Below are 227,664 nucleotides of genomic sequence, written 5' to 3'. Positions count from 1 at the left end.
GCGGCGGGCTGCACGGGTGGCTACAAACTGGTCGGCGGCCCGCTCTCGGCCATGCTCGACCGGCTGAGTGCGGGTACCGATCGGCCGGTCGGCGTGAACCTGATTCCGGAGGTGGTCGGGCCGGTCGAACTCGATCAGCAGTTGGCGCAGGTGCTCGACGAGACACCGGCGCGGGTGTATCTGTCGCTGTTCGGTATGCCCGGCGACGCGGTGTTCTCTCGGATCGCCGCGGCGGGAAGGCATCTCGTGGTCCAGGTCGGGACCGTGGACGACGGTGTGCGCGCGGCCGAGCGAGGCGCCGTGGTGGTCGCCCAGGGAATCGAGGCGGGTGGTCATCTGCTCGGTACGTCGACCCGTGACGAACTGGTCGGCGCACTGCGCGAACGCCTGCCCGATGCCTGTCTGGTCGCGGCGGGCGGCATCGGCGCACCGGCCGCGGCCGGTCGGGCGCTCGCGGCCGGCGCCGACGGGGTACTGCTCGGCAGTGCCTTCGTCGTCGCGCACGAATCGCGGGCCCACCCGTACTTCAAGGAAGCGGTCACCGCCGCCGACGCGGCCGACACGGTGATCACCGACGTCTACGCGATCGGCTGGCCCAATCGGCGGCATCGGGTGCTGGCCACCGCGGCCACCCGAGACCCGATGCAGATCACCAAGTTCATCGGCCGCACCGTCGTCGAAGGAAAGTCGTATTTGGTCCCTCGCTTCAGTGCCGCGGTACCGACCGACGTGACCAGCGGCCGCATCGAGGAAATGGCGATGTACTGCGGCCAGGACTGCGGCGCCATCTCCACGGAACTCTCGGCGGCCGATGTCGTCGCCGAGTTTGCTCGCGTCCTTCCGGGCGCCGCAGTCGCAGAAACAGGAAAGGGATAGAAATCAATGCCTAACTACGAGCCCTTGTTCCGGCTGGAACTGAACTACCACGAGGACGCGCCGCGCATTCGTACCAGGGAGGGCGTCGAGCTCTACTACGAGTCCCGCGGCGAAGGCACCGCCATCACGCTGCTCAACAACTTCTTCCTGACCACCCCGTCGTGGCGGGTGTTCACCAACGAGCTGCCGCAGCATTACCGCGTCGTGAGCTACGACATGTGCAACCACGGCGCCTCCACCCATGTCGCGCAGGAACCGACCTGGGACGAGCACGCCGACGACGTGATCGCACTGCTCGACGCGCTGGAGATCGAGTCGACCTATCTGATCGGTACGTCGGCGTCCACCGTGCTCGCCAGGGACGTCGCGCTGCGGCACCCGGATCGCGTTCGGGGACTGGTGATGTCTGGCTCGGTCCTCGGCCCCCGTGGCATGCGCAGGCACATGCAGATCCAGCGGTCCTGGCTGCACGTGCTGGAGAACCACGGCATGGCGGCGCTGTACAACCAGCTGTACCCGGAAGTGTTCGGCTCGGACATGAACGAGGAGCTCGGCACCCCCGGCTTCCTCGGCCTTCGGGAGAGCTTCACCGCGCTGACCACCCCCGAGGATCTGGCCAACGGCCTTCGGCTCAACCTCGACGCGGCCACCAGCCCCGACTTGCTCGCCCGCATCACCGTGCCGACGCTGATCCTCACCGGTGACGACGACTTCCTGCTCGGCCCGACCGGCGCCAAGGAGCTGGCCGAGCGGTTCCCGAACGGTCGCCACGAGATCCTGCCGAAGGCGGGCCACGTGCCGCACCTCGACGATTCCGAAGGCTTCCAGGTGCTCGTCCGCAAGTTCATCGAAGAAGCGGAATCGCATGACTGATACGGCATCAGAGGTCAGGCAGGGCATTCGCGCGCTGCTGGCCGAGCTGTTCGGCGACGACCATGTCGTCAACGGCGTGTCGGATACCGAGTCGCTGCGCCGGGCCGGGCTGTCCTCCAACGGACTGGTCAGCTTGCTGGTGGCGATGGAGGACACGTTCGGTTTCGAGTGGAGCGACGACGTCGAGCCCGAGGTGCTGCGCTCTATCGGCGCGATGGCCGACCACGTTGTGGCAGTGCGTAATTGAAGGGATAGATGGTGGCTGTCGGGCTGGAATTTCCCGCTGGTATCGCACCGGGGACGTGGATCGAATTCCACGCGGTGCCGTGGCCGCACGGGCCGGCTCAGCAGTTCGCGGCGGGTCGTCGCGCGGCCGCCGCGGCGCTGGCCGCGGCGGGCTGCGCCGATCGGGTCGTGCCCCGCGATCCTGATGGGAGGCCACGCTTTCCGCACGGATTCGCCGGTTCGATCGCGCACACCGATCACCTCGCGGTCGCGGTGGTGGCCCGCGACGCGGTGGCGGTCGGCATCGATCTCGAGAACGCGGAGATCAGCTCGCGGGTAACGGAATTCGTGCTGCGCGAAGCGGAACGGCGCGCACTGCTCGCGCCGGCCGGGGCATACACCCCGCGTGAGCTGTTCGCCGCGAAGGAAGCGGCGTTCAAGGCGCTGTCCGGCACCGGCGCGTTCGAGGACTTTCTGTTCTGGCGGATCGAGCTCACCCACTCCGGCAGCGGGCTGATCGCGTCCTACCGCGGTGTCCCGACACAGGTGTGGGTCCGCACCGAGGCGGATCTGGCACTTGCCGTGGCGATTCGGTGTCTCGGATGAGACTGCTGATCGCGCCCGTCACCATCACGCCGACCAAGCCGCTGACGCCGACGCACATCAAGGGATTTCTGTGGGTTGATGTGTTGCGCAAGGCTTCTCGTCTTGTCGCCGATGTGACGTGTGTATGGAATCCGCGAACGGCCAATCTCACCGGGCAGTCGATCGGATTCTGGGACTATCTCGACCGAGTGCACCCCCACGCCGAATTCTCGGAGCTCGACGAGTTGCAGATCGGCAATCTCTACGTCGCCTATCACGTGGAAACGAGTTCGTCGACGTTCGACGCCGCGGGCAGCTATCGCGAGCGGATCGAGACGAGCGGGTGGGTTCATCCGGCGACCGCGCGGATGGTCGAGCTGTGGTCGCGGCAGCTCGACGAGCTCGGCGTCGAGGACCCCGGGCTCCGCGCGGATCACCCGCACCGCTGGTCGGTCGACGAACTGATCAATACCTTGGTGGCAGAGAAATTGTGCCTCGACCATCGTGGTATCGGCGGGCCGGTCTACCTCGATGGCACCCGGTGGGGCGTCCCGCTGCGGATCGTTGTCGGCAGTGACGGCCATCCGAATTACGTGATCACCGCGCTGCGCGACATTCTGCCCCTCGTCGATTCGCACGATCACGTGCTGCTCGTGCACGACGACGACATCTCCCCGGATTTCATTCTGCTGCAAAAGATCATCGGCTACTTCGGGATCACGGTCTCGCGGCTGCCGTTGGGGCGAGTGCCGGTGGCGGGGCAGACGGTGTCCAGCAGGCGCGGCGGTTGGGCGGGGTCGACGCTCGGTGAATTGTCGGTGGCGGCCCTGGCGAGCGTCGATCTCGACGCGTATCGGCTCGGCATGCGCGTCTACTTCACCGCGATGCTCGGCCGAAGCGCCGGACCGTCGCTCGATCGGACCATGCTCTACCGCGCGATGACCAGGTCGCAAAAGCTGCTGACGACGGAGCACGACGCCGTGGACCCTGCCGAGTACGTCAGGCGGCACGCCTCGAAGTTCGGCTGGGTGGACCCGTACCGGCTGACGTCGTCGCTGCTCGGCGGCACCCCGCCGGCGCGCGTGCTCACGAACATCTTTCTTTGATTGCCGTTCCTGAACAAGGGATTGCGAGAGGCTGGAACACTTTATGTCTGAAAACATCTCGGACCGGCGAGCCGAAATTCTGCGTCGTGCCGACAAAGAACGCTCGGCACTGCTCGCCGTCCTGGACGACGCCGCGACGGTGCAGGAGAAGCTGCTGCTCTCGATCGTGCGACGCAACGCCGAATCGCAGTTCGGCCGGGATCATCGGTTCGCGTCCGTCCGGAGCATCGCCGACTTCCAGCAGGCTGTCCCCATTCGTGTCCACGAGGAATTCGAGCCGTGGCTGGAAGCAACGATCGCCGGAAAGTCACACGTCCTGAGCGACGAGGATCCCTTCGTATATTTCTCCAGCAGCGGCACCACCGGCCGGGAGAAGCGCATTCCGGTGACCGCGTCATACCTCAGGGAGAGCTTCCTCCCGTTCTATTTCGTGGGCCTGGCAACGATTTTGGAGCAGTGCCCGGACGCGTTGCACGACGACAACTCGGTCCTGAACCTGTGGCAGGACCCCTACTCGCCGACCGATCGGACCGCCGACGGAACGCCGCACATCGGGTTGAGCCAATTCGACTACCGTGGCCTCGGCGAGGACCTGGCCGTCGGACTCGGGAACCGCGCCGCGTGGAGTCGCCTGCCCGATTCCTTCGACGGCGTCGACCCGCTGCAGCGGACCTATCTGCGCCTGCGCATCGCGGCGGAATACGACATCCGTTGCGTTTTCGCCATCAACCCGGCCGTCGCGCACGCCCTGCCCACCCAGCTGGCGCTGTGGTGGCCGCGGATCGTGCGGGACCTGCGCGACGGGACACTCGACGGTCGGCCCTTCACCGCGCCGAACAAGGCGCGAGCCGACCAGATCGAGAATCTCGCCAACTGGTTCGGTACGGTTCGGCCGAAGGACATCTGGCCGCGGCTGAACGGAGTCGTGGTGTGGTCCAACTACATCGGCGGCATGTATCTGCAGGCCCTCGGCCAGGACTACGGTCCGGGCGTACGGATCATCCCGGCGCCCATCGGCTCGTCCGAGGGGCCGCTGGCCGCGCCGATCGATCGGCATCCGTCGGCCTCGCCGCTGATGACTACCGCCGCCTTCTACGAGTTCATTCCCGCGGACGAGAAGATCACCTCGGCCAGTAGGACATTGCTCGCCAACGAGGTGGTGCCGGGCCGTGACTATCATGTGGTGTTGACCAGGGTAGGCGGGATACACCGTTGTGCCACAAGGGATATCGTCCGTGTCGTCGAATTCGTCGGCGGGACACCGCGTATCGAGTACGGCGGACGTCAGGGTGAGCTCGCCGCGGGTGGCGCCCGGCTGCGAGAGGACCAGGCGGTGCGCGCCATGCACAAGACGGCGGCGGCCAGCGGGATGCAGGTGGAAAACCTGACCTGGCGGCTCGACGACGGGTCGGACACGCCACGGCACGAGGTCGCCGTGGCCTTCCGCCACGACGAGACCCCAAGGGACGTAGCGCGATTCGAGCGCCTGCTCGACACCTTCCTCAGCGCGGAATCCCCCTCCTACGCGGCGGCTCGACGCATCGATGCCATCGGACCGGCCCGGGTGCATCCGGCACCCGTCACCGCCTTCTTCAGTGCGTGGCTCGAGCGAGTGCGAGCAGGACAGCGCCCACCCCGGGTCAAGGACCGAGTCTTCGATCCCAAGTCGTCCGTGTGGTCGGAGCTACTGGTATGACCGCATTCATCGACCAGGACGAAGTGCCTTGCCGCGGTGAGTACACCGAAGCCGCACGCGAGCACCGACTCGACTGGCTGCGCCTGCAGAGCGGCGCCGCGCTGCGATCCCTCGGGGAGCCGGGCATCGAGGCGCGGACACTGCGCGGCAATATCGAAAACTTCGTCGGCACAGTCGAAGTCCCGGTCGGACTCGCCGGCCCCATGCTGTTCACCGGCGACGACGCCCGCGGGCTGATCACCGCACCGCTGGCCACCACCGAAGGCGCCTTGGTCGCGTCGGTGGCGCGTGGGTCGCGGGCGATCACCCGCTCCGGCGGCGTGACGACCCGGGTGGTGTGGCAACGGATGGTGCGCGCGCCCGCCTTCGAATTCGGCGACCTCGCCGAGGCCGCCCGGTTCGCCGAGTGGGTGCGCGGCCAGCTCGCCGCGCTGGCGGAGGAGGTGCGCTCGGTATCGCGGCACTCCACGCTCATTCAGCTGGATCCGGTGCAGTTGGGCCGGATCGTGCATGTGCGTTTCGTGTACGAAACCGCCGATGCCGCGGGCCAGAACATGACCACGGTCGCGACCTGGCGTGCCTGCCAGTGGATCAGCGCTCGCCTCACCGAGCCAGGGCTGCCGGTGCCGAGTTGGTTCACGGTCGAGGGCAATTTCAGCGGCGACAAGAAACTGTCCGCGCTGAACCGCCTCGGCGGCCGCGGGTCGCGAGTACTCGCGGAGTGCCTGATCGACCACGAGACCCTGCGGCGGGTGCTCAAGACCACCGCGCGCTCGGTCGACAAGACCTGGCGCAGGGCGCAGCAGGCCGCCCAGTTCGGTGGCATGGCGCTGGCCGACGTCGATGCGGCGAACGTCATCGCGGCGATGTTCCTCGCCACCGGACAGGACGTGGCCAGCGTGCACGAGTCGAGCGCGGCGATGTTCACGACGGAGGTGACCGATGACGGCCTGCTGGCCGGTGTCGTGCTGCCCAACCTGATCGTCGGAACAGTCGGCGGCGGTACGCGTTTGGCTCAGCAGAACGACTATCTCGCCGCGATGGGCTGTGCGGGCGAGGGCGGCGCGCGCAGGCTCGCGGAGATCATCGGTGGTTTCGCACTCGCCCTCGATCTGTCGACGGCCGCGGCTATCGCGGCAGGCCATTTCGCCGACGCCCACGAGCGGCTCGGCCGCCCGCATCGGGTGGACTGGCTGCGGCCGGACTCGCTGAATCGCGAGCTGGTCGGCGCGCTGCTTGCCGAAACGCTGGAGCGCCCCGAGCTGGTCGTGTCCGATGTCGCGATCCTCGGCGAGGGGGGTATGTCGAGCCTGCTGACGGACGCGGTGGGTGCGGGGGAGCGCCGTAAGTTCACCGGTGTCGTGCCCATCCGGGTCGAATACACCTACCCGGGGGCCGGTACCGAGACCGCGGAGCTGATCGCGAAGGTTAAGCCGCTCGACAGCGAAGTCATCATCGAGGTCGGCAAGATCGCCTCGCTGTGCGGCGGTGAGGTGGCCGAACAGTACTCGCGCTATCGGGAGTGGACCGGCTTCAAGCACACCCACACCCGGGAGCTCGCCCTGTATCGCAACGCGGACAAGGCTTTACGGCAGGTGATGCCCGACCTCTGGGGCCTGCTCGAAGACCCAGCGCGGGAGGCATACGTGCTCCTGCTGGAGCGGCTCGGCGCCGATGTGATCCTGCTGAATTCCGTCGACGCTTGGCAACCGCACCATGTGCACGCCGCGATCGAGGGGATAGCGGCCGTGCACGCGGCCTGGCTCGGCCGCGAAGACGACCTCGTGACGGCGGGCTGGCTTGGTGAGCCGCAGACGGCACACCGTGCGGCGCTGATGGGTCCGCTGTGGACAGCTCTGGTCCGGCACAATGCCGACGAGTTTCCGAAGTTGCTCACCGAGAACGACACTCGGCGACTGCTCGAGATCATCGACGCCGTCGGGTCGTGGTGGCCTGACCTGGCCGCGCTGCCACGCACGCTGGTGCACGGCGACTTCAACCCGCGCAATATCGCGCTGCGCGCCGCGGACCTCAGCCTGGTCGCCTACGACTGGGAACTGTCGACATTGCATGTCCCGCAGCGAGATCTGGTCGAGCTCATGGCCTTCGTGCTCACCCCGGACGCCACCGCCGATGCGGCCGCCGAGCTCATCGAGCGACACCGGCGTGCGATCGGCCGCAACGGCGCGGACGAATGGCACGAAGACGTCTGGCGAGCCGGATACCGTTGGGCCCTCTGGGATTTCGCCACCACCAGGCTTCAGCTCTACCTGATGGCCAACTCGCATCAGGCGCTGCCGTTTCTCGACAGGGTGGTGCCGACCACGATGCGCTTGCTTGCGCTGGAATCGGAGACCCGATGACGCAAGGGGAACCCATCGTCGCGGCGATCGTCGGCATCGACGGCGCCGGGAAATCGACCGCGATACGTCTCGTCGGCCACCGGCTCGGCGCACACTGCGCGGTCCTGTCGTCGATGCGCAACCATGAGGTCGCCGACGCCCCGCTTCGGGACCTGTCCCTGGCTTTGGATCGATTGCGCACTGCCGCAGAGGAATTGGGTAGTCAGCGACTCAAACTCGCCTCGCTCTATCTGCAGATGTGCATATACGGCCCGACGGAGCAGTTCGTGATCCGCGCGCTGGCGCCCTCGGTCGTCCTGTCGGATCGGCATCCGATCATCGATGCCGCCGTGTACCTGCCGCTCTTCCGGCGGATGATCGAGAGTTCCGGGGTCGCGGCGGGCATCCCGGAATGGCGCGACCGGGTGTCGGCCGAAGAACGTGGTCTGATCACCCGGTGGATGGACGCGCAGAACCGGCGACTGGGCACCACCCTGGACCTCACCGTGCTCACCAGCGACTTGATGGCGTTGGCGGATCATGGCTTCGGCCCGTTCCTGGCGAAGATCGCCCCGCTGCTGCAGGCAACGCTGCCCCAGCGCGTGCTGTGGCTCGATCTCGAGGTCGAGCAAGCACTCCAACGACTCGCGAGCAGGCAGGGACCACGAGAACTGCACGAGACCCGCCGTCACCTGATGACGGTTCGGGCCGGCTACCTGCGGGTGCTGGAAAACCTGCCGTCCCGCATTCGGGTGAGCCGTATCGAGGTCGGCGACCTGGCACCCGAACAAGTCGTCGAAGCATTGACCGAGCAATTGATAAAGGACGACCGTCGTGTTCACACAGGAACTTCTGCGGCGTGAAGCGAAACGCCGGATAGCATGGGCGCAACGACTGGACGAGGATTTTCCGACCGCCGATCGACCCTGCGCCGTGGCCGTCGTCTCCGCTTTCGATCCGGCCGTTTTCATCGAATCCGGATTCGCCTTCGCCTCGGGATTACCGGCGGAGGTACGCAACCGGTGGTGTGCGAGTTTCACACGCACCGTCTATCTGGCCGGTCTACCGGAGAACATCGCGACGCGATATCCACCGGACCATGTTTCGGCGGATGGCACAATAGCGTGGTATCGCCCCGACGACCTCGGTGCCGTCACCGGGCTTCGTAAACTATTGCGGCCGTTGTTCGCTGCCACTGGCGTACCGCGGACGACGCGAGCGGTGGCCTCGTTCAATAGGCGAAACGCGGAAACCGCAACGGCGACGCTCACGGTAGAAAGCTCAGGCTTGACGCTCGAACAATACGTGGTTCACATCAATCATGTTGTCGCGGAGTCGGTCTCGATGGGCATGTTGGATAGCACCGCCTTCCTTCGGCTGGTTTCGGTCGACCGGATAGACGCGGCGCGCGGACCATACGACTATCTTCGGGTGACCGCCGATCGGCACGACCCAGAACTGTTGCATTGCTATGCGGCACTGAAGCTTTGACTGTGCGAAATTCACGCTGATTGATGGGAAAATCATCTGTTGTTCAAATGTTCGGCACTGCTAGTGTGAGGCACGGCGCATAAACCGATGGGCGTCCCCGCAGAGCCTGTGGCAGGCGAAATCGATCGAATTCGTTCCCGTCGATTACAGCTGGAAAGCGCGGCCGTGATCCGGGCATCGGAAATGCCGCGGCGCGCGCTGCATTCGCCTGAGCCGCAGTGGGAATAAGACCCATCAGGAAGGATCACCCATGTCCGAAACTGCCCTACCATCGCTGGACGTCCGCTACCGCGAGTGCGCTCCGCTGGTCACCGACCGTGGTATCGAGATCTATTACGAAACCAACGGCGACACCGGCCCGAATGTGGTGCTGCTCAACAACTTCTACAGCATCGCCCCGATGTGGCGGACCTGGGCGCCCACCTTGTCGCAGGACTATCGGGTGACCACCTACGACCTGCGCAACCAGGGTGCGACGACCGCAGGCTTCGAGGCGGTGAGCTGGTCCGACCATCTCGACGATCTGCGCGACCTACTCGACGGGCTCGGACTCGACAAGGTCTATCTGGTCGGCACCTCCACCTCGACGCTGCTGGCCCGCGACTTCGCGATCGCCCACCCCGACCGGGTGGAAGGCGTTGTGCTGCAAGCGCCGTCGTTCTCGCCGTACACCAGCCGACGGCGCCGAGCCGTCACCCGGTCGTGGCTGAACACGCTGGAGAGCGCGGGCACCCCGGCCCTGTGGGACCAGCTGTATTCGCAAATCTTCTCCGATCAGACCATGGCGGCGGGCGGCAACGCGCTGTACCTGGGGCTGCGGGAGATCTTCACCTCCCTGCACTCGGTCGCGTCACTGCTGGCCAATCTGACCTCATCGCTCGAGGCGGCGGACGACCCCGACTCGCTGTCCACCTTGGTGTGCCCGACGTTGCTGATCATCGGCGAGAACGATTTCCTCTGGAGTCGCAGCTCGGCCGAGGCCGCCGCCCAGCTGATACCGGACAGTGAGCTGCTCTTCCTGCCGAAGATCGGGCACCTGCTGTCCATGGAAGCCACCGAGGCGGTCGAGCAGGCCATTCGCACATTCATCGGTGGCCTCGAATCGGCGAAGCAGCAATGACTTCGAGCCCTCCCGAAAGGCAGATTCCCATGAGCAATGCCGCAACGCATGTGGTGACCGGCGGTACCGGCCTGGTCGGCGCCGCCCTGATCCTCGAGCTGCTGGACGCCACCGACGACGAGGTGTTCGCCATCGTCCGCGGCAGCGACGACGCCATGGCGCAGCACCGGCTGGACCTGGCCCTGCAGACCGCCGCCGAGGATTTCGGCCGCGTCGACCTGATTCCCGACATCGAGCAGCGGGTCCGAGCCGTCGCAGGCGACATCCTCGAGCCCGGCTGCGCGGTCGACGCCGCGCGACTGCCCCGGATCACTCAGCTGTGGCACTCGGCGGCCTCCCTGCGCTACGAGGATGCCTACGCCGACGAGATCTATCGGCTGAATGTTGGTGGCACACAACATGTGCTCGACCTGGTGCGGGATCTCGGCGGTCCGCAGCTGAACTACGTCAGCACCTGCTACACCGCGGGTCGCCGCACCGGGCTGCAGTACGAGGAGGTGCCCGAAACCACCGAGTGGGCCAACAACCACTACGAGGTGTCGAAGATCCGCGCCGAGCGCTTGGTCGCGGGCAGCGGGTTCGACTGGCGGATTCTGCGGCCGAGCATCGTGGTCGGCCACTCCGGGACGGCGGCGGTCACCACCTTCTCCGGGATGTACGGATTCGCCAGCGCGCTGATGAAATTCCGGGAGCGGGTGGCGGAGGTGTTCGCGCACATGATGCGGTACCGCAACGTGACCCTGCTGTGCGATCCCGTCGCCGAGCTGAACTTCGTGCCGGTCGATCTCGTCGCGCGCAACGGCGTTCAGGTGGGATTGCGCGGGCCGGTGCGGTCGGTCTATCACCTGAGCAACGCCGAATCGCCGAGCACGCAGCAATTCATGGATATCGCGTTCCCCTGGGCCGGCCTGCGCCCGCCCCGGCTGACCTCGGATCGCCGGGAGCTGACCGGCATCGACGAACTGCTCGACGGCGCCATGGAGTTCTACGGCAGCTACTTCCACCACAGCAAGACATTCGATCTGACGAACACCGAAGCCGTTGTGGGGCAGTCGAATACCGGAGCGCCGATGGGGCAGCAGCGGTTGCGCGAGCTGCTCGACTGGTACCGATTGCGGATATCCGCCGACGGCCGCAACTCCTTCCCGGCCAAAGTCGCTTTCGCTTACACCGAACCGGTCCGCTCGGCGGCTGCGGTGCGGACGTCGTAGGAGGTTCCGGTGCCACTCGATCGAATTCTGCGCGGCCTGATCCGATGGCAGACGGCCGACGGTCCGCCGCAGCTGTTCTCCGACCTGCCGGTCGAGGAGGCGCGGCGCCGATATCTGGCGAACGCGATCGGGTCGCGTCGTGATCGTTCCGGCTCGGACGCGATCGCGACGGCGGACCACACGTTCGACGTCGGCGACGGCAGCGTGCGGGTCCGGACCTACACGCCGCGCGAGGACGCCGAGCGGGTCGTCACCTATCTGCACGGCGGTGGGTGGGTGCTCGGCGACATCGAGAGTCATGACGGGCCGTGCCGTGGGCTCGCCGCGTTGCTCGACGCAATCGTGGTGTCCGTCGACTATCGACGAGCGCCCGAATTCCCCTATCCCACACCGCTATACGATGCCATTGCCGCCGCCGGATGGACCGCTCGCCGCTATCCGGGCCGAGTCCATGTGATCGCAGGCGACAGCGCGGGCGCCAATATGGCCGTCGGCGTCGCGGTGCACGCACGCGACGCAGGCGACTTCGATCTCACGGCGCAACTCCTGCTGTACCCGCCGGTCGATCCCAGTCTGAGTTATGTCAGGGACAGCGAGTGCGCCGAGGGCTACTTGCTGACCGGTTCCGAGATGCATTGGTTCTACGACCAGTACCTGCCGGATCGGCGACTGCGCAACGAGCCAGGCGTGGCGCTGTTGCACGCGGATCTGCGCGGACTGCCGCCCGCCATCGTCGGCACCGCCGAATTCGATCCGCTGCGCGCCGAGGGCGAGGCGCTCGCCGACAAGCTCGGTGTGGAAGGCGTTGCGGTGACGCATATTCCGGGTCCGGGGCTGGTGCACGGCTTCTTCCTGATGCAGGACCTCGTTCCGGCGGCGGCGGCGCACGGGCGCCGCATCGTGCGGGAACTGGACACTCTGCTGACTTCGGCGCACCGCGACAACGGCATCCGCGGCCAGGTGGCCGCGGCAGAGTTCGGAGCAAAGATATGAGTCACTACCGGGGCAACGTCCGCGATCTGGAGTTCAACCTGTTCGAGGTGCTCGGCCTCGGTCCGATCCTTGGCGCCAACGCGTTCGGCGATCTTGGCGTCGACGCGGTCGAGGAAATCCTCGCGGAGGTCAATCGACTGGCCGAGGGGCCGCTGGGGGAGTCGTTCGCCGACGCCGACCGCAACCCGCCGGTGTTCGATCCGGCAACGCACGGCGTCACGCTGCCCGAATCGTTCAAGAAGAGCTTCCGCACCCTGCGTGACGGTGGCTGGGGCAGGCTCTTCGTCGCCAAGGAACTCGGCGGTATCGAAGTGCCGAGGGTAGTCATGTGGGCGGTCGCCGAGTTGATCCTCGGCGCCCAGCCCGCGGCCTTCTTCTACGAGATGGCCGGTACCGCGTTCGCCAACATCTTCTACGACAACGCCACCGCGGAGCAGCGGGGCTGGGCGCGCATCGTCGCCGAACAGGGCTGGGGCGCCACCATGGTGCTCACCGAGCCCGACGCCGGCTCCGACGTCGGCGCCGGGCGCACCAAAGCCGTTGCGCAGGAAGACGGCTCGTGGCATATCGAGGGCGTCAAGCGGTTCATCACCTCCGCCGACGCCGACGACCTTTTCCCGAACATTATGCACCTGGTGCTGGCCCGTCCGGAGGGCGCAGGTCCGGGCACCAAGGGTCTTTCGCTGTTCTTCGTGCCGAAGTTCCATTTCGATTGCGAGACCGGTGAACTCGGCGACCGCAACGGCGTCTTCGTCACCGGCGTCGAGCACAAGATGGGCCTGAAGGTCTCGGCCACCTGTGAGGTCACCTTCGGCGGCAACGGGATTCCGGCCAAGGGCTGGCTCGTCGGCGAGGTGCACAACGGCATCGCGCAGATGTTCGACGTCATCGAGCAGGCCCGGATGATGGTCGGCGTCAAGGCCGCCGCCACGTTGTCCACCGGATACCTGAATGCGCTGGCGTATGCGCGAATCCGGATCCAGGGCCGAGACCTCGCCCGCGGTGGGGGCTCGTCCGCGCCCAAGGTACCGATCATTCGCCATCCGGATGTGCGCCGCGGCCTGGCCATGCAGAAGGCATACGCGGAAGGTCTGCGCGCGGTGTACCTGTACACCGCGGCGCACCAGGATGCCGTTGTCGCCGAACAGGTTTCCGGCGTTGACGCCGAACTCGCCGCGCGGATAAACGGTTTGCTGTTGCCGGTCGTCAAGGGTGTCGGTTCCGAGCGGGCCTACCAGTACCTGACCGAATCACTACAGACTTTCGGCGGCTCGGGCTTCCTGCAGGACTACCCGATCGAGCAGTACATCCGCGACGCGAAGATCGACTCGCTCTACGAGGGCACCACCGCCATCCAGGCACAGGACTTCTTCTTCCGCAAGATCGCCCGTGACCGTGGCGTCGCGCTGGCCCACGTGGCAGGCCAGATCCAGAAGTTCATCGACTCCGAAGCGGGCAACGGCCGGCTCAAGGGTGAGCGCAAGCTGCTCGCCACCGCGCTCGAAGACGTGCAAACCATGGCCGCCACACTCACCGCCCACCTGATGGGCGCCCAGGAGAACCCGTCCGAGCTGTACAAGGTCGGCCTCGGCTCAGTCCGCTTCCTGCTCGCGATCGGCGACTTGCTCATCGGCTGGCAACTGCTGCGCCAAGCCGAGGTCGCCATCAAGGCCCTCGACAACGGCGCCGACGAGTCCTTCTACCAAGGCAAGGTCGCCGTCGCCCAATTCTTCGCCCGCAACGTCCTCCCAGAACTCACCGCAGTCCGCACGATCCTGTCAAACCTCGACACCGACATCATGGACCTGGACGAAGGCGCCTTCTAACACGCTTTCGCCAGCGATGCGGCAGGGCGATCAGCCCACCTGACGGGGAGACTCGGCGACGGCTCTGATGCCGCTTCGTAGAGGAACACCTCTTCCCGCCGCATGAGCCGGCACCGAGTCGGTGGCAATCGAGCGGACACTGCGGTGCGAATGCTGTGGGGTGGCTGACCTCGGTTCGGTTGCCCGACTCGGGGTACTGCCGTTGTGCGAGCCGCCCGGGGCGGTTCGGATCCGCTCGATCCAACTCGGCACGGCAGAGTCAGGAACGCTACGAATGATGTTCGATAACTTTCAGACCGCCGTCGTCGAGGACGGCACCGCATCAATCTTCGTCCGTTACGGCGGTACCGGGCCGGCGGTACTACTTTTGCACGGTCATCCGCGGACGTCGGCGACGTGGCATCGGGTGGCTCCGGCCTTGGTGGAGCGAGGTTACTCGGTGGTGTGCCCGGATCTGCGCGGGTACGGCCGTTCGCGTGGACCGGCTTTCACAACCGACCACACCGGCTATTCCAAGCGGGTGGTCGCGGCGGACATGATGCGCGTCATGCGGGCGCTGGGGCACGACCGGTTCGCTCTCGTCGGGCACGACCGTGGCAGCTACGTGGCGTTGCGCATGGTCCTCGACCATCAGGACGCCGTTTCGCAAGTGGTGCTGATGGATTGCCTGCCCATCAGCGAGCATTTGTCCAGGATCACGCCGGAGTTCGCGACGCGGTGGTGGCATTGGTTCTTCTTCGCTCAGCCCGGCACTCCGGAGCGCGTCATCAATGCCGACCCCGACAGCTGGTATCAAGGTGATCCGGATGTCATGGGGCGCGACAACTATGACGAATGGCGGGCGGCAACGCGCAATCCAGAGGTGGTGCGCGCCATGCTCGAGGACTATCGAGCCGGGCTGACCATCGACCGGCAACACGAAGCCGCCGACCGCGCCGCTGGCCGGCGAATACATTGCCCCACACTGATTTTGTGGTCGTTGCGCGATGATCTGGAAGAGCTGTACGGCAATCCACTCGACATCTGGCGATCGTGGGCCGTCGATGTGCGTGGCCACGGTATCGACTCCGGACACCATATGGCCGAGGAAGCACCGGCGGAGCTCACCACCGCATTAACCGACTTTTTCGCGCGCCCGCGAACGAGTGACGATGAGACGATAGCTGTCCCGTAGCGCTGCACCCGAAATGGGTTGCGCGTGGTTTCGCGCACGGCAAGCGGGGCATATCGGAGAGTGCCTACCCGACCCCTCATTTCGGAGGACTGTTATGAGCACCGATGCGATCGTGTTGCTGCGTGAAGACCACAAGGAGATTCGAAAGCTGTTCCGGGACTTCGAGAAAGCGGGTTCCGGCGCGTATGTGACGAAAGGCCGCGTTGTTGAGAAGATCATCGCGGGGCTTACCGCGCACACCTACATCGAGAACGAGTGTATGTATCCAGAAGTCCGCAGACTGGTCCCTGACTTGACGGACGACATTCTCGAATCGTATGAGGAGCACCATGTCGCCGACGTGCTCGTAACCGAGCTGGCCGCGATGAAGCCGGACGACGAGCATTTCACCGCCAAGGTCACCGTGCTCATCGAAAACGTCGAGCACCACATCGACGAAGAAGAGCACGAGTGGTTCCCGAAAGTCCGGGAAAAGCTGGGCCGCAAGCAACTTCAGGATATCGGCGCGCGGATGATCGAGCTGAAAAAGCAGGCCCCGACATCACCTGCCCAGCCCTCGGCGGTGAAAAAGGCGGTCGACGCGGTGCTCTCCTGACGTACGGGGACGACGATGCGCCCGGTCCGTCCCGCTCGGGTGCTGCACGAAACTGCTTACCCTGCACCATCATTCGCCGCCCGTACCAACAACTCCAGCGCGAAGTCGACCGTTTGGCGCAGCACCTCGCCGGGGTCGCCCGAGAAAAGTTGACGTGATGTCTTCGTCGACGTCTCGGTGGCCACGGCGAACCACACCGTTCCGGGCGGCTCGCCGTCCTGCGTATCCGGGCCGCCGACACCGGTCACCGCCACGGCTATGTCGGCGTCCATCAGGGCTTTGACGGTGCGGGCCATGGCCTCGGCGGCTTGCTCGGACACGACCGGGCCGTTGGGCACACCGAGAACGTTGTGTTTGACCCCGCGCGAGTAGCCGACGATGCCGCCGCGAAAGAAGCTACCGGCGTCCGGCGCCGCGCCCACCGCGGCCGCGAGCTGTCCCGCGGTCAACGACTCCGCCACCGCGACGGTCTGCCCGGTGCCGAGTGCTGCACGGGCGAGTTGTTCGACGGCGCGGTGTCGCGAATTGGCGCTGGTCATCGGGCGACGACTCGACTGGTGTCCAGCTGCGAGTCCGCGGCATCGGGCATACATGCCCGCGGCCACGCCCGTGCGCAGGTACTCCACCACCGCTTCATCGATGAGCTCTCCGGCGATCATCGAGCCCGGAACTGAGCAGCACATCAGCGCGAAACGCGTCCGCGCCGAGCACCTCGGCAACCCGTCGATCGACCCCACGGCCCTGCCGGTGCCCGGGCGGAGTGAACCCGTATCTACCGACGCGCTGGTAGTCCGCCAACGCATCTACCAAGGGAGCTCGAGAGTGGTCCATATCCGGGGTATTACCCAGTAAGACAGCGAATTCTCAGCAAGGACCCATCGACTTCGCGCAACTCTCGACCCGAGGTCTTCGGTTGCCACGCTGGTTGGCACTCGCGCTCGCCCCGAGTATCAGTTCCGAGCCTGCGGATCGAGCACGATTTTCACCGCACCGTCGGTCTTCTGCTGGAACGAGGCGTAGGCCTGCGGCGCGGAAGCGAGCGGAAGACGGTGGGTGGCAAAGGTTTCCACGCCGAGCGGATCGTCGTCACCGAGCAGCGGCATGATGTCGTCGACCCATCGTTTGACATTGGCCTGACCCATCCGCAGCTGAATCTGTTTGTCGAACAACACCCGCATCGGCAACGGATCCAGCATCCCGCCATAGACCCCGAGCAGCGATACCGTGCCGCCCCGGCGCACGATATCGATCGCCGAGTTCAACGCGGCAAGCCGATCGACACCCGCGGTATCCATCATCTTCTGTGCGACGACATCGGGCAGCAGACCAGCTGCCGACTGCGCGATGTGCGCGATCGGCGATCCGTGGGCTTCCATCCCGACGGCGTCGATCACCGAATCCGTGCCGCGGCCATCGGTGCGCTCGCGGATCATGTCGCCGAGGTCGCCACCCGCGGCATCCAGATCGATCACCTCGATACCGCGACCGGCGACTCGCGCCAGACGCTCCGGAACGCGATCGACGCCGATCACCCGATAGCCGCGGTGCGCCGCGACCCGGCAGGCCATATCGCCGATCGGACCGAGTCCGAGGACAGTAACCGACCCGCCCTCGGGCACCGCCGCGTACTCCACGCCCTGCCATGCCGTTGGCAGCACATCCGACAGGTAGAGGAAGCGCTGATCGTCCGGGCCCTCCGGCACCTTCACATGAGTGAAATCCGCGTGCGGCACCCGCAGGTACTCCGCTTGCCCGCCCGGCACCTGCCCGTACAGCTTGGAGTAGCCGAACAGCGCTGCCCCGCAACCGTATTCACGCACCTGCGTGGTTTCGCACTGGGTCGGCAGCCCGGTGCGGCACATCAGGCACCCACCGCAGCTGATCTGGAACGGAATGACAACGCGGTCGCCCTCGGACAGCCCGGTAACCGCCGCCCCCGTGGCGACGACGCGTCCCATCGGTTCGTGACCGAGCACATCGCCACTGCTCATATACGCGCCGAGCACCTCGTACAGATGCAGATCCGAGCCGCAGATGCCGGTCGAGGTCACCTCGATGATCGCGTCGGTCGGCTCCTCGATTCGCGGATCGGGGACCGTCTCCACGGTGACCTTGCGCTTGCCCTGCCATGTCACGGCTTTCATCGCTACTCCTGATCGCGTCGGTCGATCGAACCCCGGTGCCCTGGCACGTACCCCGGTGATGCCCGCCGAAACCGCGCTGCCTCGCCGCCGAAGCCCGGAGCCTCCTTGTTCGGTTGAGCCAAGTCACGGCGGGTACAGCCCCGCTAGTTCCATCCACTCGGAAGGAGACATCGCATGACGTACGCACACCGGGAACCCGTTTCCGCACCGCAGCACCGAGACCAGGACGGCTTCCCCGACCACGCCAGAACCACCAGGAGCCACGCAGGTGAAGGCATCGAGGACGGCTACAACATCCCCGGAATTGTTCTGTGCGCGCTCGGCATAGTCGCGCTGGCCCTGTGCCTGACCGCCGCCGCCTACGGTTTCGCGGGCTGGGCCCTCATCGCCGGCATCTCGGCCGTGGCACTAGCAGGCACCGGCGTCGTATGGATACTGCTCGAACACCGGCGCATCAAAGCCAAAGAAGGACTCGGCCTCACCGACCAGCGGGGGCATTGAGGGCAGCGCCCGACAGGGTCGGCCGACCGCGGGTTCGATCCAGCAGCAGACTCGTGTTCCTCCGGTTGGAACACACTCGCGTCTCGCCGAGGACGAGCAGGGACGCTGAGAGGCAATTTCCGAAGCTTTGTTCGAGCGACGACGCTCGTCTCGAGCCGAGGAACCGCGCCTCGTTCTCATGCTGCCAGGAGAATCCCATGAACAGCACGTATCGAACCATCGTCGTCGATGTCGATGGGACAGACATATCGCAAGTAGCTGTGCGCCGAGCGGCGAGCATCGCTGTCGTCAACGGCGCAAAACTGATTCTGGTGTGCCCCTACGAAAATTCGCCCCTGCGTGACGCCGACGCGATAGCCGACATCCTGAAGAACGACGCGTACATGATCCGCGGCTCCTCGCCCGCGAACGAACTCCTGCGCACGGCCGCAGAATACACAGCAGAGTTCGATATCAAGTCCGTCGCACGACGCGCCGTCCAAGGCCCACCTGTCAAGGCACTACTCGCAGTCGTCGCAGAAACCAACGCCGACCTGCTAGTCATCGGAGACCGAGCCACCAGCACCGCAATCGGCCGCCGACTGGGCACACTCTCCGACACAGCCGCCCGCAAGTCCCACATCGATGTCCTCGTCGTCTACCCAACATGTGAGAGAACGCGCGCCTACCGTTCAAAAAGAGCTGGAGCCCGCCACCGCCCCGCCGGCCTCCGCATGCTGCTACGTCCCCGTTTCGAATCGTGACCCGCTTACGCCACCGCTGAACGCACGTCGCTCAGGAAGCAATGCAACCTTGAATCAACTGCTACAGAGCAACTTCCGTACGCCGTCGCCCGCGACAGGGAACAAGCCGGGCGGAACGTGGCACAACTGCGCGACGAACCAGGCGACGAGTACTACGAGAGTTACGAGTACTACCAGGACTTGCCGCCGCCGCGCGAACTGCCAACCGGCCAGCTGGCAGCAATCCTGACCCGACTCGGTGACATCGTGTTGGACCAACCGTGTCGCGGATAAACCTCGCATTCCAATATCGAACGCCGAAGCGATCGTGGCGCGGCGCTCTCGCCCTTCCTCCGTTCCGGTCGGTCTCGTTCGTCTCGCCGCGCACATCAATACGCGATCGTGGTCTGGTCTTGACGGGCTGTCCGCGCGAGGCGGTCATAGTGGTGAATCCAGCACGACCGGCCACGAGTTGTGACTCGCTGCATCGCGTAATACTAACTGCAACAACACATTCAGCGGTTCGCTGGATGGACCGGTGCATAGTAATCCGGCCGTCGGTCCGCCAGGCTGGTGAGGTTCCCCGGCGGTACACGGACCGCGAGCGAACGCAGAGGAATGGTTCGATGGGCGATTTCTCGCCGACTTTCGCGGTATCGGATGGCGGGCGTCGATTCGACGATCGCATCCGGCACCGGTTGTCGGGGGATGCGATTCCGTGGAGGGAGGTGAATCGGAAATGAGTATTGAACAGATGGCACAGGCGTTGATCGACCTGACCGCGGCGGACGAGACATCGTTGCGTTCCTGGTCGGAGATCGAAGACGCCACCTTCACCGCGTACGCGAGCGCGTACCTCGGTGAGACCTTGCCGCCATGCAAGGGGTGTCACGGCGAGTAGTTCCGTGACGTAGCAGATCGGTGGGAGCGCGGGGCCCCGCGCTCCCACCTCGAAGACGCTCGAAGACGAAGGGAACGACTATGAGCGCGCCGAGCACCGCGGAACGTGCAGACCGGTATCCGGCCACCATCCCGCTATTGCTGCGTGCAGAGCCGTTCACGGCGGTGGCCCCGAACTCGTGCAACGACTTCCAAAGCCGGGTCGGGCGTCCGACTGTGACCGATCAGGATGGGGCGACGCCCTGCGTGGTGGTGTTCACCCGCGCGGTGGATCGGGAGATCGACCAACTGTCGCTGTGGTTGGCAGCCCAGGGAATTCCGTTGTTGCGCATAGACAGCGACCGGTGCCCCGGGGCGGGGATGATGTGGGATCCGGCGGCCGAGATATTGCACTGGGAATCGCATCGGTTCCGACCAAGAGTGTGCTGGCAACGCTACTTCACCACCGAGTCGATGCCTGTTCCCGACGACGCGTTGCTGGCCCATTACGGGCGCGAGCAGTGGCCGGTGTTCGCCTCGGCGCTGTTCGGCGGTGCGGCTCGTGCGGTGAACGCCGCGATTCGACCCGGCCACCCCGATCGTGTCAGTCAACTCGCCGCCGCGCGCGCGGTTGGCCTGTCGACTCCAGCGACAGTGGTCGCCACGACGCTTGCCGACACCGCGGCCGCCATTCCCGGCGGCGGCGATCTGCTGGTGAAAAGCCTTGGGCGGCATGCAATCGAGCCCCGACCCGGCAGCCTGCGTGGCGTCTTCCCTCGACGGATGAGCCGTGCGCGTATCGCGGAGGAATGTGGTGTCGAGCCGGCTCCGGTGCTCGTACAGGAGTTCGTGCCCGCGTCGAGCGAGCTGCGGGTGTACGCCGTGGGGCAACGCCTCATCGGTTACCGGATCACCCGGACCAGCCCAGACGCTATCTGGACCGACCCCGCCTCGATACGAGTCGAGCCGGTGGTCCTCCCGCCCCGGCTCGAGGCCGCACTCGCCGAGCTGACCACGCTGTTCGGCCTCGACGTCGCCGCGTACGACCTGCTCGACACCGAAGATGGCTCGGTGTTCCTCGAGGTCAATACGGCGTGCGACTGGTTGTGGGCCGAAGCGGGAGCTGGCAGCGAGACCATCTCGGTCGCAGTGCGCGAACTTGTCGCGGGCCTGTACTCGGCGTACCGAGGAGCCGGCCGTGGCTAGGGTCCGGGTCGGAGCCTGCGGTGTGCTGTTCTGGGATGAGGGCAACCTGGTATGGGATGACTACGTCCGGCAACGCCAACTCGCGCTTACCGAGGACAGCCAGGAAGTGCTGCGCTGGTTCGCACAATGGCGTGAACTCGACACCGCCGACCAGTTGAGCCCGCGTCATCGGGCAATCGCGGATCGTCTGCTACAGACGGGCGTCCTTGTCCTGGAGCACTCGCCCGAGGACGTGGCCGAGCGCAGGCTGTTATCGGAGTGGCAGCCGTGGGGCCCTGCCACCCGCTACCACCACTTCGCCGCTCGAACGCTGGCCAACTCCCGGTACTTGGAGGTGTGGGAGGACGAGCTGCACTTCGCGGAGAAGGCTGTGCACGACCCTGCCCCGCAGGCCGCCAAGTCTTATCCGGAGCGTCCGTTGACCTTATTGCCGAAGGGCCGCCCGGACGACGCCGCATGGCCACGGCGCGACCTCCTCGATGTGCTGTACGCACGCCGGTCGACGCGCCAGTTCACCGGTGACCCGGTATCGCAGGCGGCGTTGAGCGCGATCGTCCAGATCGGCGGCGCGCCGGTCGAGGAACTCGACCATCCCCAGGTCGGCAAGGTGCTGTTCAAAACCAGCCCGTCGGCCGGTGCCAGAACACCGCTCGAAATGTACGTTTACGTGAATCGGGTGCAGGACCTCGCGCCAGGGCTCTACCATTTCGCACCGCTCGCCGGGGGGCTCGAGGATCTCGGCCGCACCGCGTCGGCCGACGAGCTGCTCGAGGCGGTCGGTGGCCAGCGGTGGCTGGCCGACTGCGCGTTCCTGGTGATCTATACGGCCGTGCTCGCACGAACCCGCTGGCGGTATCAGAGCCGTCGTGCTTATCGAGACATTCTGATCGAGTTGGGCCATGTCAGCCAGACGGTCCTGCTGACAGCGACAGCAATGGGCCTCGGCGCGGTCACGGCCACCGCCGTACGCGATGAGCTGCTCGAACGGCTGATCGGTTGCGACGGAGTCGCCGAGCCGGTGCTGGGGGTAACTGCCGTGGCCGTTCCGCGCGATCCGGTGACGCCGCGGTGATGCGAGAACCAGTATTGAAGCGCCGCAGGGACTTCCGCTTGCTGTGGGGTGGGCAGGCGGTCTCCCAGTTCGGCAGCCGGGGTTACGGGGTTGCGATCATGCTGTGGGTACTCGGCGCCGGTGGTTCGCCTGGCATGGTCGGTCTGGTGTCGTCGGTGACACTGGCGACTTTCACCCTGGCAATCCTGCCAGGGGGGTGGCTCGCCGACCGGTTCGATCGACGCCTGATCATGCTCACGGCCGACGTCGCCTCCGCACTGGCGGCAGGCTCACTGGCAATAGCGGCGGCAACCGGATCATTCCACGTGGTTCCGGTACTGACCGCGGTGGCGGTGCTCGGCATCAGCTGGTCGATCAGGGGTACTGCAGAGCAAACCGCACTGCCACACCTGGTGTCGTCCGAGGAACTTCCCACGGCCATGGCGCTCACCGAGGCGCGGGGATATGCCACCGGCATGCTCGGGCCGCCAGTCGCCGCCGCCACGTTCGGCTTCGGGCCGTGGCTACCGTTCCTCACCGACGCGATCTCCTATGCCGTAGCAGGCATTTGCGCCGCATCGATTCGCCGACCACTGCGCGAAGCAACCGGGGACGGCGGCCGGCCACCGCCCGCCGAACCTCCCGGCGCCGCGATACAGGAAGGGCTGCGGTTCTTTTGGCAGCACCGGTTCATCCGCGTGACCGCCTTGCTGTCGGCGCTGGCTGAGTTCGTGGTCAACGGTTCCGGGTTGGTCGTGGTGGTAATCCTGGTCCAAGCCGACGTCGCGACCTACTTGGTTGGCATCACCCTTGCCGCGGCCTACGGCGCGGGTCTTGTGGGGACAGCGCTATTCAAAACCGCCCAGCGAAGCATCTCCCCGCATGTTCTGCTGGTCCTTTCCGCCGCTGTGGGGGCGGCGGCCGTGGCGGCCATCGCATCCGGGACGCCCGTGGTCGCGGGCCTCGCCTATGCGGGACTGTTGCTGGTCCGTCCGGCCTGGCCGATTCTGGTTGGCACCCGGTGGCTCGACCTCGTTGAAGACGGTTTGCGTGGCCGGGTCATCGCCACCATCGACCTGGTATCGGCGGTCCCGATCACGTTGACTCCGTTGATGATCGGCCTGCTGGTCGCAGGCCTCGCCGCCCCGGCGACCGCACTGCTACTCGCCGCGGTACTCACCGCATCGGCACTGGTTATAGTGGCGAATCCAGCAATCAGGCAGGGTATTCGCAGGCCGGAAGTGCCCGCCTGACGGGGCGCTTCAGCCCGCGCGGCCCTCGTCCCGCGCTCCTCAACGCCTCGAACGCCGACTCTCGATGATTTCGGCGTGTGCAATGAAGTCGCCATCAGATCGTTGGCCGCGGCCGATCCCGAAGCGAGCGCCGCAGCGTTTGCCGCGTTGGTGTCGTCTGGGGATTCCGTGACGGAGCTACCCCGCACCTGAGGGAACTACTTGACCGCTGACAGACCAGCGCGTCCGGTCCTACGGCTGCCTACACTGCGGTCATTCGAATTGGGTAGCATCCGTCGTGGGAGATCAGAGCATACCCGTTATGCATTGCCGCCCTCACCAACCCCGTTTTGTAGAGACCCGTGCTTTCACACCAGCGCAGGGTTATCGGTGGCGCGTTCCTTCGGGTGAGTTCGGCCGTCGCGGGATCGGCTGTCAAATGAATTCCGTATTTCTCGTTTCGGAATTCGGCGGCGTCCTCAGGCGGCGCGCCCGGACCGAGAAGTGGAGTACGGGGAGGAAGTTCCGGCTTGTGCGAATGTTTCGAAATGTCGGCCAGTGCGTGCGTCAACATAAGTGCCGATTTTGCGGTGGGGTATGTCCCGGCGTTTGCCGTGATACAGATGACCTCGCGTGTTTCACGTACTACTATGACACAGGTGCAGAATCCGGCGTCGGCTCCTGCGGCGATACTGATCGCAGGGAGGTGGAGCCAGCCCTGATGGTAACCATATTCGAGTACCGTATCCGGGCACAGCCGCCGTATCAGGTGGGATATTTCGGCGGGGGATGCGTAGAAATTGGATGCGCCGATGCCATCGGCGAAAAGTAGATGGGGCCGCCAGCCCGTGGGATGGGAAGCGTCCGTGTTGTAGCCCTGCGCGCATCTTTCTATCGTGAGCATACTGCGCGTTCTGGCCAATTGGCCGACCCCGCCGGTCACGGAATCGAACAATTGTTCAATCGGGGCTCGGTTCAGATACTGCATGGTGGCGCCCAGGATCATCCAGTTCGTGCTGCTGTACCAGAACTGATCCTGCATACGTATTGCGTCTTCCTCGTCGCACTGCGTAAGGGCGATATCCATCAGATGCGCACCTGAAAGGCTGGTTTCCGGCGGGCAGCCTATGAGTCGGATGAAGGAATTGTAATCGCGCAGGTTCGTCCTGCAATCGATCAAGTCCAGAACCCGTAGACTTCCGATCGAGTCCGGGATTCCGAGAATAAGATCACCGATCGAGTCGTCGATCGAAAACTTTCCTTCGCCGCACTGTTGCTTCACTACTTCCGCGTGGATCACCTTTGCGACGGACCCGCAGTTGACACGAACATCGGGATCGAAGCCGATCCGCCAGTTCAAGTCCGCAAATCCAAGTGCGGCCGAATGCGAGTTTCCGGCTGCGTCGATGTACAGTCCGCAGGCACCGGGCGATTCTTTCGCACGCATCCGCAGGATTTGCTCGATGGCGGCGCGGTGAGTATCGACGTTCATATTGTCTGCTTCGATGTCGCTTCGTGGGTCAATCTCGGCAGGAACTCCAGAGCGGGATACTCGGCTGCGAGGATATCGATGTCGTCGCACACTGACGCCAGGCGCTCACGCTCGCGGTCGAGCAGTACCTTCAGAACTCGTGCGGTATAGTCGTCGGATTCCTTGCACATGTTTACTTCACCGGCGAGGTACAGGCATACGATCGAGAAGCTGATCACGGAGTGGGCGAAGCCGAACGCCGGACGAGCGGCCTGTTTCCAGGGGGAGTGGAACTTCGGCACCGACCGCTCGAGTGCGACTCCGGTCGCGGCGAGGTAATTGTTGAACCAGCAATGAGTGGCCTCGTGGAGCAGGTCGCGAGCGATGAGCGCTGGTATTTCATGCAGGATATTGCAGTATACCGAACCGGACACGGACGGATTGGTGAAGCTGGTGGCCGTGTCGGTAAGCGAAATCGGCCGCAGGGCAACGACTATCCCGACCGAGGCCGAGAAGATGCTGCCGTACTGGCTGGCGTTGAGGGACCGGCGGGCCGCGGCGATCCCCGCGGCGATCTCGGGCGTCGTATCGCGTCCCACCTCGTCGTCGAACACGCTCGGAATACGATTCATCCGATCCAGCGGAGAATACGTCACCGCGATACCGTCGTCGACGGATTCCAGTAGCGAGTGAAAACGCGGCCATCGTTGTGCGACGATACTTGCGATGTCCGACGGCGAACGCCCGTTCACAGAATAGACGAGCTGATGCGCGACCGCTTCGACGAAAGTCGGTGGCAGTTTGTTGCCGACGAGGGTGTCGTAGATGTCGGCATCTGCCAACCGGATGAGTCCTAATAAACGTTCGGTACGCCGCTGTCGGAATATTTGTATCGAGTCGTGGCTGAGGGATGTGATCGTCACTCGATCTCCGATCTGACGGCGTCGATAATCTCCATCCGAGAGGCACAGTATTCGTCCTCGCGGTCGCTTTTTCGCATCTCGCGGCGCTCGTGGAGCTCGCCCCCTCGGCAGAATTCCCAATAGGAGCAGCCGTTACACCGCTCCAGGAGATCTTTCCACTCGGCTGCATGTGTAGTGCGCGTATTTTCGAGCAGACGGTCGATCGAGGACGGGTCCGGCGAGAGGTCCATGACGCCGACCTGCCCGTTCTCGATTCTGTCGTGCGGCCCCATTCGACCATTGGGATAGACCGTGACGACATGGTTCTCGTCAGCGAAACCGAAAGTGGTAGATCTGGCGATTCGGCTGTTACCCGTAATATTTCCGACCACATTTACAACCGGTTCGAGCGAGTAGTGTCGCCAGTCGCCGCGGGCGATCCATTCCCGCATCACCGACACAACGTATTGGCTGTAGAACTCTGGGCTGACAGCCCATTCGGGACCATTCACACTCATCATCTGCAAAATTCTTGCCCCGCTCTGGCTGTTCCAGATACGCGGCTTCACGGTGAAGTCAAAACACGGTACCAACGACAGACCGCTGATCACATCACGCACTCGATGAAACGGCTCGAAGAATTCAACGGGGCTCACATCGACGTGCGCCGAATTGATTACAGATATGACGCCGGGCCGCTTCCCGTGGTCCGCGAGAATCTTCAGGGCGCGCACTGCCCCGTCATGCGTTTCTCGATCCGAATGATCACGGCGGTTGGAATTGGCTTGACCAGGACCGTCGAAACTCAGGCCCCAGTCGAGTTCCGGAAAGTATTCGTCGAACAACCCAATCCATTCCGGGTCGAGCAGTAGTCCGTTGGTTTGTATTCCGACCCCTCTGACATCCACTTCGCTGGCGTAGATGCTTCGAAGTATTTCCGCCATGCGCCGTTTGCCGACCAGCAGCGGCTCGCCGCCGTGCAGTATCACCCGCACGGGGTGACCAGCGAAAGTCTTCAGCGCCTTCTCGGTCAAGTCGCCGTCGAATCGAGCCGAGCCTTCATAGGGCTTGCGTCGCTCGAAACAATACGTGCAGTTTATGTTGCACTGCTCACCAGCCAATTTTAGGAGGACGATCAGTGGAGTATCCGGTGCAGGATGTTGTTTTTCTCGAATCATTGAGCGTCCCGACCTGGTAAGTGAGGAGATCGCCGATAGACGGCGGCAAGGACATACTCGCGCCGCCGCCGATCATCGACTCGAGGGCATCGGACAGTTCAGCCCCGAAGGGATTCCTGGATATCACGCCAGTCGCGCGATGACACCGAGGATGTGTGTGCGGTAAGGGCGTCGTCATCTGATGATCGGCCGAATGATCGGAGTTCATCGATGAACTCCTTGAAGCTGCTTTCGCGGTCGCCTGTTGGCACGATTCGCTCCTTGGATGGACTGTGGTCAGTCATGGCGATGGATATTGAAAACTGCAAATCATATGCTTGCACGATATGCGCCCCTGGAGGGCGTCCCGACATCTCGTGACAACCGAAAAGGCCGCCCTGTCGTTAGGTTGGAACGAGAACGTGCCATCAGCCTATGGACTTGATAATCGCCTACTTCCGGCCTTCTCATGCTCAGGGGCGCCACTGGTGTGACGCTTCGGTCGGCTGTGTCGGCGCGCGTCGATGGTGTGGAGCCTAGATAGGTCCGCGCGGAGGTGACCATAGTGATGGAGAGATCATGCAGCGGACAGCAGTCAAAATCAGTGCGCAGGGTGACTTCGGTGTCGTGGTCGAGAGATTCGATCCGACCTCGCCCGAGGACGTGGTCGAGGTCAAGCGCGCGGTGTACCGTGAGCGTCTTGCCGTGGTCAAAGCGGTCGATCTGAACCCGCACCAGCTTGTTGCGTTGGGGCGGCTCTTCGGGCGGCCGGTCTCCTACTACGAACCGATCTACCACCATCCAGACACCCCGGAAGTATTTGTTTCGTCCAATCTCGACAATGGGGAACAACGGATCGGTGTCCCCAGAACCGGGAAATTCTGGCATTCGGACTACCAGTTCATGCCGCGTCCGTTCGACTTGACTCTGACCCTGCACAAGGTCGTCCCGTCGTGCAGTCGCGGCACGTTCTTTATCGACATGGTCGCCGGCTACGGTGGGCTCGACGCCGGTCTGCGTCGCGCACTTGCGGGAACGACCGCTACGCACAGCGTCCGCCGCTACTACAAGATCCGGCCGAGTGACGTGTATCGGCCCATCTCCGAAGTGGTGGCCGAGATCGATGTCAGGACACCGCCGGTGACGCTGCCGACCGTGCACCCGCATCCGCGCACCGGCGACACGGTCGCCTATATCAGCGAAGGCTTCACGACCTCGATCACCGACTCCGAGGGCAATGACAGACCCGAGCTGCTGCACGAATTGCTCGCAGCCACGGGTCAACTGGACGAGACGTTCGAGCATCCGGCGATAAGGCTGCAGACCTTCGACAGTGGCGACCTGCTCATCTGGGACAACCGGGCACTCGTTCACCGGGCCCTGCACTCGGTAAACAACGAACCGTCAGTGTCGCACCGCGTGACCGTTCACGACGATGCGGGGATTCCGGCATGAGCACGCAGACATTCGCGCACGATCCCGAATTGCTCGACGATGTCCTCGGATGCTACAAGCCGCACTGTCGCTACTTGCGTGAACTCGTGGTCGAGTCCGCGGATACTCAGGCTAAGGCCACCGGCCTGTTCGAAATCCCCGAGTCCTGCTATATCGACTCGACCGGCCACCTCAATTCGGTCGAGGTGAACATCTGCTACAACCAGATGCTCTATCAGACCATCGCGGTTCTGGTACGACACCGGATCGGTCCGGTGTTCCGGGATTGGACGATGGCGCAGTACCAGCGACGCAAGCTGCCCGATGTCCTGATCACGCGCTTCGACAGCAGCTTCCGCAGGCCGATCGATCCGCGCCGGTTCCGCGGTGAGTTCAATTTGTCCGGCTACCAGCACCGCGTCAGCACGGTCGACGGCGCGGCGTTCACGGCACTGGACACTTCGTTTCGATGTTGGGACGAGACGGGCGGTGACTGCGCAGGCAGTGTGCGCGTGGCCATCGTGTCCGCGCGGCGACTGGAGGCGGTGACGTGAGCGACCGAACAATCACGGCGGTGCTCGACGAGCACGCCCGAGATCGGCCTACCCGCACCGCAATCGTTTGCGCCGGAATCGAACTCGATTACGCGACGTTGCGCGATGACAGCGTCCGCATCGCGGGTGGTCTGGCCGCCGAGGGGATCGCACCCGGTGACCGGATCGCGTATCTGGGCAGGGAATCGGTCCACTACTACCGGCTGTTCTTCGCCTGTGCACGCTTGCGGGCGGTGCTGGTACCCATCAATTTCCGGCTGACCGCACCAGAAGTCACGCATATCGTCCGCGACTCGGCCAGCACGATGGTGCTCGTCGACGCCTATACCGCCGACATCGCGCGTGCAGCGGTTCCCGAGCAACGAACCGTTGAGGTGGAGGGTGCGGAATTTGGTGGCTGGCTGGCTGACGGCGCCGCCCCTGAGCCAAGACACCGGCCGGGTGGGCGAGCCGATCCGGTGATTCAGCTCTATACCAGCGGGACAACGGGGCTTCCGAAAGGTGTGGTGCTGGCGCAGCGCAGCTTCTTCGCTATTGCCGAGGCGCTGGCCGACGCTGGGCTCGATTGGATCGACTTCCGCGACGGCGACCGCAGCCTGATCGGTATTCCTGGTTTCCACGTCGGCGGGATCTGGTGGGCCGTGCAGGGATTCGCGGCGGGCGTCACCAACATCGCTATGCCCGCGTTCGACAGTTCCACCGCAGTGGCATTGATCGAGAAGTCCCAGGTCACGACGATGTGCGTGGTTCCATCGATGCTGCGGTTGATCGTCGGCGAGCCTGGCGTCACATCCGAAACGTTCCGGTCGCTGCGCAAGGTTGTCTACGGCGGCTCCCCTATTTCCGAAACCTTGCTCCGCGAGGCGCTAGAACTGTTCGGTGCGCGGTTCGCCCAGATTTACGGCCTGACCGAAACCGGGAATACCGCGATCTGTCTGCCGCCGGACGATCATGTGCCGGGCAATCCGAGGTTGGCCGCAGCGGGCCGGCCATATCCGGGGGTGGCGGTGAAGATCATCGATGGTTCGGGAGCGCAACGACCGCCGCAGGAAGTGGGGGAGATCTGCCTGCGCTCACCGGCCACCATGCTCGGCTACTGGAACCTGCCGCAGGCCACCGCGGAAACCTTGCGGGACAGCTGGATTCATACCGGGGACGCGGGATACGTCGACGCCGAGGGCTATCTCTACATCCGCGACCGCTTCAAGGACATGATCATCGCCGGGGGTGAGAACATTTACCCGACCGAGATCGAGAACGTACTGGCACAGCATCCCGCCGTGGCTGATTCCGCAGTGATCGGTGTGCCGGACGAGGTGCTCGGTGAATCGGTGCACGCATTCGTGGCGTGCCGATCCGGCCACGAGGTAAGGGCGCGCGAGTTGATGGTGTTCTGCCGAGATCGGCTGGCGCTGTTCAAGGTTCCGGCTCGATTCGAGTTCATCGAGCGTATTCCGCGCAATCCGAGCGGCAAGATTACGCGTTGGCAGCTGCGAGACCGGTTCTGGGCCGGTCGGGAACGACAGGTCAACTGACTGGTATGGGTGAACTGACTTACGACTTGGTCCGCGCCCATATCGCCGATGTGCTGTTTCTGCAGCCGGATGAGGTGGGTGATGTCGACGATCTGTTCGACGCAGGCCTGGATTCGGTGCGGCTGATCGGACTCATCGAGCTCTGGAAGACCCATGGGGTCAGGGTGAGCTTTGTGGAGCTTGCCGAAACACCGATGCTGCAGGCCTGGTGGCCGCTGCTGGCCCGACCGCGGCCGGCATGACCGGTTCCGCGCGGCCGTTCGACTCGACCGAGGCTCGGCCGCTGACCTCCGCGCAGTGGGGTATGTGGCTGGCCCAACAGCTCAAACCGGACTCGCCGCTGTTCAACATCGCCGAGTATGTCGATATCGCGGGCCCGGTCCGGGTCGAGGTATTGGTTGGCGCCATTCGAGGGGCAGTTGCCGAGGCGCCCGCCGTCACCGTTCGGTTCACCGACTCCGAGTCCGCCCCTGGCCAGAGAGTTGTTCCGCCACAAGGTGTTGTCCGGGTCGTGGATGTCTCCGGCGATCCCGATCCGCTGCAAGCGGCGCTGGATCACATGGCCGCCGACGTCGAGCACCCCCGCCCCCTCGTCGGCGGTGATCTGTTCACGCACATCGTGTTTCGGCTGCACGCACAGCGCACGCTGTGGTACCACCGGGCACACCACATTCTCCTCGACGGGTTCGGTATGGCCTTGGTTGCCCGACGCGTCGCCGAACTCTACAACGCAGGGGTGACCGGTGCGCAGCCGCCGCCGGCCGCCTTCGGTTCCTGGGATGCGGTGGCTGACGCCGACGCTGCGTATATGGGTTCCGGCGATCACGTTCGGGATCGAGAGTTCTGGCTGGATTACCATCGCGGGCGTCCGGCGCCGGTCACTGTCTCGCGGGCGCGGCCCCGCGCAGGGTCTGCGGCGCTGCGGGTATTGCGCGAATCGGCGGTGCTGACAAGTGATGTCACGGTGCGACTGCGGGAAGTCGCGGCGGCGGCCCGCACCACGTGGACGGAGGTCTTCACGGCGGCTGTCGCCGCGTACGTGCATCGCATGACCGGCGCCGACCACGTCTGTCTCGCGCTGCCGGTGATGTTGCGTACCGGTTCACCCGCCCTGCGAGTGCCATGCTTGACACTCAACACGATTGCGGTGTGGGTCGAATCCCCCGTTGGTGCCGGCCTCGCCGTAATGGCCAGGCAGATCTCCCGGCACATGGTCACCAGCCGGCGCCACCACCGCTATCGCAGCGAAGAGTTGCGACGCGACCTCGGTTTGGCCGGTAGCGACCACCGGATGTACGGCCCGTCGGTGAACATCATGCTGTTCGACTACGACCTGGATTTCCTCGGCTGCTCGAGCACCGTGGTGAACGTGTCTCCCGGACTCGTCGACGACCTTGCCTTCAATCTTTACGACCGCGGTGACGGGTCCGGCACCATCCTGTGCCTGGACGGCAATCCGGACGCGTACACCGCCGCCGACCTCGCTGCGCATTTGCGGCGCTTCACCAGCTTCCTGCGTGTCGTATCAGCCGCGCCCGACGCACCGATCGGCCGCGCGGATCTGTTCCTGCCCGGCGAACGCGCGCTGCTGCGGTCAGCTGGTGACGGTGCGAGCGGTTCCTGGCAGCAGCGATGTCTCACCGAGCTGTTCAGTGAGCGGGTCGAGCAGACGCCGCACGATCGGGCACTCACGGCACCGAGTGTCGATGGCCAAGTGGTGAGCTTGACATTCGGTGAATTGGGTTCCCGCACAGCCCGTCTGGCCGATCGGCTGCGGACCGCAGGGGTACGGCGGGGCCACTCGGTGGCGCTGCTGCTGCCCCGGACCGCGGAGGCCATCACCGCGCTGTTCGCCGTACTCGCCTGCGGCGCTGCCTATGTTCCACTCGAACCCGACCAACCGATTCGGCGACTGGAACGGCAGCTGGACGCGCTGACGCATGTTCCGGCCGACACCTGCGGACTTGCCGCCCTCCTCACAACGCGCGCACTGAGCGCCCTGGTACCGGACCGATTTCGCGACCACCTCGTGGTGGTGGACTGTCCCGAGTCCACCGCACCGACCGGCATCGTGGGCCGCCCGGAGACCGTGCCGATTCATCCCGACGAGCCGGCTTGGCTGATCCACACCTCGGGCAGCACCGGTGCGCCCAAGTCGGTGGTCATCACCCACCGCGGCGCGGTGAATCTGTTTCACCATCACCGCATTCATCTCATCGAACCCGAAGCGGCGCGGCGGGGCGGCCGCCGGATGCGGGCAGCCCTCATCGCCGCGATGTCATTCGACACCTCGTGGGAGGGCCTGCTGTGGATGTTGGCCGGGCACGAGCTATACGTCATCGATGACGAACTGCGCCGTGACCCCGATCGGTTGTCGTCGTACCTGCGCGGCCACCGCATCGACTTCCTCGATATCACACCCACTTTCGCCCATGAGCTAGTTGCCGCGGGGCTGTTCGCACAGCCGCACCATCCCACCGTGGTCGCTCTTGGCGGTGAGGCTGCGGATCCGTACGTTTGGGCCACGCTGCGTGGTTGCCCGGGCGTCTCGATCTACAACCTTTACGGGCCCACCGAATGCACTGTCGACAGCACCTGGGCCGATGCTGCGCGAACTCCGGAGCCGTCGATCGGCGTGCCGATCGTCAACGCGCGCTGCCGGGTATTGGACCGGATGTTGCAGCCGGTGCCGCCGGGCGTGGTCGGTGAGCTGTATGTGGGCGGAGCTCCTGTCGGGCTTGGCTATTTACAGGATCCGGGTGCAACAGCCGCACGTTTTGTCGCCGACCCGTTCGATGGGTGCGGTACTCGTCTCTACCGGACCGGTGATCTGGTGCGGTGGAATCCGCTTGGTCATCTCGAGTACATCGATCGTGGTGACAGCCAGGTGTCGTTGCGTGGCTACCGCATCGAGGTCGGGGAGGTGGAGGCCATCCTCCTCGCGCACCCTCTGGTCAGCGCCGCGGCCGTCGTCGTGCGCGACGGAATTCTGGTCGCTTACGTGGTCGCCGTGGCGGGCTCGGGCCGACCCGACGCGGCCGGGTTGCGCGCTCATGCCGCGGCGGGTCTACCCGACTACATGGTTCCCTCGATCTACGTTGTGCTCGAACGGCTTCCGCGTAGCATCAGCGGCAAGATCGACCGGTCCGCTTTGCCGGTGCCGCGGCCCGCGCCTGTTCGACCGCCCCGCACTGCCACCGAAGGCGTACTCGCGCGGATTATCGCCGAGGTGCTGAAACTGCCGGTTGTCGGAATCGATCACGATTTCTTCGCCCTCGGTGGGCATTCGCTGCGCGCCGCCCAGGTGCTCAACGAGATTCGGCAAGTCTTCGGTGTGCGGCTCGAGCTACGCGCGATATTCGACACCCCGACGGTCTCCGGTCTCGCGGCGCTGCTCGATGCCGGTTCGCACACTGAATCCAGTTTGGCCGAGACCAATTTCGCTGCCGAGGTCGTCCTCGACAAGGCCGTGCGGGCTGCGGCGGCTCGGCGGGCGAGTGGCCCTGCGCACACGGTATTGCTTACCGGTGCTACCGGATTCGTCGGCACGTTTCTGCTCGACGCTCTGCTCGAGAATACCGACCTGCATGTGCACTGCCTGGTCCGCGCCGGCAATGACGCGGCGGCATGGGATCGCCTGCTCGCCTCCCGCAGCAGCTACGGCCTGGACTCCGGTCGGCTAGCTGCTCGGGTCACCGCCTTCGCAGGCGATCTCACCCGGCCCTTGCTCGGATTGTCCGCAATGCGCTATCGGCAGTTGTCGGAGTCCATCGACCTCATCGTCCATAACGGGGCACGCGTCCATCATTTCGAACCCTATGCGCGGCTGCGGGCGGCCAATGTCGCAGGTACCGAACGCATCCTGCGGCTGGCGACCACCGGTGTGCTCAAGCCGGTCCATCTCGTATCCAGTTGCGATACCGCCCATGCCGTCGATGGCAATCCCGCGATTCTGTCCGAAGACCGCCGGGTGCCAGCGGAGTCGTTGCCGCCCAACGGGTATGTCCAGAGCAAATGGGTCGCTGAACGCTTGGCGCACGCCGCGGCCGACCGCGGTGTGCCTGTTTCTATTTACCGGCCGAGCCGGGTCGGTGGTCATTCCGAGTCCGGCGCAACCGGTCCGGACGACGCCTTCTGGAACTTGGTTCGCGCCATGGTCGTGCTCGAGGCCGTTCCCCGCGAGGTCTACGACTCCGCGACGATCGACCTGGTCCCGGTGGATTGGGTGGCCGCGGCCATCGTGCACCTGCTCGCCGGTGGTCCGGCTCGCACCTATCATCTGACCAGTCCACGCCGAGTCGCTGTTGCCGCGATCATCGATGAACTTCGGACGCGGGGCTATCGGATCGCGACGACGTCGGCCCGGCGGTGGCGAGAACGCCTGGTGGCTCTGGAGAATCGGGCCGCAGCGCACGGCGACTATTCGCTGGTGATCGCCCGCGCCCATGCCGCGCATCTGCTGCCGTCCGGCGACCCGGTGGCGTACAGCCGCGCGAACACTCGTGCTGCGCTCGCCGATTCTGCTGTGCCGCAACCGGATTCGCTCGCGGCCGTGCCCGCGGCAGTCGGCTATCTGATCACGTCCGGATTCTTTCCCCCGCACCCTGGTCTGACCGGGGACCGTGTCCTGGAAGACCTGTGAAAGGAAGACCGTGCCATGAATCGTGCTGTGGTGATGGTGCTCGCGGTGAGCACACTCGCTGTTGCGGGGTGCTCGACCACGATTCCCGAGTCGTCGTCGGTTGGTGTGGCGTCCGCCGCGCCGACCGAGGGAGCCGTTCACTATCCGATCAACATCGACAATTGCGGTAGGCGCGTGACTTTCACGGAGCCGCCGAGACGGGTCGTTGTGATGAACGGCGGTTCGGTCGGGGAGGTGACATCGTTGCTCGCGCTCGGTGTCGGCGACCGCATCGCGGCCAACGCCCAGTCCTACGGCAGCTCCGATGTACCTGGCAGGGCCGCGGCGATTGCGGCCCTGCCGACCGGTGGGGTCGCCCTCAACAGCCAGCAGGACATTCCCCGGGAGGCCATGCTCACCCTGCGGCCGGATTTCGTGATCTCCACCTACGCCGACGGTTTCTCCGCCGACCAGGGTTTCGCTTCCCGTGACGAGCTGGCAGCCGCGGGCACCAACACCTATGTGTCGCCGCGTTCCTGCGGTGCCGTTGGGACTGTCCAGGGCACTGCGACCGTTGATGACAGCTACCAATTGCTGCGTGATCTCGGCAAGATCTTCGACGTTTCCGGCCGGGCCGAGCGACTGATCGGTGAATCGGAGCGCAACGTCGCCGGTATCCATGCCCGCGTGGCCACGCAGGCCAGAAAGAATGTGTTGATCGCGTTCACCGGCATGGATATGGGCGGCGGCACGGATCTCCCGTCTTTCGCCGCGGCGGGCATCTGGAACGACGTCCTCGACAAGGCGGGTGCGGCGAATCCGTTGAACCGTGGCGACGGCGTCACATTGGTCACGGTCGGCAAGGACCATCTGGCCGCGACGCAGGTCGATGGTCTGATCGTTGTGAACTACCACGCACCGGATATCGACGCGGTCGCGAGACGGCTGCTTGCGCAGTTCCCGCAGTGGACTGCCTCGAAGGACAATAACTATGTGGCGCTGTCGGATTCGATCTATCTCGGTCCAAGCAATGACGTCGCGATAGACAAGATTGCCCGGCTCGTGCATCCCGGGCAGTTCCGATGACGACGCGCCCGCGCGATCAGTCGCCGCTGGCGACTACTCCTCTGTCGACAGCGATCATCGTCTCGGCTGTGCTGCTGCTCGGGGTGACGCTGCTGTCGATTGGTGTCGGTTCGGTGTCGGTGTCGGCGGCCGATACCGGGCGTGTGATCGTCGCTCATGTGTCGGGCAGGACTGCGGCCACCGATTTCACTGTCGATCAGATCGTGTGGAACTTCCGGCTGCCCCGAGTCCTGCTTGCCGCGCTGTGCGGCTGCGGTTTGGCCGTGTCCGGCGTGGTCCTGCAGGCATTGGTGAACAATCCGCTTGCCGACCCGTATGTGCTCGGCCCGTCGTCGGGCGCCGCACTTGGCGCGGTCGTCGTGATCGTCACCTCGGGCGGCGCGCTGGGCGGTCTCGGCGTGTCCACTGCCGCTTTCCTAGGTGCGATGCTGACCGTCACCGTGGTGTTCGTGTTGGGACAGCAGCGCGGGAATCTTGTGCCGAATCGCCTGGTTTTGTCCGGCGTCGCCGTCGGGTATCTGCTGCTGGCGGCGACGAGTTATCTGCAGTTGCGTGCTAATCCGAACGAATTGCGTGCCGTGATGTTCTGGACCATGGGCAGCGTGGCAGGAGCGAGCTGGAGCCGGCTCGGCACCGCTACCGTCGTGGTCCTGCTCGGCGTCGCGGTGGTGCTCGCCTTCGGCAGGCGGCTCAATGTGCTTGCCACCGGAGACGAACAGGCCACCGCGCTGGGTGTGGATGTACGCGCACTACGCATCGTGTTGCTGGTGCTGGCTTCCCTGATCACCGGAGTGTTGATTGCCGCGGCGGGTGGTATCGGCTTCGTCGGTCTGATGATTCCGCACCTGATCCGGTTGATCTTCGGTACCGACCATCGGCGGGTGCTACCGCTGTCGGCGCTGATGGGCGCCGGCTATCTGGTAGTGGTGGATGTGCTTGCGCGGACTGTCGATGCGCCCGCCGAATTGCCGCTCGGCATCTTCACCGCGGCGTTCGGCACTCCGTTTTTCCTGTGGCTGCTGCGGCGGGGCGGTTCGGTGTGAGCGAGCCGACCGCTGAATTGTCCGTTGCCGGAGTGAGTCTGGCCTTCGGCGACCATCTCGCGCTGGAGTCTGTCACGCTGCATGTCCCGCCCGGTGCTCTGGTCGGGGTGATCGGCCCGAACGGCAGCGGCAAAACCACACTGTTGCGCACCATCTATCGTTCGCTGCGACCGCAGCGCGGCGTGGTCCTGATCGACGGCGCCGACATCGGTGCGGTGTCCACGCGGGCGGCGGCCCGTACGACCGCGGCGGTGCTGCAGAACGGTGCCGGCGGACCGGAGCTGACTGTCCGGGAAACAGTTGCTTTGGGCCGCAATCCACATCATGGACTGTTCAGCAGGGACACCACCGCCGACCGCCGGGCCGTCGAGGAGGCCATGGCTCGGGTCGGTGTCACCGAATACGCCGGACGCAGTGTCGGTTCCCTGTCGGGCGGGGAGCGTCAGCGAGTGCTGCTCGCCAGAGCTCTGGCCCAGCAGCCGCGCCTGCTGGTCCTCGACGAGCTGACCAATCACCTCGACATCCGGGCACGTTTCGAATTGCTGCACGTGGTCCGGGCGACCGCGGTGACTACGGTGACGGTTCTGCACGAACTGGATCTCGCGGTTCGCTGCTGTGATCGGCTCGTCGTGCTGGATAGCGGCCGCGTCGTCACCGCAGGCCCGGTTCTGGAGGTGATGACACCGGACCTGCTGCGAGATGTCTTCGGTGTCAACGCCGCAGCCGAACAACACGGTGATGGCATCATCCGATTGCATTACGCCGCAAACCCGTTGGCACCCGGCAGGGTCACGACGACGCACGAGCCCGGCGAAGGATCGAGGCCAACTCGATGAGGATCACGACATCGTTGCGGTAATCGGTCGCTACCAAGGTGGAACCGATCACACTGATGTCGCGGGGGGCGCGCAATTGTTCGGTGTGGTCGTCGAGCCGATACCGGCCGTCCCAGGTACAGATCAACTGTAATGCCCGATCGGTGAAATGTACGGCGCCGGTTTCGTCGGCAATGACGAGGCCATGGCGCGCCGCCCAGCATGTTCGCGGGCGGACGAGTGGGACGAACTTTCCGTCCAGGGTGGTCAGACCGTCCACTATTCGTTTTTGCTCGCCAGTTGCGCTGTCGATGACAACGATCGCCGACATCTCGGGATCGGCCACCAGGACAGTGTCCTGGTGCACCGTCGCATGGTGTGGATCGATCAGCTCGGACGAGGACCACCGGACTCCTCTGACGAGGTCGACCAGCGTTACTGTCGCTGTCCCGCTGTCGGTGATCAGCAGTTCGGTGTCCGATAGCCATCGGGCGTCATGTGGATCGCTCATCGGCAGACCCAGACTCGTCGAGTCCAACTCCGAAGCGACGCCGCCTGACTCATCGAGGAGCACGACGCGGTGATTCAGGCCATCCGATACCGACATCTGCGATTGCGATGGATTCCACCGGGCCGAGCGTGGCCAGGACAGACCCTTTCCGGTCGTGCAGTCGATCGCGGTGTAGCCGCGGCTCGAATCCTGCTGTACCCGAAGGATCCGGTCGTTGTTCGAGTCTGCGATCCAGAGGCTGCGCCGCGACACGTCGACAGACCTCGGGAAGGACAGATTTATGCCGGTGGGTGGCTCGGGGCCCCAACGTTGTATTTCGACAACAGGATTCACGCTCCAGCGGGTCACCGCGCGATAGCCAGGGTCGGCGATGACGATCGTGCCCGCCGACGACGGGCGTACCGACCGCGGATCCTTCAACCGTCGCACGGACTCGGACGCCGTCGCGCCGATCGTGGTGCGCAGTACACCGTCTTCGTCGAACACCTGGACGCGTCCGTTGCGGCTGTCGCTGACGTACAGCAATCCGTTCTGTGCGCTGACACCCGATGGGGAGTTGAGGCGGTCCGGTCCGCGCCCCGGGCTGCCTGGATGTCCCGCTACCAATCGCAGTCCGGCACCGGCCAACGCATACAGGGCGTGGTTGCCGGTATCGACGAAGTAGGTCGTGTTGACGCCGACTGCCAAACCGGCGGGGCTGAACGAGTCCCTCGGGCTCGGGCGATAGAGCCACCGGATCCGCGCCGAGGAACAGTCGATTTCACATACCCCTCCCTCGGAGGTGTCTTTACCGGGTCGGGGGGACGCCGCGAGGCCCACCAAGAGTCGAGAGTCCGCAGCAGTCAGTGACACCGGAAACGAGGAGTCGGGAAGCCACGGCAAGCGGGTCAGCTCGGACGTCTCGGCATCGAGCGTGGCCAGCGACCACGATCCATTTCCGGTCTTCCACGTCCGGGCACCGAGTGCGAGGTAGATTCGACCGTCTGCGGTTGTCGCGGAATCAGCGATGTAGGTGTTGTCCGGGAAATTCTTGATCTGCCACCGTCTGCCGGAGCTCAGGTCCAGGCACACCCCGGTGCTCGCATCGACCGCCGTCAATTCCGAACTCGGCAAGGTAAGGAATAGTCCGAATCGTGGGGAGGATCGTTCTGCGAAGGACCCGATCACTCGGTAGGGTGTGACAGCGTTGTGTCCATCCGTATCGTTCATCTGTCGACCGTGCTCTCGGGGTCCGTTCGAACATCGCCGCGGTGGGTGTATTCGAGTATGTCTCGCAGCCGCGAAAGCCATGCGATCGCGTACAGTTGGTGTCGCTGTCGGGGCCGTCCGAGTTCGATGAGCTTGATCCTGAGTTGCGCCATGCGCACTATGGCGCCGAGAGCCACACAATGCGCGATCGCACCTGTAGGTGATCCGAGGTTTCGGGAGAATTCGGCCTCGAGCCTGCGCAACTGCGTCGAGAGATTCGATACGGGTCGCTCCAGCAAAAGCTCGTCGTAGCCCATGCCGACGATCCCGAGATAAGAGTCGTCCCAGTCGAGAAATATTGGATTTCGAGCTCTATCGATCAAGATGTTGTTCCAATGCAAATCGCCATGGACCGGCGTCACGCTGTTGAAGCCGGGATACTTTTCGCATTCGAAATGTCCCAGGAGATCGCATGCTTCGGCGGCTCTCTGCTTCAGCTCGTCGGTTGACGAACAATGCGCCCAGCTCAAAACCTTTGGTTCGACATCATCGAGGACATCGCCGGATCGGTGTCCGAAGTCCAGCCGGATGCGACATACCTCGTTCTTGCAGCGCTCCCGCACGATCCGCGCGAAGGTCGCGTCCTCGTACCGAGCTGCAGCTTGCAGTTCGCAGTAGCCGTCCAACGCGATGTCCGCAGTTTCCATATTCGGGTAGTCGCCCAGGATTCGCTCGAACAGGCCCAACCAGGTGCCGTCGCCGAGTTTTTGGAGCGCGATTGTCCGCGGCACGCTCGGGCGTTTTATCCGGCCCTCGAAGCTGTAGATCATTCGCCATCCCTCGAGTGCCCGATGCGACAGCCGTTTTTTGACCACATGGTCGAGTATTTCCACGGAGTCGACGCGTTGCGGCATGGGCTATGCCCGCATCGGTGCTGTGTCGATGTCGGCCCGACGCAGCTTGCGCCGGGCTCGTTGGAGGGCGTCGGAAGCGGTCGGTCCTTCGGCGAATGCGCACAATATTCTGCTGTCGATACCCGATGCGGCGCGCACCGCCGCGCCGTCGGGAACCAACTGCTTGATGTTCGTCGGCTCGGATTGGTGGATCCGCTCGACGATACAGTCGGCCTCCGCACTCCGGAACCAGACTGCGTGGGCGGTCGTCGGTGGGCGGTGAATGCGCGGCAAGGAGTTTCGAACTTCCTGACCGAGCGCCAGCTCGAATGTCGCGGTCTGCATGTCGTATCCGGTCGCGCGCCGCACCAGTTCCGGAATGAAGTCTCCGCCGAGTCGGAGATGTGTCTCGATAACGCGCGGTCCCCGGGAGGTCAGCATCAGCTCCGTGTGGGTCGGCCCGGATGCGATGCCAAGCGCATCCAGCACTTCGGGAACGTAGGATTCGATCCGGTGTAGCTGCGCGAGCTCGAGAGCTGCGGGCGTGGCATGGCCCAACTGCACGAAAGTGTGCGGGTCGTACGCCGTCGCGGTCACCGCAATCACATGGTGGCGACCGGATTCGGAGATCGCTTCGACGCTGACATGTGTCCCGTCGAGGAATGCTTCCACGGTGATCCCGGGCCAGTCGGAGTTGGCACGACTACCCCGCTGGCTGTGTGCACGGTCGTACGCCGCTTGCTCTTCCACTGGCCCCCGCACGACGCTGACACCGGCACTGCCCGAAGCAGCCGAAGGTTTGACGATGCAGGGATATCCGTGGCGCCTCGTCCAGTCGGCGATCTCATGGGCGCTGTGGATGCGGGCGTGGGGAATGTCGTCGAGTCCGTGTCTGTTCAACTGTTCACGCATTCGATGCTTGTCGTGGACTGTCGCAGCGGTTTCGACGGTGTGGAACGGGAGTCGAAGTTGCGCGGCGATCCGCGCGGCCTGGATCTGGTTCGACTCGCCGAACGCCACTATCCCGGTGACGGGCCGCGAGTTGTGGATCGCGATGGCCGCGCGAATCCAGCTGTCGTCGCTGTCGCGGGGGCTTATCGGGGCACGAGCGTGGTGACTCTCGACCAGCTTTTCCATGCTTCGCCCACGTGCGATTATCGAGGTACGAGCAGCGCTGCCTGCATAGTTCGCGAATTCGTCGGCGAGTGCTGCTCCGATGATAAGAATGTGCTTCGTGGCGTCGGTCACGATTCATCCCATCGCCGCAGCATTCCCGGCTTGCACGAAAGCTATCAGTTTTCGCTCACAGCCCTGGTGGACCGGCCGGGTACCGTGCGAAACCTCGGTGCCCCACAGAATGGCATCGCCCAGCCCTGGCCTGACCAGCCACCGTGTTCGAGAACGTTCCCGGAAATCGCGGTCCGCCCAGTGCAGGTCGCGCAGCACCCGGCCGTCGGAGTCGCGTTGGTCCGGGTCGGAGATTGTCTCGACGAAAAACTCGCCGCCCTTTGTAGCGTGCTGCAGCGTTACCGATATTGCGGCGTATTTTACAAGTCCGGGACAGCTCGGGTCGCTCGGATAATCAATATGAGGAGTGACGAACTGTCCGGGACCGTAATCGATATAAATCCAGTCACCGATGCCTTCGGCAAAGGGGAATACTGCCTGGATTTTGGGTAGTGCACGGTCCGAAGCCGTATTCAGTACTGCGATAGCCTCGCTCGGCAAGTGGCGCATCTCCGTTCTGCCCGCCGGTTCGAATACTTCAACAGTGTCGGCCGGGCTGTGGCCGGTTATTTCGTGAACAGAGCGCTCCGGTGCCTGTCTGATATCGAAACCGTCCGCAGCCGCGCCGATTGCGACATCCAGTGCGTCTATGACGGCCGCCGTTTCTTCACCTGTCAGAAACTTCTCCACGGAGTGGATGGATGAATAATGCTGACTCAACAATTTTGCCTCCTCGTCGGGCCCGCGGACTCGTCGGGCTGGTGTTGTATTCCATAACCGCGAGCTTGGGTGGTGAACAGTTCGGCGTAACGTCCTCGCTTCTCCATCAGTTCATGATGGGTACCTTGCTCGGCAACGCGGCCGTCCACGAGGACGACGATTTGATCGGCCATATGCACGGTCGAGAAGCGATGGGAGACAAGAAGGGTCACGCGTCCGGGGCGCTTGTGCGCGACTTTGGCGAATTCCTCATACAGGTCGTGTTCGGCCTGCGGGTCCAGGGCCGCCGTGGGTTCGTCGAGCACCAGCACCGAGGTGTCCTGGCGCACCAGCCCCCGTGCGAGGGCGAGCCGCTGCCATTGGCCGTGTGAAAGATCCACGCCTGCGTGATTGTGACCGAGTTGAGTGTCAAGGCCATGTGGAAGGTTTGTGCTGAACGACAGTGCGCCCGCGCGACGAAGAGCATCGACCACCTCGTCGGCGTCGGCTGGCGGGTCGATGCGCCCGATGGCGACTGCCTCCCGCACCGGCAGTTCGAATTTCACGAAGTCCTGGAATGCGCCGGAACAGCACGCCCGCCAAGCGTCGGGGTCGATCGAAGTACTGGGTACTCCGTCGATCTCGATATGCCCCATGGTCGGTGTGTAGACCCCGGTGATCAGTTTGACCAGCGTTGTTTTGCCGACTCCGTTGTCTCCCACCAGGGCGATGGTCGAGCCCGGGCGCAGCGTCAGGTCGATGTCCTTCAGCACGAGCGAGGTCGCGCCGGGATAGCTGAAACTGACCCCGCGCAATCGGATACCGTGGCGCAGCGGTGCCGGCGGTGTGGCCAGGCCCGAAGTCGAGTGCTGCGCGGCGAAGTCGTTGAGCCACATGAAGTGTTCGGCGATCTGGCCACCTTCGGAGAGCTGATCGAAGCTGTCCGCCGCGTAGCGCACCTGCCAGCGCATTCTGGCACCCAGTGCTAGAACCAAGACCAGGTCTCCGAGGGTGGCGGCGCTGCGGCTGGCCAGGTAGGCGACCACCGATAGCGCAGCAATGAAACCGCCTGTGTAGCAGGCCCATCCGGCCAATTTCCACATGGCGCTGCGCAGCTCGGCGCGCAGGATAATCGTCCCGACCTGGTCCCATGCCTCGGTGGCCTCGCTGTTCACCTGCGGCCCCGCACCCGAAATTTTGATCTCCTTGTTGTCTTCGGGTGTCGTGAACATTTGGTGCAGCGCATTTTCTCTGCGTGCGTATGGAACGCTCACGTATCGAGCACGCAGCACCATCTTCTCGCCGCGGTGAGATGTCCAGAAGGGGATCATCGCCATAGGTGCGAGGAGTCCGAGCACGGGATGGACCGCCAACAGGAGCCAGAGTGACAAGAGAATACTGGCCAGGGCCGTGATTGTTTCGGCCATCCCCCAACCGATGCCGGAAAGTGCGCGGGTGCCCGCGCGGAGCGCGGTGAGTTTGTCGAGGTATTCGGGGTTCTCCAGATGTTCGATTGTGGGGATGCGGTTGACCGTGTCGAGAACCTGCTCGTTGACTTTTACATCGACACGGCTGGCCATGTCGTATTGCAAATTGGTCCGTATTCGACCGCCCGCTGACAAGGTGGCGTGGGCGAAGGACCCGACGGCCACGGCCGCGGCGATTCCCCCGATTGTGCCCAGTCCGGCCGCGTCGACCAGCCAGCGCTGACTCAGCCCGGTGAGGGCGACCGCCGCAGCCTGAAACAGGGCCAGGCAGACGAGGATCGCTGAGGCGCGGTGGTCAGCCTGCCACGACAACGCCATCATTTGCCGCAGTACAGCAAACCTTTTCGCGATCACGTCCTGCCCTTCTGGACTCGTTCGACGGGTGGCTGTGGTGCGGTGTCAGGACGGGACGGCGCTGGTTTCGGCGGTGAATCGAGTGGCCTGCAATTCGAACAGTCGTGCGTACTCGCTGCCTGCGGCCATGAGGTCCTGGTGGTTACCGCACTCGGCTACTCGTCCGTCGCGGAGCAGAACGATACGGTCGGCGTGGCGAATCGTGGACATTCGGTGGGATATCAGCACCACGCTCCTGCCGCGTAATTCGGTCTTCAGCCACCGGTAGAAGTCCGCCTCCGCGCCGACATCGAGATGTGCGGTGGGCTCATCGAGAACAACCAGGTCACGCCCGTGCTCCTCGGCGAATAGAGCACGCGCAAGAGCGATTTGCTGCCACTGCCCACCGGACAGATCCGAGCCGCCCTCGAACTCGCTTGACAGGATTGTGTCCAGTCCGTTCGGCAGCTTTTCGATCAGTGCGTCGCCGCCGACTCGGTGCATCGCCTGCGCGACCGCGAGGAGGTCGTCCTTGTAGTCTGTGGCTCCCAGCGCGACGTTGTCGGCGATACTGAGGGGATACTTGTTGAAGTCCTGGAAGACGATGCCCAGCCGGTGCCGCCAGCTATCGATATTCAATTCCGCGAGATCAACTCCGCCCACGGTGATTTGTCCTGAGCTCGGCTCGTAGAGTCCGGCCAGCAGCTTTATCAATGTGGTCTTGCCCGCACCGCTGTCACCCACGATGGCAAGGATTTCGCCTGCGTTGATCAGCAGATCAAGTCCGTCGAGCACCGGCCGGTCGGTGCGCGGGTAACAAAAGGTGACGCCGTCGAATCGAATGTCGACCGGCCCGGTTGCGACGACTGTGCGGCCGGTGTTCTGGCCATCGGTTCCGGCGGATCGTCGTTCGAGCTGATCCAAGGCGCGAACCGAATCCAGCCCGTACTCGATGTCGTAGGCTTCCATACCCATGTAACTGATCCGGAATATCGCCCAGGCGCCTACCAAACAGGTCATCATCTGACCGGTGGTCAGCTCGCCTCTGACCACCGCGAGCGCGGGGAAGAGCATCGCCGCGGCCGCCGTGCCAAGCGAGATGCCGATGGCCCACCACTGGCGTCCGATGATCGATCGGCCGAGCTGCCAGATGTCGGCCGACCAAGCGAGCGCCTCCCGGGTGCGCCGCTGTACGACCCACGACCCGAGCCCGAACAGCCGCAACTCCTTTGCGGCCTGCCTGCCCGCGGCGATATCGGACCAGTACCGGACGCGGCGGGCACCGGATTCCTGGGAACTCGCGACGGAGGCGAGGTACATCCACTGTCTGCGGATGATGGAGCGCAGGAGCAAAGACGAACCGAGCAGCAGGACGGCCAGTGCAATGGAGAAACTCGCGACAAGCACCGCCGCGATACCCGCCGACACGACGCGAAACGACAGCAGGACTTGCCCTACCGACGCCCTGCCCGGTGAGCGTTGTGTCCCTGCTCCGATATCCGATGCGCGGCTGAGGATATTCGCGTAATCGGGGTCCTCGAGATGGGCGATGCCGCGTGGCGCGACGACGAGCTCACGGAGCCGACCGCGGATCCCGCCGTCGATCCGGTGTGCTGTGACTCGTTGAATAGGGTCGCTGGTGGCCAGAGCGAGATCTTCCACGAATACCGATCCCGCCATGGCGACCAGCGGGATCAGGATGGTGTCCAGCGGTGCGTCGCCGCTGATGACCTCGCCGAGTCGGGTGGTCAGCCACCCGATCGCCACCGCATTGCAGGTCGGCCAAAGCGCGGTCACGAACTGTACCGACAGCAGCCATGTGGTCAGTGTGCGCTGACTGCCCAGCAACCGAACAAGCCTGATCCGGTCGCGGCACACCTCAATGTATTTCTTGGAAGGGTGGACAACCCATGTTGCCACCGTCGACGGTGTCATGTGTGTCCAAGCCTTTCTTGCCCCGGTCTGTCTTATGCTCGCACGGCATGTGTTCCGAAGGAGGTCCCGACTTCTCGTGACAACCGAGCACGGCGGCGGGATTACCAGCCGAGGTCTTCGAGGCGGATGTTTGCACTGGCGAAGAACTCCGGTGGCTGTTCGGAGGACAATCGTTGCTCCATCGTGCCGTGCCAGTTCAGGATTGTTTCGCGCGGGCCGAGGCCGGTGTTCAGGAGCTCTTCCGGCATGGGCTTGCCGAGGTTCAGCTCAGCGCACAGTGTCGTTCCCAGAATTCGGTCGGCGTGTTCGCATACCCAGGTCACCGGGAAGATCGTTCGATTGTTCGAAATCGCCAGGCGGACTGCCGCTCTCGACTCCGAAGTCAATGCCCGCCAGAGCTGAACCACATCTCGATACTGCGCCAGCGTGGCTGCGCCTTGCATGGCGTCCCGTGCGATCCACGACTCCCGGAAAAGATGGAGGACGGTGAACAACCACAGAAATGGTGCGGACAGTGACGTGATGCACTCCTGGGGCATTCGAGCCGAGGCGAAGTTGTCGTTCAATTCCACTCGCATCGGGTTCTCCAATGCATGCTGCATATCTATCTGCCACGGGGCCTGGAACCACGTCAGGCTGAACGCGCAATCGACCATCACGAATGGCACCAGCGGGTCATCTCTCAGCTTCAGCGCGTGCGGAAGGTGATCGGGATATACGCGATAGAGTAGTTCATCCTTCCGGCCGAGTGGCTCGATCCGATGAGCGGCTCGGTCATAGGTGCCGAATGCCAAGCCGAGTTTTCGAAGTTCCGCGGAAACTTCTTGCCGGTTGTCGGGGTGAATCATGAAGTCGATATCCGACAGCCGCCGTGATCCGTCACCGCGGTAAACAAGATGGTGTAGTACCACGCCCTTCGTAGCCGTCACCGGTACGCCCAGCGCGTGGAGCCGGTCGACGATCTGTATGGCTTCGGCGGTCAATACCCGATTCCGAACACGATTGGCATTGCGATATGTCCGCAGGAGATCGCGTATGTGCGGGGCGAAAGTCGCTTTGGCGTGCGGATGTTCGGTAACGACGGCAAGAGCTCCGGTGAGCTTGTGTCGCACCGCAAGATTCACCAGTGCCGTGCTGTCGGCCAGCCTCGAGTTGAGCGGGGAAAGCCACTCTTCCATCCACGTATCCGAGCTGCGCGCGAGCGGCATAACGCACAGCTGTTTCAGCATGCGCCATTCAGCATGATCCTTCACGACAGGCTCACCTGCCGATCCGCGAGTGTGAGCATGCCGGTAGCAACCAGCAATCGGTCGTCGGCGTAATTCAGGCTCGCCGATCGCAGATCGCGGAACCGGCGCTCCAGGGAACCGCGACGATAACCACCCTCCAACCCTGCGAGCTGGACCAGTCTGTCCACCGCGTCGAAGGCGAGCTCGGCCACCGCGACCTTGAGCGTATTCAAATGGATCTGCGCCGGATAACCGTCCAATCGCCGACCGGCACAACGTGTTGCGGCCACTTCCTCGGCGGTGCGAGACAGGTAGGCGCTCGCGAGCTCCAGCGATGTTCGGACGCGGGCGAGCCGTTCGGCAATGAGCGGTGACGACAGATCCAGCGAACCAGGCCTATTCCGTGACCGTAGCAAGTCGATGAAGTCGGACAGTGCGCGCCGGGCAGCGCCGAGCCAGGTGGCCGCCCAGCCGAGGTGACCAACCGGAATCATGCTCTGAGCCGCGATCTGCGGCCATCCTCGGTCCGCGGCCAGGCTACGACCAGGCGGCAGCAGGCCGGTCAGGTGCAGCGAGACGCTGTCGGTCCCGCGCATGCCAAGGGTGTCCCATTGCCCCCCGACCTCGACTTCCAGCTCGGTGCGGTAGGCAAAGACCGCCTGTACCGCGCGCTCGGTGGCCGGTTCCGCGGCACGCATGGTGATCAGGAACCCGTCCGCGTACCGGCCACCGGTGACCACGGGAGCACGGCGATCGAGCTTGGCGTACCCCTGCTCGTATTGCAGCGGGGCCTGGGCGGTCAGTAGATGACCTCCTTTGCCGTGTTCGGTAGTCACGGAGGCCAGATAGAGTTCACCGCTGGCGACTTTCGGCAAGAGTTCGGTAGCCAGCGCCGGTTCGGCGAATTGGGTGATCGCATCGACCTGCTGGCAGTGCATTGCCCAGATCAATGCCACGGAGGTGCACTCGGCGGCGAAGCAGTCTGCGATGTCGACGAGATCCAAGACGGTACCGCCGAGCCCGCCGTACTTCTGCGGGACGAGCAGTCCGAGCAAGCCAGAAGTTCGCAGCAGGTCCAATGCCTCGACCGGAAACCTGGCCTCGGCATCGACCGTGTCGACGTGTGCCGCGAGAACGGGAACCACCTTCGCCGCGATGTCGAGAAAGGGCGATGTGCCGCGCGTGTACCTCATAACCGCTGCTGCATCTGCAGTTCCACCACAACGCTCCACAATGAGCCCGGGGTGGCGAAGGTGTCCGCGGTGAGCAGCTCGTCGGGGATGCTCACGTCGAAGAGGTCTTCTACTTCGAGGAGCAGCTGGATGGCTTCCATGGAGTCGAGTCCCAGATCGGCCATTGCCGCGTGTGGCGGGAGCGGCATCGCGGGTTCTATCCGTCGCAGGTGTCGGCGTAGCAAGCTCTCGTAGGCGTCATCCCAGCTCGACGACATGGGCGTCCTCCTCAATAGCGTTGCGGTGCAGGTGGATACGAGTGGCGCTCACGATCTCGTCGCGGCGCAGCGCGAGCTCTACCGGCAGCGGGTGGGACAGAAAGCCGAGCAGCCCGGTGGTGAGACCGTAGGCGCCTACGTTGGGTATTTCGACGAGGTCACCGGGAGCGGGTTCGGTCATCGTGGTATCTCTGGCCAAGATATCCGCGGGTGTGCACAGGGGCCCGACGAGGTCGACAGATACCGGCTGTCCGTGGTTGAGCGTTGGACGCATTTTCGCACCGATGACTCGGCCGGTCGCGGCAAGTCCACCGAGGTGGTTCACTCCGGCGTCGACAACCACGAATGTCCGCCCGTAGGACTGCTTTACATCTAATACTCGGCACAGCAGCGTGCCGCAGCCGGCAGTGATAAATCGGCCGGATTCGAACAGCACCTCGGGGTGACCGGCACGCCAGCCGGGCAAGGCCCGATCGAGCAGGTCTGCCGAGCGTGACGCCAGATTCGGATAGGACGGCCGAGGCCCTGGGGTGGCGTACGGCGCGGCAAATCCGCCGCCGAGATCCAGGTAGCGCAGGTCGATCATGTCGCGCAACCGCGCGGCCTGCGAGATCGAGACTTCCATGCTCTCAACGAGTGCGTCCTCGTCAACCATATTAGTTGCCGAGAACATGTGCGCGCCACTGACATCGACGCTGTGCAGGTTGTCCAGGTGCGGTTCGAGTTGGGTCAAGGACGCGGGGTCGAACCCGAATTGCGATGCCTTGCCGGTCATTCGCAGTCCCGCGCGGCCGGTTGTGCCGGGGTTGAGGCGCAACAGTGCGGCCGGACGCGCGTTGAGGTCGGTGGCGAGTCGGTCGAGTTGCTGTAGTTGGTGAACCGACTCGACGGAGAACAGGCGGACGCCGGCGATCAACGCGGTAGTGGTCTCGGCATCGGTGCGGCCCGGTCCCGTCACCAGGCACTGGGTGCCCGTGAAACCTGCGTTCAACGCCGTGTGCAGCTCTCCCGCCGAGCTGATCTCGGCTCCGCATCCGGTGCCACGCAACGCCGCCACCACTTCGGGGTGCGGGTTGGACTTCAGGGAGAAGTAGATCGTGCAGGGTTGGGGCAAGCAGCCGGCCAATTCGTTCCATGCTTTGGCAAGCTCGTCGAGCTGATAGACATACAGTGGTGTGCCGTATTTTTCGGCGATGCTGTGCAGCGAGATCATGGCCTCGGCCCATCGACGAGATCCCGGAGCCGGGTGAAATCTACCTTTCCATTCGATGTCCGGGGCATCTGGTCGAGTTTCCGGCAATGGCGGGGTGTCTTCGCCGACCCGAGTCGCTGCGCGATGTCACGGAGAAACTGTGCACCGGTCAACTCACCGGTAATGAAGATAGTGGCGTCCGGCCCATCTCTGTCCGGCACCACGGCCGCCTCGCGGACGGCGGGTACGTCGAGGGCGGCGGCGGTGATTTCCGTACCGCTTACTCTGGTGCCGCGCAACTTGAACAGGTCGTCGAGGCGCCCGGTGAAGTACAGGTAGCCGTCGCTGTCGAGGTATCCGTAATCTCCTGTGTGCAATTCGGTGTCGCCCTGCCGGGTTCGGCGAAATCGACGGGCGGTGATCTCAGGGGCACGCCAGTATCCGGACATCACGTGTGGTCCTCGAACTACGATCTCGCCGATCTCACCCGGGGCCCGAGGTCTGCCGGTCGGATCGATGATGACTACTTCGGTACCGGTGAGCGGGCGGCCAACCGAGCCGGTTCGTGTCAGATCGCCGTCGGGCTCGAGCACCGATACGCGTTTGCATTCGGTCAAACCGAACATCAAACTTACCTGTGCCAGAGGAAACGTGGTTCTCAGTCGGGCCAATGTTGGGGCGTGCATGGGCGCGCCGGTGGTGGTGAAAAGGCGAACAGGGGGGCGGTCTGCGGTTCGCCGTGCCAGTGCGCAAAGGCCTTCCGCGACAGAGGGAATGACCGGGACCACCGTCGCCTTGTGCTCGACGAGGGTGGCGAAAAGCGAGAGCTTCGTTTCCGCGGCGAGCACGAGTTCCGCTCGGCTGAGAGTCGTCAGCAATACCTGATAGAGCCCGTAATCGAAGGAGAGCGGCACGGCGGAGACGACAACGTCATCGAAGCGGTAGGTAAGGCGTTCGGCGATTGCGTTGACCACGAACAGAATTGCGGAGTGTGGGCATACGACAGCCTTCGGGACGGAGGTACTGCCCGAGGTGTACATCAATACCGCGGGGTCGTGGGGCTCAGGGTGGTAGTCGAGCAGGTCATCGGGGCTCGACTCGATCGCGGGCCAGAGTCGATCGAGGTCGACGGTGTCGGCCACTTCTGCTCCATCGCTGACTTCGACCGCTGGCGCGAGTTCGGCGCGGATCGGTTCTCGCTGGAATGCGCCCACCGCAGGCAGCGGCACGAAGACCGCGCCGAGTCGCAGTGTGCCGAACAGCAGCGCCAGAGATCGAATGCTTTGCGGCGCATGCACTACCACGTGGTCACCGGGCCGGACGCCCGCGTCTCGCAACCAGCATGCGCAGCGCAAGGTCATCGAGCGGAACGTCGAATAGTTCCATACCGTGTGATGGTCGCGTAGCGCGGTCCGATCGGGGCACTGGGCGGCCGCCTCGTCGAGAATCTCGGTCACTGCGGACGATTTCATGATCGGGACTCTCCAGCGTGCCCCGGCGATCTGGTTTTGGCCGCCAGGTGCGCGAGTGTCGCGAGGGCGACCGGTAGCAGCACGGCTGTCATGGTGAGGTTCAGCGCCGTCCAGCCGAGGACCCGCAGCAGCGCGGCGGCGCTGATGCCGCCGAGCGTCGAACCGGCCATGATGAGGAGTTCGCCGAATGCCTGTGTCCTGCTCCCACTTTCGTCGCGATACGAACTGGCGATGAGGGTGGATCCCGATGCGTAGGTCAGGCTCCAGGCGATCCCGATCAGGGCGAGCGAGACGACGAAGTGGAATTGCTCGGTGCCGCTCGCTCCGATGAGCACACCGACGATTCCGCATACCGCGCCGACGAACTGGAGCCACCCGGCGCCGATGCGTCGAATCACAAGCCCCGCAACCAGTGCCGGCGCGTACATACCCACCATGTGCAGTTGAATCATGAACGCGCGATGATCGGCGTCGTGGCCGTATGATCTGGCTGCGATGGGGCCGACGGTCATCAGCACCATCATGGAGAAGTAGCCGACCATCGCGCCGAAAGCGCCGACGGCGAATCCCGGCTGCCGCACGATCGCCGACAGCGACTCCCCGCGTCTCGAGGTCTGCCGCGTGACCGACTCGGTGTGATCACTGCGGTCTTGGAACATCGCGACGACGCACATCGCGAGCAGAGCAAGTACCGCAACGAGCGCGTAGGAGCCGACGTATTGCTTTGTGGCACTGCCGAATATCGGAGCGTTCATCATCCCGGTCGCCATGAACGGTCCAGCGACGGCCGCGATGACGCCGCCGGTCAGCACCGTCGAGATGGCTCTGCCCCGATCGGCGACCGCTACCTGGTCCGCCGCGGCGTATCGGTAGTAGCCCGTACAGCCCTGGTAGATCCCCATGCAGAGGGTACCGACGCAGAACAGCGCGAAGTTGTGCTGGGTAACAGCGACCACCGACAGCACTCCGCCGACGGTCGCAACGCCGGCACCGCAGAGAAAGCCGAATCGTCGGCCGTAGCGGGCCATTACGAGGGATGCGGGGATCGTGGTGCCCACTGAGCCGAGGGTGATGAATGCGAACGGGAGGGTCGCCAAGGCAGGGGTGGGGGCGAGGCTATCGCCGACCAGGCTCGTCATGGTCAAGTCGACACTGAGCGAGCACAGAAATAATGCCTGGGCCGTGGCGAGAAGAACGATCTGCCGACCCGACCCGGCCCACCAATGGTTCGGCGCTGTCGCCAGGCCGACCGACGCTGCATGCTGTTGTTTTGGCAAGCTTGTCCTCCGTACATTCCGTCGAACCCGTCCTCCGTCGGTCAGCTCAGCGCGCGTCGTCCGCGAGACAGCGGTACGGCTCCCCTCGTGATTCGTATTTCGCCGTCGCAAGGCATGGAGTTGGTGATCATCTCCCGTTGCCACGCCACCCCCGCGACGCACTCGAGCACCACATCACTGCCCATGATCATCAGATTGAACCCCCCGAGTTTTGCATGAACTCGTTGCCGCTGAAGCTATCCAGACCTCCAGAGCGCGCTCACAAGCATGCCCCTTCCATTCGGAATTGTCCAATGAACTCGGGATGAACGCGCAACCGAGACACCGGCTTCGGTGGTTCACCGAAGCTGTTGGCCCCCAGATGCTTTGGCTTGCGCACGCCGCTCGATCGATCCTCCTGCGTTCAGTGGCAACGACACTGAACGCGGCCGAGGCAGCCGAATCCTGCGGCAACTGCGGCCCGTAGGCACGACGGAAGTTCCGCGGCATTGCGCGGCCGGTGACCCTAGTCGATTCGGTTTGCGGCGGCGCGGGGGTCGACGAACCTGGCGACCTGCCGGGGCAGCCACCCGTCTGCCCGATCGTCATCGCGGCATGCCGCGATGACGATCGCTTCGATGCCGAGGAGAATTCGGCGAGTGATGGGCTCGGGGATGCAATCGGTGTCAGCCCACAGGGTGAGGAGAATTCTGCCGTTGTCGACCCGAATCCGCAGCGATTGTTCCGGGCCGCGGTCCACATAAGTCTCGGAGGTTTCCAGCTTCGAGGTGGCCGTATCGATGACCGCATCGCGACACCGGCTCGCCCACTCGTCATCGGGCTCGTTCCAGAAAACATCGAAGTACCGTTCGATGAACACCGGTTCCCGCCGCGCTCGGCTCTCCTCGATCACCATGCTGTCCACCGTTTCGCTGTCATAGCGGCCGTGCCGAAAGCCCTTGAGTACCGCGGAATAGCAGTTCGCCGCCAGCTCGCGAAAGGATCCGGTGTTGTGGCAGTGGACGAGTACCGGTTGAGCGAGGCAGACAGCGGTGTCGTGGGTACCCGGATCTGTGCGGTTGGCACACATGAGTTTCAGGGGGATGGAGCTCCTGCCGGTGTAGCGTGCGAGCAGAGCAACGTACGCCGCCAGCAGAATTGCCGTCTTCGACGTGTCGGCCGGCGTCCGGAGTTGTCCCAACGCGCGATACAGCGCGGGTGATTTCAACGTCGAGAAGATTAGGGTCCGCTGCGTCCAGTCCGCCATGCGGGCATCCAACGCGCCGCCCCGGTCAGGAAACAGCGAGGCCGGTATCTGTCGCAACTGTTCCTTCCAATACCGCATCCCTCGCTCTGTCCGGACCATTCCCTTGGCAGACCGCTCGGAAAGCGCAACGTCATACGGTTGCATAGGGTGCTGCTGCCGGTCGGGCCGGCCGCGGCCCCCTTCGGCCTCCGAGAGCAGCACTCGGAGGTCTCGTTCTATCAGTCCCGCCGTCCAGCCGTCGAAGACGATATGGTTTCCCACACAGCACAGCGTGTGAACCGCCGCACGGTCTTTCAGGACGGCAAATCGCACCGGAAACTCGCGCATCGGGTCGAAACCCTCCTGCGCGAACTCGTCGAAAAACGACGTCGGATTCGCGACTTCATTCAATTCCCATTGGCGAATCGGCGTCTCGCGGGCTTCGTGGACGTTCTGGACCAAAGTGCCGCTGTCGTCCACCGAAAAGGTGGTGCGCAGGCCCTCGTGACGGCGGACGAGTTCGTCGACGGCCGCGCAGACGATCGCCCAATCGATACCGTCGAGGTGCCATCTCAGCGAGATGTTCCAATATCGCCAATAACTCGGCGGGAAAATCCTTTGCTCGTACCACTGACTTTTCTGCCCCAGCGTGGCCGGCGCCTGCCGCACAATAATTGAACCTTCGGTCACGAATCGTTCCGATCTGCTCGGAGCGCTCGGGGCAAACCTCCTTACAGGCAAATAGGTTGCCCGGCAAGCACTTTCGTCGATGGTGCCGATGGGCACACTACCAAATGGCGGCACCAGGGTCGACCCACGCGCAAGCAGCGTCGTCGAGCCCATACTGGCGTGTGCGCGCGAGCCGCAACGGCCGTTGGCGAAAGTTGTTGTCGGCCAAGCCTGAGTAGGACATTTGCGGTGGAACGACTCGGCTGCCGGAGATCTTCCCAGGGTCCGATGTGGGCGAGGTGTCGTTGAATTGTCTTGTACTACAGAGGATCTACGCCGATGTCAGTCAGGACACGGACCGCATCGGCCTTCGAGTCGCCTCCACGATCCGCACCCCGCCTCGGTCCTTGGAAACGACTCGCACCACGACGTCCCCAGACGCAGTGCGCACCCTCCGCGCATACCCGCCGCCGAACCCTCCCTGCGTTAGCGCCCACGCTCCCTCCATCACCGTCAAACCCCAGGTCAAACGATTGCAAGATCAAAAACGACACCCAAGGTGTCCTGACTCGGGCGAGAGGATTCGAGGTGCCCCCAATTCCATGGGCTTTCAGAGTGTTCATGGCTCGTTCATTGGACATTTCCAGATGGAACCGGCAAGCTGGACAGGGAGTTTCAGTTGCCAAGATCGAATTGTGCTTGGCATCAATGGATTTCACATCGACTTGGGGGAGTCTGTCTCATGACGATAAGCAATGATGTGACACTCGAACGCGTCTCGACGGTTGCCCGGCAAGGTGAGATGATCACCAGCTCCATGCTGTCGAAGGAGTACGCCTGGCCTGCGGACGACCCGCGGCGTCAACCTCGGCACACCGAGGTCGGCATCGACGAACGAATCATGCGGATCGTGGCCGAAGCGGCCGAAAGCAGTCGCTTCGACGCGCCGCGATTCCGCCGTCAGTTCGGCGCCGAGCCGCCCGAGACGCGCCTGCTCGAACTGCTCAACCATCGCGCGTTCCAGTTCAACAATCGCGCCCTGTTCCGCTCATCGGACCTGTGGCACAACCGAATCGCCGCCGCGATACGTGCGGACAGGGCGGTCGAGGTGGTACTACCGGTGTTCTGTGTCATCGCGAACCCGGTCAAACGCATCGAGGTCACCGTCGCGACCGCCGCGGAAGACGTCGCCCTGCTGCACCTGGGGCGTCTCATCGAGCACGCGGAACAGCTGTGCGAGGTGCGGTTGATGATCAATCTCATCGCGGACAGCACGTTCTACAGCCCCGCGTTCGGCGTCACCTCGGTCGAGGCCAAGGCCTATATTGATCAGCTGCGTCAGCGCTTGGTCGATCTGAAGCTGGATTCCAACATTCGCCTCTACGACATCTCCGATCTCCTCGCCGGCTCGGCGCCGGAGTTTCAGCAGCGATACGACACTTGGTTCGCTCGCCTGCGGCGAGACCCGTTGGCCGACGGGATTTCGGAGACGGCGTACAACCAATGGCTGGGCAGCATGGCGGCCAGCGTCAACATCCGGAAGCTCGACCTCTCCTACGCGGAGTTGCGTTCGATCCTCAGCGACGAACGGTCCGCCTTACCCGCGAGCGCGGCACTGGCCACCCGGGCGCAGGCGGCACTCGACGATTACCGAGCCGTCAAGCTGGCCGCCTCGGACCTCGGCTGGGAAGACCGGTGCTTCCCAGGCGCGGTGCGGGCGACCATTCATACGAAACCGATTCCAGTGCTCGGCCTTCGCATGTATCCGGAGTACAAATTCCGATCCCGACTCCTTCCGTATCACGGTATCGGAGTCCTCTATCACAACGAAAAGCGTAAGAAGTACGAGATGCAGGTGGAGCCGGAAATGTTCGTCTACGGCCGGCCCGAGATCATCCGCGTTGTCGACACCGCGGGCCGGACGTACTGCTATCTCAAAGATCATGGGTAAACAAACTGTCGCGGCGGTCGCCACGGCCAGGGCGCCGGTCGTCGTCTCGCTCGCCCTGATCGGAATCGCCTCGAGCCTGACCTACGCATCGGGGTCCACCCTCATCGCCAGCTCTTATCGGGACGAAAGCGGTGGCAGGACAAAGGTATTCGCCATCGCGACACTCGCCTCCGTGAGATCGAAACGGACACACCATGCGCAGGCCTGATTGCACAACCACGTACGACGGTGTGATCTGTGACCTCGACGGGGTCGTGTATCGGGGGACACAGCCGATCGAACACGCCGTCGAGGCTCTGGCGGCGATCCGACATCGAGGTATACCTGTCGCCTTCGCGACGAACAACGACACGCGCAGCAGTGCGGACATCGCCGAAATACTCAGCGGCATGGGGTTTCCGGCGACCCCAGAGCAGGTCGTCACGGCGCCGGAGGCGCTGGCAGCTCTACTGGCGCGGTGCTACCCACCCGGTACCAGGGTGGCGGTCTCGGGCGCCGCGGTCCTGTCCGAGGTCCTGCGCTCGGCCGGGATGCAGGTATGCCGACCCGGTGAGCGGTCGGCGATCGTAGCCCTTGGACTCAGTGCCGATCAGGGATCGGCCGAATTCGATTCCGTAGCAAGGGCTGTCGAGGCATCCGACCGCTGGTATGCGACAAATGTCGACCGGATCGTCCTGCGCGACGCGGGCCCAACGCAGGGCAACGGGATGGTCGTGCGCGCCTTGCAGGCGGCGACAGGCCGATCGCCGATCGTCATCGGCAAGCCGCAACCCCATCTGCTGCGCACAGCAGCCGCCAGGATAGGCGTCAGTCGGCCCCTCATGGTCGGCGATCAACTCGACACCGATATCGCGGCCGCACAGGCCGCCGGTATGGACAGCCTGCTGGTCATGACTGGTGTGTGCGGTAGGAGTGCCTCCGATGGTGGCACCCTACGGGCGACGTATCGAGCCGATGACTTACGAATCCTGGTCGAGGGCATGCGTTTCCGCGTCCCGGCGACGACACTGCCGCGAGCGAGGACCATTAGTTGATCATCTGCGGGTCAACGGCTTGCCCGAATAATACGCTCTACAGGTAAAGTCCCATTCACGTATGGAGAGAGGAAGAGAAAGCTAAAGGTGCTGGGGTACAACGTCTTTGATGGCACGTCAAAGCCGGGCGATTCTGTCGAATGCTCACCTCCGGTTCATTGGATAATTCCGAATGGAACTGGCATGTTGGCCAGCACGTTCGGGAAGCTGATATCGAGATAGCTTCAGCAGCGCAGGGTTTGACGCAGGATTTTGGGGGAGCGATGAGCGAACCGGAACGAATTGCTACTGGAAGTGAGAGTGGGACAGATTCGGCTCCCGCAGCGGACTGCCCGAGGGACCCTTGGGCGTTGCTTTCCGAGCGGGAGCGAGAAGTGCTCGTCCATGTCGCCAAGGGGCTCACTTACGCGGCCACGGCGCACCGGATGGGTCTGAGTACACACACCATCGACACCTATTTGCGTCGCGCCCGCCGCAAGACGGGGGCGAACAGCCTTGCCGAACTGTCGATATTGGCCTACAAGCATCGGTTGGGAAGCCAGTGAAGCCGGCCGTTCCGTCGGACCGCGAACCATTCGGCGCTGTTCCTTTCGTGGAACGTGAACCGAACACGATCGAGGACATCGGGGTGTTTCTGCGGTCGTGGAACAATCCGGCGGCGACACGAAGACCGGCGATACTGCGTCGTAGCGAAGTCGGGAACATCAATCGATACGGCTTGTCCGGAGTCTGGGCTGCCGATGATCTGGATCCGATGCACCCGCAATGGCGAGAAGGCATCGAGGAGGCGGTATGGCCGGTGGTGAACTACATAACCGCAACCCTCGAGCTCGTGACCTACGACAGCTGCGGCGGGCACCCCCACTGTGGTCCGGTGGAAGCCCGCCCCCTACACGTCGGGATACTGCCTGCCACAACCGCGGAGTGCCAACCGCTGGGGGCGATGATGTCCAAGGCGACTTCCTACTGGGACGCCTGGACAAACGAAATCGCGCGGATCACCGTGTCCTGGTCCGTGTTGGTCTGCGCCGCCTCGGGATCGCGATGCGCTGTCCTGGACATCACGGCCATCCCGTTGGATGGCGTGTTCAGCGCCGAGTATTTCACCGCTCGACCGATGATTGCGGCACAAATTATCAATGGACTGGATTCAGGACGCCGATTGCACGGCACCGAAGGGGTGGAGGTTTAGTTGAAACTCGAGGACGTTGAAGGCTATCTGCTCGACAACCATTCCGGGACAACGGACGAACAACGACTGGCCACTTTGAAGCGTGAAATCTCCGCATTGCTGGAGCGGAAGGTGGCAGGAGCCTTCGTGGAGGTCGGCTGCTATCGGGGCGCAACAGCGGCGTATTTGCGCGCTCTGCTTGATCTCGCGGGCGAGGAAAGCCGTCCGATACATGTATACGATTCGTTCGAAGGACTTCCGGAGCCGGACACGATCGACGGAACGCATCTGGCAGCCGGCAGCATCCGGAGCTGCCAAGATGACGTTATAGCACTGCATCGAGAACTCGGTCTCGCAGCACCGATCATCCATTCGGGCTGGTTCCACGACACGCTTCCTGCCGAGCTACCCGACACGATCGCCTTCGGGTATCTCGATGGCGACTTCTATGAGTCGATCCTGACGAGCCTGCGGCATTGCGTCCCTAATCTGGCGCCGGGCGGTCTGCTCATAGTGGACGATTACGCGGATGTCGAGTCGAACCCAGCCGCATGGAACGGCCTACCCGGCGTACTCGCTGCGTGCGAGGCGTATTTCGGGCGCGCTCGCCCCCTCGAGGTGCTCCCGGGCAGTGGCGATCTCGCTTTCGGGGCTTACCGCACATGATCAACCCGTCGCCAGTGCTCGATGGCGCTCGGCGAGTCTATCCCAGACTGCTGCCAGGACCTCTTCTGAAGACAGACGTGCGGTATCGAGCACGAAATCGGGATTCGGGCTGATCAAACCGGCTTGATGCTGGGCGATCGAAAGGTCGGCGGGGTGAGCGTGCCGAGACTGCCGTTCGAGTAGAGCGTCGCGAGACGCCGTCAATTCGACAAAGGTTGCCTCTATATGCCCTGCCGACACGTGTTGTTGTACACAGTGATAAAACTCGTCTGTGATATGCCGCTCGTAGGGCTGTCCGTCCACGACTACATTCATTCCGGACATAAGTATGGAAATAATTGCCGCGTTCATCGCCCTGAGCATCCGGACTGCGTCTACGCCGTTGCGAATGACTCGGCCGGAGGTCTTATCGTCAAGCTGTACCGAGACGTAGGAGAATCCTTCTCGCGAGTTTCGTGCATTCGGGGTTCCTCCCGCCCACGGTGGCGGCACCATCCCGTATAGTTGATCGATACCGAACCGAAGGAGCGGAACCGGCGATTTGGTTTGCAGTTGCGATACCAGAGTTGATTTTCCAACCGCTGATGGGCCATTGACGACAATGCAGATAGGACGATCGTCAGTATTCACTCTTATCACTATAGTGCTCAGCAGAAGATTCGCCATCCCGGTAAAGTCCGCAGCCCCCATGTTGCGGTGGTCGTCGACCGGGTTCGTAATCTCGACGGCAAATGGCGCACCCTCGATGGTGCAATGATCTACCGGCTCGAGGTCACCGTGTCCGAGACTGCTCAACCACTGGTCACGCCGCGACCACGACATCACCGCCCGCCGGGGCGAGCTCACCGCCCTTTCCAGCGCCAGGTCGGCCACGAACCAACCCCGAAGGAAATGTTCGGGTAGATGGAACGCGCCACCCTGAAACCCCGACCCGCCAAATACGACGCACGATCCCTGGCCGAACAACGTCAGCGGCGGCGCCGCGATGTCGAGGCGGTCCTCGGCGGCCGAAAAGCGCTCGCCCGCACCGTGTCACAGAGCCTGTGGCAGCCACGGCGACCGCGGCAACAGTTCGACCCGGCACGCACCGCCGCCTCGTCAGCCATGTCGTGGCGACGGTGTCGGCCGAACACGGGACCCGGCGCCAGCGTCATGTGCGCAGCGAAACCGAGCCCCAACTCCGCGGCTTGGTCGCCCGTGACCAGTGGCAACAGGTCACCGACGCGGTCGCCGCCGCACTCGAACCGTCGCGGAGCCTGGCACGCGGCGATCCCGATATCGAAGCCGAACCCGTTCTGCGGGGGGTCCCTATGGTTTTCGTCAACTGTCGCGTTCGGGGATAGGTGGCGAATGGTGGTCGCCGACCAGGTCGAACGAGCCACGCGTACCCACGCGTCCGACGAGGCCTGGTCAGCTGGTCCCAGGGTCATTAGCATCTGGCTCGTGATCACCATTAAGGGTGTGGACGAGCTGGCGGCTTCTGTTGGGCGAGAGGCAGTCTCGGGTTGGCAGCTGATTACACAGGATTCTATCGACCGGTTCGCCGAGGCAACCGGTGATCGGAATCCGCTCCATGTCGATCCGGGGTTCGCACGGCAGACGCCATTCGGTTCGACGATCGCCCACGGCTACTTCCTAGTGGCGGCTGCTCCTGCGCTGATGGAGAGTCTGTGGCACTTGGACGGGTTCTCCTTCGCGGTCGCATACGGCGTTAATCGTGTCCGTTTCCCCGCACCACTGCCGGTGGATGCACGGTTTCGGATGCGACTGAGCATCAATGCTGTGGATGAGATCGGTGGGGGTGCACAGATCACGACGGAACTGACCTTCGAACGCGAGGGCCGGGACAAGCCGGTTTGTGTGGCCGAGTCGCTTTACCGCGTGTACAACTGACTCGCGTCAACGCCGCCGATAGTTCCGCTGTCGGCATGATCGTGTTCATGATTTCGACCGGCGGATTCGCCCGGTCCGAACAGGTCATGAGCGCGGCAGGTCTGTCGGCCTTCGCCGTGTTCGGCGTGATCGGGGTACTGGCCGCGCCGACATTGATGGTGCTCGATATCGCCACCACCGCGGTACTGATCGCGCTCGCCGCAGCGGCCGCCGTAAAGGCACATCGAGCTGCGGCACAACCCTTTTCAACTTCGGAGGAGTACGGGTGAGTCGTACAACGATCATCATTGTCGTCGGTTTCGTCCTGCTCGGCATCTTTCTGCTGGCCGGTTCTTTCTTCGGCCGCCGGGGCATCCATCGGGCGGCCGAGGATTTCCTGCTCGTCTGGCTGGCCTTGGTGAGCGGCAATATGGCGGTAGGCGTGATCGACGAAGGCTACGGGGTGCTGGAGGAGATTCCGTTTCTCCTCATCAACTTCACCCCGCCGGGAATCGTCGCTGCCACCGCGTGGTACCGGACAAGGGAATCGGCCGAAGTCCGCGCTGACTAGCTCGCGCACAGGAGTACCTATCGAAGGGTGCCAGAGACGGCTCGGAGAAGAAGAAGGCTACGGCCGAACAGGCTGTGGTGAAAGGGATACCGCCAGACTTCGTAGCTGCGCGGGCCGCCATCAATAAGGTGCTGGGGGATGGGAAGACAACGACGAACCCCAAGGGCCGACCTGTGGCGTTTGCTGCTTAAGCCTGCGTCGGCGTAGGCGCCTCGTTTCACCGCCTGTCGAGCTCGCTAAGCCGGAATCATGAGATCGTGCCAGTCGATGGCGAAGCCGACTTCCGGCTCAGCTTCACGATTCCGCGCCAACTGGATGCTGAGCGGAGAGTGCCTACATGGACCTTCGGGTGTGGCGTACGGAGGAGGGGGCGGGCGCAGCCCCGGATCCCGCGTACCCGGGGAGGGGATCCGGGGGCGAAGCCCGCCGGGCGGGGTGTGGGGGTTGCACCCCCACAAGAATGACGCAGCGAACCAGGCTCCCGCTTTCCGCGAGCAGGATTCGCCGATGAGCGAAGTGGGCGCAGAGGGGATCGAACCCCCGACCGCTGGTGTGTAAAACCAGTGCTCTACCGCTGAGCTATACGCCCCTGATCGTTACCGACCGGGTTATGAATCTAGCGCGGCGAGCGCTTTCTCCCAAGCCGCCTGGTCACGGGCCTCTCCGGGGCCGTTCATCTCCGAGAAACGGATGTAGCCCGCGCGGTCGACGACGAAGGTGCCGCGGTTGGGGTAACCGGATTTTTCGTTGAAGACCTCGTAGGCCTGAGCGACGGCGCCGTGCGGCCAGAAGTCGGACAGCAGCGGGAAGACGTAACCCTGTTCGGCCGCCCAGATCTTGTGGGTGGGGGGTGGGCCGACGGAGATGGCGAGGATCTCCGCGTTGTCGTTCTGGAACTTTGGGAGTTCATCGCGCACCTTGCACAGTTCACCTTGACAGATGCCGGTGAAGGCGAGCGGGTAGAAGACGATCAGGACGTTCTTCTTGCCGTGGTAGTCCGACAGGCTGACGTCCTGGTTGTTCTGATCCTTGAGCGTGAAATCCGGCGCGACAGTGCCAACTTCGAGCGGCATCGCAAATCCTCCATCGTGTCGGGTTTCCGCCGGGCGGCGCGATCACCGCCCGGCGACACCATAGCGAAAGGTGGGTCAGCGCTGCTTCGAGGGCGCCTTCGGTTGCACCAGGCGGCTGCCCGCCCAGCTACCCAGGGCGATCGCCGAGGTCTGAGTCAGACCGGCGGTCGGTGCGGATTCTGCGATTTCGCTTGGTTCAACATGTCCCGGATGTCCGGTCTTGGGCGTGAGTACCCAGACGAAGCCTTCGTCGGCGAGTGGACCGATCGCATCCATCAGTGCGTCGACCAGATCACCGTCCCCGTCGCGCCACCACAGCAGCACAACGTCGACTACTTCGTCGGAATCCTCATCGACTAGATCGCTGCCGATGGACTCCTCGACGTCGGCTCGCAAGTCGTCGTCGACGTCCTCGTCCCAGCCCAATTCCTGGACAACCAAGCCGTGTGTAATGCCAAGCTTCTGAGCGTAGTTCTGCGCGTCCGCCGCGGCGACCACGGTGGTGTCCTCCTCAACTCCCGACAATAGGTAGTTGCAAGCGAACATGGTTATGGCCTCCAGCGCAAGCCGATCCGAAGAAAATGGCCCGGAATGTCGCGTGACAATGTTGTGTCATGGACCGTTTCAGCGCTTCGGGCAGGCGTCTCGGACGGCGTTGCGCGCGTCGTTGACCCGCCTGCTTGCGTCGTTGAGCGGCCCGACAGGCGCGGAGTAGGTCATCTTGCGGGTCTCGGCGGAGAGCGCGCGTGCCGCTGTGACGTAGTCGGTGAATTTTCCGGCGAGATCCGCGGGGATCGAGTCCTTCGCGGTGTTGACTCCGGTCTCCACCTTGTTCGCGGCGTCATCCAGGGTTGACGCGGCGAGTTCGCGTTTGGCCGCGTAGTCGGCGGCGTTGGCGTCGTGCGCGTCGACGAACTCGTTGTACTTGGAGACCCCGACGCCGGTGGTGGTCGGGAACTGCGCGCAGTTGTCGGTGATCGCCTTGTCCTGCGCCGCGGCGCGTTTGGACGAGGTCGCGGCGGCCGACGAGGCGGCCGCCGCGGTCTTGTAGGCCGCTAGATCAGCGGCATTGGGATTCGCCGTGCCGACGACGCCGTTCGCGCAGCCGGCCACTACCACGCCGACAACGATCGCTCCGGTCGCGCACACCAATCCGAACCCGCGCGGGTCCAGCGTCTTCATCGTCCTCCCGTATGACGTGCGCCTCGCCGGGCGCTCGAAAACTACAGTGGCCTGGGCTCATGAGCGAGCGAATCGACGACACAGCGCCCATGGGCATGACGGAGCCGAGCGCCAGTGAGGCGCAGTCTTGCCCAGCGCACGGTACTGGACTTCCTGCTGACATGATGACCTGGGGCACACCATCGGCAAGGATGGAGGGTGCGCCCCGACCTTTCGTAAACGAGTGGTACGCAAACCCACGCGCCACCGCTCGGGGATATCGACGCTATCCGCATGTCCACCCCTGTACGAGGAGCAGATTTGACCGACCTGATCCACTCTTCCGCTCCAGCGCAACCCGCTGGATCCGAGTCCGCCGCTCCGGCTGGCCGCGATCCGGGCGGTTCGCAAGCCCAGCCGACCGAGCGCGTGCGGGTGATTCGCGAAGGGGTGGCGTCCTACCTACCGGACATCGACCCGGAGGAAACCAGCGAATGGCTCGAGTCATTCGATGAGATGCTCGACCGTGAAGGACCCGGCCGAGCGCGTTACCTCATGCTCCGTCTGCTGGAGCGGGCCGGTGAACGCCGTGTCGCCATCCCCGCGTTGACGTCTACCGACTACGTCAACACCATCCCCACCGAGAACGAGCCGTGGTTCCCCGGCGACGAAGAGGTGGAACGGCGCTTCCGCGCCTGGATCCGCTGGAATGCCGCGATCATGGTGCACCGCGCGCAGCGCCCGGGAATCGGTGTCGGCGGCCACATTTCGACCTACGCGTCCTCGGCGGCGCTGTACGAGGTCGGCTTCAACCACTTCTTCCGTGGCAAGGATCATTCCGGCGGCGGCGATTCGATCTTCATCCAGGGGCACGCCTCGCCTGGCATCTACGCGCGCGCCTTCCTCGAGGGCAGGCTCGGCACCGACCGGCTCGACGGCTTCCGGCAGGAGTACAGCCACGGCGGCCCCGGCCACGGGGTGCCGTCGTACCCGCATCCCCGGCTGATGTCGGACTTCTGGGAATTCCCGACGGTGTCCATGGGTCTCGGCCCGATGAACGCCATCTACCAGGCGCGGTTCAACCACTACCTGCACGATCGCGGCATCAAGGACACCTCCGATCAGCACGTGTGGGCGTTCCTCGGCGACGGTGAGATGGACGAGCCGGAGTCGCGCGGTCTCGCGCATGTCGCGGCGCTGGAGGGCCTGGACAACCTGACCTTCGTGGTCAACTGCAACCTGCAGCGGCTGGATGGCCCGGTGCGCGGCAACGGCAAGATCATTCAGGAGCTGGAGTCGTTCTTCCGCGGTGCGGGCTGGAACGTCATCAAGGTGATCTGGGGTCGGGAGTGGGACGCGCTGCTCGGCGCGGATCGCGATGGCGCACTGGTGAATCTGATGAACTCGACCCCGGACGGCGACTACCAGACCTACAAGGCCAACGACGGCGCCTACGTGCGCGACCACTTCTTCGGCCGCGACCCGCGCACCAAGGCGCTCGTGCAGGACCTGTCCGATCAGGACATCTGGAATCTCAAGCGCGGCGGCCACGACTACCGCAAGGTGTACGCCGCCTACGCGGCCGCGATGGCACACAAGGGTCAGCCGACGGTGATTTTGGCCAAGACCATCAAGGGCTACACCCTCGGCAAGCACTTCGAGGGCCGCAACGCCACGCACCAGATGAAGAAGCTGACCCTGCAGGACCTCAAGGATTTCCGTGACCTGCAACGGATTCCGATCACCGATGCCGAGTTGGAGAAGGATCCGTACCTGCCCCCGTACTACCACCCGGGCATGGAGTCGCGCGAGATCCAGTACATGCTGGATCGCCGCAAGGCGCTCGGCGGGTACCTGCCCGAACGGCGCACCACAGCTAAGCCGCTGCAACTTCCGGGCGACGAGGCGTACAAGTCGGTGCGCAAGGGCTCGGGCAAGCAGAGCGTGGCCACCACCATGGCGCTGGTGCGGCTGATGAAGGAGCTGCTGCGGGACAAGGAGATCGGCAAGCGGATCGTCCCGATCATCCCGGACGAGGCCCGTACCTTCGGTATGGACTCGTGGTTCCCTTCGTTGAAGATCTACAACCGCAACGGCCAGTTGTACACATCGGTCGACGCCGAGTTGATGCTTGCCTACAAAGAGAGCACCGTCGGGCAGATCCTGCACGAGGGCATCAACGAGGCCGGATCGACCGCGTCGTTCACCGCGGTTGGTACCTCGTACTCGACGCACGGCGAGCCGATGATCCCGCTGTACATCTTCTATTCGATGTTCGGTTTCCAGCGCACCGGCGACGGTCTGTGGGCCGCGGCGGATCAACTGGCCCGCGGTTTCGTGCTCGGAGCAACCGCCGGGCGAACCACGCTGACCGGTGAGGGGCTGCAGCACAACGACGGCCACTCGCTGCTGCTTGCCTCCACCAATCCGGCTGTGGTCACCTACGATCCGGCGTTTTCCTTCGAGATCGCGCACATCATCCGGGATGGCCTGCGCCGGATGTACGGCGGCGGCACCCCGGACCCGGTTCCGTACGCGGTGCCGGGCACCGATACCCGCAAGGCCGACGGCGGTTTCGGCGGCGAGGACATTTTCTACTACATCACCCTCTACAACGAGCCGTACCAGCAGCCTGCCGAGCCGGACGGCGTCGACATCGCCGGCCTGCTCAAGGGCATCTACCTGTACAAGCAGGGTGGCGAAGGTGAGGTGCGGGCCCAGATCCTGGTCTCCGGCGTCACCGTGCCGGACGGCCTGCGCGCGCAGGCGCTGCTCGCCGAGGACTGGGGTGTGCAGGCCGATGTCTGGTCGGTGACCTCGTGGGGCGAGCTCCGCAAGGAGGCACTGCACCGGGAGATCGCCGCACTGCGTTACCCGGACGAGGATCATGGCACTCCGTATGTCACCGAGGCGCTGTCGCGGGCCGAAGGCCCGTTCGTCGCCGCGACGGACTGGATGCGCGCGGTTCCGGATCAGGTGCGCAAGTGGGTGCCCGGCGATTTCATCACCCTCGGCACCGACGGCTTCGGCTTCTCCGACACCAGGGCCGCCGCCCGTCGCGTTTTCAATGTCGACGCGCAATCGATCGTGGTAGCCGCCCTGTCCGGCCTGGCGAAGGCCGGAAAGATCGACAACGCCAAGGTGATCGAGGCCGCGTCGAAGTACCGCATCGACGACGTCGACGCCGCGCCGAAGAACGCGTCGAGTTCCGATGGGGACGGCGAGTAGCGGACGATTGAATGGTGGACCGTAAACCGCCGCGGCCGCGTCGGATCTCCGAGGGCTCTTCCGAGCACGAGGTGTATCTGCCGACGGGCGCGCTCTCCCCGAACCGGCAAACCCGCGACCCACTACCGGACACGCTGCTCAAACGCGTGAAGCAGTTCTCTGGACGCCTCTCTACCGAGGCGGTCGGGTCGATGCAGGATCGGTTGCCGTTCTTCGCCGATCTGGACGCCGCGCAGCGCGCCGGTGTCCAGATGCTGGTGCAGACCGCGGTGGTGAACTTCCTGGAATGGCTACAGGACCCGGACAGCGATATCCGGTTCAGCCTCGACGCGTTCCAGGTGATCCCGCAGGATCTGGCGCGGCGGCTGACGCTGCGCCAGACCGTGGACATGGTCCGGGTGGCCATGGAGTTCTTCGAACAGTGGCTGCCCGCGCTCGCGCGCAACGACCGGCAGCTGGTCGCGCTCACCGAGGCGGTGCTGCGGTACGGGCGTGAGCTCGGCTTCGCGGCCGCCTCGGTGTACGCCAGCGCGGCCGAATCGCGTGGCGCGTGGGACACCAGGCTGGAGGCGCTCGTCGTCGACGCCGTGGTGCGTGGCGACACGGGCCCGGACATGCTGTCCAGGGCCGCCACCTTGAACTGGGATGCCACCGCACCGGCGACGGTGCTGGTCGGTACTCCGCCCGGCGAGCAGGGTGTGTCGTCGGTGGGCGCGGTGCACGCGATCGCGGCCAGGCACGGACGCGCCGCGCTGGCGGTAGTGCAGGGCACTCGCCTGGTGATGGTCGTGAGTGGCCATCTCGGTGAGTCCTCTTATATATCGCCGTTCCTGGCAGACCTGCTGGCCGACGTCTTCTCCGACGGTCCGGTGGTGATCGGCCCGACCACCCGCACGCTGGGTGCCGCGCACGCCAGCGCGGTCGAGGCGCTGGCCGGTATGGAGGCCGTGGTGGGCTGGCGAGGCGCGCCACGCCCGGTGCATGCGACCGAATTGCTGCCGGAACGCGCTTTGCTCGGCGATCGAGCTGCGGTCGACGCGTTGAACGAGTATCTTGTCCTTCCGTTGGCCTCGGCGGGATCGTCACTGGCGGACACGCTCGAGGCCTATCTGGATTGCGGTGGAGCCGTCGAGACGTGCGCGCGTCAGTTGTACGTCCATCCAAATACCGTTCGCTACCGCCTCAAACGGATTGCCGAAATCACGGGTCGTGATCCGATGAATCCGCGGGACGCGTATGTGCTCAGAATCGCCGCTACCGTGGGTCGTTTGACACGAACCCGTAACGAAACGTCAACACCTACCCCAGATGCCCCTCATTTCACACTTGGTGAAGAGGGCCTGTAACGGAATTCGTGGGACGTCCGATCCGGGTCGACCCACGTGGCCTTTTGTGGGACTCCCACAAAACGCGAGGGCAAGCTTCATTCGCGTCGACATCTCCGGCGAGGCACCTCACAGTGTTCTCTTAGGGAGTGATCGCGTTGTTCACCCCTGGACAGGGGTCCCAGACTCCCGGCATGCTCGCGCCTTGGCTCGACCTCCCTGGCGCGCGTGACCGGCTCATCCTCTGGTCCATGGCTTCCGGCCTGGACCTGGTTCGCCTCGGCACCACCGCGACGGCGGAGGAGATTACCGATACGGCAGTAACCCAGCCACTCGTCGTGGCCGCCGCGTTGCTCGCCTATGCGGAAATCCCCACGGATTCACTTCCGGCCGCTACCATCGTCGCCGGACACTCGGTCGGTGAACTCGCCGCCGCCGCTGTCGCCGGGGTCATCTCCCCGGACGACGCGGTGCGATTGGCCGCCATCCGTGGTTCGGAGATGGCCAAGGCGTGCGCGTTGGAACCGACCGGCATGTCCGCGGTGCTCGGTGGCGATGAGGCCGCCGTGCTCGCTCGGCTCGCCGAACTCGACCTCGTTCCGGCCAACCGCAATGCGGCGGGCCAGATCGTGGCCGCTGGTCGGTTGGACGCGCTGGCGGAGCTCGCCGCGAACCCGCCGGAGAAGGCACGGATTCGCGCGCTGCCCGTCGCCGGTGCTTTCCACACCGCGTACATGGCGCCGGCGCAGGACGCTGTGACCGATGCCATATCGCAGATCGTGCCGAACAACCCGAACCGGATCTTGCTGTCGAACTTCGACGGCAAGCCGGTGACCTCGGGTCGCGACGCGATCAACAAGCTTGCTGCCCAGGTCACCCGGCCCGTCCGGTGGGATCTGTGCACCCAAACCGTAAGGCAGGCAGAGGTTTCCATGGTGGCAGAGTTGCCACCGGCGGGCACCCTGGTCGGCATTGCGAAACGGGAGCTGAAGGGCACGCGCACCTTGGCCCTGAAGACCCCGGAAGACCTCCCCGCGTTGGCCGGGGTAAGCATCTCCGGCTAGCTTTCCTGCGCAGCCATGCATCGATATGCGTGGTTGTGACCGAGCGGACGTAACCTTCGGCCGTCTCGATCCGAAAAACCAGTACACGCCCTACAAAGAACAAGAAGGGAGCCACGAAGTGGCCGCTCTGACCCAGGAACAAATCGTCGAGGAACTCGGCAAGATCATCGAAGAGGTGACGGGTATCGAACCCTCCGAGGTGACGATCGAGAAGTCCTTCGTCGATGACCTGGACATCGACTCGCTGTCCATGGTCGAGATCGCGGTACAGACCGAGGACAAGTACGGCGTGAAGATCCCGGACGAGGATCTGGCCAGCCTGAAGACGGTCGGCGACGCTGTCGGCTACATCCAGAAGCTCGAGGCGGAGAACAGCGAAGCCGCCGCGGAGCTCAAGGCCAAGTTCGACGCCGAGTAGGGCTGACACTGTGACCACTCCTTCCACCTTGAACGGGAACTTCCCCAACGTCGTCGTCACTAGCCTGGCGGCGACCACGTCGATCGCTGGTGATGTCGATGCGACGTGGAAGGGACTCCTCAACGGCGAGAGCGGTATCGACGTTCTCGAGGATTCCTTCGTCGAGGAATACGACCTTCCGGTCCGCATCGGCGGTCACCTGAAGGTCCGGCCCGAGACCCTGCTGACCCGAGTCGAGTGCCGGCGCATGGCGTACGTCGAGCAGCTCGCGACCGTGCTCGGTCGCGAAGTCTGGCGTAACGCAGGCAGCCCGGAGGTCGACCCGGAACGGCTGGGTGTGGCCATCGGCACCGGGTTGGGTGGCGGCGACGCCCTCATCGACTCGGTCGACAAGCTGAAAAGCGGTGGCTATCGCAAGATTTCGCCGTTGGCTGTGCAGATGGTCATGCCGAACGGCCCTTCGGCCGTTGTCGGCCTCGAATTGAAGGCCAGGGCAGGAGTGGTCACTCCGGTCTCGGCATGCTCGTCAGGCTCCGAGGCCATCGCCAACGCATGGCGCATGATCGTGATGGGCGATGCCGACATGGTCGTCACCGGTGGTGTCGAGGGTTACATCGACGCGGTGCCGATCGCGGCGTTCAGCATGATGCGTGCCATGAGCACCCGCAACGACGATCCGAAGGGTGCCTCGCGTCCGTTCGACAAGGATCGCGACGGTTTCGTCTTCGGTGAGGCGGGCGCCCTGATGGTCGTCGAGACCGAGGAGCACGCCAAGGCGCGCGGTGCCACCATCCACGCCCGGCTGCTCGGTGCCGGTATCACCTCCGACGGCTTCCACCTCGTCGCTCCCGCGCCCGATGGCGTCGGCGCGGCTCGTGCGATGACCCGAGCGCTGCAGACCGCTGGTCTCACCGCGAAGGACATCACTCACGTCAACGCACACGCGACCGCGACGCCGATCGGTGATACCGCCGAGGCGAACGCGATCAACCTGGCGATCGGCAAGCACGCTTCGGTCTACGCCCCGAAATCCGCACTGGGACACTCGATCGGTGCCGTCGGCGCGCTCGAGTCCGTACTCACGGTGCTCAGCATCCGGGACGGCATCGTCCCGCCGACGCTGAACCTGGAAAACCAGGATCCGGCGATCGACCTGGATGTGGTGCACGGCGAAGCTCGCCGTCAGGAGATCGAGTACGCGATCAACAATTCCTTCGGTTTCGGTGGGCACAACGTCGCGCTCGCCTTCGGTCGGGCATAGCCGCTCGTATCGAATTTCGACTGCACGACGATCCCGGCGGGATCCGGCCACCAAGGCCTCATCCCGCCGGGATCGACATTTTTCAGCCGCGGTAGCGGCGCACTCACGAGGTGAGGAGAAAACGCGATGACGATTATCGCTCCCGCGCTGCACCAAGGAACGGACCTGGATCCGCGCGATCCGCTCGGCCGGCTGCAGCGCTTCTTCGATCCCGGCACGCTGCTTCCGCTGCACCCACGCGACAAGTCCGGTGTGCTCGCCGCGATCGGTGAGGTCGACGGGGTGCGCACCGTCGCATATTGCTCCGACGCCACCGTGATGGGCGGCGCGATGGGCGTCGAGGGGTGCAAGCACATCGTCGACGCGATCGACACCGCCATCGACTCCGGCGTCCCGATCGTCGGCATCTGGCATTCCGGTGGCGCCCGGCTCGCCGAGGGCGTCGAGGCATTGCATGCCGTCGGCTTGGTCTTCGAGGCAATGGTTCGAGCGTCCGGCCTGGTACCGCAGATTTCCGTGGTCGTCGGCTTCGCCGCGGGTGGCGCCGCGTACGGCCCCGCGCTCACCGACATCGTGATCATGGCCCCCGAGGGCCGCATCTTCGTCACCGGCCCCGACGTGGTGCGCAGCGTGACCGGCGAGCAGGTCGACATGGCGACCCTCGGCGGACCCGTCACCCACGGCAAGAAGTCCGGTGTCACCCACATCGTCGCCGATGACGAGGCCGACGCGGTGCATCGCGCGCGTCGTCTGGTGTCGATGTTCGCCGAACAAGGCGAGTTCGATCTGGTCGCGGCCGCGCACGGCGACGTCGATCTCAAGGCGATGCTGCCGGAATCGGCCAAGCGCGCCTACGACGTCAAGCCGATCATCCACGAACTGCTCGACAACGTCGACGGCGAAAGCTCGTTCGAGGAGCTGCAGGGCGGTTACGCGCGCAGCATCGTCACCGGCCTCGGCCGGCTGGCCGGGCGCACCGTCGGGGTGCTCGCCAACAACCCGATCCGCCTCGGTGGCTGCCTCAACTCCGAAAGTGCCGAGAAGGCAGCGCGTTTCGTGCGCCTGTGCAACTCCTTCGGCATTCCGCTCATCGTGCTCACCGACGTGCCCGGCTACCTGCCCGGCGTCAGCATGGAATGGGAAGGTGTCGTGCGCCGCGGCGCCAAGCTGCTGCACGCGTTCGCTGAGGCGCGCGTGCCCCGCGTCACCCTCGTCACCCGCAAGATCTATGGCGGCGCCTACATCGCGATGAACGCCCGTTCGCTCGGCGCGACCGCCGTCTACGCATGGCCCGGCTCCGAGGTCGCCGTCATGGGCGCCAAGGCCGCCGTCGGCATCCTGCACAAGAAGGCCCTCGCCGCCGCCCCCGAAGAGGAGCGCGAAGCACTGCACGAGCGCCTCACCGCCGAGCACGAGCGCATCGCGGGCGGCGTCGAACGCGCCATCGCCATCGGCGTAGTCGACCAGGTGATCGACCCGGCAAAAACCCGCAGCATCATCGCCGCCGCCCTAGCCGCCGCCCCCTCCCGCCCCAGCCACCTGAAGAACATTCCGCTCTGAACGCCCGCATTGACGTGAGTCAAATGGTCGCCAGTTGATCTTCAAAAGCGACCATTTGGCTCACGTCAACTCCGCCAACAGCCCTGGGGTGGTGTGCTGGGTAGCATCGAGAAGTGCGCTACGAAGAACTTGCTGACGTGCCGTGTTCGATTACGCGCCCGCTCGTGATCTTCGGGGATCGCTGGACTTTGCTGATCTTGAAGTTCGCGTTTTCCGGGATCCGCCGGTTCAACGGGTTTCAGAGCGCGCTTGGCATCTCGCGCAGCCGGCTGCAGGATCGGCTCGATCGGCTGATCGAGCATGAGATCCTGGTCAAGCGGAAGGCCGCGGTGGGTGCGCACGAGGAGTATCGGCTCACCCAGAAGGGGCATGACATCTATCCGATCCTCATGGCCATCCGGGAATGGGGCGACGCCTACATGGCGCCCGACGGCCCGCCCGCGCGCTACACCCACCAGGGCTGTACGGGCGAGGCGCATGCGAACCTCGAATGCGACGTATGCGGCACGGCGATGACCGCGCGCGACGTGCTGCCCGAGGCCGGGCCGGGGCTGCTTGCCGGTCAGTCGGTGAACCAGGTCGCTACCTGAGTCAGATCCTCGCGAGAGGTGCGGAACCCGTTTACCGGATGGTCGGTGTCCGGGTAGCCGAAGGAGATCCCGGCGACGACCCGGCGATTGTCCGGGATGCCGAAGTAGGCGCGGAGGAACGGCGCGTACGACGCGAGCGCCGCCTGCGGTGCCGCACCGAGGCCGAGGCTCTGCGCCGCCAGCAGGAAGTTACCGATGTAGGCGCCGCAGTCGACGGCACCGTAGACGCCGATGTCGGCCTCGGTGGTCACGATCGCCACATGCGGTGCGTCGAACAGTTCGAAGTTGCGCACGGCCTGCCGCATCGTCTTCTCGTGGTCGCCCTTGCTGATGCCGACACTGTCGTACAGCTGCATTCCACACTCGCGGCGACGGTCCCGGAACACCCCGGTGTACTGCGCGGGAAACGGGAAATCCGGTGCCGGCGTTGCGGTTTGGACGTGCGCGAGCAACTCCTGGCGGAACCGGTCGGTGCCCGCGCCCTCGGTGAGCACAACCTGCCACGGCTGGGTGTTGCACCAGGAGGCGGTGCGCTGCGCGAGTCGCAGCAGCGTCTCGGTGACCTCCCGCGGCACCGGATGGGCCAGGAACTGCCGACAGGTCCAGCGTTCGTCGAGCAGCTTGGCCAATGCCGTGTATTGGTCGGTCGACACATCCGCTGCCGTCATCCCCGCTCCTCCATTTGGTTCCATTATGAGACCGAACGTTAGCATCGAAAATGATGGTGCGAAACGCTCATGTGCCGGTCTGTGCGCGGGGTGTGGGGGCAGTGCTCGCATTGCCCTGAATGCCAGGCTCTGACAAGGCAGAATCCACCGCATGGCGTCCGGAGCCCCCGCCGCGCGAGATCGCAAGCGGCACGGCAGGCACTACACGCCGCCCGAGCTCGCGCGCTTTCTGGCCGGACGGCTGCTCACGCACGTGCCGCGCCCGCGATCCGGGGTGCTGCGGGTGCTCGACCCGGCGTGCGGCGACGGCGAACTGCTCTTCGCATTGCGGGACGAAGCCGCGATCCGGCTGCCGGGGGTTCGAGTCGAGCTGACCGGATACGACCTCGACGCCGCGGCACTCGCGGTGGCACGAGCCCGAAACGAGGGAGCCGGGGTCGACTGGCACATCGGCGACTTCCTCGCGGCATCCCAAGAACTCGCCGCCGGTTCATTCGATGCCGTGATCACGAACCCGCCCTACGTCCGAACCCAGCAGTTGGGCGGAACCACCGCCCAACTGCTCAGCAAGCAGTTCGGCTTACGCGGCCGAATCGACCTCACCCACCCATTCGTCGCGACACTACCCCGGCTGCTATGCCCAGACGGGGTGCTCGGATTGCTGTGCGCCAACCGGTTTCTGACGACCAAGGCGGGCGCGAACATTCGGCGATTGCTGCTGGCCGAACTGGCGCCGGTCGAGTTGTACGACCTGGGGGACACCAAGCTGTTCGAGGCAGCCGTGCTGCCCGCGATCACCATCGCGACTCGTCGCGGAAGTGGCGAATGCCGGTACGTCTCGGCGTACGAGGTCGAAGGCGGCGAAGTAGCCTCGGGGACCGACCTTTTCGGTGCACTGCTCGGTGGCCGCGGTTGTCTTGTCGCGCACACCGGTCGGACCTTCGCGGTCGAGGTCGGCACTCTGGTCACCGGGCATGCGACGCGTTCGGGACGGGAAACTTCAGCGGTGCATGAGGTTTCCGCGGTAGACGGTGCGGATGCTCCTGATGAGGCGAGCATCGATCTTCGGGCCGAAGGTGCGCGTCAATCCGATGGGCCGGGTGCCAATTTTTCGGTCGACGGTGCGCCGCAATCTGGTGGGCGGAGCGTGGGCCTTGGGCTCGTGGGGCCGCTGCCTGGTGAGCCGAGCGTCGACCTGCGGGCCGAGGGGGAACGGCAATCTGGTGTAGCGGGTATGAATCTGGGGGCTGAGGCGTCGCGGCAGTCTGATTGGGCGGGTGCGGATCTGGGGGTCGAAGGTTCACTGCGAGCTGGTGGGTCGGGGGCGGGATTGCGGGATGACGGGCCATTGCAATCTGATGGACTGAGCGCGAGCCAGGGGAATGCGGGTCCGCGACAACCTGATTGGTCGCGTGTGGATTTGCAGGCAGCGGGTTCGCGGCCAGCCGGATCGATTCTCGCGCGACATTTGGCGCCCGATCCGCCGTCCGGCCGTCCTGGGCATCGAAAGACCGTGCGGCGCATGGCGGAACCGGAAACCGCGTGGCGGATGTCGAACGCCGAGGTCGATGCCTGGCTCGCCGGTATCGCGGCGACGACATGGCGGACCTTCGGCGAGGTTGCTCGAATTCGGGTGGGTATCAAGACAACTGCCGACAAGGTGTTCATCTCGGATCGGTGGGCCGACGTCGAGCCGCCTCCCGAACCTGAGTTGCTGCTCGAGCTGATCACCCACCACGACCTCGAACCGTGGCGCATCGCTCGATCGCACGACACTCGCGTGCTGTATCCCTACGACTTGAATCGGCCTAGTCGCACGCCGATCGATCTTAATGAATTCCCCTGCGCCGCTGAGTATCTGCGCGCCCACAAGGACACCCTCGCCGCCCGTCACTACCTCGGGCCGAGCGGACGGGAATGGTTCGAGATATGGGTGCCGCAACGTCCACACCTCTGGCGTGAGCCGAAGCTGGTGTTTCCGGATATCAGTGAACGTCCGAGATTTGCCCTCGATCGATCGGGCGCGGTCGTGAACGGTGACTGCTATTGGATTTCGCTGCCCGATCTGGGGGAGCGCCCGGCCGAAGCGGACAGGCTCGCGTATCTGCTGATGGGCGTGGCGAATTCGGCACTCGGGCTGCGCTTCTACGACGCGGTCTGCGGTAACCGCCTGTACTCGGGCAGACGCCGATGGATCACCCAGTACGTGTCGCGGTTGCCGCTACCGAATCCGGCAACGCCTTGCGCGGCGTCGGTCATCGACCTGGCTCGTGCGCTCGTCGACGGCCAGGTGCCCGACGCGGCGGCGCGGGCCGACCTCGACGAACGGGTGGCCGCGGCGTTCGGCGTCACGCCGATCTGACTACGCGGTGACGTGCACGCCAACCATGGGCATCAGCGTCCGCCGGGCGAACTCGCGGGCGCCGTCCCGGTCGGCGACCGGAATGAGCCCGTCCGGGGTGAGCGCCAGCGACAGCGCGAGCCGCGCCATGATCTCGGCGACCAGGTCGGCGTCGAAATCGTGCGTGTTCTCGGTGTCCCGCAGCTCGCGCAGCTTTTCCGCCAGGTAGCTGCGGCCGACGGCCAGGATCGGGCCTGCGTCGGTGGTGAGCCGGGGCAGGATCAGGTCCGGTTCGGTGCGCAGCAGGCGGCGCAGTAGCTCGTTGTTCGCGATGGCGGTGATGAACGCGACGAAGATCTCCACCAGCTGGTCCTCGGAGCCGGAGACGGCCCGCACCTGCTTGTCGATCATCTCGACGAAGCGCTGCGCCTCCCGCACGCTCACCGCCTCTACCAGGTCGTTCTTCGATTCGAAGCGGCGGTAGAGGGTGGCGGGGCTGATGCCGGCCCGCCGGGCGATCTCGCCCATGCTCGTCCGTTTGATGCCGAAGTCCAGGAAGGCCGACAGCGCGCTTTCCAGGAGTTTCTCGCCGTCGGCGACGGGTTTGTCCAGGATGCGCTGCAGCATGGGCGGGACAGTTGGCATCTGGTCTCCAGTCGATTCGCGCGAGGGCCGAGCGTACGGGATGGCGCCGCGACGGTGCGGGTGATGGACCTTCATTATTTCACCGACGTGCGGCGGCCTGGTCGCGGATCGCCGGAATGGGGCACAGGTCGCGCGTCCAGCAGCAGGTGGTTAGCCTTTGTGGATATCCGATATGGATGTCGGATGATTGGAAAGGGTTGAGCCGTGGCGTATTTCGCTGACCGGGTGGTGGCGATCACGGGTGCAGGCGCCGGCATCGGCCGCGAACTGGCCCTGGCGCTGGCTCGCGACGGTGCGGTGCTCGCGCTGTCGGACAAGTCGGCCGACGCCGTCGCCGAGACCGGGCGGCTGTGTGCTGCCGTCGGCCATGCGCCGACGACCACCACGCTCGACGTCACCGATCGGGCGGCGATGCTCGACCATGCCGCGGCCACCGTCGTGCACTACGGGCGGGTCGAGGCGCTGTTCAACAATGCCGGGATCCTGCACGTCGGCGGGGTGGCGGAGTCGCGGTTCAGCGATTTCGAGCAGGTGATGGACGTGGACTTCTGGGGAGTCGTCAACGGGACCAAGGCCTTTCTGCCGCATCTGCTGACCGCCGAGCGAGCCAACGTGGTGAACATGTCCTCGGCATTCGGCCTGGTCGGGGTGGCGCAGCATGGGCCGTACAACGCCGCGAAGTTCGCGGTGCGCGGATTCACCGACTCGCTGCGCCAGGACATGCGGGCCGCGGGCGGCAAGGTCCGGGTCACCGCGGTGTATCCCGGTGGGGTGCTCACCTCCATCGCGCGGTCGGCGAGCGTGGCGCCCGGCATCGACGCGGCGGCGGTCGTGCGGCGTTTCGAGGGGCATGTCGCGCGCACCACCCCGGCCGCGGCGGCCAGCACGATTCTGCGCGGGGCGGCGCGCGGCGAGGCCAAGGTTCTGGTCGGACTGGACGCCCTTCTTGTGGACCTGATCACAAGGTTCGCGGGCTCGTACCACGAACGAGTGCTGGACATGGTATTTCGTTCCTGACCGCGCGGAACCGCGCGATCAGGAACGGGTGATGTTGAAATGTCAACTGGTCGAACGCTTCTCACGGCGGTAAACGATCGGGCGCGATCGATCGGACGCGGCTGATGGCGAAATGGATCCTGGTCGAATGCTTTTCGGGCACGCCGGGCACGGTGATCGCCCTCGGTGCCGCCCCGAAATCCTTCGTGCCGTTGAGCAATATCCTGCGTAACCCGCTGTCGCTCGCCGACGCGGAAGCCGCTCTCGCGCAGGTAAGCCGGACCTGCGCCCCGGTCGCGTACGTCTCGGCGGACGGCCGCCGCACCGTGCGGGCCGAGCCGCTGCTCATCACGCCCGAGCGGGCGCACGCCGTCCGACTGTGGGTGGGGCCGGTGGCGGAGCCGCTGCCGGAGCGAGAACCGGTGGGGGCGTGGTACTTCAACCTCACCACCAGCCGGTCGGTGCGCAGCGTGGACCTGCTCGATCTGTACGGCGTCGCGCCCGAGGACCGGGAGGCCGAGTTGGCCCTCGCGGGCGCGTTCACCCGGTTGGTCACCAATCGGGACGAGAGCGAGGCGCTGGCGAAGATCGTGAATTCCGCGCCGGGCACCGAACATCAGGCGGTGTGGACGATCCGGCGTGACGACGATGCGTTGCGCGCAGGGCATTTCGCCTGCCGGATCATCCGCGAGGTCGACGCGGACGGGCGTGCGGTGGTGCTGTTCCGCGGGGTGACCCAGGACATCGGTGCCGCGACCGCGGTGCCGGCCGCCCCGCCGCCGATGATTCTGGAATATCGACTACTGGAGGCGTCCACCGCGCCGGGGGAGTATCGCGCGATCGTGAATCTGCGCTCGCTGCAACTGATTCGCTGGATCGGGCCGCCGATGCCCGGTATCGCGTGGGCCGCTCTGCCCGGTGAGCCGCCGCCGCAGATCCATCCGGACGATCTGGCGGCGGCGCAGGAGATGTCACGGGAGTTGGCGCGTCATCGCACCGAAGGCGTCGTGCGGCTGCGGTGCACCGACGGTGGCTGGCAGCCGGTGCGGGTGCGGGCCGCGCTGATGGCCTTGGATCAGCACACCACGGCCGGACTTGCCACGGTCACCGCTGCCGAGTGACACGCGGTGACCGTGGGCTGATGTGTCAGTGGCGCGGTAAGTTCAGCGCCACCATTTCCTGTTCGATCGCATTCGCGGCGAAATCTACTCCGCTGGAACGTAATTCATGGACTCGCCGTTGTAGTGCCTCGACGCCGCCCGGCTGGGCCGCGATGTCGGCAATGCTGATCCGCCCCGTGGACCGGTGCACACTCGACTGTACGTAGACCATCACCGATACCTCCTGCCTGCACGCTCACGACTCGCCTCGCTAACGCTCGGCTACGTCGTGCGCGACCGCGCGCTGCGTCCTTGGTTCGCTCGCTACGCTCACTCACGACTACGCCTCGTAAGGCTCGTCGTCGGCGACCGCGCGCCGCGTCTTCAGTTGGCTCGCTACGCTCACTCACAACTTTGCCGCGCTCGGCTCCGTCGTGTGCGACCGTGCGCTGCGATTCGGCTCGCTCGCTACGCTCGCTTACGGACCCATCGACCCAATATGGGCTAACCACTGCGCTACAAGCCGCACGACTACCGTTTCGGCAGGAGACCCCGGGTCGCCGGGCACGCTGGCAAAATGTTATCAGCGATTCTTGCTGGTCGCTTGATCAGTGTGTGCTGTCTCACACCTCTTTTGCCGCACGGTGATTGGCCGTGTTGTGTAGGTACACAGCCCCATTCAGCCGGATGCCGTCTTGCTCGGCCTCGCTGAGTTCGCGCCGGACCTTGCCGGGCACTCCGGCGACGAGCGACCCCGGCGGAATCTGCGCGCCCTCCGGGATCAGCGCGTTGGCCGCGATCAGGCTGCCCGCGCCGATCACCGCGCCGTTGAGCACGGTGGCGCCCATGCCGACCAGCACATCGTCGCCGACCGTGCAGCCGTGCAAGATCGCGTTGTGCCCCACCGAAACTCCGCTGCCGACGGTGAGCGGGAAGCCCGGATCGGCGTGCAGCACACAGCCATCCTGGATATTGGTCCGTTCGCCGACGCTGATCTGTTCGAGGTCCCCACGCAGTACGGCGCTGTACCAAACACTCACCTCGGCCGCGAGCCGCACCCGGCCGATCACCGTCGCGTTGGGTGCGACCCAGGCGGTCTCGTCGATCTCCGGGGCGAATTCGCCGATCTGAATCCTCATACCGCTGAACCTAGCCGTGCTCCCTGGAACAACGCGCGGTGGGCGGCGGGGCTGGTGCCGAGGATGCGATGGAAGTGATGGCGCAGGCTGACCGCGGTGCCGAAGCCGGTGTCGGTGGCGATGCGCTCCATGGTGTCGTCGGTGGTTTCCAGCAGCAGCCTGGCCCGGTCGGCGCGCTGGTGCAGCAGCCACTGCTGTGGGCTGTTTCCGGTGCGGTCGCGGAAGCGGCGGGTGAAGGTGCGGCGCGACATCAGGGCGATCCGGGCCCAGCCGTCCAGGTCGATCGATTCGCCGAGATGCGTTCTGGCCCAGACCATCGCGCGTTCGATGGGGTCGTCGTCGGTGGCGTCGGGGACCGCGACGGGGATGTACTGGGCTTGCGAGCCGCTGCGGTGCGGCGCGGTGACCAGGTCTCTGGCCAGTTCGGTCGCGGCGCGGCTGCCGAGGTCGTTGCGCACCAGGTGCAGGCAGCAGTCGAGGGCGGCGGCGACGCCCGCCGAGGTGATCACGTCGCCGAGGTCCGACCACAGGGTGTCGGCACGGACCCGGACGGCGGGGCAGGCGCGGGCGAGCGCGGCGGCACCGGCCCAGTGGGTGGTCACCTCGCGGCCGTCGGCCAGTCCGCTGGCGGCGATCGCCCACGAGCCGAGGCACAGGCCGACGATCCGCGCGCCCGCCGCGTGCGCGTGATGCAGGGCGGCGCGCAGTTCCGCCGACAGCGGCATGTCGCGCTCCCAGCTGGGGATGATCACCGTGTCCGCGCGGACCAGGCGGTCGAGTCCATGGCGCACCTTGATGTCGAAACCCGCTGGGGTGCGCAGACTTCCGGGGCGCTCGGCGCAGACATCTACCTGGTAGGGCGCTTGTCCGCCGATGCCGACCCGGCCGAAGACGAGGCTCGGCACGGACAGATGGAACGGGCTCATGCCGTCATAGGCGAGAACAGCCACTGTATGCATGGCCCGATTTTAGCGATAGGCGGCTCTCGGGCCACTGTTGGGTGCCCCGGCGAGTTGACAAGCTCAACGGCATGACCGACACCATCGAACACTCCAACCAGCTCGAAGTACTGCATATCGGCGGACCCACGGTGCGTCTGCGGTACGCGGGCCAGACCTTCCTGACCGATCCCACCTTCGACCAGCCCGGTGATTACCCGGGGCCGGTCACCCTGCACAAGCTCATCGGTCCGGCGGTGCCCGCGGATCAGGTCGGCCCGGTGGACGTCGTGTTGCTTTCGCACGATGAACACGCCGACAACCTGGACAACGCCGGACGCGAATTCCTGCGGACGGCGGGCACGGTGCTGTCCACACCCGGAGCCGCGGAACGGATCAAGGGCGTTCGCGGACTGGAGAATTGGGAGACCGTGACGATCGGCGGCGTCCGGATCACCGGGGTGCCCGCGCTGCACGGTCCCGAGGGGTGCGAATCGCTGACCGGGATCGTCACCGGGTTCGTGCTGCAGGCCGACGGTCAGCCGACCGTGTACGTCTCGGGGGACAACGCCTCTGTCGATCGGGTCGCCAAGATCGTCGAGCGGATCGGGAAGATCGATGCCGCGGTGCTGTTCGTCGGCGCCGCGAATGTCGGTCACTTCGGCGACATCGACCTCACTTTGAACGCGCGCACCGCAGTACAGGCAGCCGAGGTGCTCGGCGATGCGGTGATCGTGCCGGTGCACGGCGAAGGGTGGGTGCATTTCAGCGAGACGCTGGATCGGTTGAGTCTGCTGTTCGAGTATGCGGGGCGGGACAAGCAGCTGCGGATTCCGCCGCTGGGTGTGGCGATGACGGTCTGACGTACAGACTGGACCCGGCCGGAGCGGACACTTTCGCGCTCAGCGCGGCATCTCGAGCGAATTAGCGCGAGAAATGTCCGCTCAGGCCGGGTCGGGTGTCTACTTCGAATCCAATGTCTGCGTCGAGCATCGACCGTGCGCGGGATCCCGATCGCTCGACGAGGAGATCAATGGGTGCTGCTGGGCGAGTCCGCGGAATCGGCTCCGAACAGCGCGGATTGTCTAGGCCGCCATCGAAGTGCTGATCAACTTGCGCAGAAATATCCGGTGCGCGGGCGGTCTCGTGATCATCGTGTGATACCCGCGCGTCGTTCGTGGCGTGCGCCCGGTGCGGGGTTCACGATGGCGTTATGAAGATCGGAGTGCCACGCGAGGTCAAGCAGCAGGAGTTCCGGGTTGCCCTGACACCGGCGGGAGCCGGGGAGCTGGTCGCGCACGGACATGAGGTGCTGATCCAGGCCGGGGCGGGCGTCGGATCCGGGTTCGCGGACACCGACTATGCCGGTGTCGGGGCGCGACTGGTGACCGTGGATCAGGTGTGGTGGGAGGCCGACCTGGTGTTGAAGGTGAAGGAGCCGATCGCCGAGGAGTATCCGCGGCTGCGACGCGGGCAGGTGCTGTTCACCTATCTGCACCTGGCGGCGTCCCGCGAATGCACGGACGCCATCCTGAGCTCCGGGATCACCGCCATCGCGTACGAAACCGTGCGCGCCGCGGACGGTTCGCTGCCGTTGCTCGCGCCGATGAGTGAGGTCGCGGGCAAGCTCGGAAGTCAGGTCGGCGCTTACCATTTGATGGCACCGCTGGGCGGTGCGGGCATGCTGCTCGGCGGCGTGCCTGGGGTGCGTCCGGCCGATGTGGTGGTGCTCGGCGGCGGTGTCGCCGGATCCAACGCGGCCTCGGTCGCCGACGGCATAGGTGCGCGAGTCACCGTGCTGGACACCAACTTGCATCGCCTGCGCGAGTTGGACGCCCGCTTCGACGGGCGGATCGCCACCGTCGCGTCCAACTCCGCCGAGGTCCAGCGCGCCGTGTCCGGCGCCGACTTGGTCATCGGCTCCGTCTTGGTGCCCGGCGCCCGCGCGCCGAAACTTGTCTCCGACGACCTTGTCGCCCAGATGCGCCCCGGTTCGGTCCTCGTCGACATCGCCATCGACCAGGGCGGCTGCTTCGCCGGTTCACACCCCACCACCCACGCGAATCCGACCTTCCGCGTACATAATTCGCTGTTCTACTGCGTGGCCAACATGCCAGGAGCAGTACCCAACACCGCCACCGTCGCCCTCACCAACGCCACGCTGCCCTACGTCCGCGCCATCGCAGACCTCGGTTGGGAAGAAGCGTGTGCCGCCAACCCCGACCTCGCCCACGGTGCAACCGCGGACGCGGGCCGGTTGCTGTCAGCGGAAGTGGCTGCGGCACACGGGTATACGACAGCGAAGCCCGTGGGCTTAGCAGGCTGAAGCCCGAGCGTCATCCCGGAGTTCGCGTACGGCTTTCGGCGAGTAGGCCCACGATGCGCCGTGGATCATCAAGGGGCCTCGGGATCTCGACCCTGCTCCGCGTTGCGGGAGCCGCGTTCAAGATCAAGTGGAACTGGTGCTGGCATCGCCCGAGAGGGCACTGACACCAGTGCCCCCTGATCTTGAACGCAACCGCGGACGGAGTGGGCGGCTGGCACAGGCGGTGTGCGGCTGGACTATTCGTCTTCGGGGGTGGTGGCGCCGAGGTACCAGTCGGGCTCGCCGGTGGTGGGGAGGTCGTGCAGCTTGTCGGGGTTGCGGACGACGTCGATGGCGACGATGCGGCCGTCATCGATGGTGAAGGCGAAGACGCCGATGTGGTTGCCGTCGAAGACAACCAGGCCGGGCGCGCCGTTGACCAGCACCGCGCGGCCCCACCCGTGCGCCGCCGACGGCGCGTGGTACCAACCGAGCAGCATCTTCGCGATGAGCTCGGCGCCGTGCACCGGCTGCCGGATCGCGGGGACCTTGCCGCCACCATCGGCGGTCAGGCTGACGTTGGCGTCGAGGACGCCGAGCAGCGCACTGAGATCGCCGGAGCGCCAGGCGACCGCGAAGGCGGAGACGACCCTCTCCTGCTCGTCGGGCGAGGCGGGGAAGCGCGGTGTGCCGTCCTCGACCCGCTTGCGGGCGCGGGAGGCGAGCTGGCGCACGGCGGCCGGGGTGCGCCCGACCACCTCGGCGACCTCCGGGCCGGTCATGCCGAATACGTCCTGAAGCACGAACGCGGTGCGCTCGGCGGGCGACAGTGATTCGAGCACCACGAGCAGTGCCGTGGTGACCCGCTCGTCCTGGGTGATTCGGTCCGCGGGATCGTCCCAGCTGGTGACCTCGGGTTCCGGCAGCCACTCGCCGACATACTGTTCACGGCGAGCACGGGCCGACCCGAGCTGATCCAGCGCGAGGCGGCCGGTGACGGTGCTGAGCCAGGCGCGCAGGTTCTCGATCTGCCCCGCGGTCCCGGCCTCGTGCTGGCGCTGCAGCCGCAGCCACGCCTCCTGCACCACGTCGTCGGCGTCGGTCAGACTGCCCAGCGTGCTGTAGGCGAGCCTGCGCAGATACGGCCGGTGCTCCTCGAACCGCCGAGCCAGTTCGGCCTGGTCGATGGGTTCGGGAGTGGAAGGCTGTTCGGTAGTCACTGCTGTTCGCCGTTCGGTCGTTCCGCCCCGCCGGGGCGCGAGTCCTATGAGTGCGTCACGAGGTAGACGACGCAGCGAATCAGAGTGTGACACGCCGACGCGCCACGCCCACCACCGGCGAGGTCCGCGTCACTGGCCCGCGCTGCCACCCATAATCGAATGCCTGAAAATGGCATGTTTCGCGTGCCGCGCGTGAATTGGCTCGGCGTGCGTGTAGCAGCTGGCAATTTCGTGCGCGGCTCGACGACGCGAGCGCGGCTCGACGACGCGTGACCCGCTCGAGGAATCTGCGCGCTCGCTTACGCACCTGAGTCGGTCCTCGCCGACGGTGCCCTGGCGCCGCGAGCGGGACGCGGTGCGGCATCGTTCGAGCGAGCGCCGCTCGACGGACCTGCGCGCTCGCTTACGCACCTGAGTCGGTCCTCGCCGACGGAGCCCTGACGCCGCAAGCAGGACACGGTGCGGCATCGTTCGAGCGAGCGCACTGTCATGGCCGTTCGGGGTGCGAGGCGAGGGTTGTTCGGGTGGCGGTACCGGATAGGCTCGGTGGGTGCAGAAGGGGACCTCGACCGCGGCTGGGTTGCTGCTCGGTTTTGCGTTGGATCGGGTGTTGGGGGATCCGCGGCGGTGGCATCCGGTGGCCGGGTTCGGTTCGGCGGCAAGCGCGCTCGAATCGGTGACGTATGCCGATCGGCGTAGTGCGGGGGCGTTGCACGCGGTGCTGTTGGTGGGTGGGGTGGTCGGGTTGGGTGTCGGGGTTCGCGGGCTCGGACTCCCGGTGACCGCGTTGGCTACCTGGACGGTGCTCGGCGGGCACAGCCTGGCGAAGGCGGGCAGCGAGATGGCCGACCGGCTCGAGGCAGGCGATCTGGCCGGCGCACGCGCGCTACTTCCTTCGCTGTGCGGGCGCGACCCCGAGGTGCTCGACGCCGACGGATTGGCCCGCGCCGCACTGGAATCCATCGCCGAGAACACCTCCGACGCAACGGTGGCCCCGCTGGTCTGGGGCGCGCTCGCCGGAATACCCGGCCTACTCGGCTACCGCGCGATCAACACCCTCGACGCCATGATCGGCTACCGCAACGACCGCTACCGCCACTTCGGTTGGGCCGCCGCCCGCACCGACGACCTGGCCAACCTGCTCCCCGCCCGGCTCACCGGCCTGCTCACCGTCGCCCTCGCCCCGCTCGTCGGCGGCCGCCGAACCGCCGCGCTGAACGCCTGGCGCCGCGACGCCGCAAAACACCCGAGCCCCAACGCCGGAGTAGTCGAGGCATCGATGGCAGGCGCCCTCGGCGTCCGCCTCGGCGGCCGCACCCAATACCGCCACGGCACCGAACTCCGCCCCACCCTCGGCGACGGCCCCGCCCCGACAGTCGCCGACCTGCATCGCGCCGTACACCTGTCGAAAATCGTGCAACTGGCATCGGCATTCGTGGCTGCACTGTGGGCCGTCATCAGGCGCTAGCAGCAGCTGATCAAGAAGTGTGTTGGAGCAGGACGTCTCGAGCGTCGCGGCACCCGGCGTCAGTCGCGCCCGCGGCCGTAGCGGTCTGCTAGGCGCGCTTCGGTGTTCGGTGCGGGGGTGGCCGGAGGTGGTGTGGCGGTGGTGGATTCGGATGCGGGGGATTCCGCGGGCGGGCTCGTTGGCACGGGTTCGGCTGGGGTGCTTGCTTTTTCCCTGCGGCGCTCGCGGAGCTCGGCGTAGAGGAAGTAGCCGAGGCCGAGGGGGGCCATGACGCCGAAGGCGAGCCATTGGAGGCCGTAGGAGAGGTAGGGTCCGGCGTCGAGTTGGGGGAGGGGGGTGGGGGTGAAGACGCCGGGCTGGTTTTCGTCGAGCTGGAGGTAGCCGCCGCGCTCGCCGGTGGGGATCGGGGTCAGCGGTTGTTGCAGGAACGCCGCTTCCTGGGTGGTGTCGATCGAGTAGACCTGCCGGTAGCCGTCTTGGATGGACGGGTCCTTGCCCGGCGTGATGCCCTCGGACATCCGGACTCTGGCCTCGAGGCGCTGCGGTCCGGCGGGCGGGTCGGGGATCTGCGGTGGGCGGGAACCGTCTACCGCCGCGACCAGTCCGCGGTCGATGAGCAGGAGGCGGCCGTCGTCCAGCCGGAACGTGGTGAGCACGGAATAGCCTGGGGCACCGTCGAGATGGCGCAGCCGGACCAGCACCGTCGAGTCCGGCAGGTAGCTGCCGGAGGCGGTGACCTTACGCCATTCGGTGTGCGAGTCGTCGGTGGCCGGAGTGCCGAGGACGGTGGTGATGTCGATCGGCGCGGCGCCGACCGAGTCGGTGATGAGCTGGTTGCGGTGCGAGGTGCTGGTGTTCTTGCCGAGCTGCCATGGCGCGAGCACCGTGAAGCACAGGTAGGCGAACACGGCGACCACCGCGGCGAGGATCACCCAGCCCGGCCGCAGCAGGAAGGTCAGCTTGCGCATCAGGGGCGCCCGTCGAGCGCGGACTGCTCGGCGGGCAGGCCGAGCGCGGCACGCACCCAGTCGAGCAGGCCGGGCATCGCCGCCTCGATCTGGTCGCGCACCAGCTCGAAGTCGGCGTCGTCGCCGTAGTAGGGGTCGGGCACGTCGGGCCCATCGGCGGCCGGGTCGAAAGCGCGCAGCAGCCTGCGCCGGTCCGACGGCACACCGAGCCGAGCCAGCGCACGTTCGTGCGAGGTGTCCAGCGCGATCAGCAGATCGGCGTCGTGATGGTCGGGGCCGAGGGCGGCCGCGACATGGCCGGTCGGATAGCCGTACCTGCGCAACGTCGCGGTGGTGCGGCGGTCCGCGTCGTCGCCGACGTGCCACGCACCGGTGCCCGCGCTGCTCACCCGCACCCGATCGGCCAGTCCCGCGCGGGACAGATGCGTCGCGAAAATCTTCTCCGCCATCGGCGAACGGCAAATGTTGCCGGTACAGACGAACGACACATGCAGCTCACCCACGACAGCCATTCTGGCCGGTCGACCTGCGGGCTCGCCACGTAGGGTGTGATCTCGTGCCCGAGGACAGCGTCGATCACGCGAAACTGCGCCACCACGGCGACGTGGACGCGCGCCCCGGGATGCTCGATTTCGCGGTGAACGTGCAGGGCAGCGCGCCGCCGGACTGGCTGCGGCAGCGGCTCGCGGCCCGGCTGGACACGCTCGGCCGGTACCCGAGCATCGAGGAAGATCACACCGCGCGGCGTGCGGTGGCGACGCGGCACGGCCGCGGCCCGGACGAGGTGCTGCTGCTGGCCGGCGCCGCCGAGGGGTTCGCGATGCTGCCGCGACTCGCGCCGCGCTTGGCCGCCGTGGTCCACCCGTCGTTCACCGAGCCGGAGCTCGCATTGCGCGCGGCGGGTGTCGCGGTGACCAGGGTGCTGCTCGAGCCGCCGTACACCCTCGACCCGACGGCGGTTCCCGCCGACGCCGACTTGGTGGTGCTCGGCAACCCGACCAACCCCACCTCGGTACTGCACCCGGCCGAAACTTTGCGCGCACTGCGCGCACCAGGCCGGATCATCGTGGTGGACGAGGCTTTCGCCGACGCGGTGCCGGGAGAACCGGCGTCACTCGCCGGTTGCACCGCCCCCGACCTGCTGGTCCTGCGCAGCCTCACCAAATCCTGGGCCCTCGCCGGGCTCCGCTGCGGCTACTTCCTCGGCGCTCCCGAACTTCTGGCACGCCTGAATCGCGGCCGGGCCCACTGGCCACTCGGCACGCTGCAACTGGAGGCGATCACCGCCACCGCCGAGCCTGCCGCGGTCGCGGAGGAACAGCGGCGCGCGCAGGTCATCGCTGTCGAACGCGACGCGATGATCCATCGGCTGACCGAGCTCGGCGTACACGTGCACACCCCGGCCGAGGCCCCATTCCTGTTGCTCCGCGTCCCCGACGGTGAACTGCTCCGGAAACACTTGGCGGGCAAGGGCATTGCCGTCCGCCGCGCGGACACCTTTCCCGGTCTCGGGCCGGATCACCTGCGCGTGGCGGTGCGGGGTGCGGCCGAGGTCGATCAGCTGATCACCGCGATTCGGACGGCGGAGCTGTGGTAATCGAGGCTCGGCAACCCTTGCGACAGTCCATGATCGATTCTGAGGAGGGCGAACGATGACTACGCTGGCGGATCTCATCGAGGTGCTCGACGCGGCCTATCCGCCGAAGCTGGCCGAGTCGTGGGACTCGGTGGGGCTTGTTGCCGGTGACCCGGACGAGGTGGTCACCAGGGTGCTCTTCGCGGTCGATGCGACGGCGGGGGTCGTCGATGAGGCGATCGATTGGCGGGCACAGGCTTTGGTGGTGCATCACCCGCTGCTGCTGCGCGGCGTCGATACGGTCGCGGCCGATACTCCGAAAGGCGCACTGCTGCACCGGCTGATCCGTTCCGGGTGCGCGTTGTTCACCGCGCATACCAACGCGGACTCCGCCGACCCCGGCGTCTCCGATGCGCTGGCTGCCGCGCTCGGCCTCGCCGTCATCGGTCCGATCGATGCGAAACCAGAAGCTCCCGTGGATAACTGGGTGGTGCAGGTGCCTCCGTCGCATACCGAGGCGGTATTGGTCGCGCTGTTCATGGCGGGGGCCGGCGGCAGTGGCGACTATCGCGATTGCGCACTCCGGGTTCCCGCGAAGAGCCAGTTCCGGCCGATGTCGGAGGCCAAGCCCGCGCTCGGCGTGGTCGGTGAACTCCAGCATGTCGACGAGGACCGCCTGGAGCTCGTCGCCCCGCCCTCGGCCCGCGCCGCCATCCTGTCCGCGCTGCGCGCCGCGCACCCGTATGAGGACCCGGCCTACCACATCACCGAACGGGCGCTGTTGCCCTCGGCGGTTGGCATCGGCCGCGTCGGCACCTTGACGGAACCAGAGTCGTTGCGCGCCTTCACCGACCGGGTCGCCGCCGCCTTGCCGCCGACCGCGTGGGGTGTCCGCGCGGCAGGCGATCCGGACCGCAGCATCTACACGGTCGCCGTCTGCGGCGGTGCGGGCGATTCCTATCTGGACGCGGTCACCCGCCGCGGCGTCGACGCCTACGTCACCGCAGACCTGCGCCACCATCCGGTCGACGAACATCTCCGCAAGGGCGGCCCCGCCCTCATCGACGCCGCCCACTGGGCCACCGAATTCCCCTGGTGCGCACAGGCGGAACGGGTTGTCCGCGCGGGTCTGCCCGACCTGGAGACCCGTGTCTCGACCCAGCGAACCGATCCATGGACGGTCAGCGCATCCCGCTGACCCGCGTCAGTAGCTCCCCGGCTGCTGTCCCTGCCACGACGGATTCATCGGCTGCTGCGCGGCCCGCATGTTCTCCGCCTGCGCTTGACCGAGCAACTCGGTGACCTGCTGCTGCACCAGGTTCGACTCGGCGCCGCACCAGGTGCACTGCAGGGTGTGCTTGGTGCTCAACGGAATCAGCGGCACGAAGAACAGCGTGAACTTGGTGACCAGCTTGTGCAGCACGTGCGCCGCCGGATTTCCGCACCGCCCGCACACCAGGGTGAGCACGGCGAGCCGCGTCACATACTGACGCCAACCCCAGATCAACATGGAAACCCCCGAAGAATCGAATTCTGACCACGCAGACGATACCTCCACTACGGCGTGTCGGGGCGTGTCCGCTGGATTGGTTTGCGCGGTCGGCTGTTTCCGCGAGTCGACCGGCGTTCCGGGGGTACAACTACCGCATGAATTTCCCGGTGAACTTCGGCTTCGTTCAGGTCGGGTTGATCTTGATCATCCTGATCGGAGTCGCGCTGCTCATCTCCGGGCTGTTGCGGGCGCGCCGGGTCGGGATGCGGGCGCTGATCGCGCGCGGCGGCAGCGGACTGGTGGTGCTGCTGGTCGCGGTGCTGCTGCTATGGCTGGCCACATTGCTGCAGACCTATCTCGGATTGACCGGAGAAATCAAAGCGGCGCACGTGGTGGCGAAGCCGGTGGCAGGCCAGGAGCACCTGCTAGATGTCGACCTCACCCTCTACGGCGACGACCAACACGACGACCAGCACCTGAAGTACCAGGTCGAGGGCGACATGTGGGTGCTGCAGGCGGGCATCGTCGAATTGGAGCCCTGGGTGAACGCGCTCGGCTTCCATTCCGGCTACAAGATCAGCCGGTTGTTCGGCCAGCGCTTGGACGGCGTGTCGCCGACCCAGCACCAGATCTTCCTCAACGACGGCGACCAGGACTTCTTCAACGACATGACGAAGGGCCGCTGGTGGACCGAGCCGTTCGTGCGCTCCGCCTACGGCAACGCGGTGGTCGCGGTACCCGGCGAATACGACGTCTTCATCTCCAGGGACGCCATCAAAACCCGCGCGCCCGCATAACCCACTCCCGACCGGGCCGACAGCACGGGCACGCCCGGGCAACCACCCCGTCCACACCGATTGGTGCGGCGTCGGTCAATGCGGGCGGGCCGGCGGGGTACGGTTGAACACCGACCCCAATCCATAGCGTTCAGGAGTTTGTCCGCGTTGAATGTCGAACCACCGATCCAGGCCAAGCTGCTACAGCTCGCCGCTGTCGACGCCGAGCTGAATCGGATCGCGCACCGCCGCACCGTGCTGCCCGAACAGCAGGAGGTGGCCCGGCTCGAGGCCGAGCGCAACGCGCACAAGGATGCCGCCGTCGCCGTGCAGATCATGCTCGACGACCTCGACCGCGACATCCGCAAGCTGGAAGGCGAGGTCGAGGCCGTCCGTAAGCGCGAGGAGCGCGACAAGGGCATGCTGACCGCCGGAACGGTGAACGCCAAACAGCTTTCGGAGATCCAGCACGAACTCGGCAGCCTGGAGCGCAGGCGCTCGGTGCTGGAGGACGAGCTGCTCGAAGTGATGGAAAAGCGCGAGGCCTCCGCCGACGACTACCAGCACGCGGGCGCCAGACTGGACAAGACCGAGCAGGAACTGGCCGACGCGCAAACCCAGCGCGACGAGGCCCTCGCGGATCTTCAGGTGGCACAGGGCCGTTGCGACGCCGACCGGTCCAAGCTGATCTCGCTGTTCCCGGCCGATCTGATGGCGATCTACGACCGGCAGAGCGCACAGCACGGTGTCGGTGCGGCACTGCTGCAGGCCCGTCGCTGTGGCGCGTGCCGGATCGAGCTGGACCGCGGCGAGATCGCCAGGATCGCGAAGACCGCCCCGGAGCTGGTCGTGCGCTGCCCGGAATGCGGCGCGATCCTGGTGCGCACCAAGGAATCGGGGCTGTGATCGCCGCGCGGCGGGCACTGCGGTGACCGAGCGCGAGGTGATCGTCGAGGCCGACGGCGGTTCGCGGGGCAACCCGGGACCGGCGGGTTACGGCTCCGTCGTCTTCGCCGCCGACCATGTGCGGGTGCTCGCCGAACGTCGCGAGTTCATCGGCATCGCCACCAACAATGTCGCCGAATACCGTGGCCTCATCGCCGGTTTGGAAGCGGCTGCCGAACTCGGGGCCGAGATCGTCACCGTGCGAATGGATTCCAAGCTGGTCGTCGAGCAGATGTCCGGCCGCTGGAAGGTCAAGCACGCGGCCATGATTCCGCTCGCCGACCGGGCGCGCAGGCTCGTCGCGGGTTTCGAGCGGGTGAGCTTCACCTGGATCCCGCGCGCCGAGAACTCGCACGCCGACCGCCTCGCCAACGAGGCAATGGACGACGGCACCATGGTCGATGAGGTGCGCACCGCCCGCGAGGCCGAAAAGCCAACGGCCGCACCGGTTCGGCTGGATCCGGTCGTCTCGGCCGTCGCCGCGCAACCCGCACCGGGCTGGACCGGCGCCACCGGTCGCCCGACCCGGCTGCTGCTCCTGCGCCACGGTCAGACCGAACTCTCTGTGCAACGCCGCTATTCGGGCCGCGGCAACCCGCCACTGACCGACCTGGGTCGGGAGCAGGCCGCGCGTGCCGCGAAAATGCTTGCCGCCAAAGGCAATATCGCCGCCGTGCTGACATCGCCGCTGAGCCGGGCCCGCGACACCGCCGAGGCCGCGGCCACCGCGCTGGACGCGCCGCTCACCGTCCTGGACGGGCTCATCGAGACCGACTTCGGCGAGTGGGAGGGGCTGAGCTTCGCCGAGGCGGCCGAACGCGACCCGGAGCTGCATGCCCGCTGGCTGGGCGATCCTTCGTTGCCCGCCCCGGGTGGGGAGAGCTTCGACCAGGTCCGGGAGCGGGTGGACGCGGTTCGCCGCGATTTGGTCGGGCTGTATCCGGGCGCGAACCTGGTGGTGGTCAGCCATGTGACCCCGATCAAGACGCTGCTGCAACTGGCGCTCGGTGTCGGGCCGTCACTGCTGTATCGGCTGCATCTGGATCTGGCGTCGCTGTCGATCGCGGAGTTCTATCCGGACGGCGGCTCGTCCGTGCGTCTGGTGAACGACACCTCCTACCTGTAGCAGGCGGATCACCTACTGCTTCAATGCATTTAAGGCCGACTTACAGTCGGCTATTCGACCAGCTGTGTTCACCTGCCCGTCGCCGGATGCTCGGCGACGGTCATCATGCTCTGTCACCATCTGCCCAGGATGAGTGGTTGTCACTCGCGAGCTCGGGACCTGGATGTTCCGTCCGGCTTCGCGTGCGGTGGTATAACAGTTGAGTCTCGTCGGCCAGGCAAAACGGCCGCAGCTGGGGGTTGGGTGAGGGTGAAAGTCAGTTCGGGCGAACGCTTTTCAGGGTCGACGCGGAGCCTTGTGGCTCAGGTCTCAATTGCTGATCCGTTGTGGCACAGCGCACAGATGTGTTGTGGACCCACCCATCACCTGTCCATGCTGAGTTAGCTGACGGATAACCAGCGTCGATGAAATTCCTCTGCGCAGGCGTTTTCGCTTGCCTATCCGGCGACCGCAGATTGTCTCGGGGGCGGTTCCCTCCCCGGTTTTTCGAATAAGGAGAGAAGTGACAACGAAATTCAGATCGATGGCGCTCGCGACAGCGGCCATCGCGTCGGTAATCGTCGGTGCCGCGGGCACCGCGTCGGCGGCGCCCACCGCGGTGCTCGGCGGCAGCTCCGGCATCGCGTTCGACAACGACTCCGTCTGCTCGCTGACCGCGATCGGTCACGACGGCGCGGGCAGGCTCGTCGGCATCACCGCGGGCCACTGCGCGCCCACCGGCGCACGGCTGGTTTCCGAGCGTACGCCGCAGGCCGGCGTGCTCGGCACCGTCGCGTACTCCGATGACGGCAAGGGCCTGGATTACGCGGTCCTGGAACTCGATCCGGCGAAGATCACCCCGGTGCGCACCGTCGGACCGACCACCATCGCGGGCGTCGCCGATGCCCCCGGCCCCGGCGCCACCGTGTGCTCCAGCGGACGCACCACCGGCACCGACTGCGGCGTGGTGTGGGGCGAGCTGGAGGGCACCAGCATCAACCAATACTGCTCGAAGCCAGGCGATTCCGGCGGCCCGGTCGTCGTCGGCGACCGGCTGGTCGGCATGAATCAGGGACGGCTCACCGGGCTCGGCCCGATCGGCTTCGACGTGCCGTGCACCAACGCCGCCAACCCCGTCCACTCGCCTGCCTTCTTCCAGCCGATCGTGGTGATCCTCGCCGCGATCAACGCCCAGGGCGGCGTCGGAGCCGGATTCCAGCCCATCTAGTTCGACCTCAGGAATTCGCCGCGGCCGCCAGCCCACGCAGCGCGGCCGCGGTGAATTCGTCCAGCGGGTAGAACAATTCGATCGCCAGCTCGGACAGCGTGACGTCGGCGGGTGCGCCGAAGGTCGCCATCGTGGCGAACATCGACATCTCGCCCATCGGTGTCCGGATCCGGATCGGCACCTCGAACGGACTCGGTTGCGCCGCAACATTTTTCGGCTCGTCCGGCGGATCGGGTAGTACTGGATACCGGCTCACCTCGCCGTACAGCGCCGTCAGCTGCGGATCACCGCTCGCGCCGACCTGCCTGGCGAGCCGCTCCAGGAACAACTCGCGCACCTGGCCGTGGTTGGCCAGCCGCGCGGCCAGCCCCTCCGGATGCAGCACCAGGCGATACACATTCGGCCGCGGCAGCAGCAGATGTTCCGGGATCCCGTGCATCAGCACACCCATGGCCGCATTGCCGGTAACCACATTCCACCACCGATCGACGACGACGGCCGGATACGGCTCGTGCGCGGTCAGCATCGTCTCCAGTGCGGTCCGCACCGAGGTCAGGCTCGCGTCGTCGAGGCTGCTCTCCCGATAGGCCGGGGCGTAATCGGCGGCCAGCAGCAGCGTATTGCGGTCGCGCAGCGGCACCTCCAGCGCCGCGCACAGACGCAGCACCATCGCTCGGCTCGGCTTGGCGCGTCCGGTCTCCATATACGACAGATGCCGAGCCGAGGTGTCCGCCAACAGCGCCAGGTCGAGCTGGCTGAGCCTGCGCCGCTGCCGCCATTCGCGCAATAGCCCGCCGATCAGCGATCGCGTTTCTCCTCGAGTTTGTGCCACCTGAGCAGGCTAATCACCGGCCGCGTCGCGCGGCCATGACCTCTGAGGTTATTGAGACGCTCACCTCATCTCGGCAGGGTGAGGGGCACGGGAGCCGATCGGCCCCGCCGTCTCGACCAACAGGAGCTGGACATGAGCACGACCTTTCTGGCGACCCAGCCGACGCTGAGCACCGACTTCTTGCGCACCGCCCTGCGAATGGATGGGTGGAGCACCGGCTCGTTCGGCGTCGTCATGCTGGCCGGTGCCACAGTGCTGCGTGACCCGCTCGGCCTGCCCACCTCCTGGTCGATTCCGTTCGGCGTCGCCATGCTCGGTGGTGCGCTTGCGCTGCTGCTCATCGCCGCGTCGCCGGAGATTCCGTTCCGTCAGGCGGTCGGCGTCGTCGCGGTGAACGCGCTGTCGGCGGTCGGCATGGTGGTGCTCACGGTGTCCGGCCTGATCGCGCTGACCGGTCTCGGCGTGGCGTTCATGTTCGTCGGCGCGACGGTTGTCGCGGTGTTCGCCGCGGTCGAGTTCAGCGGCATCCGCCGGGCCGGATTCTGATTGCGCGACAACGGTTGTCGCGGCACCGAGCCCGGCCGGTGCCAAAAGCGTTTGCGCAGGTAGGCGCCCGGCAAGTAGAAAACTCGGGTGAACATATCGACGATCGACATCCGGCTGTTGACCGCCGACGAATGGAAAGTGTTCCGGCGGGTTCGCTTACGGGCGCTGGCCGACACTCCGCAGTTCTTCGGGACGACGCTGGCCGAAGCGCAGGCACGCACCGAAAGTGATTGGCGGGCGGCGCTCACGGATCGGGCGCAGTTCGTCGCCAGCGCCGACGGCGCTGAACTCGGCACGGTCGCCGGTATGCCCGACCCCGAACGTGGTGGTGTGCACCTGATTTCGATGTGGGTGGCGCCCGAGGCGCGTGGCACCGGGGTGGCGGATCTGCTGGTGCGTGCTGTCCTCGACTGGTCTGCCGCGGGCGGGCACAGCGTGGTCTGGTTGGAGTTCGCCGACGGGAATGTCGTGGCCGAACGGCTTTACCTGCGTAACGGTTTCGTGCGAACCGGGGAGAGCGGGCTCGTCCGGCCGGGAGATCCCCGGGTGGAATTCGTGATGGCGCGCAAGCTGTAGCGCGTCGAGTTTGCCAGTGCGGCGGCCGGGTATTCGCTCCCCGATCGAGAGGTGACGGGTATGTCGAAGCAGGGCGCGGCGCGGCGCGTACACCGGCTGGTGGACTGGTCGAGCGGGCCGTCGGTGCTGCACTGGCGGTCGTGGTGGGGAGTGCTGCGGCGGACCGTGACGGAGCTACTGGACGACAACCTCACGGATTGGGCTGCGGCGCTTACCTATTACAGCGTGCTGTCGATCTTTCCCGGTCTCATCGTGCTCACCGCGATACTGGGGGCGCTCGGCCCGTCCGCCACGCAGTCGCTGGTCGACACCATTCAGGAGATCGGACCCGGCAGCGGCACCGCGTTGCTCGTCGACTCGATCAAGCAGCTGCAAGGATCGCCGCAATTGGCTGGGCCGTTGGCGCTCCTCGGCCTTGCCACCGCCTTGTGGACGGCCTCGGGCTACATCGGGGCCTTCATGCGAGCGTCCAACGCGATCTATGACACCACTGAGGGACGGCCGATCTGGAAGACCATTCCGGTGCGCATCGGCTTGACCGCCGCGCTGGTGGTGCTGCTCGCGGTATGCGCCATCGGCGTCGTCGCGACGGGCTCGATCGCCGAACGTCTCGGGCGCTGGCTCGGTGTCGGATCGGCCGGTGTGCTGGTGTGGGACATCGCGAAATGGCCGGTGCTCGCGGTGCTGGTCAGTTTGTTGTTCGCGTTGCTGTACTGGGCCGCGCCGAACGCGCAGCAGCCCGGCTTCCGCTGGCTCAGTCCGGGCAGCGTGCTCGCCGTGCTGCTGTGGATCGCGGCTTCGGCCGGATTCGCCGTCTATGTCGCCAATTTCGGCTCCTACAACAAGGTGTACGGATCGCTCGGCGGCGTCGCCGTCTTTCTGGTCTGGCTGTGGATCTCCAATGTCGCGGTGCTGCTCGGTGCCGAATTCGATGCCGAGCTCGCCCGCGGGCGGCGCATCGAGCAGGGTTTCCCGCCCGACGAGGAACCCTTCCTGCCACCACGCGACACCAGCGCGATGCCCGACGAGGACGCCGAAAAGCACCGGGACGCTGGAGAACACGCGACGTCAGCGGACAACTCCGCGGCGGAAAGGAGGACATGATGAGTCGACCAGAACCCCCCGAACGCGACAGATTCCACGAGGTAACCGACGCGGCGCGCGAAAAGGCCGCCGAAGCCGAGCAACTCGCGCAGGAGAAGACCGCGCAGCTGCGCCGGATCGCGGAGGAGAAGGCTGCCGAAGTGGCGCGACGGGCAGAAGAGAAGGCCGCTGAAGAATCACGCAACGCCGCGGCCGCGACGGCCGAGGCGCAGCGGGTGACCGAGGAAAAGGCCGCGGCGGCAAGGGAAAAGGCCGCAGCGGCGATCCGGAAAGCCACCGAGCGAACCGATCAGGCGACGGCAACGGCTCGCGTCGCCACCGAACGGGTCGGTTCCCCCGAACCCGTTGCGGGACAAAGTCGCTCGCTGGTCGACACGGCGCGCAGCCAGCCAGTGCCTGCCGCTGCCCTCGTCGCGCTCGGCGTGTTCGTCCTCTGGCGGGTGGTGCGCCATCGCTGAGAACGCATGGGACCGCGATTCTTAACGTCTGCGCGGCCTACCGGCATCCATCGAGCAGCAGACGGATGGTGAGCCTCGGGTCGTATTGCGCGTCAACCATTTCCGCGCCCGCGCAGATGTCGCCGATCGCTCGGAGCAGCTGGTAGGCGGTGCAGTCGGCGGTGACCTCGCCCGCGTCCCGCGCGGCGGTGAGCAGGTTGTCGAGCACTGGCACGAGGCGATCGACGAACAGTGCGTGCAGGGTGGCGAAGGCCTCGGCGTCGTTGCGCATCGTGGCGGCGAGGCCGTGCTTAGTTGCCAGGAAGTCGGCGAACAGATCCACCCATCGGCCCAGCGCGGTGAACGGTGACGGCGCGGTCGTGAGCAGGGCGGGCCCGGCTTCGGCGCAGGCGTCGACCTGATGCCGGAAGACGGCGACGACGAGGTCCGCGCGGGTGGGGAAGTGGCGGTAGATCGTGCCCATGCCGACGCCAGCCGCGGCGGCGATCCGGCGTACGGGTGCGTCCACCCCGTCGGTGACGAAGACCGATGCCGCGGCATCGAGCAGGGCCTTTTCGTTCCGTTGGGCGTCCGCGCGCTTCGTGGTCGTCGGCAGTGGCTGGTTGCCTGCGCTCACGCGGCGCTCCCTTCCTATGGTTCTGCGTCTGGTATCGGCCGCAGATTCGGAGCGGTGCTCCGAATGTGAGTCTATCCGGTGTTGATGCCATTGGAACCTGCGCCAGGATCCCGCCCGCCGACTCCCCACGTTGAGGTCCAGCCCCGGGCAACGCGGGGAACATACGATACGAGCGTGCAGAGCCGCGAAATAAGCTGGTCGCTCGGTCCGACCACCGTATACGGGACGCTGGTGCGGCCCGACGGCCCCGGCCCGTTCCCCGGTGTGGTGCTGGTGGCCGGTAGTGGCCCCACCGATCGGGACTGGAATTCGCCCCTGCTTCCCGGGTCCAACGGAAGCGGCCGCCTACTGGCGCAGGCCCTCGCGCAGGCTGGCATTGCCTCGCTGCGCTACGACAAGCGCGCGGCGGGACCCCATGTGCGAGAGACCATTCCGCTGCTGATCGGCAAGTTGAGCATGCAGAGCCACCTCGACGAGCTCACCGGCGCGGTGCGCGCCCTCGCGGCCGAGGACTACGTCCGGGCCGACCGGATTTTCGGACTCGGCAACAGTGAGGGGACGGTGCACGTTCTCAACTACGCGCTGAGTGAACCTGAAATCCCTTTCGCCGGGCTGATTCTCACCGGGCCTCCTGGGCGCGCCGTCGGCGACGTGGCCCGGTCGCAGTTGGCCGGGCAGGCGGCGGCGATCCCCGACGGGGCGGCGTTGCTCGAGCTGTACGACGCGTCGATCGCGCGTTTCATGGCCGGAGCGCCGGTTGCCCCGGATCCCGCTCTGCCCGAAGATGTTACGAATCTCCTGCGCTCCCTGGAAAGCCCGGCCAACCTGCCCTCGCCCGCGAGTTGTGGACGGCGGATGCGGCAGCTCCGCTTGGCCGGGTGCGCGTGCCCGTCCTCGTCGTCATCGGCAAGAAGGACGTCCAGGTGGACTGGCAGGCCGACGGCGAGCCGCTGCGGCATGCGGCCACGGGACGCGAGAACGTGACGTTCCTGTTCCCCGATGATGCGAACCACGTGCTCAAGCATGAGCCGCGACCTCGTTCCGAGCTGGTTCAGGCCCAGGTCATGGTGGGTTACAACGCCGATGACGCCCGCCTGGATCCGGAGGTTGTCGCTGCCATCGTGGCCTGGCTGCAAGCCCGGTAGTGGTGTCGGATTCACTCTGCTAGCGTGAAACTTTGCCAGATAATTGCTGAGTCGCAGGCATGGCACGAGAACCCCACTGCGGATCCGCACGAGGATGGGAGTCATCATGCGAGGCATTCTGAAGTTTGCGGCAGTATCGACCCTTCCGCTGGTCGCGTTCGCCATATCCGCTGGTCCAGCAGGCGCGGTGGACCCGGTGCGATTCGAACCCGCGCACATCGACGGCGGGCCGGGGTGTGTGGGAACGGTCTCGGCCGAGGTGTCGGCCAGTCAGGGACAGCAAGCCCGTGAGTTCGCGGATTTCATCGACAGCATGGCGCGGGTGACGGTGAATTTCACGCCCGACGCCACCAATAATCCGTTCGGCTCGATGTCCGCCGCGCCCGGCGGCACAAACAACTGCGCCATCTCCACGACGGTCACCATGCGCAATCTGAATACCGGCGCGACCGTGACCGATACCCGCACAACCCAATACGACGGCCATTACGGATGGAACGCCGCCTTCTTCACGCTCGACGGCTCGGGCCCCGTCGCCGTCCAGGTGAGCACCAACCCCACTCCATCCGAGCTGACCATCGACGTACCCGCTCCTTACTGACAGCGGGGCCGGCCGACCACGGTCCGAGTCTCGGTGCGAGATCGGGAAATTCGGATGACAGTGATCGGGCAGGCGGGTTAGCTTCGCCGGGTGAATCGCCAGTGGATCCTCGTCGAGCGACCGGCAGGCCCGGTCGATGACAGCAACTTCGAGCTCAGGAGCAGCGCCGTCCCGACGCCCGGTCCGGACGAGGCGCTTGTCGAAGTGGTCTGGCTGGCCTTCGACCCGACGCAGCGGGGCTGGCTCAACGACGGCCCGAACTACATGGATCCGGTGCCACTGGGCACGGTGATGCGGGCCGGCGGTGTCGGCCGGGTGGTGGCCTCGCACAGCGCCGATTACGCAGTGGGAGACTGGGTTTGCGGGATGGTCGGGTGGCAGGACTACGCGATCGCCTCGGGTCCGGGCTTGCTCGGGATGAATGTCGTTCCGCCGGGCGTTGATTCGAAGGCGATGCTCAGCATCTTCGGCGCGACCGGGCTGACCGCCTACTTCGGCATGATCGATATCGGCAGGCCGGCGGCGGGGGAGACCGTGCTGGTGTCCGGGGCCGCCGGCGCGACCGGGTCCGTCGCGGGCCAGATCGCTAAGGCGTTGGGGTGCAAGGTGGTCGGGATCGCGGGCGGCACCGCCAAGTGCGCTTGGGTCACCGACGTCGCCCGGTTCGATGCCTGCATCGATTACAAGTCCGACGATGTCGAGGCGCGGCTGCGCGACCTGGCTCCCGAGGGTATCGACGTGTTCTTCGACAACGTCGGCGGCGCTGTCCTCGACGCCGGACTGGCGAATATCGCCGAGCGTGCCCGAATTGTGGTCTGCGGCGGCATCTCTTCCGGTTATGCGGCCGGTGAACCGCCTCCCGGACCGCGGCACTACATGCAGCTCGGTATCAAGCGGGCACGGATGGAGGGGTTCATTTTTCTGGACTACCTCGACCGATTCCCGGAGGCATTCGGCCGACTACAGGAATGGATGTCCCAGGGCCTGCTCGTGTATGCCGAAGATATCCAGGAAGGGCTCGAACTCGCGCCGGCCATGCTGCGCGGCCTCTTCGAAGGACGCAACCTCGGCAAGCAACTGCTCCGCATCGCACCCGATCCGCTGCCATAGCCCTGACGCAGGCCGCACACCGTGTCAGGCCAGCGTCAGGTCGATGACAGCGGGGCTGGCGACAGTGGTGCACATGAACAACGCAGCCAGCAACTCGACCGCCTCGACCTGGACCGGCATGGTGCCCGTCGACGACACCGCACTGTCGGTGACCGACACCCGTGGTTCCGGCCGTCCGGTCCTCTACCTCAACGGCTCTTATGCCGACCGGCGGCCGTGGCGGCCGGTGATCGCCGAACTCGGTGACGGCTACCGGCACATCAGCTTCGACGAGCGGGCCCGCGGCAAGTCGCGCCGGTCGGCCGACTACTCCTTCGAGGCGTGCCTGCGCGACATCGATGCCGTCCTCGCGGCGACCGGTGCGGACCGGCCGATCCTGGTGGGCTGGTCCTACGGCGCCTTGCTCGCGGCGCACTGGGCCCAGCGCAATCCCGGCCGTGTCGTCGGGGTGGTGTCGGTGGACGGTGCGATGCCGTACGGCTTGACCGGCGAGGAAGGCCGCGAGCGGATCCGAAAGTTGTTCCACCGGATGCGATTTCTGCTGCCGGTGGCTCGTCCGCTCGGCCTGGCCGCGCGGATGAGCGCCGCCGAGCACGCCGACATCAACATCGAGGCCAACGAACTGCACGCCGCGCTCGCGCCGGTCCTCGGCAACGTGACCTGCCCGATGCGCTACGTCCTGGCCACCGGCGCCAACCTCGGCGGCGGCGCCGAGGAGATGGAAGCGGTGCGCGCCTCGCTCGAGCCCGTCCTCGCCGGCAACCCGAACATCCAGGTCAGCGCCAAGGTCGCGAGCAACCATTCGCACATCCTGCGCAAGGACTTTCGCGCCGTCGCCGCCGCCGTGCGGGAGATCGCGGCGGCCCAGCAGAGTTCGTCAAGCCGGTGACCCGCGTGCGATGAGTTTCCGGCTCGCCGTGGGTCATTACTGTCGTGTGCACCAAAACGCACGGTGGGCTTGCCGATAAAGGAGATAGGGCTGTGGCGATTCAGCGGATGGACAACGTGCTCATCGTTGTCGAGGACCTCGACGCTGTTATTGCGTTCTTCGTCGAACTCGGCTTGGAGCTGGAGAACAGGGGGCCGGTCGAGGGACGGTGGGTGGAACGGGTGATCGGGGTCGACGACGTCCGCCAGGAGGTCGCGATGCTGCGGATTCCGGGCCAACTCGGTGGGGTCGAGTTGGCAATGTTCCACGCGCCGAAGGTGATCACCCCCGAGCCGAAGAACGCGCCGGCGAACACGCTCGGCATTCGTCGCATCATGTTCGCCGTCGATGACGTCGACGACGTCGTCGCCCGCCTGCGCGCCCACGGCGCCGAACTCGTCGGCACGATCGAGGAGTACGAGCAGATCTTCCGGCTCTGCTACGTCCGTGGGCCCGAGGGCATTGTCGTCGGGTTGGCCCAGGAGCTGAGCTGACGCGCCGCCCGGTGCGAAGGCCAACTCAGCGCACGCGCTGGTAGCGAAGATAGACCACGCGGGAGCTGACGATTCGGGACTCGATCAGCCGCAGGTCGAGTGGTTGGGCGAGCGGCGGAAAATAGGGGGTGCCGTTGCCGAGGATGGACGGGCAAACGAATTGGCGATATTCGTCGATCAGGTCCTCGGCGATGGCCGCCGCGGCCAGACCCGCCCCGCCGACGGACACCACCCCCTCGCCCGGCTGGCGGCGCAGCCGGTCGACCTCGGTGGCGAGGTCGCCGGTGGCCAAGCGCGCATTGCCGGTCACCGAATGCAGCGTGCGGGAGAACACCACCTTCGGGATAGCCCGCCAGATCCGGGCGAACTCCAGTTCCGCCTCCCCAGGCATGGTCTGTTCGGCGGTCTCCCACACCAGCATGTCCTGATACACGCCGCGGCCGGCCACATACGCGGCGATGTCGCGGGTCTGCTCGATGTGTAAGCGAAACTGTTCGGCGTCCGGCGCCCCCCAGCTGATGTCGCCATCGGGTCCGGCGATGAAACCGTCCAGCGACACACTCATCGAGTAGATCACCGGCAACATCAGGTCCTCCTCTGCGGCTGGATCCCCCGGTCATATCGTGCCGCACCGCATCGCGATCCGCGTCGACTTGCGTCTCCATCAGGGGGAGACGCCAAGCTTGGGGCATGGACGACGAGACACTCTTCCCGATCGGAGCGCTGGCCGAGCGGACCGGTGTGACGGTCAAGACGATTCGGTTCTACTCCGACACGGGGATCGTCCCGCCGACCAGCCACAGCCCCGCCGGCTACCGCCTCTACGACATCGACGCACTAGCGCGTCTGGAACTCGTCCGGACACTGCGCGAACTGGATATCGATCTGCCGACGGTGCGCCGCGTTCTCGCCCGCGAAACCTCGCTCGCCGAGGTCGCCGCGGCACACGCGGCCGCGCTCGACGCGCAGATCCGGGTGCTGCGGCTGCGGCGCGCGTTGTTCGGCGCCGCCGACGCCAATCCGGCCATGGTGGAGCTGCTGCGCACGAGCATGCCCGACCTGCCCGAGGAGCCGGCCGCCGAGCAGGTCGAGGCGTGGATGGAACTGGTACAGCTGGTGCAGGACAACGACTTTCGGGCCGCGGTGCGGCGGATGGCCGAATACCAGGAGCGGCAACGAGCCGACGGAGACAGCACAGGACTGCATCATGACCTGACCGAGGCCGTGCGTGCGGAAGTCGGCCGAGCGCTGGCCGCGGGCATGGCACCGGATGCGGTCGAAGCGGCGGCCGTCGTCAACACATTGACCGCGCGCTACGCCGAAACCTTCGCCAGACCCGACGACGCCGACCTGCGGCGTTGGATCGCCGAGCGGCTGGAGGTCGCCAACGACGCTCGGGTGACGCGATATTGGCAGCTGGTGTCGACCATCAACAACTGGCCGCCGATGCCGGACCTGGCACCGATCTTCGCCTGGTTCGGCCGGGCGCTCGAAATCCAGCCGCACGGGCATCCCGCCCTCGGCCTGACCATCGCGCCCGGCGATCCCGATTGATTCGAGTGCTGGCTACGGCCTGGCCGACGAGGTGATCAGCGGTTCGGCCGTAGCCCTGGAGTCCGGCAGTCCCGCGTAATCGGGCAGCTCGACGCCGTTGAGCGCACGGTCGATCAGCTCGAGGTCCCATTCGACGGCGGGCTCGGTGCCCGGCTCGGCCGCGGGCGCGGGGTTGGTGAGGGTGTGCGCGTGCAACCGGCCGATCTCCTGGTTCGCCTCGACGAACGGGCGCATCCGCGACTCGAAGGCGGCGAACCCGGCCGCCGGGTCCCAGCCGGCGGCGGCCAGCTCGCCGGCCAGCAGGTAGGCGCCGACCAGGGCCAGCCCGGTGCCCTGCCCGGACATCGGCGACGCGCTGAACGCCGCGTCCCCGAACAGCCCGACCCGGCCGCTCGACCAGCGGTCCATGACCACCTGGGCGACCTGGTCGAGGTAGAAGTCCGGGGTGTCGTCCAGGTGCGCGAGGATGTCCGAAGTCAACCAACCCAGGTCGGCCACCCGCTCGCGCAGCAGCCGCTTCTGGGCCGCGATGTCGCGGTAGTCGACCTCGAAGTCGGCCGAGGGGAAGGAGAACATGGCCATCGCCCGGGTGGCGTCCCGGATGGGCCGCAGCATGGCCGAGCGCCCGGCCTCCTGGTAGTCGAGCAGCCAGCGGTCCAGCCCGAATTCGTTGGGCACGCTGTAGAAGGCAAGCACCAGCCCGAGATGGCGGACGTACTGCTCGCGCGGCCCGAAAACCATGGTGCGCAGGGCCGAGTGCAGGCCGTCGGCCCCGATCACCAGGTCGAAGCGCCGGCGGTCGCCGCCTTCGAAGGTCACGTCCACCCCGTCCGCGTCCTGGGTGAGCTCGGTGATCCGGTCGCCGAAGAGGTACTCGACAGCGTCGCGGGTGTCGTCGTAGAGCACCTGGGACAGGTCGCCGCGCAGGATCTCGATATCCGCGATGTATCCGTCGCCGCCGTCGTCGTCCACGCGGAAGGTCTCCAGCACGTTCCCGTCCGCGTCCACGGTGTGCGCGCCCGCGGTGTCGGTGCAGGCCGCGCGCACCGCGGCGTCCAGCCCCATGCGCCGGATTACCTCCTTGGTCACCCCGCGCGCGTCCACCGCCTGCCCACCCGGACGCAGCTCGGGGGCTCGCTCTACCACGGTGACCTCGGCTCCGCGCCGGTGCAGCCAGTGGGCCAGCGCGGGCCCAGCGATGCTCGCCCCCGCCAAGAGCACCTTGGGACCGCTCACCGCGCCCACCTGCGCACCCGTCCGGCCCGACTGCTCGTGTGCGGGATTGTCGACGCTCATCTTTGCCTCCATGTGTTTCTTTCCGTGCTGGACGATCCCAGCACGGCCCGCCGCTGTCGGTCGGTGTATTCAGAGGTATCGACGGCGGATTCTCCCGAAATTCATCGGTGGCCAAGATTGTGCGGACGCCCGGACTTGGTGCGGACCACCTGTTCGGTGGGCAGACAGGCCTCGGGCAACGCGAAACCCCCTGTCGGACGGGTTATCCGACAGGGGGTTCAGGTTCGATCGGGCGATTACTTCTCGCCGTGCCGTCCCGGTGCGGCGCTACCGCTGTATTCGCCGAGATCGGAGACCAGCTTGGTCAGTTCCGCGTCGTTGTCGTAGCGACGCTGGTGCAGTTCGGCGATCTTCTCGCCCATCGCCGGGTCCGCGTCGTCGGTGATGTCGAAGGAGGCGAACTTGTCGACCAGCGGCAGACCGACGCGGTCGGTGTTGCGGTGCGCCGGGTGAATCAGGTACTCCCAGTAGCCTGCCAGGTCCTCGATGACGAACACCGCGCCCCACTGGTATTCGCCGCCGAAATCGGGGCCGACCACGAAGGACTTCACCGAGGGGATGGTCCGTCCCTGGTTGCGCAGGCTCTCGAGGGCTGCTTCGACGGCTTCGGGGGTGGCGTCGGCGCGGAGGGTGAAGCGGTTGCCGTGGTAGATCATTTCTTTCATCCTTCATTCGGGCGAGCCGCAGGTGTGCTGACTCGGTGGTTGTTGCGGAATTCGCGTGCGTTACTTGGTCTTACGGAGCAGTGGCAGTGCGATCACCGCGCCTACGGTCATGGCGATCCCGGTCCAGAGGAACGCGCCGCCGATGCTGGTGAGCTGGATGAGTGGCGCGACGATCAGCGGAGAAACGAACTGGCCGAGGAAGATTCCGGTAACCAGGCCGCTGAGGATCCGGCCGCGACTGGCTGACGGTGCGAGGTCGCTCAATCGCAGGTTCAGGTTCGGGACCGCGAGGCCGACGCCGAAGCCACCCACGAGCAGTCCGGCCACCACCTGCACCACCGTGCTCGCGGTGCCGACCAGCATCCAGCCGATGCCGAGCAGCCCGATGCTGGCGGCCGTGAGGACACTCGGCGACCAGCGGCCGCGCAGCGACGGAAAGGCAAGTGCGCCACCGACACTGCTGAGCGTTGTCGCGGCTATCACCGCACCGACCAGGGCTGGACCGATGTGCAGTTCCGCCAGCAGGAAGGGCAATTGGGTGGGGGCCATGTAGAAGGCGAGCGTCACCAAGAAGGCGAGCAGGTAGAGTCCGGCGATCGGCCGGAAGATCGGTGACCGCGGACCGGCGGCGTCGAGAGCCGGTCCGGATACCTTGTCGCGCCGCTGTTCTCGCAGCGCGAGCAGCGCGAACGGCAGGATCACGGCGGAGACACCGTAGATCCAGAACGGCAACTTCCAGTTCGACGCGGCAAGCAGACCGGCCAGCGGCAGGAAGACGACGCCGCCGATGCTGGCGAAAGCCTGTTGCAGCCCAAGGAAAGTCGCCCGTTTAGGCCCCTCGAACCAGTCGGTGATGATGGCGCTGATCGCCGTCATGATGCCGCCGACCGCGACACCAACCAGGGCTCTGGTCACCAGCAGAACACCGATGCTGTCGACGAAGAACCCGGCCGCTCCCGCCACGGCGTACAGCGCGAGACTGCCAACCAGCAGCGGTTTACGCCCGATCCGGTCGGCGGCCATGCCCGCAAGCGGCGCGCTGAGGCCGATCGCCAGCGACGTGACGGTCAGCACCAGCCGCACCAGCACATCCGCGCCCGCCACCGCCGAGAACGCCTCGCGCATGGCGGGCAGGCTCGGCGCGATGACGGCCGGACCCATCACCGTCAGCGTCGCGGCGGCCAGCACTGTGGCGCGGGCGATGCGCGCCGGCGTGGCGCTCTCTCGCTCCACCGCCTCGTAAGGTGCCGCGCTCATGGTGTCCTCCTCGTGTCCGGCAAGTCGTGCTCGCTTGCTGACATCGAGATTTCCATCCGCGCACCGGCATTCGCGTCGGTGATTTTCACCTAGATACGTAGTCGAGCGGCGGTTAGGTAGGTGGCGAGTGCCCCAGGCGGGAGTCGAACCCGCTTAAGGCCGCTTTAGAGGCGGCTGCTCGGCCGTCGAGCATCTGGGACTGAGAGGTGACCGGCGGCTGCCGGTCACCCCATGATGACCGATCAGGCCGCGTCCGGATCGTCGATCCGGTCCCGCAGCTCGGCGTTCGCGGTCCCGGCCCTGGCGGCTCGGTACTCCTCGGCCGTCAGGGATCGCCCGAGCTCGTCGAGCGTCCGCAGCACGAACCGTTGCGTGACGACGCGGCGGTTCAGCACGTCGAGCGCGGCCGCCTGCCGCCACACCTTGCGCTGCAGCCAGCGGGTGGCCGTTGGGAAGTCCCCGATGAGTTGGGCGCGCAGCGCGTCCCGCTCGGCGGCGAGCTCGACGAGTTGGTCGCGCGCGGCGCTCAGCTGAGCATGGATGGAATCAGTCATTTTTCACCTCCCCTCGTTCAGCGAAGGCGAGAGGGAGGTGGGCGACCAGCCGACGGGCGGCCGGTTCGAACGCGGCGGCTGTCAGCGCACCGTCGAGGTCGGGCTCGTTGACCCGGATCAGTCGGTGGCCCGCAGCGGCGGCGTCGGTACACAACCAGCCGAGAGACAGCTCGTCAGCTGCGGCGAGCACCACCAACACGTTCGAAGTGGCGTGCCAGTCATCGACTACGTCGGGATGCGCGACGGCAAAGTCGAAAGCGGCGTGTGACGCCTGCGCGACCTGCGTCCCCGGCGCCAGATCGGCGCGAGTCACCAGGTAGAGGCGGAGAGGAACCTAACGATGTGGCACGAGATCGATAGTAGCCCAACGGGGTTCTGCGGCACACAGGAATTTTCCCTGGGTGCCGGATGTGCCGACCGCGAGCGCGCTCGTCGGCGGTAACGGATGTTCAGTGCGGCGGTCGATCAGCTCGTCGAGCACTGGCGTTTCGTCGGCGCCATCGTGCGGCAGCGAGCCGGTCAACGGAGCCCTTGCTGATCCAGGCGTTCGAAGGTGTCGGCGTTGGTCAATGCGGCGTGGGCCCAGGGCAATTCGATCAACTGTGGTGGGGCGTCGGGGCGTGGCGACTTGACCGCCTGGTCGTTGATGACATGCCACAGCGTTTCCAGCTTGCCGTTTCGGAGCAGGCCGGTGAACGAGGCGATGGAATCGCCGGTGGCGGAACGGCGAACGAAGGTGAAGTTGATGCAGTTGCCGAGGTGCAGGCCGGTCACCGGGACCTGGACACCGGCGAAGGAGCTGTCGCCTAACGCCGTCTCGAACGTGCCCGTAATCGCGCCGCCACTGTCGTCGGTGACGATGAGGGTGCTGCCGTATTGGTTACGCCATTTACCGATCCAGCTGTGCCCCGAGTTGACCATGTTTGTGCCAACGGTTCCGGGTTCGATGGCATTCCACGGTGACCGCGGCTCGAACCGGCCCGGAGCCGCTGGCAGTCGTGAAGGGTTGCGGGACACGGAATCTCCACACGACAACCGCAGGCTCCCCACAGTGGATGGTTATTGTCTGACGCCATGATCAAGAACCGGCCGTTGTTGTTTGCAGTGATCTACATAGTCGGCTCGATCTTTATTGGACCGGCGATCGCCGTGGCCGGATACGTGATCACTCCGGCCAACGGCGACTATTGCGATGTGGGCCCGCACGGCAGCGCTGGGCAGCGAGACCGGGATTACGCGTTACTCGAGGGCATTCAGACCACGGGCTCGATAATCATGCTCGCGCTCGGAGTGCTCCTGCTGATCTATCTGTTGGCGAATCTCCGCCGCATGCACTGGTCATCACTCCTACTGGCCACCACCGGGATCCTCGTCATGGCGGCCGGGTATTGCCTCGTTCTCATGGTGGGCATGGCCCCGGACACGGGCTGCTCACCACCGGCGCCAGGGTCTTGATTCATGTCCCGCGACTGATCAGGTTGTCGCGAACTGTCATGTGACCGTTCGAAATCCGAGCAGTCTGCCGAAGCGGACCGTTGAGATCGGCGGGAAGCGGCTACCGATCTTCGGATATTTTGCGCCGCAACATATCTCGCCCCGACTACGACGTGCGCGGGTGTGTCGGTCAGGTGCGGTTGTGCCTTGCTTCCTTCGCCGTGGTTGCCCATCCGGCGTCGAGGAGGGCGAAGATTCGGTCGAGTGCGGCGTCGGGGTCGTCTCGTCCATGCACGAGGCTCGAGGCTTCGAGGGCGAAGTGGGCCAGCGCCTGGGCGGCGGGGTCGTTCTCGGGCAGTCCGGTGTCGGTGGCGATCGCTGCGGCCAGGGCGTTCTCGTGGCGCAGCCACATGCGGCGAGCGTGTTCGCGCAGCACCGGAGTGGTGTCGATCAAGCGGAGAAAGTCGGGGAAGCGGGGGTCGGTGCGGACCTGTCGGGCGCGTTCGTCATGCAGTAGCTGCCGTAGCGCCTGGGGGATGGACTGGTCGGCGGGGCGTTCGCGGACGGCGGCGACCAGCCAAGCCTCCCGGTCGGCGTCTTGGTCGAAGACCAGTGCTTCCTTGCCGTCGGGAAAGTGCTTGAACAGGGTGGCCACCGAGACATCCGCCGCCTCGGCGATCTCCCGGACGCCGACCGCGTCGTAGCCGCGCTCGAGGAACAGGTTCACCGCCGCGTCCGCCAGGGCTTGGCGGTTGGCGGCCTTCTTGCGCTCGCGGCGTCCTGGTTCGGTCACCTGCCCACCTTAGCGCACGGGTAGAACAGATTGAAAAATAGAACCGCTATACTTTTCGAACGGATTCACCTATGCTGGTCGGGGTGAGGCCCTCCGGCCTCAGCCCGGCGGCGACAACTCCACCGCCGCAACAACTTCGGAAGGATCCACTCATGACTACACCCCGAATCGCTATCGTCGGCGGCGGTCCCGCGGGCTTGATGTGCGCACGCGTCCTACAGGGATATGACATCCAGCCCACGGTGTACGACGCTGACGCCGCCGTGGACGCCCGTGACCTGGGCGGCACGCTCGACATGCACGCCGACTCGGGCCAGATCGCGTTGGAGGACGCTGGCCTGATGGACGCCTTCCGCGCGTTGGCCCGAGTTGAAGGCCAGGCCAAAAGCCGCCGCGACCAGCACGGCACCGTACTGGCCGAGTTCGTTCCCGCCGAGGGTGACGAGGCGGCTCCCGAGATCGACCGCGGCCAACTGCGGACCATGCTCTACGACCACCTGCGTCCCGGCACGGTCGCCTGGGGACACAAACTCCTGCAAGCGATCCCGATCGACGGCGGGGCGTATCGACTGGAGTTCGCCAACGGCGCCAGCGCCGAAGCCGACCTCGTCATCGGCGCCGACGGCGCATGGTCGCCGGTTCGCAGGCTGCTCACCGATGCGGTGCCGCAGTACCTCGGAGTCTGCTTCCTCGACGCCCGATTCGACGACGTCGACACCAAACACCCCGAGATCGCCGCGATCGTCGGCGACGGCCACATGTTCTCCACCGACGGCGACGGCCGCGCGGTGATCGTCCAGCGCAACAGCAACGGCGTCGTCCGCGGCTACGTGGCCTTCCGCGCCGAGCTCGACTGGTATGTCACCGCGGGCGTCGACATCACCGACAGCGATGCCGTCCGGTCCTATCTGTTGCGCGAATTCAGCGGATGGTCCGCGCTGATGCACCCACTGATCACCGACATCGACAGCGATTACGTGCAACGCAGCTTCTGGGCACTGCCCGCTCCGCTGACCTGGAACCACGTCCCCGGTGTCACCTTGATCGGCGACGCGGCCCACCTGATGGCACCCTTCGGCGGCCACGGCACAAACCTCGCGTTACTCGACGGCGCGGAACTCGCGCACGCCATCAATGAAGAGAACAACCTCGACGACGCGATCACCCGCTATGAGACAACAATGTTCCAACGTTCCGGAGAACTCGCCGTGAGCTCGAACACCGCACTCACTCGGTTCTTCGCCACGACATCCCCTGACGCGCCGCACCTTCCCCCCGACCACGCGCAGGAACACAAGAACTATCAGGCCAGGGCGGCCGAATATCGACGCAGGCACACCTCGAGTCGATAGGTGGGTCCGGCGGCTCTTGGGTACATTCGGGGCGCGCGCTCGGCGCAAGGAGGGGACAGTGATGGACATTCCTGACACGGTTGTCGATGAGCTCGGATCGCTTGTGGTGCAGACGATGTGGTCGGTGCGGCCACGGATACCGGCGCCACCCGCGGCGGCGCTGGGCCGGTTACGGCTGTCGAGCGATGAGTTCGGTTCGTATGCGGTGGGCGAGGAGGGAATTCGCGCTGAGCTGTCCCGGCTCGGGCAATTGCTGCCGGAACGGATACTCGGCGCCCTCGAGTTGCTGGTCGCCGAACTCGCCGTGCCGGAGGTGCCGAGTCTGGCCGCGCTGCTGCCCGTGCCGGAGGACGGCAGGGCCGTCATGTTCGCGTACCTCACGGGCTCTGGTGCGACGACGACGGCGATAGACAAACTCGAGGCCTTCCGGCCTGGCGCGCTGGCGTTGGTCGTCGAACTGACCGTCCGGCTGAGCGAGCACTCCGATGTTGCCGCACAACTACATTCGGCTGTTGCGTCCGATTCCGCCGGCGCGCTCGACGAGGCCGGCGTCGCGGCGGCTCATGGCGCGGCCTACTTGGCGCTCGGGGTGGCGGTGGCGACAATCGTGCTGCGGAATCTGGGCGACGGCGATGATCCGGCGACGGTGGTCGGTGCCGCCTTGACCGCGGCGAGTCCGTTGCTGCGGGCCGCCCCGATGCCGGCAGAGTACGCTGCCGCGCGTATCGCGCAGCTCCGCGACGGGTATCTGTATCCGAGGTATTCGTCGGGCAACGTGCGAGCCTGTGAACATCGTTTCGCGTTGAGCGAATCGGACTTTCCCGCCACCGCCGACTTCGGCGACAACGGTCTGGTGGCCGTAGTACCTGGGGGAATAGCGGTGCGGACCGGCACGGCGGACGCCACGGTTCAGGTGACGGTCGAGGTGCTGGAAGCCGCGCCGTCCGACGTCGACGTGAGCGGATGGGACGAGGTGGTCGAGGTCGCTTGGACCGCGAGCCACGGCCTGGCGTCGATACTCGGTGCACCACAGTCCGAGGGTCGTGGCGGACATGGTTCGCTCGCGGAACAGACGCCGCCGTGGCCGGGTAACTACCGCGTCCGGGTCTACGCCACGGGACGCGACGAAGGCGACGGTCAGGAGTCCTACAAGCTGACTGTTTGGCAGTCACCGGCCACCGACACGGTGGTGCACAAGCGAACCGATCGACTCGGTCACCGTTTACGCGGCGAAGCCGAACCGCTCGTCGCGGCCAAGCCCGAGGACGCCTATCGCTGGGTGGAGCAGTCCGCGCTCGCGGAGGCCGGGACGATCACCGTTGTCGCCGCGGGTAATCCCGACACGGTGGTGCGCGCCTTCGGTGCTGACCCTGCCACCCCCGAGCGGATGGACGAACTCGAGGAACGGGCCATGGAGCGTAATGATCCGTGGATCGCGGTGGCGTCCATCGCGGACGGGGTGATGGCGGTCGAGTACAACGGCTATCAGGGGAGCCACGGCCCGGAGCTGCGCGCGCTGTCGAGTGGTACCCGCGCCGCGTCGCTGTACTGGAATGTCAACGGGCTGACCCGGCTGTCTTTCGCGGAAGACGGCCGGATCGTCGCGGCATTCGAACTCGGTGAGCAGCAGCAGGATCCCGCGCTGGCGCCGATCCTGCGCGACCTGGATTTCGATGACTATCGCAACCGGATCGCCAAAGGGCTTGTCGCAGTGGAGCGTTTCACCGGCAGCGCGTGCACCGAAAGCGATCTCGCACGGGTGGAGTCCGCCGGGATCGGCTTCGCCGTACTTCCGTTGCTCGGTGAGCTCCACCCGGTGTGGCGCGAATCCGACGGCTCCCGAGCGCAACAGGGGCACGGTCCCTTGGGAGCCGACACTGACCTGCTCGCGGACCTACCCGCCGAACGACAGCAAGCGATGGCGTGGTGGGTTGTTCGCCGAACCGCCGAATACGTGCACCTGGCCGAGGACCCGGATGTGCTTGCGTGCATCGAAATACGGGAGCTGACACCGGAAGCCGAACTGCGCGTACGTCAATCGTCCATCGGTGACCAGACGAACTACTGGTTCTGGTTCGCGCTGCACCAAGCCACCAATCCGGACTCACTGGCCGCCGCGATCGGCGCCCTCGACGCCGCGCGTTACGCCTGGGGGCCCGCAGCGGCCGACCTCGTCGACGAAGCCCGGACTGTCCTGGCTGATCTGCGCTAGCCGACCGCCGGTCGGGCGTCAGGTTATCGAACGGCCGGCGCTGCGCGCGTAGTGCCCGGGCGTCGTGCCGAGGATGCGTTTGAAGTGCCGGATCAGATGTGGCTGATCATGAAAACCGGTGGCGGCGGCCACATCTCGGGCAGGCATGCCGCCGAGCAACAGCGGGCGGGCATGATCGACCCGGCGCGAGATCAGGTACTGGTGTGGTGGCATCCCGAACTCGCGGGTGAACGCGCGAATGAGGTGGGTGGAGTCGGCGTGCAGCACGGCCGCGGCGTCGGTGAGGGAAATGCCTTCGGTGGTATGGGCATCGAGCAGTTCTCGCAGGCGGTGCGCCAGCCCCGGATCCGCGCGCCGAGGCGGCGGGCCGGTGCCGCGCAGCAGGTCTCGGAGGCGATCGTGCACCAGGGCGAGCCGACTTGCGGCCTCGAACTCATCGCCGGGGTGGATGAGGACCGCGTGCAACTGGCGGACGCGGCGGTGCAGCAGCGGGTCGGCGAAGGTGGGAGTGTCTACGGCACAACCGATCATCGCCTCAGGCAGCTGGGCGTCATCGAGGTACAGCACCCGCTTACGGAACCCGTGTGCGGTCGCGGCCTGGCCGTTGTGCGGAACATGCGGCGGCAGTAGCGAAACCATCGAGCCGAGAATTCCGTGCTCGTGACGATCGAGGTGGTAGCGCACCGCCCCGTCGTCGACGATCAGCAGCGTCCAGAAGTCGTGGGCGTGCATCGGGTAGACGTGCCCGATGAAACGGGCGTGAAAAACCTCGACGACACCCGGTACCCGCGGCTGCCAGGCCCTGATCTGCTCGACCGCGCCAACCATGCCAGGATCGTACAAGCCTCGGCGGGCTCGATCGCGGCAGAGTCGTCCGCATGGAGAACATGCGATTCGACACCAAGATCGCGGTATTGCTGCGCGACGACTTACCGACCTGGCAGCGGCTGAACGTGACGGCGTTTCTGGTCAGCGGGCTGGGGACGGCCCAGCCGGAGGTGATCGGGGAACCGTACGAGGACGCCGACGCGACGAGCTATCTTTCGATGTTCCGCCAGCCCGTACTCGTCTTCGAAGGCAGCAAGGAGGTGCTGCGCGGCGCACACGGCAAGGCACTGGCGCGGGGCATCCGGACGGCGGTGTTCACCTCCGACCTGTTCACCACCGGCAACGACCGGGACAACCGCGCCGCGGTGCGCGCGGTCGGCACCGACCACCTCGACCTCGTCGGTATCGCGGTGTACGGGCCGCGCAACATCGTGGACAAGACGCTCAAAGGTGCGCGGATGCATCCGTGAACCGACGGATGCATCCGCTACCCGATGTCACCGCCCGGCGGAATCCTCGGCTCGGCCGTTCGCGCGCCGGGGCAGGCAGAACATGAAGGCCCACATCACGGCCAAGACGCCACCTACCCACCACAGCACGCCGGTGAACGAGTCGCGGTTGGGTGCGCCGCCGGTGGCGGAGAAGAACACCGGGCCGGTCAGCGCGATCCCGAGGGCGTAGCCCAGCTGGAGTGCCGTGTTGAACAGACCGGAGGCCGAACCGGCGCTCTCGTGCGGAACCTTCGCGAGCGTCAGGTCGGCGATCGGCCCGCCGATCAGGCCTAGGCCGAACCCGAGCAGCAGAACAGGGGCCGTCATCGCGAGCAGGGTCAAATCGGCTCGCGCGCTGTTGATCTGGATCCCGTAGGCCGTGATCGCGGCAAGAGCGGTCAGGGCGCCGATTTGGGGCAGGCGACGTGCGAAGCGTCCGGCGGTCTTCGTCGCGGTCATCGCACCGGCCAGCTCGCCGACGGCGAGCGTCACGAAGGCCAGCGCCGCCAGCAGCGGGCTCATCCCCAGGCCGTGCTGCAGATACAGACTCCAGGTCATGAAGAACAACCCGCACAGCACGCCCAGCGTCAGCTGCGCGGCCAGACCGCCGGCGAACTGGTTGCTCTTGAACAGCGACAGTGCCACCAGCGGGGCATCGTTTTTCCGGTGCTGCTGGTGGCGTAGGAAAACGCCGAGCAGGAGCAGACCGCTGGCGAGCATGGCGAAACACCACAGCGGCCAGCCGTGGGCTTGACCTTCGGTGAGCGGGAAGACGATCAGCAGCATCGCGGTCGCGGACAACAGCATGCCGGCGAGGTCGAGACGGTCGGCCTTCGCCGCGGTCGACTCGATGACGAACTTGCGTCCGAGGATGAGCACGACAAGCCCGACCGGCACGTTGATCAGGAAGATCGGCCGCCAGGACAGCCCGAACAGGTCGGCCTCGGTGAGCACGCCACCCAGCACCGGACCCGCGACGCTACCCAGCGACAGGACGGCACCGTAGAGGCCGAATGCCCTGCTGCGGTTTTCGCCGGCGAAGGTGACGTGCAGGGTGGCCAGGACCTGCGGGATCATCACGGCGGCGGCACCGCCTTGGAGCACCCGGGCAGCGATCAGCATGCCGGGCCCGGCCGCGATGCCGCACAGCAGCGAGGCGAGGGTGAACCCCACGGTGCCGAGCAGGAAGGTCTTGCGTCGGCCGTAGAGGTCGCCGAGCCTGCCGCCGGTGATCAGCCCGAGCGCGAAGGTCAGCACGTAGCCCGCGGTCAGCCACTGCAACGCCGCCGGTCCGGCGCCTAATGACCGCTGGATGGTAGGCATGGCCGTCATGACGACCGCATCGTCGAGGATGCTCATGAGTTCGCCGGTCAGCACGACCGCGAGTGCGATCCTGGCGGCCGTCGTCATCTTCGACGCCGCGCCGGAGGAGGCACGGTCGGAGAGTTCTGGGGTGTGCTCGGGCTCGTTGTCGAGCGCGGAGGAATTCACGGTAGGACTCCTGGTTCAGGAATCGGGGAGCTCGCCGTCAACAACGCCAGGGTCGGACAACACCACACCCGGAGCAGTCGGCAGAGCTGCACCCGGGAAATGAAGAGAACAGGGATGGGGTGACGCAACTCAGGCCAGCGCGACGTCCGCCCCCGGCACGTCTAGAAATCAGGACGTGGGGGCACACGGACGGCTACATGGCCTGGGATATAAGTCACCACCTCGAATCCGCTACAGAAGCAACAAGAAGTCCACGCCTGCCGCCGAAGGAATCTTCGGTGCAAGACTCGACCACGATACGGCATCCCGGGGGTTCCACGCACGCCATATACGCGGCCGCCCGCCGCAGCCTGGGTTCGACCGCGGCTCGTGATGGAATTGGGGTATGGACGAGATCATCTTCAGGTCCGCGACGATCGATGACCTTTCAGCGCTGGTGGCGATGCTGGCCGATGACACACTCGGCAGCGCCCGCGAGTCCGCGGACGATCTGAGCCGGTATCGCGCGGCCTTTGCCGTGATCGACGACGATCCGCGGCAGGAGTTACTGGTTGCCGAATACCGCGGTGCCGTGGTGGGAACCGCGCAGCTGAGCTTCTTGCCCGGACTGGCCCGAAAGGGAGCGGTACGAGCGCAGATCGAGTCGGTACGGGTGGATCGACCACTGCGCGGCAACGGTCTTGGATCGCGACTGATCGAGGAGTGTGTGCGGCGCGCCCGCGAACGTGGTTGCGCCCTGGTGCAATTGACCTCGCACGGCAGTCGGGTGGACGCGCATCGCTTCTACGGAAAGCTCGGATTCGAAGCCAGTCACGTGGGTTTCAAGCTGACGCTGCCCGACAGTTCGGATCGATGACCTAGCCGCGTGCTCCGGACCTGAACCGCGGATCGTGTCAATCGGCGGCCGCCATCTGGACGACGATCCCGCCGAAGCGGGCCTCCGCCATCGTCGCGGGTTGCCCGTCGATAAAACACACCCCGGTTCGGGTGACTTCGACGCATTCTTCGTACGGAGAGCCGTCCGAATGCTCGACCGTGTCGGTGTAGTAGGCGATCATGCCGCCACTGAGATGGGTGTTGTAGCCGGTGACCTGGCGCCCAGCTCGGTCGGTGGTTCGGTCCCGGCAGTGATCGCAGACCAGGCGCGGATAGCGTTCGGCGTAGACCGCTGGCCGGCCGCAGTGCGGGCAGGGTTGGGTGTAGCGGCGTCCCGGGTCGGGCGGTCGCAACAGGGAATCGTTGCGGGCGAGGATATTTCGTCCAGAGTCGCCCGGGGTGCGGTTGCGCCACAGCATGAGGAGAATGAACTCGGCATAGTCGGCGGCCTCGGCATCGATCGCCGCGCGCTCGGGCGTCTCGTCGATGCGCGTGCGGCCTGCCTCGAAGGCCGCGAGCGCCACTCGGTGTGCCAGCGTGAGTTCGCTGTCGGGGATGTCTCTGTTGGCATGTTCGGCTCGGGCCAGGTGTTCGGCGATCACCGTGTCGATGTGCCGGTCCGCCGACAGAATTCCGCTCCCGTAACCACCCGCGGTCACCAGGACATAGCCGTCCATCTCGCCGCGTTCGCTTCGGAACGTCTGCAAAAAGGCGAAACCGCGGCCGTAGCGCGCATTCTCGAGCCCCTGGTGGCGGTAGGGGACGAGAGTGCCGGGATCCTGCGCCTCGTCGCGCGCGAATCGCAGCGCCTCGTCGTAGGTCGGCGGAGAGCTCAGGTCGGGCCGTTTCATGAATCTCAGCCTATCGAGCCGGGCTGCTGTTCCTAGCCGCGCGGCGGGATCGGTTGGGGGTCAAACGATTCCGAGGGACGCGGCGGTTGGGCGCCAGAGTCGTTCGGCGGCCTGATCGGGGGAGGGGAGCGGGGTGCTGCGGAGTTGCTGGGCGATTCCGTGACGTAGTCCGCCGATGACGAAGGCGCCCGCGCTGTCGGGGTCGACGTCGGTGGGGAGCTGGCCGAGGGTCTGGCCGTGGCGGATGTTGGCGGCGGCGTTGTCGCTCATGTGCTGGATGTAGACCGCTTCGAGCTCGGTGAGCTGCGGGTCGAGGGCGGTGCGGTCGAGCAGGACGGGGGCCAGGGGGTCGGCGAAGTGGTAAGCCACGAAGCGGTAGGTGCGGTCGCGTTCGCGGGTGGCCCAGTCGGCGTCGGCGGGTAGCTGCGCGTCGGCCGTGGCGTGCCTGAGGCCTTTATAGAACGCGTCGTAAATCGCCGCCAGCAGACCACTTTTCGAGCCGAAGTGGTGATAAAGCGCGCCGGTGCTCAAGCCCGCTCGGCGGGTGAGCGCGCTGAGTTCCATCACGCCGTTGCCACGGACCAGTTCGTCGCGGGCGGCGTCGAGCAGTTGTTGACGTCCGAGCGGTGCGCGTGCCACAGTCAGAATCATAACCGAACTCAGTTATGTCTCCGGAGGAGCCGCCATGAGTACCGAAGTGTCGTCGTTCGCGGACCTGGGCGGCGATCTGGCCGGGACCTACCGTCGGACCGCGAGCAGCGGCGAAAGCATCGACGCGGCGGTCTGTGCAGCCGATCTGGCCGCGCTCCAGCGTGACGGATACGTGATCCTGCCCGATCTGCTCACCCCGCAGGAGCTCGACGACATCCGCGAAGCGGTGGCACCGCTGTTGAATCACCACGGCCGCAACATGTTCGAGGGACAATCCACCCAGCGGGTATACAGCGTGTTGAACAAGACCCGCAGTTGCGATCGGATCGCGGACCATCCGCGGGTGCTGGCGCTGCTCGATCGGTTGTTCCTGCCGAACTATCTGCTGTCGATGCTGCAGGTGATCAACATCCTGCCCGGCGAGCAGGCGCAGATGCTGCACACCGACGACGGCTTCTATCCGCTGCCGCGCCCACGCACGGCACTCGGCGCGGCGACGATCTGGGCGATCGACGATTTCACCGCCGACAACGGCGCCACCGAGATCATTCCGGGTAGTCATCTGTGGGGTCACCGCATGCCCGAGGAGAGCGAGCGAGAACCGGTGGTGATGAAGGCGGGCTCGTGTGTGTTCTTCGTCGGCACCCTCTGGCATGGAGGCGGTGCCAATCGCACCCAGACTTCGCGCCTGGCCGTCACCGCCCAATATTGCGAGCCGTGGCTGCGGCCCCAGGAAGCGTTCACGCTGTCGATTACCCGCGACACCGTGCGCGCCGTGTCGGAGGACATCCGCCGCATGCTCGGCTACAGCATCCATCCGCCGTTCATCGGCCAGGTCGACGGCATGCACCCGAAACGACTGCTGGAACCCGGCGCGCAACCGTTGTGACAGGTCAGACTTCCGCGCTCAGCGTGGCTTCCAGTTTGGCGAGGAAGCGGCCGAAATGCGGGTCGGCGTCGAGAACCGCGAATTGGTCTATGTCCCACCAGTGTTCGGCGCTGAACTCACGAGGGTCGAGCCGATAATGTTGGGATCGGGCGCCGCGGATGAGGTACCAGAGGCTGACGTCGTCGTGGCTGTCCGCACCGACCGTGCTGGTGATCGTCAGGAACAGGGGATCGGTACCGGTGACGGTGAAATCGGCCGGGATGCCGATCTCCTCGACCACCTCGCGCCGCGCCGCCTCCAGCGGATGCTCGCCAGGATCGACATGCCCACCGGTCGGCAGCCACAATCCGGCGAGCCGATGGCGGCCGAGTAGCACCGCCCGCGCGTCGGGGTCGACCAGCACGACATAGCTGACCAGATGTCGTGGTGGCGTCGCGGGCTTGACGCGGCGAAACACATCATCGGTCGATGCGAGCCAAGCCAATGCCTCGTCGAGGTGTTCCTGTTCCAGCGCATCGAATGGTTCGATCCCGCTGACGATCTCGGCGACGACGGCAGTCGCGGTGTTCATAACCGGGCACAGTAGCGACAACCACCGACAGGATTCGACCGTCCTCAGTCCAGGACGACCGAACGAATCCGTGTCGTATACATACCCGCCCGGTCGAGGGCATCGACGGCAGCGTCGAGTTCGATCGTCGCCTCCTCGAAAACCTCGCGAGCCCCCGCCACACAGTAGGCGGGCGTCGTCAGGGCACCGATGCCCTCGGTATCGATCAGCAGCCCCGAGGCAGGCAGCGCGCCATACCCCTCAGCCAACTCGGCCACCCCCCACCGCAACTCACGCAGTTGGTCGAGCAAGTAGACGCGCCGAGCCTCCAGGATCGATGGATCTATCATCGCGGCTCCCTCAATTCCGGACGGTCCGTCCGACCGCAATCTACCGCCGCGCGGGATATCTTGTCGCACACATACTCTGGCAGCCACGCGGCATGCCGCCTGCCTCGGATCTGCCAATATTTTTCCTCCGAGGTCCGAATCGCTCTACCGCAGTCCAGATCTGAACGTCGGCGAACTCAACGATGTTTCGACCTGAGAAAGCGGAACATCGAGTTTTGCCGCGATGATGGTCCGCGCCTCAGAGTCGACGGCGGTGAGGTGTGGTGCTTGCCCGCACGGATCATCTCCGTAGATGTCAGGGATGGTGATCTCCCACCATCGGCCGACGCGGTTCGCGTGAATCTCGTAGGTGATTGCTTCGGTCATCGGTCCTCCTTCATGGGTCCTTTCGTCAACACAGGCCCGCTAACTTGTACAGCACCAGGGAGCCGGCGACGGCTACGTTGAGGCTGTTTCCGGTGCCTATCATGGGGATTTCGACGGCTAGGTCGAGTAGTTCTAGTCCTTCGGGTGGGATGCCGGTGGATTCGTGGCCGAGGACGATTACGGTGCGGCGCCGGGCGGTGGGGAGGTCGGCGAGGCGGATGGATTCGTCGGTGAGTTCTACGCCGACGATGGCGGAGCCGCCGATGCGCTGGCGGGCCAGCCAGCGGTCGACGCGGCCGTTGATCCAGTGCACGCATTGGGGTTTGCGCAGGGTGTTGCCGTGGGCCAGGGCGTCGGGGATCCATGGGCGGCGCGGCACGGCCATGCAGGCGCCGACGGCGTCGCAGGTGCGCAGCATGGTGCCGAGGTTGACGCCGTGTTTGGGCCACAGCGGCGCGATGATGAGGTGATTCCAGCAGCCGTGGGCGCGTTGGCGGCGTTCGCGGCGCAGGTCGGGGCGGGACTTGGCCCGCGCGGTCGTCACCGGTGGACGGGAAGGGCCTTCCCGTGGGGCAGAGCGAGTTTCATGAGAATGATGCTTCGCGGCGCATCGAAGCCATCGACGGGAGCAAGAGATGCTCGGGAACTGAGCTGATCTCCACGATACGGCACGGGCTGATTCGGCCGACACCAGCGGGTGACCGGCGCCGTCAACGACTCACGGCCGCAAAATCGAGACCAGAAACTCCGTCTGGTCATACACCGCCTTCTCGAACACGTCATCGAAGTAGATATCGAAATGCCCTGCCTGGTAACGCTTCACGACGGCGTGCTTGGTGCGTTCCGCCGCCCGCAGCGCGGACTTGATCGGGGTGATCGAATCGTCGTCGCATAACGCGTACAGCACCGGCATCTTCAGCGACTTGGCCCGCTTGCCGGGCGAATCGAACAGCGCCGAAAACGCAACGCGCGCAGCCACCTTCGGCTTGTAATGCTCGCTCTCCTCGGCCAGCCTGCCGTTACCCTCCGGCACGTCGGCCGCGCTCATCAGCGCCGCCGACCGCTTGCGCCCGGCCAACCGGATGCCGACGTGCTTGCGCCGTAGCGGCCCGATCAGCAAGTCGGTGGCGGCGATCGCGGTCACCTTGGTCATGCTGATCGGCCCCTTCGCCATCGCGCAGGACCACCCGCTGGTGAACGGGACCTGCGCGACCACCGCGGCCAGGTAGTCGTCGTGCGGCGCAACCGCGAGCACGTGTCCGCCGCTGAACGAGGTGCCCCACAACGCGATCCGGGTCGCGTCGATGCCGCGGATGGTGCGCGCGTAGGCGATGGCGGACTGCCAGTCCTCGCGCTGGCGCCCGATCCGGATCACCTGACGCGGCTCACCTTGGCTCGCTCCGAAATGCCGGTAGTCGAACACCAGGACCGCCATGCCCGCGGCGGCGAAGCGCCGCGCGTACCGGTCGAGTCCCATTTCCCGATTTGCCCCAAGGCCATGTCCCATGACGACGAGCGGACGGGGCTTCGCCGCACCATCCGGACGGTAGAGCCAGGCGGCGCACTGCTCGCTTCCGGAGGGGAAGCCGACCTCGACACGTTCCATGGCAGCCAACCGTACTGCGTAGGTGGGGCCCGCGTCCTGGCGGAGTGCGCGGCGACCAGTACGCTGATACGGCGGACGAGTTGGCCGGGCGACCGCGGCATCGGGAACGGGCACGGTTGTGCCGCCGCTCGACGCCGAGGAAAGTCCGGACTCCACAGAGCAGGGCGGTTGCTAACGGCAACCCGGGGCAACCCGCGGGACAGTGCCACAGAGAACAGACCGCCCACGGCCTTCGGGTCGTGTGGTGAGGGTGAAACGGTGCGGTAAGAGCGCACCAGCGCCCCGGGTGACCGGGGCGGCTAGGTAAACCCCGCCCGGAGCAAGGTCAAAGGTCGCACCGTTCGCGGTGCGGCTGCGCAGGTGTTCGAGGGCTGCTCGCCCGAGCCTGCGGGTGGACCGCTCGAGGCACCCGGCAACGGTGTGTCCAGATGGATGGTCGCCCCCCGGTGCGAACCGGGGACAGGATCCGGCTTACAGGCCAACTCGTCCGCCCTTTCGAGTGCGGATCCGCCGGTGTTCGCCGGGCGAACTGCGCGTTAACGGCTGAGATCGGCTCTGTGGCCAGCTGATTGGGTCGACCGGAGCGGGCCGGATACCAGTACATTGTCGGTCGAGGTTTTGTGCGGTGTGTCCGATTCGGGGCTGCCGCAGGATCGACTGCTAGGAGATCGTCATCAACGTTCACACCATGCTGCGTCGCGCGGGAACCCTCGCATCCGCAACCGCTCTGGCCGCGGTGGCCTGCGCCGGTGTCGCCGCCGCCGCTCCGACCACCACCCCCGCGACGCCACCCACCGTCAACAACGTCGACATCACCGCAGCCGCGTTGAGCGGCAGCGGGTTGGCTGTCTCGGTGAGCTACACCTGCGAGGCGACCGACAAGCCCGTGACGCTCCAGGTGTTCGTCCGCAGCACCGGCGAGGGCGCGGAGCAGACGATCGGTGCCAAGACCAAGGCGACGTGCAATGCCGAACGCCAGACGGTATCCGTCACCGCCACGAAGATCGCGGAGTCCGAACCGTTCACGCCCGCGGTGGGCGATACCGTGCGCGTCTTCAGCGCATTGGTGTGGGGTGACAACCAGCAGAGCCTCGAGAGCGGCACGGCCGTCAAGCGGCTGACCCTCAAATAGGACGCTCTGATCTTCTGTCGCAGCCGGTTCCGCGGTGCCATCATGGAGGTAGCCGCGGGGCCGCAGCGCCCAGGTACCCGCTCCTGTTGCCGCCGGGCGCGATTCGGGGGCCGGGCATGGACATACTCGCGATTCTCAGCAGCATCGTTGGCGCGGGGGTGGTTGTCGGCGGCGTGCTGACGGCCGCGAGCACGCGGGTGGTCACGCAGTTCGAGAAGGGGCTGATCTTCCGGTTCGGCCGCGTGGTCGGGACGCGAGATCCCGGGCTGCGCATGATGATTCCGTTCGTCGACCGGATGCGTAAGGTGTCGACGCAGATCGTCACCATGCCGGTGCCCGCCCAGGAGGGCATCACCCGCGACAACGTGACGGTGCGGGTGGACGCCGTCGTGTACTTCCGGGTGTTCGACCCGGTGCTCGCGGTCGTCGAGGTGCAGAACTATTTGTTCGCCGTCGGCCAGGTGGCGCAGACGTCGCTGCGCTCGATCATCGGCAAGAGCGACCTGGACAGCCTGCTGTCCAATCGCGAGGAGCTGAACAAGGGCCTGGAAATCATGATCGACAGTCCGGCGCTCGGCTGGGGCGTGCACATCGACCGGGTGGAGATCAAGGATGTGGCACTGCCGGATTCGCTGAAACGCTCGATGTCGCGCCAGGCCGAGGCGGAACGTGAACGCCGCGCCAGGGTGATCTCCGCCGAGGGTGAATTGCAGGCCTCGAAGATGCTGGCGCAGGCGGGCGCGCAGATGTCGGAGTCGCCAGCCGCGCTGCAGCTGCGCCTGCTGGAAACCGTGGTTCAGGTTGCGGCGGAAAAGAATTCGACGTTGGTGCTGCCGTTCCCGGTGGAGCTGCTTCGCTTCCTGGAGCGCAGTACGCCGCAGGCGCCTGCCAATCCGCAAGCGCCGCAACAGGCGACGGTGGCCCAAGAACCCGCGGCGGTAGCCGAACAGCCCGCGGCGATAGCAGAACGAGCCGACGAGCCCGCGGCGATCACCCCGGGCCCCGAGCAGCGTCAGCTCGATCCGCCGGACGAAGCGCCGGCTACCTACCGTGGCTGAGGCGATAGCTCAGCACATCATCTTGGCCATCTGGTAGATGGCCTTGGCCTCCTCGGGGGTCGCCTCGGCCTTGCCGGACGCGCGCTTGGTGATGCTCTTGACGACGTCGTCCTCGGACTTGCTCGCCTTGATCTCCTTGCAGGTGTCGCTGAGGATGGTGGCGATCTTCGCGTCGTCCTTGCCGTCGGCCAGTTTCGGGAACGCGCCGCGGAAGCTGACGACGAACGCGCCCGCCTTCACATTGTCGACGACTTGCGCGTCACCGCTCGATTGCGCGGCGGGAGCTGAAGAGGAGGGGGTGTTGCTGGCTTTGTCGTCCCCGCAGCCGGTGAGCAGCAGGGCAAAGAGGGTCGCGCTGGCCGCGAGAGCGGCGGTAGTTCTGATCACGGAGCGGGATGCTAGCGGTCCGAGACCAAAGTCGCCTCCCGTCCGGTGAACGGGAGGCGACTTGGTGTGGCAGAAGGCTTGTGGGTCAGACCGGTGCGATGACGAAAACCTGGGCCCAATACGCTGCCTGGTCCGCCCCGAGCAGCGGCAACAGGTAGTCGTACAGAATCGATGACATAGCTGTGGAACTCCCAATTGTCGACGTACAGGACATTTCAGAATGTGCGGGCACAGTGTGAGACCCGCTACTGCGGCCCACGTTAGCAGCCACGTCGCGGCCATGTCGGCGCGGTGAACTCGCCGTGTGTATCTGCCGGTAACTAGCCGGACCGTGATCGACGTCATAAAGTAGTCCGCGTTGGCACGGCCCGTTGCGTGGCCGCAACGAGCCCTTCACACTTCGAATGCGGGAAAGCAGGTCTCAACTCTATGCGGATTGTTCGCTCACTGGTCGCCGGCGCGTTGATCGCCGGGGCTGCTTCGGTTTTCGCCATGATGGGTGCTGGCTCCGCCAGTGCCGTAGCGGTGACGCCGCTGCCGGGTGGGGTGCAGGTAGACCTCAGCCCGGCTGACACGGTCTGGGTCGCCCAGAACCGTTTCGGACAGACCCTCGGTGGTCTGCCTCATCCTTCGGCGGCTTCGTTCGGCGAAGCGTTGGACGCGGCGGCCGCGGTGTCGGCCGCGGTCCCGGGCGGACATGTCACCTTCACCGTCTATGGGCCGCTCGATTCGTTGAACGGCACCATGCTGGCGCTGCAGTAGGTCTGGCACCCTAGTGCCATTGCATCAGCGGATCGTCTCGGCGCCGGTAGATTTCGGCGCCATCCGTTCCGAATTCGGCCTGGCCTCGGCGTATCCCGCCGAGGCCAGCACGGAAGCCCGCGACGCGTCCGACGCGTTCGCGGGCGACCGGGCCGATCGCACCGACATCCCGTTCGTGACGATCGACCCGCCGGGGGCCATGGATCTGGACCAGGCCCTGCATCTCGAACGCACCGACACCGGCTTTGTCCTGCATTACGCCATCGCCGACGTCGGCGCCGTGATCGATCCGCACGGCGCGCTCGCCAAGGAGTCGAGCGCCAGGGGGCAAACCTTCTACCTACCCGACGGCACCGTGCCGCTGCACCCGCCGGTGCTGTCGGAAGGCACCGCGAGCCTGCTGCCCGAGCAGCCAAGGCCCGCCGCGCTGTGGACCATCGAGCTCGACGAAAAGGCTGAACCGCAACGGTTTGCGGTGCAGCGGGCGCTGGTACGTTCGCGCGCCAGGCTGGACTACGCAGGCGTGCAGGCCGATGCCGACGCGGGCCGACTGCATCCGTCGATAGCCGCCCTGCCGGAATTCGGCACGCGGCGCATCGAACTGGGGTTGCTGCGCGGCGCGATCGGGCTGCGGCTGCCCGCGCAGAGCATTGTGCGCGATGGTAACTCGGACGGGCATTGGCGGCTGATCGTCGAGCCGCGGACCGCCGCCGACGACTGGAACGAGCAGGTTTCACTGCTGACCGGAATGTGCGCGGCGCGCATCATGATCGACGCCGGGGCGCCAGCGCTGTTGCGCACCATGCCCCCGCCCGCCGAGTCGGCGATAGCGTCCATGCATCGCACGGCGGCCGCGTTGGGTGTCGAGTGGCCCGCGGAACTGTCGGTCGGGCAGCTGCTGGCCGGGTTGGATCCGAACACGCCTGCCGCGCTGGTACTCATGTCGGAGGCCACGAGTCTGTTGCGTGGCGCGTCCTACACCGTGCTGAACGGCGATGCCAAGGTCAGCACCCCGGAAAGCTTGGAGCACAGCGCGATCCGCGCACCCTACGCGCACGTCACCGCGCCGCTGCGCCGCCTGAGCGACCGCTTCAGCACCGAGATCTGCCTAGCGCGTTGCGCGGGAACCGAAGTCCCGCAATGGGTCCAGGACGGACTGGCCGACACCGCCGACAGCATGCGCCGCAGCGACGCGATCGCGGGCAAGGTAGAACGAGCCTGCATCGACCTGGCCGAGTCCACGTTGCTCGCCGAACGAGCGGGCACCGAGTTCGACGCGGTGGTCGTCCGCGAAGCCAACGGCAACCGCGCCGCAGAAATCTTCATCGCCGACCCACCTGTTCTCGGCCCCTGCGTGGGCGAACCCCCCGAAGGCGCCTCCGTCCGAGTGCGCCTCGTATCCGCCGACCCCACCACCCGCAAGATCAGCTTCGCCTACCCTGCGTAGCCCGTCCCGCAGCCGTTGAGCACATCAGCCGCACCACTCCTGATCTGCCGCACCGAAATTCGCATGCGATTCTCGGTGCCGGAAATCAAGAATGGTGCGGCTGCGTGGCTTGCCTGAGGGGGAGGGCGGAAGTTGGGGTTACTCGCCGGAGATGGCGGCTGCGGCGTCGGGGTAGCGGGTGAGGGCTTGGCGGGCGGCGGTGTCTTCGGCGCCTGCCAGGATGCGGTAGAGGGCCGTGTCTTCGCCTGCGGCACCGGCATCGGCGGCTATGCCGTAGATGGCGTGTTGTGATTCGACGGCGTCGCGGTGGTCGCCCAACACCGTTTGTAGTCGTTTGGCGCGGCTGCCGAGGTCGCTGGCGTCGGTGCCGAGGACCGTCTCGGCGGCCTCGCAGGAGTACCGTAATCGCTTGGCGCTCTTGCGGATATCGTGCAGCAACTCGACGCGCTCAGCGGGGGTGACGGTGGTTTCCCGCTCGATCAGTGCCAGCATGCGCTCGCGGTCGCGTTCCAGCACCACGGTGAAGAATTCCTCGGCGGGCACCGCGGCGCGCGAGGAACGCAACGGCGGTTCGGTGCGCCACTCGGTGAGTTCGTCGCGCAACTCGCGGTAGCGCACGCTGTCCAAGGTCTGTAGCACGTCGGCGTGCGCGACGGAGTACTTGGCGTTTTCGGCGGTGACCAGACGGGCGGTCACCAATTCGAGGTCGGTCTTCGAATGCTCGGACTGCTGACCATGTTTCGTCAGCAACGTCTCGAAGCGTTCGGCCCGCACCTCGGCGTCGCGCGCGACGCCGAGGACACCGGCCAGCCATTTGAGCTCCTCGCCCATTGTCCTGGCCGGTGTCCGTTCGAACAGTCCGCGATAGGACCGCAGCACACTGCGCAGCCTGCGGGTGGCCACCCGCATCTGGTGGACCGAATCCGGTTCGTCCCCGCGTACCTCGGGTTCAGCGGCCAGCAGCCGGTCCACGTTGTCGCTGAGTGCCGCGACGATGGCCTTGCCTGCGGTGGCCGTCATGGTTACCCCGTTTTCGCGAATCTATCGGTGGCCTCGATCAAATGATGCGTGATGCCGGGCTCGAAGGAGGCATGTCCGGCGTCCTCGACGATGTGCAGCTCCGAACCGGGCAAGGCCTTGTGCAGATCCCAGGCGCTCACGGTGGGGCAGACGATGTCGTGGCGGCCCTGCACGATGACGGTGGGAATGTGCGCGATGGTGTCGGCGTCGCGCAGCAGCTGGCCCTCGTCGAGGAAGGCGTGATTGCGGAAGTAGTGGTTCTCGATCCGCGCGAAGGCGAGCGCGAACCGCGGATCGGCGGATTCGGCGACCCGATCCGGTTGCGGCAGCAGCGAACTCGTCGCTCCCTCCCACGTGGACCAGGCGACGGCGGCCGCGAGCGCGACCTCCTCGTCGGCCGAGTGCAGCAGTCGGTGATAGACCTCGACCAGGTCCTCGCCTCGCTCGGCTTCCGGCACCGGCGCGAGGTATTTCTCCCACTCGTCGGGATACACGTAGCCCGCGGCGCCGTTGTAGTACCAGTCGATTTCTTTGCGGCGCAACAGGAAGATGCCGCGCAGCACCAGTTCGGTGACCCGATCCGGATAGGTCTCGGCGTAGGCGAGCGCGAGGGTCGAACCCCACGAGCCGCCGAACACCTGCCAGCGCTCGATGCCGAGATGGATTCGCAGCGCCTCGATGTCGGCGATCAGATGCTGGGTGGTGTTGGTCGCCAAGCTCGGATCGTCGGCGAGGTGCGGCGTGGAGCGCCCGCAGCCGCGCTGATCGAACAGCACGATCCGGTAGGCCGCCGGGTCGAAGAACCGCCGCTGGGCCGGTGCGGTGCCGCCGCCGGGGCCGCCGTGCAGAAAGACCACCGGCTTGCCGTCCGGGTTGCCGCTGACCTCCCAGTACATCGACTGGCCGTCGCCGACGTCGAGCTTGCCGGAGTCGTAGGCCTCGATCTCGGGGTACAGCGTCCCTAACTGTGTGCCGCCCATCAGAACGCCAGTCCCGAGGCCAGATCGGGGAGCTCCAGCGCCTGGATTGCCTCCTGGTGCACGTCGGGGCAGCTCTTGGTGGTGAGACGATCGACGATCGGCTTGTCGGCCAGCACCGCGCCGTTGATGCCGCCGTTGCGCAGCGCCCACTCGTGCACCAGCGCGTTGAGCCCGATCTTGCCGAGCGTTGGACCCTGCACCCGCCAGTTCGACAGCTCGGGCTTGATCATGTCGCAGAGCTGGGCGGAGGCCGCATCGGAGATCACCGGCGGGGCAGGCTTGTTCGTGCCTGCGGTGCCACCCGGCTTGGTGGTCGCCGTCGCCGAGCCCGTTGTCGAGCTCGAGCTCCCGGTCGGAGCCGGGTTCGACTCGCTTCCGCATGCGGTCAGTGCTGCGGCGGCGAAAACGCCCGCCAGCAGCAGCGTGCTGCGTGAAATCCAACGGCTGTGCCGCATCTGTACCTCAACTTCTATCGCGAATGTCCGCATCGAGTCTGCCATTGATTCGCGGCAACGGCCCGGACTGTGTGTCTATCGGAACGCGACGCGCAGTTCGTCCAGCAGTGCTTCGACGCAGCGGGCGAAGCGAGGGATGGAGGTGTCGATGGTGCGCCATGGGTTGAGCGCGATCAACGGGGCGAGGCGTTCGGCGAGGGCGATCTCGGCGGCGGAAATCGGGCCCCAGTGCGCGAAGTAGGCGTCGCGATGCGGGTTGTGCAGGATGCGATGGGAGAGGAAGGGGTGGGTGATCACGGCATCGCCCCAGTCGAACAGTCGTCCGGTGCCCGCGAAGACGTTGCCGGGGTGGACGTCGTTGTGTTCGATGGTGAGCCTGCCGTAGTCGGCCAGTTCGGCGGCGGCCTCCTCGATGCGGCGGCCGAGGCGGGGGACGCGCGGCTCGAAGTGGCGGTAGATCGTGCCGAGCCGGGTGGGCGGCAGGTAAGGGGTGCCGGTGGCGATCAGGTCGTCGATGTGCCCAGCGAGGGACTGCTGGAGGCCGGCGTAGGAGCGGAGCAGCCCGGACCATTCGGCGTCGGTGTCGCGCGCGGTGTCCCCGCCGTGCGGACTCAGCAGCCAGCCGTGCTCCTGTTGCACCGCAAGGGGTTCCAGCACGCTACCGGGACGAAGACGGGCGAGCAGCTGGATCAGAGGTCCCTCGTGGGCGAAGGCGCGGGCGTTGGCCTTCGCCCACACCGGGCCGGTCTCGGTCGGGATGCGGACGGTCAGCGACCAGGCGCGACGGCGGGTGATCGTCGGTGTGCCGGTGACTTCGACCTCTTGTGCCTTGAGCACGCTCGCCGCCCAATCGAGCAACGGTTCGACCGGCTGGCCGAGCAGTGCGGCGGGGGCGTGCACTGCTCGGCCGGTCATCGTTACTCCATGGCGTCGATCTAAAAGCTGTGTTCGGGCCCGGGGTAGGTGCCCCGGGCTACCTCATCAGCGTAGGCCGCCGCGGCGGTGCGCAGTTCATCACCGACATTGCCGAACCGCTTGACGAACTTAGCGGTCTTGCCGCTGGTGTATCCGGCCATGTCCTGCCAGACCAGCACCTGCGCATCGGTTTCCACGCCGGCGCCGATGCCGACGGTGGGGATGGTCAGCTTGCGGGTGGCCTGCGCGGCCAGCTCGGCCGGCACCATCTCCATGACCACGGCGAACGCACCGGCCTCCTGGACCGCGATGGCGTCGGCGATGAGCTGCTCGGCGCCGTCGCCGCGACCCTGCACGCGGAACCCGCCGAGGGTGTTGACGCTCTGCGGGGTGAACCCGATGTGCGCCATCACCGGAATGCCCGCGGCGGTGATCAGCGCGATCTGCTCGGCGACCCGCTCACCGCCCTCGAACTTCACCGCCTGCGCCTGGCCCTCCTTCATGAAGCGGGTCGCGGTGGCCAGCGCCTGCTGCGCGGAGGACTCGTAGGTGCCGAACGGCAGGTCGGCCACCACCAGCGCGTGCGGTGCGCCGCGCACCACGCCGCGGACCAGCGGGAGCAGCTCGTCCACGGTGATCGGCACGGTGGTGTCGTAGCCGTAGACCACGTTGGCGGCCGAGTCGCCGACGAGCAGCACCGGGATGCCCGCCTCCTCGAATATCCGGGCCGAGGAATAGTCGTACGCGGTGAGCATCGCCCAGCGCTGCCCGTCGGCCTTCATCTGCTGCAGGTGCTGCACCCGGGTCTTACGCATAGCCTTCTTGGCCTGGCTGGGTGCCGCACCGTAGGCAGGGGTTTCCGAATCGGATACGGACATCTTCGTCCCTTTCGTCTGCTGTCTCCTCGGGGCCCATCCGGGTCCCCGGGTTCATCTGACAAACCCCAGTCTGCCACCCCCCACCAGGCCGAATTAACCCTTTCCCACGATGCGATTGCTCACATCCCAGCCGCACTTGACGCACGGTTCGTCCTCTTGACGCAGGTTGCAACCTGCGTCAGGTGCACGCTCGCTACGTCGAGTGGACGGAGGAATGGGTTTGTGACCGGTGCGTTGTCTGTGGCGGGGAGGGGAGGTGTCAGTATCTGTGGATGGGTTTGGTTCGGAGTGGGCGCGGGGCGCTGATGGTTGCGGTGCTGGCGTTGGTGGCGGCGGGGTGCACGGTGGACGGGCATCCGACGGGGCCGATGCCTGCGGCGCCCGCGGAGTTGGCGAAGTTCTACTCGCAGACCGTCCAGTGGGGGAGCTGCACCGGGTTCGGTTCACCGGACGATCGCTTCGCACCGAGCGCGCAGTGTGCGCGGATCACCGTGCCGGTCGACTATTCGGCGCCGGACGGGCCGACCGCCCAGATCGCCCTCTCACGGATCAAGGCGTCCGGCAAGAAGATCGGCTCGCTGCTGATGAATCCGGGCGGGCCGGGGGAATCGGGCCTGACCATGTCGTCGCTTGGCAACAAGACACCCCTTGCCGAGCGCTTCGACCGGGTCGGCTTCGACCCGCGCGGCGTCGGCTCCTCGACTCCGGCGATCGTCTGCGAGACCGCACAGGAGCAGGACGCCCAGCGGGCCGAGCCGCAGAAGGACAACACGCCCGAGGGCATCGCCGCGGCGGAAAACGAGAATCGGGAGTACGCGGACCGCTGCACGGAGCACACCGGCAAGGATTTCCTCAGCCGCGTCGGCACCCGCGAGGTGGTGCAGGACATGGATGTGCTGCGCGCCGCGCTCGGTGACGCGAAGCTCAGCTACCTGGGCTACTCCTACGGCACCAAGATCGGTTCGGCCTACGCCGAGAAGTTCCCGGACCATGTGCGCGCCCTCGTCCTGGACGGTGCCGTCGACTCCGCGCAGGATCCGGTGCAGGAGTCGCTGCGGCAGGCGGCGGGCTTCCAGAAGGTGTTCGACGCCTATGCCGCGGACTGCGCGGGCAAGGCGGACTGCCCGCTCGGCACCGACAAGACGCAGGCGGTGCAGCGCTTCCGCGCACTGGTGAATCCGTTGTGGGACAAGACCGTACCGACCACCGACCCGCGCGGCCTCAACTACGGTGACGCGCTCACCGGCGTACGCCAAGCCCTCTATACCAATGATCTGTGGCCGGTACTCACCCTCGGCCTGTCCGAACTGCGCGACGGCCGCGGCGACACCCTGCTGCAACTGGCCGACCTGTACGACGGCCGCCGCGACGACGGCAGCTACAACAACACCTCCGACGCGTTCACCGCCATTCGCTGCGTGGACGATCCGCGCATCAGCGACCGAGGCATCACCGCCGAGCAGGACATCGAATACCGCAAGGCGGCGCCGTTTCTCGACGACGGTCGCGGCACCGGCGCGGCCCCGCTGGACCAGTGCACGGTCTGGCCGGTACCGAATACCAGTGAGCCGCACCGGATCACGGTGACCGGCTTGCCGAAGACGGTGGTCGTGTCGACCACCGAGGACCCGGCGACGCCGTATCAGGCCGGCGTGGACCTGGCCGCCCAGCTGGGTGCCTCGCTGCTGACCTACAAGGGCAACAGGCACACGGTCGCGCTCTCGGGTGGATCGTCGTGCGTGGACAACGCGGTCATCGACTATCTGGTCGACCTGACCGACCCGGCGCCGGGACTTACCTGCTGATCGGACCTGCGGTGATGTCATATTCGCACAACAAGGTCAGCACACTCAGCGTGTATGTAACACGGATTTAACGCCGGGTGCTTACTCTCGCGGACATGGATCGCCAGAAGGAATTCGTGCTGCGGACGCTCGAAGAGCGGGATATCCGCTTCGTGCGGCTCTGGTTCACCGACGTGCTTGGTTACCTCAAGTCCGTCGCCATCGCTCCCGCCGAGCTAGAGGGCGCTTTCGAGGAGGGCATCGGCTTCGACGGCTCTGCCATCGAGGGCTTTGCCCGGGTGTCGGAGGCCGACATGGTCGCCCGCCCGGATCCGTCCACCTTCCAGGTCTTGCCGTGGGCGACGAGCAAGGGCCACCAGCATTCCGCGCGGATGTTCTGCGACATCACCATGCCCGACGGCTCGCCGTCCTGGGCCGACCCGCGGCACGTACTGCGCCGCCAGCTGAACAAGGCCGCCGACGTCGGCTTCAGCTGCTACGTGCACCCCGAGATCGAGTTCTTCCTGCTGGAAAACGGCCCGGTGGACGGCTCGCAGCCGATCCCGGCCGACTCCGGCGGCTTCTTCGACCAGGCCGTGCACGACTCGGCGCCCAACTTCCGCAGGCACGCGATCGACGCGCTGGAGTCGATGGGCATCTCGGTCGAGTTCAGCCACCACGAGGGCGCGCCCGGTCAGCAGGAGATCGACCTGCGCTACGCCGACGCGCTGTCCATGGCCGACAACGTGATGACCTTCCGCTACCTGATCAAGGAAGTCGGCATCGACGAGGGCGTGCGCGCGACGTTCATGCCCAAGCCGTTCGCCCAGTACCCGGGCTCGGCGATGCACACGCACATGAGCCTGTTCGAGGGCGAGGCGAACGCCTTCCACGATCCGGACGACCCGATCAATCTGTCCAGTACCGCGCGGGCGTTCATCGCGGGCATCCTGGAGCACGCGCCGGAGATCAGCGCGATCACCAACCAGTGGGTGAACTCCTACAAGCGGCTCATCCACGGCGGCGAGGCGCCGACCGCGGCCTCGTGGGGCCGGTCGAACCGGTCCGCGCTGGTGCGGGTGCCGATGTACACGCCGAACAAGTCCTCCTCGCGTCGCGTCGAGATCCGCAGCCCAGATTCGGCATGCAACCCCTACCTGACCTTCGCGGTGCTGCTCGCGGCCGGTCTGCGCGGCATCGAGAAGGGTTACACGCTGCCGCCGGAGGCCGAGGACGACGTGTGGTCGCTGACCGTCGCCGAGCGGCGCGCGATGGGCTTCCGTGAATTGCCCGGCACGCTGGACGAGGCGCTGCAGGCGATGGAGCGGTCCGAACTGGTCGCCGAGACCCTCGGTGAGCACGTGTTCGACTTCTTCCTGCGCAACAAGCGCCGGGAGTGGGCCGACTACCGCAGCCAGGTGACGCCGTACGAGCTCAAGGAATATCTCGGCCTGTAGCGAGCGCCGCCTTTCCGCAACCGAATGTATGTCCAGGGACGGGCGGGTCGTTAGCCGCGACCATGTAATTTGAGACCTATGGTCCGCCCTCCGACTGCCCGCTCCGCGGTCCCCGGTGTCGGTCGGCTCGGTCTGCTCGAGCCCTCCGCCGCCGCCTCGCTGCACGAATTGGGCTGGGACAACGTCGAAAGTATCCCCGTGCTGTGGGCGCTGTCGCGCGCACCCGACGCCGACCTGGCGTTGAATACGCTGGTCAAATTGCGCGAGCGGATGGAAAACGATTGGGCCGCACTGGATTCGGCGATTCGTGCGGAAACGGCGTTGCGCGGCAGGCTGTTCGCGTTGCTCGGCTCGTCCAGCGCGTTCGCCGACCATCTCGTCGTCGACCCGGCGGCCTGGCAGATCTTGCGCCGCAAGGAGCTGCCGAGTCGCGACGAACTGATCGCCGACCTGCTCGACGCGGTGCGCGCGGTGCCGGAGGAAGGGCCCAATGCGGGTCCACTGCTGTTCCGGGCCGGTGAGTCCGGACCCGAGGTGGTCGCGTTGCTGCGCAAGCGGTATCGCGATCAGCTGCTGCTGCTCGCTGCGCTCGACCTCGCGGCCACCGTCGAGAATGAACCGGTACTTGCGTACCAGGTGGTCGGCCGTCATCTGACCGCGCTGGCCGATGCCGCGCTCACCGCGGCACTGTCGGTGGCGGTGGCCCGGGTGTGCAAGGACGGCCCGGTACCGGTGCGGCTCGCGGTGATCGCCATGGGCAAGAGCGGTGCGTGCGAGCTCAATTACGTCAGCGATGTCGACGTGGTGTTCGTCGCGGAACCCGCCGACGCCACCGCGACCCGGCTGGCTGCCGAGATGATGAGCGTCGCCAGCGCGGCCTACTTCGAGGTCGACGCGGCGCTGCGGCCGGAGGGCAAGGCGGGCGCGCTGGTGCGCACGCTGGATTCCCATGTCGCCTACTACAAGCGGTGGGCGCGGACCTGGGAGTTCCAGGCGCTGCTGAAGAACCGGCCGATGACCGGCGACCTCGAACTCGGTCAGCAGTACAAAGACGCGCTGATGCCGATGGTGTGGACCGCTTCCGAGCGCCCCGACTTCGTCGCCGACGTGCAGGCGATGCGGCGCCGGGTGGAAGACCTGGTGCCCGCCGACATGCGGGAGCGCGAGCTGAAATTGGGGCACGGCAGCCTGCGCGACGTCGAATTCGCCGTCCAGCTCCTGCAATTGGTGCACGGCAGGGTGGACGAGTCGCTGCACGTGCAGGGCACCGTCGAGGCGCTGACGGCATTGGCCGCCGGTGGCTATATCGGCCGCGACGATGCCGCGAATCTCACTGCGTCGTACGAGTTTCTGCGACTACTCGAACACCGCCTGCAACTGCAGCGATTGCGGCGCACGCACACCTTGCCGGCCTCCGATGACGAGGAGGGCATGCGCTGGCTGGCCCGCGCCGCGCACATCCGGCCGGACGGCAGGCAGGACGCCGTCGGCGTGCTGGCCGCCGAGATCCGCCGGAATGCCGTGCGGGTGCGGCGATTACACGCCAAGCTGTTCTACCGGCCGCTGCTCGAATCGGTGGTCAAGCTGGAACCAGAGGCGCTGCGGCTCAGCCCCGACGCGGCGGTCCGGCAGTTGGCCGCGCTCGGCTACCAGGCCCCCGAACACGCACTCGGGCACCTCGAGGCGCTCACCAGGGGGGTGTCGCGCAAGGGCCGGATCCAGGCGCTGCTGCTGCCGACCCTGCTCGAATGGCTCGGCGAGACACCGAATCCCGACGCGGGCCTGCTCGCCTACCGGCGGGTGTCGGAGGGGCTCGGCGACCAGACCTGGTTCCTGCGCGAGCTGCGCGACGAGGGCGCCATCGCGCAGCGGCTGATGATCGTGCTCGGCTCCTCGGAGTACCTGCCAGATCTGCTGATCAACGCGCCGGACACCATCCGCATGTACGCCGACGGGCCGGGCGGTCCGTTGCTGCTCAGCCCGCAGCCCGAAGATGTCGCCCGCGGCATCATGACGGCCGCGGCCCGCTACAACGACCCGAAACGTGCTGTTGGCGCGGCACGTTCGCTGCGCAGGCACGAGCTGGCCCGCGTCGCCTCGGCCGATCTGCTCGGCATGCTCGACGTCGAACAGGTCTGCCGTGCGCTGTCCTCGGTGTGGGTCGCGGTGCTGGAAGCCTCACTCGCGGCGGTGATTCGGGCCAGCGAGGCGGAGCTGGGCGCGCCCGCGCCCGCCGACTTCGCGGTGATCGGCATGGGCAGGCTCGGCGGCAAGGAACTCGGCTACGGATCCGACGCCGACGTGCTGTTCGTCTGCGATCCCCGCCCCGGCGAGGACGAGACCAAGGCCGTGAAGTGGGCGATCAGCGTCGCCGACAAGGTGCAGAAGCTGCTCGGCGCGCCGAGCACCGACCCGCCGCTGCTGGTGGACGCCGGGCTGCGACCCGAGGGACGCAACGGCGCGCTGGTCCGCACGCTGGCCGCCTACGACGCCTACTACCAGCAGTGGGCGCAGTCGTGGGAGGTGCAGGCGCTGCTGCGGGCCCATCAGGTCGCCGGCGACCAGCGGCTCGGCGTGCGCTTCCTGCACGTCATCGACAAGGTGCGCTACCCGGCGGGCGGGGTGTCGGCCGAAGCGGTGCGCGAGATCCGCCGGATCAAGGCCCGCATCGACGCCGAACGACTACCCCGCAACGCCAACCCGGCCACCCACACCAAGCTTGGCCGCGGCGGTCTCGCCGATATCGAGTGGACCGTTCAGCTGATGCAGCTGCGTTACGCGCACGATGTGCTCGGCCTGCACAACACGTCGACGTTGGAGTCGCTCAACGTCATCGAGGAGACCAAGCTGCTCGACCCCTCCGATGTCGCGCTGCTGCGTGACGCGTGGCTCACCGCGACCAAGGCCCGCAACGCACTGGTTTTGGTGCGCGGCAAACCCGCCGACCAGCTACCCGGTCCTGGCCGGTTGTTGTCCGCGGTCGCCAGGGTGGCAGGCTGGCCCAACGACGACGGCAGCGAGTTCCTCGACCACTACATGCGCGTGACCCGTCGCGCGAAAGCGGTGGTGGAGCGCGTCTTCGGCCAGTAGGGCGGGCCGCGCTCAGTTCGCGATCGACGGCGCGGGCTCGATCAGTAGACCTGTTCGTTCAGCGCGTTTTTCGCCCCACTCGTAGAGGGCGGTGAGGGCCGGGACGAGGGTCCAGCCTTCGTCGGTGAGGTCGTATTCGACCTGCGGTGGCACGGTGTCGAAGACGGTGCGGCGGACCAGTCCGTCGGCCGCCAGTTCACGTAACTGCTGGACGAGCATCTTCTCGCTGGTCGTCGGCATCAGCCTGCGCAGCTCGCCGTAGCGGCGCACACCCTCCTTGAGGTGGGCGAGGATTACCGGCTTCCACTTGCCGCCGATGAGGTCGACGGTCACCTCCACCGCGCAGTGGTAGCGCTTCTCGACCATCGCTCACCTCCGGGTACTCACTAAAAAGTGCGTTCTTGTAACACTGTAATCATCGCGATTCCATGGACGGGAGTCCTTACTCCCTACCGCAGACATGGAGTCCGAATCCCTATGAAGGTCATTGTTTTCGACCGTTTCAAGCCCGGCGTGACCTTGGCAACGATCAACCCGTACCTGCCCGAGGAGGTCGCCAACGTGTGGCGGCTGTGGAAGGCGGGCATCGTGCGGGAGAACTACGCGCGCGCCGACGAGCCGGGGGTGGTGATCGTGTTCGAGGTGGACAGCGTCGAGGAGGCGCAGCGGTACGTCGCCGACTTCCCGCTCACCAAGGCCGGTTATCTGGAGTGGACCTACGTTCCGGTGCAGGCCCCGCTGCCGCTGGAGGCGCTGATGGACCCGAAGGTCGACGTCGCCGAGCCCTACGACCGGACCAAGTGAGGCGCTACCATGCGAAACGCCTTCGGACTCCGCATTCCGCAAACCGTCGCGGATGCCTGCGATCCCACCCGGATGGCGGTGCTGATCTACGACATGCAGGTCGGCATCGTCGGTCAGGTTGCCGACGGCGACAAGATCGTGCAAGCGTGCGTGCGGCTGCGAGATGCTGCTCGGGCCAACGGGTTTCGGGTCTTCTATACCCGGCACGTGTCGCTGCCGATCGCCGCCTCCGGCGTTTCGCAACTGCGTACCGCCATGCAATGGCAGCGGGTGGACGACCTGGACGAGTTGCACGCCAGCTTTCCGCAGGGATCGCCGCAATACCAGCTCGTACCTGAACTGACCCCCAGCTCGGACGAGGTCGTTTTCGACAAGATCACCATGTCCGCCTTCGCCGCGACACCCCTTGATATCGCGTTGCGCGACTGCGGCATCGACTCCTACGCGATCGCGGGTATCGCCATGGAGGTCGGCATCGAACCCACCGTCCGGCACAGCCTCGACCTCGGCTACCTGCCGATCATGGTCACCGACGCGTGCGGTGCGGGACATCCGATGGCCGCGCAAAGGTCCTACGCCACTTTGGAATTCGCGGGTGGCTCGTTGATCACCGACACCGCGGCTCTGATCGATCTGATGACCGGGCCCTGATTTCCCTGGCGCACAGGCACCCCACGGACAGGTATCCGTCGTGGGGACGAGGGATGTGCCTGTGCGCTAGGGGATTTGCCCACCGGTGAGCGCCTGGAAGCGGTCGGCGAACTCGCGCAGCGCCAGGCGGTCTTCGTCGATTTCGGGGCGGTGCCCGTGCTCGACGGTCACCGTCACCACGCTGCCCGTCCGCAGTCGCAGCACGTCCAAGCAGGTCGGCAGTAGGGGCGCGTTTACGCTGCGTCCATTGCTACTTACCGTGATCCGCGAGGTATACCCGATCATGGCCAGCAGAAGTTCTTCGGCGCAGTCGGCGGTAAGCGGTCCAGCCACGCGAAACTCTTCGACGTACATCCGGCCCTCCTCCGACGCCTGCGGTGCATTCTAGGCGGCGGACTTCAGGAAGACGACAGATCCTGGATCGGCAGAGCTGTGGTCCGCTGATCAGGGCTTCCGGTGCGATCGCCCGGGACCTCCACGGTCGGCGCACAGCATCTCCACATCCGCCACCTAGGGTCATGGCATGCCGAAATGGTTGAAGCGAGTGGTGCTCGGGGTGGGTTGGTGCGCGCTGGCGGTTGGGGTCGTCGGGGTCGTACTGCATTTCGGAGCTTGGCAAGATCGGTCGTTGGTCCTGTTGCAGTCGGGGGCCTCGTACCTGATGATCGGTGCGCTGGTCGGGTTGGTGATCTTCCTGGCCGCGCGTGGTTGGCGCAGCGCGGGCGCGGCCGGGGTGCTGGTGGGTGTCGTGCTGTGGACGCTGGTGCCCACGTTCGTCCCGGAGAGCCGGGCGGCCAGTGGTCCCGAGGTGATGGTGATGCAGTCGAACCTGCTGTTCGGGCAGGCGGATGTCGATGCGGTGGTGCGGGCGGTGCGGGACAACCGGATCGACGTGCTCACCGTGGACGAACTGACGAAGAGCGCGGTCGATCGGCTGGCCGCCGCGCAACTCGGCGAGCAGCTGCCGTACTCCTACCTTCAGCCGACCGCCGACGGCGGTGGCGGCACCGGCATCTACAGCCGATATCCGTTGCGGGACACCAAGAAATATGACGGCTTCGTGCTGAATCAGGTGTCCGCGATCATGGATCACCCTGAGCGAGGGCCGATCACCGTGTTCGCCTTCCACCCGATTCCGCCCCCGTTCAACTTTTCCGACTGGCTCGTCGAGATGCCCAGGATTCGCGAAATCCTTGACGCGCAACAGGGTCCGGCGATCGTCGGTGCGGACTTCAACGCGACCCGCGATCACGCGGCCTATCGCGAACTGCTGCACGGCCGCTTCGAGTCGGCGGCCGACCAGGTGGGGGCGGGCTTACTGCCGACGTTCCCCAACGACCGCTCCTGGGGGCCGATCATCGGCATCGACCACATCCTGCTCGCCGACGCGACCGCGCAGCAGGTGCGCACGTTGAGTGTTCCCGGGTCCGATCACCGCGCGTTGATCGCCAGGGTGCGGTTGAATTGATCTCGCAGGCACGGTGCTGTACGGGTCAGCGCGCGTAGGTCTTTCGACCGTTGGTGATGCGCGCGCGGGGTGCGCGGCGATTACCGTGAGAACGCTCGGCGGCCTCGCTCTCCGGGCCTGAGTGCGCGAAGTGCGCACCGTAGTCGGGGAGGCCCGTGGATGATGAGTACACAACGGCTGCGGTACGGGGTGGTGGCCGTGCTCGTGCTGTTCGGCGCGGCACTGGCCGGGTGCGGCAAGGGCGTGCAGAACCCGACCGCGCCGAATGCCAAGGCGCCCAGTGGCGAGACCATGTGGGAAGTCGCCGGGTCGATGACGGCCACCGGGCCGAACGGTCCGCGCAAGGGGGTGCCGGACGCGCCGCTCGCCGCGATCAACGGTGACGGCGGCAAGTACGACAAGCTCGCGCTGAACACCATCGCCGATCTACAGGAGTACTGGACCGCGGCCTACCCGAAGGACTTTCCCGGCACATTCACGCCGGTGTCTGTCTTCAACTCCTGGGACGCGGCCGCGCCAAAGCGACAGGCGATCCAGTTCTGCGGCGAGTCCACCTATCACGTGGTGAACGCGGCCTATTGCGGTCTCGACCACACCATCGGCTGGGACCGTGGCGTGCTGTTGCCCGCGGTGGTGCGGAAGTTCGGCGAGATGGCCGTGGTGATGGTGCTCGCGCATGAATACGGTCACGCCATTCAGGGGCAGGCCAGGCTCGCCGGTATGCGGACGCCGACGCTGGTGCTCGAGCAGCAGGCCGACTGTTTGGCCGGGGTGTTCTTACGGCATGTGGCAGAAGGGAATTCGGCGCACTTCACGTTGAACACCACCGATGGACTCAACGCGGTCCTCGGCGCCACGGTGGCCATTCGCGACCAGGATCCGAGCGATTCGAAGAACGCGCACGGTTCGGCGTTCGAGCGGGTGACCGCGGTACAGATCGGTTATTCGGACGGTGCGCAAGGCTGCAAGTCGATCACCACCCAGCAGATCGCGCAACGCCGCGGCACGCTGCCGGTGTCGTTCGAGCCGGGTGAGGAGTTCGAGCAGCTTCCGGTGACCGCCGAGTCGTTGAACAGCGTGAGCCAGGCGCTCACCACCATCTTCCCGACCGGAAGGAAGCCGCAGTTCGACTACACGGGCGTCCCGAAGAACTGCTCGAACGTCGCTGCTACCGAACCGGTTTCGTACTGTCCAAGCACGAATAAGATCGGTACCGACGTGCGGGCGCTGGCCAAGCGCGGCGCACCCGCCAAGGGCGAAGAGGATCCGCTCTCGGCGGCGGTGAACGGCGATTACAACGCGTTCATCATCTTCGTGTCGCGGTATGTCCTTGCGGTGCAGAACGATCGCAAGCTCGGCCTGACCGGTGCGGAGACCGCGGGACTGCGCACCGCCTGCCTGTCCGGCGTGGTGACGACCAAGCTGAGCGAGCCGCGTAGCGACCCCCGCCTGTCCGCCGGTGATCTCGACGAGGCCGTCTCCGAGCTGCTCAGCGACGGCCTCGCGGCCAGCGACGTGAACGGCAAGATGGTGCCGAGCGGCTATCAGCGCGTGGAGGCGTTCCGTACCGGCGTGCTGGAGGGCGAGCAGGCCTGCCTGTCCCGCTACAAGTAACCGCTACACCGGCAGCGACCGCAGGGAGGTAAGCGTCGTCGCCAGCGCGCGGGCGGCCTCGGCTCCCTTGGTCACGAAGTGCTCGGTGAAATACGAGACGTGCTCGCTGTGCTCGTGGAAGTGGTGCGGGGTCAGCACGACCGAGAACACCGGAACGTCGGTGTCCAGCTGCACCCGCATCAGGCCGTCGATCACCGCGGACGCGACGAAATCGTGCCGGTAGATGCCGCCGTCCACGACCAGTGCCGCCGCGACCACCGCCGCGTACCTGCCCGAGCGGGCGAGGCGCTGCGCGTGCAGCGGGATCTCGAACGCGCCAGGCACATCGAAGACCTCGACGGCGGCCCGGTCGTAGCCGAGACCGGCGTACTCGGCGGTGAAGCCCTCGTATGCCTTGTCGACGATGGCGCTGTGCCAGCTGGCGCGAATGAACGCGACGGATCCGGTGGTTCCCATCCCCGAATCTTACTTGCCGGTAACGTGCGCTTCCAGCCAGTCCACCACGTCGCCGAGCACCTTGTCCTGCTCGGGTTCGTTGAAGATCTCGTGGTAGAGGCCCTCGTAGCGGATCGCGGTCAGATCCTTCGAGCCCGCGCCGTGCTCGATGAGGTCGGTGCTCGACGGCGCGGCCAGTGCGTCGGCGGTGCCGTGCAGCACCAGCAGCGGGACGGTGAGCTCGGCCAGGCGGCCCTTCACCAGGACGGTGGTGTTGAGGATCTCGGTGGCGGTGCGGGCCGGAAGCTTGCCTCGGTACACCAGTGGGTCGTTGTCGTAGGCGCGCCTGACCGCGGGGTCACGGCTGATCTCTGAGGAATCCAGTTGCAGGACACCGAGATTCGGAGTGAGCCTGCTGAGCACCGGGGCGAGCGCGCGTTGCACGGCGTTGCCCGCGGAGATATCGAGCGGCGGTGCGGAGAGCACGATGCCGGTGACGTCGATCGGTGCGCGGGTGGCCAGGTGCAGCACGATGAGGCTGCCCATCGAATGGCCGATGAGGAAGCGCGGCACGCCGGGATGTTCGCGGGTCGCGATGTCGAGCATGGCGGCCACGTTGTCGGCGGCGCCGTCCATCGACTCGATATTGGCCTTGTTGCCCGCGGATTTGCCGTGGCCGATGTGATCGAGGGCGTAGACGGCGAAATCGGCGGCGGCAAGGCGCTGGCCGACGTGGACGTAGCGGCCGGAATGCTCGGCTACGCCGTGCACGAGGACGATCACGGCGCGGGCTGGTGAGTCAGGAAGCCATGCGCGCCAGGCGATTCCGCTACCGGTGCCGTCGAACCGGCCGGTTTCGGTGTGGATCTGCGGGGCGGCCGCGTCATCGCCGGTCGCTGATTCGACGGTGTCTGCCTGAGGCGCGGCGCTGGGTTGCGGCTGGGCGTCGTCGCTGGGCCTGGTGTCCGCTATGACGCTGCTCGGTTCGGTGTCGGTACTTGCTGTGGCGCTGCTTGGCTCGGCGTCGGTGCCTTCTGCGTTGCCGCTCAGCTCGGTGTCGGTAGCCGATGTGGCGTTGGTCGGTTCGGCGTCGGTGCCCGCTGAGGTTCTTCTCTGCTCGGCGTCGGTACCCGCTGTGGTGCTGCTGGGCGCGACGTCAGGTGACTGCGGCTCAGAATTTCCGGTCGCCTCGGGCTCGGCGGTCATGCATCGGCTCCTGACGTCTGCGGCGCGGTGTTCGGCGACTGCGCGAACTGCGCGATCAGCCTGCGGTTGAACTCGATGAGTCGAGCGTAGTTGAGACGGGACAGGCGCTCGTCGGTTCCGTGGATCGAGGCCAGATCGCGTTCGCAGAGCACGATCGGGGCAAAGTTGCAGCGGGTGCGCGCGAGGTCGTGATAGTGCCGCGAGTCGGTGGCGCCGGGGACAATGCCGGTGGTGACGAGGGTGCCAGGCACCATCGCCCTGGCGATATCCGCGATCAGTTCGAACTCGGGGCCGGGTTGGCTGTTCACCGTTGGTTCGGACGCCATCCCTTCCGCCTCGATGTGCACGCCGTTGTCGCGCACCACCTTCCGGCAGTGTGCCAGGACCGACCGGACCGAATCGCCGGGCAGGATGCGGAAATTGACGAAGGCCTCGGCATGCTGAGGGAGCACGTTGGTCTTCACGCCGCCGCGGATCACCGTGGGGGCCGTTGTCGTGCGCACCATCGCCTCGGTCTGCGGCCGCATGGCCATCACCCTGGTGATCAGCGGTGCGGCCAGGCCGGCCACGCCGAGCAGGTGGCGGCGCGACGCGGGCATCGCCTGGCGCAAGCGGGCCAGCATGTCGGCCGTCACCGGGGTCATCCGCAGCGGCATCGGATGGTCCTGGATGCGGCTCACCGCGCGGGCGATCCGGCCGACCGCGGTCTGCTTGCCAGGCATGGACGAATGGCCGCCCACCTCGCTGACCGACAGTTGCACTGTCGCATAACCCTTTTCGCCGAGCATAATGTTGGCCACCGGCTGGTCGACACCGTCGGCGACGCCCTCGGTGATCATGCCGCCCTCATCGAGCAGCAGGTCGGCGTGCACGCCGAGTTCGCGAAGGCGGTCAGCCATGCGCATCGCGCCTGCGTCGCCGAACACCTCCTCATCGTGACCGAAGGCGAGAAAGATGGTGCGCCGCGGGCGAATTCCGTCGGCGAGCGCCGATTCGACGGCCTCCAGGATCGCCAGCACCCGGCTCTTGTCGTCGATCGCGCCACGGCCCCAAATGAATTCGTCGTCGACCACGCCCGCGAACGGTGGCTGGGTCCAGCGGTGCGGGTCGTCGACCGGCACCACATCCTGATGTCCGAGCAGGATCGCGCAGACGCCCGCAGGCTCGATGCCTTGCCACCGGTAGAGCCTGCTGTGGCCGAATCGCTCCAGCTCGAGCTCGGCGTGCACCAGCGGGAAGGATTGCTCGAGGTGTGCCGAGAGTTGGGTGAAGGCCTGATCGTCGACCTCGTCCCGATTGTCGGTGGACACCGTCGCGCAGCGCAATGCGACGGCAAGGCGCTCGGCGGTGCGGTCGTCGACGGGGTCCGTCATCGATCACCGGTACGGTTCGGCAAATTCATGGACACCATCGCATTGTTCAGCATGCCGGGGCTTACCGGTATGGTCTTCTCGTTTCGCCACTTCACGATGCCCTCGGTGGCCCCACCCGGCAGGTCGGGCGTGCGTGGCGCGGTCAGCATCGGGAGTTCGAGGTGGGCCTCGGTCACGGTGACCGGGGCGAAGGCGGGGGAGTGCGACCACACGTCGTCGACAACGTCGGTGATGCGCACACCGATCCGGTGGCCCGCCGGGATCGGCCAATCCTGGGCGAGCAGGCGGACTTCGGCGGTGTCTGTGGTGATGGGCGCGATGCCGCGGGTGATGACGGTGGCCAGTTGGTCGGGCCCGATGTCGTAAAGCTCCACGGCGACCGTGGCATTGGCGGGTCCACGCACGTGCAGCGACACCGACGGCAGGCCGGACAGGTGTTGGTCCTGGGCCAAAGGTTCGGAGACGGACCAGAATTCGCGGTCCGGTCCGGGCAGCAGTCCGCGATCGGTGTAGCCGCCGGGGCGCAGCTCGACCGGCACCCGGGTGGCATCGGCAGGCGGCCAAGCGGTTTCGGCGCGCCAGCGACCGTCGAACTGGCCCACCGTGATTCGTGGTCCCGGTACCTGCACGTCACGGCCCGCGACATGCTTGTCGAAGAAGGCGAGCAGCTCGGTGTCGAAATTCGGTGTGTCGCACTTGTCGTGGCAGCTGCGGTGACCCCACTGACCGAACCAGGCTTTGTGCTCACCGGCGCCGAGACCGTTCCATAGGTCGAACACCCGGTACGGGCGAGTGTTGTAGTCGACGAAGCCTTGGCCGAGGAACAGCGGAATCGTGTTGCCGCGCAACCGGGGAATGAGGTCACGATCGCGCCAGAAGGGCGAATTACCGTCATGGTTGGTCATGTCGGTCAGATACCGCTGATAGCACTGCCACGGCAATTGCGCCGCGTCGGCCTGATATTCGGGCGAATCATCCGGGCGGCCCGGCGTCGACGCGATCAGCAAATGCTCCATCCCCGCGAAATCAGCTGGGCGCACACCACTCTCGGTGATCGGCTTCCCCGAGAACTTCCACGAGATCCCCTGCATATATAGATACGAGTACGGATCGACCACCGGTTCGAACGACGCCACCGCCGCCAACCCCTTCGGCTTGCCCGCCAACCCCATCAACCCGGTCCATGCCTCATAGGAGACACCGAACATGCCCACTTTCCCGGTGGACCAAGGCTGGCTCGCGGCCCATTCCACCGCGGTGGTGACATCGGACCGTTCGCCGGGCCCGCCGAAATCCGGACAGCCGGACGACCCGCCGAACCCTCGCAGATCAACGATGACGTAGGTATATCCCGCCCGCAGGAACATGTCCGCCTGCAAGTTGTCGGTAGACGGACCACCCGCCAGCCGTGGCTCACTCAGGTAGGCCAGGTGCGCGCGGTACGGGCTGACCGTGAGAATCACCGGCGTGCGCACGTCATCGGAGACACCGTCCGCTCGCAGAATGTCCGCGTGCAAGCGAGTGCCGTCCGGTGCGTCGATGAACGCCTGCTTCCACTGAAACGGCACACCGAGCGGCTCCGCCGCCGCACTCACCGGCGTGGCCACAGCCAGCAAGAGCAGCAGCCCGCACAGGACCCGCAGCATGACGTTTCGTTCGCTCACCATAGGACTATCGAGTGTGCCCGGACCACCGTCCAGCCCCCGGAACCGGGGTGGGGTGTCCGCGTGGTGCGGACGAGCCGAGCCGAACTGTTGCCCTCGGTTCAGCCGTCAGCCGTGATCGGCTGGCCTCGGCGGCGGCGGTGGCCGTTCGCTTGGTGATCGGCACCTGTCATCGGCGTCCGGGGCAGAGTGACCTGCCGAGCTGTTGCCGAGCCGCCGGGCGGATGCCATCCGGTGTTCATCCCGGCCCGCAAGCATGGGCGGTATGCCGGATGCCGCCGACATGCTCGGCAGCGCGCCCGCGGACGCGCTCGCGGTGGGGACGATCTCCCTCGCGCTGTTCGCCGCGCTCTTGTTCGCCGTCTCGGCGGCGCTGCAGCAGGGGGCGGCGCGGCAGGCCGCGACGGAGGCGGGGCACAGTCGGTTTCTGGTGATCGCGGGCATCGCTCGCCGGCTGCTCACCGATCGGCGCTGGTTGGCCGGGCAGGGTGCCAATGTGGCCGGGTTCGCCGTGCATGCCGTCGCGTTGCGGCTGGGGGCGATCGCGGTGGTGCAGGCGCTGCTTGTGGTGCAGTTGCTGTTCGCGTTGCCGTTCGCGGCGGCGCGGCGCAAGCGTTCGCTGCTCGGGCGGGATTGGGCGGGCACGGTTTTCGTGTGTGGCGGGCTGATACTGCTCGTCGGGCAGAGCGCTCCCGGTCACGCGGACGTGCGGGCGGAACTGCTGCCCGGTGTCGGTGCGGGAGTTTTCGCCGCGATCATCACCTTGATCGCCGTCTCCCGACTGACCCACTCGCCCCAACTGCGCTCGGCACTGGTCGCGGTGGCCGCGGGTTGCTGCTTCTCGACCACCGCGGTGTTGGTGGTCATAGCGACGTCGGCGCTGCCCACCCTGAGCTGGGCCCTGCTCGGCATCCCGATATCCACCGTGCTCGGCGGCCTCCTCACCCAGGAGGCTTACGCCCGCGGCTCTCTCCCCACCGCCCTCACCGCCATGACCATCACCGACCCGGTCCTCAGCTACACCGCCGGACTCACGTTGTTCGCCGTAACCATCCACCCACGCCCGTTCCTACTAGTCCTCGCGGCAGCCCTGGTGATCACCGGCATCGCACTCCTCGCGAATTCCCCAACTCTGCACGACGAACTCGACCAGACCCTTCTAGTCTCGCCGAATCCACCTGTGCCCGAAGGCGTTTCGCTGCGATCATAGTCGGGGGTGTTGATCTCGAGGAATGGCGCGGTTGTCTGTTACGGCGGGTCAGGCTGTGCGGGCGGGGGATTCGTAGTCGGCGTAGAGGGCGAGCATGCCTGCGACGGTGGCTGACCAGGGGAAGCGTTCGGCCGCTGAGCGGGCGGCGGTGCGGCGTCGGGGGGCGGGGACGGTGAGGAGTTCGCGGACGCCGTCGGCTAGGCCGTGGGGGGAGCCGTCGGAGACGATGCCGGAGCCTGGCGCGTCCACGAGCTCGCCCGCGGCGCCCGCGTCGGGGACGACGACAGGGGTGCCGCAAGCGAGGGATTCGAGGACGGCAAGGCCGAAAGTTTCGGCGGGGGAGGGGAATATCGCGATATCCGCCTCGGCGACCAAGGTGGCCATAGCGGTTCGATCGGTGAGGTGGCCGTGGAAGATCACCGGGAGTCCGGCGGCGAGGCGTTCGAGACGGGGACGTAGCGGGCCGTCGCCGATGACGGCCAGTTCGCACCGCAGACCGGACTCGACCAGGACGCGCACCGCCTCGATAGCGAGTTCGGCGCGTTTCTCCTTGGACAGCCTGCTCACCACCACAAGACGCGCGGGTTCGTCTGCGGCCCATCGAGTTTCGGCTACGGGTTCGACCGGGCGGAAGGTGGTCAGATCGACGCCGAGCGGGACGCGCCGCACATTGGTCGCTCCGATGCGGGCGAACTCCGCCGTCGCGAAACTCGAAGTCACCACGACCTTTTCGGCGCGGACGCAGAGGCGGCGGTTGGCCAGGTCGGCGGCGGTGGTCAACGGGAAGCCCGGTGGGACTCGGGTGCGCAGAATCGCGTCGATGCGTTCATGCGAGAACAACACCAGCGGCACCCCCGCTCCCCGCGCCCACGGAGCAAGCCACCGAACACTCAACTTGTCGCTGCACTCGAGCACATCAGGCCGCAACCGATCGAGGACCGCCCGGGTTCGTCGTGCCGTCAACACGTGATACCCACCGGCCCCGAACTTCGGACTGTGCACGGTAATTCGCCGCCCTGACCCGGTCAGCTCATCCCCATCGGCGGGTCCAGGAACCACAAGCACCCGACTGTGCCCCGCCGCGAGATATCCACGCCCGATCTCGTCGAGACACGTACGCAGCCCCCCGGAAGCGGGGGTATAGAAGTTCGCGATCTGCACGATGCGCATCAGCGGACCGCCGATCTGGTCAGCCCGGCAAACGTGCCAGTGTGCGCGGTGTCGAGCACAAGGATCGCGAGCGTTCGCCCATGTCCGGTCGCGCAGTGTCCGCGGCAGATCCCATCGAGGCGGGAGTGCAACCTCTCGGCCCGCCTGCATCGGGGGTAGGCATTCGCGCCGTGGGTTGCGGTGTGGCGGTTGGCAGGTTGCATCAGCTGTCCGCCGATTCGACGAGGTCGGCGTAGGTGGTGGCGCGCGCGCCTGCTCGCAGGGCGGCGTCGATGGCGCGGAGTGTGGCTTCGCGCAGGCCGGGGTGGTGCAGGTCGTCGGGATGCAGGGCGAGCCGGACGAGGCCACCTCGGGTGGCGTTGCGACGGGCCATGGTTTCCAGCATGGCGGCGCCGAAGCGTTCGGACCAGCCGCCGCCGGGACGGTGTGAGAGGGCGAACCCGCGATGCCTGCGGCCGGTGCGCAGGTCCTTCGCGCCGAAGTGGTCGGTGGTGTGGGAGAAGCCCGCCGCGCGCAACGCGCGTTCCGCGGCGGGTGAGGCCAACCAGCCCGGCGGGGTGAAACCCGTTGTCGACAGCCCGGATTCGGCCATCACCTGGTTGGCTGCCCGCAACTTGGCGGTGGCCGCGTCGACGTCGAGCGCCGCGAATTCGGCGGCACCGCGCGCCACCGCTCGACCGAGCGCACGCCGCGGCCACGCACCCTCGGGTCCCGCCCGATGCGACCATCCGTGCACCATGATCTCGTCTCCACCGCCACGGCGTTCCCGTAGGAAACTCGCATAATCCGGCTGCTCGGCCAGCGACGCACCACGCCACGGCCCGGGAATCACCAGCAGCGACACCGGAATCCCGAACCCGTCGGCATCAGCACACCACCGTGCCGTCTCAGCCGCACTCGCCGGTGCGACGTCATGGACGCTCACCACCAACCGCGCACACACGCACCGCAAACTAACACCGCCCCGTGACCACCAGCTGAACAGCACGGTGCCGCTACCCAACAGATCAGTACCTGACCCGACGAGACATCATCCCGATTCGCCACCCCCGGGTTTCGCCTTGACCGGGTCGGTGCCGGGATAGACGATGGTTGACAGTCCAGCGGTCATGGTGTGCTCCTTGTCGGCTCGATCCGGTGTGGCCCCGGCTCGTTTGCTTGACCGGAGCTATCGAAGGAATGTGACAGATGGACGAGAATTTTCTGGCCGCGCGGTTCGAGCACCAGCGGACGCACCTGCTCGGGGTGGCGTACCGGATCCTCGGTACCGGTACGGAAGCCGACGACGCGGTGCAGGAGGCGTGGTTGCGGCTGAGCCGTTCGAATGCCGACGAGATCGACAATCTCGGCGGCTGGCTCACCACGGTGGTCGCCCGGATATGCCTGAACATGCTGCAATCCCGCAAGGTCCGCCGGGAGGAGCCGCTAGCCGACCTCGAACCGGCCGAACTCGTCACCGGCCCGGAGCACGAGGCGGTGCTGGGCGATTCGATCGGCCTCGCGCTGCTGGTGGTGCTCGACACGCTCACCCCGGCCGAGCGGCTCGCGTTCGTGCTGCACGACATGTTCGCGGTGCCGTTCGACGAGCTCGCCCCGATCGTCGGCAGAACCCCCGCCGCCGCACGGCAATTGGCGAGCCGAGCGCGCAGGCGGGTGCAGGGTGCGCGAGCCGCCGCCGACCGAGATCGGCAGCGCGAAGTCGTCGACGCGTTCCTCGCCGCCTCCCGCGGCGGCGACTTCGGCGCATTGCTGACGCTGCTGGACCCGGAAGTCGTACTCCGGGTGGATGCCGCCGCGATGGCAACCGGCGCGACCGGTGCCCTCGGCGCGGCCGCGGTCGCCAAGACCTTCGCCGGCCGCGCGCAGGGGGCGCGACTCGCGCTCATCGACGGTCGCGCGGGAGCGGTGTGGTCGGTCGGCGGCACACCGCGGGTGGTCTTCGACGTCACCGTGTCCGACGGTCGGATCGTCGCCATCGATCTGCTCGCCGACCCCGACACGCTCGATCAACTGGAACTGGAGGTCCAGGTCGGCTGAACCGGCCCGTGCCCGTTTCACCGGCGACGATCCCTTGCGTCGGGCCCTGCCGTCCGACACCTCGTCACATTTCTGACAATCCACCGGTCAAGGGAGGTGACGGCGCAGCAGGGCGTGAGCAGGCAAGGAGCAGAAAATGGGCAACGCACGAGCGATCGGATATTGGGCGACCACCGCGGCGGTGGTTTTCGTATTGGCGACCGGTGGTGTCGCCGATCTGATCCAACGCGGCGGTACCGCGGGCGGCATGGTCGAGCTGGGGTATCCGACCTATGTAATGGGCATTCTGGGATTCTGGAAGGTGCTGGGGGCGGCGGCGATTGCTGTTCCGCGCTTTCCGTTGGTGAAGGAATGGGCGTATGCGGGGGCGTTTTTCGATCTGACGGGTGGGCTGGCCTCCCACATCGCGCACGGGTCGGGCGCGAATCACCTGTTCTATACCGCGTTTTTCGCGTTGTGCGTGGTGGCTTCGTGGGCGCTGCGGCCCGCCGGACGCAAGCTCGGCGTGCGCGTGTTCCGCGATTACGGACGGGTGCCGGAATTGGCGACGGTGCCGAGCGCGGCGGTGCCTGCGACGAGGTGAGAACGCGCGCGACCGGCCCGTCTTCCCAGCGAACGACGGGCCATTCGCATTCGCTATGGGCGGCGCGAAGTATTCGGGGCTACAACATGATTCACCTGGTGTCTCAGGCGCGGCGGCGTATGATCGGGCCAGTGCGAGCGCCCGGGGGAAGAATGAACGAGCCGGTGACCGCGGACTGGGAACAGTTCGTTCAAGCACTGGCGCAATGTCTGTCCGAGCTACCTTCGCGCGCGACATTGGTCATCGCGGCGCCCGGTAATCGGTATGTCCAGTTCATGCAGTACGACATCAAATTGTCGGCCGAGCTGGCCGGTGATCATTATCTGGCGCAGCCCATTCCGGATGCCGCCGCACAGGAGTTACGCGACCTCGGCTGGAACGAGCCGATGCTGCGCCGCGAGGTCGACAACTGGACCAAGATCATGTTCTGGCCCATCTCCCCGCGCAGTTTGATCGAGTTCGCCCGCTCGGTCGCCATCGGTTTCCGGGACGCGCTCGGTGTCGCCACGCCGGTGGAATTGCGGGCCATGGGATGGACCGAGGCATCCGGTGATTTGGATCTCACCGCGCTCGGATCGATGGTCAGGCGCGGCTGGAATTGACGCCGTCGCGGCGGCAATGCGCACCGCCGAGGTAGGCGTGGCGAAACTCGCACGACATGGGCACTATCCTGAGTGACATGGCAGCAGGTAAGCCCACCAAGGAAGCGAAGGCCGCGGCGAAAGCGGCCCGCAAGCAGCAGTCGAAAGAGCGCAGGCAGCAGCTCTGGCAGGCGTTCCAGATGCAGCGCAAGGAAGACAAGCTGCTGCTGCCGTTGATGATCGGCGCCCTGCTCGGCATCACCGCCGTCTTCCTGGTCATCGGCCTGATCTTCGGTCTGACCTGGTTCCTCGTCCCGCTCGGCGTGGTACTCGGCGCGCTGGCCGCGTTCATCATTTTCGGCCGCCGGGTGCAGAAGAGCGTCTACGGCAAGGCCGAGGGCCAAGCGGGCGCCGCGGCCTGGGTGCTGGACAACCTGCAGGGCAAGTGGCGGGTGTCCAACGGCATCGCCGCGACCACCCAGCTCGACGCGGTGCACCGGGTGATCGGCCTGCCCGGTGTGGTGCTGGTCGCCGAAGGCGCCCCCCAGCGCGTGAAATCGCTGCTGGCGCAGGAGAAGAAGCGCACCGCCCGGCTCATCGGCGACACCCCCATCTACGACGTCGTCATCGGCAACGACGAAGGCCAGGTGCCGCTGAAAGAGCTGCAGCGCTACCTGACCAAACTGCCACGCAACATCGACGCCAAGCGGATGGACCTCATCGAAGGCCGGCTGACCGCGCTGAGCTCGCGCACCGGCCCGGCCCTGCCGAAGGGGCCGATGCCCGCGGGCGCCAAGATGCGCGGCGTACAGCGCACCATCCGCCGCCGCTGAGCTGCACCTATCCGAAAGGCCCGTGTCCCGAGGACTCGGGCCTTTCGTGTGTTTCGGCTGCCGACTTCAAGATCAGGGGGAACCAGTGTTGTTCGCTTCTCGACGGATGCCAGCACCAGTTCCCCATGATCATGCTTTGACCAGCCAGGCGATGCGGTCGTAGGCGAGGGCTTGGTAGAGGACGAGTACGGCGACGGAAATGAGGGCCCACTTGGGTAGGCCGGCCGCCCAGAGGAGGGCGGCGCCGCCGAAGAAGATGGCGAGTTCGATCACGAGCCGGACCGCTCCGGGTACCGAGACGGGGGCCTCGCCACTGCGGCTCGGGTCGCCAGGTACCGCGAGTGTTCCCCACAGCGCCGCTGCGATCAGCGGCAACAGGACTACGAGCAGAAACTTCCACGGCGAATCGAAGGCTCGCCAACCGTAGACACCGAAGGACGCGATGGCGATGAGCTCGAGCAGAAACCGGATCGCGAGCATGGCCGGATTGAGTGACACCGCCGGAGCGTAACTAACCGGGCAGGACGGTGTCAGATGTATTTCCGCGTGAAACGAGGATGTCAGCGCGAGTGGACGAGTGCGGTACCCGTCGCCCGGTCGTGCATCCCGCGACCATCGGAATCGGTGAACAACGCGGGCACCACGAACACCAGCAACGCCTGCCTGGCCAGCGCCCGCACGAACCCGACCGGCACGGGCGCGTCGATCCGGACGGTCCGCAACCGCAAGAAGTACTGCCCGGGCGTGAACCCGAACAGTGTCACCGCGGCAACCCCGATCACGAACCAGATCAGCAACGTCAGGCTGGACGCCGACCCGCCGCGCATGATCAACGCCGCGATGCCGAGCGCGATCAACCAGTCCACGAACAGCGCGGCGATCCGCCGGGCCATCCTGGACAACGATCCCGCACCGGACTTCGGCAGCCCCAGCAGTTCGCCGGGGAACTCGGAGGTTGCCGGATCGTCCGCACCCTCCGCAGGGCCGGAGAGCCACGATCCCGTCATACGTGCCATGCCCCCACAATATGCGCGGCCGACCGGCCGCTCGGCACCGCATAAGGGGAGTTCACGTCAGCGCGCATCTGCGCGGATGGCAGGATTAGCGTGCAGTTCGAGCCCGGGTGGGCCTAGTCACCCGGTCAGCCGTACGTGTAACACTGGCGAAACACAAACTTGACCGCCGGGAAACACCGCGTCCATACCGTCTGGACGCGACGAACCCACGCAATCGACACTCGCTGGGAACCGATCCGTAAGGAGAACAAGTGACGTTCAGCACGGCCGACGAGGTCATCAAATTCCTCGCTGATGAAGAAGTCGAATATGTCGACATCCGCTTCAGCGATCTTCCCGGCGTTCAGCAGCACTTCTCGATCCCGGCGAAGGCCTTCACGACCGACCTCGCAGAGGAAGGGCTAGCGTTCGACGGCTCCTCCGTCCGTGGCTTCCAGTCGATCGACGAGTCGGACATGCTGCTGCTGCCCGACTTCAGCACCGCGCGCCTCGACCCGTTCCGCGCCGCCAAGACGCTGAACCTCAACTTCTTCGTGCACGACCCGTTCACCAGGGAGGCGTACAGCCGCGACCCGCGCAACATCGCGCGCAAGGCCGAGGAGTACCTGCGCTCGACCGGCATCGCCGACACCGCGTACTTCGGCGCCGAGGCGGAGTTCTACATCTTCGACTCGATCCGCTACGAGTCGAAGATGAACGGCGCGTCCTACGAGATCGACTCGGTCTCGGGTTCCTGGAACACCGGCGCGCGGACGAACCCGGACGGCTCCCCGAACCTCGGCTACAAGGTTCGCAACAAGGGTGGTTACTTCCCGGTCGCCCCGTACGACCACTACGTCGACCTGCGCGACAAGATCTCGACCAACCTGCAGAACGCGGGCTTCGAGCTGGAGCGCGGCCACCACGAGGTCGGCACCGCCGGTCAGGCCGAGATCAACTACAAGTTCGGCACGCTGCTCGGTGCGGCCGACGACCTGCAGCTGTTCAAGTACATCGTGAAGAACACCGCGTGGCAGGAAGGCAAGTCCGTCACGTTCATGCCGAAGCCGCTCTTCGGTGACAACGGCTCGGGCATGCACGTGCACCAGTCGCTGTGGAAGGACGGCAAGCCGCTGTTCCACGACGAGGCGGGCTACGGCGGGCTGTCGGATCTGGCGCGGCACTACATCGGCGGCATCCTGCACCACGCGCCGTCGCTGCTGGCGTTCACCAACCCGACGGTGAACTCCTACCACCGCCTGGTTCCTGGCTACGAGGCCCCGATCAACCTGGTGTACTCGCAGCGCAACCGTTCGGCGGCCGTGCGTATCCCGGTGACCGGCAACAACCCGAAGGCCAAGCGCATCGAGTTCCGCGCGCCGGACTCCTCGGGCAACCCGTACCTGGCCTTCGCCGCCATGATGATGGCGGGCCTGGACGGCATCAAGAACAAGATCGAGCCGCTGGCCCCGGTCGACAAGGACCTCTACGAGCTCCCGCCGGAGGAGGCCAAGAACATCCCGCAGGCGCCAACCAGCCTGGCCACGGTCATCGACCGCCTCGAGCAGGATCACGACTACCTGACCGAAGGCAACGTCTTCACCGACGACCTGATCGAGACCTGGATCAGCATCAAGCGCGAGCAGGAAATCGCTCCGGTCAACCTGCGCCCGCACCCCTACGAATTCGAGCTGTACTACGACGTGTAAGTCGTTCGTACACAGAGTCGTTCGACAACGGCCCAGCCGCAACCGCGGTTGGGCCGTTGCCCGTTTCCGGTGGCGATGATGCTGCCGCGATGACCGACCGGACTGCTCGGCTACGTCGTGGCGCGGGTGTAGATCGGGCGACCCATGGCGTAGGTGGCTTTGATCGAACGGTCGTCGCCGAGGATCATCTGGGCGAACAGGCGTTCCGGAAAGTCGCGGGCTGCCTCGGTGCGGCGGGCCAGGGTTGGGGTCGCGGCCCAGTCGAGGACGACGAAGTCGGCCTCCTTGCCCGGGCGGAAGTTGCCGATGTGGTTGTCCAGATGCAGGGCCTCGGCCCCGCCCAGGGTGGCGAGGTAGAAGCCGCGCAGCGCGGACAGGGTGGTGCGCCGCCGCGCGGGCTTGGTCGACTCTTTCAGCATGACCACCTTGTAGGCCTCGTTGAGCGTGCGCAGCATCGAATAGCTGGTTCCGGCACCGCAATCCGAGCCGAGTCCCACCCGGACGCCTGCCTCGCGGGCGGCGGCGAAATCGAAAAGTCCGCTGCCGAGGAACAGGTTCGAGGTCGGGCAGAAGGCGATGGCGGCGCCGGCGGCGGCCAGCCGCGATCGATCCTGTTCGTCGACGTGCACGCAATGGCCGAAGGTAGACCGGGCACCCAGCAGGCCCGCCTTGTCGTACACATCCAGGTACGACCGGGCATCCGGAAAACGGGCAAGCACGTCGGCGGTCTCCGGGCGGCTCTCCGCGGCATGGGTTTGCACTGCCACGTCCGGGAATTCGCGGCTGAGCCGACCGGACATGGCGAGCTGTTCGGCCGAGGACGACAGCGCGAACCGTGGGGTGATCGCGTAGGTCAGCCGATCATTGCGGTGCCAGCGCGCGATCAACCGGCGGGTATGTTCCTCGGCCTGCGGCACACCGGCATCGGACAGAAACTCAGGTGCGTCCGGTTGCTTGTCCATCAGGATCTTGCCGCACGTCATCCGCAGGCCACGCCGGTGCGCCTGTGCGAAGAACGCGTCTACCGAGGTCGGATGCACGGTGGGGTACACGCCGGCCGTGGTGGTTCCACACGCCGCCAACGTGTCGAGGAAGAGTCCGGATATGTGGTCGGCGTAGTCCGGGTCGGCGAACTTCCGTTCGGCCGGAAACACATAGTCCTGCAGCCAATCCTCCAGTTGCGCACCGAAACTCGCGATCATGTCGTATTGGCTGTAGTGAATGTGGGTGTCCACGAAGCCCGGCACGATCAGTGCGCCGCGATGGTCGACGACGGTAGCGAGATACTGCTCGGGTAGGGCTGCCCAATCGCCCGTCCAGCGCACCGTGCCGTCGGCTCCGATCGCGAGCGCGCCATCCTCGAACAACTCCCAGGCGCCGGGGTCGTCGTCGGCCCCCGGGTCGCGGAGGAAGTGCAGCACGGTGCCGCGGTAGACGGCGGGCAGGATGGCTTCGGCCATTCCCGACGCTATCGACCGGCAACCGCGTGCGCCAAGCCTTGCCGCGGTGTGTCTCGCCGCCGCATCGACACGGACCCGCCGCTGCGTCTGCGGGTCTGGTGGCTGGCCCGGTCGCCGGTGCGCGACGATGTGCTTTGCGTCAGCACGGGATTCAGGCATCGGCGGCTGCGGACTTCGGTCACTGTCGAGTCCGGCCCTGCCTGCTTGCCGGTTTCCGGATAGCGGCGTCGCCTTGGCGCGGAGGCTACGAGTTTCGGACAGGTTGTCCAGCGTGAATCTCATTGACTGTCCGGGGAGTCCCGTTGAGCGGGGCAGATGCGGCGGGATGGGGGCGAACGCCGATACCTGACTGAAACAGGTTCTACTGTCCGGCGTCATGAAGATTTCATTAATTTCATTGATAACCGCTGCTTTGGCGATTTTCGCCGTGACGATGACGACCGCTCCACCACTCGCGACCGCCCAGCCCGAAGCGGAATCGGTGGTGGCCGGGGGAAAGATCGACTTGCAGGGCGCGGTCAATACCCGGGATATCGGCGGGTATCGGACCTACGACGGGGCGAAGACGAAGTCGGGCAAGGCTATTCGGTCCGACTCGTTGGAAAAACTGACCGACGCCGATGTGCAGAAGTTGGCCGATCTGAAGGTGAAGGCGGTGGTCGACCTGCGCACACCGGGGGAGATCCAGTTCGCCGGCGCGGACAAGCCGATTCCGGGCGCGCAGGCGGTGGTGCGGCCGATCGACGACACCGGGCTGTTCCAGCAGATGCTCGCGGTGATCCAGACCCGTGACCCGCAGAAGCAGCAGGACGCGCTCGGCAACGGTAAGGCCGAGCAGATCATGCTGAACATGTACACCACGTTCATCAGTCGCCAGGAGTCGCGGACGGCGTTCGGGCAGACGATCAAGGATCTCGCCAACACCGACAAGGCCACGCTGTATCACTGCACCGCGGGCAAGGACCGGACCGGCTGGCTCACCTACGTGCTGCTGCGCGCGGTCGGCGTGCCGGAAGGCACTGCGCGGCAAGACTATCTGCTGTCCAACCAGTACCGCGCCGCCGCGGACGCCGCACTGCGCAAGCAGGTGCAGCAGGCGGGTCTGATGCAGAACCCCGATCTGCTCATCCCGCTGCAGGAGGTCAGGGACGCGTACTTGGACGCCGCGGTCGACAAGATGGAGCAGGACTACGGCGATCTCGGCAAGTTCCTCACCAAGGGCCTCGGCCTGGACGCGGGCACCATCTTGAAGCTGCGTAAGAACCTGGTCACCTAGGCATGAAAGCTGTTCGGGCCCATTCACTTACCCCGTGGATGGGCCCGCTGCCGTTGCTACTGCTGCTTTTTCGCTTGTTCACGCAGCGCGGCGGAAAGCGGGCCTGGCATCGATTCATGGCGGGTGTAGGTGCGGGTGAAGTCGCCGGTGCCGTGCGAGAGCGAGCGCAGATCGATGGCGTAGCGGCTGAGTTCGAGTTCGGGTACCTCGGCATGGATTCGGGTGCGGGCGGTGCCGTGCGGTTCGGTGCCGAGGACGCGACCGCGGCGGCTGGACAGGTCGCTGAGCACCGGGCCGACATAGTCGTCGGAGACGACCACCCACACCTCGGCGATCGGCTCGAGCAGCGCGACACCCGCGCTGGCCGCGGCCTCGCGCAACGCAAGCGCGCCCGCTGTCTGGAACGCGGCGTCGGAGGAGTCGACCGAATGCGCCTTGCCGTCGAACAGCGTCACCCGCACATCCACCAGCGGATATCCGGCCGCGACACCGCGGGTCGCCTGCGCGCGCACGCCCTTCTCCACCGACGGAATGAATTGGCGCGGAACGACTCCGCCGACCACCCGGTCCACGAACTCGATACCGGAGCCGCCCGGCAGCGGCTCGACCTCGATCTCGCAGACGGCGTATTGCCCGTGCCCGCCGGACTGCTTCACATGCCTGCCGCGCCCATTCGCTTTGCCCGCGAACGTTTCTCGCAGCGCGACCTGATGATCGACCACATCGACCTGCACCCCGAACCGGCTCCGCAACCGCTCCAGCGCGACATCGCGGTGCGCCTCGCCGAGACACCACAGCACCAGCTGGTGGGTTTGCGCGTTGTGCTCGAGCCGCACGGCGGGATCCTCGGCCGCCAGCCGGGCCAGGCTTTGCGAGAGCTTGTCCTCGTCGGCCTTGCTGTGCGCGGTAATGGCGATGGGCAGCAACGGATCCGGCATCAGCCACGGCTCGATCAGCAGCGGTTTGTCGATGCCGGAGAGGGTGTCGCCGGTTTCCGCGCGGCTCAGCTTGGTGACGTAGGCGATGTCGCCTGCGATGGCCTGGCCGAGCGGGCGCTGCCCCTTGCCGAACGGCGCGGACACCGCGCCGACCCGCTCGTCGACATCGTGACTCTCGTGGCCGCGCTCCTCCAGGCCATGGCCGCAGACGTGCACCGTGTCGTCGGCGCGCAGCGTGCCGGAGAACACCCGGACCAGCGACACCCGGCCGACATACGGGTCCGACGCGGTGCGGATCACCTCCGCTGCGAGCACGCCGTCCGGATCGCAGTCGAGTTCGCGCCTAGTGTTGCCGCCCGCGGCGGTGACGGCGGAGACGATGTGTTCCGACGGGGTCGGGAAACCGCCGGTGATCAGGTCGAGCAGCTCGACGGTGCCCAAACCTTGCTTGGCACCCTCGGGTGCGGGCGCGCCGAACAGGACTGGATGGAAGCTGCCCCTGGCCACGGCCCGCTCGAGATCGGTGACGAGGGTGGCGAGGTCGATTTCCTCGCCGCTGAGATAGCGGTCCATCAGGGTCTCGTCTTCGCTTTCGGCGATGATGCCCTCGATCAGCCGGTTGCGTGCCTCGTCCAGCATCGGCTGCTGCTCGGGGGTTGGCGCGGTTTCCACCCGCTCGCCGGAGGAGTAGTCGACCACGCAGTTCGGCAGCAGCTCGATGAGTCCGGTGACCGGGCGATGGCCGTCCGCGCTTTTCGGTCCGTAGACTGGAAGATGAAGCGGGAGAATGTTTTCCGAGGCACCGCCACCGAGAATGGTGCGGCAGGTCTCGGTCATCTCCTCGAAGTCGGCCCGAGCGGTGTCCAGGTGTGAGAGCACGATCGCGCGCGGCATGCCGACCGCCGCGCACTCCTCCCACAGCGCGCGGGTGGCGCCGCTGACGCCTTCCGCGCCCTCGGCCGCCGAGATGACGAACAGCGCCGCGTCCGCGGCCCGCAGCCCCGCCCGCAGCTCGCCGACGAAGTCCGCGTAACCGGGCGTATCCAGCAGATTGATCTTCATCCCCGACCAGGCCAGCGGAACCACGGACAATTGCACCGATCGGTGCTGTCGATGTTCGATCTCGTCATAGTCCGAGAGTGAGGTTCCGTCCTCGACCCGCCCCGCCCGATTCACCGTCCCCGTGGTCAGCGCCATCGCCTCGACCAGTGTCGTCTTCCCCGACCCGCTGTGCCCGACCAGCACCACATTGCGAATTTGATCCGGCCGCTCGGCCGCAACCACTCTGCCGTTGCCCCCTACGGTTCCATTCGTCTTGTCCACTGTGCGTCTCGCTTCCTCGCGCCCCGACACCCTGCGGTCCTTCGAGCTTCCCACCGGCGGTGACCGCGCGTCCACGGATCGGGAGATCCGGGTGCCACGGACTGTCCGGTCCGTACCTGGCCAGGAGGTGCGAACCAGTGGCCGGTCTCAGCCGAGCGCGACCACGGCCTCCACCTCGATCAGGAACTCCGGTCGGAACAGCCCGGCTACTCGAATGAGTGAACTGGCGGGGTTGGGCAGGTCGCCGAGCGCGGGACGAAGGAACTCGTCGCGGACGTCGCGAATGTCCTGGAGCTGGGCGGTATCGGTGACGAACCAGGTGAGTTTGACCAGGCCGGTCCAGTCGGTGCCGAGGGCGTGCAGGATGTGCTGCAGGTTGGTGAGCGCCTGCCTGGTCTGTGCGGCCATGTCGTTCTCGCCGACCAGTGTGCCGTCGGCGTCGACCGCGACCTGGCCCGATATGTAAGCGAGTCCGTTCGATGTGGTGACCGCGTGGGCGTATCCGAAGCCCGGAGCGACGCCGGGGATGTCGGTGAGCCGTTCGTTGATGTTCGCCATGGGGCACAGCGTAGACCGCCTTTTCGGACGTCGGGGAAAGTCTGAATCTTGCAGTCCTGCTATGAATTACGTGTATTCGGCGGACTTACGAACGCGCTTCCGCGGCTGGGTTGCGACCTACCGACCCCCGGTTGGGGGCTTGACCGGCGGGCGTCCGCCGGGCGAGAGTGCGCGCATGGTTGTCACACAGGACGTGCCGCGCGCGACGCTGCGCAAGGTCACGCTTCGCCTGGTGCCGTTTCTCGGGCTGCTCTATTTCGTCAATTACCTGGATCGGGTCAATATCGGATTCGCCGGGCCCAGCGGGATGAAGGCCGATCTCGGGCTCACCGAGACGGCGTTCGGGTTCGCGTCCGGGATATTTTTCCTCGGCTATCTGGTGCTCGAGGTGCCGAGCAATCTGGCGCTGCACAAGTTCGGGGCGCGTCGCTGGATCGCCCGAATCCTGGCCAGCTGGGGGGTGATCGCGACCGCGATGGCGTTCGTGCCCAACGAAACCCTGCTGTACGTCCTGCGATTCGCGCTGGGCGTGGCGGAGGCGGGGTTCTTTCCCGGCATCCTGCTCTACCTGACGTATTGGTTCCCGCAGAAGCAGCGGGCGAAGTTCGTCGCGTTGTTCATGGTCGCCGTGCCGATCTCCACCGCGCTCGGCTCGACCATGTCGAGCCTGATCATCCAGTACGGGCACGGCGTGTTCGGGCTCAGCGGCTGGCGGTTCATGTTCCTCGTCGAAGGGGTGCCCGCGCTCTTGCTCGCGGTGGTGACCTGGTTCTTCCTCACCGACAGTCCCGCCCATGCGAAGTGGCTGACCAGCGCCGAACGCCAGTGGCTCAGTACCGAACTCGCCGCCGAGCAGGCCGAGGCGGAGAAGGGCGAACAGTGGACGTTGCGCAAGGCGCTCACCGATACCCGAATAATCGGCCTCGCCCTCGTTTACGGCGGCATCGTCTACGGGCTGTACGCGCTCGGCTTCTTCCTGCCGACGATCATCAACGGATTCCAGCAGCAATACGGGACGCACTACTCGGTGGTGCAGCGCGGCCTGATCAACGCGGTGCCCTACGTCATCGGGGCCGTCGTGATGATCTGGTGGAGCAGGCACGGCGACCGGACCGGCGAACGTCCCTGGCACGTAGCCCTTCCCGCGCTGCTCGGCGGCCTGGCCATCCCGGTGGCCCTCTACCTCGGAAATCCGATCGCCGCCATGACCGCCGTAACCGTCTGTGCCGTAGGCGTTCTCGCCGCACTGCCCACCTTCTGGGCCCTGCCAAGCGCGTTCCTCACCGGCGCCGCCGCCGCAGGCGGTATCGCGCTGATCAACTCGATCGGCAACATCAGCGGCTTCGCCGCGCCGTATATTACTGGCGGACTGAAGGATTGGACCGGAACGCAGCGTGCGGGACTGTGGGTGGTCGGGTTCTGCATGATCGGTTCCGCTATCGGCGCGCTGGTGCTGTGGAAACGGACCAGTGCTGGCGCACAAGACGATTCGGTCTCACTGCGGAAGCGGGCGTGACGGCCCGTATGCGCAAATGAATAGGTCCTCGCACATCCGTGGATGTGCGAGGACCTGAATCGAGCTTGGTCAGTTGCCGAAGCGAGCCAGGACGGACGAGGCTTCTTGGGAGGCCGCGCCGCCCTCGGCGAGATGCGCCATGGCGGGCGCGATCTCGCGGCCGTGGTGCGCCATCGCCTGGCTGTAGAGGCGACCCGCGCGGTAGGACGAGCGGACCAGCGGTCCGGCCATCACGCCAGCGAAGCCGATCTCCTCGGCCATCTTCGAATGGTCGACGAACTCCTGCGGCTTCACCCAGCGGTCCACCGGGTGGTGGCGGGGGGAGGGGCGCAGGTACTGGGTGATGGTGAGGATGTCGCAGCCCGCCTCGTGCAGGTCGCGCATCGCCTGGGTGACCTCTTCGGGGGTCTCGCCCATGCCGAGGATCAGGTTGGACTTGGTGACCAAGCCAGCCTCGCGCGCCGCGGTCAATACCGACAGCGAGCGCTCATAGCGGAAGGCGGGGCGGATGCGCTTGAAGATGCGCGGCACCGTTTCCAGGTTGTGCGCCAGCACCTCCGGGCGCGCGGAGAACACCTCGGCCAGCTGGTCGGGCACGGCGTTGAAGTCGGGGATGAGCAGCTCGACGCCGGTGCTCGGGTTGAGTTGCTTGATGGCGCGCACGGTTTCGGCGTAGAGCCAGGCGCCGCCGTCTTCCAGGTCGTCGCGGGCGACGCCGGTGATGGTCGAGTAGCGCAGACCCATCGCCTGCACGCTCTCGGCGACCCGGCGCGGCTCGTCCCGATCGAGTGCGGCCGGTTTGCCGGTGTCGATCTGGCAGAAGTCGCAGCGACGGGTGCACTGCTCGCCGCCGATCAGGAAGGTGGCCTCACGGTCCTCCCAGCATTCGAAGATGTTGGGACAGCCCGCCTCCTCACACACCGTGTGCAAGCCCTCGCGTTTGACCAGGCCCTTGAGCTCGGAATACTCCGGGCCCATCTTGGCCTTGGTACGAATCCATTGAGGTTTGCGCTCGATCGGGGTCTCCGCGTTGCGCGCCTCGATGCGTAGCAGTTTGCGTCCTGCCGGTGCTGAAGCTGAGGTCACTAGATCGACATTACGCCTACCGGATCAGGCGTTCGCGGCCCCTCCTGCTGGTGTGACGCGTGCTACAACGGCGCTGCCGGACGAAGTCCGTCAATCGCCCGCGCCGGGCCGGAGCGAAGCCGGAGGCAGCCGCGTATCGTGGGCGGTTACCGGCAGTTCGCCATTGAGCGCCTTGGCGATGGCGTCGGCGACGAGCGGCTTGGCCTCGGCCACCGTGAACTCGCGGCCCAGCTCGCGCGACAGCGTGGTGACGCCGGCGTCGCGGATGCCGCAGGGGATGATCGCCTGGAAGCCGTCCATGGCCGAATTGCAGTTGAGCGAGATGCCGTGCAGGGCAACGCCGCGCTGCACCCGCACGCCGATCGCGGCGATCTTGCGCTCGGCGAACGCGCCGGTCGCGGGCAGCCACACACCGGAGCGGCCGTCGATCCGGCCGCAGGTCAGGCCGAGGTCGGTGCAGACGGTGATGAGCGCTTCCTCGAGACGGCGCACGTAGTGCACGACGTCCACCGGCTCGGCGAGCCGCACGATCGGGTAACCGACCAGCTGGCCTGGCCCGTGCCAGGTGATCTTGCCGCCGCGATCCACCTCGACCACCGGGCTGCCGTCGATCGGCAGATCCTCGGCCTCGGTCCGCCGTCCCGCGGTGTAGACCGCGGGGTGCTCGAGCAGCAGCAGCCGATCGGATCCGTGACCGTCGGCCCGCTCCGCCGCGATGGTGCGCTGCAGTTCCCAGGCGCTGTGGTAGTCGATGAGTCCGAGATCCTCGACCACGATCGGGGTCGTATCGAATCGAGCGGACGCCGTGGTGCGCGTGTCGTTCACGCCCCCGACGCTACGCCGGACCGGTACTTCTATTCCAGCTGTGCTCTGTGGGGAGTGCCACAGGTTAGCCCACCCCCAAACGAATCCACATTCAGTGGCACATGGTGGCGGCAAAACGCGAGAAGCCCCGCCGTGGTGTGCCACTGAATGTGGATTCGCCGGGGAGGGCTAGTGGGCGTGGACGGGGAGGGTGAGTTGCATGAGGGTGAGGTTCATCCAGCGGCCGAATTTGTGGCCTACCTCGGGGAATTCGCCGATTATGCGGAAGCCGAAGCGTTCGTGTAGCTGGATGGAGCCGGTGTTGCCGGATTCGATGCCTGCGATGACGGCGTGCACGTGACCGGACTGCTTGGCCCGGTCGAGCAGCTCGGTGAGCAGGGCGGTGGCTATGCCACGACGCTGGAATCGGTCGTCGACGTATACCGAATTCTCCACGGTGAAGCGGTAACCCGCCTTCGGTCGCCACGGGCCGTAGCTGGCGTAGCCGGCGATCACGCCGTCGATCTCGGCGACCAGGATCGGCAGGCTCGCCGCGGTGCGCGCCTCGAACCAGGCGAGGCGTTCCTCGATGCCGACCTGCTCCAGATCCCAAATCGCGGTCGAGGTGGCGATATTCGCGTTGTGGATGTCGAGGATCGCGGACACGTCGTCGCGGTGCGCGTCCCGGATGAGCGTGGCGGGGCGGGTATCGAGCTGGTCGGTCATCGATCGTCTCCGGGTCGGCCCGCCGTCGCGGCCAATGCGGCGCCGATGGTCGGGTGCTGGAACTCGTAGCCCGCCTCCTCGAGGGCCGTGGGTATCGCTCGCGGTCCACGCAGGATCGCCTCCTGCGCGAACTCGCCGATGAGTGCCCGCAACGCGAACGCGGGAACCACCAGCGGGGTCGGCCGGTGCATGGAACGGCCGAGTGCGCGGCTGAACTCGGCGTTGGTGACCGGCGCGGGGCCGACGACATTGAGTGGCCCGGTGAGGGTTTCGGTGCCGAGGGCGAACAGGATCGCGCCGATCTCGTCGGCCAGGGAGATCCACGGCGTGTATTGCCGTCCGCTGCCGAGTCGTCCGCCGAGGCCGAGCGAATACAGCGGGTGCAACATGCTCATCAGCCCGCCGTGGCGGGACAGCACGACGGCACTGCGCAACAGCACCGTCCGCACCCCCGCGTCGGCGGCGGGCCGGGTCGCGGTCTCCCAGTCACGGCACAGCGTGGCGAGGAAACCCGAACCGGCGGGCGAGGTTTCGTCGACCACCCGGTCGCCGGTATCGCCGCCGTAGAAGTGCACGCCGCTCGCGTTCAACAGGGTCGGCACACTCGCCTTGACCACCGTGGCGGCCAGCACGTCGGTCGGGGTGATCCGGCTGTCCCGCAACTCCTGTTTGAAGCTGCCGTTCCAGCGGCGGCGCCCGATGCTCGCGCCGCACAGGTTGACCACCGCGTCCGCGCCGCGCAACGCCCGCTCATCGAGTTCGGCCCGGACCGGATCCCAGGTGAATTCGTCGGGCCCCGCCGCCCGCCTGCGAACCAGGCGGGCGACCTCGTGCCCGTCGCGGCGCAGGGCCGCGACGAGCGCTGTCCCGATCAACCCGGACGAACCGGCGATCACGACCTTCATGTGCACACGACGGCTAGAGACCGAGGTCGGCCTCGAACGCCGCCTCCTCGAGCCGGTGCCGGATCGTGGTGAGGAAGCGACCCGCGTCCGCGCCGTCGATCAGGCGGTGGTCGTAGGTGAGCGGCAGGTAGCACATCGAACGCACGCCGATGGATTCGTTGCCGGTGTCGTCCTTGACCACCACCGGGCGCTTGACGATCGCACCCGTGCCGAGCATGCCCGCCTGCGGCGGCAGCAGGATCGGGGTGTCGAACAGCGCGCCCTGGCTGCCGATGTTGGTGATGGTGAACGTGCCACCGGCCAGCTCGTCCGGCTTGAGGCCACCGTTGCGGGCGCGGTTGGCGATGTCGGCGATGGCGCGAGCCAGGCCGGCCAGCGACAGGTCGCTCGCGTTGTGGATCACCGGGGAGAGCAGACCCTGCTCGGTGTCGACGGCGATGCCGAGGTGCACCGCGGCGTGGTAGGTGACTTCCTTGGTCGAATCGTCGTAGCTGGCGTTGACGTTCGGGTGCACGCCGAGCGCCTCGACGACGGCCTTGGCGAAGAACGGCAGGAACGTCAGGTTGACGCCCTCGCGGTCCTTGAACGCCGCCTTGGCCTGGGCACGCAGCGCCGCGATCTTGCTCACGTCGGCCTCGTGCACCTGGGTCAGCTGTGCGGTGGTGCGCAGCGATTCCAGGGTCTTGGTCGCGGTGATCTGGCGGATGCGGTTCGCCTTCTGCACGGTGCCGCGCAGATGGGCCAGCTTCGCGCTCGCGGCCGCGGGGGCGGCCGGAGCCTTGGCCGCGGGCGCGGCGGCCGGTGCGGCGGCGGCCGGAGCCGGTGCCTTCTTGGCCTCCGCGGCGGCGAGCACATCCTGCTTGCGGATGCGTCCGCCGACACCGGAACCGGTGAGCGCGGACAGGTCGACGCCGTTCTCGTCGGCCAGCTTGCGAACGAGCGGGGTGACGTACGGGGTCGCGCCGTTACCGCTGGCATCCGACTCGGGAGCCTTGGCCGCGGCGGGCGCCGGAGCCTTGGGGGCGGGGGCCGCGGGCTTGGGGGCGGGGGCCGCGGGCTTGGGTTCCGGGGCGGGAGCCTGCTTCGGCGCGGGGGCCGCTTCCTGCTTGGGCTCGGGCTTGGGTTCCGGCTTCGGCTCGGGCTTCGGCGCAGGTGCCTGCTCGGCCTTGGCGGGGGAACCGCTGCCGATCACGCCGAGCTGTCCACCCACAGCGACGACATCGTCTTCCTGCGCGGTGATTTCGAGCAGCTTGCCCGCCACCGGCGAAGGGATTTCGGTGTCGACCTTGTCGGTGGAGACCTCGAGCAACGGCTCGTCTACGGCTACGTCGTCGCCGACGGCCTTGAGCCACCGGGTGACGGTGCCCTCGGTGACCGACTCGCCGAGTTCGGGCATCTTGACCGGGGTGCCGTCGCCGGAGGACGCGGGCGCGGCCTCGGCGGGGGCCTGTTCTTCCTGAGCGGCGGGCTCGGGCTCGGCGGCGGGGACTTCCTCGGCGGGAGTCTCCTGCGCGGGCGCGGCAGCGGCTTCGGGGGCGGGAGCCGAGCTCGGCTCGGGCGCCTCGCCGGCATCGCTGATCACGCCGAGTTCACCACCGACCTCGACCACATCATCTTCCTGGGCGACGATCTTCGACAGCACGCCCGCCTGCGGGGACGGGATCTCCGTGTCGACCTTGTCGGTGGAGACCTCGAGCAGCGGCTCGTCGACCTCGACCGTGTCTCCTTCCTGCTTCAGCCACCGGGTGACCGTTCCCTCGGTGACGCTCTCACCAAGAGCTGGCATCTGGACGGAGAAGGCCATGTCCTCTGACTCCTCTGACTGCTCGACGGGTTTCTACAACAGTTGATCTCTCAGCGGACCCCCGTCGCGGGTTGCGGCGCGAGTCCGAAAGCCACCGATCATTGTGCGTGGCACCGGAGATCTGTGTGGTTCTTGTACCGCGATCCATCCTTGCACTCGTCCGCTCGGCGCGTAGCACAAGGGCGGCGAACTTCACGGAGCTGGCAAGATAGAGGTACCGATGCGTGCGATGTATCGGGGTGGGAAAGGAGGTGCGCGTCGTTGGGTTTGCTGGATCGTTTCCGAGGCGGCGTGTCCCGGGGTGGTAGCGCGCTACGTGCGGGTTCGGGGGGTGGCGAGGACGCCCGGTATCTGGCCGAGTGGGTACGCGCCCACGTCGGCGTCGAAGGATATTTAGAGCCGAAAACGACGGTGACCGATGTCACTGTCGTGTTGATCGCCGCCGACGGTGAATGGACGCGCCGGATCGTCGGCGAGCGCGGGGCGCAGCGGATTGCCAAAGATTTGCGCATCCCCGTTTACGAGGTCGCCAAGACCGGATATCCGCAGCGGATGCGGGACTATGACGCGCGCAAGCGCATCGAGCGTCAACGGGCGTTCGAGGCCGATCTGCGCGATCTATAGCCGCTGGCTACCGTCGGGCGACCCGGTTTTGTGTCGCAGATGTCCCGATTTTGGGCGCCCGAATCGGGTGCGGATGCGGGCGAACCGGGCGGTTCGGGGACCGGTTGTCGTCGTCCGGGACTGGGTCCGCATCGTTGGTCGAGAGGGAACTGATGTTGGGCGATCATTGATCGAGAGGAACTGGTGTTGGGCGGCTCGGCCGTTAACCCGCACCAGTTCCCGTGATCATTTGTCCAGCTCTGCGGGGTCGTCGAGTCGTGTGACCAAGTGCGTCGGCCGGATTCAGGAGACTTCGGCCGACGCGCTCGGATCACTCTCCGGCGATGTCCTCGATGACCGCGATCAGCGTGCGGACCGGGACGCCGGTGCCGCCCTTGCCGATGTAGCCGAACGGGCCACCGGTGTTGTAGGCCGGGCCCGCCACGTCGAGGTGGGCCCACTGCACGCCCTCCGGCACGAACTCCTTCAGGAACAGTCCGGCCGAGAGCATGCCGCCCCAGCGGTGCGGTGCGACGTTGGCCAGGTCGGCGATCTTCGAGTTCAGGTCCGCGCGCAGTTCGGTGGGCAGCGGCATGGCCCAGCCGTTCTCGCCGATCTCCCTGGAGATCGCGGCGACCCGGTCGCGGAACTCCTCGGTACCCATCACGCCGGGGGTGCGGGTGCCGAGAGCCACCATCTGCGCGCCGGTCAGGGTGGCCACGTCGATCAGGTAGTCGGGCTCGTCCTCGCTTGCCCGCACGATCGCGTCGGCCAGGATCAGGCGGCCCTCGGCGTCGGTGTTGAGCACCTCGACGGTGGTGCCGCCGTACTGGGTGAGCACGTCACCGGGGCGCTGCGCGGTGGACGACGGCATGTTCTCCGCCATCGGCACGGTCGCGGTGACCGTGACCGGCAGGCTCAGCCGCGCGGCGAGCAGGACGGTGGCCACGACCGCGGCGGCACCGGCCATGTCCGAGGTCATGTTCTCCATGTTCTGCGCGGGCTTGATGGAGATACCGCCGGTGTCGAAGGTGATGCCCTTACCGACCAGCGCGACCTTCTTCGGCCCGCCCGGGTAGGTGATCCGCACCAGTCGTGGCGGCCGTGACGAGCCCTTGCCCACTCCGAGCACACCGCCGTAACCGCCTGCGTCCAACGCCTTTTCGTCGAGCACCTCGACAGCCAGGCCGGCCGCCTCCGCCAATTCCTGCGCGCGGGAGGCGAATTCGGCGGGGTAGAGGTGGCTCGGCGGGGTGTTGGTGAAATCCCGTGCGGTGGCGACGGCTTCGGCGATCAGCTGGGCGCGGAACAGCGGCTCCTCGCCGAATTCCGGCTCCGGAACCAGCAATTCGACCCTGGCCACCGGCTGCTCGTCCGGCTTCGGCGCGGACTTGCCCGACTTGAAGGGCGTAAAGGTGTACGCGCCCAAGTAGAAACCTTCGGCGGCGGCACCGATATCGATGCCGGACAACGTGGTCACCACGAGCTCGGTGCCGGACAGCGCGCGGGCCGCGACACCGGCCGAGCGACGGACCTGCTCGGCATCGATCTTCTCGGCGGCGCCGAGGCCGACCGCGAGCACGCTGGTCACCCCGTCCAGGCCGGCCGGGGCGGGCACCCTGGTGAGTTCCTCGGACTTGCCCTTCGCGCCGACCGCGCCGAGCTGATCGAGCAGTTCCGCACGGATCTCCGCGGTGAGCACGTCGCCGAACAGGTCCTCGGGCACGATGGCTGGGCCGTTCTCGGACGACGTCAATCCGAGCACGAGCACGTCGGTGTCGGCACTGATGGTCTGCGTGCGGGCGAGTTCCGGTCCTAGTGAACGATCTGCAACAGCGGTCATGGGCTCAGGCTACTGGGCAGTCTGATCGCGATTCCGTCGAGGAGCAGTGCGAGCCCGGCGTCGAGGATTCGGTCCAAGTCCAGGTCGGGGCCCGGCGGGCCATCCGAGAAGAGCCGATGCAGGACCGGTCGGACGGCCGGGTCGAGCAGCTCGGGAAGGTCGTCGGGCACGCCGGTGCCGCGCAGGCGATCGGCGCGTTCCGAATTCGTCAGCAAAGCCAGGCCCTGCACCAACCCGGAGAACGACAGATAGATCGCGAGCATCGACTCACGGGTCAGGCCGCGGTGGTCGAGCGCGGCGAAGGAGCGTTCCAGGATGTCGGCGAGCGCGGGACCGACCGGAGGGCGGGTGCGCGCCAGGATCGGCAGCATCCACGGGTGGCGCTGGTACAGCTGCCATTCCTCGTGCGCCTCGTAGCTGAGCCTGGCCCGCCAGTCGGCGAGTTCGGTTGCGGGCGGGCGGATTTCGGCGAGGACCAGTTCGGCCATGCCGTCCAGGAGCGCCTCGCGATCGGGGAAGTAGCGGTACAGGCCAGCGGTCGCCGCGCCGAGTTCGCTGGCCAGGCGGCGCATGGAAAGCCCGTCGATGCCGTCGCGATCGGCCAGGTCGACGGCGGCGCGCAAAATGCCGATCGCGGTCAGCCTGATCGGGCGCGCGGTGCGTGGCGCAGGGGTTACCTCGTCGCGGCGGGCCCGGTATGCGCGAGCCTGGCAGGCGCGTGAGCAGTACCGGCGTTTGCGGCCGCGCGACGGATGAGTGAGGGCGCCGCCGCAGCTTCCGCAGGCCATATCAGCTCCATTTCGACACACGAACAGGTGTGACGAAATAGTAGCTGTGTGACTCTGACCTGCCTACCTTTACGAGAGAGCACAGCGTTCACAACGAAAGGGTCAGCGGATGGAGATCACGGTTCGACAGGCGAGCACGCAGGATCGCGATGCGGTGATCGCGGCATTCGCGATCGCCAGCCCCGACGAGGTGGTGACGGCCTGGATACTCGAGGGACACCCGATCGAACAGTTCAGCGACCACTACGTCCCCGCGCTCATCGACCGCGCGCTGCGCGACGACGAGATCTGGATCGCCGGCACGGAATCGGAGATCTGGGCGATATCGATCTGGCAGCACGTGGAGTCGGCGGACCGCCTCGAGCGCGAGGCAGTCGAAGCCCGCGCGCTGGCCGAATCCGTCCCCGACGTCCGCGCCCTCCAGCGAGCGGCCGTAGTGAGCGACATACTCGAGCACTCCCACCCCCGCGAATTCCCGCACCGATATCTGCAAGTGATCGTCACCGTCCCCGAACACCGAGGCAAAGGCGCAGGCGCCGCCATCCTCGCCAACCAAACAAAAGCCGCTTCAGTCCCCGCCTACTTAGAAGCAAGCACCGACCGCTCCGCGCGCCTCTACACCCGCATGGGCTTCACCCAAACCGGCACCAACCACCATTTACCCGACGGCGGACCGACGTTGCGCCCCATGTGGTTCCGCGGCTAACCACCGCGTCCGGCGCCGCCGAACGGGACATGAGGGCGGCAAAGTACGAGTGCCGCCTCCGCCACGTCCCGTTCGACGGATGGCGAGTCGCCGATCGGGACTTGGTGGCGGCGAAGTGCGAGTGGTGCCGCCCTCATGTCCCGTCGGGCGAGGCGCATTGTCTCGGGCGGACACACGAGAGAGACCTGCAGTCCGACCGAGGCGGATGCGCCCGCCGGGAGGTAAGTCGCTCGAGCGGGACATGGCGGCGGCGGAATACGAGTGTCGCCGCCCTCATGTCCCGCTCGGTGAGGCTCATCGTCTGGGCTCGGCGCTCATGAGAGTGGCCGGATTCGACCGAGGCGGGGGAGTTGATGCGCTCGAACGGGACATGGTGGCGGCAAAGTGTGAGTGTCGCCGCCGTCATGTCCCGCTCGGTGAGGACTTGGGCGTGTCTGGCCGGTTCGGACTCGATGGGGGTGGGTCCGTTGGTTGCCGCCGGGGCGTGTGGTACACGGTGGCGGGACGTGTCGTGACGTCGGGTAGGCCGCTTGTCTGGGGGAGACGGCGCCATGATGGAGCGTGCTGGCGATCGAGAGTGCCGGATGTGCTCGCCGGGGCCGTTCGGCGTGGACCCACGGCACCTGCCGGCTCCGTGGGTCCACGAGGGGTGCCGGATTCTGGTGCCGAGAAGGGTGGGAGTGGTGGTCGTCTGGAGGGTCAGACGGTGGGTGGGAGGGAGCGGGCCCGGAGTCCGGGGTCGGCGGATAAGCTCGCCGGGTGACCGACTCGAACCTGCTGCAAGGTCCTATCCATGGTGTACACGTCGAGCTGGGGGCGACTTTCGCACCGTTCGGCGGGTGGGAGATGCCCGTCTCGTACGAGGGGACGGTGGCCGAACATCAGTCGGTCCGCACCACGGTCGGACTGTTCGACGTGAGCCACCTCGGCAAGGCGACGGTGCGCGGTGCGGGCGCGGCGGCCTTCGTGAATTCGGCGCTCACCAACGACCTCGGCCGGATCCGGCCTGGCAAGGCGCAGTACACGCTGTGCTGCACGCCGGAAGGTGGCGTGATCGACGACCTGATCGCCTACTACGTGAGCGACGACGAGATCTTCCTCGTCCCCAATGCCGCCAACACCGCGTCGGTGGTCGCGGAGCTGCAGAAGGTGGCGCCCGAGGGCATCACGGTGACCGACGAGCACCGGGAGTACGGCGTCTTCGCCGTGCAGGGCCCGCGCTCGGCCGAGGTGCTCGCCGCGCTCGGCCTGCCGACCGAGATGGAATACATGGCCTACGCCGACGCCGAATGGGACGGTCGCCCGGTGCGCGTGTGCCGCACCGGCTACACCGGTGAACACGGCTACGAGCTGCTGCCCCGCTGGGCCGATGCCGAGCCGCTGTTCCGCGCCCTCGTCGCGCAGGTGCGCGCCGCCGGCGGTCAGGCCGCCGGACTCGGCGCCCGCGACACCCTGCGCACCGAAATGGGCTACCCGCTGCACGGCCACGAACTGTCCCTGGAGATCTCCCCGGTCCAGGCCCGCACCGGCTGGGCCGTCGGCTGGAAGAAGCCGGAATTCTGGGGCAAAGCCGCACTGGAACAGGAGAAGTCGGCAGGTCCCCGCCGAACCCTGTTGGGCCTCAAGGCACTCGACCGCGGCGTCCTGCGCCAAGGCCAGAACGTCCTGCGCGACGGCGAGCCGGTCGGCGAAACCACCTCGGGCACCTTCTCACCCACCCTCAAGATCGGCATCGCCCTCGCCCTCCTCGACACCGAAGCAGGCATCGAACCCGGCACCGAGGTCGAGGTAGACGTCCGAGGCCGCAGCCTCCGCTGCGAGGTCATCCGCCCGCCGTTCGTGGAGACGAACACGAAGTAGGCTGCCGGTGGGGCGTGGCGCGACACGGCGTGTCGCGCTGCCGGTCGCGGCGTGGCGCGTGGCTGAGTGCGCAGGGTGCGTACTGTCCGGTGTGATTTCCTGGGACGAATTGGGGCGCGGGGTGCACATTGGTGCGCGAGTGGCTGGGGTGACGGGAAGTTCTGCGGTAGGAGGGGCAATCGGCCGCAAAGCTTGAAAGCGGCTTGGTTAGGATCAGGGCCATGACCGTTGCTGCACAGTTTGCCCGTGTCCCGCATCCCGCGCCCGCCCCGGCGCAGCGGGTACAAGAGGTACTGGCGGCGCCCGGGTTCGGGCGGTTCTTCACCGATCACATGGTCTCCATCGACTACACCGACGGCGAGTGGGCCAACGCGCGCGTCGAGCCGTACGGCCCGCTGGCCCTCGACCCCGCGACGATGGTCTTCCACTACGGCCAGGCCATCTTCGAGGGACTGAAGGCGTACCGGCACAGCGACGGCAGCGTCGCCTGCTTCCGCATCGACGCGAACGCCGCCCGGTTCCGCAGGTCCGCCCGCCGGATGGCGATGGCCGAACTGCCGGAGGAACTGTTCATCGAATCCGTGCGTCAGCTGCTCGAGGTAGACCGCGACTGGGTGCCCGCCGCGGGCGGCGAGGACTCGCTGTACCTGCGCCCCTTCATGTTCGCCACCGAGGCCGGGCTCGGCGTGAAGCCCGCCGCCGGCTACAAGTACCTGCTCATGGCGTCCCCGGCCGGCGCCTACTTCCCGCGCGGCGTGAAGCCGGTGCGGGTCTGGTTGTCGACCGAGTACGTGCGCGCCGCACCCGGCGGCACCGGCGAGGCCAAGGTCGCGGGCAACTACGCCGCGTCGCTGCTCGCGCAGGCCGAGGCGACGGAGAAGGGCTGCGATCAGGTGGTCTGGCTGGACGCGTGCGAGCGCCGCTACGTCGAGGAGATGGGCACCAACAACCTGTTCTTCGTCTTCGGTTCCGGCTCGGAAGCCCGCCTGGTCACCCCGGAGCTGTCCGGTTCGCTGCTGCCAGGCATCACCCGCGACTCGCTGCTCACCCTGGCCGCCGACTCGGGCTTCAAGGTCGAGGAGCGCAAGGTGTCGGTCGAGGAATGGCGCAAGGGTGCCGAATCCGGGGAAATCACCGAGGTTTTCGCGTGTGGCACCGCCGCGGTGATCACCCCCGTCGGCTGGGTCCGCTCCGCCGAGGGCGAGTTCACCATCGGCGGCGGCGAGCCCGGCGAGGTCACCATGGCGCTGCGCGACACCCTCACCGGCATCCAGCGCGGCACGTTCGCTGACATCCACGGGTGGATGCGCGGAATGTAGTCGGTTGAGTGGCACACCAGGCGGGGGTCTCGCGTTTCGCCGCCACGGTGTGCCACTCGAGTTCGTTGTCCGAGAGCGCGGTTCGCATCAGGCCCGCACCGCTCGATTCAGCTGGGCATGAATACGTGCCACTCGTCGAGGGTTTTGGGGCGCAGGACGTAGTTCTTGTCCCGGACAGTGGAGAGCGGGGCATAGGGCTGCTCCGAATACCAGTGCCCGGGGTAAACGACCGGGTCGCCGGATAATTCGGCTAAATAGCGCAGGCTGCGGAACATTTCGTCGGAGTCCCCGCCCGGGAAGTCGGTGCGGCCGCAGCCGTCGACGAACAGGGTGTCGCCCGCGATGAGCCGGTCGTCGAACAGGAAGCATTGGCTGCCGGGCGTGTGTCCTGGGGTGTGCAGCAATTCGATGTCGAAGGCGCCGACGCTGACCTTGTCACCGTGTTCGTGGCCGGTGAGTTCGCTCGGCGCGATGCCGGTGACATTGGCCACCCAGGAGAGCTCTTGAGCGTTGATATGCACTGGGACACTTGTCTTTTCGAGCAGTTCGCGCACCCCACCGAGGGTGAACCCGAGCATCGTTCCGCCCACATGGTCCGGATGGTGGTGCGTCGCGAGCACGCCGGTCAGCCGGAGCCCGTCGGCCTCGGCGATATCGACCAGATCACCCGCCGCGTACGCCGGATCGACCACCAAACACTCGCCGGTTTCCCGATCGCCGATCAGATACGCGAAATTCCGCATCTGCGTCGCAATCGGATCGCCGACGGCGTAGTCCCTCCCCGACAAGAGCTGGCGAAAATACAGGCGCTCAGAAGACATACCGCACACCTTATTGCCCGACCCAGACGATCCGCGCGCCGCAGCCGCAAATAGTTTGCTGCGCCGAACTTCTTACCCCGCAAACCTGGACATCCGCCCACCTGAACCTGACCAAGATCAACGCCGCCCGGTTGTGACATCGCCCAAACAGCCTTCGCCCCGATTGGTCGTCGGTCTTGCTACCCAAGAGTCCCGGCTGGGCGGAATCTCATCAAAGCAGCGGGCGACGTCCGCCGGGCCTGCGCGGATCCACATCGGAAAGACACCACCCCCGGCGAATCCACATTCAGTGGCACAACAGGGCGGGGCTTCTCGGGTGGATTCAAGTGGTGGATGCAACATCCTTGATCAGGAGTGTTGATGAATCATCTGCCGTTGAAGTCTGTCATGCGTCGTTTCTGGGATCTGATCGGTGAGGGTGCTTCGGTCGTGGCCGCGGGGGCTGAGTGTGGCGTGTCGGAGAATCAGGCCCGGCGGTGGGCGGCGGAGTCGGGTGGGTTGCGCCCGGAGTTCCCGGCCCCGGGTCCGCGGCGTCGTCCGCGGTTGAGTTTTGCTGAGCGCGAGGAGATCTCGGCTGGTGTGGCGGTCGGGGAGTCGATCAATTCGATAGCGCGGCGGTTGGATCGGGCGGCCTCGACGGTGATGCGCGAGATCGCCAGCAACGGTGGTGGCCAGGGCAGTATCGGCCGGTATCGGCGCCGCTACCGCATCGGCGCCGATAAGCGAGGCAACGAGGCGGTGATGAAATATCGGGCTAGCCTGGCCCAGCAACGCAGCGAGCGGCGTGCCCGGCGGGTGCGGGGTGGGAAGCTGGCAGCCAACCCGGACCTGCGGGAGATGGTGCAGCAGCGATTGACCCTCAAACACAGTCCCGAACAGATCACTGGGTGGCTGTGTGCCCAGTTCCCTGACCGACCGGAGATGCGGGTGTCACACGAAACAATCTACAAAGCGTTGTATGTCCAAGGCCGCGGTGAGTTGCGTCGTGAACTGGCCAAGGCCCTGCGCACCGGACGGGCGGTGCGCCGACCCCGCCGAAGCAGCGAAACCCGCAGCAGCCGAACCAAATTCGCCGGGATGGTCCTCATCAGCGACCGGCCCGCCGAGGTCGCCGACCGGGCCGTGGCCGGGCACTGGGAAGGCGATCTGATCATCGGCAAGGACCAGGCATCCCAGATCGGGACCCTGGTCGAACGCAGTACCGGGTTCGTGATGCTGCTGCACCTGCCCCACGACCGCAGCGCCGCGACCGTGGCCCAAGCCATGATCGAGAAAATGGGTCAGCTACCGGCCCAACTGCGCCGTTCCTTGACCTGGGACCAGGGCAGCGAGATGGCCCAGCACGCCAAAATCTCTTTGGCCACCGACCTCGATATCTACTTCTGCGACCCGCACTCACCCTGGCAGCGCGGCAGCAACGAAAACATCAACGGCCTTCTGCGCCAATACTTCCCCAAAGGCCAAGACCTCTCGATCTTCCCCGCCGACTACCTCGACTGGGTCGCCAACCAACTCAACACCCGCCCCCGCAAACGCTACGGCTACCGCACCCCCGCCCACATCCTGGACCAGCTACTGTCAAACCCCGACAACCCTGTTGCATCGACCCCTTGAACCCGCCTCGACGTTTGCCGCCACCACGTGCCACTGAATGTGGATTCGATTCGATCTGGTACGCGTGGACGTCGTTCTAGTGCTTACGTGGACGGATTTTCGACATGGTCGGGCGTATCGCGGGAGTGGGCGAGCTGGGCTGGCCATGTTGGCCGACGAGGTAGTGCTTCAGAGGCTGACGGACAGCGTGGCGGCCGTGAGGGAGACGGTGAGTTCGATGGCGGCGCCGAGGGGGTCGCCGGAGAGGCCGTCCAATCGGCGGACGCAGTGGCGGATGAGGATGGTCGAGGCGGCCAGGGCGATGAGGACGGCGAGCGGGCCTTGCCAAGGTGCGGGTGTGGCGAAGACGGCGGCGGCGAGGGCGGCGGCAGACCATGCCGCGGCGGTCAGCGGGTGCTGGGTACCCGCGACGAGCGCGCCGAAGTTGGCGTCGGGCGCGGCGTCGATTCCGTTGCGGCAGGCGAGAACTACTGCGACACGGCCGACGGTGACCGCGAGGGCGACGGCGAACCAGCGGTCCGCCTCGGCCAGCGCGGCGAACGAAAATGCTTGGACGCCAATGGAGAACACGATGGCGGTGACGCCGAAGGGGCCTGCGCCACCGCTCTTCATGATCTGCCTGGCCCGCTCGGGCGGCCCGTAACTGCCGAGCCCGTCCATCGTGTCGGCAAGCCCGTCCAGATGCATGCCCCGCGTGATCAACGCCAGCCCGCCGACCACCAGCAGCCCGGCAAGCACCGAACTCGCCCCCACCCAAACCAGCACCCACATCAGTCCGGCCGCTCCCGCCCCGAGCAGCCCACCTATTAACGGCGCCAACGCAATTGCTCGCCCTGCCCCTGCCCGATCCACACTCTCCGGTCCGCGCACCGGCAAGACGGTGAGCCAGGACACCGCTAGCCGCAGCCCGTTCATCCCTGTCGGCCCGAATTGAACCGCCCCGCAACGTCGTATCGTGACGTGTTCGGAAGCGCTTCGAGCGGCGACGGCCGTTCGCTCATTTCCGCAAGTCTGGCGCGGCCGGGGGAGTGTCGACGGTGGGCTCTGGGTTGTCTGCGGGGACAGTGAGTTCCGTGTTTTCGGCGGTGTCGGTGTCGGCGGTGCTGACGCCTGCTTCGGCGAAGGTGGACATCTCCGTGAGGGTGGCGACCGCGGCGCGCAGCATCGGCAGGGCGGTGAGGGCGCCGGACGCTTCACCGAGGCGCATGTTCAGATCGAGCAACGGCTCCAAACGCAGGCGCTGCAGAGCCAGGTGATGGGCCGGTTCGGTGGAGCGATGGCCCGCCAGCCACCAGGCCGAGGCACCGGCGGCGAGGTCCTCGGCGACCAGGGCGGCGGCGGTGACGACCACACCGTCGAGGATGACGGGCGTCCGGCGGGTAGCGGCTTGGGCTAGAAACGCGGCCATGGCGGCGAAATCGGCACCGGCCGCGACGCGCAACAGTTCGACCGGGTCCTTGGCGATCGGACGAGCCCGGCGCATGGTGTCGCGAATCGCGGCGACCTTGCGGGCCCAGCCCGCGTCATCGACGCCGGTGCCGCGGCCGACCGCTGCGACGGGTTCGGTGTCGGTGAGCGTCGCGATGAGGGCGGTGGCGGGGGTGGTGTTGCCGATGCCCATGTCGCCCGCGATGAGTACGTCGGCGCCCGCGTCGATCTCCTCGTCCGCGATCGCCTTGCCTGCGGCGAGTGCGGCCTCGACCTCTTCGGCGGTGAGCGCGTCCTCGCGGTCGATGGACCCGCTGGAGCGGCGCACCTTGTGTTTGGCGATGAGCGAATCGGTCTCGCCGTCGACGGAAATGTCGGCCACCCGAACGGTGGCGCCCGCGACAACGGCGAGAGCATTCACCGCCGCACCACCACCAAGGAAGTTCGCGACCATCTGCGCGGTGACCTCGCTCGGATACGCCGAAACCCCATGTCGCGCAACGCCATGATCCCCCGCGAACACCACCACCCTGGCCCGCTCGAACTGCTTCGGCGGGCACACACCCTGGCACGCCGCCACCCAGTTGCCCAGCTCCTCCAACCGCCCGAGCGCCCCACCGGGTTTGGTCAACTGCGCCTGCCGCTGCTCGGCCGCCGCCCGAACCTGTGCGTCAGGAGGCGTCACCGGTCCAAATCCGTGTGTCACTGTCGAGCCTTTCCGGTCAGGACGTTCCATGCATTCATCTGCCGCTCAATCTTGCCCGCCGCACCCATCACCCCGCACATCAGCCGCCCCAACCCGCCAATGCCCACCCACCCGCGCGCCGTCGCGGAGTAGTTCTGGCAACTCCTTCGCCAGCCGCTGGGACGTATCGATGGCGAACTAGTCCGCAGGTGGGATGAACGGGGTCGTGGTCCCGTCACACACGCGCTTGGTCCGTCGCGCACTGCTCAGCTGTTCAATCCTTATATGAAGGACGGAGCAGGTGCGAAGTGCTGACAGGTGCGGCGTATAGGGGGCGTAGGTCGGTTCACTTGAGGCGCAGGGGGAGTCCGGCTACGACGAGGAATGCTTCGTCGCAGGCTTGGGCGAGGCGTTGGTTCAGGGTGCCGATTTCGTCGCGGAACAGGCGGCCGGACCGAGTGGCGGGGACGATGCCCATGCCGACCTCGGGGCTCACGATGACCAGGCGCTGCGGGTAGGCGGCGACGGCGGCGACCAGAGCGTCGGCGTCGGGCGCGACAGTGCCGCGTGGGGATTCCCAGGCGTCGCGGGCGTCGATACGCGCGGTGAGCCAAGTGCCGATGTCATCGATGAGCGTGCTGCCCTCGGGTGCCGGAGCGCCGAGAACGGCTGCCGGGTCGGCACTTTCGAGCACGGTCCAGTCGGCGGGTCTGCGGTTGCGATGCATGGCTATGCGTTCGGCGAAGTCGAGGTCGGCGGGGTCGGGAATCGAGGTCGCGAGATAGCGGACCGGCCCAGGCCCCTCAGCGGCCAACTCTTCGGCATAGGCCGATTTACCGGACCGAGCGCCGCCGAGAACGAGGGTCCGGCGCGGCTCGGCAGACGAGACACTGTGCGACACGTCAGCACGGTATCAACCTCCGCCGAGCCGACCACGGTAGCGCGGGATCCGCGATCCGCCGGGCTCACGGATCCGCAGCGCTAATGGGAGCGGTCGCCGTCGCGAGATAACGGCCCGCGCGTTCTCGGGGCGCGGCCGGGACCTGTCAGGCGGGGGTGTCGACCACTTCCAACGTGGCGCCGAAGCGGCGGCGGTATTCGGTGGGGGCGATGCCGACGAGGCGTTGGAAGTGGTGGCGCAGGAGGGCGCCGGAGCCGAAACCTGCTCGGGCGGCGATCTGTTCGAGGCCGAGGTCGGTTTCCTCTAGCAGGTGTTTGGTCAGTAGGACGCGCTGGTTGGTCAGCCATTTCACCGGGGTGGTTCCGGTTTCGGCGGCGAAGCGGCGGGCGAAGGTGCGGGTGGACATGGTCGAGCGCGCGGCCAGCTCTTCGATGGTGTGCGGGAGGTCGAGGTTCTCGTTCATCCACTCCAGGGTCGGGATGAGGCTGTCGGAGGTGCAGGTGGCGACCGGCCGCTCGATGAACTGGCGTTGCCCGCCGTCGCGCTGGGGCGGTACGACCATTCGGCGCGCGATCGCGTTGGCTACCGCGCTGCCGAGTTCGCGGCGCACCAGATGCAGGCAGGCGTCGATGCCCGCGGCGGTGCCCGCGCTGGTGATCAGGTTGCCCGCGTCGACGAACAGCACGTCGGGGTCGACGGTCGCCTCGGGATACATCTCGGCGAGCTCGTCCACGTAGCTCCAGTGGGTGGTGCATTTGCGCCCGTCGAGCAGGCCGGCCGCGCCCGCGAGGAACGCGCCGGAGCAGACGGTCAGCACGATCGCCCCCGCGTCCGCGGCCGCCCGGACGGCGTCGATGATCCGTGGATCGAACCCGTTCTTCGACGAGGCCGCCGGAATGGCGACCAGATCGGCCTTCGCCAGCTCGTCGAGGCCGTACTCCGGCGTGACCGTGATGCCGGGCGTCCTGGAGTGCAGTGGCTTACCTGGCGTGGCGCTGCAGACCTTGAAGTCGAACGCGGGCAGCCCGTCGGCGGTCCGGTCCAGGCCGAAAACCTCACAGACCACCCCGAATTCGAACATGGCCATGTGGTCGGACAGCACGACCGCAACCTTCGACAGCATGCGTCCAGTCTAGTGGCTGGATCTTTACGAACTGTGTCAGTTCAGCCACTTTCGGCAGTAACTGGCCGAGGGCAAAATTACTGCCATGATTACTTTCCTGATCACCATGGCAGTCATCGTCACTTTCGCCGCGATGGTCGCGCACTACTCGGCACCCGCGGGCTCGTCCAACATCACCGATCGTGACATGCAGCGCATGCACGCCGACCTGTCGGCGATGCACGGCCGAACCACCAACATCTGACCTCATGTCCCCGCAACCGGCGGCGGCCCGGCTCGTGTCCACGAGCCGGGCCGCAATCATGTGCAGGGGATGCCGACGCACGGCCACGCCGATCAATCGTCCGACGGGGAACCGATCAGGCACCGGGCTAGAAAGGTGTCAACGGCGCTTAACGCCGATCGACCCCGGGGACGAGCTAGATCGCCTCGCCTGGGCGGACCCGTGGCTTCGGCGCCCGCATCTTGCGGATCTGCGACGCGCGCACGAACGCGTACCAACCGAGCTTGTACCCGCCGTCCTCGGTGTCCGGGAAACGCTCCCTGACCCGCCCGTTCACGATCCGGCCGAGCAGGAAGCCCTCGGCGATCATGAAGAACATCATCACCAGCATGGCCAGCGTGACGATGGTCTGCAGCGCGGGCGCCACGAACATCGACAGGATCAGCACCAGCGCCATCGGCATGAACAGGCCGACCAGGTTGCGCCGACCGTCCACGATGTCGCGGACGAACGCACGCACCGGCCCCTGATCACGCGGCAGCAGGTACTTGTCCTCGCCGGCGAGCATGCGCGTGCGCCGATCCTGGACGGCCGCCTTGCGCTCGGCGGAGGCTTGTTTGCGCTCCTCTTTGCTGCCGCGAGTGGCCTTGCGCCGGGCGCGGGCCTCCTTCGCGGTGAGCGGTGCTGGAGCGATCGGGCCGCGTCGCTTGCCTTGGGCGTCACGGCGTTTCGGAGTGGGACGGCCCTTGCCCGCGGTGGCGGTGACCGCTGTGCGAGTGGTGCCCGCGGTCGAGCCGCCGTCCACGACCGCCGTCTGATCGGCGGCCGCGTCGGTGGTGCTGGACTCGCCGCGACGGAACAATTTCACATCGACCAGGCTATTCGATGGAATACGCGGCGGGAAATGCGGTCCGATTCGCGCAGGTGTGCCGGGTCACGTAGGTTGCGTGTTCCCGCGGGCGCGGTGGTGGCAAGATGGGGAATAGCAGCCCGCCGAGTGGTGTTGACCGACATGACCCGTGCGCTGTTCACGGGTCGACGACAGGTTCCTCGAGGAGAGTTCATGACTGTGCAGAACGAGACCGCCACCGAAACTCACGGTGCCGTGCTGACCGATGCTGCCGCCAGCAAGGCGAAAGCGCTGCTGGACCAGGAAGGTCGCGACGACCTGGCGCTGCGGATCGCCGTGCAGCCGGGTGGATGCGCCGGCCTGCGGTATCAGCTGTTCTTCGACGATCGCTCGCTCGACGGCGACATCGTCGTCGAATTCAGCGGCGTCAAGCTGGCCGTCGACCGGATGAGCGCTCCGTACATCCAGGGCGCTTCCATCGACTTCGTCGACACCATCGAGAAGCAGGGCTTCACCATCGACAACCCGAACGCCACCGGCTCCTGCGCCTGCGGCGATTCGTTCAACTGACCGAACCCGTCCGACTCGTCGTAAGCGGGTTCTCCGCGTAACAGCCCACCCCACGTGAGAAGTGTTCACGTGGGGTTGCGCATTTTCCGGCACCGCACAAAACCCGTGCAGCGTCACCCTGACCTCGAGCCCCGCCCCCTCACCTCCCCTTGAACGAGTCAACGCCAAAACCGGCCACGCTCCGGCGCCGAACGGGACATGACGGCGGCGCCACTCGCACTTTTCCGCCACCATGTCCCGTTCGAGGGCCTGATGGTCTGGTTGCTGGTGGAGGTGTCCCTGGACGGTCGGGTCGGCGCGGAAGCGTCGGATTTCGTAAGAATTCGGGTGGCTTGCCGGCTCGGCCGGGACGACACTTCGGCCCAACGATCGCGCGCCGCCGGGCATCTCGCCGACCGTGTCCCCCAATCGAGGGGGCTGAGCCTTCGTTCAACATTGGTACGGTAATGCTGGGACTTCGTTCCCGGTCTGCACCGCCTGCCGCCTACCGTTGAAGGGCCAGCCTCGTGTCCATCGCCGTTTCCGCGTCCATTGCCACCGACCACCTCATGCGTTTTTCCGGACGGTTCCGTGACGCACTGCTGGCTGATCAACTCGACCACGTATCGCTCAGTTTCCTCGTCGACGACCTGCAGATCCGCCGTGGCGGCGTCGCAGGCAACATCGCCTACGCCATGGGTCTTTTGAACCGCACGCCTCTGCTCGTCGGTGCCGTCGGCGCCGACTTCGCGGAATACCGTCACTGGCTGGAATCGCACGGCGTGGACTGCTCCGGCGTGCTGATCTCCGAGCGCGCGCACACCGCGCGTTTCGTCTGCACCACCGACGACGACATGGCGCAGATCGCGTCGTTCTACCCGGGCGCGATGAGCGAGGCCCGCGACATCTCCATCGGCGAACTCGCCAAGGCGCACGCGCTCGACCTCGTGCTGGTCGGCGCCAACGACCCCGACGCGATGCTGGTGCACACCGCCCAGTGCCGCGAGCTCGGCATCCCGTTCGCCGCCGACCCGTCCCAGCAGCTGGCCCGCCTCGACGGCGACCAGGCCGTGCAGCTGATCGACGGCGCCGCATACCTTTTCACCAACAAGTACGAGTGGGCGCTGCTGCTGCAGAAGACCGGTCTCAGCGAGGCCGAGATCGCGCAGCGCGTCGGCATCCGGGTGACCACGCTCGGCGCCGACGGTGTGCACATCGTCGACCGGGACGGCACCGAGCTGACCGTTGGTGTCGTTCCCGAGACCACCAAGGTCGAGCCCACCGGCGTCGGCGACGCGTTCCGCGCCGGTTTCCTCACCGGCCACACCGCGGGCCTCAGCCTGGAGCGCTCGGCCCAGCTCGGTTCCCTCATCGCGGTGCTGGTCCTGGAAACTATGGGCACCCAGGAGTGGACCCTCAACAAGGAAACCGCGCTCGAGCGCCTGGCCGGTGCCTACGGTGCCGAGGCGGCCGCCGAAATCAAGCCGCTGCTCTGAGCCCGACCGCGCACGTCTTGTGCAGCGCCACCAGACGAAAAGTGCCCCTCAGCCTTTCGGTGAGGGGCACTTCGGCAACGGCCTACAGCGAGACCGGGTAGGCCGGCTCCTGGATCTCCGGCTTGATGCGGTCCTCGACGAAGATGCCGTGCCACACCATGAAGACCAGCAGCGTCCACAGGCGGCGGCTGTGGTCGATGGTGCCGGTCCGGTGGGCGACGAGCATGTCGCTGATCGCGGCCTTGTTCAGCAGGTGATCGGTTTGTGATTCGAGGATCTGCTGGTGGGCCCAGTCGTAGAGTTCGGTGCCGCGCAACCAGTGCCGCAGCGGGACCGGGAAGCCGAGCTTGGCGCGGTGCAGCACATGCGCGGGCACGATGCCCTCGAGTGCCTGGCGCAGTGCGTATTTCGTGGTTTCCTTGGTGATCTTCTGCTCGAAGGGCAGCCCCTCGGCGACCTTCAGCACCTCGGTATCCAGGAACGGCACCCGCAATTCGAGGGAGTTGGCCATGGTCATCTTGTCGGCCTTGACCAGGATGTCGCCGCGCAGCCAGGTGAACAGGTCCAGATGCTGCATGCGAGCCACCGGGTCCCAGCCGCGTGACTGCGCGTAGATCGGCGCGGTCACGTCCTGATGGGTCCATTCGGGCCGGAATTCCCGGAGCACGGAACGCAATTGGGCGTCGCTGAAGCTGCGCGCGTTGCCGTAGTAGCGCTCCTCCAGGCTGAGCGAGCCGCGGTGCAGCAGGCTCTTGCCCCTGGTGCCGTCCGGAATGCGGTCGGAGAGCTTGCCTGCCAGCTTGCGCAGCCCGCCGGGCAGGTACTCGAAGGGCTTGAGCGACAACGGCTCCCGGTAGATCGTGTAGCCACCGAACAGCTCGTCGGCGCCCTCGCCGGACAGCACAACCTTGACGTGCTTGCGCGCCTCCTTCGCCACGAAGTACAGCGGCACCAGCGCCGGGTCGGCCACGGGATCGTCGAGGTACCAGACGATTTCGGGGATCGCGGCGGCGAACTCGGCGGGCGAGACGGTCTTGATGACGTGCTTGGCGCCGATCGCCGCGGCGGTCTCGGCGGCGACGTCGGCCTCCGAGTAGCCCTCGCGTTCGAAGCAACTGGTGAAGGTGATCAGCTTCGGGTTGTGCCGCATGGCCAGCGCGGCGACCGCGGTGGAGTCGATGCCGCCGGACAGGAACGAGCCGACGGTGACGTCCGCGCGCATGTGCTTGGCGACCGAATCCTCCATCGCCTCGGCGATCTCGCGGTAGCGAGCGGCCGTCGAACCCGGCGCGAACGGGCGAACCGTGAACTGCGGATGGAAGTATCGGGTGATCTTGGGCGCCTGGCCGAGGCCGACCGTCGCGTAGCTCCCGGATTCCAGCCGCCGGATGTCCTTGTGCAGCGTCTCCGCCTCCGGCACGTACTGCAGCACCGTGTAGTGCTCCAGCGCGCGCGGATCCAGCTCGTCGCCGAGCCCGAGCGCGGGCAGCAGCTCGAGCAGGCTCTTCTTCTCGCTGCCGAACGCGGTCCCGCCCGCGCCGGTGGCCAGGAACAACGGCTTGATGCCGAACGGGTCCCGCGCCAGGAACAGTTCCTTGGTCTCGGTGTCCCAGATCGCGAACGCGAACATGCCGCGCAGCCTGCGCACCGCCTCGGGGCCCCAGTAGTGGAACGCCGCGACCACGGCCTCGCCGTCGCCCTCGGTCCGGAAGATCGAGTCGTCACCGAACTCGGCGGCGTGCGCGTCGGCCAGCTCTTTGCGCAGCTCGATGTAGTTGTAGACCTCGCCGTTGAAGGTCAGCGCGTAGCGCTCCCGGTTCTCCGGCGGGCCCCAGCGCAGCGGCTGGTGCGAGTGTTCGATGTCGATGATCGACAGGCGGTTGAAGCCGAAGATCATGTGGACCGGAGCGGAGCCTGCGGAGCGACCATCGCCACCGTCGTGCCACGTCCCTCTTTCGTCGGGGCCGCGGTGGCGGACGCAGTGCAGCGCGTCGTACACCTGCTCCACCACGCCAGGCGCTGCCTCGTCAGATGTCAGAAACCCGAGCAGTCCACACACGGCGTCGGCAACCTCGTTTCTCCGGTCGGGACACGGCCGGAAACCGGCGCGTCCGAAAGTCTTGCGGGGGCGGTGCGCAGCGTCTGCCGCGAGGGGTTGATCCGGTACCTGCCGGGGCCTGATCTCGCGGTGAGCACAGCGGCCGAAATGTTGTGTCCGAGTATGCCGCACACGCGCGCCGCCCGCGTACTGCGCACCCTGTCCAGGGCTTTTGCGCGGAGATGCGCGGGCGGGCGCGATGCGCGGAGTGTCGAATGCGACCCGACGACAATCAAGGCGCCCGTTTGGTCTACGCTGCGTAGTACTCAGGCCATTCTCAGGCGGCGTACGCGCTCGACCGGGGACCGGCCTGATCATGTGCTTAGAACGTATCGTCAGGGCGGTCGCAGCCCAGGCGGTGCAAATGTCGGAATGTGTGGCGACCAGGAAGGCGTGAGCGTGGCGCACAAGGCGAGCGAAGAGATCGGGGTACGACCCGCGCAGGGTTCACCCACCCCACCGGCTTCGCCGGCTAACCGTCCCCACGGACGGATCCTTCGGCGGGCCGGGCTGGCGGTGTCCCTCGGGATCACCGCGGTGCTTGTCTCGGGCTGCTCGATCGATAGTGTCTGGCTGCGGTTCGGCTGGCCCTCGGGCGTCACGCCGCAGGCCACCCGGATGCGGGAGCTGTGGACCTGGTCGGTCGTAGCCGCTCTGTTGATGGGTGTGCTGGTGTGGGGTCTGACCTTCTGGACCGTCGCGTTCCACCGCAAGAAGGCGGACTCCCCGGAGTTCCCCCGGCAGACCGGCTACAACGTGCCGCTGGAGCTGACCTACACGGCGGTGCCGTTCGTCATCATCGCGGTGCTGTTCTACTTCACCGTCGTCGTGCAGAACTACGTGCACGAGAAGGTCGACAACCCCGACGTCACGGTCGATGTCACCGCCTTCCAGTGGAACTGGAAGTTCGGCTACCGCAACGTGGACTTCAAGGACGGCTACTCGTTCAAGGGCATCGACTCCACGCGTGAGGCGTCGAACCAGGAGCAGCTCGAGGAGTACAAGGAAAAGACCAAGGACGGTCACCCGCAGCCGGGCCCCGTGCACGGCAAGCCGGCCAACGACATCCTGTCCTACCTGCATTACGACACCGTCGAGACCTACGGTTCCAGCACCGAGGTGCCGGTCCTGGTGCTGCCGACCAACAAGGTGATCGAGTTCCAGCTCGCCGCCGCCGACGTGGTGCACGCCTTCTGGGTGCCGGAGTTCCTGTTCAAGCGCGACGTGATGCCGAACCCGAAGGAAAACCACTCGGACAACGTCTTCCAGATCACCAAGATCGAGAAGGAAGGCGCGTTCGTCGGTCGTTGCGCGGAAATGTGCGGCACCTTCCACTCGATGATGAACTTCGAGGTGCGCGCGGTTTCGCCGGACAAGTTCACGAAGTACCTGGACGCGCGCAAGGCGGGCAAGACCAACGCCGAAGCGCTGCAGTCCATCGGTGAATCGCCGGTCGCCACATCGACCAGGCCGTTCAACACCGATCGCACGACCAAGACCGCGGCCGAGGCAAAGTAAGGGACTGATCTGATATGAAGATCGAAGCGCGGATATTCGAACTGCTGACGGTGTTCTTCATCATCGTCGCGATTGTCTACGGCTACTTCACCGGCGTCTCCCGCACCGGCGTGGAATGGGCCGGTACCACCGCGACCGTCCTCACCGCAGGCCTGTCGCTGATCATCGGCACCTACTTCCGCTTCGTCGCGCGTCGCCTCGACCTGCGACCGGAAGACTACGAAGACGCCGAAATCGTAGACGGCGCAGGCGACCTGGGCTTCTTCTCCCCAGGCAGCTTCTGGCCCATCACCCTCGCAGGCGCCGGCGCCATCACCGCCCTCGGCCTGGCCTTCTTCCAGTTCTGGCTGATCGGCCTCGGCGTAGTCTGCATCCTCATCGCCGCCGCAGGCCTCGTCTTCGAGTACTACCTCGGCCCCGAAAAGCACTAAACCCCACCCCAAAAGCCCCCTCCGCGTCCCCCGGAGGGGGCTTTCGGTGTCTTGACGTAGGTTGCGTGTTCTTGACGTAGGTTGCAGCGTGCGTCAGGTGTGTACAACGTGCGTCAAGTGCGGGGGGTGGCTAGATGCCGAAGGCGTGCATGAGGCGGGCGGTGGAGCGGGGGGCTACGCCGGCTAGGGCGTAGAGGGTGCGGGTGAAGCGGGGTTCGGTGCGGGGGGAGTTGGCGTGGATGGCGGATTCGATGCGGTGGGCGGTTTGGGTGGCTTCTTCGGGGCGCTGGGGGGCGTCGGTGTCCTTGCCGAAGGCGGGGTAGTGGATGGTGGTTACCTGGATGCCGTGGGGGGAGAGTTCGGCGTCGGCGCATTGGCCGAAGGTGGTCCAGGCGGCCTGGGCGCTGGCGTAGGAGGCGAAATTCGGTGCGGCGCCGGTGTGTACGTTCCAGGGGCCGACATTGATCACGTGGCCCGAGCCGGAGCGGAGCATCGCGGGGAGCAGGCCGAGGGTGAGGCGCAGCGGACCGAAATAGTTGGTGGCCATCATTTGCTGGTAGTCGCGGAAACGGTGCAGCGACTGGGTCACCGGTCTGCGCATCGGCCGCCCTGCCGTGTTGATCAGCACGTCGACCGTGCCGAATTCGCCGAGCACCCACGTGACGAGCTGATCGACGTCGCCGAGCGCGGAGACGTCGCAGCGATTCCAGTCCGCCACACCGCCGTCCGAGCGGATCTCCTCGCAGGCACCGATGAGCTCATCGCTGCCGCGCGCGACCAACAACAGTTGAGCGCCCTGGGCGGCAAGCACATTCGCGGTGGCCCGGCCGATGCCGGAGCAGGCATCGGTGATCAGCACGCGCTGTCCGATGAGGGATCGCTCCGGCGGACGGTGACGTCTACGATCAGCGAATCCCACCGGGACAGCACGAAATTCGGGCATCGGCACAGCAACCTTCACAAGCGGACGGGCTGAACACACGCGCGGCACCACACTGACAGCGCCGAACCCACATGTCGCCGCTACCTTCTGGCGACCATGTATGGCCGGTCACAGTATAGGGTTTGCTATCCGGTTGATAAAGCCGTTCGCCAAACGCCCCGGCTCACCTCCGCCGCACCACCGCGCATCCTGTCGGCCATGTCTCGCTCGGGCTTCCGCTACCCAACATGGGTCGCCGAGCGGGACAGCATGCGCCGCGTCCTGCGATTTGCCGTAGCAATGCCCCGTTCGGTGTTGGCTGTGAGGTGCCGTCACCGTGCCGGGCCCCGGCTTACGACTCGGTGAGATGGTGTCTTGTTCGGCGCTCGGGCCGGTGGCGGCTCGCGGGTCTGAACCGCTGCCGCCAGCGTGAGCGCCACGTCTGCGCCGGGCGGTGCGGGCTGGTTCCGCGTATCGCGCGAATTGCCCTGGCCGCTCGATGTCTGCCGTCGAGCGGGACATCACCGCATCTCGCGATTCGGCGCGGTGACGTCCCGCTCCGCTACCGTCTCGGTCGCGCGCGGGCCGGGTTGATTCGAGGAGTCCGGAATACCGGGGCTCGGCGGCTTAGCGGCGACTGGGGGCGGGTGCGCCAAGAACGGGCGGATCGGGCAGGACTCAATCCTTGTCGTCGTCCGTGGCGGATTTCTTATTGTCCCCGCACAACTGCCCCTCGACCGGATCCAGTGTCACCCCGGCCTCGCACAGAACGCTGAACATCTTCTTGCCGTTCTTGTAGTTGAGCTCGTCGAGCTTGGCTTCTTCCTCCAAGCCGGGCTTCAGTTTCCCCGCCTGTTCATTGTATGTCTTTCGTGCCGCACTGTAGTTGCTACGTGCCTCTGCGTTGTCGCAGATCAATCGGCGGAAGGCGTTGGTCCAGCCAGAGCCGGATTCCTTGTCGAAGGCTTTCTTGACGTCGTCGCCGTACAGCGGAGGCATCGAAGACGATTCGCTTTTCCCTTTGATTCCCACTGCCTGGAGGCTGATTACCCCCCGCGCCCGTAATTCGGCTTCTTTACCGTCGACCAACGGATTGTTGTTGTCGTAGGCATCCGTATAGGCCTCGACCTGGGCGTGTGTCAATTTGAAGTTGTCGCAGAAGTGGTCGCCGACGGTTTTCGCGTACGCCTTGGCCAAAGCTTTCATCTCTTCGGGCGGTATTTCGTCCGCAGCGTGCGCCACAGTACCTGACGCTGCCGCTGCGGTCAGGAGCAGGGCGACCGCTGCCGAGCGTGTGCGATGCGAAAGTTTCAAGTTTCCTCCACGGATGATCAGGATTCGTGCCGGAACAAACGAGATCATGCCCGCGGGAATCGTGCGTCCGCGGGAACTGCATGCCGACTGCTGAAAAATGTCAGGTAGTCTGGAGCGTCCGATCGGGATGTGATAATTCGCTTCGAAATCGAGTGAATATTCCCGCTGTTGCTTCGGTGTGCTGTTGACAGATCTGTGCAATCAGCCGAGTGAGTACGTGGTTCGAGTCACCGAGAGGTTAGCGCATCGGCGGATGGCGGACAAAACGTCTGCCGGCGTTCGCGGCCAGTATCGGCGCGTCGGGTAGGTGGGGGTTTCAGCAGGTGAGGCGCGTGCCGGTGCCCAGGGAAGATCGCTTCCATCCAAGGTGTCGACGGCAACGAATGTCTTATCCGGCAATACGCGACTGCGGTCGAAATGCATTAATTCCACTACCGGACGGAAGCGTGCTTAATGGTGCGATGCACCGCTGAATCACGCTGGCTGCGGCGCACTCATTCGCGTCGCGTACCGTACACACTTCGATGTGTGCCCGAGTCAGCCTGGTGAGCGCTGAGCGCGGCTGGATCCTCTGCGGCAGTAGCCGCGGTACGCGCACCAGCGCACCAGCGCGCCCCGCGGCACGCGGTCGCGCGTTCTCGCCGTGACACGGCGGCTGCGGCAGTCGTGGATCGTGGTTGCGCCAGTCGCTGGCTGCGGCGCGGCAGCCACCCTTGCCCCCGCGATCGGTTGAACGCGGCGATCGATTGAACGCGCGGCACCGGTCGTGATCGAGTGCCTGCGCGACGACGCTTACTCCTCCGACTCGTACCGCAGCGCGTTCTCCGAGCGGCAGATCTCGTCGATCCCGGAAACGATGTCGCGCAACAGTTCTGAGGGGAGGGCGGCGGGGCGGAGGCGGCTGGTGAAGGTGATCAGGCCGTGGTCTTCGGGGGAGAGGCCGCGGGCGGCGGACTCGGAGCGCAGGTAGCGGGAGCGGACGCCGTAGGTCATCGCGGAGATGACGGTGAAGCAGCCGGTGCGCTCGCGATGCCCGGCGAACAGGTCGTGCAGGCGGTAGAACACCGACGTGTAGCTCGACAGCGGCGCGAAAATGCCGACCCGGTAGGCGGGTCCGCGCTCGGACGAGCTGAGCGCGGTGTCGGCGAGGTACTCGGCGTCGCGCAGGGTTTGCACCTTCGGCGCGAACAGCACCGCGCCTGCCGCGGCGTTGCGCAGCGGCATGCCCGCGGGGCCGCTGGCGGCGGAGGCGATGACGCCGAGCGACTTCCGCGCACGGGAGCCCACCTCACGCCGGGCCCGCACCGAGCGGGTCGGCACGGTGGGATGCAGCGTTGACCACTGCCCGAACCGCACCGTGCCGAGCTGCACATGCCCGACGCCGCCCGGCCGCGCGACCTTCAGCGGCGCGGTGTCGACCCAGCGACCCACCTGCAGTGCCGCGTTGCCCGGCCGCATGATCTCGGCGTAGGCGTGTTCGACGAAGGAGTCGAAGTCGAGGAACCGGTCAGCGTTGGTGGTGAGCCAGGTGCGGTCCTTGTCGATGTCCATCACGTCGAGGGTGAGCGCGGTGATGATGCCCGCGCGCCCGCCCGCGCCGAGGATGCGGTGGAAACGCTCGGCGTGGTGGGTGCGCCCGCAGGTGCCGATGCGTCCGTCGTTGTCGACATATTCCAGATCGACGATCTGATCGATGAACATGCCGTACTTGTGTGAGGCCGCGCTCACGCCGCCCACGGACGCGAATCCGCCCGCGGTGATGTCGCGATGGTCGCCGACGATCGGCAGCCCGAGCCCATGCGCGCCGAGCCGCCGATCGATGTCGGACAGTTTGGCGCCGGCCTGCACCCGCACCGTCCGCCGCCCCAGGTTGATGTCGAGCACCTGATTCATCCGGCGCAGCGACACCACGGTCGGCTGGGCGGGCAGCGTGAGTCCGTCGTCGAGTTGCTCGCCACCGCGCACGGTGAGCGGTTCCGCGCGGCCGCGTGAATCCCGAACCGTGCGAACGACATCCGCCGTATCGCGGGGTAGGTATTCCTCGGCGGAGACAAACTGCGGCGTGCTCATGGCACGAAAGCTACTACAGCGCGGCCCGCGACGCCTCCCCGATCTCGTGTGCTACCGGACGGTCGGTTCCAGTCGCTGGCTGAACAGCACGGATCCGCTCGCATCGCACAGATTGACTGTCAGTTCCCTTGACTTGCCGTCGATCTGTACCTCGCCGAAATGTTGGAAGGCGTCCAGCGGCGAACTGTTCTGCACCGTCGGCGCGTGCACGAACACCGCCTCGGGTCCGAACGTCGCGTCCAGCGGGTTCGGTCCGAACGCACCGGCGTTGAGCGGCCCGGAGACGAACTCCCAGAACTCGTCGAAGTCGGTGAACGCAGCGCGCTCGGGGGCGTAGTGGTGCGCCGCGGTGTAGTGCACGTCGGCGGTCAGCCAGACCACGTCTGTCACCTTGTTTGCCTTGATCGCCGAGAGCACCTGGGCGATCTCGGTTTCCCGGCCGGACGGCGCGCCTGGGTCGCCGTTGGCCGGGCCTTCGAACGCGGTGGTGTTCGGCTGTTCACCGTCCTTGACAACCAAGCCGAGCGGCAGGTCGTTGGCGACGATCTTCCACGTCGCCGTCGAGTCGCGCAGGCCCTCGATCAACCACTTCGTCTGTGCCGGACCGAAGATGCGACCCTCGGGTCCGTTGTCGGCGTCGTTGGTGTCCTTGTAGGTGCGCATGTCCAGCACGAAGATGTCCAGCAGCGGGCCGTAGGAGATCTTGCGGTAGAGGCGGCCGTCCACCGCCTCCTTGGGCTCCACCGGCATCCACTCGTGGAACGCCTGCCAGGCGCGGGTGGCCAGGACGTCCATGCTGCGCTCGGTGTAGCCCTTGGACTCCGGAACCAGGCCGCCGGGGTACCAGTTGTTGACCGTCTCGTGGTCGTCCCACTGCACCACCTGGGCGACCGAGGTGTTGAAGCGGAGGTAGTTCTGGTCGGTCAGGTTGTAGGCGTACGCGCCGCGGTACTGCTGAAGGGTTTGCGCGGGAGCGCTTTTGGCCTCGGAGACGATGTTGCGCCAGATTCGCCCGTCGGGCAGCGTCACGGATTCCTTGACGGGGTTGTCCGCGTAGATGGAGTCGCCCGAATGCAGGAACAGGTGCGGGTCGCGGGCAGCCATGGTGGTGAAGATCTTCATGCCACCCAGGTCGGGGTTGATGCCGTAACCCTGGCCGACGACGTCGCCGGACCACTGCAGCCTGATGTCGGACGCGCCGGTCGGCACCGTGCGGAACACGCCGGTGATCGGTTCTGAGGTACCGCCGTCGTCGTTTTCGAGGGTGACCCGGTAGTGCACCTGCTCGCCCGCGGGCAGGCCGTTGACGCGCACCCGGCCGGTGCCGTCGGAACCCGGGGTAAGCAACGGTCCGATGAATCGCTTGACGTCGGTGAATGATTCGGTAGCCGCCGTCTCCACGATCAGCGTCGCGGGCCGGTCGGCGCGCGCCCAGATCAGCGCGCCGTCACTGCGCGGATCACCCACCGCGACACCGTGCGTCAGCACCGGCCGCTGCCGGACCAGGGCCGGTCCGTCCGACGAGCACGCGGCCAGCGCGGGGGCCGCCACCAGGCCGAGTGCGGAGGTGCGCAGCAGGGTGCGGCGGGAAAAGGTCGAACCAGTCATGGGATCACCCTGGACCAGCTATCTCAACGCAATGTGAACGGGTCCGGTCTGATTGGGTAACGGGGCTGCCTGCGCGTCCAAGCAACCGGCGCGCCCGTAGGTCGGCAGGCGGCCTCTGCGCACCGGAAAATGCTTCTAGCGGGCGGTAATTGGGCTGAAGCCCGCATTCCATTCCGGGCGGGGACAATCACGCGGGCTGTGCCGTCAACCTCTTCCGGTCAGCAAGCCACCGCCTGCACCGGCCTGGAAGAGGCGTGTGCTGGATACCGTCACGGATTTATCCTGAGCCAATGGATGCTGTCGATCGTGGACTGATTCATGCGCTGCATGTGGACGGACGGGCTGCGTTTCGTGACATTGCCGGGGTGTTAGGGGTTTCGGAGAACACGGTTGCGCGCCGGTATCGCAGGTTGCGGGGGGCGGGGGTGGTGCGGGTGGCCGGCATGGTGAATGGCGGTCGGCTGGGGTATGTGGCGTGGACGGTGCGGGTGCGGTGTGCGCCTGATGCCGCGATGTCGGTGGGCAAGGCGCTGGCGGATCGTCCGGACACGTCATTCGTGTATCTGCTGTCCGGTGGGACCGAGGTTTCGTGCACCGTGCAGGCGGCGAGCGGTCAGGAGCAGGACGCGTTGCTGCTTGGCAAATTGCCGCGTACCAGCCGGGTGGTCGCGGTTTCGGCGCATCTGGTGTTGCGCGGATTCGCGTTGCCGTCGGGGTGGGCGGGGGTGGCGGCGCTTTCGCCGGGGCAGGTGGCGGGTCTCGAACCGCCGACGGTCGAATCATCTACCGCGCCAGTCGAACTGGACGATGGGGAGCGGGCATTGCTGCATGCGCTCAATCGGGATGGCCGTGCCTCTTACGCGGAACTGTCGACGGTGACCGGGTGGTCGGAGTCGACGGTGCGGCGGCGGCTCGTGGCACTGCGCCGGATGGGTGTGTTGCAGTTCCACCTCGATATGCCGCCTGCCGCGATCGGGTTCCGCACCGAGGCCAGGCTGTGGATCAACGCGCAGCCCGCTCACGTCGTGGATGTCGCCGAAGCCTTGGCGCGCAGGTCCGAGGTTGCTTTCGCCGCCTTGACCACCGGGTCGACCAACCTGTTGGTGGCGGTCAACTGCCGTGACTCCACTGACCTGAGTTTGTTTCTTACCGAGCGCATCGCTGCGCTGCAAGGCGTCAACTCGATGGAGACCGCCCCCATCATCAGGACCATCAAGCGCGCGGGAGCGTTACTGCTCTGACGCTGCTGTCTTAGATCCTGACATGTTTCCTTGACTTACTCAGCCCCTAGGGGAATCATCTGATTCCAATGGAATCAAGTGATTTCTTTGAGGCGACGTTGCCTGTTCCGTCCCGGCGGGGCGGTCTGGTCGAACGGGCCACGGCCCTGCTAGGAGGGCAGATGGACCAGGAACGCAGTACGGGCGACGTGTTCGGGCGGCTGGAGGAAAAGCATGTGGCCGTCGCGGTGGTCGGCGCGGGCTTCGCCGGGATCGGGCTCGGGGTGCGATTGCGGGAGGCGGGTTTCGAGGATTTGGTGATCCTGGAGCGGGCAGGCGAGCTCGGCGGTACGTGGCGGGCGAATACGTATCCCGGATGTGCCTGCGATGTGCCGTCGATGTTGTATTCGTATTCGTTCGCACCGAATTCGGAGTGGTCGCGTCGGTATGGCACGCAGCCGGAAATCCTCGACTATCTGCGTAGTGTTGCGGCGAAATTCGATGTGCCACAGCATATTCGCTACAACACCGAGCTGCTGGCGGCGAGTTGGGATGATGCGCGCGGATATTGGCGGATCGACACCTCGCAAGGAGCGATGACGGCTGATGTGCTGGTCTCGGCGATCGGGCCGTTCAGTGAGGCGCGGATTCCGGAGCTGCCGGGGGCCGAGAACTTCACCGGCACTCAATTCCATTCGCTGCATTGGGATCACGAACACGACCTGACCGGCGAGCGGGTCGCCGTTATCGGGACCGGGGCGTCGGCGGTGCAGTTCATTCCCGAGATCCAGCCAATGGTGGGGCGGCTGACGGTGTTCCAGCGGTCCGCGCCGTGGATCGTGCCGCGACTGGACTGGGCCACCACGGACCTCGAGCGGACCATGCTGCGGCGGATGCCTTTGCTTGGCAAGGCCGTCCGTGGCGCGTATTTCGCGGGTATCGAGGGGTTCGGGCTGGTCGGCTTCGTGGACAAACGATTCCGGCACCCGTACGAGGTGTTGGGTCGGCTCCAGCTGCGCCGGCAGGTGCGGGATCGGCGGCTGCGCGAACGGCTGACCCCCGACTATATGATCGGCTGTAAGCGGGCGATCTTCTCCGACGCCTATTATCCGGCGCTCACCAAGCCGAATGTTGAGGTGGTCACCGCGCGGATCGTGTCGGTGGGACCGCGCTCCATCCGCACCGACGACGGCGTCGACCACGAGGTGGACACCATCATCTGGGGCACCGGTTTCGGCGTGCCGCCGCAGGTATTCGACCGAGTGCGCGGCCGCGACGGGCGGAGCATGGGTGAGCTGTATCGCGAACGCCCGCAAAGCTATCTGGGCACGGCGGTGGCCGGTTTTCCGAACTTCTTCACCACCCTCGGCCCCTTCGGCGCCGCCGGAAACCAGTCGGCGATCTACATGATCGAAGCGCAGGTCAACTACCTGGTGGACGCGCTGAAAACGATGCGGGACAACGGACTCCAGCGAATCGAAGTGCGCCCGGAAGCGCAACGGGCCTTCCTTCGGGAAATGGACGCTCGCAGCCGCGACACCGTCTGGGTGACCGGAAACTGCCGCAGCTACTACCAAACCGCCGACGGCACCGGCAATGCCGGCCTGTACCCGAACTGGAGCTTCGAATACGCCCGCCGCACAAGCAGATTCGATCAGGATGCTTATCAGACGAGTGCGGTGCGTTGATGATGCGACCTTGTGGACGATTGGCGGCGGCAAGACCCTCCGGGTCCGTGCGCGGTGACCATGCGTCGGCCGACCGCAGACATCGCCGCCGAGCGGATGGGCATACCGGGCCGACGCCGATGGTGGTGTCGAATGCGGACCGGAAGACCGACCTCGCAAAGGCGGCCGCGTGATGCTGGGTTTACGTTGGCCGACAGCTGGTTTCGATGTGCGCGGCCGGGTGGTGGCGATCACCGGGGCGGGGCAGGGGATCGGACTCGAGCTGGCTCGAAAGCTGGATCGGCGCGGCGCCTCGGTGGCGATGATCGACCTCGATGAGGCGAGAATCCACGTTGCCACACGCGAATTGGGGGAGCGGGCTCTCGCCGTACGGGCCGACGTCGCCGATCGCGAGGAGATGGTCGAAGCCATGGAGAAAGTCCGCGAACGGTTCGGGCGGATCGACATCGTTGTCGCGAATGCCGGAGTGACGCCCGCTCCGGCGACGATTCGCACGATGGACCCCGCCGATTTCGACCGCGTCCTCGCGATCAATCTGACCGGCGTGTTCAACACCGTGCGTCCGGCCCTCGACGACATCGTCGCTGCCCGTGGGCATGTCGTGGTGGTGTCCTCCTGCGCCGCCTTCGCCCCCGGCATGGGGGGCTCGCCGTACATGATCAGCAAGGCGGGCGTGGAACAACTCGGTCGCGCGCTGCGCGTCGAACTCGCCGCGGCGGGGGCCAGTGCGGGCGTGGCCTACTTCGGCATCGTGGATACCGCGATGACCCACCACACCCTGGACGAAGACGAGCTGGGCCGCGAGGTCGGCCAGCTGCTGCCCTGGCCGCTGAACCGGCGGATCACCGCCGCCGAGGCCGCCGCGACCATCGCCGACGGCATCGCGCGTCGCGCCCCGCGCACGATCGCACCGAGTGTCTGGGAGCCGTACGCGTTGCTGCGTGGCGCCGTCAACGTCGTGCTCGATCGATATCTCAGCCTCGACGGGCCGACGCACGAGCTGATCCGCCGACTCGAAAACCGCGCACTGCCGCACGCCGCCGAACCGCTCGACGCTGCCGTGACATCATCAGGACCGTGAGTTCAGCCGACAACACCTGGCGGGGCAGCACTATGGCCACCCGTTCCGCCGAGCGGCGGGACCAGTTGGTGCGCGCCGGTTTCGAATTGCTCGGCGCGGACGGCGCGTCGGCCACCACCATGCGCGCGGTCTGCCGCACGGCCGGGCTGAGCCTGCGCTACTTCTACGAGAGCTTCACCGACCGCGAGGCGCTGCTCGTCGAGGTCTACGACCAGGTCGCGCACGGCTTGTCGGCGGCGGTCACCACCCGGCTTGCCGCCGCCCCCGCCGACGAAACCGCCCGCATCCACGCCGCTTTCGATGCCGCGGCGGGTTACTTCGAAGACGACCCTCGGCGCAGTCGCATCATGTTCCGCGAAACCCTCGCCGACGACACCCTGCGCACCCACGGCGCCGCCGCCCTCCCCGACTTCGTCAGCCTCATCGCCGCCCAACTGTCCCCGGACCGGGCCGCCCAGCTCACCCCCGGCGATCTCACCATGCCGATCAGCGCCCTCTCCGGCGCTCTCGTCTCCCTTTTCCTCGACTGGCTCGCAGGCCGAATCCCCGCCACCCGCCCCGAAATCGTCACCTACGCCACCCACCTCACCACCGCCATCCTGACCACGCCAGCGGGACGAGCCTCATCGACGTGAGTCATATGGTGGCTAATTGATCTTCAACAGCGACCATTCGACTCACGTCGATTGCGCCCGGCGGCGCCTGCCTGGTGCCCGGATACAGAGCACGCCGCTGGCCAGGTGGCTAGCGGCGTGTTGGGTGGGACGGTTCAGCTGGCGGCGGTGTGCGGGATGCGGGTGGCTTCGCGGGCGCTCGGGACGTTCTTCTTCAGGCTGGCGGCGTAGACGTCTACGTATTCTTGGCCGCCGAGTTGCATGAGTTCGTACATGACCTCGTCGGTGACGGCGCGTTCGACGAAACGGTTGCCGCCCATGCCTTCGTAGCGGGAGAAGTCGATGGGGGTGCCGAACTTGACGGTGACCTTGCGGCGGCGCCAGCGGAAGGGGCCGGGCGGGCTCACTTCGTCGGTGCCGATGACGGCGACCGGGATAACGGGGACGCCGGTTTCCAGTGCGAGCCGGGCCAAACCGGTCTTGCCCTTGTACAGGCGGCCGTCGGGGGAGCGGGTGCCCTCGGGGTAGAGGCCGACCAGGCGGCCCTGGTCGAGCAGCTTGCGCGCGGCGTTGAGGGCGTCCTCGGCCGCGTCGGCGCCGGTGCGGTCGATCGGGAACTGACCGGAGGTGGTGAAGAACCACTTCTGGAACGCGCCCTTGATGCCCGGGGTGTTGAAGTATTCGGCCTTGGCCAGATAGTTGATTCGCCGCGGGCTCAGCAGCGGCGCGAACAGCCAGTCCGCGAAGGAGAGATGATTACCCGCCATGATCGCCGGACCATCCGCCGGAATGTTCTCCACACCTTCGACCGTTGGTCGATTGTAGAGATGCATGAACGGCCCCAGCAGCACGTACTTCAGCAGCCAGTAGAACATGACGTCCTTCCCCCGGGACCGGGATTGAGGCGGGCACCTGCGTCAGTTGCCGACTTTACCGCTGGAGCTAGATCACATCCAACCGCAGCGGCGAATCTCACCACACTCTGCCATGCGCAGGCGGAGGCGCCGTAATCGGCGACCGGAAGCAGATTCCTCGGCGACCGGAATGAGGTCATCGGCGACCGAAGCAAGCCTTCCTCTTTCGAATACCACTGCCGCAGGTGATGAAACGTCGATCACCACGGCGGCGCCGCCAAGCAATCGCACGCAGCCCACCTCCGGGTGCTCGTAGGGCGCAAGAATGCGGATCCGCTGCGGCAAGGCGCGAGGTAGCGCGTTCGAGCCCGCGCTGTGGCCGAGTTGGGCGCTGCCGCTTCATGATCAACGGCTGACGATGACCCGGTCAGGTCTCGTCGACGAGTGGGTCAGTGGCTGCGGGCTACCCGGGAGTTCTTGCGTTCGTTCTCGATCAGCGCGGCGCGGGCGAGGTCGGCGGCGCCGATCATGCCCGCGGCCTCGCCGAGTTGGGTGGTGCGGATGCGGGCGAGGGGTCGGTGTCCCGCGCCGGTGACCGAGCGGGCGTATTCCTCGCGGGCCTCGTCCAGGAATAGGGGAGCGGAGCTGCTGACGCCGCCGGCGATGACGACGAGGTCGGGATCGAAGATGTCGCTGACGAATGCCAGGCCGAGGCCGAGCCAGCGGGCGAAATCCGCCATCACGCGGACCGCGAGCGGATCGCCGTCTTGCGCGGCGTTGGCGACTCGGCGGCCGGTGAGCGAGCCAGGGTCGCGGTAGACGTCCTTGGCGAGGACCGAGCGGACCGGATCGGTGGCCAGCATTTCGATCGCGGTGTCGGCGAGTGCCGTTCCGCTGCAATACCTTTCCCAGCAGCCGTGTTTACCGCACGGGCAGGAGCGGCCCTGCGGGACCACCTGAAGATGCCCGAGTTCCGGTGCGACGCCGTGGGTTCCGCGATACAACTTGCCATCGATGAGCAGCGCGGCACCGATGCCGGTGCCGATCGCGACGAGTACCACGTTGTGACCGCCCGCGGCCGCGCCGAACCGATACTCGGCCCACATGGCGGCGTTGGCGTCGTGCTCGAGGATGACGGGCAGCTCGAGCCGTTCGGTGAGCCGCTGCGCGACGGGGGTGTCCTGCCAGGGCAGGTGCGGGGCGAAGCGGACGGTGGAGCGGTCGCCGGTGATGAAGCCGGCGACGGCCAAGCCCACCGCGCCGATCGGATGCCGTTGGCACAGCTCACGGACCGAGCGGGCGAGCGCGTCCTCGAGCGCCTTGGCCGAATGCGGCGTGGGCGCCTGGACGGTGTCGAGTACCTCGCCGCTGCTGTCGATCACGGAGGCGCGAATGTTGGTGCCGCCGACGTCGATTCCGACGGTCAGCGGTCGCGCACCTGCTATGCGGTGGGTCATCCCTTGATCGTCACGGGGATGCTGACATAGCGGGACCGTTTGGCCGTCCGCGATGTGTGTGGTCCGGCAGTGGATTCCGCACGGGGTGAATTGTCCTGTGGCACATCGTGATTGTGCTGTGGTCCGCCCGTCGCATCGGACTCCGGCATGACCGGATCGACCGGTACTCCGGCCAAGGCCTCGCGCAACACCGTCACGATGGCGGTGCCGTGATCGGCCACGGTCTGCAGCACCTCGTGGTGCTGCCCACGCATCAGCGCGGCGGCCGCGCAGACGGGACACCAACTGCAACTCGACCATTCGACCTGGCCGTCGGCGGCCTGGCGCAACACCGGCTCCACCCGCTCGAGCACGGATTCGGCGAGCAGCTTCAACTCCGCGACGAACTCGGCCATGCCGTCTTCCGGAACACCTTCGCTCGCAGCGCCTTTCGGCTGCCCGGTGCCCGCGGTATCGCCCATGTCCGGCCCGTCGGTACTCCGGTTGGCGTGCGCGTCAGCGCGTCGGCCCGAGTCCTCGGTACCGGCAGTCTGATCAGTGTGCGTGCGCTGGCTCGCGGTGTCCCGCTCGGGATTACCCGCCTGGTCACCGGCTCTGCTCCGCTTGAAGAAGCCACCGTCGCTCATGTCCGGCGCGTCGGTGGCGTCCGCGTCCGGTCCATCAGTGCTTCGGCCCGAACCCGCCATCTCCTGGCCCTCGGGAGCCTGATCCCGCCCTTTGCCCCCGCGCCCGAATATTCCGCCGCCGCTCACCTCGCGGCCTTCGGCGGCCCGCCGGAAGAATCCGGACGTTCGATCACCGCTCATCGCCGCTACCTTCGGGCCATAACTCCGGATCCGGCCGGAAACGCACCACGAGATGTCCTCCGTCGAGTTCGGCACCGTCGACCGTGCACCGCCGCAACACCGGCGCCAGACGAACCCGCCGCCGGACACCGTCCGCTCCCACGATCAAATCGTCCTCCACTCGGCCAAGTCGCAGCGTCGCCGCATCGACAACGGGCAGGGGCATCCGCAGTGTGTATATCGCGCGCAGGCCGGTGCCTGATTCACATCGAACCACCGGTTCGCCGGAACTCGCGTCAACCTCCACCGGACTGTCGCTCAGCATAGGTCCTGTGGCGCCGGTGTTCCTGTCCGAGTCCACCGCGTACGACAGGGCCGCGAGCGAGGTCAGGCCGATCGGCTCCGGTCCGGTGTGCTGGGCGATCAGCAGCGGGATACCCGGAATGGCACGTGCTAATTCGGCGATGGCGGCGAGCTGTTCGCCGCGTCGGTTCAGATACCAGTGCACCGCTGGGTGTTCGGTGTCGAGCGGGGAAGTCGGCGGCAGCACCTTGTTGACCACCACCGCGTCCAGCCGCAGCCCGAGCAGCGTGGCGGCGGAGCGGACCCGTTCGGATTCGGCGAGCGTGACCCGCTCGGCGACGGTGATCAGCCGCGCGCCGGTGCGCTGATGGTCGGCGAGCAGATCGCGGACCTCGGTGACCGCCTTGACGATTCGTTCGACGGTGGCGGCGAGGATGGCCTGGCGCAGGTCGGTGCCGACCGTGCTCATCGCCCTGGCGTGCGGCGGCCAGATGCGTTCGAGATAGCCGAGCAGGGTGTCCGGCGCGGTGATGATGCGCAGCATGTCGGCCGAGGGCGGGCAGTCGACGACGATCACGTCCCAGTCGTCCTCGTTGGCGAACTGGGTGATCTCGACGAGCATCAGCAGTTCCTGCACGCCGGGCAGGCCGGTCAGTTCGGCCGGGTCGAGCGCGGCGAGGTCGATGCCGTGCTCGTGACCGACGCCCGGCGCCAGCACGCGGACCACGTCGCGGAACCGATCCTCCAGCAGCGCAAGGGAATCCACCTCGATCACGTCGAGGCCCGGCAGCACGTTCGCGATGCCGGTGACGGTGCCGGGATCGTGCGGAAAGCGGAAGCCGAGCGCGTCACCGAGCGAATGCGCCTGGTCGAGCGAGGCCACCAGCACCCGGCTGCCCGCCCTGGCATAGGACATGGCGGTGGCGCACGCCAGCGTCGTCTTGCCTACCCCGCCTTTGCCGATGAACAGTTCGACCCGGGTCGTGTGCGTCGTCAGCCTTCGACCCGTTTCTTCAGTTCTTTCAGCGCGGTATCGGTGATCACCTTCTCGGCCTTGCGTTTGAACATGCCGATCATCGGGATGTTCAGGTCGACGGTCAGCGTGTAGACGACCTCGGTGTTGCCGTCGGGCTGATCGATGAGTTCGTAGGTGCCGTTCTGCGCCTTCTGCAGCTCACCGCTGACCAGCGTCCAGCTGACCGCCTTGTTGTCCGGCCGCCAGGTGTAGGACAGGACATAGCTGTCCTTCACCACGCCCGCGTCCAGCACGAACCGCGCGGTGCGCGCCCGGCCGTCCGGTCCCTTTTCCTGTACTTCGACCGACTTCGCCGCCGAGACCCACTCCGGGTAGGACTCCAGATCGGCGATGACGGACATCACCTGCTGCGACGTGGCCTCGATGATGATCGACCTCTGGGTCCTGTCGGCCATGGCGGACAGCGGTTCCTTTCAGCGTCGGTCTTGGGGACGGCAACCGGCGGAGCCGGCGGGTATGGGAGAGCGTCAGGAGGCGTGCGCAGGGGCGACACCCGCCGGGCGACCTGCCTCCAGCCGGGATTTCAGTTCGAAGGCCATGTTCCGGCCCGCCACGCGGCGCGCGCGGTTGGCGGCGGCCATCCGGTTCTGCGCCAGCGCGGGTTGCGGTTCGGCGTGCAGGAAGTAGTGCACGATCACTCCGTCCAGCGCGGGTTGCAGCCAGACTTCCATGGTGCCGTCCAGTGCGCCCGAAACGGTCCAGCGGATTCCTTTGTCGCCGCGATCTTCCCGGACGACCAGCGTCAGGTCCGGCCACCAGCGACGCCAGTTGTTCGGTGCCGATAGGACATCGGCGACGGCGATCCCTGGCGCGGCAACAAAAGTTTGGTCGGCGACCTGAATGGTACTCACGACTGCGCCTCGCTAACGCTCGGCTGCGTCGTGCCCACCGGCGCTGTGTCTATGGTTCGCTCGCTGCGCTCCCTCACGTACCAGAGCGTATCGGATCGAGGCGTGTACACCCCAGCAGTGATCACCGCAGTAGCTGGCGGAGCCGGGCACCGTGGGTGTCCCAGCGCCAGCGTTCCTCGACGAAGGCACGGCCCGCGGCACCCATCCGCGTGGCCGCTGCGGGGTCGGAGAGGATGTCTACCAGGGCATCGGTGATCTGCTGGACGGAGCGTCCGTCGACGACGCGCCCGGTTTCACCCTCGATGACCGTTTCCGGCGCACCACCGGAACGACCCGCGACGACCGGCACGCCCGAGGCAGAGGCTTCGAGGTAGACGATACCGAGCCCCTCCACGTCGAGGCCGGCGCCGCGGGTTCGGCACGGCATGGCGAAGACGTCGGCGAGGGTGTGGTGGGCGGCGAGCTCGCCGGAGGGAACGCGGCCGGTGAAGATGACGTCATCGGAGACACCGGCGGCGATCGCGAGTTGCCGCAGTTTCTCCTCGTAGGGTCCACCGCCCGCGATCACCAGCACGGCCCCGGGGACCCGGTCGCGGATCTCGCGCATGGCGACGATCAGCGCGTCCTGGCCCTTGCGGGGGACCAGGCGGGACAGGCAGAGGATGGTCGGGCGGTCGTCGAGTCCGTAGCGTTCGCGCAGCTCCGCGCGAGCGGTCGGGTCGGGGCGGAACGCGTCGGTGTCCACGCCCGGCGGCAGGTACTCCAGTGCTGCGTTACGGCCGAACGCCGACGCGAAACGTCCGCGCGTGTACTTGCTGACGTAGGTGATCACGTCGGCGTGCTCACCGATCTGACGCAACGACTGCCTGGCGCCGGGCAGCATGGACCAGCCGACCTCGTGCCCGTGCGTGCTGGCCAGGATGCGTTCGGCACCCGCGCGGCGCAGCATCGGCGACATGAGGGCGAGGGGTGCGGCCGCGCCGAACCACACCGTGTCGCACTTCTCGCTGCGCAACAGCCGCGCGGCCCGGCGCATCACCAGCGGGGTCGGCAGCATCAGCGTGGTGGGGTGGCGGACCACCTGAAACTTCTGTTTGGCATCGAATTTCAGGTGGCTGTCGCCACGCCAGCGCGGGGCGTACACGACGAGATCGTCCGGCGGGAGCTGACCGGCCAAGGCATGCAGATAGGACTGAATACCACCCGGCCGCGGCGGGAAATCATTGGTCACCAGCAGAGTTCGGGCCATGGTGACAACCTACTGTGTTGGATTCCGCGCTAGTCCGCGCGGCGTGTTCCTGCCCCTCGGGCCTTGCCGCCGCGCGACTGCGGCGATTCGCTCGCTGACGAGCCTTTGCCAGGTCCGCGAGCTCAGATCGTTTGGCCGCAGCAGCCAGTCGGCGACCGGGTGGTGGCGTGCCTGGCCTGACACGTCGACGCTCCGAGGGTCCGGCTCAGACTGTTTGCTTCGCCAGCCAATTGCGCCAATCGGCGACGAAATCGGCGCGACCGATGCCGAGCACATTCAGCAGGATCTGATCCTCGCTGGCCGGGGTTTGGCGGGCCGCGGCGATCTGGCGATAGAGCTCGACCAGTCGGGTCTGGTCGTATTTGTCGGCGATGTAGGCGCAGACGGACCAGGCTTGTTCGTAGGTGCCCGCCGCGTCGTGGCCGGTGAAGTCGGGGTCGGCCGGGAGATCGGCGGGGAGGTCGTGGCGGCGGGCCTGCGCGGTGAGGGTTGGCGCGATATCGGCGAAGCGGTGGCCCTGGCCGCGGTGGGCGGTGTAGTCGGCGAAACCCTCGAGCATCCACAAGGGTGCGCCGTCGCGGGTCTCGGCGCGGGTGGCGATGTGGGTGAGTTCGTGGCGGAGCAGGGTGCGTAAGCCGTCGGGGTCGAGGCGACGGCCCGCGTCGGGACCGAACACGATGCGCTGGCCGGTCGGCTGCGTCCCCGGTGCGAAGGGATCGGCCACGGACGCGGCGGCGACCTCGGCGGACATGCTGCCCGCGTGCACGAGTCCGGCGAATTCGGAAGGGGAGGAGGCGACGACGACCGTGGTTGCCTGCGCCCAGTCCTTGCCCCACACGTCACTGACCGCGGTGGTGGCAGCGGCGAGTTCCCGGTCCAGGACGTCGATTTCGGTCCGCTGTGCGGGATGGCCGACGACCAGGGACTGCTGTCCGTCGCCGGTCGTCACCTGCTGGGCGAGGATCGGCCCGAACGGTTCGATGCTGCGCCGCACCTCGGCCAGTCGTGGATCGGTGGCCGGGGCCTGACCGACGGCATCGGCGGTCGCCTGTGCCGCATGCGGTTTTGGAAGTACGGAGTTCGGCAGCATAACCAGCGCGCCACAGAATGCGGTCAGCGCGACCACCATCGCAAAGGTCACGCAGAACTCGAACCTGCGTCGCGACGACCACCACGCATGCAACCTCCGCACGCCACTCATGACCGCGCCTCGCCACTCATGACTCCGCCTCGCCGACACCCGGCACCATCAGGCGCGGCACAGTCCGTTCGGGCGCGGTGATGCTCGCTCGCTGCTCGGAGCAGGTCCGCAGACGGCGCGACCGAAAGGGTGGACAGGTCATGCCCATTCATAGTTGGTCAGTATCGCCGAGCGGAGTTATAGGGCGTCGAGCCCATGGGTGCGACGGCCACCGGGACGCCGAAGGTGGAGGCGTGCAGCATGAGTCCGTTGCCCGCGTAGATGCCGACGTGGGAGATGTCGGAGTAGAAGAACACGACGTCGCCGGGCTGCAGTTCATCCTTGGAGACTGGGGTGCCGTAGGTCGCCTGCGCGGAGCTGGTGCGCGGCACGTTCTTGCCGACCTGTTTGAACGCCCACTGCACGAGGCCGGAGCAGTCGAACTGGTTCGGGCCGGTCGCGCCCCACACGTACGGGTCGCCGATGCGGGTGAGGCCCGCGGCGAGTGCGCTGGTGCCGCTGCCGGGAACCAATCCCTGTAGCAGGGTGTCGCGGTCGAAGCCGGGCGGGAAGGGGGAACCGGCGAGCGCGGACTTGTCCTTGGTGGACAGCGAGCCCCACGCCTGCACCACCTGGGCGATGGCGCCGCCGAGGTCGCTGCGCTTGCGTTCCAGATCGGCGCGCACCGTGTCGGCCTTGTCGGCGGCCGCGCGAGCCTCGTCGGCGGCCCGGCGCGCGACGATTTCGGCGGCGTCGGCGGAGTCGGTGGCCACCTTGTACTGGTCCAGCTGTGCGGAGGTCTGTGCGGCGAGCACGTCCAGCGTCGACATCTGGTCGAGCAGTTGCTGCGGGGAATCGCTGACCAGCAGGGCGAACAGCCGGTTGGTGCGGGCGCCCTGGTATGCGGCGATCGCGGTCCGGTCGATGATCGGCTGGTACTTGCGCACCTCGTCGCGGGCTCGGTTCACCACGTCGGTGCTCGCGGCAAGCTTGGCGTCGGCGTCGCGCTGGATCACCTGCTTGGCGTCGAGGTCGGACTGCGCGTCGAGCGCCTGCTGGTTGAGTTGCTCGGATTGTCGCGAGAGGTCGATCATCCGCTGCACGGCCTCGGTGGCCGTGGACGGGAGCGCGACCGGATCAGCTCCAGCCGGACTGCCACCGTAGAGGGCGGTGGTGGCCAGGACTCCGGCCGCCAGTGCTCCGCCGACCATACGTCGCGTGCCATGTCTCCGGTGTGCTGCCACAGCCTGCCTTGCCCCGCTCTCTCGTGAAACGATCTCTCTGGAACCGACGATCTGAACCGATGAGCACCTTCATCGAAAACGAGGTTTGCGCCGTGCAAGCTTCGGGTACTTCGAGAAGGTCTCGATTAGGTTACGGAACGGCCTGGGTCTGTGTCCAGTAGAGAACGAAATGATCACAGCGGCCGTCCGGCGGTCGGGCCGCAACGTACGGCCCGACCAGCGGTTTCTCAGAAGCGACGGGCTCCGGCGACCGGCATCGAGGAGATCGGGGCCACCTGCACGGGCGTGCCTGCGGTGGACGCGTGCACGACATTGCCGTCACCGGCGTACAGGCCGGAGTGGCCGCCGCCGTAGAACGACACCAGGTCGCCCGGCTGCAGGTCGTCCATCGAGACCGGGCTGCCCGCGGACAGCTGGGCGCCGCTGGTGCGCGGCAGCTCCAGGCCGGCCTGCTCGTAGGACCACTTGACGAGGCCGGAGCAGTCGAATGCGTTCGGGCCGGCGGCGCCGTACACGTACGGTGCGCCGAGCTTGCTCATGGCGGCGTCGAGGGCTTCCTCGCCGATGGTCCGCTTCGGGGCGACGAACGGCAGCGGCGACTGGCCCGGCAGTTCGATGCCGGGGATGCCCTGCGGGATCTGGATCTCGTTCGGCACCTCGAAGGTTCCCACGCCGGGGATGTTCACCGGCTGCGCCGATGCGGGGGCGGCCGGAAGCAGGAACGCGCCGATGGTGGCAGCGCCGACGGCCCCGGCGGCGACGGCACGCTGCGCCGAACGCTTGACGGATTTGGTCGTCATGATGCGGTACTCCCAATCTGCCCCACGACGCCGCACCCTGACTGGTGCCGCGGACTTCGTGTCGTTCGCACCGGGTTGGTGCGTCGGACTCCGTGAGGTCTCGAAAAGGTTACGAACACATCACGGGGGTTTGTAAAGTCCGCCTCCTGGCAAATGCGTGCGCGGGTCTGAATTCACGCTTAAACAGTGTGAGATATATCCCAACAATCACGAACAGATAACGACGCATTGCCGCCGACGAGCTTCCCGGTCGCTATCCCGGTCAGCGATGCCATGGCCGACCGGCGCCTCGAAGTGAACCGTTTGGACATTTCCCCAGGTCGCTACGTTCATCTCGAGGACACTTGCCGGTTCAGCGCCGGCCGGTTGGGCTACTCGCTGTGATCGGTCACAGCGAGCGGCAAGCGGACCGTCCGTAGAATCCGACACGCCCGACCGATTGATACGCTTTATGCAACAATGTGACCTGCATCACTTTTTGCTGTTCTAGATCATTTCATGGGTACCCGAGCGTAAATACGCACGCTGTAATTCAGACATTTCCTGGCATTTTCGTGTGCGCCGAACTCTGCCCGCGTCCGCCCATCCTTGTCGGACCCACCCCCTACGCTCCAGCCCGTGTCCGACCCCGCGCCGCGCAAGGCCGCCGCCAAGCAGCTGGTCTTCGATGACCTAGACACGCCCCTCTACGACACCACCTTCGTGGTCGTCGACCTGGAGACCACCGGGACCAGTCCCGGCGGCGACGCGATCACCGAGATCGGCGCGGTGAAGGTGCGCGGCGGCGAGGTGCTCGGCGAGTTCGCCACGCTGGTCAACCCTGGACGGGCGGTGCCGCCCGCGATCGTGCAGGTCACCGGGATCACCACCGCGATGGTCTACGCGGCGCCCACCATCGCGTCCGTGCTGCCCGGTTTCCTCGAATTCGCGTCGGGTGCCGTGCTCGTCGCGCACAACGCGCGGTTCGACATGGCGTTCCTGCGGGCCGCGGCGGCGGCACACGACATGGCATGGCCAGCGGCGACCGTCCTGTGCACCGTGAAGCTGGCCCGCCGCGTGCTCGGCCGAGACGAGGCGCCGTCGGTCCGGCTGAGCGCGCTGGCCCGGCTGCTCGGCGCGAGCACGCAGCCGACGCACCGGGCGCTGGACGACGCGCGGGCAACCGTCGACGTGCTGCACGCGCTGATCGCCCGGGTCGGCAATCAGGGCGTGCACAGCCTCACCGAGCTGGTCGACTACCTGCCCGACGTCACCCCGCGCCAGCGCGCCAAGCGCGTCCTCGCCGCCGATATGCCCGCGAGCCCCGGCGTGTACCTGTTCCGCGGTCCGGCCGAGGAGGTCCTCTACATCGGCACGGCGGTGAATCTGCGCCGCCGAGTACGCAATTACTTCACCGGCTCGGAGACCCGAGGCCGGATGAAGGAGATGGTCGCCCTGGCCACCAGGGTCGACCATGTGGTCTGCGCGCACGCGCTGGAGGCGGGCGTCCGCGAGCTGCGCCTGCTCGTCGCGCACGCCCCGCCGTACAACCGCCGCTCCAAGTTCCCCAAGCGCGCCTGGTGGATCACGCTCACCGACGAGCCATTCCCCCGATTCGCCATCGTCCGCACTCCGAACCGGGATGCGCTGGGGCCCTTCAACTCTCGCGCCGACGCGACCGAGCTTGCGGTGATCATCGCCGAATACACCGGCCTGCGCACCTGCGGTACTCGGCTGCCGCGGCGTGGCCTGCACGAGTGCCCGCCCGCGATCGTCGGCGGGTGTCCCGCGGCCGTCAGTGGCACTCCTATTAATACAGAGGAATACGCACCCGCTCCCGCCCTCGTCCGCGCACTGTTCGCCGGTTATTCCGATGCCCCGCTGCGTACCATGCTCGACACCATCGAAACCCATTCCCGCGCCGAACATTTCGAGGCAGCGGCCCGGTTGCGCGACCGAACCGCTGCCGTCGTGCGTGCCTTGCACCGCACCCAGCGCCTCGCCGCCATCGCCCGCATCGCGGAATTGATCGCCGCCCACCCCGACGGCGCGGGCGGCTGGGAGTTCGCGGTCATCCGCTACGGACGCCTCGCGGGCGCGGGGAACGCGGTGCGGGGAGTGCCGCCGATGGCTGTCGTCGAACAGATCGTCGCCGCGGCCGAAACAGTGATCCCCGAGGGCGGTGTATCCGAACCGGCTCAGATCGCTGTGGACGTGGCGCCCCGACCAGCTGTGCTGCCGCTCGCGCACGGTGCTGGAACATCGCGGGCAGAATCCGGGCTGGTCGAGGCTCCGGGACCGGATTGGGTCCCGGTGAACGTGCCGCCATTGCGTGGCGCTTCGCCGGAGGAGGCGGCTCTCATCGCGCGCTGGCTGGCGCGGGCGGGGGTGCGGATCGTGCGGACCACCGAGGGGTATCGGGAGCCGATGAATGGCGCCGCGCGGTGGTTGGGGTGGGCGGAGGTGGCGGATGCGGCGGCGCACGCCCAACCCGCTGAGGAGGCGTACATCGACCGCTTAGGCTGAGCGCATGATTACCGCGATCGTGATGATTGACGCCGACAATGGCCGCATTCCCGAGACCGCCCAGGCCGTTGCGGACACCGACGGTGTTGCCGAGGTGTACTCCTGCGCGGGTGACGTGGATCTGATCGCGATCGTGCGGGTGCGCGATCACGAGCAGATCGCCGAGGTGGTGACCAACCGGATCGACAAGGTCGCCGGAGTCGCCCGGACCACCACGCACATCGCGTTCAAGTCCTACGCCAGCGCGGACACCGAGGCCGGATTCTCGCTGGGGGAGTGAGTCGGGATCAGCTCCGCAGCATCGAACTGCCGGTGTAGGTCCCGCTGCCGCGGGCGGAGATGATGCCGGAGGCGGCACCGACACAGTGGACGTTCATGTAGATGGTCACCGTGCGGTCGCTGTTGTTCTTGAATTTGCGTGTCGCGTTGGGGCCGAGGTCGATGCAGCCGGACTGCCCGCCGTAGTCGGTGCCGTCGACGAGCAATTCGCCTTCTGCCGCACCGGCTATCGGCGCGGCAGCGAACAGGGCCACCAGTAAGAGCACCCCGAGTGTCGTGCGGACGATGTGTTTCATGGTGCGTACCTCGTCAGTCGAACCGGGGAGCGACCCGATCAGCTGATGATCATCGACTTGCCGGTGTATGTGCCGCTGTCGTGTGCCGAAAGCACGCCGGTCGAGATGCCGCCGCAGGTGGCGTCGGCATAGATGGTCACAACGCTGTCGGTGCCGTTCTCGAAATTACGGAGCGCGTCCTCGCCGAGGAGGACGCATCCGTTTCGATTGGTGTAGTTCACACCGTCGACGAAGAGTCCACATTCGTCGGCCACGGCGAGCGGAGCGGCGGCGCAGATCGCGGCCACCGAAAGGGTCCCGAGTACTGCTCGAACACTGCGTCGCATGCTGTGCTCCTCGCCAGTCGAGCCGTTCGGCCCATCCTCACGCCGAGTCGGCTAGTAGTAGACACATTATTCAGCTACCTCGCTGACCCCATACTATGCACTTCAGCTATCACAGTGCATCGCCTTCGAGGCCAAACCTGCGAGCCGGTGCTGGGCGAGCCCGCGGGGCGAGCTAGACGGCCGGGCTGGCGGTCCGAACGAGCGGCATGTGCCAGGCGACGTCAGCGATCGCCGAGCGTGACAGTCAATTTCGTCCACCGTTCGAGCAGAGCGGCGGCATCACCCGAATCGATCGCCTCGGCGGCCCGCTCCAGGCCGCCTGCCAGCGCGTCGTGCACGTCGGCCGCGTAATCGACTGTCCCCTGCGACAAGTCGTAGGCCACGATGGCCGCGGCGGAGTTCACCAGCACGGCGTCCCGCACCGCGCCGCTCGTTCCGGCGAACACGCTGCGTGCCACGCCCGCGTTGACCTCGGCATCGCCGCCGCGCAGCGCCTCCAGGTCGACGCGCGGGATGCCGAGGCGGGTCGGATCGATCGTGGTCTCGCGCTTCTGGCCGCCGGACACCACCCAGGCGGTGGTGGTGTCGGACGTGGTGATCTCGTCGAGCCCGTCGTCACCCCGTACCACGAGCGCGCTCCCGCCGCGTCCGGCGAACACGCCCGCGATCACCGGGAGCAGTTCGGCGAACGCGCACCCGACCAGCCCGGCGCGCGGCTGCGCCGGATTCGTCAGCGGCCCGAGCACATTGAAGACAGTGGGAATGCCGATTTCCTTGCGCGCGGCACCCGCGAAACGCAGCGCGGGGTGGAACACCGGCGCGAAACAGAAGCCGATCCCGACCTCGCGCACGCAACGCGCCACCGCCGCAGGCCCGAGCGCCAGCCGCACACCCAGCGATTCGAGCACGTCGGCGCCGCCGCTCTTGGACGAGGCCGCGCGGTTGCCGTGCTTGACCACCGGCACCCCGGCCGCCGCGACCACGATCGAGGACATGGTGGAGATGTTCACCGAACCGGATCGGTCACCGCCGGTGCCGACGATGTCCACCGCGTCGCCGTCGATGTGCACCAGTCTGGCGTGCTCGAGCATGCCCGTGGCGAGGCCGGTCAGTTCGGCGGCGGTCGGCCCCTTGATCTTGATAGCGACGCCGAACGCCGCGATCTGGGCGGGGGTGGCGTTGTCCGACATGATCTCGTCCATCGCCCATGCCGTGTCGTCCGCGGCCAGGTCGCCACCGTCGGCGAGGGTTCCGAGCACCTGGGGCCAGCTGCGCACGCTCATGACTCCACCTCGCTGGCGCTCGGTTCCGTCACGCGCGCGGCGCGCTGTGTCACGATTCGCTCGCTGCGCTCGCTCATGAACTTACTTTCTCCCGTCACACTGGTTCACACCAGTTTGTCGCGGAGTAGCTTACTGTGCCCGGTCGGTGCGAATCGCGTCGTTAAATCGCGAACGGCGTAGTGGGGACAACTTATTGCCGAGGACTGGCAGCAGGCCCGGATTCTTCGGTCGCGGGACGCGGTTGCAGCGCGTCCCAGCCGTCGGCGGTGCCATCGTGCCGCTGCGCGAGCCCCGCCATCCGCGACTGCTCCTGCGCACAGTGCAGCGCGTCGAGCACCTGCACCCGCTGCAGGATCACCGTTTCCAGCGCATCGGTCCCCGGCCCGCCGACCTGCGGCGCGGGCGTATACCCGTCCTGCGCCGCGATCGCGCACACCGCCGCGACCTGTCCAGGCGGAATCCGCAGATGGTGCCGCAGCACCGCGTCCGCGTCCGGCACCAGCTCGGTCGCTCGTGCCAGCGCCGCCGAACAGGCCTCGGTGTCATCGAAACTCGCCGCGACCACCACCAGATCGGCCCTGCTCGGATCCAGCGGCGCCGGACCGCCGCGCCCGAACAACCGACTCCACAACCGCGCTGCCACATCGCCTCCATCTCAGCTTTTACTTACGCACACCTGTCATGCTGTGGTCCAGCTACCCGAAGGCACGCGGACCCGGCACCGGCACCCGGCCCGACCGACGCCGCCGCGCCGCGGGCGGGCCGACTTCAACACGCCGAGCCCTGGTCGAGAGGCCGTCTGTCCGTGGGTTTTCCGACACGGAGACACAAGTTTCGCACCCGGGTACTTGTGTCGTACTACGACGAGTCATACTTACCCCCGTGACGACCGCAGTAGGGACCCCCGGATCGGCCATTACCCAGCGTGTGCACTCGCTGAATCGGCCCAACATGGTCAGCGTCGGTACCATCATCTGGCTGTCCAGCGAGTTGATGTTCTTCGCCGGCCTTTTCGCGATGTATTTCGTCGCGCGCGCACAGGCGCACGGCGTCTGGCCACCGGAACCGACCGAGTTGAACCTCAAGCTCGCCGTGCCGGTCACCGCCGTGCTGGTCGCGTCCTCGTTCACCTGCCAGATGGGTGTGTTCGCCGCGGAGCGGGGCGACGTGTTCGGCCTGCGCCGCTGGTACGTCGTCACCCTGATCATGGGCGCGATGTTCGTCGCCGGTCAGGGCACCGAGTATCACGCGCTGTACCAGGAGGGCACCTCGATCTCGAGCAGCGCCTACGGCTCGGTGTTCTTCATCACCACCGGTTTCCACGGTTTGCACGTCATCGGCGGTCTGATCGCGTTCGTGTTCCTGCTGATCCGCACCAAGGTCAGTAAGTTCACCCCCGCGCAGGCGACCGCCGCGATCGTCGTCTCGTACTACTGGCACTTCGTCGACATCGTCTGGATCGGGTTGTTCGCCACGATCTACTTCGTCCGCTGAGCCGGGCATACCCCAGTCTTTTGCACACGTCGGTTCCGTCTACTCCAAAGGGACACAGATGAGTTCATCTCCCCCGTCAGCGCCAGAGCCCGCCAGCAACGGGAACGGCGAGGCCAGCAAGACACGCAGGCAGCGCCGCGTTCGCCGTCGCATCGCGGGCGGGCTCGCGCTGTTGGTGGGCCTCGTCGGAGCAGGCTTCCTGGCAGCGGCTTTGACGCCGGACCCGCAGCGGGCGACCGCGAACGAGGATTCCTCGGCGCTGATCCGCGAGGGCAACCAGCTGTACGACACGTCCTGCATCACCTGCCACGGCGCGAACCTGCAGGGTGTCCAGGACCGCGGCCCCAGCCTCATCGGTGTCGGTGAGGCCGCCGTCTACTTCCAGGTGTCCTCCGGCCGCATGCCGATGGCCCGCAACGAGGCACAGGCGCAGCGCAAGCCACCGAAGTTCGACGAGCACCAGACCGACGCGCTGATGGCGTACGTCGCGGCCAACGGCGGCGGCCCGAGCGTGGTCCGCGACGCGAACGGCGAGATCGCGCAGGAGTCGCTGCGCGGCGACGACATCGCCCGCGGTTCGGAACTGTTCCGGATGAACTGCGCCTCCTGCCACAACTTCACCGGACGCGGCGGCGCGCTGTCCTCCGGTAAGTTCGCGCCGCCGCTGGAGCCCGCCTCCGAGCAGCAGGTCTACGACGCGATGATGACCGGCCCGCAGAACATGCCGAAGTTCTCCGACCGGCAGCTGTCGCCGGAAGAGAAGCGCGACATCGTCGCCTACGTCATGAACGCGAAAGAGGAGAAGGCCCCCGGCGGCTGGGACCTCGGCGGCTTCGGTCCCGCGACCGAGGGCCTGGTCATGTGGGTGATCGGCATTACGACGGTCGTCGGTGCCGCGATTTGGATCGGGTCGCGGTCATGAGCGAGCGGAGCGAGCGAATCATGTCGCAGTGCGCCTTGCGCATGACGGAACCGAGCGCCAGCGAGGTGGAGTCATGAGCACGTCAAGCCCGGAGGCGGCAGCGCAGCGTAACCACGTAGGGCTCGGGCGCATGACCCAGAGGACACAGTCATGAGCGAGAACGAGAAGGAGCCAAACGACATGGGTCGGCCGGATGAGGGCCACGACGGCGAGCCGTCGAAGGAGTCCACGGGCCACGGTTCCCACGAGGTGGTCGCCGGTTCCGACGGCCATGCCGTAGCGGAGTCCGACGGGCACGCCGTAGCGGAGTCCGCCAGCCACGCGGCGAAGCGGGACTACACCGAGGCCGAGCTCGACGCGATGTCGCGCGACGAGCTGGTCAAGCTCGGCACCGAGCGAGACGGCGTCGACGTCGCCTACCGGCGCGAGCGGTTCCCGGTTCCGGGCACCCGCGCCGAGAAGCGTGCCGAGCGCGCGGTCGCGTTCTGGTTCGCCGTCTCCGGCATCGCCGCGGCGGCGCTGGTCGGCGTGTACCTATTCTGGCCGTGGAAGTTCAAGCCGTCCGACGAGGAAGGCCACACCGCCTACTCGTTGTTCACCCCGCTGGTCGGTGTCACCTTCGGCGTCTCGGTGCTGGTCATCGGCGTCGCGGTGGTGCTGATCCGCAAGATGTTCATCCCCGCCGAGCTGTCCATCCAGGACCGCCACGACGGCCCGTCGCCCGAGGTCGAGCGCCGCACCCTGGTCGCCGAACTCACCGACGCGCTGGAAACCTCCACGCTGGCCCGCCGCAAGCTGATCACCCGCACCGCGGGCGCCGGCGTCGGCGTGCTCGGCATCGGCGCGCTGCTGGTGTTCGTCGGTGGCATGGTGAAGAACCCGTGGGCCAAGCGCGAGAAGTCGCCGCTGTGGGTGTCGGGCTGGACCCCGGACTTCGAGGGCGAGACCGTCTACATCCGTCGCGACACCGGTCGCCCGGAGGACATCGTGCTCGTCCGCCCCGAGGACATGGACGCGGGCGCCATGGAAACGGTGTTCCCCTGGAAGGAAAAGTGGCGCGGCGACGAGCACGCCACGCTCGAGTCGCTGCGCGGTATCCGCAACGCGGTCATGATGATTCGCCTGCGCACCGAAGACGCGCAGAAGGCGGTCAAGCGTAAGGGCCAGGAGAGCTTCAACTACGGCGACTACTTCGCCTACTCGAAGATCTGCACCCACCTCGGTTGCCCGACGTCGCTGTTCGAGTCGCAGACCAACAAGATCCTCTGCCCCTGCCATCAGTCGCAGTTCCTGGCGACCGAATGGGGTAAGCCGGTCTTCGGTCCCGCCGCTCGCGCACTGCCGCAGCTGCCGATCACCGTCAACTCCGAGGGCTACCTCGTCGCCAACGGCGACTTCATCGAGCCGCTCGGCCCGGCTTACTGGGAGCGTCGTTCATGAGCCCTTCTGTCGCAGCGCAAGCCAACGAGATGGACGAGCGGTACCAAGCCGCCGCGTTCATGAAACGGTCGATCAACAAGGTCTTCCCGACCCACTGGTCGTTCCTGCTGGGTGAGATCGCGCTGTACGCGTTCATCATCCTGCTGCTGTCGGGTGTCTACCTGACGCTGTTCTTCGATCCGTCGATGACCGAGGTCGTCTACAACGGCTCGTACCAGCCGCTGCGTGGTGTCACCATGTCGCGGGCCTACGAGACAGCGCTCGACATCACCTTCGAGGTGCGTGGCGGTCTGTTCGTCCGCCAGGTGCACCACTGGGCCGCGCTGCTGTTCGCGGCGTCGATCATCGTGCACCTGTTCCGCATCTTCTTCACCGGCGCGTTCCGCAAGCCGCGTGAGGCGAACTGGGTGATCGGCTCGCTGCTGCTCATCCTGGCCATGTTCGAGGGCTTCTTCGGTTACTCGCTGCCCGACGACCTGCTGTCCGGCACCGGCCTGCGCGCCGCGTTCGGCGGTATCACGATGAGTATCCCGATCGCGGGCACCTGGATGCACTGGCTGATCTTCGGCGGGGACTTCCCCGGCACGATCATCATCCCGCGCCTCTACATCGCGCACGTGCTGCTGCTGCCCGGCATCATCCTGGCGCTGATCGCCGCCCACGTGGCGCTGGTCTGGTACCAGAAGCACACCCAGTTCCCCGGGCCGGGCCGCACCGAGAACAACGTGGTCGGCGCGCGCATCATCCCGGTGTTCGCCGCGGACCAGGGCGCGTTCTTCGCCTTCACCCTCGGCATTATCGGCATCATGGGTGGCCTGTTCCAGATCAACCCGATCTGGAACCTCGGTCCCTACAACCCGTCTCAGGTGTCCGCGGGTTCGCAGCCGGACTTCTACATGATGTGGACCGACGGCCTGGCGCGTCTGATGCCGCCCTGGGAGCTCTACCTGGGTCGATACACGGTTCCGGCCGTGTTCTGGGTGGCGCTGATCATGGGCCTGGTGTTCACGGTGTTGATCATGTACCCGTGGATCGAGAAGCGGCTGACCGGCGACACCGCCGGGCACAACCTGCTGCAGCGTCCGCGCGACGTGCCGGTGCGAACCGCGATCGGCGCCATGTCGATCGGCTTCTACGTGGTGCTGACCCTGTCGTGTGTCAACGACATCGTCGCGCTGAAGTTCGACATCTCGTTGAACGCGACCACCTGGATGGGCCGCATCGGCATCCTCGTCGTGCCGCCGCTGGCCTACTTCATCGCCTACCGGTTCTGCATCGGCCTGCAGCGCGGCGACCGGGCGGTGCTCGAGCACGGCATCGAGACCGGCGTGATCAAGCGCCTGCCGCACGGTGAGTACATCGAGGTGCACCAGCCGCTCGGCCCGGTCGACGACCACGGCCACCCGATCCCGCTGGAGTACCAGGGCGCCACGGTCCCGAAGAAGATGAGCAAGCTCGGCCTGGCCGGCAAGCCAGGCACCGGCAGCTTCCTGCGTGCCGACCCGTGGCAGGAGAGCGAGCAGCACTTCGAGACCGAGCACGCCGAAGAGCACAAGCAGCTCAAGGTACTGCAGGCGCGTCAAGAAAAAGAGCACGGCAACGGCAACAACAGCCACTGACAGCTGAACACCGAAGGCCCCTGGTCACTCCGACCGGGGGCCTTTGCTTTGGCTGCATGTTCGCTGCCGTGGCCTCTCCGCAGCTAAGATGCGCACAGAGGCGCGATTTCGTACGAAAATGACGAACTACTGCTGTTATAAGCGGGCCAACTGCGGGCAAGTGTACGATTGAGCCATGCTGATTCGATTCGAAGTCTCGAACTTCCGATCGATCCTGGCCCCGGTCGAGCTCTCCATGGTCGCGGTCGACCGGGATCGCCCAGCCGCTCGCCCAGCTGCCATGCTCGGCGAGAATTTACTTACCGTCGCGGGAATTTACGGACCCAATGCCTCCGGCAAATCGAATGTCTTGGCCGCGTTACGGTGGATACAGGATGCCGTGGGGGTTTCGTTGCTCGCCTGGGATGACGCGATTCCGGTGCAACCGTTCGCTTTCGGCAATAACACGCATCAGTCCACCGCCTTCACTGTCGAACTGCTCATCGACGAGGTGCGCTACGAATACGTCGTAGAGTTGGATACCGACAGCATCAACTACGAAGCCCTCTTCCATTACCCGGAAAAGAAGCGACGGCGCATCTTCGAGCGCGATGGGTTGAAATTGGTGTTGCAACGTGGCTTGGGGGAGCTTTCGGGAACTCGTCAGTTGCTTACGCCGAGAACATTGGTATTGACCGCCGGACGCCGCTTTGGGGTCGCTGTCGTCTCGGACTTCGCCAATGCTCTCCTCGATATGCGGTCCCGTGGCGTAGCGGCTGCCATGCAGCACGTCGCTGTCGCGGCCAAGCGCGACGGGCCAACCGATTCGTGGTTCGATGTCGAGCGGTCTATCGAGCTCGAGCGTAGCTTCGAGCCGCAGCGAAGTGTCAAAGCACTGCGCATGGAATACGAACGGCACCGCAGCGAAGCGCTCGCACTGCTCCGACTGGCGGATCTGGGTATCGACGGTGTCCTCTTCGATGATGAACACACCGAATTGCCGTCAGGCGAAGTGCGAACCCGTCGCTTGCCGCGTTTGGTCCATCGCACGTCCGCTGACTCGGCTCCGCTCGACTTCGATGCGGAGTCGGCAGGTACGCGCAACTGGTACCAACTGATCGGCTTGCTCCTCGATGTCTTGCGGTCGGGTTCGTTGCTCATGCTCGATGAGATCGATGCCAGTCTCCATCCGACCCTTTCGGCTGAACTACTCCAGTTGTTCCATGATCCGGCGACGAACCCACGGGGGGCTCAATTGATATTCACCACTCACGACACCAGCCTGCTCAACCATCTCAATCGTGACGAGGTTTGGCTGACCGAAAAGGACCCGAGCGGTGCGACGCGGCTGGGTGGTCTTGCCGAGTTCGCCGGCGAGCGTGTCCGCAAATCGCAGAACCTCGAAAATGCCTACCTCCATGGCCGATTCGGAGCCCTACCAGACGTCGATAGGGGTGAACTACTCCGCGCACTCGGCCTGATCGCCTGAGCGGATGGCGGCGAGACGTAGGGTCGAACGGCCGCTCCGGCGACGGACTGCCACTCGCGCAGAACTCCTCGCCAGAGCTCATCACGTAGGAGTCGCGGTTTCGAACCCGTGTTTCGAACTCTGGCTCATCTTGCATCACCGTGACCACCACGCGTTCATCGATACCCGATGTGCTGAGCGGGAGAGCAAAGGACTGGATGGACGGGCGGGAAAGCACATCGACGCCGATGGGTACATGCCGTTGCGGATGGCCGCATCGCGACGGGCGGCCGCGCTCGCTGAAAAGCATGCCAGGGACGGCAATGTCCTACCGGATGACAATCCTTCGTCATCGATGTGCGACCTACTGGAAGTGCTCGAAGGTGGGGTGAACCCGGCGGATGACCGGGGTGGAGTCAGGCAACCAGCCGCGCCGATCGCGGTTACAACCGTGGTGTGCTGCGGCGGGATGCCTCGATGGCCTCGAACTTGGCGAGGTTGTGGCGGGCGTCGGCGAGTGCGTCGTGGGCGTCCGGGGGGACGGGGGGGAGTTCGGGGCGGCCGTGGGCGTCCCAGTGCTGGCGCAGTTCGTTGGTGTAGCGGGGGAGGGCGGTGGGCAGGTCGACCATCGAACCCCACAGCTGGCACAGCGCCACGTGGTCGTACGCGCCGACCCAGGCCCACAGCTCCGGCACCACGGACGAGCGCGGCACCAGGAACTTGTACAGGTCGTCGCGGATCTGCTTCCTGCCGCGCCACAGCGGCGAGGACGGTGAGGGCAGCTGCGGAAGCACGTGCCTGCGCACCCATGGACCCGCCCGCTCGGGATCGAATTCCGTGGACACCGCGTAGTATTCGCGCCCGTCCTCGCACACGACACCGATGGAGACCAGGTCGATGACGACCCCGTCCTCGATGAATTCGCAGTCATAAAAGTATCGAAGCGAGATCGGTCTACTCCTCAGCAGTTCGGTACGGCGCCCGATGTGACGCCGGAGGTACCTCCGAACATTCACCCTAGGTGGGCGCGGGGCTGGTGAGGCAGCCGGGCTCGGATCTCGAGCCGCGATATCAAGGGGTGGCCGGTGCCACCCGTGTGGTGGGTACCGCCCGCGCCCGACTGATCCGTATTCTGAACGAGTGAACTGGACCGTGGACGTGCCGATCGATCGCCTGCCGGAACTGCCGCCGCTGCCTATCGAGTTGCGCAGGCGGTTGGACGAAGCGCTGGGTCGCCCCGCGTTACAGCAGCCGTCGTGGGATCGAGAGCAGGCCGCGCAGATGCGCACCGTGCTGGAGAGCGTGCCGCCGATCTGCGTGCCCGCCGAGGTGGAGGACCTGCGCGCGCAGCTCGCCGAGGTGGCCCGCGGCGAGGCGTTCCTCATGCAGGGCGGCGACTGTGCCGAGACGTTCGCCGACAACACCGAGCCGCACATCCGAGGCAACATCCGCACCCTGCTGCAGATGGCCGTCGTGCTCACCTACGGCGCGAGCCTGCCGGTGGTCAAGGTGGCCCGCATCGCCGGCCAGTACGCGAAACCGCGTTCCTCCGATACGGATTCGCTCGGCCTCAAGTCCTACCGCGGCGACATGATCAACGCGCTGGTCGCCGACGCCGCGCAGCGCGAGCACGATCCGTCCCGCCTGGTGCGCGCCTACGCCAACGCCAGCGCCGCGATGAACCTGGTGCGCGCGCTGACCAGCGCGGGCATGGCCGACCTGCACAAGGTGCACGACTGGAACCGTGACTTCGTCGCCAAGTCGCCCGCCGGTGCCCGCTACGAGGCGCTGGCCGAGGAGATCGACCGCGGTCTCGCGTTCATGACCGCCTGCCGGGTCAACGACCCGAGCCTGAGTTCGGCCCGCATCTACGCCAGCCACGAGGCCCTTGTCCTCGACTACGAGCGCGCCATGCTGCGCCTCAGCGAGAACGCCGCGGGCGAGCCGGTGCTCTACGACCTGTCCGCACACTTCCTGTGGATCGGCGAACGGACCAGGCAGCTCGACGGCGCGCACATCGCGCTGGCCGAACTGATCGCCAACCCGATCGGCCTGAAGATCGGCCCGGCCACCTCGCCCGATATGGCTGTGGAGTACGTCGAGCGGCTCGACCCGAACAACGAGCCGGGCCGGCTCACCATCGTCTCCCGGATGGGCAACGGCAAGGTCCGCGACGTGCTGCCGCCCATCATCGAAAAGGTGCAGGCCACCGGCCATCAGGTCATCTGGCAGTGCGACCCCATGCACGGCAACACCCACGAGGCGTCCACCGGCTTCAAGACCCGCCACTTCGACCGCATCGTCGACGAGGTCCAGGGCTTCTTCGAGGTGCACCACGCTCTCGGCACCCACCCCGGCGGACTGCACATCGAACTCACCGGCGAGGACGTCACCGAATGTCTGGGCGGCGCCCAGGACATCTCTGATCTCGACCTCTCCGGCCGCTACGAAACCGCCTGCGACCCCCGGTTGAACACTCAGCAGTCCCTGGAATTGGCCTTCCTCGTCGCCGAAATGCTCCGCTGAGCAAGCGTTTACGGCTCGGTCGACAAGTCAGGCAATGGACCCCAATGCCGCGCAGAGTCTCGTGCCCTGCTGGCAACGGGGAGGCCGAGTAGGGCTTCGACCGCGATCCGCACGCGGGGCCTGTTGCGACCGCAGAGCCTAAGGCAGGGCGACGAGTGAGACGGCGTTACCGGCTTCGATATTGGCGCCGACGGCCGGGGATTGCGAGACGATGAGTGAACTGTCGCTCGCCACAAGCTGTTTCACCTCGACTTGAACGCCGAGGGATTGCAGCTTGGCCCTGGCGTTGGCGACCGTCCAGCCGCGGACGTCGGGCATCTTCAAGGCGTTGGACACGAGCAGGGCGACACCGTCACCGGATTGAATGGTGGTGCCAGCGGCCGGGTCGGTGCCGATCGCCTTATCCGCTTCGATACTGCGATCGAACTGGGACCTGTTCTCGCGCACCGCGATTCCCGCGTCGGTGAGGATCTTGGTGGCCTCGGCGGTGGTTTTCCCGCGCACGTCGGGCACCTTCACCGGCTGAGAACCCTTGCTGCGGTAGACCTTTACCTGTCCACCCGTCGGAAGGACGACACCGGGACCCGGATCGACCTTGGCCAGCGATCCTTTCGGCGCGGCGTTGCCTATCTCGCCGGAATCCACCGGTTGCAGCCCCGCGTCGCGAATCAGCTGGTTGACCTTGGTGATCGGATCACCCGGCTGCACGTCGGGCACCTTCGGCTTGCCGCTGGACACCAGCACCTCGACGGTCGATCCCTTGGTGACCCGCGAGCCTGCCGACGGGTCGCTGCCGACCACCCCGCCGACCGGGATGATGTCCGACGCCTTCTGCCGGATCGCGGTCTCGAACCCGGCCTCCCGCAGCGCAGCGACGGCGCGATCGGAGTCCATCCCGGCGATCGCCGGAACCGGTGAGTACCGGCCGACGCCGAGCCACCAGCCGCCGACCCCGACGACCAGCGTGAGAATCACCACAATGGCGACCCACACCCACGTCATCCGGCGCGATTTGGTGCGGTCGGGCGCGTACGCCTGATGCGGCGACGACGCGTGCTGCTGACGCACCGGCTGCGGCTGGTAATCGTCGGGCGGACCGTAATCCACCCGAGGCCGCGGCGCGGTGACCACCTTGGTGTGCTGCACGGTCTGCGGCGTATACGGCTCCGGCATTCCGGCAGGCTGAGCGGCCGGCGTGGCTACCCGGTAGCTCGCGCTCAAATGCTCGGCCGACTCCTGCGGCGAGGGCACCCGATACGGCGGCAGGTTCAGCTTCGCGCCGATCTGCCGCAGCGCCGCCGCCATCTCGTTGGCATCGGCGAACCGGTGCGCGGGCTCGCGGGCGGTCGCCTTGGCGACCAGCTCGTCGAACTCCGGCGGCACACCCGAAATGAACCGGCTCGGGCTCGGCACGTCGTTCTCGATCCGCTGATACGCCACCGAGAGCGAGGTGTCACCGGTGAACGGCACCCGCCCGGTCAACAGCTCGAAGATCAGCACGCCGAACGAATACACGTCACTGCGCGCGTCGGCCGTGCCGGTGGTCACCTGTTCGGGGGACAGGTAGGCGGCAGTGCCGAGAATCACGCTGGCCGAAGTCGTGTTGGCCGCCGCCACCGCGCGAACCAGGCCGAAATCGGCGATCTTGACCTCGCCCGCGTCGGAGATCAGCACGTTCTCCGGCTTGATGTCGCGGTGCACCAGGCCCGCCGAATGCGCGACACCGATCGCCGCGAGCACCGGCTCGGCTACCGCGCGCACCGCGTGCGGCGGCATCGGGCCGCGTTCACGCAGCAGCTCGCGCAGCGTGCCACCCTCGACCAACTCCATGATCAGGAACGGATACTCGCCGTCGACGCCCTGGTCGTACACCGCGACCAGCGACGAGTGCTTGAGCTTGGCGACCGCGCGAGCCTCGAACTCGAACCGGGAAAGGAACTGCGGATCACCGGCGAACTTCGGGTCCATCACCTTGATGGCCACCGGCCGGTCAAGGCGGGTGTCGACGCCCCGGAAGACCATCGACATGCCGCCGCGGGCGATCGGCGCATCGATGCGATAGCGCCCTTCCAGCATCTGGCCGATCAATTGATGTCCTCCGGCTTTCACAAAGTTCTCACCCCTCGCGGTTGATCCCACAAGCGATCGACCGCCCCGTGCGGCCCTCACGATGGTATCGACCAAACGCACCCGGGTGTCTCACGACTTGCTGCGGGGGACCGTCTACCGTTATCCGCGTGAGTGCATTTCCCTGCAGTGATGATGTCCTTCCCGAGTCCGTGGCAGTGCTGCCGCTGCCCGAGGTGGCAGACAGACTCGGGCTCGTGGTGACCCGCGTCCATCAGATGCTGCGTGACCATCAGCTACTCGCCGTCCGCCGCGACGGCGTAGTCAGCGTCCCGGAACGGTTCTTCGACCAAGAAGGCGTAGTCAGGTTCCTGCCCGGCCTGATCACCGTGATGAAGGACGCCAAATACACCGACGAGGAGATCCTGGAATGGGTCTTCACCGAGGACGACAGTCTCCCCGGCACCCCCGTCGAGGCCCTGCACGGCCCGCTGGCCCGCGAGGTAATCCGCCGCGCCGCAGCCGACCCCTTCTGAGTTATTGGCCGCGCGGGCGCGGCGTGTTCGCGGCCCCCGGAGTCTCGGGGGGGGGGGGGGGGGGGGGGCCGCGCCGCGCGGGCGCCCGCGGCCCCGCCGGGCCGCCCCCGGGCC

220 protein-coding genes, 1 tRNA gene, 1 other RNA gene and 2 pseudogenes (1 of these 224 only partly in view) are annotated in these 227,664 nt (G+C 66.4%); 118 read left to right on the top strand and 106 right to left on the bottom strand.

What is annotated here, in order from left to right; all coding sequences use genetic code 11:
• The 15 genes from ACIA8C_RS23130 to ACIA8C_RS23060 all read left to right on the top strand — a co-directional run.
• Nucleotides 1-876, top strand: the 3' portion of a protein-coding gene (locus ACIA8C_RS23130; protein ID WP_397137891.1) for an NAD(P)H-dependent flavin oxidoreductase. The gene continues 108 nt to the left of window position 1, outside the view; 876 of the gene's 984 nt are visible here — the last part of the coding sequence; its start codon lies beyond the left edge, outside the window; the stop codon is at nt 874-876.
• Between the two features lie 6 nt (nt 877-882).
• On the top strand, nt 883-1,749 hold the full coding sequence (locus tag ACIA8C_RS23125; RefSeq protein WP_397137889.1) for an alpha/beta fold hydrolase: 867 nt from the start codon (nt 883-885) through the stop codon (nt 1,747-1,749).
• On the top strand, nt 1,742-1,996 hold the full coding sequence (locus tag ACIA8C_RS23120) for a phosphopantetheine-binding protein (RefSeq protein ID WP_397137887.1): 255 nt from the start codon (nt 1,742-1,744) through the stop codon (nt 1,994-1,996). Before ACIA8C_RS23125 ends, ACIA8C_RS23120 begins: the two co-directional genes overlap by 8 nt.
• An 8-nt stretch (nt 1,997-2,004) precedes the next feature.
• A complete protein-coding gene (locus ACIA8C_RS23115) occupies nt 2,005-2,580 on the top strand; it encodes a 4'-phosphopantetheinyl transferase superfamily protein (RefSeq protein WP_397137885.1) in 576 nt (191 codons plus the stop codon).
• Nucleotides 2,577-3,665: a hypothetical protein gene (locus ACIA8C_RS23110; RefSeq protein ID WP_397137883.1), complete on the top strand. Its 1,089-nt coding sequence runs from the start codon at nt 2,577-2,579 to the stop codon at nt 3,663-3,665. The genes ACIA8C_RS23115 and ACIA8C_RS23110 overlap by 4 nt, the downstream gene beginning before the upstream one ends.
• Before the next feature lie 43 nt (nt 3,666-3,708).
• The gene (locus tag ACIA8C_RS23105) at nt 3,709-5,361 is read left to right on the top strand and encodes a GH3 auxin-responsive promoter family protein (protein ID WP_397137881.1); all 1,653 of its coding nucleotides are present in this window, start codon (nt 3,709-3,711) and stop codon (nt 5,359-5,361) included.
• Entirely contained in the window at nt 5,358-7,724 is a 2,367-nt protein-coding gene (locus ACIA8C_RS23100) for a phosphotransferase (RefSeq protein ID WP_397137879.1), read from the top strand. The genes ACIA8C_RS23105 and ACIA8C_RS23100 overlap by 4 nt, the downstream gene beginning before the upstream one ends.
• On the top strand, nt 7,721-8,566 hold the full coding sequence (locus ACIA8C_RS23095; RefSeq protein ID WP_397137877.1) for a hypothetical protein: 846 nt from the start codon (nt 7,721-7,723) through the stop codon (nt 8,564-8,566). Before ACIA8C_RS23100 ends, ACIA8C_RS23095 begins: the two co-directional genes overlap by 4 nt.
• Nucleotides 8,538-9,194: a DUF6182 family protein gene (locus tag ACIA8C_RS23090; protein WP_397137875.1), complete on the top strand. Its 657-nt coding sequence runs from the start codon at nt 8,538-8,540 to the stop codon at nt 9,192-9,194. The genes ACIA8C_RS23095 and ACIA8C_RS23090 overlap by 29 nt, the downstream gene beginning before the upstream one ends.
• A 250-nt stretch (nt 9,195-9,444) precedes the next feature.
• Entirely contained in the window at nt 9,445-10,314 is an 870-nt protein-coding gene (locus tag ACIA8C_RS23085; RefSeq protein ID WP_397137873.1) for an alpha/beta fold hydrolase, read from the top strand.
• Between the two features lie 29 nt (nt 10,315-10,343).
• A complete protein-coding gene (locus tag ACIA8C_RS23080) occupies nt 10,344-11,525 on the top strand; it encodes an SDR family oxidoreductase (protein WP_397137871.1) in 1,182 nt (393 codons plus the stop codon).
• Between the two features lie 9 nt (nt 11,526-11,534).
• Nucleotides 11,535-12,518 (top strand): alpha/beta hydrolase, encoded by a 984-nt coding sequence (locus ACIA8C_RS23075; protein WP_397137869.1) that lies wholly within the window; start codon nt 11,535-11,537, stop codon nt 12,516-12,518.
• Nucleotides 12,515-14,344, top strand: coding sequence for an acyl-CoA dehydrogenase (locus ACIA8C_RS23070; RefSeq protein ID WP_397137867.1), 1,830 nt, complete (start codon nt 12,515-12,517; stop codon nt 14,342-14,344). The genes ACIA8C_RS23075 and ACIA8C_RS23070 overlap by 4 nt, the downstream gene beginning before the upstream one ends.
• A 277-nt stretch (nt 14,345-14,621) precedes the next feature.
• The gene (locus tag ACIA8C_RS23065) at nt 14,622-15,518 is read left to right on the top strand and encodes an alpha/beta fold hydrolase (protein WP_397137865.1); all 897 of its coding nucleotides are present in this window, start codon (nt 14,622-14,624) and stop codon (nt 15,516-15,518) included.
• 94 nt (nt 15,519-15,612) lie between these two features.
• A complete protein-coding gene (locus ACIA8C_RS23060) occupies nt 15,613-16,113 on the top strand; it encodes a hemerythrin domain-containing protein (protein ID WP_397137863.1) in 501 nt (166 codons plus the stop codon).
• A gap of 56 nt (nt 16,114-16,169) precedes the next feature.
• Here the strand turns inward: ACIA8C_RS23060 and ACIA8C_RS23055 are convergent, their stop codons facing one another.
• From ACIA8C_RS23055 to ACIA8C_RS23045, 3 genes and pseudogenes are all read right to left on the bottom strand, one after another.
• Complete coding sequence (locus ACIA8C_RS23055) at nt 16,170-16,772, bottom strand: CinA family protein (RefSeq protein WP_397137862.1); 603 nt, start codon at nt 16,770-16,772, stop codon at nt 16,170-16,172.
• A pseudogene (locus tag ACIA8C_RS23050) lies at nt 16,762-16,944 on the bottom strand (ornithine decarboxylase); the annotation flags it as partial. The gene ACIA8C_RS23055 and the pseudogene ACIA8C_RS23050, both read right to left, overlap by 11 nt.
• Before the next feature lie 119 nt (nt 16,945-17,063).
• Nucleotides 17,064-18,257, bottom strand: coding sequence for an alcohol dehydrogenase catalytic domain-containing protein (locus ACIA8C_RS23045; protein ID WP_397137861.1), 1,194 nt, complete (start codon nt 18,255-18,257; stop codon nt 17,064-17,066).
• 174 nt (nt 18,258-18,431) lie between these two features.
• Between ACIA8C_RS23045 and ACIA8C_RS23040 the strand changes: the two genes are divergently transcribed.
• The 7 genes from ACIA8C_RS23040 to ACIA8C_RS23010 all read left to right on the top strand — a co-directional run bounded on the left by ACIA8C_RS23040 (nt 18,432) and on the right by ACIA8C_RS23010 (nt 23,869).
• Nucleotides 18,432-18,758: a hypothetical protein gene (locus ACIA8C_RS23040; RefSeq protein WP_397137859.1), complete on the top strand. Its 327-nt coding sequence runs from the start codon at nt 18,432-18,434 to the stop codon at nt 18,756-18,758.
• 197 nt (nt 18,759-18,955) lie between these two features.
• The gene (locus tag ACIA8C_RS23035; RefSeq protein ID WP_397137857.1) at nt 18,956-19,501 is read left to right on the top strand and encodes a universal stress protein; all 546 of its coding nucleotides are present in this window, start codon (nt 18,956-18,958) and stop codon (nt 19,499-19,501) included.
• Nucleotides 19,502-19,618: 117 nt separating this feature from the next.
• A complete protein-coding gene (locus ACIA8C_RS23030; protein WP_397137855.1) occupies nt 19,619-19,774 on the top strand; it encodes a hypothetical protein in 156 nt (51 codons plus the stop codon).
• A gap of 445 nt (nt 19,775-20,219) precedes the next feature.
• Nucleotides 20,220-20,381, top strand: coding sequence for a hypothetical protein (locus ACIA8C_RS23025; protein WP_397137853.1), 162 nt, complete (start codon nt 20,220-20,222; stop codon nt 20,379-20,381).
• Nucleotides 20,382-20,461: 80 nt separating this feature from the next.
• Nucleotides 20,462-21,565, top strand: a complete 1,104-nt coding sequence (locus ACIA8C_RS23020) for a RimK family alpha-L-glutamate ligase (RefSeq protein WP_397137851.1) — start codon at nt 20,462-20,464, stop codon at nt 21,563-21,565.
• Complete coding sequence (locus ACIA8C_RS23015; protein WP_397137849.1) at nt 21,558-22,637, top strand: SagB/ThcOx family dehydrogenase; 1,080 nt, start codon at nt 21,558-21,560, stop codon at nt 22,635-22,637. The genes ACIA8C_RS23020 and ACIA8C_RS23015 overlap by 8 nt, the downstream gene beginning before the upstream one ends.
• Complete coding sequence (locus ACIA8C_RS23010; RefSeq protein ID WP_397137847.1) at nt 22,637-23,869, top strand: MFS transporter; 1,233 nt, start codon at nt 22,637-22,639, stop codon at nt 23,867-23,869. Before ACIA8C_RS23015 ends, ACIA8C_RS23010 begins: the two co-directional genes overlap by 1 nt.
• A gap of 241 nt (nt 23,870-24,110) precedes the next feature.
• Here ACIA8C_RS23010 and ACIA8C_RS23005 read toward each other — a convergent pair whose 3' ends face one another.
• From ACIA8C_RS23005 to ACIA8C_RS22995, 3 genes are all read right to left on the bottom strand, one after another.
• Nucleotides 24,111-25,340, bottom strand: coding sequence for a hypothetical protein (locus ACIA8C_RS23005; protein WP_397137845.1), 1,230 nt, complete (start codon nt 25,338-25,340; stop codon nt 24,111-24,113).
• A complete protein-coding gene (locus tag ACIA8C_RS23000; protein WP_397137843.1) occupies nt 25,337-25,933 on the bottom strand; it encodes a hypothetical protein in 597 nt (198 codons plus the stop codon). Before ACIA8C_RS23000 ends, ACIA8C_RS23005 begins: the two co-directional genes overlap by 4 nt.
• A 305-nt stretch (nt 25,934-26,238) precedes the next feature.
• Nucleotides 26,239-27,399, bottom strand: coding sequence for a radical SAM protein (locus ACIA8C_RS22995; RefSeq protein WP_397137841.1), 1,161 nt, complete (start codon nt 27,397-27,399; stop codon nt 26,239-26,241).
• 558 nt (nt 27,400-27,957) lie between these two features.
• On the opposite strand from ACIA8C_RS22995, the gene ACIA8C_RS22990 reads away from it, so the two are divergent.
• From ACIA8C_RS22990 to ACIA8C_RS22955, 8 genes are read left to right on the top strand one after another with little or no spacing between them, the layout of a single operon-like run.
• Nucleotides 27,958-28,833, top strand: coding sequence for a TauD/TfdA dioxygenase family protein (locus ACIA8C_RS22990; protein WP_397137839.1), 876 nt, complete (start codon nt 27,958-27,960; stop codon nt 28,831-28,833).
• Nucleotides 28,830-29,366, top strand: coding sequence for an FcoT family thioesterase (locus ACIA8C_RS22985; protein WP_397137837.1), 537 nt, complete (start codon nt 28,830-28,832; stop codon nt 29,364-29,366). The genes ACIA8C_RS22990 and ACIA8C_RS22985 overlap by 4 nt, the downstream gene beginning before the upstream one ends.
• The gene (locus tag ACIA8C_RS22980) at nt 29,363-30,901 is read left to right on the top strand and encodes a long-chain-fatty-acid--CoA ligase (protein WP_397137835.1); all 1,539 of its coding nucleotides are present in this window, start codon (nt 29,363-29,365) and stop codon (nt 30,899-30,901) included. The genes ACIA8C_RS22985 and ACIA8C_RS22980 overlap by 4 nt, the downstream gene beginning before the upstream one ends.
• Nucleotides 30,902-30,906: 5 nt before the next feature.
• A complete protein-coding gene (locus ACIA8C_RS22975; protein WP_397137833.1) occupies nt 30,907-31,143 on the top strand; it encodes a phosphopantetheine-binding protein in 237 nt (78 codons plus the stop codon).
• Nucleotides 31,140-35,543: an amino acid adenylation domain-containing protein gene (locus ACIA8C_RS22970; RefSeq protein ID WP_397137831.1), complete on the top strand. Its 4,404-nt coding sequence runs from the start codon at nt 31,140-31,142 to the stop codon at nt 35,541-35,543. The genes ACIA8C_RS22975 and ACIA8C_RS22970 overlap by 4 nt, the downstream gene beginning before the upstream one ends.
• 15 nt (nt 35,544-35,558) lie before the next feature.
• Nucleotides 35,559-36,608: an ABC transporter substrate-binding protein gene (locus ACIA8C_RS22965; protein WP_397137829.1), complete on the top strand. Its 1,050-nt coding sequence runs from the start codon at nt 35,559-35,561 to the stop codon at nt 36,606-36,608.
• The gene (locus ACIA8C_RS22960) at nt 36,605-37,651 is read left to right on the top strand and encodes a FecCD family ABC transporter permease (protein WP_397137827.1); all 1,047 of its coding nucleotides are present in this window, start codon (nt 36,605-36,607) and stop codon (nt 37,649-37,651) included. Before ACIA8C_RS22965 ends, ACIA8C_RS22960 begins: the two co-directional genes overlap by 4 nt.
• A complete protein-coding gene (locus ACIA8C_RS22955) occupies nt 37,648-38,487 on the top strand; it encodes an ABC transporter ATP-binding protein (RefSeq protein ID WP_397137825.1) in 840 nt (279 codons plus the stop codon). Before ACIA8C_RS22960 ends, ACIA8C_RS22955 begins: the two co-directional genes overlap by 4 nt.
• Here the strand turns inward: ACIA8C_RS22955 and ACIA8C_RS22950 are convergent.
• The 13 genes from ACIA8C_RS22950 to ACIA8C_RS22890 all read right to left on the bottom strand — a co-directional run bounded on the left by ACIA8C_RS22950 (nt 38,441) and on the right by ACIA8C_RS22890 (nt 55,274).
• Nucleotides 38,441-40,090 (bottom strand): hypothetical protein, encoded by a 1,650-nt coding sequence (locus tag ACIA8C_RS22950; protein WP_397137823.1) that lies wholly within the window; start codon nt 40,088-40,090, stop codon nt 38,441-38,443. The genes ACIA8C_RS22955 and ACIA8C_RS22950 overlap by 47 nt on opposite strands.
• A 92-nt stretch (nt 40,091-40,182) precedes the next feature.
• Nucleotides 40,183-40,995: a phosphotransferase gene (locus ACIA8C_RS22945; protein WP_397137821.1), complete on the bottom strand. Its 813-nt coding sequence runs from the start codon at nt 40,993-40,995 to the stop codon at nt 40,183-40,185.
• A gap of 87 nt (nt 40,996-41,082) precedes the next feature.
• Nucleotides 41,083-42,306 (bottom strand): acetyl-CoA carboxylase biotin carboxylase subunit family protein, encoded by a 1,224-nt coding sequence (locus ACIA8C_RS22940; protein WP_397137819.1) that lies wholly within the window; start codon nt 42,304-42,306, stop codon nt 41,083-41,085.
• Between the two features lie 3 nt (nt 42,307-42,309).
• Nucleotides 42,310-43,005: a hypothetical protein gene (locus ACIA8C_RS22935; RefSeq protein ID WP_397137817.1), complete on the bottom strand. Its 696-nt coding sequence runs from the start codon at nt 43,003-43,005 to the stop codon at nt 42,310-42,312.
• Nucleotides 43,002-44,792 carry an ABC transporter ATP-binding protein gene (locus ACIA8C_RS22930; protein WP_397137815.1) on the bottom strand — a complete coding sequence of 597 codons (1,791 nt, stop codon included), beginning with the start codon at nt 44,790-44,792 and terminating at the stop codon, nt 43,002-43,004. The genes ACIA8C_RS22935 and ACIA8C_RS22930 overlap by 4 nt, the downstream gene beginning before the upstream one ends.
• 78 nt (nt 44,793-44,870) lie before the next feature.
• A complete protein-coding gene (locus ACIA8C_RS22925) occupies nt 44,871-46,601 on the bottom strand; it encodes an ABC transporter ATP-binding protein (RefSeq protein WP_397137813.1) in 1,731 nt (576 codons plus the stop codon).
• 239 nt (nt 46,602-46,840) lie between these two features.
• Nucleotides 46,841-47,992: a nucleotidyltransferase family protein gene (locus ACIA8C_RS22920; protein WP_397137811.1), complete on the bottom strand. Its 1,152-nt coding sequence runs from the start codon at nt 47,990-47,992 to the stop codon at nt 46,841-46,843.
• Nucleotides 47,989-49,161: an acyl-CoA dehydrogenase family protein gene (locus tag ACIA8C_RS22915; RefSeq protein ID WP_397137809.1), complete on the bottom strand. Its 1,173-nt coding sequence runs from the start codon at nt 49,159-49,161 to the stop codon at nt 47,989-47,991. Before ACIA8C_RS22915 ends, ACIA8C_RS22920 begins: the two co-directional genes overlap by 4 nt.
• On the bottom strand, nt 49,158-49,418 hold the full coding sequence (locus tag ACIA8C_RS22910; RefSeq protein WP_397137807.1) for a phosphopantetheine-binding protein: 261 nt from the start codon (nt 49,416-49,418) through the stop codon (nt 49,158-49,160). Before ACIA8C_RS22910 ends, ACIA8C_RS22915 begins: the two co-directional genes overlap by 4 nt.
• Complete coding sequence (locus tag ACIA8C_RS22905) at nt 49,399-50,631, bottom strand: type III PLP-dependent enzyme (protein ID WP_397137805.1); 1,233 nt, start codon at nt 50,629-50,631, stop codon at nt 49,399-49,401. Before ACIA8C_RS22905 ends, ACIA8C_RS22910 begins: the two co-directional genes overlap by 20 nt.
• On the bottom strand, nt 50,628-52,082 hold the full coding sequence (locus ACIA8C_RS22900; protein ID WP_397137803.1) for a class I adenylate-forming enzyme family protein: 1,455 nt from the start codon (nt 52,080-52,082) through the stop codon (nt 50,628-50,630). The genes ACIA8C_RS22905 and ACIA8C_RS22900 overlap by 4 nt, the downstream gene beginning before the upstream one ends.
• The gene (locus ACIA8C_RS22895) at nt 52,079-53,503 is read right to left on the bottom strand and encodes an MFS transporter (protein ID WP_397137801.1); all 1,425 of its coding nucleotides are present in this window, start codon (nt 53,501-53,503) and stop codon (nt 52,079-52,081) included. Before ACIA8C_RS22895 ends, ACIA8C_RS22900 begins: the two co-directional genes overlap by 4 nt.
• A 361-nt stretch (nt 53,504-53,864) precedes the next feature.
• Nucleotides 53,865-55,274, bottom strand: a complete 1,410-nt coding sequence (locus ACIA8C_RS22890) for a condensation domain-containing protein (RefSeq protein ID WP_397137799.1) — start codon at nt 55,272-55,274, stop codon at nt 53,865-53,867.
• A gap of 721 nt (nt 55,275-55,995) precedes the next feature.
• Between ACIA8C_RS22890 and ACIA8C_RS22885 the strand changes: the two genes are divergently transcribed.
• The 5 genes from ACIA8C_RS22885 to ACIA8C_RS22865 all read left to right on the top strand — a co-directional run bounded on the left by ACIA8C_RS22885 (nt 55,996) and on the right by ACIA8C_RS22865 (nt 60,075).
• Entirely contained in the window at nt 55,996-57,204 is a 1,209-nt protein-coding gene (locus ACIA8C_RS22885) for an L-tyrosine/L-tryptophan isonitrile synthase family protein (RefSeq protein WP_397137797.1), read from the top strand.
• A 194-nt stretch (nt 57,205-57,398) separates the two neighbouring features.
• Complete coding sequence (locus ACIA8C_RS22880) at nt 57,399-58,238, top strand: HAD-IIA family hydrolase (RefSeq protein WP_397137795.1); 840 nt, start codon at nt 57,399-57,401, stop codon at nt 58,236-58,238.
• Nucleotides 58,239-58,588: 350 nt separating this feature from the next.
• The gene (locus ACIA8C_RS22875; protein ID WP_397137793.1) at nt 58,589-58,783 is read left to right on the top strand and encodes a response regulator transcription factor; all 195 of its coding nucleotides are present in this window, start codon (nt 58,589-58,591) and stop codon (nt 58,781-58,783) included.
• Nucleotides 58,780-59,430 carry a hypothetical protein gene (locus tag ACIA8C_RS22870; protein WP_397137791.1) on the top strand — a complete coding sequence of 217 codons (651 nt, stop codon included), beginning with the start codon at nt 58,780-58,782 and terminating at the stop codon, nt 59,428-59,430. The genes ACIA8C_RS22875 and ACIA8C_RS22870 overlap by 4 nt, the downstream gene beginning before the upstream one ends.
• Nucleotides 59,431-60,075, top strand: a complete 645-nt coding sequence (locus ACIA8C_RS22865; protein ID WP_397137789.1) for a TylF/MycF/NovP-related O-methyltransferase — start codon at nt 59,431-59,433, stop codon at nt 60,073-60,075.
• Here the strand turns inward: ACIA8C_RS22865 and ACIA8C_RS22860 are convergent, their stop codons facing one another.
• Complete coding sequence (locus ACIA8C_RS22860; RefSeq protein WP_397137787.1) at nt 60,076-60,948, bottom strand: hypothetical protein; 873 nt, start codon at nt 60,946-60,948, stop codon at nt 60,076-60,078.
• Between the two features lie 570 nt (nt 60,949-61,518).
• Between ACIA8C_RS22860 and ACIA8C_RS22855 the strand changes: the two genes are divergently transcribed.
• From ACIA8C_RS22855 to ACIA8C_RS22845, 3 genes are read left to right on the top strand one after another with little or no spacing between them, the layout of a single operon-like run.
• The gene (locus ACIA8C_RS22855) at nt 61,519-61,968 is read left to right on the top strand and encodes a MaoC family dehydratase (RefSeq protein ID WP_397137785.1); all 450 of its coding nucleotides are present in this window, start codon (nt 61,519-61,521) and stop codon (nt 61,966-61,968) included.
• A gap of 47 nt (nt 61,969-62,015) precedes the next feature.
• A complete protein-coding gene (locus ACIA8C_RS22850; protein ID WP_397137783.1) occupies nt 62,016-62,237 on the top strand; it encodes a hypothetical protein in 222 nt (73 codons plus the stop codon).
• The gene (locus tag ACIA8C_RS22845; RefSeq protein ID WP_397137781.1) at nt 62,234-62,518 is read left to right on the top strand and encodes a hypothetical protein; all 285 of its coding nucleotides are present in this window, start codon (nt 62,234-62,236) and stop codon (nt 62,516-62,518) included. The genes ACIA8C_RS22850 and ACIA8C_RS22845 overlap by 4 nt, the downstream gene beginning before the upstream one ends.
• Before the next feature lie 517 nt (nt 62,519-63,035).
• Here the strand turns inward: ACIA8C_RS22845 and ACIA8C_RS22840 are convergent.
• The 4 genes from ACIA8C_RS22840 to ACIA8C_RS22825 all read right to left on the bottom strand — a co-directional run bounded on the left by ACIA8C_RS22840 (nt 63,036) and on the right by ACIA8C_RS22825 (nt 64,773).
• Nucleotides 63,036-63,107: transfer RNA gene (locus tag ACIA8C_RS22840), tRNA-Val, on the bottom strand.
• 19 nt (nt 63,108-63,126) lie between these two features.
• Complete coding sequence (locus ACIA8C_RS22835) at nt 63,127-63,591, bottom strand: peroxiredoxin (RefSeq protein WP_397137779.1); 465 nt, start codon at nt 63,589-63,591, stop codon at nt 63,127-63,129.
• Nucleotides 63,592-63,666: 75 nt separating this feature from the next.
• Complete coding sequence (locus tag ACIA8C_RS22830; protein ID WP_150408147.1) at nt 63,667-64,089, bottom strand: DUF3052 domain-containing protein; 423 nt, start codon at nt 64,087-64,089, stop codon at nt 63,667-63,669.
• 126 nt (nt 64,090-64,215) lie between these two features.
• Complete coding sequence (locus ACIA8C_RS22825) at nt 64,216-64,773, bottom strand: hypothetical protein (RefSeq protein ID WP_397137777.1); 558 nt, start codon at nt 64,771-64,773, stop codon at nt 64,216-64,218.
• A gap of 300 nt (nt 64,774-65,073) precedes the next feature.
• Between ACIA8C_RS22825 and aceE the strand changes: the two genes are divergently transcribed.
• The 7 genes from aceE to ACIA8C_RS22790 all read left to right on the top strand — a co-directional run bounded on the left by aceE (nt 65,074) and on the right by ACIA8C_RS22790 (nt 74,198).
• Nucleotides 65,074-67,980, top strand: coding sequence for a pyruvate dehydrogenase (acetyl-transferring), homodimeric type (gene aceE, locus ACIA8C_RS22820; protein ID WP_397137775.1), 2,907 nt, complete (start codon nt 65,074-65,076; stop codon nt 67,978-67,980).
• 11 nt (nt 67,981-67,991) lie between these two features.
• The gene (locus tag ACIA8C_RS22815; protein ID WP_396989640.1) at nt 67,992-69,326 is read left to right on the top strand and encodes a PucR family transcriptional regulator; all 1,335 of its coding nucleotides are present in this window, start codon (nt 67,992-67,994) and stop codon (nt 69,324-69,326) included.
• Between the two features lie 128 nt (nt 69,327-69,454).
• On the top strand, nt 69,455-70,369 hold the full coding sequence (locus ACIA8C_RS22810) for an ACP S-malonyltransferase (RefSeq protein WP_397137773.1): 915 nt from the start codon (nt 69,455-69,457) through the stop codon (nt 70,367-70,369).
• A 118-nt stretch (nt 70,370-70,487) separates the two neighbouring features.
• The gene (gene acpM / locus ACIA8C_RS22805; protein ID WP_150408150.1) at nt 70,488-70,787 is read left to right on the top strand and encodes a meromycolate extension acyl carrier protein AcpM; all 300 of its coding nucleotides are present in this window, start codon (nt 70,488-70,490) and stop codon (nt 70,785-70,787) included.
• 10 nt (nt 70,788-70,797) lie between these two features.
• Nucleotides 70,798-72,048, top strand: coding sequence for a KasA/KasB family beta-ketoacyl-ACP synthase (locus tag ACIA8C_RS22800; protein ID WP_150408151.1), 1,251 nt, complete (start codon nt 70,798-70,800; stop codon nt 72,046-72,048).
• Nucleotides 72,049-72,174: 126 nt separating this feature from the next.
• Entirely contained in the window at nt 72,175-73,608 is a 1,434-nt protein-coding gene (locus ACIA8C_RS22795) for an acyl-CoA carboxylase subunit beta (RefSeq protein WP_397137771.1), read from the top strand.
• A gap of 113 nt (nt 73,609-73,721) precedes the next feature.
• Nucleotides 73,722-74,198, top strand: coding sequence for a winged helix-turn-helix transcriptional regulator (locus tag ACIA8C_RS22790; RefSeq protein ID WP_397137769.1), 477 nt, complete (start codon nt 73,722-73,724; stop codon nt 74,196-74,198).
• Here the strand turns inward: ACIA8C_RS22790 and ACIA8C_RS22785 are convergent.
• Entirely contained in the window at nt 74,171-74,866 is a 696-nt protein-coding gene (locus ACIA8C_RS22785) for a nitroreductase (protein ID WP_397137767.1), read from the bottom strand. The two genes, ACIA8C_RS22790 and ACIA8C_RS22785, sit on opposite strands and share 28 nt — an antisense overlap.
• 151 nt (nt 74,867-75,017) lie before the next feature.
• Here ACIA8C_RS22785 and ACIA8C_RS22780 point away from each other — a divergent pair, with 151 nt between their 5' ends.
• Nucleotides 75,018-77,228: an Eco57I restriction-modification methylase domain-containing protein gene (locus ACIA8C_RS22780; protein WP_397137765.1), complete on the top strand. Its 2,211-nt coding sequence runs from the start codon at nt 75,018-75,020 to the stop codon at nt 77,226-77,228.
• Here the strand turns inward: ACIA8C_RS22780 and ACIA8C_RS22775 are convergent, their stop codons facing one another.
• Nucleotides 77,229-77,852, bottom strand: coding sequence for a TetR/AcrR family transcriptional regulator (locus ACIA8C_RS22775; RefSeq protein ID WP_397137763.1), 624 nt, complete (start codon nt 77,850-77,852; stop codon nt 77,229-77,231). It abuts the gene before it with no gap.
• Between the two features lie 204 nt (nt 77,853-78,056).
• On the opposite strand from ACIA8C_RS22775, the gene ACIA8C_RS22770 reads away from it, so the two are divergent.
• Both ACIA8C_RS22770 and ACIA8C_RS22765 read left to right on the top strand, forming a co-directional pair.
• Nucleotides 78,057-78,869, top strand: a complete 813-nt coding sequence (locus ACIA8C_RS22770) for an SDR family NAD(P)-dependent oxidoreductase (RefSeq protein ID WP_397137761.1) — start codon at nt 78,057-78,059, stop codon at nt 78,867-78,869.
• A gap of 104 nt (nt 78,870-78,973) precedes the next feature.
• A complete protein-coding gene (locus tag ACIA8C_RS22765; protein WP_397137759.1) occupies nt 78,974-79,969 on the top strand; it encodes a GAF domain-containing protein in 996 nt (331 codons plus the stop codon).
• Between the two features lie 25 nt (nt 79,970-79,994).
• Here ACIA8C_RS22765 and ACIA8C_RS22760 read toward each other — a convergent pair whose 3' ends face one another.
• The 3 genes from ACIA8C_RS22760 to ACIA8C_RS22750 form a co-directional block, all read right to left on the bottom strand.
• Nucleotides 79,995-80,180 carry a hypothetical protein gene (locus ACIA8C_RS22760; protein ID WP_397138167.1) on the bottom strand — a complete coding sequence of 62 codons (186 nt, stop codon included), beginning with the start codon at nt 80,178-80,180 and terminating at the stop codon, nt 79,995-79,997.
• Between the two features lie 391 nt (nt 80,181-80,571).
• Nucleotides 80,572-81,087, bottom strand: coding sequence for a gamma carbonic anhydrase family protein (locus ACIA8C_RS22755; protein WP_397137757.1), 516 nt, complete (start codon nt 81,085-81,087; stop codon nt 80,572-80,574).
• Nucleotides 81,084-82,046, bottom strand: a complete 963-nt coding sequence (locus ACIA8C_RS22750) for a GlxA family transcriptional regulator (RefSeq protein ID WP_397137755.1) — start codon at nt 82,044-82,046, stop codon at nt 81,084-81,086. Before ACIA8C_RS22750 ends, ACIA8C_RS22755 begins: the two co-directional genes overlap by 4 nt.
• Before the next feature lie 71 nt (nt 82,047-82,117).
• Between ACIA8C_RS22750 and ACIA8C_RS22745 the strand changes: the two genes are divergently transcribed.
• Both ACIA8C_RS22745 and ald read left to right on the top strand, forming a co-directional pair.
• Entirely contained in the window at nt 82,118-82,888 is a 771-nt protein-coding gene (locus ACIA8C_RS22745) for an MBL fold metallo-hydrolase (RefSeq protein WP_397137753.1), read from the top strand.
• Between the two features lie 350 nt (nt 82,889-83,238).
• Nucleotides 83,239-84,351, top strand: coding sequence for an alanine dehydrogenase (ald, locus tag ACIA8C_RS22740; protein ID WP_397137751.1), 1,113 nt, complete (start codon nt 83,239-83,241; stop codon nt 84,349-84,351).
• 236 nt (nt 84,352-84,587) lie between these two features.
• On the opposite strand, the gene sigJ is transcribed toward ald, so the two are convergent.
• Nucleotides 84,588-85,550, bottom strand: coding sequence for an RNA polymerase sigma factor SigJ (gene sigJ, locus ACIA8C_RS22735; protein WP_397137749.1), 963 nt, complete (start codon nt 85,548-85,550; stop codon nt 84,588-84,590).
• A gap of 550 nt (nt 85,551-86,100) precedes the next feature.
• On the opposite strand from sigJ, the gene ACIA8C_RS22730 reads away from it, so the two are divergent.
• Nucleotides 86,101-87,018 carry a cobalamin biosynthesis protein gene (locus ACIA8C_RS22730; RefSeq protein ID WP_397137747.1) on the top strand — a complete coding sequence of 306 codons (918 nt, stop codon included), beginning with the start codon at nt 86,101-86,103 and terminating at the stop codon, nt 87,016-87,018.
• A 59-nt stretch (nt 87,019-87,077) separates the two neighbouring features.
• On the opposite strand, the gene ACIA8C_RS22725 is transcribed toward ACIA8C_RS22730, so the two are convergent.
• Together ACIA8C_RS22725 and ACIA8C_RS22720 are read right to left on the bottom strand one after the other, a co-directional pair.
• On the bottom strand, nt 87,078-87,986 hold the full coding sequence (locus ACIA8C_RS22725; RefSeq protein ID WP_397137745.1) for an SURF1 family protein: 909 nt from the start codon (nt 87,984-87,986) through the stop codon (nt 87,078-87,080).
• A complete protein-coding gene (locus ACIA8C_RS22720; protein WP_397137742.1) occupies nt 87,986-88,498 on the bottom strand; it encodes a low molecular weight protein-tyrosine-phosphatase in 513 nt (170 codons plus the stop codon). The genes ACIA8C_RS22725 and ACIA8C_RS22720 overlap by 1 nt, the downstream gene beginning before the upstream one ends.
• Nucleotides 88,499-88,542: 44 nt before the next feature.
• Between ACIA8C_RS22720 and cobC the strand changes: the two genes are divergently transcribed.
• A complete protein-coding gene (gene cobC / locus ACIA8C_RS22715) occupies nt 88,543-89,583 on the top strand; it encodes an Rv2231c family pyridoxal phosphate-dependent protein CobC (RefSeq protein WP_397137739.1) in 1,041 nt (346 codons plus the stop codon).
• A gap of 55 nt (nt 89,584-89,638) precedes the next feature.
• Nucleotides 89,639-90,760 (top strand): Nif3-like dinuclear metal center hexameric protein, encoded by a 1,122-nt coding sequence (locus tag ACIA8C_RS22710; protein WP_397137737.1) that lies wholly within the window; start codon nt 89,639-89,641, stop codon nt 90,758-90,760.
• A gap of 6 nt (nt 90,761-90,766) precedes the next feature.
• Here the strand turns inward: ACIA8C_RS22710 and ACIA8C_RS22705 are convergent, their stop codons facing one another.
• Complete coding sequence (locus ACIA8C_RS22705) at nt 90,767-91,072, bottom strand: hypothetical protein (RefSeq protein WP_397137734.1); 306 nt, start codon at nt 91,070-91,072, stop codon at nt 90,767-90,769.
• 137 nt (nt 91,073-91,209) lie between these two features.
• Here ACIA8C_RS22705 and ACIA8C_RS22700 point away from each other — a divergent pair, with 137 nt between their 5' ends.
• From ACIA8C_RS22700 to ACIA8C_RS22685, 4 genes are all read left to right on the top strand, one after another.
• Nucleotides 91,210-91,851 (top strand): hypothetical protein, encoded by a 642-nt coding sequence (locus tag ACIA8C_RS22700; RefSeq protein WP_397137732.1) that lies wholly within the window; start codon nt 91,210-91,212, stop codon nt 91,849-91,851.
• A gap of 147 nt (nt 91,852-91,998) precedes the next feature.
• Nucleotides 91,999-92,736 (top strand): zinc ribbon domain-containing protein, encoded by a 738-nt coding sequence (locus ACIA8C_RS22695; protein WP_397138165.1) that lies wholly within the window; start codon nt 91,999-92,001, stop codon nt 92,734-92,736.
• A 22-nt stretch (nt 92,737-92,758) separates the two neighbouring features.
• Entirely contained in the window at nt 92,759-93,901 is a 1,143-nt protein-coding gene (locus ACIA8C_RS22690) for a bifunctional RNase H/acid phosphatase (protein WP_397137730.1), read from the top strand.
• A 502-nt stretch (nt 93,902-94,403) separates the two neighbouring features.
• On the top strand, nt 94,404-95,108 hold the full coding sequence (locus ACIA8C_RS22685) for a S1 family peptidase (RefSeq protein ID WP_397137728.1): 705 nt from the start codon (nt 94,404-94,406) through the stop codon (nt 95,106-95,108).
• 7 nt (nt 95,109-95,115) lie between these two features.
• Here the strand turns inward: ACIA8C_RS22685 and ACIA8C_RS22680 are convergent, their stop codons facing one another.
• Nucleotides 95,116-95,940, bottom strand: a complete 825-nt coding sequence (locus tag ACIA8C_RS22680) for a helix-turn-helix domain-containing protein (protein WP_397137725.1) — start codon at nt 95,938-95,940, stop codon at nt 95,116-95,118.
• A 132-nt stretch (nt 95,941-96,072) separates the two neighbouring features.
• Here ACIA8C_RS22680 and ACIA8C_RS22675 point away from each other — a divergent pair, with 132 nt between their 5' ends.
• The 4 genes from ACIA8C_RS22675 (at nt 96,073) to ACIA8C_RS22660 (ending at nt 98,624) form a co-directional block, all read left to right on the top strand.
• A complete protein-coding gene (locus tag ACIA8C_RS22675; RefSeq protein WP_397137722.1) occupies nt 96,073-96,486 on the top strand; it encodes a hypothetical protein in 414 nt (137 codons plus the stop codon).
• A gap of 87 nt (nt 96,487-96,573) precedes the next feature.
• Complete coding sequence (locus ACIA8C_RS22670; protein WP_397137719.1) at nt 96,574-97,062, top strand: GNAT family N-acetyltransferase; 489 nt, start codon at nt 96,574-96,576, stop codon at nt 97,060-97,062.
• A 60-nt stretch (nt 97,063-97,122) separates the two neighbouring features.
• Nucleotides 97,123-98,166, top strand: a complete 1,044-nt coding sequence (locus ACIA8C_RS22665) for a YihY/virulence factor BrkB family protein (RefSeq protein WP_397137717.1) — start codon at nt 97,123-97,125, stop codon at nt 98,164-98,166.
• Nucleotides 98,166-98,624, top strand: coding sequence for a hypothetical protein (locus ACIA8C_RS22660; RefSeq protein ID WP_397137715.1), 459 nt, complete (start codon nt 98,166-98,168; stop codon nt 98,622-98,624). The genes ACIA8C_RS22665 and ACIA8C_RS22660 overlap by 1 nt, the downstream gene beginning before the upstream one ends.
• A 37-nt stretch (nt 98,625-98,661) precedes the next feature.
• Here the strand turns inward: ACIA8C_RS22660 and ACIA8C_RS22655 are convergent, their stop codons facing one another.
• Nucleotides 98,662-99,240: a TetR/AcrR family transcriptional regulator gene (locus ACIA8C_RS22655; protein ID WP_397137713.1), complete on the bottom strand. Its 579-nt coding sequence runs from the start codon at nt 99,238-99,240 to the stop codon at nt 98,662-98,664.
• Nucleotides 99,241-99,414: 174 nt separating this feature from the next.
• On the opposite strand from ACIA8C_RS22655, the gene ACIA8C_RS22650 reads away from it, so the two are divergent.
• The 6 genes from ACIA8C_RS22650 (at nt 99,415) to ACIA8C_RS22625 (ending at nt 103,518) form a co-directional block, all read left to right on the top strand.
• Nucleotides 99,415-100,224 (top strand): alpha/beta hydrolase family protein, encoded by an 810-nt coding sequence (locus tag ACIA8C_RS22650; RefSeq protein ID WP_397137711.1) that lies wholly within the window; start codon nt 99,415-99,417, stop codon nt 100,222-100,224.
• Complete coding sequence (locus tag ACIA8C_RS22645; RefSeq protein ID WP_397137709.1) at nt 100,221-100,385, top strand: hypothetical protein; 165 nt, start codon at nt 100,221-100,223, stop codon at nt 100,383-100,385. The genes ACIA8C_RS22650 and ACIA8C_RS22645 overlap by 4 nt, the downstream gene beginning before the upstream one ends.
• A gap of 106 nt (nt 100,386-100,491) precedes the next feature.
• Complete coding sequence (locus tag ACIA8C_RS22640) at nt 100,492-100,986, top strand: hypothetical protein (protein WP_397137707.1); 495 nt, start codon at nt 100,492-100,494, stop codon at nt 100,984-100,986.
• A gap of 90 nt (nt 100,987-101,076) precedes the next feature.
• Nucleotides 101,077-102,096: an NADP-dependent oxidoreductase gene (locus ACIA8C_RS22635; protein ID WP_397137705.1), complete on the top strand. Its 1,020-nt coding sequence runs from the start codon at nt 101,077-101,079 to the stop codon at nt 102,094-102,096.
• Nucleotides 102,097-102,139: 43 nt separating this feature from the next.
• Nucleotides 102,140-102,985 (top strand): alpha/beta fold hydrolase, encoded by an 846-nt coding sequence (locus tag ACIA8C_RS22630; protein ID WP_397137703.1) that lies wholly within the window; start codon nt 102,140-102,142, stop codon nt 102,983-102,985.
• A 92-nt stretch (nt 102,986-103,077) separates the two neighbouring features.
• A complete protein-coding gene (locus tag ACIA8C_RS22625; protein WP_397137701.1) occupies nt 103,078-103,518 on the top strand; it encodes a VOC family protein in 441 nt (146 codons plus the stop codon).
• A 25-nt stretch (nt 103,519-103,543) separates the two neighbouring features.
• On the opposite strand, the gene ACIA8C_RS22620 is transcribed toward ACIA8C_RS22625, so the two are convergent.
• Entirely contained in the window at nt 103,544-104,104 is a 561-nt protein-coding gene (locus ACIA8C_RS22620; RefSeq protein ID WP_397137699.1) for a dihydrofolate reductase family protein, read from the bottom strand.
• Nucleotides 104,105-104,208: 104 nt separating this feature from the next.
• Here ACIA8C_RS22620 and ACIA8C_RS22615 point away from each other — a divergent pair, with 104 nt between their 5' ends.
• Nucleotides 104,209-105,072: a MerR family transcriptional regulator gene (locus tag ACIA8C_RS22615; RefSeq protein ID WP_397137697.1), complete on the top strand. Its 864-nt coding sequence runs from the start codon at nt 104,209-104,211 to the stop codon at nt 105,070-105,072.
• 12 nt (nt 105,073-105,084) lie between these two features.
• Here ACIA8C_RS22615 and ACIA8C_RS22610 read toward each other — a convergent pair whose 3' ends face one another.
• From ACIA8C_RS22610 to ACIA8C_RS22585, 6 genes are all read right to left on the bottom strand, one after another.
• A complete protein-coding gene (locus ACIA8C_RS22610) occupies nt 105,085-106,368 on the bottom strand; it encodes an FAD-dependent monooxygenase (protein ID WP_397137695.1) in 1,284 nt (427 codons plus the stop codon).
• Nucleotides 106,369-106,604: 236 nt separating this feature from the next.
• Complete coding sequence (locus ACIA8C_RS22605) at nt 106,605-107,024, bottom strand: Dabb family protein (RefSeq protein ID WP_397137693.1); 420 nt, start codon at nt 107,022-107,024, stop codon at nt 106,605-106,607.
• Nucleotides 107,025-107,093: 69 nt separating this feature from the next.
• The gene (locus tag ACIA8C_RS22600) at nt 107,094-108,290 is read right to left on the bottom strand and encodes an MFS transporter (RefSeq protein ID WP_397137691.1); all 1,197 of its coding nucleotides are present in this window, start codon (nt 108,288-108,290) and stop codon (nt 107,094-107,096) included.
• 242 nt (nt 108,291-108,532) lie between these two features.
• The gene (locus tag ACIA8C_RS22595; RefSeq protein WP_397137689.1) at nt 108,533-108,844 is read right to left on the bottom strand and encodes a hypothetical protein; all 312 of its coding nucleotides are present in this window, start codon (nt 108,842-108,844) and stop codon (nt 108,533-108,535) included.
• Nucleotides 108,837-109,157 (bottom strand): hypothetical protein, encoded by a 321-nt coding sequence (locus tag ACIA8C_RS22590; protein WP_397137687.1) that lies wholly within the window; start codon nt 109,155-109,157, stop codon nt 108,837-108,839. The genes ACIA8C_RS22595 and ACIA8C_RS22590 overlap by 8 nt, the downstream gene beginning before the upstream one ends.
• 206 nt (nt 109,158-109,363) lie before the next feature.
• Entirely contained in the window at nt 109,364-109,765 is a 402-nt protein-coding gene (locus ACIA8C_RS22585) for an avidin/streptavidin family protein (RefSeq protein WP_397137685.1), read from the bottom strand.
• 153 nt (nt 109,766-109,918) lie between these two features.
• Here ACIA8C_RS22585 and ACIA8C_RS22580 point away from each other — a divergent pair, with 153 nt between their 5' ends.
• Entirely contained in the window at nt 109,919-110,299 is a 381-nt protein-coding gene (locus tag ACIA8C_RS22580; protein WP_397137683.1) for a hypothetical protein, read from the top strand.
• Nucleotides 110,300-110,468: 169 nt separating this feature from the next.
• Here the strand turns inward: ACIA8C_RS22580 and ACIA8C_RS22575 are convergent, their stop codons facing one another.
• Complete coding sequence (locus tag ACIA8C_RS22575) at nt 110,469-111,071, bottom strand: TetR/AcrR family transcriptional regulator (protein ID WP_397137681.1); 603 nt, start codon at nt 111,069-111,071, stop codon at nt 110,469-110,471.
• A 152-nt stretch (nt 111,072-111,223) separates the two neighbouring features.
• Here ACIA8C_RS22575 and ACIA8C_RS22570 point away from each other — a divergent pair, with 152 nt between their 5' ends.
• A complete protein-coding gene (locus ACIA8C_RS22570; RefSeq protein ID WP_397137679.1) occupies nt 111,224-112,423 on the top strand; it encodes an FAD-dependent oxidoreductase in 1,200 nt (399 codons plus the stop codon).
• 61 nt (nt 112,424-112,484) lie between these two features.
• A complete protein-coding gene (locus ACIA8C_RS22565) occupies nt 112,485-114,635 on the top strand; it encodes a DUF6461 domain-containing protein (protein ID WP_397138163.1) in 2,151 nt (716 codons plus the stop codon).
• Between the two features lie 18 nt (nt 114,636-114,653).
• On the opposite strand, the gene ACIA8C_RS22560 is transcribed toward ACIA8C_RS22565, so the two are convergent.
• Complete coding sequence (locus ACIA8C_RS22560; protein WP_397137677.1) at nt 114,654-115,463, bottom strand: AraC family transcriptional regulator; 810 nt, start codon at nt 115,461-115,463, stop codon at nt 114,654-114,656.
• 50 nt (nt 115,464-115,513) lie between these two features.
• Here ACIA8C_RS22560 and ACIA8C_RS22555 point away from each other — a divergent pair, with 50 nt between their 5' ends.
• Nucleotides 115,514-115,933 (top strand): DUF2000 family protein, encoded by a 420-nt coding sequence (locus ACIA8C_RS22555; RefSeq protein ID WP_397137675.1) that lies wholly within the window; start codon nt 115,514-115,516, stop codon nt 115,931-115,933.
• 27 nt (nt 115,934-115,960) lie between these two features.
• On the opposite strand, the gene ACIA8C_RS22550 is transcribed toward ACIA8C_RS22555, so the two are convergent.
• Nucleotides 115,961-117,445 (bottom strand): MFS transporter, encoded by a 1,485-nt coding sequence (locus tag ACIA8C_RS22550; protein WP_397137673.1) that lies wholly within the window; start codon nt 117,443-117,445, stop codon nt 115,961-115,963.
• A gap of 385 nt (nt 117,446-117,830) precedes the next feature.
• On the opposite strand from ACIA8C_RS22550, the gene ACIA8C_RS22545 reads away from it, so the two are divergent.
• Nucleotides 117,831-118,301 (top strand): GNAT family N-acetyltransferase, encoded by a 471-nt coding sequence (locus ACIA8C_RS22545; protein WP_397137671.1) that lies wholly within the window; start codon nt 117,831-117,833, stop codon nt 118,299-118,301.
• A 37-nt stretch (nt 118,302-118,338) separates the two neighbouring features.
• On the opposite strand, the gene ACIA8C_RS22540 is transcribed toward ACIA8C_RS22545, so the two are convergent.
• Together ACIA8C_RS22540 and ACIA8C_RS22535 are read right to left on the bottom strand one after the other, a co-directional pair.
• Entirely contained in the window at nt 118,339-119,172 is an 834-nt protein-coding gene (locus ACIA8C_RS22540; RefSeq protein WP_397137669.1) for a hypothetical protein, read from the bottom strand.
• A 60-nt stretch (nt 119,173-119,232) separates the two neighbouring features.
• Nucleotides 119,233-119,811 carry a TetR/AcrR family transcriptional regulator gene (locus tag ACIA8C_RS22535; RefSeq protein WP_397137667.1) on the bottom strand — a complete coding sequence of 193 codons (579 nt, stop codon included), beginning with the start codon at nt 119,809-119,811 and terminating at the stop codon, nt 119,233-119,235.
• A 46-nt stretch (nt 119,812-119,857) separates the two neighbouring features.
• On the opposite strand from ACIA8C_RS22535, the gene ACIA8C_RS22530 reads away from it, so the two are divergent.
• Entirely contained in the window at nt 119,858-120,712 is an 855-nt protein-coding gene (locus tag ACIA8C_RS22530; protein WP_397137665.1) for a phytanoyl-CoA dioxygenase family protein, read from the top strand.
• Between the two features lie 4 nt (nt 120,713-120,716).
• Here the strand turns inward: ACIA8C_RS22530 and ACIA8C_RS22525 are convergent, their stop codons facing one another.
• From ACIA8C_RS22525 to ACIA8C_RS22505, 5 genes are all read right to left on the bottom strand, one after another.
• Nucleotides 120,717-121,283: an NUDIX hydrolase gene (locus ACIA8C_RS22525; RefSeq protein ID WP_397137663.1), complete on the bottom strand. Its 567-nt coding sequence runs from the start codon at nt 121,281-121,283 to the stop codon at nt 120,717-120,719.
• 44 nt (nt 121,284-121,327) lie between these two features.
• A complete protein-coding gene (locus ACIA8C_RS22520; protein WP_397137661.1) occupies nt 121,328-121,612 on the bottom strand; it encodes a hypothetical protein in 285 nt (94 codons plus the stop codon).
• A gap of 144 nt (nt 121,613-121,756) precedes the next feature.
• Nucleotides 121,757-121,978, bottom strand: a complete 222-nt coding sequence (locus ACIA8C_RS22515) for a hypothetical protein (protein WP_397137659.1) — start codon at nt 121,976-121,978, stop codon at nt 121,757-121,759.
• 25 nt (nt 121,979-122,003) lie between these two features.
• On the bottom strand, nt 122,004-122,522 hold the full coding sequence (locus ACIA8C_RS22510; RefSeq protein ID WP_397137657.1) for a TrmH family RNA methyltransferase: 519 nt from the start codon (nt 122,520-122,522) through the stop codon (nt 122,004-122,006).
• Between the two features lie 174 nt (nt 122,523-122,696).
• Nucleotides 122,697-123,584, bottom strand: a complete 888-nt coding sequence (locus ACIA8C_RS22505) for an alpha/beta hydrolase (RefSeq protein ID WP_397137655.1) — start codon at nt 123,582-123,584, stop codon at nt 122,697-122,699.
• Nucleotides 123,585-123,660: 76 nt separating this feature from the next.
• Between ACIA8C_RS22505 and rnpB the strand changes: the two genes are divergently transcribed.
• The 3 genes from rnpB (at nt 123,661) to ACIA8C_RS22490 (ending at nt 125,774) form a co-directional block, all read left to right on the top strand.
• Nucleotides 123,661-124,074: RNase P RNA component class A (rnpB, locus tag ACIA8C_RS22500), an RNA gene on the top strand.
• A gap of 198 nt (nt 124,075-124,272) precedes the next feature.
• Nucleotides 124,273-124,716 (top strand): hypothetical protein, encoded by a 444-nt coding sequence (locus ACIA8C_RS22495; protein WP_397137653.1) that lies wholly within the window; start codon nt 124,273-124,275, stop codon nt 124,714-124,716.
• A gap of 116 nt (nt 124,717-124,832) precedes the next feature.
• Nucleotides 124,833-125,774, top strand: a complete 942-nt coding sequence (locus ACIA8C_RS22490; RefSeq protein WP_397137651.1) for a slipin family protein — start codon at nt 124,833-124,835, stop codon at nt 125,772-125,774.
• Nucleotides 125,775-125,783: 9 nt separating this feature from the next.
• On the opposite strand, the gene ACIA8C_RS22485 is transcribed toward ACIA8C_RS22490, so the two are convergent.
• On the bottom strand, nt 125,784-126,161 hold the full coding sequence (locus tag ACIA8C_RS22485; protein WP_397137649.1) for a hypothetical protein: 378 nt from the start codon (nt 126,159-126,161) through the stop codon (nt 125,784-125,786).
• A gap of 429 nt (nt 126,162-126,590) precedes the next feature.
• Here ACIA8C_RS22485 and ACIA8C_RS22480 point away from each other — a divergent pair, with 429 nt between their 5' ends.
• Together ACIA8C_RS22480 and ACIA8C_RS22475 are read left to right on the top strand one after the other, a co-directional pair.
• A complete protein-coding gene (locus ACIA8C_RS22480) occupies nt 126,591-126,923 on the top strand; it encodes a hypothetical protein (protein WP_150408191.1) in 333 nt (110 codons plus the stop codon).
• 13 nt (nt 126,924-126,936) lie between these two features.
• Complete coding sequence (locus tag ACIA8C_RS22475) at nt 126,937-128,370, top strand: RNB domain-containing ribonuclease (protein ID WP_397137647.1); 1,434 nt, start codon at nt 126,937-126,939, stop codon at nt 128,368-128,370.
• A 138-nt stretch (nt 128,371-128,508) separates the two neighbouring features.
• Here the strand turns inward: ACIA8C_RS22475 and ACIA8C_RS22470 are convergent, their stop codons facing one another.
• From ACIA8C_RS22470 to panB, 5 genes are all read right to left on the bottom strand, one after another.
• Nucleotides 128,509-129,390 carry a CHAD domain-containing protein gene (locus ACIA8C_RS22470; protein ID WP_397137645.1) on the bottom strand — a complete coding sequence of 294 codons (882 nt, stop codon included), beginning with the start codon at nt 129,388-129,390 and terminating at the stop codon, nt 128,509-128,511.
• A 2-nt stretch (nt 129,391-129,392) separates the two neighbouring features.
• On the bottom strand, nt 129,393-130,370 hold the full coding sequence (pip, locus tag ACIA8C_RS22465; protein WP_397137643.1) for a prolyl aminopeptidase: 978 nt from the start codon (nt 130,368-130,370) through the stop codon (nt 129,393-129,395).
• Nucleotides 130,370-130,825: a hypothetical protein gene (locus tag ACIA8C_RS22460; RefSeq protein WP_397137641.1), complete on the bottom strand. Its 456-nt coding sequence runs from the start codon at nt 130,823-130,825 to the stop codon at nt 130,370-130,372. Before ACIA8C_RS22460 ends, pip begins: the two co-directional genes overlap by 1 nt.
• A gap of 75 nt (nt 130,826-130,900) precedes the next feature.
• Nucleotides 130,901-131,740 (bottom strand): phosphotransferase, encoded by an 840-nt coding sequence (locus ACIA8C_RS22455; protein WP_397137639.1) that lies wholly within the window; start codon nt 131,738-131,740, stop codon nt 130,901-130,903.
• 20 nt (nt 131,741-131,760) lie between these two features.
• Nucleotides 131,761-132,618: a 3-methyl-2-oxobutanoate hydroxymethyltransferase gene (gene panB, locus ACIA8C_RS22450; protein ID WP_397137637.1), complete on the bottom strand. Its 858-nt coding sequence runs from the start codon at nt 132,616-132,618 to the stop codon at nt 131,761-131,763.
• Nucleotides 132,619-132,890: 272 nt separating this feature from the next.
• On the opposite strand from panB, the gene ACIA8C_RS22445 reads away from it, so the two are divergent.
• The 3 genes from ACIA8C_RS22445 to ACIA8C_RS22435 all read left to right on the top strand — a co-directional run bounded on the left by ACIA8C_RS22445 (nt 132,891) and on the right by ACIA8C_RS22435 (nt 138,949).
• Nucleotides 132,891-134,423, top strand: a complete 1,533-nt coding sequence (locus ACIA8C_RS22445; protein ID WP_397137635.1) for an alpha/beta hydrolase — start codon at nt 132,891-132,893, stop codon at nt 134,421-134,423.
• A gap of 95 nt (nt 134,424-134,518) precedes the next feature.
• A complete protein-coding gene (locus tag ACIA8C_RS22440; RefSeq protein WP_107655058.1) occupies nt 134,519-135,859 on the top strand; it encodes a glutamine synthetase family protein in 1,341 nt (446 codons plus the stop codon).
• A 78-nt stretch (nt 135,860-135,937) separates the two neighbouring features.
• Nucleotides 135,938-138,949: a bifunctional [glutamine synthetase] adenylyltransferase/[glutamine synthetase]-adenylyl-L-tyrosine phosphorylase gene (locus ACIA8C_RS22435; RefSeq protein ID WP_397137633.1), complete on the top strand. Its 3,012-nt coding sequence runs from the start codon at nt 135,938-135,940 to the stop codon at nt 138,947-138,949.
• A 12-nt stretch (nt 138,950-138,961) separates the two neighbouring features.
• Here the strand turns inward: ACIA8C_RS22435 and ACIA8C_RS22430 are convergent, their stop codons facing one another.
• Entirely contained in the window at nt 138,962-139,315 is a 354-nt protein-coding gene (locus ACIA8C_RS22430; RefSeq protein ID WP_397137631.1) for a winged helix-turn-helix transcriptional regulator, read from the bottom strand.
• A gap of 111 nt (nt 139,316-139,426) precedes the next feature.
• On the opposite strand from ACIA8C_RS22430, the gene ACIA8C_RS22425 reads away from it, so the two are divergent.
• Entirely contained in the window at nt 139,427-139,753 is a 327-nt protein-coding gene (locus ACIA8C_RS22425) for a hypothetical protein (RefSeq protein ID WP_397137629.1), read from the top strand.
• Between the two features lie 9 nt (nt 139,754-139,762).
• Entirely contained in the window at nt 139,763-140,404 is a 642-nt protein-coding gene (locus ACIA8C_RS22420) for a cysteine hydrolase (protein WP_397137627.1), read from the top strand.
• A gap of 66 nt (nt 140,405-140,470) precedes the next feature.
• On the opposite strand, the gene ACIA8C_RS22415 is transcribed toward ACIA8C_RS22420, so the two are convergent.
• A complete protein-coding gene (locus tag ACIA8C_RS22415; protein WP_397137625.1) occupies nt 140,471-140,737 on the bottom strand; it encodes a hypothetical protein in 267 nt (88 codons plus the stop codon).
• A gap of 190 nt (nt 140,738-140,927) precedes the next feature.
• Here ACIA8C_RS22415 and ACIA8C_RS22410 point away from each other — a divergent pair, with 190 nt between their 5' ends.
• Nucleotides 140,928-141,872, top strand: a complete 945-nt coding sequence (locus ACIA8C_RS22410; RefSeq protein WP_397137623.1) for an endonuclease/exonuclease/phosphatase family protein — start codon at nt 140,928-140,930, stop codon at nt 141,870-141,872.
• Nucleotides 141,873-142,031: 159 nt separating this feature from the next.
• Nucleotides 142,032-143,486, top strand: coding sequence for a metallopeptidase (locus ACIA8C_RS22405; protein ID WP_397137621.1), 1,455 nt, complete (start codon nt 142,032-142,034; stop codon nt 143,484-143,486).
• A 3-nt stretch (nt 143,487-143,489) separates the two neighbouring features.
• Here ACIA8C_RS22405 and ACIA8C_RS22400 read toward each other — a convergent pair whose 3' ends face one another.
• Genes ACIA8C_RS22400 through ACIA8C_RS22385 form a run of 4 tightly spaced genes read right to left on the bottom strand, consistent with a single transcriptional unit; the run spans nt 143,490 to nt 148,167 of the window.
• Nucleotides 143,490-143,942, bottom strand: coding sequence for a 6,7-dimethyl-8-ribityllumazine synthase (locus ACIA8C_RS22400; RefSeq protein WP_397137619.1), 453 nt, complete (start codon nt 143,940-143,942; stop codon nt 143,490-143,492).
• A gap of 9 nt (nt 143,943-143,951) precedes the next feature.
• Entirely contained in the window at nt 143,952-145,127 is a 1,176-nt protein-coding gene (locus ACIA8C_RS22395; RefSeq protein WP_397137617.1) for an alpha/beta fold hydrolase, read from the bottom strand.
• Nucleotides 145,124-146,500, bottom strand: a complete 1,377-nt coding sequence (locus tag ACIA8C_RS22390) for a M20/M25/M40 family metallo-hydrolase (protein ID WP_397137615.1) — start codon at nt 146,498-146,500, stop codon at nt 145,124-145,126. The genes ACIA8C_RS22395 and ACIA8C_RS22390 overlap by 4 nt, the downstream gene beginning before the upstream one ends.
• Nucleotides 146,497-148,167: a CocE/NonD family hydrolase gene (locus ACIA8C_RS22385; RefSeq protein WP_397137613.1), complete on the bottom strand. Its 1,671-nt coding sequence runs from the start codon at nt 148,165-148,167 to the stop codon at nt 146,497-146,499. The genes ACIA8C_RS22390 and ACIA8C_RS22385 overlap by 4 nt, the downstream gene beginning before the upstream one ends.
• A 262-nt stretch (nt 148,168-148,429) precedes the next feature.
• On the opposite strand from ACIA8C_RS22385, the gene ACIA8C_RS22380 reads away from it, so the two are divergent.
• Complete coding sequence (locus ACIA8C_RS22380; protein ID WP_397137611.1) at nt 148,430-149,374, top strand: DMT family transporter; 945 nt, start codon at nt 148,430-148,432, stop codon at nt 149,372-149,374.
• Nucleotides 149,375-149,422: 48 nt separating this feature from the next.
• Here the strand turns inward: ACIA8C_RS22380 and ACIA8C_RS22375 are convergent, their stop codons facing one another.
• Both ACIA8C_RS22375 and ACIA8C_RS22370 read right to left on the bottom strand, forming a co-directional pair.
• Nucleotides 149,423-150,544, bottom strand: a complete 1,122-nt coding sequence (locus ACIA8C_RS22375; RefSeq protein WP_397137609.1) for a glycosyltransferase — start codon at nt 150,542-150,544, stop codon at nt 149,423-149,425.
• A gap of 202 nt (nt 150,545-150,746) precedes the next feature.
• The gene (locus ACIA8C_RS22370; protein ID WP_397137607.1) at nt 150,747-151,487 is read right to left on the bottom strand and encodes a DUF2334 domain-containing protein; all 741 of its coding nucleotides are present in this window, start codon (nt 151,485-151,487) and stop codon (nt 150,747-150,749) included.
• A gap of 245 nt (nt 151,488-151,732) precedes the next feature.
• Here ACIA8C_RS22370 and ACIA8C_RS22365 point away from each other — a divergent pair, with 245 nt between their 5' ends.
• The 4 genes from ACIA8C_RS22365 to ACIA8C_RS22350 all read left to right on the top strand — a co-directional run bounded on the left by ACIA8C_RS22365 (nt 151,733) and on the right by ACIA8C_RS22350 (nt 154,578).
• Nucleotides 151,733-152,581 carry a sigma-70 family RNA polymerase sigma factor gene (locus ACIA8C_RS22365; protein ID WP_397137605.1) on the top strand — a complete coding sequence of 283 codons (849 nt, stop codon included), beginning with the start codon at nt 151,733-151,735 and terminating at the stop codon, nt 152,579-152,581.
• A gap of 136 nt (nt 152,582-152,717) precedes the next feature.
• Entirely contained in the window at nt 152,718-153,164 is a 447-nt protein-coding gene (locus ACIA8C_RS22360; RefSeq protein ID WP_397137603.1) for a DoxX family protein, read from the top strand.
• Between the two features lie 152 nt (nt 153,165-153,316).
• Nucleotides 153,317-153,766, top strand: coding sequence for a TY-Chap domain-containing protein (locus ACIA8C_RS22355; protein WP_397137601.1), 450 nt, complete (start codon nt 153,317-153,319; stop codon nt 153,764-153,766).
• Nucleotides 153,767-153,843: 77 nt separating this feature from the next.
• Nucleotides 153,844-154,578 carry a DUF4191 domain-containing protein gene (locus tag ACIA8C_RS22350; RefSeq protein WP_357382115.1) on the top strand — a complete coding sequence of 245 codons (735 nt, stop codon included), beginning with the start codon at nt 153,844-153,846 and terminating at the stop codon, nt 154,576-154,578.
• Nucleotides 154,579-154,707: 129 nt separating this feature from the next.
• Here the strand turns inward: ACIA8C_RS22350 and ACIA8C_RS22345 are convergent, their stop codons facing one another.
• Both ACIA8C_RS22345 and ACIA8C_RS22340 read right to left on the bottom strand, forming a co-directional pair.
• Nucleotides 154,708-155,076, bottom strand: a complete 369-nt coding sequence (locus ACIA8C_RS22345) for a YrdB family protein (protein ID WP_397137599.1) — start codon at nt 155,074-155,076, stop codon at nt 154,708-154,710.
• Between the two features lie 62 nt (nt 155,077-155,138).
• The gene (locus ACIA8C_RS22340) at nt 155,139-155,594 is read right to left on the bottom strand and encodes an RDD family protein (RefSeq protein WP_397137597.1); all 456 of its coding nucleotides are present in this window, start codon (nt 155,592-155,594) and stop codon (nt 155,139-155,141) included.
• A 251-nt stretch (nt 155,595-155,845) separates the two neighbouring features.
• Between ACIA8C_RS22340 and glnA the strand changes: the two genes are divergently transcribed.
• Nucleotides 155,846-157,282 carry a type I glutamate--ammonia ligase gene (gene glnA / locus ACIA8C_RS22335; protein WP_396989732.1) on the top strand — a complete coding sequence of 479 codons (1,437 nt, stop codon included), beginning with the start codon at nt 155,846-155,848 and terminating at the stop codon, nt 157,280-157,282.
• 110 nt (nt 157,283-157,392) lie between these two features.
• On the opposite strand, the gene guaD is transcribed toward glnA, so the two are convergent.
• The gene (gene guaD / locus ACIA8C_RS22330) at nt 157,393-158,742 is read right to left on the bottom strand and encodes a guanine deaminase (protein ID WP_397137595.1); all 1,350 of its coding nucleotides are present in this window, start codon (nt 158,740-158,742) and stop codon (nt 157,393-157,395) included.
• 433 nt (nt 158,743-159,175) lie between these two features.
• Here guaD and ACIA8C_RS22325 point away from each other — a divergent pair, with 433 nt between their 5' ends.
• The gene (locus tag ACIA8C_RS22325) at nt 159,176-160,018 is read left to right on the top strand and encodes a tyrosine-protein phosphatase (protein WP_397138161.1); all 843 of its coding nucleotides are present in this window, start codon (nt 159,176-159,178) and stop codon (nt 160,016-160,018) included.
• Nucleotides 160,019-160,074: 56 nt separating this feature from the next.
• Here the strand turns inward: ACIA8C_RS22325 and ACIA8C_RS22320 are convergent, their stop codons facing one another.
• Nucleotides 160,075-162,279: an elongation factor G-like protein EF-G2 gene (locus tag ACIA8C_RS22320; protein WP_397137593.1), complete on the bottom strand. Its 2,205-nt coding sequence runs from the start codon at nt 162,277-162,279 to the stop codon at nt 160,075-160,077.
• 147 nt (nt 162,280-162,426) lie between these two features.
• Nucleotides 162,427-162,837 carry a RidA family protein gene (locus ACIA8C_RS22315; protein ID WP_397137591.1) on the bottom strand — a complete coding sequence of 137 codons (411 nt, stop codon included), beginning with the start codon at nt 162,835-162,837 and terminating at the stop codon, nt 162,427-162,429.
• A 175-nt stretch (nt 162,838-163,012) separates the two neighbouring features.
• Here ACIA8C_RS22315 and ACIA8C_RS22310 point away from each other — a divergent pair, with 175 nt between their 5' ends.
• On the top strand, nt 163,013-164,353 hold the full coding sequence (locus tag ACIA8C_RS22310; protein WP_397137589.1) for an MFS transporter: 1,341 nt from the start codon (nt 163,013-163,015) through the stop codon (nt 164,351-164,353).
• A 69-nt stretch (nt 164,354-164,422) separates the two neighbouring features.
• Here the strand turns inward: ACIA8C_RS22310 and lipA are convergent, their stop codons facing one another.
• From lipA to sucB, 5 genes are all read right to left on the bottom strand, one after another.
• Nucleotides 164,423-165,439, bottom strand: coding sequence for a lipoyl synthase (gene lipA, locus ACIA8C_RS22305; protein ID WP_387236046.1), 1,017 nt, complete (start codon nt 165,437-165,439; stop codon nt 164,423-164,425).
• 90 nt (nt 165,440-165,529) lie between these two features.
• Nucleotides 165,530-166,264 carry a lipoyl(octanoyl) transferase LipB gene (lipB, locus tag ACIA8C_RS22300; protein WP_397137586.1) on the bottom strand — a complete coding sequence of 245 codons (735 nt, stop codon included), beginning with the start codon at nt 166,262-166,264 and terminating at the stop codon, nt 165,530-165,532.
• Nucleotides 166,265-166,432: 168 nt separating this feature from the next.
• Entirely contained in the window at nt 166,433-166,969 is a 537-nt protein-coding gene (locus ACIA8C_RS22295) for a GNAT family N-acetyltransferase (protein WP_397137584.1), read from the bottom strand.
• Complete coding sequence (locus ACIA8C_RS22290) at nt 166,966-167,874, bottom strand: TIGR01777 family oxidoreductase (RefSeq protein ID WP_397137582.1); 909 nt, start codon at nt 167,872-167,874, stop codon at nt 166,966-166,968. Before ACIA8C_RS22290 ends, ACIA8C_RS22295 begins: the two co-directional genes overlap by 4 nt.
• 13 nt (nt 167,875-167,887) lie before the next feature.
• Complete coding sequence (gene sucB, locus ACIA8C_RS22285; RefSeq protein WP_397137580.1) at nt 167,888-169,678, bottom strand: 2-oxoglutarate dehydrogenase, E2 component, dihydrolipoamide succinyltransferase; 1,791 nt, start codon at nt 169,676-169,678, stop codon at nt 167,888-167,890.
• Nucleotides 169,679-169,939: 261 nt separating this feature from the next.
• On the opposite strand from sucB, the gene ACIA8C_RS22280 reads away from it, so the two are divergent.
• Entirely contained in the window at nt 169,940-170,302 is a 363-nt protein-coding gene (locus ACIA8C_RS22280) for an oxidoreductase (protein ID WP_397137578.1), read from the top strand.
• A 310-nt stretch (nt 170,303-170,612) separates the two neighbouring features.
• Here ACIA8C_RS22280 and ACIA8C_RS22275 read toward each other — a convergent pair whose 3' ends face one another.
• Both ACIA8C_RS22275 and ACIA8C_RS22270 read right to left on the bottom strand, forming a co-directional pair.
• A complete protein-coding gene (locus ACIA8C_RS22275) occupies nt 170,613-172,124 on the bottom strand; it encodes a leucyl aminopeptidase (RefSeq protein WP_397137576.1) in 1,512 nt (503 codons plus the stop codon).
• The gene (locus tag ACIA8C_RS22270) at nt 172,121-172,912 is read right to left on the bottom strand and encodes a TetR/AcrR family transcriptional regulator C-terminal domain-containing protein (protein ID WP_397137574.1); all 792 of its coding nucleotides are present in this window, start codon (nt 172,910-172,912) and stop codon (nt 172,121-172,123) included. The genes ACIA8C_RS22275 and ACIA8C_RS22270 overlap by 4 nt, the downstream gene beginning before the upstream one ends.
• Before the next feature lie 109 nt (nt 172,913-173,021).
• Here ACIA8C_RS22270 and ACIA8C_RS22265 point away from each other — a divergent pair, with 109 nt between their 5' ends.
• The 3 genes from ACIA8C_RS22265 to ACIA8C_RS22255 all read left to right on the top strand — a co-directional run bounded on the left by ACIA8C_RS22265 (nt 173,022) and on the right by ACIA8C_RS22255 (nt 176,797).
• A complete protein-coding gene (locus ACIA8C_RS22265) occupies nt 173,022-173,618 on the top strand; it encodes a GNAT family N-acetyltransferase (RefSeq protein ID WP_397137572.1) in 597 nt (198 codons plus the stop codon).
• A gap of 759 nt (nt 173,619-174,377) precedes the next feature.
• Nucleotides 174,378-175,478: a glycine cleavage system aminomethyltransferase GcvT gene (gene gcvT / locus ACIA8C_RS22260; protein ID WP_397137570.1), complete on the top strand. Its 1,101-nt coding sequence runs from the start codon at nt 174,378-174,380 to the stop codon at nt 175,476-175,478.
• Nucleotides 175,479-175,699: 221 nt separating this feature from the next.
• On the top strand, nt 175,700-176,797 hold the full coding sequence (locus tag ACIA8C_RS22255; protein ID WP_397137568.1) for a branched-chain amino acid aminotransferase: 1,098 nt from the start codon (nt 175,700-175,702) through the stop codon (nt 176,795-176,797).
• 107 nt (nt 176,798-176,904) lie between these two features.
• Here ACIA8C_RS22255 and ACIA8C_RS22250 read toward each other — a convergent pair whose 3' ends face one another.
• Entirely contained in the window at nt 176,905-177,618 is a 714-nt protein-coding gene (locus ACIA8C_RS22250; RefSeq protein WP_397137566.1) for an MBL fold metallo-hydrolase, read from the bottom strand.
• Nucleotides 177,619-177,978: 360 nt separating this feature from the next.
• Here ACIA8C_RS22250 and ACIA8C_RS22245 point away from each other — a divergent pair, with 360 nt between their 5' ends.
• Nucleotides 177,979-179,232: an IS30 family transposase gene (locus ACIA8C_RS22245; protein WP_397137564.1), complete on the top strand. Its 1,254-nt coding sequence runs from the start codon at nt 177,979-177,981 to the stop codon at nt 179,230-179,232.
• A 168-nt stretch (nt 179,233-179,400) separates the two neighbouring features.
• On the opposite strand, the gene ACIA8C_RS22240 is transcribed toward ACIA8C_RS22245, so the two are convergent.
• The 4 genes from ACIA8C_RS22240 to ACIA8C_RS22225 form a co-directional block, all read right to left on the bottom strand.
• A complete protein-coding gene (locus tag ACIA8C_RS22240; protein ID WP_397137562.1) occupies nt 179,401-180,147 on the bottom strand; it encodes an adenosylcobinamide-GDP ribazoletransferase in 747 nt (248 codons plus the stop codon).
• A gap of 82 nt (nt 180,148-180,229) precedes the next feature.
• Nucleotides 180,230-181,396, bottom strand: coding sequence for a nicotinate-nucleotide--dimethylbenzimidazole phosphoribosyltransferase (gene cobT / locus ACIA8C_RS22235; protein ID WP_397137560.1), 1,167 nt, complete (start codon nt 181,394-181,396; stop codon nt 180,230-180,232).
• 295 nt (nt 181,397-181,691) lie between these two features.
• Nucleotides 181,692-182,246 carry a bifunctional adenosylcobinamide kinase/adenosylcobinamide-phosphate guanylyltransferase gene (gene cobU / locus ACIA8C_RS22230; RefSeq protein ID WP_397137558.1) on the bottom strand — a complete coding sequence of 185 codons (555 nt, stop codon included), beginning with the start codon at nt 182,244-182,246 and terminating at the stop codon, nt 181,692-181,694.
• Between the two features lie 145 nt (nt 182,247-182,391).
• Nucleotides 182,392-183,369 (bottom strand): helix-turn-helix domain-containing protein, encoded by a 978-nt coding sequence (locus ACIA8C_RS22225; RefSeq protein ID WP_397137556.1) that lies wholly within the window; start codon nt 183,367-183,369, stop codon nt 182,392-182,394.
• Between the two features lie 85 nt (nt 183,370-183,454).
• Between ACIA8C_RS22225 and ACIA8C_RS22220 the strand changes: the two genes are divergently transcribed.
• On the top strand, nt 183,455-183,613 hold the full coding sequence (locus ACIA8C_RS22220; RefSeq protein ID WP_397137554.1) for a hypothetical protein: 159 nt from the start codon (nt 183,455-183,457) through the stop codon (nt 183,611-183,613).
• Between the two features lie 175 nt (nt 183,614-183,788).
• Here the strand turns inward: ACIA8C_RS22220 and ACIA8C_RS22215 are convergent, their stop codons facing one another.
• Nucleotides 183,789-184,397, bottom strand: coding sequence for a DUF3043 domain-containing protein (locus ACIA8C_RS22215; protein ID WP_396990167.1), 609 nt, complete (start codon nt 184,395-184,397; stop codon nt 183,789-183,791).
• Between the two features lie 258 nt (nt 184,398-184,655).
• Between ACIA8C_RS22215 and ACIA8C_RS22210 the strand changes: the two genes are divergently transcribed.
• Nucleotides 184,656-185,012 carry an iron-sulfur cluster assembly accessory protein gene (locus ACIA8C_RS22210; protein ID WP_069165132.1) on the top strand — a complete coding sequence of 119 codons (357 nt, stop codon included), beginning with the start codon at nt 184,656-184,658 and terminating at the stop codon, nt 185,010-185,012.
• Between the two features lie 506 nt (nt 185,013-185,518).
• On the top strand, nt 185,519-186,487 hold the full coding sequence (locus ACIA8C_RS22205; RefSeq protein WP_397137552.1) for a carbohydrate kinase family protein: 969 nt from the start codon (nt 185,519-185,521) through the stop codon (nt 186,485-186,487).
• Nucleotides 186,488-186,569: 82 nt separating this feature from the next.
• Here ACIA8C_RS22205 and asnB read toward each other — a convergent pair whose 3' ends face one another.
• Complete coding sequence (asnB, locus tag ACIA8C_RS22200) at nt 186,570-188,546, bottom strand: asparagine synthase (glutamine-hydrolyzing) (protein ID WP_397137550.1); 1,977 nt, start codon at nt 188,544-188,546, stop codon at nt 186,570-186,572.
• 531 nt (nt 188,547-189,077) lie between these two features.
• On the opposite strand from asnB, the gene ACIA8C_RS22195 reads away from it, so the two are divergent.
• Both ACIA8C_RS22195 and ACIA8C_RS22190 read left to right on the top strand, forming a co-directional pair.
• A complete protein-coding gene (locus tag ACIA8C_RS22195; RefSeq protein ID WP_397138159.1) occupies nt 189,078-190,103 on the top strand; it encodes a cytochrome c oxidase subunit II in 1,026 nt (341 codons plus the stop codon).
• A gap of 14 nt (nt 190,104-190,117) precedes the next feature.
• Nucleotides 190,118-190,534, top strand: coding sequence for a cytochrome c oxidase subunit 4 (locus tag ACIA8C_RS22190; RefSeq protein WP_378722150.1), 417 nt, complete (start codon nt 190,118-190,120; stop codon nt 190,532-190,534).
• Between the two features lie 130 nt (nt 190,535-190,664).
• Here ACIA8C_RS22190 and ACIA8C_RS22185 read toward each other — a convergent pair whose 3' ends face one another.
• The 4 genes from ACIA8C_RS22185 to ACIA8C_RS22170 all read right to left on the bottom strand — a co-directional run bounded on the left by ACIA8C_RS22185 (nt 190,665) and on the right by ACIA8C_RS22170 (nt 196,448).
• A complete protein-coding gene (locus ACIA8C_RS22185; RefSeq protein ID WP_397137548.1) occupies nt 190,665-191,393 on the bottom strand; it encodes an SDR family NAD(P)-dependent oxidoreductase in 729 nt (242 codons plus the stop codon).
• A gap of 741 nt (nt 191,394-192,134) precedes the next feature.
• The gene (locus tag ACIA8C_RS22180; RefSeq protein ID WP_397137546.1) at nt 192,135-192,818 is read right to left on the bottom strand and encodes a hypothetical protein; all 684 of its coding nucleotides are present in this window, start codon (nt 192,816-192,818) and stop codon (nt 192,135-192,137) included.
• 744 nt (nt 192,819-193,562) lie between these two features.
• Complete coding sequence (locus ACIA8C_RS22175) at nt 193,563-194,840, bottom strand: FAD-binding oxidoreductase (protein ID WP_396989762.1); 1,278 nt, start codon at nt 194,838-194,840, stop codon at nt 193,563-193,565.
• A gap of 51 nt (nt 194,841-194,891) precedes the next feature.
• Nucleotides 194,892-196,448 carry an alkaline phosphatase D family protein gene (locus tag ACIA8C_RS22170; RefSeq protein WP_397137544.1) on the bottom strand — a complete coding sequence of 519 codons (1,557 nt, stop codon included), beginning with the start codon at nt 196,446-196,448 and terminating at the stop codon, nt 194,892-194,894.
• 290 nt (nt 196,449-196,738) lie between these two features.
• On the opposite strand from ACIA8C_RS22170, the gene ACIA8C_RS22165 reads away from it, so the two are divergent.
• From ACIA8C_RS22165 to ACIA8C_RS22150, 4 genes are all read left to right on the top strand, one after another.
• Nucleotides 196,739-197,689, top strand: coding sequence for an Lrp/AsnC family transcriptional regulator (locus ACIA8C_RS22165; protein WP_397137542.1), 951 nt, complete (start codon nt 196,739-196,741; stop codon nt 197,687-197,689).
• Nucleotides 197,690-197,850: 161 nt separating this feature from the next.
• Nucleotides 197,851-199,356, top strand: coding sequence for a flavin-containing monooxygenase (locus ACIA8C_RS22160; RefSeq protein ID WP_397137540.1), 1,506 nt, complete (start codon nt 197,851-197,853; stop codon nt 199,354-199,356).
• A 172-nt stretch (nt 199,357-199,528) separates the two neighbouring features.
• Entirely contained in the window at nt 199,529-200,437 is a 909-nt protein-coding gene (locus tag ACIA8C_RS22155; protein ID WP_397137538.1) for a short-chain dehydrogenase/reductase, read from the top strand.
• Nucleotides 200,434-201,072 carry a TetR/AcrR family transcriptional regulator gene (locus tag ACIA8C_RS22150; RefSeq protein ID WP_397137536.1) on the top strand — a complete coding sequence of 213 codons (639 nt, stop codon included), beginning with the start codon at nt 200,434-200,436 and terminating at the stop codon, nt 201,070-201,072. The genes ACIA8C_RS22155 and ACIA8C_RS22150 overlap by 4 nt, the downstream gene beginning before the upstream one ends.
• Nucleotides 201,073-201,206: 134 nt before the next feature.
• On the opposite strand, the gene ACIA8C_RS22145 is transcribed toward ACIA8C_RS22150, so the two are convergent.
• From ACIA8C_RS22145 to ACIA8C_RS22095, 11 genes are all read right to left on the bottom strand, one after another.
• A complete protein-coding gene (locus tag ACIA8C_RS22145) occupies nt 201,207-201,926 on the bottom strand; it encodes a lysophospholipid acyltransferase family protein (protein WP_397137534.1) in 720 nt (239 codons plus the stop codon).
• 72 nt (nt 201,927-201,998) lie between these two features.
• Entirely contained in the window at nt 201,999-202,196 is a 198-nt protein-coding gene (locus tag ACIA8C_RS22140) for a hypothetical protein (protein WP_397137532.1), read from the bottom strand.
• Between the two features lie 158 nt (nt 202,197-202,354).
• Complete coding sequence (locus ACIA8C_RS22135; RefSeq protein WP_397137530.1) at nt 202,355-203,362, bottom strand: ROK family glucokinase; 1,008 nt, start codon at nt 203,360-203,362, stop codon at nt 202,355-202,357.
• The gene (locus ACIA8C_RS22130) at nt 203,359-204,168 is read right to left on the bottom strand and encodes a hypothetical protein (protein ID WP_397137528.1); all 810 of its coding nucleotides are present in this window, start codon (nt 204,166-204,168) and stop codon (nt 203,359-203,361) included. Before ACIA8C_RS22130 ends, ACIA8C_RS22135 begins: the two co-directional genes overlap by 4 nt.
• Nucleotides 204,158-205,420, bottom strand: a complete 1,263-nt coding sequence (locus ACIA8C_RS22125) for an ArsA family ATPase (protein WP_397138157.1) — start codon at nt 205,418-205,420, stop codon at nt 204,158-204,160. Before ACIA8C_RS22125 ends, ACIA8C_RS22130 begins: the two co-directional genes overlap by 11 nt.
• A gap of 23 nt (nt 205,421-205,443) precedes the next feature.
• Complete coding sequence (locus ACIA8C_RS22120) at nt 205,444-205,881, bottom strand: SRPBCC family protein (RefSeq protein WP_396972128.1); 438 nt, start codon at nt 205,879-205,881, stop codon at nt 205,444-205,446.
• Nucleotides 205,882-205,953: 72 nt separating this feature from the next.
• Nucleotides 205,954-206,337 carry a polyketide cyclase / dehydrase and lipid transport gene (locus tag ACIA8C_RS22115; RefSeq protein WP_397137526.1) on the bottom strand — a complete coding sequence of 128 codons (384 nt, stop codon included), beginning with the start codon at nt 206,335-206,337 and terminating at the stop codon, nt 205,954-205,956.
• A 121-nt stretch (nt 206,338-206,458) separates the two neighbouring features.
• Nucleotides 206,459-207,586 (bottom strand): glycosyltransferase family 4 protein, encoded by a 1,128-nt coding sequence (locus ACIA8C_RS22110; RefSeq protein ID WP_397137524.1) that lies wholly within the window; start codon nt 207,584-207,586, stop codon nt 206,459-206,461.
• A gap of 205 nt (nt 207,587-207,791) precedes the next feature.
• Nucleotides 207,792-208,727 carry a hypothetical protein gene (locus tag ACIA8C_RS22105; RefSeq protein ID WP_397137522.1) on the bottom strand — a complete coding sequence of 312 codons (936 nt, stop codon included), beginning with the start codon at nt 208,725-208,727 and terminating at the stop codon, nt 207,792-207,794.
• 218 nt (nt 208,728-208,945) lie between these two features.
• Nucleotides 208,946-209,977, bottom strand: coding sequence for an NlpC/P60 family protein (locus ACIA8C_RS22100; protein WP_397137520.1), 1,032 nt, complete (start codon nt 209,975-209,977; stop codon nt 208,946-208,948).
• 260 nt (nt 209,978-210,237) lie between these two features.
• The gene (locus tag ACIA8C_RS22095) at nt 210,238-210,810 is read right to left on the bottom strand and encodes a C40 family peptidase (protein WP_397137518.1); all 573 of its coding nucleotides are present in this window, start codon (nt 210,808-210,810) and stop codon (nt 210,238-210,240) included.
• Between the two features lie 618 nt (nt 210,811-211,428).
• Between ACIA8C_RS22095 and ACIA8C_RS22090 the strand changes: the two genes are divergently transcribed.
• Nucleotides 211,429-213,315: a DEDD exonuclease domain-containing protein gene (locus ACIA8C_RS22090; protein ID WP_397137516.1), complete on the top strand. Its 1,887-nt coding sequence runs from the start codon at nt 211,429-211,431 to the stop codon at nt 213,313-213,315.
• Nucleotides 213,316-213,319: 4 nt separating this feature from the next.
• Complete coding sequence (locus tag ACIA8C_RS22085; protein ID WP_357382007.1) at nt 213,320-213,595, top strand: Lrp/AsnC ligand binding domain-containing protein; 276 nt, start codon at nt 213,320-213,322, stop codon at nt 213,593-213,595.
• A gap of 7 nt (nt 213,596-213,602) precedes the next feature.
• Here the strand turns inward: ACIA8C_RS22085 and ACIA8C_RS22080 are convergent, their stop codons facing one another.
• From ACIA8C_RS22080 to ACIA8C_RS22065, 4 genes are all read right to left on the bottom strand, one after another.
• Nucleotides 213,603-213,890 (bottom strand): hypothetical protein, encoded by a 288-nt coding sequence (locus ACIA8C_RS22080; RefSeq protein WP_397137514.1) that lies wholly within the window; start codon nt 213,888-213,890, stop codon nt 213,603-213,605.
• Nucleotides 213,891-213,928: 38 nt separating this feature from the next.
• Nucleotides 213,929-214,216, bottom strand: coding sequence for a hypothetical protein (locus tag ACIA8C_RS22075; protein ID WP_397137512.1), 288 nt, complete (start codon nt 214,214-214,216; stop codon nt 213,929-213,931).
• Between the two features lie 221 nt (nt 214,217-214,437).
• Entirely contained in the window at nt 214,438-215,499 is a 1,062-nt protein-coding gene (trpD, locus tag ACIA8C_RS22070) for an anthranilate phosphoribosyltransferase (protein ID WP_397137510.1), read from the bottom strand.
• A 190-nt stretch (nt 215,500-215,689) separates the two neighbouring features.
• On the bottom strand, nt 215,690-216,142 hold the full coding sequence (locus ACIA8C_RS22065; protein WP_397137508.1) for a hypothetical protein: 453 nt from the start codon (nt 216,140-216,142) through the stop codon (nt 215,690-215,692).
• Nucleotides 216,143-216,381: 239 nt separating this feature from the next.
• Here ACIA8C_RS22065 and ACIA8C_RS22060 point away from each other — a divergent pair, with 239 nt between their 5' ends.
• The 6 genes and pseudogenes from ACIA8C_RS22060 to ACIA8C_RS22035 all read left to right on the top strand — a co-directional run.
• The gene (locus ACIA8C_RS22060) at nt 216,382-216,993 is read left to right on the top strand and encodes a heme-copper oxidase subunit III (RefSeq protein WP_396989782.1); all 612 of its coding nucleotides are present in this window, start codon (nt 216,382-216,384) and stop codon (nt 216,991-216,993) included.
• Between the two features lie 58 nt (nt 216,994-217,051).
• A complete protein-coding gene (locus ACIA8C_RS22055; RefSeq protein ID WP_397137506.1) occupies nt 217,052-217,915 on the top strand; it encodes a c-type cytochrome in 864 nt (287 codons plus the stop codon).
• A gap of 180 nt (nt 217,916-218,095) precedes the next feature.
• The gene (locus ACIA8C_RS22050) at nt 218,096-219,355 is read left to right on the top strand and encodes a ubiquinol-cytochrome c reductase iron-sulfur subunit (protein WP_397138155.1); all 1,260 of its coding nucleotides are present in this window, start codon (nt 218,096-218,098) and stop codon (nt 219,353-219,355) included.
• Nucleotides 219,352-220,974, top strand: a complete 1,623-nt coding sequence (locus ACIA8C_RS22045) for a cytochrome bc complex cytochrome b subunit (protein ID WP_397137504.1) — start codon at nt 219,352-219,354, stop codon at nt 220,972-220,974. Before ACIA8C_RS22050 ends, ACIA8C_RS22045 begins: the two co-directional genes overlap by 4 nt.
• A 175-nt stretch (nt 220,975-221,149) precedes the next feature.
• A complete protein-coding gene (locus ACIA8C_RS22040) occupies nt 221,150-222,442 on the top strand; it encodes an ATP/GTP-binding protein (RefSeq protein ID WP_397137502.1) in 1,293 nt (430 codons plus the stop codon).
• Between the two features lie 4 nt (nt 222,443-222,446).
• Nucleotides 222,447-222,788: pseudogene (locus ACIA8C_RS22035) on the top strand (RloB domain-containing protein); the annotation flags it as partial.
• A gap of 76 nt (nt 222,789-222,864) precedes the next feature.
• On the opposite strand, the gene ACIA8C_RS22030 reads toward ACIA8C_RS22035, so the two are convergent.
• Nucleotides 222,865-223,371, bottom strand: a complete 507-nt coding sequence (locus ACIA8C_RS22030; protein WP_396990171.1) for a polyadenylate-specific 3'-exoribonuclease AS — start codon at nt 223,369-223,371, stop codon at nt 222,865-222,867.
• A gap of 190 nt (nt 223,372-223,561) precedes the next feature.
• On the opposite strand from ACIA8C_RS22030, the gene ACIA8C_RS22025 reads away from it, so the two are divergent.
• Nucleotides 223,562-224,947 carry a class II 3-deoxy-7-phosphoheptulonate synthase gene (locus ACIA8C_RS22025; protein WP_397137500.1) on the top strand — a complete coding sequence of 462 codons (1,386 nt, stop codon included), beginning with the start codon at nt 223,562-223,564 and terminating at the stop codon, nt 224,945-224,947.
• 138 nt (nt 224,948-225,085) lie between these two features.
• Here the strand turns inward: ACIA8C_RS22025 and pknB are convergent, their stop codons facing one another.
• Complete coding sequence (pknB, locus tag ACIA8C_RS22020; RefSeq protein WP_397137498.1) at nt 225,086-227,056, bottom strand: Stk1 family PASTA domain-containing Ser/Thr kinase; 1,971 nt, start codon at nt 227,054-227,056, stop codon at nt 225,086-225,088.
• A gap of 128 nt (nt 227,057-227,184) precedes the next feature.
• On the opposite strand from pknB, the gene ACIA8C_RS22015 reads away from it, so the two are divergent.
• The gene (locus ACIA8C_RS22015) at nt 227,185-227,550 is read left to right on the top strand and encodes an Rv2175c family DNA-binding protein (protein ID WP_397137496.1); all 366 of its coding nucleotides are present in this window, start codon (nt 227,185-227,187) and stop codon (nt 227,548-227,550) included.
• Nucleotides 227,551-227,664: the final 114 nt, after the last annotated feature.

The sequence above is a fragment of the Nocardia sp. NPDC051321 genome (assembly GCF_044455225.1).
In the GTDB taxonomy this organism is placed as follows: Bacteria; Actinomycetota; Actinomycetes; order Mycobacteriales; family Mycobacteriaceae; genus Nocardia.
The sequence above is the reverse complement of the archived record's forward strand: the minus strand, read 5'-3'. Positions and strand labels throughout refer to the sequence as shown.

Bases quoted from the DNA above. Each gene is read 5' to 3' on its own strand.
- ACIA8C_RS22220 (WP_397137554.1), top strand. From the start codon at position 183,455: ATGATTACTTTCCTGATCACCATGGCAGTCATCGTCACTTTCGCCGCG.
- ACIA8C_RS22110 (WP_397137524.1), bottom strand. From the start codon at position 207,586: ATGGCCCGAACTCTGCTGGTGACCAATGATTTCCCGCCGCGGCCGGGT.
- ACIA8C_RS23115 (WP_397137885.1), top strand. From the start codon at position 2,005: ATGGTGGCTGTCGGGCTGGAATTTCCCGCTGGTATCGCACCGGGGACG.
- ACIA8C_RS22095 (WP_397137518.1), bottom strand. From the start codon at position 210,810: ATGACGACCAAATCCGTCAAGCGTTCGGCGCAGCGTGCCGTCGCCGCC.
- ACIA8C_RS22750 (WP_397137755.1), bottom strand. From the start codon at position 82,046: ATGCATACAGTGGCTGTTCTCGCCTATGACGGCATGAGCCCGTTCCAT.
- ACIA8C_RS23065 (WP_397137865.1), top strand. From the start codon at position 14,622: ATGTTCGATAACTTTCAGACCGCCGTCGTCGAGGACGGCACCGCATCA.
- trpD (WP_397137510.1), bottom strand. From the start codon at position 215,499: ATGAGCGTGCGCAGCTGGCCCCAGGTGCTCGGAACCCTCGCCGACGGT.
- ACIA8C_RS22885 (WP_397137797.1), top strand. From the start codon at position 55,996: ATGACGATAAGCAATGATGTGACACTCGAACGCGTCTCGACGGTTGCC.
- ACIA8C_RS22180 (WP_397137546.1), bottom strand. From the start codon at position 192,818: ATGATCTCGTTTGTTCCGGCACGAATCCTGATCATCCGTGGAGGAAAC.
- ACIA8C_RS22545 (WP_397137671.1), top strand. From the start codon at position 117,831: ATGGACGAGATCATCTTCAGGTCCGCGACGATCGATGACCTTTCAGCG.
- ACIA8C_RS22905 (WP_397137805.1), bottom strand. From the start codon at position 50,631: ATGATCTCGCTGCACAGCATCGCCGAAAAATACGGCACACCACTGTAT.
- ACIA8C_RS22210 (WP_069165132.1), top strand. From the start codon at position 184,656: ATGACTGTGCAGAACGAGACCGCCACCGAAACTCACGGTGCCGTGCTG.
- ACIA8C_RS22350 (WP_357382115.1), top strand. From the start codon at position 153,844: ATGGCAGCAGGTAAGCCCACCAAGGAAGCGAAGGCCGCGGCGAAAGCG.
- ACIA8C_RS22055 (WP_397137506.1), top strand. From the start codon at position 217,052: ATGAGTTCATCTCCCCCGTCAGCGCCAGAGCCCGCCAGCAACGGGAAC.
- ACIA8C_RS22325 (WP_397138161.1), top strand. From the start codon at position 159,176: ATGACGACCGCTCCACCACTCGCGACCGCCCAGCCCGAAGCGGAATCG.
- ACIA8C_RS22520 (WP_397137661.1), bottom strand. From the start codon at position 121,612: ATGATAGATCCATCGATCCTGGAGGCTCGGCGCGTCTACTTGCTCGAC.
- ACIA8C_RS23110 (WP_397137883.1), top strand. From the start codon at position 2,577: ATGAGACTGCTGATCGCGCCCGTCACCATCACGCCGACCAAGCCGCTG.
- ACIA8C_RS23105 (WP_397137881.1), top strand. From the start codon at position 3,709: ATGTCTGAAAACATCTCGGACCGGCGAGCCGAAATTCTGCGTCGTGCC.
- ACIA8C_RS22405 (WP_397137621.1), top strand. From the start codon at position 142,032: ATGATGAGTACACAACGGCTGCGGTACGGGGTGGTGGCCGTGCTCGTG.
- ACIA8C_RS23025 (WP_397137853.1), top strand. From the start codon at position 20,220: ATGAGTATTGAACAGATGGCACAGGCGTTGATCGACCTGACCGCGGCG.
- ACIA8C_RS22050 (WP_397138155.1), top strand. From the start codon at position 218,096: ATGGGTCGGCCGGATGAGGGCCACGACGGCGAGCCGTCGAAGGAGTCC.
- ACIA8C_RS22080 (WP_397137514.1), bottom strand. From the start codon at position 213,890: ATGAAACACATCGTCCGCACGACACTCGGGGTGCTCTTACTGGTGGCC.
- ACIA8C_RS23055 (WP_397137862.1), bottom strand. From the start codon at position 16,772: ATGATCGCCGGAGAGCTCATCGATGAAGCGGTGGTGGAGTACCTGCGC.
- ACIA8C_RS23005 (WP_397137845.1), bottom strand. From the start codon at position 25,340: ATGAACGTCGATACTCACCGCGCCGCCATCGAGCAAATCCTGCGGATG.
- ACIA8C_RS22525 (WP_397137663.1), bottom strand. From the start codon at position 121,283: ATGAACACCGCGACTGCCGTCGTCGCCGAGATCGTCAGCGGGATCGAA.
- ACIA8C_RS22660 (WP_397137715.1), top strand. From the start codon at position 98,166: ATGAGTCGACCAGAACCCCCCGAACGCGACAGATTCCACGAGGTAACC.
- ACIA8C_RS22455 (WP_397137639.1), bottom strand. From the start codon at position 131,740: ATGACCGGCCGAGCAGTGCACGCCCCCGCCGCACTGCTCGGCCAGCCG.
- ACIA8C_RS23095 (WP_397137877.1), top strand. From the start codon at position 7,721: ATGACGCAAGGGGAACCCATCGTCGCGGCGATCGTCGGCATCGACGGC.
- ACIA8C_RS22995 (WP_397137841.1), bottom strand. From the start codon at position 27,399: ATGATTCGAGAAAAACAACATCCTGCACCGGATACTCCACTGATCGTC.
- ACIA8C_RS22045 (WP_397137504.1), top strand. From the start codon at position 219,352: ATGAGCCCTTCTGTCGCAGCGCAAGCCAACGAGATGGACGAGCGGTAC.
- ACIA8C_RS22815 (WP_396989640.1), top strand. From the start codon at position 67,992: ATGGTGGACCGTAAACCGCCGCGGCCGCGTCGGATCTCCGAGGGCTCT.
- ACIA8C_RS22795 (WP_397137771.1), top strand. From the start codon at position 72,175: ATGACGATTATCGCTCCCGCGCTGCACCAAGGAACGGACCTGGATCCG.
- ACIA8C_RS22675 (WP_397137722.1), top strand. From the start codon at position 96,073: ATGAGCACGACCTTTCTGGCGACCCAGCCGACGCTGAGCACCGACTTC.
- ACIA8C_RS22295 (WP_397137584.1), bottom strand. From the start codon at position 166,969: ATGACCGACCAGCTCGATACCCGCCCCGCCACGCTCATCCGGGACGCG.
- ACIA8C_RS22930 (WP_397137815.1), bottom strand. From the start codon at position 44,792: ATGATGGCGTTGTCGTGGCAGGCTGACCACCGCGCCTCAGCGATCCTC.
- cobT (WP_397137560.1), bottom strand. From the start codon at position 181,396: ATGGAACGTCCTGACCGGAAAGGCTCGACAGTGACACACGGATTTGGA.
- ACIA8C_RS22470 (WP_397137645.1), bottom strand. From the start codon at position 129,390: ATGACGGCCACCGCAGGCAAGGCCATCGTCGCGGCACTCAGCGACAAC.
- ACIA8C_RS22600 (WP_397137691.1), bottom strand. From the start codon at position 108,290: ATGAGCGCGGCACCTTACGAGGCGGTGGAGCGAGAGAGCGCCACGCCG.
- ACIA8C_RS23045 (WP_397137861.1), bottom strand. From the start codon at position 18,257: ATGAAAGCCGTGACATGGCAGGGCAAGCGCAAGGTCACCGTGGAGACG.
- ACIA8C_RS22725 (WP_397137745.1), bottom strand. From the start codon at position 87,986: ATGCGCAAGCTGACCTTCCTGCTGCGGCCGGGCTGGGTGATCCTCGCC.
- ACIA8C_RS22160 (WP_397137540.1), top strand. From the start codon at position 197,851: ATGGACCAGGAACGCAGTACGGGCGACGTGTTCGGGCGGCTGGAGGAA.
- ACIA8C_RS22395 (WP_397137617.1), bottom strand. From the start codon at position 145,127: ATGACCGCCGAGCCCGAGGCGACCGGAAATTCTGAGCCGCAGTCACCT.
- ACIA8C_RS22410 (WP_397137623.1), top strand. From the start codon at position 140,928: ATGCCGAAATGGTTGAAGCGAGTGGTGCTCGGGGTGGGTTGGTGCGCG.
- ACIA8C_RS22420 (WP_397137627.1), top strand. From the start codon at position 139,763: ATGCGAAACGCCTTCGGACTCCGCATTCCGCAAACCGTCGCGGATGCC.
- ACIA8C_RS22175 (WP_396989762.1), bottom strand. From the start codon at position 194,840: ATGAGCACGCCGCAGTTTGTCTCCGCCGAGGAATACCTACCCCGCGAT.
- ACIA8C_RS22605 (WP_397137693.1), bottom strand. From the start codon at position 107,024: ATGATCTACCACGGCAACCGCTTCACCCTCCGCGCCGACGCCACCCCC.
- ACIA8C_RS22290 (WP_397137582.1), bottom strand. From the start codon at position 167,874: ATGAAGGTCGTGATCGCCGGTTCGTCCGGGTTGATCGGGACAGCGCTC.
- ACIA8C_RS23035 (WP_397137857.1), top strand. From the start codon at position 18,956: ATGAACAGCACGTATCGAACCATCGTCGTCGATGTCGATGGGACAGAC.
- ACIA8C_RS22565 (WP_397138163.1), top strand. From the start codon at position 112,485: ATGGACATTCCTGACACGGTTGTCGATGAGCTCGGATCGCTTGTGGTG.
- ACIA8C_RS23125 (WP_397137889.1), top strand. From the start codon at position 883: ATGCCTAACTACGAGCCCTTGTTCCGGCTGGAACTGAACTACCACGAG.
- ACIA8C_RS22400 (WP_397137619.1), bottom strand. From the start codon at position 143,942: ATGGGAACCACCGGATCCGTCGCGTTCATTCGCGCCAGCTGGCACAGC.
- ACIA8C_RS22710 (WP_397137737.1), top strand. From the start codon at position 89,639: ATGACTACGCTGGCGGATCTCATCGAGGTGCTCGACGCGGCCTATCCG.
- ACIA8C_RS22640 (WP_397137707.1), top strand. From the start codon at position 100,492: ATGCGAGGCATTCTGAAGTTTGCGGCAGTATCGACCCTTCCGCTGGTC.
- ACIA8C_RS22610 (WP_397137695.1), bottom strand. From the start codon at position 106,368: ATGAGCGTCGACAATCCCGCACACGAGCAGTCGGGCCGGACGGGTGCG.
- ACIA8C_RS22380 (WP_397137611.1), top strand. From the start codon at position 148,430: ATGCCGGATGCCGCCGACATGCTCGGCAGCGCGCCCGCGGACGCGCTC.
- ACIA8C_RS22385 (WP_397137613.1), bottom strand. From the start codon at position 148,167: ATGGTGAGCGAACGAAACGTCATGCTGCGGGTCCTGTGCGGGCTGCTG.
- ACIA8C_RS22755 (WP_397137757.1), bottom strand. From the start codon at position 81,087: ATGAGGATTCAGATCGGCGAATTCGCCCCGGAGATCGACGAGACCGCC.
- ACIA8C_RS22460 (WP_397137641.1), bottom strand. From the start codon at position 130,825: ATGCGGCACAGCCGTTGGATTTCACGCAGCACGCTGCTGCTGGCGGGC.
- ACIA8C_RS22240 (WP_397137562.1), bottom strand. From the start codon at position 180,147: ATGAACGGGCTGCGGCTAGCGGTGTCCTGGCTCACCGTCTTGCCGGTG.
- ACIA8C_RS22440 (WP_107655058.1), top strand. From the start codon at position 134,519: ATGGATCGCCAGAAGGAATTCGTGCTGCGGACGCTCGAAGAGCGGGAT.
- ACIA8C_RS22560 (WP_397137677.1), bottom strand. From the start codon at position 115,463: ATGGTTGGCGCGGTCGAGCAGATCAGGGCCTGGCAGCCGCGGGTACCG.
- ACIA8C_RS22825 (WP_397137777.1), bottom strand. From the start codon at position 64,773: ATGAAGACGCTGGACCCGCGCGGGTTCGGATTGGTGTGCGCGACCGGA.
- ACIA8C_RS22315 (WP_397137591.1), bottom strand. From the start codon at position 162,837: ATGGCGAACATCAACGAACGGCTCACCGACATCCCCGGCGTCGCTCCG.
- ACIA8C_RS22880 (WP_397137795.1), top strand. From the start codon at position 57,399: ATGCGCAGGCCTGATTGCACAACCACGTACGACGGTGTGATCTGTGAC.
- ACIA8C_RS22435 (WP_397137633.1), top strand. From the start codon at position 135,938: ATGGTCCGCCCTCCGACTGCCCGCTCCGCGGTCCCCGGTGTCGGTCGG.
- ACIA8C_RS22100 (WP_397137520.1), bottom strand. From the start codon at position 209,977: ATGGTCGGCGGAGCACTGGCGGCCGGAGTCCTGGCCACCACCGCCCTC.
- ACIA8C_RS22745 (WP_397137753.1), top strand. From the start codon at position 82,118: ATGACCGACACCATCGAACACTCCAACCAGCTCGAAGTACTGCATATC.
- ACIA8C_RS23060 (WP_397137863.1), top strand. From the start codon at position 15,613: ATGAGCACCGATGCGATCGTGTTGCTGCGTGAAGACCACAAGGAGATT.
- ACIA8C_RS22075 (WP_397137512.1), bottom strand. From the start codon at position 214,216: ATGCGACGCAGTGTTCGAGCAGTACTCGGGACCCTTTCGGTGGCCGCG.
- ACIA8C_RS22355 (WP_397137601.1), top strand. From the start codon at position 153,317: ATGAACGAGCCGGTGACCGCGGACTGGGAACAGTTCGTTCAAGCACTG.
- ACIA8C_RS22225 (WP_397137556.1), bottom strand. From the start codon at position 183,369: ATGCTGTCGAAGGTTGCGGTCGTGCTGTCCGACCACATGGCCATGTTC.
- ald (WP_397137751.1), top strand. From the start codon at position 83,239: ATGAAGATCGGAGTGCCACGCGAGGTCAAGCAGCAGGAGTTCCGGGTT.
- ACIA8C_RS22130 (WP_397137528.1), bottom strand. From the start codon at position 204,168: ATGAGCGGTGATCGAACGTCCGGATTCTTCCGGCGGGCCGCCGAAGGC.
- ACIA8C_RS22665 (WP_397137717.1), top strand. From the start codon at position 97,123: ATGTCGAAGCAGGGCGCGGCGCGGCGCGTACACCGGCTGGTGGACTGG.
- ACIA8C_RS22515 (WP_397137659.1), bottom strand. From the start codon at position 121,978: ATGACCGAAGCAATCACCTACGAGATTCACGCGAACCGCGTCGGCCGA.
- ACIA8C_RS23020 (WP_397137851.1), top strand. From the start codon at position 20,462: ATGAGCGCGCCGAGCACCGCGGAACGTGCAGACCGGTATCCGGCCACC.
- ACIA8C_RS22390 (WP_397137615.1), bottom strand. From the start codon at position 146,500: ATGACGGACCCCGTCGACGACCGCACCGCCGAGCGCCTTGCCGTCGCA.
- ACIA8C_RS22985 (WP_397137837.1), top strand. From the start codon at position 28,830: ATGAGCACGCAGACATTCGCGCACGATCCCGAATTGCTCGACGATGTC.
- ACIA8C_RS22530 (WP_397137665.1), top strand. From the start codon at position 119,858: ATGAGTACCGAAGTGTCGTCGTTCGCGGACCTGGGCGGCGATCTGGCC.
- ACIA8C_RS22445 (WP_397137635.1), top strand. From the start codon at position 132,891: ATGGGTTTGGTTCGGAGTGGGCGCGGGGCGCTGATGGTTGCGGTGCTG.
- ACIA8C_RS22340 (WP_397137597.1), bottom strand. From the start codon at position 155,594: ATGGCACGTATGACGGGATCGTGGCTCTCCGGCCCTGCGGAGGGTGCG.
- ACIA8C_RS22360 (WP_397137603.1), top strand. From the start codon at position 152,718: ATGGGCAACGCACGAGCGATCGGATATTGGGCGACCACCGCGGCGGTG.
- ACIA8C_RS22595 (WP_397137689.1), bottom strand. From the start codon at position 108,844: ATGACTGATTCCATCCATGCTCAGCTGAGCGCCGCGCGCGACCAACTC.
- ACIA8C_RS22965 (WP_397137829.1), top strand. From the start codon at position 35,559: ATGAATCGTGCTGTGGTGATGGTGCTCGCGGTGAGCACACTCGCTGTT.
- ACIA8C_RS22775 (WP_397137763.1), bottom strand. From the start codon at position 77,852: ATGCCAACTGTCCCGCCCATGCTGCAGCGCATCCTGGACAAACCCGTC.
- ACIA8C_RS22365 (WP_397137605.1), top strand. From the start codon at position 151,733: ATGGACGAGAATTTTCTGGCCGCGCGGTTCGAGCACCAGCGGACGCAC.
- ACIA8C_RS22900 (WP_397137803.1), bottom strand. From the start codon at position 52,082: ATGAAATCGTCCGCAGTGACCGAGATTCTCGACGAGGCGGCCGCCCAG.
- ACIA8C_RS22490 (WP_397137651.1), top strand. From the start codon at position 124,833: ATGGACATACTCGCGATTCTCAGCAGCATCGTTGGCGCGGGGGTGGTT.
- ACIA8C_RS22630 (WP_397137703.1), top strand. From the start codon at position 102,140: ATGACAGCGGGGCTGGCGACAGTGGTGCACATGAACAACGCAGCCAGC.
- ACIA8C_RS22945 (WP_397137821.1), bottom strand. From the start codon at position 40,995: ATGATCTACAGCTTCGAGGGCCGGATAAAACGCCCGAGCGTGCCGCGG.
- ACIA8C_RS22785 (WP_397137767.1), bottom strand. From the start codon at position 74,866: ATGACGGCAGCGGATGTGTCGACCGACCAATACACGGCATTGGCCAAG.
- ACIA8C_RS22570 (WP_397137679.1), top strand. From the start codon at position 111,224: ATGACTACACCCCGAATCGCTATCGTCGGCGGCGGTCCCGCGGGCTTG.
- ACIA8C_RS23085 (WP_397137873.1), top strand. From the start codon at position 9,445: ATGTCCGAAACTGCCCTACCATCGCTGGACGTCCGCTACCGCGAGTGC.
- ACIA8C_RS22495 (WP_397137653.1), top strand. From the start codon at position 124,273: ATGCTGCGTCGCGCGGGAACCCTCGCATCCGCAACCGCTCTGGCCGCG.
- ACIA8C_RS22620 (WP_397137699.1), bottom strand. From the start codon at position 104,104: ATGTTGCCGGTGATCTACTCGATGAGTGTGTCGCTGGACGGTTTCATC.
- panB (WP_397137637.1), bottom strand. From the start codon at position 132,618: ATGTCCGTATCCGATTCGGAAACCCCTGCCTACGGTGCGGCACCCAGC.
- ACIA8C_RS22910 (WP_397137807.1), bottom strand. From the start codon at position 49,418: ATGTCGTCGAGCTGGGATGACGCCTACGAGAGCTTGCTACGCCGACAC.
- ACIA8C_RS22170 (WP_397137544.1), bottom strand. From the start codon at position 196,448: ATGACTGGTTCGACCTTTTCCCGCCGCACCCTGCTGCGCACCTCCGCA.
- ACIA8C_RS23100 (WP_397137879.1), top strand. From the start codon at position 5,358: ATGACCGCATTCATCGACCAGGACGAAGTGCCTTGCCGCGGTGAGTAC.
- sucB (WP_397137580.1), bottom strand. From the start codon at position 169,678: ATGGCCTTCTCCGTCCAGATGCCAGCTCTTGGTGAGAGCGTCACCGAG.
- ACIA8C_RS22120 (WP_396972128.1), bottom strand. From the start codon at position 205,881: ATGGCCGACAGGACCCAGAGGTCGATCATCATCGAGGCCACGTCGCAG.
- ACIA8C_RS22245 (WP_397137564.1), top strand. From the start codon at position 177,979: ATGAATCATCTGCCGTTGAAGTCTGTCATGCGTCGTTTCTGGGATCTG.
- ACIA8C_RS22700 (WP_397137732.1), top strand. From the start codon at position 91,210: ATGAATTTCCCGGTGAACTTCGGCTTCGTTCAGGTCGGGTTGATCTTG.
- ACIA8C_RS22835 (WP_397137779.1), bottom strand. From the start codon at position 63,591: ATGCCGCTCGAAGTTGGCACTGTCGCGCCGGATTTCACGCTCAAGGAT.
- ACIA8C_RS23040 (WP_397137859.1), top strand. From the start codon at position 18,432: ATGACGTACGCACACCGGGAACCCGTTTCCGCACCGCAGCACCGAGAC.
- ACIA8C_RS22430 (WP_397137631.1), bottom strand. From the start codon at position 139,315: ATGGTCGAGAAGCGCTACCACTGCGCGGTGGAGGTGACCGTCGACCTC.
- ACIA8C_RS22040 (WP_397137502.1), top strand. From the start codon at position 221,150: ATGCTGATTCGATTCGAAGTCTCGAACTTCCGATCGATCCTGGCCCCG.
- ACIA8C_RS22310 (WP_397137589.1), top strand. From the start codon at position 163,013: ATGGTTGTCACACAGGACGTGCCGCGCGCGACGCTGCGCAAGGTCACG.
- ACIA8C_RS22275 (WP_397137576.1), bottom strand. From the start codon at position 172,124: ATGACCGCTGTTGCAGATCGTTCACTAGGACCGGAACTCGCCCGCACG.
- ACIA8C_RS22505 (WP_397137655.1), bottom strand. From the start codon at position 123,584: ATGGAACGTGTCGAGGTCGGCTTCCCCTCCGGAAGCGAGCAGTGCGCC.
- ACIA8C_RS23010 (WP_397137847.1), top strand. From the start codon at position 22,637: ATGCGAGAACCAGTATTGAAGCGCCGCAGGGACTTCCGCTTGCTGTGG.
- ACIA8C_RS22135 (WP_397137530.1), bottom strand. From the start codon at position 203,362: ATGACCCACCGCATAGCAGGTGCGCGACCGCTGACCGTCGGAATCGAC.
- ACIA8C_RS22085 (WP_357382007.1), top strand. From the start codon at position 213,320: ATGATTACCGCGATCGTGATGATTGACGCCGACAATGGCCGCATTCCC.
- ACIA8C_RS22250 (WP_397137566.1), bottom strand. From the start codon at position 177,618: ATGTCTTCTGAGCGCCTGTATTTTCGCCAGCTCTTGTCGGGGAGGGAC.
- ACIA8C_RS22780 (WP_397137765.1), top strand. From the start codon at position 75,018: ATGGCGTCCGGAGCCCCCGCCGCGCGAGATCGCAAGCGGCACGGCAGG.
- ACIA8C_RS22990 (WP_397137839.1), top strand. From the start codon at position 27,958: ATGCAGCGGACAGCAGTCAAAATCAGTGCGCAGGGTGACTTCGGTGTC.
- ACIA8C_RS22915 (WP_397137809.1), bottom strand. From the start codon at position 49,161: ATGAGGTACACGCGCGGCACATCGCCCTTTCTCGACATCGCGGCGAAG.
- ACIA8C_RS22190 (WP_378722150.1), top strand. From the start codon at position 190,118: ATGAAGATCGAAGCGCGGATATTCGAACTGCTGACGGTGTTCTTCATC.
- ACIA8C_RS22425 (WP_397137629.1), top strand. From the start codon at position 139,427: ATGAAGGTCATTGTTTTCGACCGTTTCAAGCCCGGCGTGACCTTGGCA.
- ACIA8C_RS22155 (WP_397137538.1), top strand. From the start codon at position 199,529: ATGCTGGGTTTACGTTGGCCGACAGCTGGTTTCGATGTGCGCGGCCGG.
- ACIA8C_RS22975 (WP_397137833.1), top strand. From the start codon at position 30,907: ATGGGTGAACTGACTTACGACTTGGTCCGCGCCCATATCGCCGATGTG.
- ACIA8C_RS22765 (WP_397137759.1), top strand. From the start codon at position 78,974: ATGGCGAAATGGATCCTGGTCGAATGCTTTTCGGGCACGCCGGGCACG.
- ACIA8C_RS22705 (WP_397137734.1), bottom strand. From the start codon at position 91,072: ATGTTGATCTGGGGTTGGCGTCAGTATGTGACGCGGCTCGCCGTGCTC.
- ACIA8C_RS22850 (WP_397137783.1), top strand. From the start codon at position 62,016: ATGATTTCGACCGGCGGATTCGCCCGGTCCGAACAGGTCATGAGCGCG.
- ACIA8C_RS22580 (WP_397137683.1), top strand. From the start codon at position 109,919: ATGATCAAGAACCGGCCGTTGTTGTTTGCAGTGATCTACATAGTCGGC.
- ACIA8C_RS22165 (WP_397137542.1), top strand. From the start codon at position 196,739: ATGGATGCTGTCGATCGTGGACTGATTCATGCGCTGCATGTGGACGGA.
- ACIA8C_RS23080 (WP_397137871.1), top strand. From the start codon at position 10,344: ATGAGCAATGCCGCAACGCATGTGGTGACCGGCGGTACCGGCCTGGTC.
- ACIA8C_RS22265 (WP_397137572.1), top strand. From the start codon at position 173,022: ATGGAGATCACGGTTCGACAGGCGAGCACGCAGGATCGCGATGCGGTG.
- ACIA8C_RS22255 (WP_397137568.1), top strand. From the start codon at position 175,700: ATGACCGTTGCTGCACAGTTTGCCCGTGTCCCGCATCCCGCGCCCGCC.
- ACIA8C_RS22555 (WP_397137675.1), top strand. From the start codon at position 115,514: ATGGAGAACATGCGATTCGACACCAAGATCGCGGTATTGCTGCGCGAC.
- ACIA8C_RS22970 (WP_397137831.1), top strand. From the start codon at position 31,140: ATGACCGGTTCCGCGCGGCCGTTCGACTCGACCGAGGCTCGGCCGCTG.
- ACIA8C_RS22615 (WP_397137697.1), top strand. From the start codon at position 104,209: ATGGACGACGAGACACTCTTCCCGATCGGAGCGCTGGCCGAGCGGACC.
- ACIA8C_RS22270 (WP_397137574.1), bottom strand. From the start codon at position 172,912: ATGGCCTGCGGAAGCTGCGGCGGCGCCCTCACTCATCCGTCGCGCGGC.
- ACIA8C_RS23070 (WP_397137867.1), top strand. From the start codon at position 12,515: ATGAGTCACTACCGGGGCAACGTCCGCGATCTGGAGTTCAACCTGTTC.
- ACIA8C_RS22145 (WP_397137534.1), bottom strand. From the start codon at position 201,926: ATGTTCTACTGGCTGCTGAAGTACGTGCTGCTGGGGCCGTTCATGCAT.
- ACIA8C_RS22960 (WP_397137827.1), top strand. From the start codon at position 36,605: ATGACGACGCGCCCGCGCGATCAGTCGCCGCTGGCGACTACTCCTCTG.
- ACIA8C_RS22720 (WP_397137742.1), bottom strand. From the start codon at position 88,498: ATGGCTGTCGTGGGTGAGCTGCATGTGTCGTTCGTCTGTACCGGCAAC.
- ACIA8C_RS23120 (WP_397137887.1), top strand. From the start codon at position 1,742: ATGACTGATACGGCATCAGAGGTCAGGCAGGGCATTCGCGCGCTGCTG.
- ACIA8C_RS22760 (WP_397138167.1), bottom strand. From the start codon at position 80,180: ATGGTCTACGTACAGTCGAGTGTGCACCGGTCCACGGGGCGGATCAGC.
- ACIA8C_RS22375 (WP_397137609.1), bottom strand. From the start codon at position 150,544: ATGCGCATCGTGCAGATCGCGAACTTCTATACCCCCGCTTCCGGGGGG.
- pip (WP_397137643.1), bottom strand. From the start codon at position 130,370: ATGGGCGGCACACAGTTAGGGACGCTGTACCCCGAGATCGAGGCCTAC.
- ACIA8C_RS22540 (WP_397137669.1), bottom strand. From the start codon at position 119,172: ATGAAACGGCCCGACCTGAGCTCTCCGCCGACCTACGACGAGGCGCTG.
- guaD (WP_397137595.1), bottom strand. From the start codon at position 158,742: ATGGCCGAAGCCATCCTGCCCGCCGTCTACCGCGGCACCGTGCTGCAC.
- ACIA8C_RS22585 (WP_397137685.1), bottom strand. From the start codon at position 109,765: ATGGTCAACTCGGGGCACAGCTGGATCGGTAAATGGCGTAACCAATAC.
- ACIA8C_RS22480 (WP_150408191.1), top strand. From the start codon at position 126,591: ATGCGGATTGTTCGCTCACTGGTCGCCGGCGCGTTGATCGCCGGGGCT.